This window comes from Ornithinibacillus liuyingii (assembly GCF_055550225.1).
On the sequence record NZ_JBPWOS010000004.1, the window covers coordinates 1 to 230,686 of the forward strand.

General features: G+C 36.8%; 204 protein-coding genes, 2 tRNA genes, 1 rRNA gene, 6 pseudogenes and 8 riboswitches (1 of these 221 cut by a window edge). Of the genes and pseudogenes, 150 read left to right on the plus strand and 63 right to left on the minus strand.

What is annotated here, in order from left to right; translation table 11 throughout:
- The first annotated feature begins 165 nt into the window (after positions 1-165).
- From rrf to tsaD, 8 genes are all read left to right on the plus strand, one after another.
- Positions 166-281: ribosomal RNA gene (rrf, locus tag ACSKT4_RS06175) — 5S ribosomal RNA — on the plus strand.
- 67 nt (positions 282-348) lie between these two features.
- A tRNA-Met gene (locus tag ACSKT4_RS06180) sits at positions 349-425 on the plus strand.
- Between the two features lie 61 nt (positions 426-486).
- Positions 487-563: transfer RNA gene (locus ACSKT4_RS06185), tRNA-Asp, on the plus strand.
- Positions 564-699: 136 nt separating this feature from the next.
- Positions 700-1,671, plus strand: a complete 972-nt coding sequence (thiL, locus tag ACSKT4_RS06190; protein ID WP_186869101.1) for a thiamine-phosphate kinase — start codon at positions 700-702, stop codon at positions 1,669-1,671.
- 4 nt (positions 1,672-1,675) lie between these two features.
- Positions 1,676-2,125 (plus strand): tRNA (adenosine(37)-N6)-threonylcarbamoyltransferase complex ATPase subunit type 1 TsaE, encoded by a 450-nt coding sequence (tsaE, locus tag ACSKT4_RS06195; protein ID WP_186869100.1) that lies wholly within the window; start codon positions 1,676-1,678, stop codon positions 2,123-2,125.
- Between the two features lie 35 nt (positions 2,126-2,160).
- Entirely contained in the window at positions 2,161-2,865 is a 705-nt protein-coding gene (tsaB, locus tag ACSKT4_RS06200) for a tRNA (adenosine(37)-N6)-threonylcarbamoyltransferase complex dimerization subunit type 1 TsaB (protein WP_186869099.1), read from the plus strand.
- Positions 2,858-3,307, plus strand: coding sequence for a ribosomal protein S18-alanine N-acetyltransferase (gene rimI / locus ACSKT4_RS06205; RefSeq protein ID WP_186869098.1), 450 nt, complete (start codon positions 2,858-2,860; stop codon positions 3,305-3,307). The genes tsaB and rimI overlap by 8 nt, the downstream gene beginning before the upstream one ends.
- A complete protein-coding gene (gene tsaD, locus ACSKT4_RS06210; RefSeq protein ID WP_186869097.1) occupies positions 3,304-4,311 on the plus strand; it encodes a tRNA (adenosine(37)-N6)-threonylcarbamoyltransferase complex transferase subunit TsaD in 1,008 nt (335 codons plus the stop codon). The genes rimI and tsaD overlap by 4 nt, the downstream gene beginning before the upstream one ends.
- A 289-nt stretch (positions 4,312-4,600) precedes the next feature.
- On the opposite strand, the gene ACSKT4_RS06215 is transcribed toward tsaD, so the two are convergent.
- Positions 4,601-6,520 carry an ABC-F family ATP-binding cassette domain-containing protein gene (locus tag ACSKT4_RS06215; RefSeq protein WP_186869096.1) on the minus strand — a complete coding sequence of 640 codons (1,920 nt, stop codon included), beginning with the start codon at positions 6,518-6,520 and terminating at the stop codon, positions 4,601-4,603.
- Positions 6,521-6,710: 190 nt separating this feature from the next.
- On the opposite strand from ACSKT4_RS06215, the gene ACSKT4_RS06220 reads away from it, so the two are divergent.
- Complete coding sequence (locus ACSKT4_RS06220) at positions 6,711-7,370, plus strand: redox-sensing transcriptional repressor Rex (RefSeq protein WP_222618988.1); 660 nt, start codon at positions 6,711-6,713, stop codon at positions 7,368-7,370.
- A gap of 76 nt (positions 7,371-7,446) precedes the next feature.
- Here the strand turns inward: ACSKT4_RS06220 and ACSKT4_RS06225 are convergent, their stop codons facing one another.
- Both ACSKT4_RS06225 and ACSKT4_RS06230 read right to left on the minus strand, forming a co-directional pair.
- Positions 7,447-7,626: a DUF4305 domain-containing protein gene (locus ACSKT4_RS06225; protein WP_465823028.1), complete on the minus strand. Its 180-nt coding sequence runs from the start codon at positions 7,624-7,626 to the stop codon at positions 7,447-7,449.
- Positions 7,627-7,653: 27 nt separating this feature from the next.
- Positions 7,654-8,367, minus strand: coding sequence for a lysostaphin resistance A-like protein (locus ACSKT4_RS06230; protein WP_465823029.1), 714 nt, complete (start codon positions 8,365-8,367; stop codon positions 7,654-7,656).
- Positions 8,368-8,619: 252 nt separating this feature from the next.
- On the opposite strand from ACSKT4_RS06230, the gene groES reads away from it, so the two are divergent.
- The 9 genes and pseudogenes from groES to ACSKT4_RS06275 all read left to right on the plus strand — a co-directional run bounded on the left by groES (position 8,620) and on the right by ACSKT4_RS06275 (position 17,808).
- Complete coding sequence (gene groES, locus ACSKT4_RS06235; RefSeq protein ID WP_186869093.1) at positions 8,620-8,904, plus strand: co-chaperone GroES; 285 nt, start codon at positions 8,620-8,622, stop codon at positions 8,902-8,904.
- A 47-nt stretch (positions 8,905-8,951) separates the two neighbouring features.
- Positions 8,952-10,580: a chaperonin GroEL gene (groL, locus tag ACSKT4_RS06240; RefSeq protein ID WP_186869092.1), complete on the plus strand. Its 1,629-nt coding sequence runs from the start codon at positions 8,952-8,954 to the stop codon at positions 10,578-10,580.
- Positions 10,581-10,829: 249 nt separating this feature from the next.
- Positions 10,830-11,150: pseudogene (locus ACSKT4_RS06245) on the plus strand (tyrosine-type recombinase/integrase); the annotation flags it as partial.
- A gap of 230 nt (positions 11,151-11,380) precedes the next feature.
- A complete protein-coding gene (locus tag ACSKT4_RS06250) occupies positions 11,381-11,722 on the plus strand; it encodes a hypothetical protein (RefSeq protein WP_186869091.1) in 342 nt (113 codons plus the stop codon).
- Between the two features lie 538 nt (positions 11,723-12,260).
- Positions 12,261-12,716: an SRPBCC family protein gene (locus ACSKT4_RS06255; protein WP_186869090.1), complete on the plus strand. Its 456-nt coding sequence runs from the start codon at positions 12,261-12,263 to the stop codon at positions 12,714-12,716.
- A gap of 312 nt (positions 12,717-13,028) precedes the next feature.
- Complete coding sequence (locus ACSKT4_RS06260) at positions 13,029-13,619, plus strand: YetF domain-containing protein (RefSeq protein WP_186869089.1); 591 nt, start codon at positions 13,029-13,031, stop codon at positions 13,617-13,619.
- Between the two features lie 296 nt (positions 13,620-13,915).
- Positions 13,916-14,371 (plus strand): DUF4279 domain-containing protein, encoded by a 456-nt coding sequence (locus ACSKT4_RS06265; RefSeq protein WP_186869088.1) that lies wholly within the window; start codon positions 13,916-13,918, stop codon positions 14,369-14,371.
- Positions 14,372-14,594: 223 nt separating this feature from the next.
- Positions 14,595-16,133, plus strand: coding sequence for an AbgT family transporter (locus tag ACSKT4_RS06270; RefSeq protein WP_186869087.1), 1,539 nt, complete (start codon positions 14,595-14,597; stop codon positions 16,131-16,133).
- Between the two features lie 175 nt (positions 16,134-16,308).
- A riboswitch (Lysine riboswitch) is annotated at positions 16,309-16,486 on the plus strand.
- 119 nt (positions 16,487-16,605) lie between these two features.
- Entirely contained in the window at positions 16,606-17,808 is a 1,203-nt protein-coding gene (locus tag ACSKT4_RS06275; RefSeq protein WP_186869086.1) for an aspartate kinase, read from the plus strand.
- A gap of 732 nt (positions 17,809-18,540) precedes the next feature.
- Here ACSKT4_RS06275 and ACSKT4_RS06280 read toward each other — a convergent pair.
- The gene (locus ACSKT4_RS06280) at positions 18,541-18,903 is read right to left on the minus strand and encodes a hypothetical protein (protein ID WP_186869085.1); all 363 of its coding nucleotides are present in this window, start codon (positions 18,901-18,903) and stop codon (positions 18,541-18,543) included.
- A 167-nt stretch (positions 18,904-19,070) separates the two neighbouring features.
- Here ACSKT4_RS06280 and ACSKT4_RS06285 point away from each other — a divergent pair, with 167 nt between their 5' ends.
- Entirely contained in the window at positions 19,071-19,307 is a 237-nt protein-coding gene (locus ACSKT4_RS06285; RefSeq protein ID WP_186869084.1) for a hypothetical protein, read from the plus strand.
- Between the two features lie 1,062 nt (positions 19,308-20,369).
- On the opposite strand, the gene ACSKT4_RS06290 is transcribed toward ACSKT4_RS06285, so the two are convergent.
- The 4 genes from ACSKT4_RS06290 to mgtE all read right to left on the minus strand — a co-directional run bounded on the left by ACSKT4_RS06290 (position 20,370) and on the right by mgtE (position 26,908).
- Positions 20,370-21,917, minus strand: a complete 1,548-nt coding sequence (locus tag ACSKT4_RS06290) for a BCCT family transporter (protein ID WP_186869083.1) — start codon at positions 21,915-21,917, stop codon at positions 20,370-20,372.
- A gap of 662 nt (positions 21,918-22,579) precedes the next feature.
- Positions 22,580-24,292, minus strand: a complete 1,713-nt coding sequence (locus ACSKT4_RS06295; protein WP_186869082.1) for a serine hydrolase domain-containing protein — start codon at positions 24,290-24,292, stop codon at positions 22,580-22,582.
- Positions 24,293-24,669: 377 nt separating this feature from the next.
- The gene (locus ACSKT4_RS06300; protein WP_186869081.1) at positions 24,670-25,317 is read right to left on the minus strand and encodes a DUF421 domain-containing protein; all 648 of its coding nucleotides are present in this window, start codon (positions 25,315-25,317) and stop codon (positions 24,670-24,672) included.
- 232 nt (positions 25,318-25,549) lie between these two features.
- On the minus strand, positions 25,550-26,908 hold the full coding sequence (mgtE, locus tag ACSKT4_RS06305) for a magnesium transporter (protein ID WP_186869080.1): 1,359 nt from the start codon (positions 26,906-26,908) through the stop codon (positions 25,550-25,552).
- Between the two features lie 228 nt (positions 26,909-27,136).
- A riboswitch (M-box (ykoK) riboswitch) is annotated at positions 27,137-27,303 on the minus strand.
- A gap of 304 nt (positions 27,304-27,607) precedes the next feature.
- Here mgtE and ACSKT4_RS06310 point away from each other — a divergent pair.
- A complete protein-coding gene (locus tag ACSKT4_RS06310; RefSeq protein WP_186869079.1) occupies positions 27,608-28,186 on the plus strand; it encodes a sugar O-acetyltransferase in 579 nt (192 codons plus the stop codon).
- A 113-nt stretch (positions 28,187-28,299) separates the two neighbouring features.
- Here ACSKT4_RS06310 and ACSKT4_RS06315 read toward each other — a convergent pair whose 3' ends face one another.
- Positions 28,300-28,710, minus strand: coding sequence for a MerR family transcriptional regulator (locus ACSKT4_RS06315; RefSeq protein ID WP_186869078.1), 411 nt, complete (start codon positions 28,708-28,710; stop codon positions 28,300-28,302).
- A gap of 316 nt (positions 28,711-29,026) precedes the next feature.
- Here ACSKT4_RS06315 and ACSKT4_RS06320 point away from each other — a divergent pair, with 316 nt between their 5' ends.
- The 6 genes from ACSKT4_RS06320 to ACSKT4_RS06345 all read left to right on the plus strand — a co-directional run bounded on the left by ACSKT4_RS06320 (position 29,027) and on the right by ACSKT4_RS06345 (position 36,390).
- Complete coding sequence (locus ACSKT4_RS06320) at positions 29,027-30,067, plus strand: NAD(P)-dependent alcohol dehydrogenase (protein WP_186869077.1); 1,041 nt, start codon at positions 29,027-29,029, stop codon at positions 30,065-30,067.
- 294 nt (positions 30,068-30,361) lie between these two features.
- Complete coding sequence (locus tag ACSKT4_RS06325; RefSeq protein ID WP_186869076.1) at positions 30,362-30,850, plus strand: MarR family transcriptional regulator; 489 nt, start codon at positions 30,362-30,364, stop codon at positions 30,848-30,850.
- A gap of 2 nt (positions 30,851-30,852) precedes the next feature.
- Positions 30,853-32,031, plus strand: a complete 1,179-nt coding sequence (locus ACSKT4_RS06330; protein ID WP_186869075.1) for an MFS transporter — start codon at positions 30,853-30,855, stop codon at positions 32,029-32,031.
- Between the two features lie 298 nt (positions 32,032-32,329).
- Entirely contained in the window at positions 32,330-32,983 is a 654-nt protein-coding gene (locus ACSKT4_RS06335) for a TetR/AcrR family transcriptional regulator (protein WP_465823035.1), read from the plus strand.
- A 224-nt stretch (positions 32,984-33,207) separates the two neighbouring features.
- Positions 33,208-35,562 carry an ABC transporter permease gene (locus tag ACSKT4_RS06340; protein ID WP_465823037.1) on the plus strand — a complete coding sequence of 785 codons (2,355 nt, stop codon included), beginning with the start codon at positions 33,208-33,210 and terminating at the stop codon, positions 35,560-35,562.
- A 60-nt stretch (positions 35,563-35,622) separates the two neighbouring features.
- Positions 35,623-36,390, plus strand: coding sequence for an ABC transporter ATP-binding protein (locus tag ACSKT4_RS06345; RefSeq protein WP_211742202.1), 768 nt, complete (start codon positions 35,623-35,625; stop codon positions 36,388-36,390).
- Positions 36,391-36,762: 372 nt separating this feature from the next.
- Here the strand turns inward: ACSKT4_RS06345 and ACSKT4_RS06350 are convergent, their stop codons facing one another.
- Positions 36,763-37,749 (minus strand): ketoacyl-ACP synthase III, encoded by a 987-nt coding sequence (locus ACSKT4_RS06350; protein WP_186869072.1) that lies wholly within the window; start codon positions 37,747-37,749, stop codon positions 36,763-36,765.
- 82 nt (positions 37,750-37,831) lie between these two features.
- A complete protein-coding gene (locus tag ACSKT4_RS06355; RefSeq protein ID WP_186869071.1) occupies positions 37,832-38,182 on the minus strand; it encodes a hypothetical protein in 351 nt (116 codons plus the stop codon).
- A gap of 420 nt (positions 38,183-38,602) precedes the next feature.
- Between ACSKT4_RS06355 and ACSKT4_RS06360 the strand changes: the two genes are divergently transcribed.
- From ACSKT4_RS06360 to ACSKT4_RS06375, 4 genes are read left to right on the plus strand one after another with little or no spacing between them, the layout of a single operon-like run.
- The gene (locus ACSKT4_RS06360; RefSeq protein ID WP_465823038.1) at positions 38,603-39,259 is read left to right on the plus strand and encodes a PspA/IM30 family protein; all 657 of its coding nucleotides are present in this window, start codon (positions 38,603-38,605) and stop codon (positions 39,257-39,259) included.
- 31 nt (positions 39,260-39,290) lie between these two features.
- Positions 39,291-40,319, plus strand: coding sequence for a TFIIB-type zinc ribbon-containing protein (locus ACSKT4_RS06365; RefSeq protein WP_465823039.1), 1,029 nt, complete (start codon positions 39,291-39,293; stop codon positions 40,317-40,319).
- Positions 40,316-41,095: a TPM domain-containing protein gene (locus ACSKT4_RS06370; RefSeq protein WP_186869068.1), complete on the plus strand. Its 780-nt coding sequence runs from the start codon at positions 40,316-40,318 to the stop codon at positions 41,093-41,095. Before ACSKT4_RS06365 ends, ACSKT4_RS06370 begins: the two co-directional genes overlap by 4 nt.
- 39 nt (positions 41,096-41,134) lie before the next feature.
- Positions 41,135-42,142 carry an SPFH domain-containing protein gene (locus ACSKT4_RS06375; RefSeq protein WP_186869067.1) on the plus strand — a complete coding sequence of 336 codons (1,008 nt, stop codon included), beginning with the start codon at positions 41,135-41,137 and terminating at the stop codon, positions 42,140-42,142.
- 31 nt (positions 42,143-42,173) lie between these two features.
- Here the strand turns inward: ACSKT4_RS06375 and ACSKT4_RS06380 are convergent, their stop codons facing one another.
- Positions 42,174-42,302 carry a hypothetical protein gene (locus tag ACSKT4_RS06380; protein WP_255488081.1) on the minus strand — a complete coding sequence of 43 codons (129 nt, stop codon included), beginning with the start codon at positions 42,300-42,302 and terminating at the stop codon, positions 42,174-42,176.
- 34 nt (positions 42,303-42,336) lie between these two features.
- Positions 42,337-43,671, minus strand: a complete 1,335-nt coding sequence (locus ACSKT4_RS06385; protein ID WP_186869066.1) for a nucleotide sugar dehydrogenase — start codon at positions 43,669-43,671, stop codon at positions 42,337-42,339.
- 198 nt (positions 43,672-43,869) lie between these two features.
- On the opposite strand from ACSKT4_RS06385, the gene ACSKT4_RS06390 reads away from it, so the two are divergent.
- The 5 genes from ACSKT4_RS06390 to ACSKT4_RS06410 all read left to right on the plus strand — a co-directional run bounded on the left by ACSKT4_RS06390 (position 43,870) and on the right by ACSKT4_RS06410 (position 49,755).
- Positions 43,870-44,976 (plus strand): DegT/DnrJ/EryC1/StrS family aminotransferase, encoded by a 1,107-nt coding sequence (locus tag ACSKT4_RS06390; protein ID WP_186869065.1) that lies wholly within the window; start codon positions 43,870-43,872, stop codon positions 44,974-44,976.
- The gene (locus tag ACSKT4_RS06395) at positions 44,973-46,052 is read left to right on the plus strand and encodes a Gfo/Idh/MocA family protein (protein WP_186869064.1); all 1,080 of its coding nucleotides are present in this window, start codon (positions 44,973-44,975) and stop codon (positions 46,050-46,052) included. Before ACSKT4_RS06390 ends, ACSKT4_RS06395 begins: the two co-directional genes overlap by 4 nt.
- Positions 46,042-46,737, plus strand: coding sequence for an acyltransferase (locus ACSKT4_RS06400; protein WP_186869063.1), 696 nt, complete (start codon positions 46,042-46,044; stop codon positions 46,735-46,737). The genes ACSKT4_RS06395 and ACSKT4_RS06400 overlap by 11 nt, the downstream gene beginning before the upstream one ends.
- 434 nt (positions 46,738-47,171) lie before the next feature.
- Positions 47,172-48,401, plus strand: a complete 1,230-nt coding sequence (locus ACSKT4_RS06405; RefSeq protein ID WP_465823041.1) for an NTTRR-F1 domain — start codon at positions 47,172-47,174, stop codon at positions 48,399-48,401.
- Between the two features lie 256 nt (positions 48,402-48,657).
- Positions 48,658-49,755 (plus strand): glycosyltransferase, encoded by a 1,098-nt coding sequence (locus ACSKT4_RS06410; RefSeq protein ID WP_186869062.1) that lies wholly within the window; start codon positions 48,658-48,660, stop codon positions 49,753-49,755.
- 214 nt (positions 49,756-49,969) lie between these two features.
- Here the strand turns inward: ACSKT4_RS06410 and ACSKT4_RS06415 are convergent, their stop codons facing one another.
- Positions 49,970-50,674 carry a BMQ_0737 family morphogenetic spore coat protein gene (locus ACSKT4_RS06415; RefSeq protein WP_186869061.1) on the minus strand — a complete coding sequence of 235 codons (705 nt, stop codon included), beginning with the start codon at positions 50,672-50,674 and terminating at the stop codon, positions 49,970-49,972.
- A gap of 215 nt (positions 50,675-50,889) precedes the next feature.
- Here ACSKT4_RS06415 and ACSKT4_RS06420 point away from each other — a divergent pair, with 215 nt between their 5' ends.
- Positions 50,890-52,809, plus strand: coding sequence for a hypothetical protein (locus ACSKT4_RS06420; protein ID WP_186869060.1), 1,920 nt, complete (start codon positions 50,890-50,892; stop codon positions 52,807-52,809).
- Positions 52,810-52,938: 129 nt separating this feature from the next.
- On the opposite strand, the gene ACSKT4_RS06425 is transcribed toward ACSKT4_RS06420, so the two are convergent.
- Positions 52,939-53,214, minus strand: a complete 276-nt coding sequence (locus ACSKT4_RS06425; protein WP_186869059.1) for a hypothetical protein — start codon at positions 53,212-53,214, stop codon at positions 52,939-52,941.
- Positions 53,215-53,227: 13 nt separating this feature from the next.
- Positions 53,228-53,779, minus strand: a complete 552-nt coding sequence (locus ACSKT4_RS06430) for a hypothetical protein (RefSeq protein WP_186869058.1) — start codon at positions 53,777-53,779, stop codon at positions 53,228-53,230.
- A gap of 104 nt (positions 53,780-53,883) precedes the next feature.
- On the opposite strand from ACSKT4_RS06430, the gene ACSKT4_RS06435 reads away from it, so the two are divergent.
- Complete coding sequence (locus ACSKT4_RS06435) at positions 53,884-54,306, plus strand: M67 family metallopeptidase (protein ID WP_186869057.1); 423 nt, start codon at positions 53,884-53,886, stop codon at positions 54,304-54,306.
- Between the two features lie 255 nt (positions 54,307-54,561).
- Here ACSKT4_RS06435 and ACSKT4_RS06440 read toward each other — a convergent pair whose 3' ends face one another.
- The gene (locus tag ACSKT4_RS06440) at positions 54,562-54,774 is read right to left on the minus strand and encodes a hypothetical protein (protein ID WP_186869056.1); all 213 of its coding nucleotides are present in this window, start codon (positions 54,772-54,774) and stop codon (positions 54,562-54,564) included.
- A gap of 262 nt (positions 54,775-55,036) precedes the next feature.
- Positions 55,037-56,827, minus strand: coding sequence for an ABC transporter substrate-binding protein (locus tag ACSKT4_RS06445; protein ID WP_186869055.1), 1,791 nt, complete (start codon positions 56,825-56,827; stop codon positions 55,037-55,039).
- Between the two features lie 257 nt (positions 56,828-57,084).
- On the opposite strand from ACSKT4_RS06445, the gene ACSKT4_RS06450 reads away from it, so the two are divergent.
- The 6 genes from ACSKT4_RS06450 (at position 57,085) to ACSKT4_RS06475 (ending at position 66,606) form a co-directional block, all read left to right on the plus strand.
- Positions 57,085-58,614, plus strand: coding sequence for an amidase (locus ACSKT4_RS06450; RefSeq protein WP_186869054.1), 1,530 nt, complete (start codon positions 57,085-57,087; stop codon positions 58,612-58,614).
- A 265-nt stretch (positions 58,615-58,879) separates the two neighbouring features.
- Positions 58,880-59,836 carry an AAA family ATPase gene (locus ACSKT4_RS06455; RefSeq protein ID WP_186869053.1) on the plus strand — a complete coding sequence of 319 codons (957 nt, stop codon included), beginning with the start codon at positions 58,880-58,882 and terminating at the stop codon, positions 59,834-59,836.
- Between the two features lie 3 nt (positions 59,837-59,839).
- Complete coding sequence (locus ACSKT4_RS06460; RefSeq protein WP_186869052.1) at positions 59,840-61,108, plus strand: DUF58 domain-containing protein; 1,269 nt, start codon at positions 59,840-59,842, stop codon at positions 61,106-61,108.
- Complete coding sequence (locus tag ACSKT4_RS06465) at positions 61,105-63,300, plus strand: transglutaminase-like domain-containing protein (RefSeq protein ID WP_465823044.1); 2,196 nt, start codon at positions 61,105-61,107, stop codon at positions 63,298-63,300. The genes ACSKT4_RS06460 and ACSKT4_RS06465 overlap by 4 nt, the downstream gene beginning before the upstream one ends.
- Positions 63,301-63,331: 31 nt before the next feature.
- Positions 63,332-63,433: riboswitch (purine riboswitch) on the plus strand.
- Positions 63,434-63,615: 182 nt separating this feature from the next.
- The gene (gene guaA, locus ACSKT4_RS06470) at positions 63,616-65,148 is read left to right on the plus strand and encodes a glutamine-hydrolyzing GMP synthase (RefSeq protein WP_465823045.1); all 1,533 of its coding nucleotides are present in this window, start codon (positions 63,616-63,618) and stop codon (positions 65,146-65,148) included.
- Positions 65,149-65,379: 231 nt separating this feature from the next.
- Positions 65,380-66,606: a hypothetical protein gene (locus tag ACSKT4_RS06475; protein ID WP_465823046.1), complete on the plus strand. Its 1,227-nt coding sequence runs from the start codon at positions 65,380-65,382 to the stop codon at positions 66,604-66,606.
- 803 nt (positions 66,607-67,409) lie between these two features.
- Here the strand turns inward: ACSKT4_RS06475 and ACSKT4_RS06480 are convergent.
- The 4 genes from ACSKT4_RS06480 to ACSKT4_RS06495 form a co-directional block, all read right to left on the minus strand.
- Entirely contained in the window at positions 67,410-67,841 is a 432-nt protein-coding gene (locus ACSKT4_RS06480; protein WP_465823047.1) for a hypothetical protein, read from the minus strand.
- 580 nt (positions 67,842-68,421) lie between these two features.
- The gene (locus ACSKT4_RS06485) at positions 68,422-68,712 is read right to left on the minus strand and encodes a hypothetical protein (RefSeq protein ID WP_465823048.1); all 291 of its coding nucleotides are present in this window, start codon (positions 68,710-68,712) and stop codon (positions 68,422-68,424) included.
- A gap of 245 nt (positions 68,713-68,957) precedes the next feature.
- Complete coding sequence (locus ACSKT4_RS06490) at positions 68,958-69,779, minus strand: hypothetical protein (protein ID WP_465823049.1); 822 nt, start codon at positions 69,777-69,779, stop codon at positions 68,958-68,960.
- A 67-nt stretch (positions 69,780-69,846) separates the two neighbouring features.
- Positions 69,847-70,368, minus strand: coding sequence for a GNAT family N-acetyltransferase (locus ACSKT4_RS06495; RefSeq protein WP_186869048.1), 522 nt, complete (start codon positions 70,366-70,368; stop codon positions 69,847-69,849).
- 308 nt (positions 70,369-70,676) lie between these two features.
- A riboswitch (purine riboswitch) is annotated at positions 70,677-70,777 on the plus strand.
- A gap of 139 nt (positions 70,778-70,916) precedes the next feature.
- On the opposite strand from ACSKT4_RS06495, the gene ACSKT4_RS06500 reads away from it, so the two are divergent.
- On the plus strand, positions 70,917-72,206 hold the full coding sequence (locus ACSKT4_RS06500) for an NCS2 family permease (protein ID WP_186869047.1): 1,290 nt from the start codon (positions 70,917-70,919) through the stop codon (positions 72,204-72,206).
- A gap of 107 nt (positions 72,207-72,313) precedes the next feature.
- On the opposite strand, the gene msrA is transcribed toward ACSKT4_RS06500, so the two are convergent.
- The 3 genes from msrA to ACSKT4_RS06515 form a co-directional block, all read right to left on the minus strand.
- A complete protein-coding gene (gene msrA / locus ACSKT4_RS06505; RefSeq protein ID WP_186869046.1) occupies positions 72,314-72,838 on the minus strand; it encodes a peptide-methionine (S)-S-oxide reductase MsrA in 525 nt (174 codons plus the stop codon).
- Between the two features lie 169 nt (positions 72,839-73,007).
- The gene (locus ACSKT4_RS06510; RefSeq protein WP_186869045.1) at positions 73,008-74,342 is read right to left on the minus strand and encodes an alpha/beta hydrolase; all 1,335 of its coding nucleotides are present in this window, start codon (positions 74,340-74,342) and stop codon (positions 73,008-73,010) included.
- Between the two features lie 293 nt (positions 74,343-74,635).
- Positions 74,636-75,463: a MerR family transcriptional regulator gene (locus tag ACSKT4_RS06515; protein ID WP_246521550.1), complete on the minus strand. Its 828-nt coding sequence runs from the start codon at positions 75,461-75,463 to the stop codon at positions 74,636-74,638.
- Between the two features lie 116 nt (positions 75,464-75,579).
- Between ACSKT4_RS06515 and norA the strand changes: the two genes are divergently transcribed.
- A complete protein-coding gene (gene norA / locus ACSKT4_RS06520; RefSeq protein WP_186869044.1) occupies positions 75,580-76,764 on the plus strand; it encodes a multidrug efflux MFS transporter NorA in 1,185 nt (394 codons plus the stop codon).
- 124 nt (positions 76,765-76,888) lie between these two features.
- On the opposite strand, the gene ACSKT4_RS06525 is transcribed toward norA, so the two are convergent.
- Complete coding sequence (locus ACSKT4_RS06525; protein ID WP_186869043.1) at positions 76,889-77,323, minus strand: Hsp20/alpha crystallin family protein; 435 nt, start codon at positions 77,321-77,323, stop codon at positions 76,889-76,891.
- A 101-nt stretch (positions 77,324-77,424) separates the two neighbouring features.
- Here ACSKT4_RS06525 and ACSKT4_RS06530 point away from each other — a divergent pair, with 101 nt between their 5' ends.
- Positions 77,425-78,027 (plus strand): DUF2179 domain-containing protein, encoded by a 603-nt coding sequence (locus tag ACSKT4_RS06530; RefSeq protein WP_186869042.1) that lies wholly within the window; start codon positions 77,425-77,427, stop codon positions 78,025-78,027.
- Between the two features lie 260 nt (positions 78,028-78,287).
- On the opposite strand, the gene ACSKT4_RS06535 is transcribed toward ACSKT4_RS06530, so the two are convergent.
- Positions 78,288-79,196 (minus strand): helix-turn-helix transcriptional regulator, encoded by a 909-nt coding sequence (locus ACSKT4_RS06535; RefSeq protein ID WP_186869041.1) that lies wholly within the window; start codon positions 79,194-79,196, stop codon positions 78,288-78,290.
- A gap of 77 nt (positions 79,197-79,273) precedes the next feature.
- Between ACSKT4_RS06535 and ACSKT4_RS06540 the strand changes: the two genes are divergently transcribed.
- Entirely contained in the window at positions 79,274-79,729 is a 456-nt protein-coding gene (locus ACSKT4_RS06540) for a VOC family protein (protein ID WP_186869040.1), read from the plus strand.
- An 80-nt stretch (positions 79,730-79,809) separates the two neighbouring features.
- Here ACSKT4_RS06540 and ACSKT4_RS06545 read toward each other — a convergent pair whose 3' ends face one another.
- The 4 genes from ACSKT4_RS06545 to ACSKT4_RS06560 form a co-directional block, all read right to left on the minus strand.
- Positions 79,810-80,253 (minus strand): hypothetical protein, encoded by a 444-nt coding sequence (locus tag ACSKT4_RS06545; protein ID WP_186869039.1) that lies wholly within the window; start codon positions 80,251-80,253, stop codon positions 79,810-79,812.
- Positions 80,254-80,270: 17 nt separating this feature from the next.
- A complete protein-coding gene (locus ACSKT4_RS06550) occupies positions 80,271-80,663 on the minus strand; it encodes an SMI1/KNR4 family protein (protein ID WP_465823050.1) in 393 nt (130 codons plus the stop codon).
- A 338-nt stretch (positions 80,664-81,001) separates the two neighbouring features.
- Complete coding sequence (locus ACSKT4_RS06555) at positions 81,002-82,432, minus strand: serine hydrolase domain-containing protein (RefSeq protein ID WP_186869037.1); 1,431 nt, start codon at positions 82,430-82,432, stop codon at positions 81,002-81,004.
- 39 nt (positions 82,433-82,471) lie between these two features.
- Positions 82,472-83,044, minus strand: coding sequence for a TetR/AcrR family transcriptional regulator (locus tag ACSKT4_RS06560; RefSeq protein WP_186869036.1), 573 nt, complete (start codon positions 83,042-83,044; stop codon positions 82,472-82,474).
- Positions 83,045-83,287: 243 nt separating this feature from the next.
- On the opposite strand from ACSKT4_RS06560, the gene ACSKT4_RS06565 reads away from it, so the two are divergent.
- Positions 83,288-83,761: a GNAT family N-acetyltransferase gene (locus ACSKT4_RS06565; RefSeq protein ID WP_186869035.1), complete on the plus strand. Its 474-nt coding sequence runs from the start codon at positions 83,288-83,290 to the stop codon at positions 83,759-83,761.
- Positions 83,762-83,940: 179 nt separating this feature from the next.
- Here the strand turns inward: ACSKT4_RS06565 and ACSKT4_RS06570 are convergent, their stop codons facing one another.
- The gene (locus ACSKT4_RS06570; RefSeq protein ID WP_186869034.1) at positions 83,941-85,362 is read right to left on the minus strand and encodes an aminotransferase-like domain-containing protein; all 1,422 of its coding nucleotides are present in this window, start codon (positions 85,360-85,362) and stop codon (positions 83,941-83,943) included.
- Positions 85,363-85,460: 98 nt separating this feature from the next.
- Here ACSKT4_RS06570 and ACSKT4_RS06575 point away from each other — a divergent pair, with 98 nt between their 5' ends.
- The 39 genes from ACSKT4_RS06575 to ACSKT4_RS06765 all read left to right on the plus strand — a co-directional run bounded on the left by ACSKT4_RS06575 (position 85,461) and on the right by ACSKT4_RS06765 (position 131,121).
- A complete protein-coding gene (locus tag ACSKT4_RS06575; RefSeq protein ID WP_186869033.1) occupies positions 85,461-86,063 on the plus strand; it encodes a LysE/ArgO family amino acid transporter in 603 nt (200 codons plus the stop codon).
- 721 nt (positions 86,064-86,784) lie between these two features.
- Positions 86,785-87,330, plus strand: coding sequence for a sigma-70 family RNA polymerase sigma factor (locus ACSKT4_RS06580; RefSeq protein ID WP_186869032.1), 546 nt, complete (start codon positions 86,785-86,787; stop codon positions 87,328-87,330).
- Positions 87,299-88,384, plus strand: coding sequence for a DUF4179 domain-containing protein (locus ACSKT4_RS06585; protein ID WP_186869031.1), 1,086 nt, complete (start codon positions 87,299-87,301; stop codon positions 88,382-88,384). Before ACSKT4_RS06580 ends, ACSKT4_RS06585 begins: the two co-directional genes overlap by 32 nt.
- A 364-nt stretch (positions 88,385-88,748) precedes the next feature.
- Positions 88,749-88,976, plus strand: coding sequence for a hypothetical protein (locus ACSKT4_RS06590; protein WP_186869030.1), 228 nt, complete (start codon positions 88,749-88,751; stop codon positions 88,974-88,976).
- Between the two features lie 441 nt (positions 88,977-89,417).
- Entirely contained in the window at positions 89,418-90,656 is a 1,239-nt protein-coding gene (locus ACSKT4_RS06595; RefSeq protein WP_186869029.1) for an MFS transporter, read from the plus strand.
- Positions 90,657-90,891: 235 nt separating this feature from the next.
- Positions 90,892-91,359 (plus strand): hypothetical protein, encoded by a 468-nt coding sequence (locus ACSKT4_RS06600; RefSeq protein ID WP_186869028.1) that lies wholly within the window; start codon positions 90,892-90,894, stop codon positions 91,357-91,359.
- A gap of 67 nt (positions 91,360-91,426) precedes the next feature.
- A complete protein-coding gene (locus ACSKT4_RS06605) occupies positions 91,427-91,711 on the plus strand; it encodes a hypothetical protein (protein ID WP_186869111.1) in 285 nt (94 codons plus the stop codon).
- Positions 91,712-91,770: 59 nt separating this feature from the next.
- Positions 91,771-92,160 (plus strand): disulfide bond formation protein DsbD, encoded by a 390-nt coding sequence (locus ACSKT4_RS06610; protein ID WP_186869027.1) that lies wholly within the window; start codon positions 91,771-91,773, stop codon positions 92,158-92,160.
- A 240-nt stretch (positions 92,161-92,400) separates the two neighbouring features.
- A riboswitch (purine riboswitch) is annotated at positions 92,401-92,500 on the plus strand.
- 131 nt (positions 92,501-92,631) lie between these two features.
- Positions 92,632-93,126: a 5-(carboxyamino)imidazole ribonucleotide mutase gene (gene purE / locus ACSKT4_RS06615; RefSeq protein WP_186869026.1), complete on the plus strand. Its 495-nt coding sequence runs from the start codon at positions 92,632-92,634 to the stop codon at positions 93,124-93,126.
- The gene (gene purK / locus ACSKT4_RS06620) at positions 93,110-94,231 is read left to right on the plus strand and encodes a 5-(carboxyamino)imidazole ribonucleotide synthase (RefSeq protein ID WP_465823052.1); all 1,122 of its coding nucleotides are present in this window, start codon (positions 93,110-93,112) and stop codon (positions 94,229-94,231) included. The genes purE and purK overlap by 17 nt, the downstream gene beginning before the upstream one ends.
- A complete protein-coding gene (gene purB, locus ACSKT4_RS06625; RefSeq protein WP_186869024.1) occupies positions 94,228-95,523 on the plus strand; it encodes an adenylosuccinate lyase in 1,296 nt (431 codons plus the stop codon). The genes purK and purB overlap by 4 nt, the downstream gene beginning before the upstream one ends.
- Before the next feature lie 10 nt (positions 95,524-95,533).
- The gene (purC, locus tag ACSKT4_RS06630) at positions 95,534-96,247 is read left to right on the plus strand and encodes a phosphoribosylaminoimidazolesuccinocarboxamide synthase (protein WP_186869023.1); all 714 of its coding nucleotides are present in this window, start codon (positions 95,534-95,536) and stop codon (positions 96,245-96,247) included.
- Entirely contained in the window at positions 96,244-96,495 is a 252-nt protein-coding gene (gene purS, locus ACSKT4_RS06635; RefSeq protein WP_186869022.1) for a phosphoribosylformylglycinamidine synthase subunit PurS, read from the plus strand. The genes purC and purS overlap by 4 nt, the downstream gene beginning before the upstream one ends.
- Complete coding sequence (purQ, locus tag ACSKT4_RS06640; RefSeq protein WP_186869021.1) at positions 96,492-97,178, plus strand: phosphoribosylformylglycinamidine synthase subunit PurQ; 687 nt, start codon at positions 96,492-96,494, stop codon at positions 97,176-97,178. The genes purS and purQ overlap by 4 nt, the downstream gene beginning before the upstream one ends.
- On the plus strand, positions 97,162-99,381 hold the full coding sequence (purL, locus tag ACSKT4_RS06645; protein ID WP_186869020.1) for a phosphoribosylformylglycinamidine synthase subunit PurL: 2,220 nt from the start codon (positions 97,162-97,164) through the stop codon (positions 99,379-99,381). Before purQ ends, purL begins: the two co-directional genes overlap by 17 nt.
- Positions 99,366-100,775 carry an amidophosphoribosyltransferase gene (gene purF, locus ACSKT4_RS06650; RefSeq protein WP_186869019.1) on the plus strand — a complete coding sequence of 470 codons (1,410 nt, stop codon included), beginning with the start codon at positions 99,366-99,368 and terminating at the stop codon, positions 100,773-100,775. The genes purL and purF overlap by 16 nt, the downstream gene beginning before the upstream one ends.
- Before the next feature lie 13 nt (positions 100,776-100,788).
- The gene (gene purM / locus ACSKT4_RS06655) at positions 100,789-101,811 is read left to right on the plus strand and encodes a phosphoribosylformylglycinamidine cyclo-ligase (protein ID WP_465823053.1); all 1,023 of its coding nucleotides are present in this window, start codon (positions 100,789-100,791) and stop codon (positions 101,809-101,811) included.
- Positions 101,804-102,373, plus strand: a complete 570-nt coding sequence (purN, locus tag ACSKT4_RS06660) for a phosphoribosylglycinamide formyltransferase (RefSeq protein WP_186869017.1) — start codon at positions 101,804-101,806, stop codon at positions 102,371-102,373. Before purM ends, purN begins: the two co-directional genes overlap by 8 nt.
- Positions 102,374-102,616: 243 nt before the next feature.
- Positions 102,617-104,146 (plus strand): bifunctional phosphoribosylaminoimidazolecarboxamide formyltransferase/IMP cyclohydrolase, encoded by a 1,530-nt coding sequence (purH, locus tag ACSKT4_RS06665; RefSeq protein ID WP_186869016.1) that lies wholly within the window; start codon positions 102,617-102,619, stop codon positions 104,144-104,146.
- Positions 104,147-104,161: 15 nt separating this feature from the next.
- Positions 104,162-105,421 carry a phosphoribosylamine--glycine ligase gene (purD, locus tag ACSKT4_RS06670; protein ID WP_465823055.1) on the plus strand — a complete coding sequence of 420 codons (1,260 nt, stop codon included), beginning with the start codon at positions 104,162-104,164 and terminating at the stop codon, positions 105,419-105,421.
- A 362-nt stretch (positions 105,422-105,783) separates the two neighbouring features.
- Entirely contained in the window at positions 105,784-107,517 is a 1,734-nt protein-coding gene (locus ACSKT4_RS06675; protein ID WP_465823057.1) for an adenine deaminase C-terminal domain-containing protein, read from the plus strand.
- A gap of 59 nt (positions 107,518-107,576) precedes the next feature.
- On the plus strand, positions 107,577-108,647 hold the full coding sequence (locus ACSKT4_RS06680; protein WP_465823059.1) for a DUF3048 domain-containing protein: 1,071 nt from the start codon (positions 107,577-107,579) through the stop codon (positions 108,645-108,647).
- A gap of 11 nt (positions 108,648-108,658) precedes the next feature.
- The gene (locus ACSKT4_RS06685; RefSeq protein WP_465823060.1) at positions 108,659-108,955 is read left to right on the plus strand and encodes a YerC/YecD family TrpR-related protein; all 297 of its coding nucleotides are present in this window, start codon (positions 108,659-108,661) and stop codon (positions 108,953-108,955) included.
- Between the two features lie 203 nt (positions 108,956-109,158).
- Positions 109,159-110,355 carry a class I SAM-dependent rRNA methyltransferase gene (locus ACSKT4_RS06690; RefSeq protein ID WP_465823061.1) on the plus strand — a complete coding sequence of 399 codons (1,197 nt, stop codon included), beginning with the start codon at positions 109,159-109,161 and terminating at the stop codon, positions 110,353-110,355.
- 270 nt (positions 110,356-110,625) lie between these two features.
- Positions 110,626-111,303: a heptaprenylglyceryl phosphate synthase gene (pcrB, locus tag ACSKT4_RS06695; RefSeq protein ID WP_186869110.1), complete on the plus strand. Its 678-nt coding sequence runs from the start codon at positions 110,626-110,628 to the stop codon at positions 111,301-111,303.
- Positions 111,304-111,408: 105 nt separating this feature from the next.
- The gene (gene pcrA, locus ACSKT4_RS06700; RefSeq protein WP_465823062.1) at positions 111,409-113,697 is read left to right on the plus strand and encodes a DNA helicase PcrA; all 2,289 of its coding nucleotides are present in this window, start codon (positions 111,409-111,411) and stop codon (positions 113,695-113,697) included.
- Between the two features lie 16 nt (positions 113,698-113,713).
- Positions 113,714-115,723: an NAD-dependent DNA ligase LigA gene (ligA, locus tag ACSKT4_RS06705; RefSeq protein ID WP_465823063.1), complete on the plus strand. Its 2,010-nt coding sequence runs from the start codon at positions 113,714-113,716 to the stop codon at positions 115,721-115,723.
- Positions 115,724-115,737: 14 nt separating this feature from the next.
- On the plus strand, positions 115,738-116,856 hold the full coding sequence (locus ACSKT4_RS06710; RefSeq protein ID WP_186869008.1) for a CamS family sex pheromone protein: 1,119 nt from the start codon (positions 115,738-115,740) through the stop codon (positions 116,854-116,856).
- A gap of 151 nt (positions 116,857-117,007) precedes the next feature.
- Entirely contained in the window at positions 117,008-118,555 is a 1,548-nt protein-coding gene (pruA, locus tag ACSKT4_RS06715; protein ID WP_211742146.1) for an L-glutamate gamma-semialdehyde dehydrogenase, read from the plus strand.
- Between the two features lie 293 nt (positions 118,556-118,848).
- Positions 118,849-120,117, plus strand: coding sequence for a helix-turn-helix domain-containing protein (locus ACSKT4_RS06720; RefSeq protein ID WP_186869006.1), 1,269 nt, complete (start codon positions 118,849-118,851; stop codon positions 120,115-120,117).
- A gap of 17 nt (positions 120,118-120,134) precedes the next feature.
- Complete coding sequence (locus tag ACSKT4_RS06725; protein WP_186869005.1) at positions 120,135-120,278, plus strand: hypothetical protein; 144 nt, start codon at positions 120,135-120,137, stop codon at positions 120,276-120,278.
- Between the two features lie 429 nt (positions 120,279-120,707).
- A complete protein-coding gene (gene putP / locus ACSKT4_RS06730; RefSeq protein ID WP_465823064.1) occupies positions 120,708-122,222 on the plus strand; it encodes a sodium/proline symporter PutP in 1,515 nt (504 codons plus the stop codon).
- 258 nt (positions 122,223-122,480) lie between these two features.
- Positions 122,481-122,771, plus strand: coding sequence for an Asp-tRNA(Asn)/Glu-tRNA(Gln) amidotransferase subunit GatC (gene gatC, locus ACSKT4_RS06735; protein ID WP_186869003.1), 291 nt, complete (start codon positions 122,481-122,483; stop codon positions 122,769-122,771).
- A 12-nt stretch (positions 122,772-122,783) separates the two neighbouring features.
- On the plus strand, positions 122,784-124,250 hold the full coding sequence (gene gatA / locus ACSKT4_RS06740) for an Asp-tRNA(Asn)/Glu-tRNA(Gln) amidotransferase subunit GatA (protein WP_465823065.1): 1,467 nt from the start codon (positions 122,784-122,786) through the stop codon (positions 124,248-124,250).
- Positions 124,250-125,680 (plus strand): Asp-tRNA(Asn)/Glu-tRNA(Gln) amidotransferase subunit GatB, encoded by a 1,431-nt coding sequence (gene gatB, locus ACSKT4_RS06745; protein WP_186869001.1) that lies wholly within the window; start codon positions 124,250-124,252, stop codon positions 125,678-125,680. Before gatA ends, gatB begins: the two co-directional genes overlap by 1 nt.
- A 197-nt stretch (positions 125,681-125,877) precedes the next feature.
- Positions 125,878-127,902 (plus strand): methyl-accepting chemotaxis protein, encoded by a 2,025-nt coding sequence (locus ACSKT4_RS06750; protein ID WP_186869000.1) that lies wholly within the window; start codon positions 125,878-125,880, stop codon positions 127,900-127,902.
- A gap of 243 nt (positions 127,903-128,145) precedes the next feature.
- Positions 128,146-129,060, plus strand: a complete 915-nt coding sequence (locus tag ACSKT4_RS06755) for a diacylglycerol kinase (RefSeq protein ID WP_186868999.1) — start codon at positions 128,146-128,148, stop codon at positions 129,058-129,060.
- Positions 129,061-129,138: 78 nt separating this feature from the next.
- On the plus strand, positions 129,139-130,521 hold the full coding sequence (rlmD, locus tag ACSKT4_RS06760) for a 23S rRNA (uracil(1939)-C(5))-methyltransferase RlmD (protein WP_186868998.1): 1,383 nt from the start codon (positions 129,139-129,141) through the stop codon (positions 130,519-130,521).
- A gap of 396 nt (positions 130,522-130,917) precedes the next feature.
- Entirely contained in the window at positions 130,918-131,121 is a 204-nt protein-coding gene (locus ACSKT4_RS06765; RefSeq protein WP_186868997.1) for a hypothetical protein, read from the plus strand.
- Positions 131,122-131,203: 82 nt separating this feature from the next.
- On the opposite strand, the gene ACSKT4_RS06770 is transcribed toward ACSKT4_RS06765, so the two are convergent.
- Positions 131,204-131,569 (minus strand): winged helix-turn-helix transcriptional regulator, encoded by a 366-nt coding sequence (locus tag ACSKT4_RS06770; RefSeq protein WP_186868996.1) that lies wholly within the window; start codon positions 131,567-131,569, stop codon positions 131,204-131,206.
- Positions 131,570-131,765: 196 nt separating this feature from the next.
- Here ACSKT4_RS06770 and ACSKT4_RS06775 point away from each other — a divergent pair.
- From ACSKT4_RS06775 to ACSKT4_RS06835, 13 genes and pseudogenes are all read left to right on the plus strand, one after another.
- Positions 131,766-132,783 (plus strand): annotated as a pseudogene (locus tag ACSKT4_RS06775) (zinc-binding alcohol dehydrogenase family protein).
- Between the two features lie 496 nt (positions 132,784-133,279).
- Positions 133,280-133,660 (plus strand): hypothetical protein, encoded by a 381-nt coding sequence (locus ACSKT4_RS06780; RefSeq protein WP_186868995.1) that lies wholly within the window; start codon positions 133,280-133,282, stop codon positions 133,658-133,660.
- Positions 133,661-133,736: 76 nt separating this feature from the next.
- Positions 133,737-134,351, plus strand: a complete 615-nt coding sequence (locus ACSKT4_RS06785; protein WP_465823129.1) for a G5 domain-containing protein — start codon at positions 133,737-133,739, stop codon at positions 134,349-134,351.
- Between the two features lie 535 nt (positions 134,352-134,886).
- Positions 134,887-135,303, plus strand: a complete 417-nt coding sequence (locus ACSKT4_RS06790; RefSeq protein WP_211742139.1) for a GIY-YIG nuclease family protein — start codon at positions 134,887-134,889, stop codon at positions 135,301-135,303.
- 86 nt (positions 135,304-135,389) lie between these two features.
- Complete coding sequence (locus ACSKT4_RS06795; RefSeq protein ID WP_186868994.1) at positions 135,390-135,941, plus strand: hypothetical protein; 552 nt, start codon at positions 135,390-135,392, stop codon at positions 135,939-135,941.
- A gap of 422 nt (positions 135,942-136,363) precedes the next feature.
- Positions 136,364-137,233 (plus strand): PhzF family phenazine biosynthesis protein, encoded by an 870-nt coding sequence (locus ACSKT4_RS06800; RefSeq protein WP_465823066.1) that lies wholly within the window; start codon positions 136,364-136,366, stop codon positions 137,231-137,233.
- 1 nt (position 137,234) lies between these two features.
- Positions 137,235-137,491: pseudogene (locus ACSKT4_RS06805) on the plus strand (hypothetical protein); the annotation flags it as partial.
- Positions 137,492-137,592: 101 nt separating this feature from the next.
- On the plus strand, positions 137,593-138,207 hold the full coding sequence (locus ACSKT4_RS06810) for a Type 1 glutamine amidotransferase-like domain-containing protein (RefSeq protein WP_465823067.1): 615 nt from the start codon (positions 137,593-137,595) through the stop codon (positions 138,205-138,207).
- Positions 138,208-138,377: 170 nt separating this feature from the next.
- Positions 138,378-138,851, plus strand: a complete 474-nt coding sequence (locus ACSKT4_RS06815) for a hypothetical protein (protein ID WP_465823068.1) — start codon at positions 138,378-138,380, stop codon at positions 138,849-138,851.
- Between the two features lie 317 nt (positions 138,852-139,168).
- A complete protein-coding gene (locus tag ACSKT4_RS06820) occupies positions 139,169-139,720 on the plus strand; it encodes a hypothetical protein (protein WP_465823069.1) in 552 nt (183 codons plus the stop codon).
- Positions 139,721-139,864: 144 nt separating this feature from the next.
- Entirely contained in the window at positions 139,865-140,329 is a 465-nt protein-coding gene (locus tag ACSKT4_RS06825; protein WP_465823070.1) for a GNAT family N-acetyltransferase, read from the plus strand.
- Between the two features lie 97 nt (positions 140,330-140,426).
- Positions 140,427-140,711 (plus strand): hypothetical protein, encoded by a 285-nt coding sequence (locus ACSKT4_RS06830; protein ID WP_465823072.1) that lies wholly within the window; start codon positions 140,427-140,429, stop codon positions 140,709-140,711.
- A gap of 168 nt (positions 140,712-140,879) precedes the next feature.
- A pseudogene (locus ACSKT4_RS06835) lies at positions 140,880-141,161 on the plus strand (flavodoxin family protein); the annotation flags it as partial.
- Between the two features lie 185 nt (positions 141,162-141,346).
- Here ACSKT4_RS06835 and hpaB read toward each other — a convergent pair.
- Positions 141,347-142,801 carry a 4-hydroxyphenylacetate 3-monooxygenase, oxygenase component gene (gene hpaB / locus ACSKT4_RS06840; protein ID WP_465823130.1) on the minus strand — a complete coding sequence of 485 codons (1,455 nt, stop codon included), beginning with the start codon at positions 142,799-142,801 and terminating at the stop codon, positions 141,347-141,349.
- Positions 142,802-143,081: 280 nt separating this feature from the next.
- On the opposite strand from hpaB, the gene ACSKT4_RS06845 reads away from it, so the two are divergent.
- From ACSKT4_RS06845 to ACSKT4_RS06925, 17 genes and pseudogenes are all read left to right on the plus strand, one after another.
- Positions 143,082-144,017 (plus strand): NADP-dependent oxidoreductase, encoded by a 936-nt coding sequence (locus ACSKT4_RS06845; protein WP_465823074.1) that lies wholly within the window; start codon positions 143,082-143,084, stop codon positions 144,015-144,017.
- Between the two features lie 260 nt (positions 144,018-144,277).
- Positions 144,278-144,715: a GNAT family N-acetyltransferase gene (locus tag ACSKT4_RS06850; RefSeq protein WP_465823076.1), complete on the plus strand. Its 438-nt coding sequence runs from the start codon at positions 144,278-144,280 to the stop codon at positions 144,713-144,715.
- A 292-nt stretch (positions 144,716-145,007) separates the two neighbouring features.
- The gene (locus tag ACSKT4_RS06855; protein WP_465823077.1) at positions 145,008-145,991 is read left to right on the plus strand and encodes a beta-ketoacyl-ACP synthase 3; all 984 of its coding nucleotides are present in this window, start codon (positions 145,008-145,010) and stop codon (positions 145,989-145,991) included.
- 364 nt (positions 145,992-146,355) lie between these two features.
- A riboswitch (FMN riboswitch) is annotated at positions 146,356-146,500 on the plus strand.
- 762 nt (positions 146,501-147,262) lie between these two features.
- Positions 147,263-147,913 carry a riboflavin synthase gene (gene ribE / locus ACSKT4_RS06860; protein ID WP_465823078.1) on the plus strand — a complete coding sequence of 217 codons (651 nt, stop codon included), beginning with the start codon at positions 147,263-147,265 and terminating at the stop codon, positions 147,911-147,913.
- A 387-nt stretch (positions 147,914-148,300) separates the two neighbouring features.
- Positions 148,301-148,906, plus strand: a pseudogene (ribB, locus tag ACSKT4_RS06865) (3,4-dihydroxy-2-butanone-4-phosphate synthase); the annotation flags it as partial.
- A 62-nt stretch (positions 148,907-148,968) separates the two neighbouring features.
- Positions 148,969-149,439, plus strand: coding sequence for a 6,7-dimethyl-8-ribityllumazine synthase (ribH, locus tag ACSKT4_RS06870; protein WP_186868980.1), 471 nt, complete (start codon positions 148,969-148,971; stop codon positions 149,437-149,439).
- Positions 149,440-149,637: 198 nt separating this feature from the next.
- Positions 149,638-150,504 (plus strand): cation diffusion facilitator family transporter, encoded by an 867-nt coding sequence (locus ACSKT4_RS06875; RefSeq protein ID WP_186868979.1) that lies wholly within the window; start codon positions 149,638-149,640, stop codon positions 150,502-150,504.
- Positions 150,505-150,810: 306 nt separating this feature from the next.
- Positions 150,811-151,296 carry a hypothetical protein gene (locus ACSKT4_RS06880; RefSeq protein ID WP_465823080.1) on the plus strand — a complete coding sequence of 162 codons (486 nt, stop codon included), beginning with the start codon at positions 150,811-150,813 and terminating at the stop codon, positions 151,294-151,296.
- 258 nt (positions 151,297-151,554) lie between these two features.
- Positions 151,555-153,006 carry an NADP-dependent glyceraldehyde-3-phosphate dehydrogenase gene (locus tag ACSKT4_RS06885; protein WP_186868977.1) on the plus strand — a complete coding sequence of 484 codons (1,452 nt, stop codon included), beginning with the start codon at positions 151,555-151,557 and terminating at the stop codon, positions 153,004-153,006.
- A 172-nt stretch (positions 153,007-153,178) separates the two neighbouring features.
- A complete protein-coding gene (locus ACSKT4_RS06890; protein WP_246521545.1) occupies positions 153,179-153,355 on the plus strand; it encodes a hypothetical protein in 177 nt (58 codons plus the stop codon).
- A gap of 518 nt (positions 153,356-153,873) precedes the next feature.
- Positions 153,874-155,415, plus strand: coding sequence for an NADH dehydrogenase subunit 5 (locus ACSKT4_RS06895; protein ID WP_465823081.1), 1,542 nt, complete (start codon positions 153,874-153,876; stop codon positions 155,413-155,415).
- Positions 155,415-158,042: a DUF2309 domain-containing protein gene (locus ACSKT4_RS06900; RefSeq protein WP_465823132.1), complete on the plus strand. Its 2,628-nt coding sequence runs from the start codon at positions 155,415-155,417 to the stop codon at positions 158,040-158,042. The genes ACSKT4_RS06895 and ACSKT4_RS06900 overlap by 1 nt, the downstream gene beginning before the upstream one ends.
- A gap of 194 nt (positions 158,043-158,236) precedes the next feature.
- Positions 158,237-158,605 carry a Na-translocating system protein MpsC family protein gene (locus tag ACSKT4_RS06905; protein ID WP_186868975.1) on the plus strand — a complete coding sequence of 123 codons (369 nt, stop codon included), beginning with the start codon at positions 158,237-158,239 and terminating at the stop codon, positions 158,603-158,605.
- Positions 158,606-158,971: 366 nt separating this feature from the next.
- Positions 158,972-159,484 (plus strand): GrpB family protein, encoded by a 513-nt coding sequence (locus ACSKT4_RS06910; RefSeq protein ID WP_186868974.1) that lies wholly within the window; start codon positions 158,972-158,974, stop codon positions 159,482-159,484.
- Between the two features lie 153 nt (positions 159,485-159,637).
- Positions 159,638-160,066 carry an Rrf2 family transcriptional regulator gene (locus ACSKT4_RS06915; RefSeq protein WP_186868973.1) on the plus strand — a complete coding sequence of 143 codons (429 nt, stop codon included), beginning with the start codon at positions 159,638-159,640 and terminating at the stop codon, positions 160,064-160,066.
- A 74-nt stretch (positions 160,067-160,140) separates the two neighbouring features.
- Positions 160,141-161,049, plus strand: a complete 909-nt coding sequence (locus ACSKT4_RS06920; RefSeq protein ID WP_186868972.1) for an NAD(P)/FAD-dependent oxidoreductase — start codon at positions 160,141-160,143, stop codon at positions 161,047-161,049.
- 68 nt (positions 161,050-161,117) lie between these two features.
- On the plus strand, positions 161,118-161,612 hold the full coding sequence (locus ACSKT4_RS06925; RefSeq protein WP_186868971.1) for a hypothetical protein: 495 nt from the start codon (positions 161,118-161,120) through the stop codon (positions 161,610-161,612).
- 114 nt (positions 161,613-161,726) lie between these two features.
- Here ACSKT4_RS06925 and ACSKT4_RS06930 read toward each other — a convergent pair whose 3' ends face one another.
- Entirely contained in the window at positions 161,727-162,368 is a 642-nt protein-coding gene (locus tag ACSKT4_RS06930) for a response regulator (RefSeq protein WP_186868970.1), read from the minus strand.
- Entirely contained in the window at positions 162,369-163,196 is an 828-nt protein-coding gene (locus ACSKT4_RS06935) for a sensor histidine kinase (protein ID WP_465823082.1), read from the minus strand.
- A 182-nt stretch (positions 163,197-163,378) separates the two neighbouring features.
- On the opposite strand from ACSKT4_RS06935, the gene ACSKT4_RS06940 reads away from it, so the two are divergent.
- The 5 genes from ACSKT4_RS06940 to ACSKT4_RS06960 all read left to right on the plus strand — a co-directional run bounded on the left by ACSKT4_RS06940 (position 163,379) and on the right by ACSKT4_RS06960 (position 169,554).
- Complete coding sequence (locus tag ACSKT4_RS06940; RefSeq protein ID WP_465823083.1) at positions 163,379-163,966, plus strand: copper resistance CopC family protein; 588 nt, start codon at positions 163,379-163,381, stop codon at positions 163,964-163,966.
- 81 nt (positions 163,967-164,047) lie between these two features.
- Complete coding sequence (locus ACSKT4_RS06945) at positions 164,048-165,055, plus strand: copper resistance D family protein (protein ID WP_465823084.1); 1,008 nt, start codon at positions 164,048-164,050, stop codon at positions 165,053-165,055.
- A gap of 831 nt (positions 165,056-165,886) precedes the next feature.
- Complete coding sequence (locus ACSKT4_RS06950; RefSeq protein ID WP_465823085.1) at positions 165,887-166,876, plus strand: phosphotransferase enzyme family protein; 990 nt, start codon at positions 165,887-165,889, stop codon at positions 166,874-166,876.
- 38 nt (positions 166,877-166,914) lie between these two features.
- Entirely contained in the window at positions 166,915-167,445 is a 531-nt protein-coding gene (locus tag ACSKT4_RS06955; RefSeq protein ID WP_465823086.1) for a GNAT family N-acetyltransferase, read from the plus strand.
- A gap of 660 nt (positions 167,446-168,105) precedes the next feature.
- Complete coding sequence (locus ACSKT4_RS06960) at positions 168,106-169,554, plus strand: Msr family ABC-F type ribosomal protection protein (protein ID WP_186868964.1); 1,449 nt, start codon at positions 168,106-168,108, stop codon at positions 169,552-169,554.
- A gap of 58 nt (positions 169,555-169,612) precedes the next feature.
- Here ACSKT4_RS06960 and ACSKT4_RS06965 read toward each other — a convergent pair whose 3' ends face one another.
- Complete coding sequence (locus ACSKT4_RS06965) at positions 169,613-169,861, minus strand: cation transporter (protein WP_186868963.1); 249 nt, start codon at positions 169,859-169,861, stop codon at positions 169,613-169,615.
- A gap of 105 nt (positions 169,862-169,966) precedes the next feature.
- Entirely contained in the window at positions 169,967-170,776 is an 810-nt protein-coding gene (locus ACSKT4_RS06970) for a cytochrome c oxidase assembly protein (protein WP_186868962.1), read from the minus strand.
- A 323-nt stretch (positions 170,777-171,099) separates the two neighbouring features.
- On the opposite strand from ACSKT4_RS06970, the gene ACSKT4_RS06975 reads away from it, so the two are divergent.
- Positions 171,100-171,852: a FixH family protein gene (locus ACSKT4_RS06975; RefSeq protein ID WP_255488078.1), complete on the plus strand. Its 753-nt coding sequence runs from the start codon at positions 171,100-171,102 to the stop codon at positions 171,850-171,852.
- 85 nt (positions 171,853-171,937) lie between these two features.
- Here the strand turns inward: ACSKT4_RS06975 and ACSKT4_RS06980 are convergent, their stop codons facing one another.
- Positions 171,938-173,155 carry an MFS transporter gene (locus ACSKT4_RS06980; RefSeq protein ID WP_186868960.1) on the minus strand — a complete coding sequence of 406 codons (1,218 nt, stop codon included), beginning with the start codon at positions 173,153-173,155 and terminating at the stop codon, positions 171,938-171,940.
- A gap of 128 nt (positions 173,156-173,283) precedes the next feature.
- On the opposite strand from ACSKT4_RS06980, the gene ACSKT4_RS06985 reads away from it, so the two are divergent.
- From ACSKT4_RS06985 to ACSKT4_RS07000, 4 genes are all read left to right on the plus strand, one after another.
- On the plus strand, positions 173,284-174,537 hold the full coding sequence (locus ACSKT4_RS06985) for an aminopeptidase (protein WP_186868959.1): 1,254 nt from the start codon (positions 173,284-173,286) through the stop codon (positions 174,535-174,537).
- Positions 174,509-175,396 (plus strand): phosphotransferase, encoded by an 888-nt coding sequence (locus ACSKT4_RS06990; RefSeq protein WP_186868958.1) that lies wholly within the window; start codon positions 174,509-174,511, stop codon positions 175,394-175,396. Before ACSKT4_RS06985 ends, ACSKT4_RS06990 begins: the two co-directional genes overlap by 29 nt.
- A 204-nt stretch (positions 175,397-175,600) precedes the next feature.
- Positions 175,601-177,400: a metal ABC transporter solute-binding protein, Zn/Mn family gene (locus ACSKT4_RS06995; protein ID WP_465823087.1), complete on the plus strand. Its 1,800-nt coding sequence runs from the start codon at positions 175,601-175,603 to the stop codon at positions 177,398-177,400.
- Between the two features lie 818 nt (positions 177,401-178,218).
- On the plus strand, positions 178,219-178,725 hold the full coding sequence (locus ACSKT4_RS07000; protein WP_339216932.1) for a DUF1648 domain-containing protein: 507 nt from the start codon (positions 178,219-178,221) through the stop codon (positions 178,723-178,725).
- A 38-nt stretch (positions 178,726-178,763) separates the two neighbouring features.
- Here ACSKT4_RS07000 and ACSKT4_RS07005 read toward each other — a convergent pair whose 3' ends face one another.
- From ACSKT4_RS07005 to ACSKT4_RS07015, 3 genes are read right to left on the minus strand one after another with little or no spacing between them, the layout of a single operon-like run.
- Positions 178,764-179,546, minus strand: a complete 783-nt coding sequence (locus ACSKT4_RS07005) for a hypothetical protein (protein WP_339216930.1) — start codon at positions 179,544-179,546, stop codon at positions 178,764-178,766.
- Complete coding sequence (locus ACSKT4_RS07010; RefSeq protein WP_465823089.1) at positions 179,530-180,414, minus strand: ATP-binding cassette domain-containing protein; 885 nt, start codon at positions 180,412-180,414, stop codon at positions 179,530-179,532. The genes ACSKT4_RS07005 and ACSKT4_RS07010 overlap by 17 nt, the downstream gene beginning before the upstream one ends.
- Positions 180,411-180,788: a GntR family transcriptional regulator gene (locus ACSKT4_RS07015; RefSeq protein WP_339217854.1), complete on the minus strand. Its 378-nt coding sequence runs from the start codon at positions 180,786-180,788 to the stop codon at positions 180,411-180,413. The genes ACSKT4_RS07010 and ACSKT4_RS07015 overlap by 4 nt, the downstream gene beginning before the upstream one ends.
- A 213-nt stretch (positions 180,789-181,001) precedes the next feature.
- Between ACSKT4_RS07015 and ACSKT4_RS07020 the strand changes: the two genes are divergently transcribed.
- The 7 genes and pseudogenes from ACSKT4_RS07020 to truA all read left to right on the plus strand — a co-directional run bounded on the left by ACSKT4_RS07020 (position 181,002) and on the right by truA (position 186,832).
- On the plus strand, positions 181,002-181,718 hold the full coding sequence (locus tag ACSKT4_RS07020) for an MBL fold metallo-hydrolase (RefSeq protein WP_465823090.1): 717 nt from the start codon (positions 181,002-181,004) through the stop codon (positions 181,716-181,718).
- 2 nt (positions 181,719-181,720) lie between these two features.
- On the plus strand, positions 181,721-182,284 hold the full coding sequence (locus tag ACSKT4_RS07025; protein WP_465823091.1) for a TetR/AcrR family transcriptional regulator: 564 nt from the start codon (positions 181,721-181,723) through the stop codon (positions 182,282-182,284).
- A gap of 167 nt (positions 182,285-182,451) precedes the next feature.
- Positions 182,452-183,846 (plus strand): 23S rRNA (uracil(1939)-C(5))-methyltransferase RlmD, encoded by a 1,395-nt coding sequence (rlmD, locus tag ACSKT4_RS07030; protein WP_465823093.1) that lies wholly within the window; start codon positions 182,452-182,454, stop codon positions 183,844-183,846.
- A 392-nt stretch (positions 183,847-184,238) separates the two neighbouring features.
- Positions 184,239-184,607: pseudogene (locus ACSKT4_RS07035) on the plus strand (recombinase family protein); the annotation flags it as partial.
- A 75-nt stretch (positions 184,608-184,682) separates the two neighbouring features.
- Positions 184,683-185,039 (plus strand): recombinase family protein, encoded by a 357-nt coding sequence (locus ACSKT4_RS07040; RefSeq protein WP_465823133.1) that lies wholly within the window; start codon positions 184,683-184,685, stop codon positions 185,037-185,039.
- Positions 185,040-185,068: 29 nt separating this feature from the next.
- Positions 185,069-185,719, plus strand: coding sequence for a hypothetical protein (locus ACSKT4_RS07045; protein ID WP_465823094.1), 651 nt, complete (start codon positions 185,069-185,071; stop codon positions 185,717-185,719).
- Between the two features lie 375 nt (positions 185,720-186,094).
- Positions 186,095-186,832, plus strand: a complete 738-nt coding sequence (truA, locus tag ACSKT4_RS07050; RefSeq protein WP_465823095.1) for a tRNA pseudouridine(38-40) synthase TruA — start codon at positions 186,095-186,097, stop codon at positions 186,830-186,832.
- 405 nt (positions 186,833-187,237) lie between these two features.
- Here truA and ACSKT4_RS07055 read toward each other — a convergent pair whose 3' ends face one another.
- The gene (locus ACSKT4_RS07055) at positions 187,238-188,434 is read right to left on the minus strand and encodes an MFS transporter (RefSeq protein WP_465823096.1); all 1,197 of its coding nucleotides are present in this window, start codon (positions 188,432-188,434) and stop codon (positions 187,238-187,240) included.
- Between the two features lie 63 nt (positions 188,435-188,497).
- A riboswitch (purine riboswitch) is annotated at positions 188,498-188,596 on the minus strand.
- Between the two features lie 148 nt (positions 188,597-188,744).
- Positions 188,745-190,319 (minus strand): cation:proton antiporter, encoded by a 1,575-nt coding sequence (locus tag ACSKT4_RS07060; protein WP_465823097.1) that lies wholly within the window; start codon positions 190,317-190,319, stop codon positions 188,745-188,747.
- 264 nt (positions 190,320-190,583) lie between these two features.
- On the opposite strand from ACSKT4_RS07060, the gene ACSKT4_RS07065 reads away from it, so the two are divergent.
- From ACSKT4_RS07065 to ACSKT4_RS07075, 3 genes are all read left to right on the plus strand, one after another.
- Positions 190,584-191,168: a TetR/AcrR family transcriptional regulator gene (locus tag ACSKT4_RS07065; protein ID WP_186868946.1), complete on the plus strand. Its 585-nt coding sequence runs from the start codon at positions 190,584-190,586 to the stop codon at positions 191,166-191,168.
- A 15-nt stretch (positions 191,169-191,183) separates the two neighbouring features.
- On the plus strand, positions 191,184-192,380 hold the full coding sequence (locus ACSKT4_RS07070) for an Acg family FMN-binding oxidoreductase (RefSeq protein WP_186868945.1): 1,197 nt from the start codon (positions 191,184-191,186) through the stop codon (positions 192,378-192,380).
- A gap of 69 nt (positions 192,381-192,449) precedes the next feature.
- A complete protein-coding gene (locus ACSKT4_RS07075; RefSeq protein ID WP_186868944.1) occupies positions 192,450-192,812 on the plus strand; it encodes a hypothetical protein in 363 nt (120 codons plus the stop codon).
- 84 nt (positions 192,813-192,896) lie between these two features.
- Here ACSKT4_RS07075 and ACSKT4_RS07080 read toward each other — a convergent pair whose 3' ends face one another.
- The 7 genes from ACSKT4_RS07080 to ACSKT4_RS07110 form a co-directional block, all read right to left on the minus strand.
- A complete protein-coding gene (locus ACSKT4_RS07080; protein ID WP_465823098.1) occupies positions 192,897-194,096 on the minus strand; it encodes an aminotransferase class I/II-fold pyridoxal phosphate-dependent enzyme in 1,200 nt (399 codons plus the stop codon).
- A 196-nt stretch (positions 194,097-194,292) separates the two neighbouring features.
- The gene (gene vanT / locus ACSKT4_RS07085; RefSeq protein WP_465823100.1) at positions 194,293-196,428 is read right to left on the minus strand and encodes a serine racemase VanT catalytic subunit; all 2,136 of its coding nucleotides are present in this window, start codon (positions 196,426-196,428) and stop codon (positions 194,293-194,295) included.
- A 4-nt stretch (positions 196,429-196,432) separates the two neighbouring features.
- The gene (locus ACSKT4_RS07090) at positions 196,433-197,188 is read right to left on the minus strand and encodes a M15 family metallopeptidase (protein ID WP_186868941.1); all 756 of its coding nucleotides are present in this window, start codon (positions 197,186-197,188) and stop codon (positions 196,433-196,435) included.
- Positions 197,185-198,240 carry a D-alanine--D-serine ligase VanG gene (vanG, locus tag ACSKT4_RS07095; protein WP_465823101.1) on the minus strand — a complete coding sequence of 352 codons (1,056 nt, stop codon included), beginning with the start codon at positions 198,238-198,240 and terminating at the stop codon, positions 197,185-197,187. Before vanG ends, ACSKT4_RS07090 begins: the two co-directional genes overlap by 4 nt.
- Positions 198,241-198,383: 143 nt before the next feature.
- Positions 198,384-199,481, minus strand: a complete 1,098-nt coding sequence (locus ACSKT4_RS07100; protein WP_425516493.1) for a sensor histidine kinase — start codon at positions 199,479-199,481, stop codon at positions 198,384-198,386.
- On the minus strand, positions 199,474-200,181 hold the full coding sequence (vanR, locus tag ACSKT4_RS07105; RefSeq protein ID WP_186868939.1) for a VanR-ABDEGLN family response regulator transcription factor: 708 nt from the start codon (positions 200,179-200,181) through the stop codon (positions 199,474-199,476). The genes ACSKT4_RS07100 and vanR overlap by 8 nt, the downstream gene beginning before the upstream one ends.
- A gap of 232 nt (positions 200,182-200,413) precedes the next feature.
- Positions 200,414-202,486, minus strand: a complete 2,073-nt coding sequence (locus tag ACSKT4_RS07110) for a cation:proton antiporter (protein WP_465823102.1) — start codon at positions 202,484-202,486, stop codon at positions 200,414-200,416.
- Between the two features lie 618 nt (positions 202,487-203,104).
- Here ACSKT4_RS07110 and ACSKT4_RS07115 point away from each other — a divergent pair.
- The gene (locus tag ACSKT4_RS07115; RefSeq protein WP_186868937.1) at positions 203,105-203,341 is read left to right on the plus strand and encodes a small acid-soluble spore protein Tlp; all 237 of its coding nucleotides are present in this window, start codon (positions 203,105-203,107) and stop codon (positions 203,339-203,341) included.
- A gap of 535 nt (positions 203,342-203,876) precedes the next feature.
- Here the strand turns inward: ACSKT4_RS07115 and ACSKT4_RS07120 are convergent.
- Together ACSKT4_RS07120 and ACSKT4_RS07125 are read right to left on the minus strand one after the other, a co-directional pair.
- Complete coding sequence (locus tag ACSKT4_RS07120; protein ID WP_436262595.1) at positions 203,877-204,131, minus strand: hypothetical protein; 255 nt, start codon at positions 204,129-204,131, stop codon at positions 203,877-203,879.
- A 126-nt stretch (positions 204,132-204,257) separates the two neighbouring features.
- A complete protein-coding gene (locus tag ACSKT4_RS07125) occupies positions 204,258-205,310 on the minus strand; it encodes an NAD(P)/FAD-dependent oxidoreductase (protein WP_186868936.1) in 1,053 nt (350 codons plus the stop codon).
- A 231-nt stretch (positions 205,311-205,541) separates the two neighbouring features.
- Here ACSKT4_RS07125 and ACSKT4_RS07130 point away from each other — a divergent pair, with 231 nt between their 5' ends.
- The 4 genes from ACSKT4_RS07130 to ACSKT4_RS07145 all read left to right on the plus strand — a co-directional run bounded on the left by ACSKT4_RS07130 (position 205,542) and on the right by ACSKT4_RS07145 (position 209,427).
- Positions 205,542-206,333: an ABC transporter ATP-binding protein gene (locus tag ACSKT4_RS07130; protein ID WP_186868935.1), complete on the plus strand. Its 792-nt coding sequence runs from the start codon at positions 205,542-205,544 to the stop codon at positions 206,331-206,333.
- Between the two features lie 4 nt (positions 206,334-206,337).
- Positions 206,338-207,264, plus strand: coding sequence for an iron-hydroxamate ABC transporter substrate-binding protein (locus ACSKT4_RS07135; protein WP_186868934.1), 927 nt, complete (start codon positions 206,338-206,340; stop codon positions 207,262-207,264).
- A gap of 175 nt (positions 207,265-207,439) precedes the next feature.
- Positions 207,440-208,420, plus strand: a complete 981-nt coding sequence (locus ACSKT4_RS07140) for a FecCD family ABC transporter permease (RefSeq protein ID WP_255488077.1) — start codon at positions 207,440-207,442, stop codon at positions 208,418-208,420.
- The gene (locus tag ACSKT4_RS07145; protein WP_186868932.1) at positions 208,417-209,427 is read left to right on the plus strand and encodes a FecCD family ABC transporter permease; all 1,011 of its coding nucleotides are present in this window, start codon (positions 208,417-208,419) and stop codon (positions 209,425-209,427) included. The genes ACSKT4_RS07140 and ACSKT4_RS07145 overlap by 4 nt, the downstream gene beginning before the upstream one ends.
- A 43-nt stretch (positions 209,428-209,470) precedes the next feature.
- Here ACSKT4_RS07145 and ACSKT4_RS07150 read toward each other — a convergent pair whose 3' ends face one another.
- Complete coding sequence (locus ACSKT4_RS07150; protein WP_186868931.1) at positions 209,471-209,929, minus strand: acyl-CoA thioesterase; 459 nt, start codon at positions 209,927-209,929, stop codon at positions 209,471-209,473.
- Between the two features lie 180 nt (positions 209,930-210,109).
- Positions 210,110-210,284: riboswitch (cobalamin riboswitch) on the minus strand.
- Between the two features lie 219 nt (positions 210,285-210,503).
- On the opposite strand from ACSKT4_RS07150, the gene pepV reads away from it, so the two are divergent.
- Positions 210,504-211,913: a dipeptidase PepV gene (pepV, locus tag ACSKT4_RS07155; protein ID WP_465823104.1), complete on the plus strand. Its 1,410-nt coding sequence runs from the start codon at positions 210,504-210,506 to the stop codon at positions 211,911-211,913.
- Positions 211,914-212,054: 141 nt separating this feature from the next.
- Here pepV and cysK read toward each other — a convergent pair whose 3' ends face one another.
- Positions 212,055-212,972 (minus strand): cysteine synthase A, encoded by a 918-nt coding sequence (cysK, locus tag ACSKT4_RS07160; protein WP_465823105.1) that lies wholly within the window; start codon positions 212,970-212,972, stop codon positions 212,055-212,057.
- Positions 212,973-213,178: 206 nt separating this feature from the next.
- On the opposite strand from cysK, the gene ACSKT4_RS07165 reads away from it, so the two are divergent.
- On the plus strand, positions 213,179-214,984 hold the full coding sequence (locus ACSKT4_RS07165; RefSeq protein WP_186868928.1) for a M3 family oligoendopeptidase: 1,806 nt from the start codon (positions 213,179-213,181) through the stop codon (positions 214,982-214,984).
- 98 nt (positions 214,985-215,082) lie between these two features.
- Here ACSKT4_RS07165 and ACSKT4_RS07170 read toward each other — a convergent pair whose 3' ends face one another.
- Positions 215,083-216,216 carry a zinc-dependent alcohol dehydrogenase gene (locus ACSKT4_RS07170; protein ID WP_186868927.1) on the minus strand — a complete coding sequence of 378 codons (1,134 nt, stop codon included), beginning with the start codon at positions 216,214-216,216 and terminating at the stop codon, positions 215,083-215,085.
- A 164-nt stretch (positions 216,217-216,380) separates the two neighbouring features.
- Here ACSKT4_RS07170 and ACSKT4_RS07175 point away from each other — a divergent pair, with 164 nt between their 5' ends.
- Both ACSKT4_RS07175 and ACSKT4_RS07180 read left to right on the plus strand, forming a co-directional pair.
- Positions 216,381-216,989, plus strand: coding sequence for a cadmium resistance transporter (locus ACSKT4_RS07175; RefSeq protein ID WP_186868926.1), 609 nt, complete (start codon positions 216,381-216,383; stop codon positions 216,987-216,989).
- Positions 216,990-217,081: 92 nt separating this feature from the next.
- Entirely contained in the window at positions 217,082-217,258 is a 177-nt protein-coding gene (locus ACSKT4_RS07180) for a DUF2187 family protein (protein WP_186868925.1), read from the plus strand.
- A gap of 83 nt (positions 217,259-217,341) precedes the next feature.
- On the opposite strand, the gene ACSKT4_RS07185 is transcribed toward ACSKT4_RS07180, so the two are convergent.
- Positions 217,342-217,533 carry a YbxH family protein gene (locus ACSKT4_RS07185; protein WP_465823106.1) on the minus strand — a complete coding sequence of 64 codons (192 nt, stop codon included), beginning with the start codon at positions 217,531-217,533 and terminating at the stop codon, positions 217,342-217,344.
- A 115-nt stretch (positions 217,534-217,648) separates the two neighbouring features.
- On the opposite strand from ACSKT4_RS07185, the gene ACSKT4_RS07190 reads away from it, so the two are divergent.
- Complete coding sequence (locus ACSKT4_RS07190) at positions 217,649-219,682, plus strand: catalase (protein WP_465823107.1); 2,034 nt, start codon at positions 217,649-217,651, stop codon at positions 219,680-219,682.
- Positions 219,683-219,757: 75 nt separating this feature from the next.
- Here ACSKT4_RS07190 and ACSKT4_RS07195 read toward each other — a convergent pair whose 3' ends face one another.
- Positions 219,758-220,786, minus strand: a complete 1,029-nt coding sequence (locus tag ACSKT4_RS07195) for a ketopantoate reductase family protein (protein WP_186868922.1) — start codon at positions 220,784-220,786, stop codon at positions 219,758-219,760.
- Between the two features lie 182 nt (positions 220,787-220,968).
- On the opposite strand from ACSKT4_RS07195, the gene ACSKT4_RS07200 reads away from it, so the two are divergent.
- Positions 220,969-222,450, plus strand: a complete 1,482-nt coding sequence (locus tag ACSKT4_RS07200; RefSeq protein WP_186868921.1) for a methyl-accepting chemotaxis protein — start codon at positions 220,969-220,971, stop codon at positions 222,448-222,450.
- An 88-nt stretch (positions 222,451-222,538) separates the two neighbouring features.
- Entirely contained in the window at positions 222,539-223,273 is a 735-nt protein-coding gene (locus tag ACSKT4_RS07205; RefSeq protein WP_186868920.1) for a sulfite exporter TauE/SafE family protein, read from the plus strand.
- Between the two features lie 32 nt (positions 223,274-223,305).
- Here ACSKT4_RS07205 and ACSKT4_RS07210 read toward each other — a convergent pair whose 3' ends face one another.
- The 3 genes from ACSKT4_RS07210 to pdxS all read right to left on the minus strand — a co-directional run bounded on the left by ACSKT4_RS07210 (position 223,306) and on the right by pdxS (position 226,750).
- Positions 223,306-224,907 (minus strand): amidohydrolase, encoded by a 1,602-nt coding sequence (locus tag ACSKT4_RS07210; protein WP_465823109.1) that lies wholly within the window; start codon positions 224,905-224,907, stop codon positions 223,306-223,308.
- Positions 224,908-225,231: 324 nt separating this feature from the next.
- Positions 225,232-225,828 (minus strand): pyridoxal 5'-phosphate synthase glutaminase subunit PdxT, encoded by a 597-nt coding sequence (gene pdxT / locus ACSKT4_RS07215; protein ID WP_186868918.1) that lies wholly within the window; start codon positions 225,826-225,828, stop codon positions 225,232-225,234.
- A gap of 34 nt (positions 225,829-225,862) precedes the next feature.
- Positions 225,863-226,750 carry a pyridoxal 5'-phosphate synthase lyase subunit PdxS gene (gene pdxS / locus ACSKT4_RS07220; RefSeq protein ID WP_186868917.1) on the minus strand — a complete coding sequence of 296 codons (888 nt, stop codon included), beginning with the start codon at positions 226,748-226,750 and terminating at the stop codon, positions 225,863-225,865.
- A 121-nt stretch (positions 226,751-226,871) separates the two neighbouring features.
- Between pdxS and pdxR the strand changes: the two genes are divergently transcribed.
- Positions 226,872-228,287, plus strand: coding sequence for a MocR-like pyridoxine biosynthesis transcription factor PdxR (pdxR, locus tag ACSKT4_RS07225; protein ID WP_186868916.1), 1,416 nt, complete (start codon positions 226,872-226,874; stop codon positions 228,285-228,287).
- A gap of 125 nt (positions 228,288-228,412) precedes the next feature.
- On the opposite strand, the gene ACSKT4_RS07230 is transcribed toward pdxR, so the two are convergent.
- The gene (locus ACSKT4_RS07230) at positions 228,413-230,320 is read right to left on the minus strand and encodes a vWA domain-containing protein (protein ID WP_186868915.1); all 1,908 of its coding nucleotides are present in this window, start codon (positions 230,318-230,320) and stop codon (positions 228,413-228,415) included.
- 15 nt (positions 230,321-230,335) lie between these two features.
- On the minus strand, positions 230,336-230,686 hold the 3' end of the coding sequence (locus ACSKT4_RS07235; protein WP_186868914.1) for an AAA family ATPase. 522 nt of this gene lie beyond the right edge of the window; only the last 351 of its 873 coding nucleotides appear in the window; its start codon lies off the right edge, out of view; the stop codon is at positions 230,336-230,338.

Here is a 230,686-nt window from a genome sequence, read left to right on the forward strand (position 1 = left end):
GGTGACACGTGGAGCTGACGGATACTAATAGATCGAGGACTTAACTAACTTATTTGATATCGTTTGTTTACTCTTATTTAGTTTTCAGGGTATAATTTATAAAAAAACCTTGCATTTCTTTTATGAAATGAATATAATAGAACTTGTCTTGATTTTAAGAAATTGTCTGGTGATGATGGCGAGAAGGTCACACCTGTTCCCATACCGAACACAGAAGTTAAGCTTCTCAGCGCCGATGGTAGTTGGGGCATTGCCCCTGCGAGAGTAGGACGTTGCCAGGCAAGTTTTATTATATATTTAATTGCACAAAACATAAGTGCATGATTATAATTAAATACTTTATATTACCGCGGGGTGGAGCAGTCTGGTAGCTCGTCGGGCTCATAACCCGAAGGTCGTAGGTTCAAATCCTGCCCCCGCAACCAAATTATTTCAACTATTAGCTAGTTGAAATTTTCTCATGAGAATTTATACAATTTTGAAAGTGGTCCGGTAGTTCAGTTGGTTAGAATGCCTGCCTGTCACGCAGGAGGTCGCGGGTTCGAGTCCCGTCCGGACCGCCATTTAACATAATATACATAATCACACATGATTTCTACGGAAATCATGTTTTTTTGTTTTTTTAAAGCGTGTAAAATAGTATCTATATAATCTTTTTGCTATCATGGATGTAGTGTTATAGAAAGTAGGGTGAGTGGTGTGGATGAATTCTCATTTATACAATCAATTCAGCAATCCTATTATAGACAACCAACGCTGCTTAAGGGAGTAGGAGATGATGCAGCTATTATCCGTCCAAGTGGAGACGATATAGTAATTGCGAAGGATATGTTAGTTGAACATGTTCATTTTATTAAAAGTACGATGAAGCCCTATCATATCGGTTATAAGGCACTAGCAGCTAATTTAAGTGATATTGCGGCAATGGGAGCAATACCAGCATATTATTTAGTGGCCATATCTATATCTAACGATTGGTCAAATGAAGAATTAGCAGAAATCTATAATGGTATGAAAAGTCTTGCTGATCGGTATAAGGTAGACCTAATTGGTGGTGATACTGTGTCGGGAACAGAGTTGGTAATTTCTATAACCGTTATAGGATATGCTAATAGAAATATTTCAAGACTGAGAAGTGCTGCTAAAGAAGGTGATGTAGTATTTGTTACCGGAACCTTGGGAGATTCTCAAGCAGGATTACATATATTACAGAATGCGGGAACGTATAAAGAAGAGGAATATTTTAAAAGAAGACATCAATTACCTAGTCCAAGGGTTGAGTTTTCACTAGGATTACAGCAAATAGATAGGGTAGCACTAAACGATATAAGCGATGGTATTGCAAGTGAAGCACATGAGCTTGCCGAGTCATCTAAAGTCGGTATGGTATTAATAGAGGATAAAATACCAGTTCATCCCGCATATGCGCAATTTGATTCTAATCTTCAATATAATTGGAAGTTATTTGGTGGAGAGGATTTTGAATTACTTGGTACGGTTTCCCGAAGCGATTGGGAATTAGTAAAGCAGCGTGCACAGCAACTTAGTTTACGCTTAACAGAAATTGGCTATGTAACGGATGAAAAGGACGCTGGCAAGGTGTTTTTACAGCAGGAAAATGGTAAAATAATTCAGTTAGAGAAAAAAGGATATAACCACTTAAGTAGGTGACATAATGGGTAAATATAAAGTGGAAACTAGTAATGCAGAGGAAACAATGGCATTGGCTGAGAAGTTAGTTTCCTTATTAAAGCCTGGTGATGTATTAACTCTTGAGGGAGACTTAGGAGCAGGTAAAACAACATTTACAAAAGGGATAGCCTCAGGACTAGCTATAAAAAGAACCTTAAGCAGTCCTACCTTTACGATAATTAAAGAATACGAAGGCATTATGCCTCTCTATCATATGGATGTTTATCGATTAGAAGACTCGGATGAGGATATTGGATTTGATGAGTATTTTAATGGTAATGGTATAACCGTAGTAGAATGGGCACAGTTTATTGAAGATTATCTCCCTGTCGAACGGTTAAATATAACAATAAAATATTTGGATGAGCAGTCAAGAGTCATTGAATTTGATCCAATTGGTGAGCATTTTGAACAGGTTGTTAAAGGTTTATAAGGTTAAGGATTTGGTTAGAGAAGGAGTTACGTTAGATGTATATACTGGCAATGGACACATCCAATCAAGCATTAGGTGTCGCAATCGTAAAAAATAAAGAAGTAGTTGGGGAAGTCGTGACAAATATAGCCAAAAACCATTCAGTTAGACTGATGCCAGCTATTGAACAATTAATGAAAGAAGTTAATCTGAAGCCAGAACAGCTAGATAAAATTGTCGTAGCCAAGGGACCAGGCTCCTATACTGGCGTACGAATTGGATTAACTACAGCTAAAACATTAGCCTGGTCTTTAAATATCCCGGTGGTAGGTGTGTCAAGCTTAGAGTTATTGGCTTACCGTGCAGTCTTTTCTGATGCTCTAATATGCCCGTTTTTTGATGCAAGGAGAGGTCTGGTTTATACAGGCTTGTATGAAAACAGGCAAGGAAAATTAGTACAAATAATAGAAGAACAGAATACTACTTTTGCTGATTGGTTGGACAGACTCGCAGGCTTGGATAAAAACGTTATTTTCTTAAGCCCGGATATTGAGAAGAATAGAGAAATCATAGTAGAAAAGCTGGGGAGCCAAGCAGTAATACCTGAAATGGCTTACCATATTCCCAAGCCTTCTGATTTAGTATTAGTTGCGGAGGACAAGGATATGGAAGAAACCCATGCATTAACACCAAATTATTTACGTTTAGCAGAAGCAGAAGCTAATTGGTTAGAGCAACAGAAGGATAAAGAAAATGGCTGAACTAACAATTAGAAAAATGGAATTAGCAGATATTGACCAAGTAATGCTTGTAGAGTTGGCGTCCTTTTCTTCTCCTTGGAATGAGCAGATCTTTAGGCAAGAACTAACGCAAAATCAGCATGCTTATTACTATATTATTGAGATTGATCAGAAGATAATTGGTTATGTAGGTATGTGGGTTGTATTTGATGATGTACAAATTACGAATATCGCGATACTCCCAGGGTTTAGGGGTCAGAAGCTAGGGGAAAAGCTATTTCGTTTTGCTTTACAACAAGCAATCGGTTTGGGGGCGACTAGGTTGTCTTTAGAGGTACGTGTAACGAATATTGTTGCCCAAAAGCTGTATCGAAAATTTGGACTCGTTCCTGGTGGAATTCGAAAAAACTATTATACAGACAATCAAGAGGATGCTGTAGTCATGTGGGTGAACTTAATATGAAGGATAAATATATACTTGGAATTGAAACAAGCTGTGATGAAACAGCGGTTTCCATAGTAAAGAACGGTAGAGAAGTACTATCTAATGTTGTTGCTTCGCAAATAGAAAGTCATAAGCGATTTGGAGGCGTGGTCCCAGAGATAGCCTCTAGACATCATGTAGAACAGATTACGCTAGTATTAGAGGAAGCATTTAATGAATCTGGTCTAGACTGGGATGATATTGACGCGATTGCGGTAACAGAGGGGCCAGGATTAGTTGGAGCACTTCTAATTGGTGTAAACGCAGCAAAGGCACTGGCCTTTGCGAAAGGAAAGCCGTTAGTTGGTGTTCATCATATTGCGGGACATATTTATGCTAATCGCTTAGAGGAGGAATTTCAATTTCCACTATTAGCGTTAATTGTCTCAGGAGGGCATACTGAGCTCGTTCTAATGAAAGAGCATGGCAGCTATGAAGTAATAGGCGAGACAAGGGATGACGCGGCTGGTGAGGCCTATGATAAAGTGGCTAGAATGTTAAATCTCCCCTATCCAGGAGGACCGCATATAGATCGACTCGCAGCAGAGGGTGATGCTGTTATTGATTTTCCGAGAGCATGGTTGGAGGAAGATAGTTTCGATTTTAGCTTTAGTGGGCTGAAATCAGCAGTTATTAACAAAATCCACAATGCCAAACAAAAAGGTATAACGTTCAAGCAAGAAGATATAGCAGCAAGCTTTCAGGCAAGTGTAATCGATGTATTAGCAACAAAGACGCTTAAAGCGGCAATGCAACATAATGTAAAGCAAGTAATCGTAGCAGGTGGTGTAGCTGCTAATAAAGGACTACGTGCAGAGCTTGAGGCCAAGTTTAAAGAGACCACGATTCCATTGTTAATACCACCTTTAAGGTTATGTACGGATAATGCCGCTATGATTGCAGCAGCAGGGACAATTAATTATGAACAAGGGAAGCGTTCTGGAATGGATTTAAATGCTAATCCTTCCTTACTATTACGTTAAGAAAATATCCACAGGGTTGTGGGTATTTTTTTCTTTTTCCTATTATATTGGCTTTTGTCATGTTAATAAAAAATGTGGATAACATTGAAATTCTATGTGGATAATGTGAATAAATTTGTTGATAATGGCTATATTGGGCGTTTGTAAGTGGATAACGTTGTGGATAGTAATGGTTTTCGTAATCCCCTTTGAATGAGTGGTTAAATACCAAATGAGGTAATGGAATATCTTTCAAGCTATCCGCAGTAAAGGAAAGGCAGGTTACTTAGAGCGTAACCTGCCTTCCTTATTAGCCCTGTAATAGGGTCCACTCATCCATCAAATTCTCGATTTCTTGTTTTACTTCATTGGTTTTATTGGTATATTCTAACGCCTTTTCATGGTTTTCGTACACTTCTGGTTTTGTCATTTCTTCCTCAAGAGATGCTAGCTCTTCTTCTAATCTTTCAATATCCTCTTCCAATTTAGCAATTTGTCGTTCTCTTTTTCGCTCTTCACTTTGGCGTTTTTTCTCTTCTTTAAAGCTTAATTTCTTTTCATTTGTAGCCTTAGGTTGATTTTCTTCTGCTTGTAGACGCTCTAACTCTTCTTCCTCCTGTTTTTTCTCGATATAGTAATCATAATCGCCGAGATAAACAGTAGCACCATCCCGTTGCATTTCGACCACTTTATCAGCGATCTTATTGATGAAGTAACGGTCATGGGATACAAAGACAATCGTTCCAGGAAAATCAATTAGTGCAGCTTCTAATACTTCCTTACTATCAATATCAAGATGGTTCGTCGGTTCGTCCAAAATTAATAGGTTCGCTTTTTGCATACGAAGCTTGGCAAGAGCGAGACGTGCTTTTTCTCCACCACTAAGGGATTGGACAGGCTTTAACACATCATCTCCGGAAAAGAGGAAATTGCCAAGAACCGTACGAATATCCTTTTCATTGACATGTGGATATTCATCCCATAATTCATTTAATACGGTCTTGTGTGAGCTTAAATTAGCCTGTTCTTGGTCATAGTAACCAATTTGTACATTCGTACCAAGTTGAATAGTTCCTTCACTAGGCGCTAACTTCCCTAGTATATTTTTGAGCAGGGTTGTTTTTCCGACTCCATTAGGGCCAACTAAGGCAATACTCTCACCGCGTGATACGTGAAACGTTACATCTTTAAAAATCGGGTCTCCTCCTTCATCATAGCGGAAGGAGAGATCGTTAATTTTTAAGACATCGTTCCCAGTTCGTTTCGTAATTTCAAATGTGATCGAAGCGGAAGATTCATCTCCTAAAGGTCTATCTAGTCGATCCATCTTCTCTAACTGCTTCCGTCTACTTTGTGCACGTTTAGTCGTGGATGCTCGTACTAAATTGCGTTGGATAAATTCCTCCATTTTCTTAATTTCGGTTTGCTGCTTCTCAAACTCTTTCATTTCCTGTTCAAAGTTGAGTGCCTTTTGCGTTAGAAAATCACTGTATGTTCCATGGTATCGCTTCGTGCGGTGGCGTGATATTTCATAAACCAGGCTTACGGTTTTATCAAGGAAATAACGATCATGCGAGACAATAACTACCGCACCTGGATAACTTAAAAGGTATTTCTCAAGCCAGGATAATGTATCGATATCTAGGTGGTTGGTCGGTTCGTCTAATATGAGTAAGTTTGGTTTCTTTAGTAATAGCTTCCCTAATGCAAGGCGCGTCTTCTGTCCACCACTTAACTCATTAATCGGTGTTTGGTCATCGTAATCTAGAAAGTTTAAACCAGATAGGACAGCCTTGATTTCAGATTCATAGCTGTATCCACCGTTCGTTTCAAAGTCCTGCTGCAAGCGGTCATATTCGGCCAATAATTTCTCTGCATCAGCTGGTTCTAGTTCATGTACTTGGGCCATTTTTGCTTCCATGGATCGTAGCTTCTTCTCTTGTAGAATTAAATCGGAGAAGACCTCTAACATTTCGTTCCAAATCGTGTTAGATGATTCTAGGCCGGTATGCTGTGATAAATAACCGATAGTGAGGTCCTTCGGCTTAATTAATTCACCGGTATCATAGGACATCTCACCAGCCATTATTTTAAGAAGGGTAGACTTTCCAGCACCATTCCGACCTACTATCGCTATTCTATCTTTATCTTTTATTTCTATTTTTATATTTGCTAATATTTCTTCAGCTCCAAATGATTTGGAGAGATCATTTAATTGCATAATTATCATCATGGTCACCTCTAGTAATTTAAGTGTATCCAAATATAGCCGTTCGAGCAATAATATTGTGAATATGTGAAGTTAATCACGACTTAATAGGAAAAATCTGATAAAATAGAAATTGGTACTAATTTATACATTATTATTGTTCCATTATGTTTTAAGCGAAGATTTGGATAGATGGTAAGGAGGAATCAGCTTGGATCAAAACAAAATACCACAAGCGACTGCTAAAAGACTCCCATTATATTATCGTTTTTTAAATAATTTACAAATGCAAGGAAAGACCCGTGTTTCCTCAAAGGAGCTAAGTGAGGCTGTCAAAGTGGATTCAGCTACTATTCGTAGAGATTTTTCCTATTTTGGAGCACTTGGGAAAAAGGGCTATGGGTATAATGTTGAATATTTATTAGGTTTTTTCCGGAAAACATTAGACCAGGATGAGCTTACCGAAGTAGCATTAATTGGGGTAGGTAATCTAGGTACAGCCTTTCTAAACTATAATTTCACAAAAAATAATAATACGAAAATTATGCTAGCCTTTGATGCGGACCCTGAAAAAGTGGGGAAAGAAATTGGTGGCGTTCCGATTTATCATATTGATGATATGGAAGAGAAACTAGGTAATGTAAAAGTAGCAATTCTAACCATACCGGCTCAAGAAGCTGACCGTATAACGGAACGATTAGTAGTAAAAGGTATCAAAGGTATTTTAAATTTCACACCAGCACGTATTACTGTACCGGACGATGTTCGCGTGCACCATATTGATTTAGCTATTGAATTACAGGCATTAGTGTATTTCTTAAAGCATTATCCGTTAGAGAAGATAGATAATGAGGAAGAGAATACATATTAGGAAGTTTTAACACACATCTCAGCTAATACATAAATAAGCTCCTACCAGATTGTAGGAGCTTTTACTTTCCATATAGTTATTTCTTTTTTATATTCTTTAACTTATAATGCAGTCGCATATAACGAATCCCAGCACCGAAGTCTAATGTAGCAAAAATAGCTAGCAGAATGGTCATGAAATTAAAAACCGTTTCTTCTGCAAAAGAAATTGCAACATAAATAAAAAAGACTCCCATCGTAAAGTATATTAGTGCCAAGGTCCTTGCGGTAATTCTCATAAATAATTAACCTCCGATTAGAATCATTTGGATCTGATTCCATTGCTGTTCAATCTGTTCAATTTGTTCTGGTGTAAGCGAGTATTGGTAGATGACGGAGATAGAATTTAACGTCATGTGAACAATAATCGGAACAATGATTTTTTTCGTTTTCACATACAGAAATGCAAATACAAATCCCATTGATGCGTATATTAGAATGTGCTCAGGTTCACCATGTATAATCCCGAAAATGAGTGCGGAAATTAACGCCGCAATAAAGAAATTAGTACGTTTATATAACGAAGCAAAAATAATCTTTCGGAAAATCACTTCTTCTAATATTGGTGCAATAATTGCAGGTACAATCGCGAATAATGGAACGGTCCTCGTAATCTGCATGATTGCTTGTGTATTTTCTGAACCTGTTCGGATACCAAATACGTTCATTTCTATCATGGTCGCAATACCTTGAGCGAAATAAGCCAAGAAGACTCCTAATACAGTCCATCCTATCACATCACTTGTAAACCACTTACTTCTAGTCTGGGACATCTGCATATCAGGTTTCATTAATATTAAAACAATAATTAAACCAATTGTAAAACTAAAGATGGAATAAAGGATTAGAGCTTCGAGTTGATGAGCAGGGAAAAGTCGAAGCAGTACGGGGCGAAAAATACCTCCTGAAAGTTGCATAGCTATATAAGTAAGAATGACCCACCAGTATCGTTTAGGCAATAGATTCAGCTCCTTAAAGTCTACATGTTTTATAGTATTAGCGACAAACTGATTCCTGTGTATTTTATCATATTCAAGCGATGGATAATAATAGAATCATCTCGGACAAGTTTTTTTTAAAAAAATATACAACTCTATACTTGCAAAACATAACATTTTTATTTATTATATTAATTGGAATTAGCACTCGGGTTTAGAGAGTGCTAACAAATGATTAAACTATATCAAAAAGGAATTAAGGAGGTTATCTTCATGATTAAACCACTAGGAGATCGTGTTGTTATCGAGCTTGTTGAACAAGAAGAAAAGACTGCAAGCGGTATCGTACTTCCAGACTCTGCAAAGGAAAAACCACAAGAAGGTCGCGTTGTTGCAGTAGGCACTGGTCGTGTAACTGATGGTGGAGAAAGAGTTGCACTTGAAGTTTCAGAAGGAGACCGTATCATCTTCTCTAAATTCGCTGGAACTGAAGTAAAGTACGATGGAACTGAATACTTAATTCTACGTGAAAGTGATATTTTAGCAGTAGTTAACTAATTAACATTATCGATAAATAAATGAAAATTTAAGGAGGGCATTTCAAGATGGCTAAAGAAATTAAATTTAGTGAAGACGCACGTAGCGCAATGCTTCGCGGTGTAGATACATTAGCAAATGCTGTAAAAGTAACATTAGGACCAAAAGGTCGTAACGTTGTTTTAGATAAAAAATTCGGTTCACCTTTAATTACGAATGATGGTGTTACGATCGCAAAAGAAATCGAATTAGAAGATGCATTTGAAAATATGGGTGCAAAGCTTGTTTCTGAAGTTGCTTCAAAAACAAATGATGTTGCTGGTGACGGTACTACGACTGCAACAGTTCTTGCACAAGCAATGATCCGTGAAGGTCTTAAAAACGTAACTTCCGGTGCAAACCCTGTAGGTATTCGCCGTGGTATTGAAAAAGCTGTAACAACTGCTGTTGAAGAATTACAAGCTATTTCTAAACCAATCGAAGGTAAAGAATCTATTGCACAAGTTGCTGCAATTTCTGCTGCAGATGATGAAGTAGGTCACTTAATCGCTGAAGCTATGGAACGTGTTGGTAACGATGGTGTTATCACAATTGAAGAATCAAAAGGATTCACTACGGAGCTTGAAGTAGTAGAAGGTATGCAATTTGACCGTGGATATGCTTCTCCTTACATGGTAACAGACCAAGATAAAATGGAAGCTGTTCTAGAAAATCCTTATATCCTAATTACAGATAAGAAAATCAGCAATATCCAAGAAATCTTACCAGTTCTTGAGCAAGTTGTTCAACAAGGTAAGCCACTTTTATTAATTGCTGAAGATGTTGAAGGGGAAGCTCTTGCAACATTAGTATTAAACAAACTTCGCGGTTCATTCAATGCTGTAGCTGTTAAAGCTCCAGGATTCGGTGACCGTCGTAAAGCAATGCTTGAAGATATTGCTATCTTAACTGGTGGTCAAGTGATTACAGAAGATCTTGGCTTAGAGCTTAAGAGTGCTTCTATCGAACAATTAGGTACTGCTTCTAAAGTAGTGGTAACAAAAGAACATACTACTATTGTTGAAGGTTCAGGTAACCCAGAAGCAATCTCTGCTCGTGTATCTCAAATCCGTGCACAAGCTGAGGAAACTACTTCTGAATTCGATAAAGAAAAATTACAAGAACGTCTTGCTAAATTAGCTGGCGGTGTAGCAGTAATCAAAGTTGGTGCTGCAACTGAAACAGAATTAAAAGAGCGCAAACTTCGTATCGAAGACGCACTAAACTCAACTCGTGCTGCAGTTGAAGAAGGTATCGTTTCTGGTGGTGGTACTGCACTAGTGAACGTATACAACAAAGTTGCTGGTCTAGACCTTGAAGGTGACGAAGCAACAGGTGCGAAAATCGTTCTTCGTTCACTAGAAGAACCAGTTCGTCAAATCGCTCACAATGCTGGTCTAGAAGGATCTGTAATTGTAGAACGTCTAAAAGGCGAAGAAGTTGGAATTGGTTACAACGCAGCAACTGGCGAATGGGTAAACATGTTCAACGCTGGTATCGTTGACCCAACTAAAGTTACTCGTTCTGCATTACAAAACGCAGCATCTGTAGCGGCTATGTTCCTAACTACTGAAGCAGTAGTAGCGGATATTCCTGAAGAAAACCCTGCTGGTGGCGGTGGAATGCCGGATATGGGTGGAATGGGCGGTATGATGTAAGGCCTTTTTAGCCAAACATCTGAGAAATAGTTAAAGCTATTTTTCACCCTTTCTGAGAACCATTCATGTAAATAATTTTTTCTAAAGTATAGACTACTTCCTAAAAAACAAGGAGGTAGTCTTTTTTTGTTGTTAAAGTTTGCTATTCAAGGTTTTTTGGATGACAGGAGATTTAAGAACACAACGAAGACGAACATAAGGAATTATCAGACTGGTGAGGTAATCAATTTAAAATGATCGGATCTAGACTTTGTTATTTATAATATTTCAGTATTTGGTAAAACACGAAGAAAAGAAACAATACCAATTACAGAAAAGTTATCTAAGGAATTAGCTGGATATAAGACATTCTGCTCACAATACTGGGGTGAGTTGAGTGATTATGTATTTGTAAAAAGAGATAATACACACTTAACTCAAAATGCGATAATGATTTTCCGTTACCTTCAAGATAATAAGATGAACTTTAAAGATGTTCGTGTATCAGCACATACTTTTCGTCATACATTTTGTCATAGACTTGCAATGTCGGGAATGAGTGCATTCGCAATTCAAAAGATTATATGGTAAAGGTATTAAAATTAATTAGTGTTATGTGCTTATTTTTTGCTATAGTTACTTTACAGTAATGGCGTTTTTGCTAGTGGGGTTGAGGTTAACGAAGAACAGGCTAAAGTAGTTGCTGAAAATTAACATTAACTTTTTTGAGGAGAAATGAATAACTTCACAATTCGACAACTCCTTTTAACTAATAAAACTAGAAAAAGGTGAGTGTTTTGCATCCAATTACTATTATTGAAATGATGCTTGCTACTGGAGTCTTAATGTTATTTTTAATAGTAGCACTATTATTTAAAAAGAAGAGGAAAGTATTACTTACTTTAACAGTTTATGTTCTACTAGCTGAAGTTATATTCTTTATTGCCCGCCCATTTTGGATTGATTATCAACTTACAGTGAGAAAAATAGAGTTGGAAGATTATCTGGAATCTAAATATCCGAATGAAAATTGGGAGATTTCTACAATAGATTTTAGGGAAAACAAAACGGAAAATCCCTATTACTTAAAAGTTATTTTTGAAACCGAACCTCTTTATATCTATTCATATTATGTTAACGGTAAGGGAGATGTGGAACAATAATCTATTTATACACCTAACAGTACACCCTTAGAGAATTTAGAACACTTTGAAGGAGAAATGGAAACGGATTAGAATCGGATATTCATACGGAAGTTACAGCCAACTTCATTAAAGATAAGATTTAGAGACAGGGAATATCTTACCTGCTTCTAATAATTTGTTGATTTCTACACCAATTCTACCATACCACCGGTCTCATACGTAAATGGTTATTAAATTAAGGGGTTTAGCTGCTATGGGTAGCATGATATAAACTCTCCCCTAAAGATTTTATGTAATTAAGTTGTAGTTAATAATAGTTTAATAAAGGCTTCTCATAAGTTGGGTAAATTTATGAGAAGCCTTTTTTTCTTTTGTTACTATAAGCATGTATCGTAAACTAGTGATGTTATATTTTTATTGGAATCTAAATATACAGCGGTTTATTTATCTAAGTAGCAAGAGAAACTTTTATTATAGAATTTCGGTATTCTTATCGATTAAGTGAAAGAGGATATGAACATTGCTTATAATAATTTTATTATAAAGGAGATAGCTAATGCCTATTATTAAGCATGAGCAATTTATTCTAGCATCAAGGGAAGTATGCTTTGACCTTGCAAGAAACGTAGAAATACATACTAAAACTACTTCTAAAACTAAGGAAGAAGCTGTTGGTGGGATTACTCAAGGTCTATTAAGGAAGGGCGATACTGTTACTTGGGAAGCTACCCATTTCGGTATTAGACAAAAGTTAACAGCAAAAGTAATTCATATGGAAAAGCCCACCATGTTTGTTGATGTCATGGTAAAAGGCGCTTTTAATTCTTTTACACATACTCATCGATTCGTAGAAAAGAATGGCGGGACTATAATGATAGATATCTTTGAATATAAGTCACCGTTCGGTATCGTTGGTATTATTGTAGACAAATTATTTTTGGAGAGATATATGGCAAATTTTATTAGCTCTCGTGCTAAAGAACTAAAAAGGATTGCAGAAGATGTTGAATAAAACAGACTAGGGAGTCAGATAAGGGTTACATTATATCTGAGTTTCTGAGTTGCCTAGTAAAAAGTCTGTAACTAAACCATTATAGATCAATCTATTTCTACTTCTGGAGGGTAACACAACAGTGCAACAAATTAAATCTGATTGTGTATTGCTAATAAAAGATTATGTTTTGAGTATATATTAAAGACGTGCAGTAATGGACTAAAGCCCACTTACGGAAACAGAAGGTCCAAACCCCAGTCCTTCCGTATAAAATCAAAACCTAGACAAATCATATTCTAAAGCATAAATAAAAGAAAGGATATGATTGTTGTGGATTTAAACTTAGTTTGGCAAACATTTCTTATTTTTATGGTGGGAACGATCATTTTAAGAATTGGTGGAAGAAAAACAATTTCTCAAATGACTATTCCCCAAACGGTTATGATGATTGCCATTGGTACATTGCTCATTCAACCTGTCTCTGGCCGGGGACTTTGGACTACTTTTGGGATTGCTGGGTTATTGGTGCTTTTTTTAATTCTAGCGGAATTTATCCAATTAAAATTTGACAATGCAGAAACAGCCCTATCTGGTAAAGCTGTACCTGTTATTGAAGATGGTAAGTTAATGGAGAACAATTTAAAAAAACATAGATTAACTGTTGATAAACTAGAAGAACGACTACGGAACGCAGGGATTTCTAATATTGATGATGTTCAATATGCTACGTTAGAATCTAATGGGCAATTAGGATACACTTTAAAACTGGAAAAACAGCCTGCCACAAAAGAAGATATTCAAAACCTGATTAAGTTCATTCAAAACGGACAACAAGTAGAAACCAATAATCAATCACCAGATAATATTTTCACTGAAACCTTAAATTACAAAGCTGATGATATACCTAAACATTTACAATAAGTACTTTTTTTTTCGTGACGATGCTAAGACAATAGTTACAAGACGTTATAGATTTGCAGATTGATTAACCTTCATTTGATGAGGGTTATTTTTTTGGAAAGTTTTTTCGAGTATAATAGCACTTTTTTTACCTCCTTTCCCTTATTAATAAAGAAGGAGATTTGAAAAATTTGTCGAATATAGGATAACAACGGGATGAGGCAGACCATTATAAAAGAAAAAGTTATATGATACAGGTTGGAAATTAATTAGACACGTAGTAGCGCTAAGCCTATAGAATTTTAGGGGTGGTTCATATGTTTAAAGATACATCAATTGAGATTTATTTTTCCCTTTCAGGTACAGAGCCTGAATGGGATTTTCCACTTTCAATAGTAACAGAAAGGTTAGGAATTAACCCCACGGAAACGATAAAATTAGGTGAGTGGGTAAACATAAACAATCCTAAGATAAAAAGACAACACACATTTACCGAATGGGTATACAGTACAGGTATAGTTGAAACCTACGATTTCGAAAAGTTAATGAAAGAAGTAGTTCATGTCTTTAAAGATAAAGTGGACATTATTAACGAATTAATAAGAGAATTTCAAATAGAACCTAAGTTAAAAGCAGTTGTTTATGTAGAAGAAGGGCTTTCTCCTGGATATGTCTTGGAGTTAGAAGTAATGCAATTTGCACTTAACATAGGTGCAGAAATTGAAATTGATGACTATATTTCCGGTTTTGTTGAGGATACCGACGAAGAATAATAAAAAGTAAAGTGCTCGTCTAAAAGATGAATAGATTAAGAATTGTTAATTAGTGGAAACCGTTTCATTTTAATTTGAAAAATAGGCTAGAACCTGTTATTATGTCATTTGTGCATTTATTTTATTCAATGATAAAATGTGTTCACCCTGCTTATTAATCTGAATTTTCAGAAATGAGTTTAATTTACAACAACAGAATTAGTTTTTAGGAGGACTATTTTTTATGGCGAAAAAAAGAAAGGGGCTATTTCAAAGCTCTTTAGATAGGATTGAACTAGTTGGGAATAAACTGCCCCATCCAGCAACATTGTTTGCAATTTTGGCACTTCTTGTTATTTTACTCTCGGCAGCTTTACAACCATTAAATATTAGTGTTGAACACCCTGGTGAAGAAGGAACCACGGTAGAGATCAATAATCTGCTAAGTGCAGAGGGTATTCAATATATATTCACCAATATGACAAGTAACTTTATCGGCTTTGCTCCATTGGGCGTTGTCCTACTGACGATGTTAGGAATAGGAGTGGCGGAACGTACAGGGCTCATAAGCGCACTTCTTAGAGGATTTGTATTGTCTGTACCTAATCGATTTATTACGTTAGGATTAGTCTTTGCTGGTATTATGTCTAGTGTGGCATCTGATGCAGGGTATGTTGTATTACCACCACTAGGAGCACTTATTTTTGCTGCGATTGGAAGGCATCCACTAGCTGGTCTGGCGGCAGCATTTGCTGGTGTTTCTGGAGGATTTAGTGCTAACCTATTATTATCTGGTACGGATGCGATGTTAGGGGAGCTGACGATTGCAGCAGCTGCAATAATTGACCCAGCATATGCAGAGACAATGAACATAGCAATGAACTGGTTGTTTATTTCTGTTTCGGTATTCGTATTAACATTTGTCGGTGCGTGGGTTACAGAACGAATTGTAGAACCACGACTTGGCGCCTATAAAGGTGATCAAAAAGAAGAATTGGAAGGTCTTCAAGCAATTGAGAAAAAAGGTCTAATCTGGGCTAGTATTACAGTGGTAATCGGTATCGTACTTGCGATGTTGCTTGTAGTTCCACCAAACGCACCGATGCGCGGTTTAGAGGGCGATGCAATGGAACAAATAATTCGATCGCCATTTATGAGTTCATTAGTACCAATTATTGCTATACTATTTTTTATTCCTGGTATAACATATGGAATTGTTACCAAATCCATTCGAAGCGATAAGGATGTTGCTAGCCAAATGTCAGATACCATGGCATCTATGGGAACATTTATTGTTTTGGCATTTACAGCGGGACAGTTTGTAGCATACTTTAATGAAACAAATATCGGACTAGTTATAGGTGTTTATGGTGCGGATTTTCTAGGGAGTGTTAATTTAACTGGTATTCCGTTACTTATTCTATTTATTTTGATTACCGCATTTATTAATTTGTTTATCGGAAGTGCTTCTGCAAAATGGGCGATGATGGCACCGGTCTTTGTACCAATTATGATGCAGCTTGGGTATTCACCAGAGCTAACACAAATGGCATATCGTATTGCAGACTCTTCTACGAATATCATTTCACCATTGATGACTTATTTTGCAATAATTATCGCATTTGCACAGAAATATGATAAAAAAATGGGTATTGGTACGTTAATTTCCACAATGGTTCCATATTCTATATTCTTCCTATTTAGTTGGATGATTATGCTTATTGTCTGGATGCTGTTAGGACTACCACTTGGACCAGGTGGACCATTAGAATATCATCCTTAATAATTTTAGAAAAGCATTGCTTCAGAGGAGGCAATGCTTTTCTAGTAACAAAACTCTATGGAAAAGGAAGGGATATTGAGAAATAGGCTATTATCTAAAAATAGTTTGATAAACTTTTAAGCTATTGGTTTACAATTCGGCGAAATTTTCATATACTTACAATATTAATTGAATACTAATTGGATGAGGTGCGAATGTCATCAGTAACTTACTATGTAAATCTGCAAATTGTAGTAAGCGAAAGGGGCCTTTGCCGAAATAGAGTTCTGTTTGCAGACAGGTCTCTGTTGGATTGTATATTAAGAGTATGCAGTCTGTCATTATTCTTTGAATAATGGAGTGCTTCCACTTGTACATAGGACAGATCATGAAACAAGTCGGAATACTCGGCTTGTTTTTTTGTTGGGATAATACTATGCCCAATTTCTGACCCATCTTAGAGGTAGCAGCATCCGTAGAAAGAAGGAAGATTATGAAACGAAATGTACTTAAATTTGGCGGTACGAGTGTTAGTAGTCTGGAGAAAATTAAAGGTATAGCAGGCTACTTGAAGGACCGCGTGAGACAGGGAGAACAGCTAGTAGTAGTCGTTAGTGCAATGGGGAAAACAACTGATGAACTATTGGAACAGGTGAGTACGATTACCCAATCACCTAACGAACAGGATTTGGCTGTCCTCCTAACAACCGGTGAGCAGCAGACCATCTCCTATCTATCTATTATTTTAAATGATCTAGCGGTAAAATCTAAGCCTCTTACAGGTTACCAAGCTGGTATCGAAACAGTTGGCCATCATTTAAAGAGCAAGATTTCAAAAATTAATACAAAGCTTTTTGAACAACTCTTTGAAACATATGATGTTCTTATCGTCGCTGGTTTCCAAGGATTTAATACGGACAATGAAATTACTACACTTGGCCGTGGAGGATCTGATACGACAGCTGTAGCACTTGCAGCAGCAATTCAATGCCCATGCGAAATTTATACAGATGTGGCAGGGGTCTATAGTACCGACCCGCGAATCTATCCTAATGCTAAACGGCTACAAGTAGTTTCATATGAGGAAATGATGGAGATGAGTGCGCTTGGTTCAGGTGTTCTCGTATCCCGAAGCGTAGAAATAGCAAAGAATTTCAATATTCCTATTTATTTAGGTAAAACACTATCAGATGAGAAAGGAACTTGGGTTATGTCAACGGTAGAAATGATAGAGAAAAAAGCGGTCACAGGTGTTGCGATTGATCAGGATATGATTCATGTGACATTGAACTATCCTGAAAATGATATACACCTACTTGATAGAGTATTCATCCATTTGGAGCAAGAGGAAGTTAATGTCGATATGATCTCACAGATCACGAACAATGAAGGATTACAATTATCTTTTACGATGAAGGACACGGAAGAATATCAAATCCAGAAAATCTTCTCCCATCTAAAAGAAGACTATCCTGAACTCTATTTCAAAATAGAAAACCAATTTGCTAAAGTATCCGTTATTGGTTCAGGAATGCGTGACATGACGGGGGTTGCCTCCAAAGTCTTTCGTACATTAATTGAATCCGATATTCCATTTTATCAGGTTACGACATCTGAAATCAGCATTTCTTATGTTGTAGATATCGAAAATGGGGAAAAAGCAGTACAACTCTTGTGCAAAAGCTTTGAACTATAAGTTTCTGTATACATTTAATGATTAGGGTAAGTGGTTGTGAAAACAACTGCTTACCTAAAATTTGTTGATCTAACCTTACAAATAAGCTACTTCTTAGCAGAAGCGAATATAACATTTGAACAATTGTATAATTTTTCCATTGCGGGATTATAACCTAAAATGGCTATCTCCATTAACTTAATAAAAAAACTATATGTTAAATGTTGGAGAAAAGCAGGTTGTACCTTAAATGTACAACTGAAGATAGTTACTAAAGAGGAAATTCTATACTTGTTGTTATACTTTTTTTGTCTTAGAGAATGTCTTTGAAGATTATTGTACGAAATAATTGGTGGTATGGATAATTCTAAATCATTTGTTTGATCTTTATAAAGTTAAGTTGTGAATTTGGGTGTAGTCCACTCTCAAATAAATAGGGGTTGGGAAAGTTACCAATTTTTTGACTGAAATTTGGTATATATTTTGTTGGTTTTTGTCAAAAAAACTGTTCACTTTCCCAATACAAAGTTTTAGGTCTTCCATGTTACAATGGATATAGTTGGAAATTAATAACATGACGCATAAGGCATAATATAATTTGGTCTGAATACCCTTTCTCGAAATATGATAACATATGCGAAATATTTATTAGATGGCTAACTGTCATGGATTTTAAAATCTATGATATTAATATATTATAAATTTCCTATTAACAATTTTTATAGGAGAGGAATAGGTGTTGAAAAAATTAAGTTAATAGGAGAACAAAAACAAAATAAAAAGGAGAGGGTTATATATTATGAAGAAGATTCTAAAAGTTGCCTGAGTATTAGAAAGAGGTGTATCTAGCATGTTTACTTCTTCTACTAAAGCCAGATTTGGGTCACTTCCATTTAATGTATTTTGAATCAATTCATTTGGGTTTCTCATATATTCTAAGAATAAATTTTGATCTTTTAAAGACAATTTCATAAACTCGTCTAGACTCTTTTTTGCTTGTATAACCGCTTCTTCTACACTACTCTCATCAATCCCCAGTCTTATTGCTTCTTTTTCATCATAATTTTTCAAGTATTCAATGTAGTTCTCAGGGCTTTTAAGTTGGTTTAAAGACATATCAGTTGAATCTGCAGATACTACTCCTGTAAACGTAATAAGAGCTAGACATGAAATGATTAGAAACATAAGAACATAGTGGCTCATTAACAGCATTAGGTATTAAATGGACAACTTATAAGATTGAAGGAAAATATGAATACAATAGTAAGGGAGCTACAAAAAAGTTGAGTAACAGAGCTTGGGTTTCCTGGAATGTTAATCCTACTGTAACAAACTCAAAGACAAGCGATTCAGGATTTATTAGCGGAGGACAATATTATGGGGAAGGTTCATTTAACTATAAAATTGGTGTAATAGGAACAGGGATTGGAGCAACGATTGGTACAGTAGAAATTAGAGTAAGAGGTGACAAAAGCGGAAAAAGAAGTGGAAATTTTTGGACAACGGTTGGTCCAAACTAGTTTTATGATGTATGAATTGATCTTTAGTTAGGATATCTTATGAATAAACTAAAGAACATTTTCTATAAGAAGCAGTAATGTTACTAGTGAAGGAGGAGGGCATAAAATTAATATTACCAGGAATTCCAGACATATATGCCCAAATTCTTACATGTAGTATGGTAAATCTTTTAACTATAACTGATCCATAAAAGGAAATATTACCCCCTTATAATAATATACATACTTCTTTATGTAAATTTAACAAATAATATTATAATTTCTATCATGAGGAGTGTTCTTATTGAAGAGGTTAAAGATTGTTATAATAGGTTTAATATCACTTATTATATTATTTATAATTATCGGAATAGTCGCTTTGAATAATCCAATAAATGGTTAAAACTTGGATGTTTTCAAGTTTTTTAGCCTGACCTAGTAGTATAGCAACAATATTTGTAGGACTTCTTTATAATTGTCAACGGTTAAATGTCTATTTTTGCTCATTTAATAAAATACAGATCTGGCCCCTTAATCCCCGTTCTCCCCTGACCTTTGATAGATCGGGGAGAACTCTGTATATTTTTATTTCTCTCCTTGAGCATCTTTTCCAAGTAATCTTTTATACTTAAAAATCACCTAAATATTAATACCATCGCGTGTTGCAGTACTTGGTCTAATGTCGCAGTTGCTATTTGATAATAAACTATTGGAGGGATGAATTGTAGTCGCAATAAACTATACCTATGGGCATGAAAAGAAAAAGGAAAACAAGAGGATATAATTTACACAATCTAATGATGTGTGAATATCAAGTTATAAAGAAAATCTAGCACAAAAGGTAAAAAGACAAGTATATGATGTATTAGATGATCTTTCCAATAAAAGATAATTGATGAAGAAGTAGAATTTATATACTAACCTAATTATGATAATCAGACGGTTCAAATATTTATCATGATGTACTATATTATTAAAAAAACATCCCCTAATAAACTAGGAGATGTTCTTAATTTTATTTATTAACCATGTTATTTTTCGAACATATTCGTCTATAAAGTTCTTATTTTACAACTTCTACCTTCACTTCTTTGTAGATTCAACTGAAGGTACTATATGTTGTTCTTTTGCCATCTGCTTTACAATTATTGGTGCACTCCATAGTGGTGGAAGTAGCAATATCGATACAGGTACTGCGGTTACAACGATAAAGTTTTGCAATGCTTGTATACTACCTTCCCCAATTGTGAGTAGTACGACGGATAATATACCGAATAAAACGACCCAAAAGACTCTCATCCACTTTTGTGGTTGATCTGTGCCTTGTAAGGTTACGGCTACTGTATAGGAAATGGAATCTACTGTAGTCGATACAAACACTATACTAACGATTAAGAACCCAATAGCTATCCATAATCCCATTGGTAGTTGATCCATAATTGCCATTACGGTCGCAGGCATTCCACCAGCATCTAATGGGGTTGAAATGGAACCAGGATTTTCTAGTTCATGAGATAATCCAGTTCCACCAACAACGGCAAACCAGAAATTACTAACTAATGGAGCAATAATAGCTACAGCTATAATAAGCTCTCTTATCGTACGACCACGCGATATTTTACTAATAAAAATAGCCATCATTGGTGCATAGCCTAGGAACCAGCCCCAGAAAAATACTGTCCAATAACCAAGCCAAGCTTGATCTGCACGATATAAATTCATTTCGAAAAAATGCTGTAATTGAAATGCTTCCGCACTAATAAAAGAATCGATTAAAAACATGGTTGGACCAATAATGAGAATAATTGCTGTTAATAATACAACAAATATAACATTTAAACGACTTAAGAACTGAATACCTTTGTCAACTCCACTTGCTACTGATATAGCAGCAATAAGGATTAGTGCGCCAACAACGATAATATTCGTAGCCAACGTATTTGGAATACCTAGTAAAAAGTGAAGTCCATAACCAATTTGCAGACCTAAAAATCCAATCGGACCCATGGTACCTGCAGCAACTGCAATAATGGAAACAATATCCGCAGTTGAACCAATTATACTTTTGGTAAATATTTTTTCACCGAAAATAGGGTATAAAATAGCACGTGGTTTAAGTGGATATCCTTTATGATAATGAGCATACATGAGGACAATAGTTGTTAACGTACCTAAACACGCCCAAGCTAGGAAGCCCCAGTGCACAAAGCTTTGTGATAAAGCTGGTGTGACTGCCTCTTGTGGTGTCATCCCAATATTTTCAAACAACGGTGGAGTGGTAACAAAATGATAGATTGGCTCTGATGCAGCCCAAAAAACACCACCACTAGCTAGAAGCGTACATAAAATCATAGAAATCCAACGGAAATAACCGTTCTCAGGCTTCTCCATTTTTCCTAACTTCAGATTTCCATATTTAGAAAAAGCTAATATAATACCAATTACAAAATTCCCTAGTAATAATAATTGCCAATACGCACCAAAAAAAGTTACGGACCAATTGAAGGAATCGGTTACCCAACCTTCAACCATATCGATGTCAATTAATGAAAAAATGACAAAGAGGAATAAAAATCCTCCACTTACAGCAAATGTAGTCCAGTCCGTTTTGAAATTCTTTATTGTTTTCATTCTTTTCCTCCCAGAATATATAACGAAGCGAGAACGTTATGTTAATCTTCTATTGATAATCTTTGATGTCTTGAGGAAAAGGTTACGGAACTGAAGTACCACTTGCTCTCTTTCTGAACCTACACCTATTATAGTCGTCTAAAATAATTTCACCTACCTTCATTTAAATTTAAAAACGTGATTAGCCGAATGATAAGTTTAATATTATATCGATAAAACGCCATTCAGTCAAACCACTGAACTGTTAAGAGAAGCATTTGATAGAAAAGATGGAAATGGAGTGATGAAGTGTTGGTGCAATTACTGAAGATGAAAGGGGAGTTGGAGAGATAGATTTTAAAGGAAAATTCTTTAAGGAAATTGCTTAAAAATAAGTCAAAAACAGTAGAGTCTGTTGAAGGATTTAACAATGAAGATGCTACTCGCGTGGTAGATTAAATAGGACTATAAATTGTAGGGGAGTCATTGGTATGGTATTGACCCTAAAGTTAGTTTCTAATTTAACTTTTAGGGAGTGGAATCCAGTTAGATGTCCTTGTTTCTAAGTCAACTAGTAGTCTACCCATAAGTTTACTCAAAACTTATGGGTAGTAACTTCATAAGATTAGTCTTTATAAGACAGATTATTCTACCTAGGGCAGTGTGACAAATAACATATAGCTTTAATAATTACGTTTTACCCAATCGTCACTGACCCAATCTACCGGTAGTTTCGTATGAGAAGAATCATGGAGCGTTAGGTTTGCAACATACCAACCACGTCCATGATAATACGTGTCTGTATGATAGCGGAAACGGATATGTGTAGTCTCAGCTGGAATGGTTACTTCTTTCGATATCCAGTCAATACTAGTACCTGTGAATGGTTCGATTAGCTGTACCCAATTTTCCCCATCGTATGATATTTCGACGATTCCAAAGTCTGCGTCTTGTTCTGTTCGATACCATGTATCAAATGTTAAAGTGGCATCTGTATCTAAATTTACCTCAGCGGTTAGTGTTCGATCTAAAAGGTCACCATATCCTGCAAACCATGCCCCATCTTTCTTATTAGGCATTGAGACAGGAATCGCATCAGCAACTAGCTCGGCAAATTGGCGTCTCGCTGGATTGGTTGAAACCGTATTTCGGCTCGGATGAACACGATTGGTTAGTAATATGGCGATGGTGTCGTTGTTTTGATTAATTACAATGGATGTACCAGTATATCCTGTATGTCCAAGGGAGGATGCCTCCGTTAGGCCTTCCATATACCACATCTGTGATAGCTCCCAACCAAGTCCATGATCATCACCAGGGAATTCTGGTATTTGATTTTCTACTAGTAGAGTAACCGTTTCAGGCTTTAATAATTGTGTTCCTCCATATCTACCTTCATTAAGAAACATATGTGCAAGAATGGCCAAGTCATGGGCAGTTGAAAAGACACCAGCATGGCCTGCAACACCGTCAAGTGCCCATGCTTTCTCGTCATGAACTTGTCCCCATACAATACCTCTATCTGTCCATGGCATATACTCTGTTGCGGCAATTCGGTATTTTAATGATTCAGGTGGATTATACATCGTATCGTTCATATGAAGCGGATCTGTGATGGTTTCCTTGACATAGTGATCTAATCTTTGACCAGATAAGCGCTCAATCAGTATTCCTAACGTTATCATATTTAAATCACTATACGTATATACGGTGCCAGGTTCATTTGTGAGTGGATACTGGAGTACATATTGGTGGCGATTCTCACGGGTCCCCTCTACATCATAAACAGGGGCGCTAGGTGGAAATCCGGATGTGTGGGTCATGAGTTGACGTATCGTCACATGCTGCTTTCCGTTCGTTGCGAATTCTGGAATATGTTTTGCGACAGGATCATCAAGTTGGAAAAGGCCATCTTCATACAGTTTCATTGCTGCCGTTGTTGTGAAAATCTTGCTAATCGAAGCAAGGTCAAAAATCGAGTCTTTTCTCATTAGTGTTGGATTGTCTGCCTCAGTAAATTGATCGTCTTCGTATAAATAAGCATGTCCATACGCTTCGTGCTGAACAATATGTCCACTTCGAGCGACAAAGGTAACAGCTCCAGGGAATGCTCCATTATCAATCATCGATTCCATTACGGAATCAATATTCGATAACGGCGCTTCTATCATTCCAGCGCCTCTGATAGAGCCAGGATGTAGAACTGGCGAGGATGGGACAGGATTACCCCAAGAAAATTTCGGATGTGGCTTAAGCGATGCCTTCTTAGGATGTTGTTTTTCAATCGTCGGCCCATTAAAAAAGTCGTATCCGGCTTGGGTTGTAGCGCCAGTACTAAACAACATCATGGTGACTAAGGCAATTGATAACATTATATAGACTAGTTTACGTAGCATGATTCTCCTCCTTATCATTTTTTATAATAGCAAGGTCAATGATGTAATTTGATTATAAAAAAAGAATTAGAAGGGGTATATGCAACTTAGGAATCAAAAATGGATTGAATTATTAAAATATTACGACTTATGTAGTGGGTGATTGGATAGGCTTTTTACAAAAAAGGTGCGGTTACAGTCATGAACTTTTTCGTACCGATTAAATGTTGTTATAACAAATAGTTAACAAGATTAGTGACGATACGAGAGAGATTGACGCTTATAGTAAGATCAATTGGCATTCTACCTTCCTTGAAACTGGGGATAGGTGAAGCTTTATCGTTATGTTGAGAATCTCATACTCGGTCTGGAAGTATTCTATCCATAATCACTTAAAACTAGACACGTTCATTCTGGTCTTTCTTTTGAATGTGAAATTCCTCGTTCATGTAGCTACAATAAAATATATTCTCTATTTGGTTGTAGCCCCTATTTTGTAGTTCAGTTAGTAACCATTCCTTTGTTCTTTTAAGTATTTTTAGATTGTTCTCTTGAATGATGCCATCTAAGATTAATGGTAAGGTAAAATGGCTATTTCCTCTTTTGAAGATAGATAACTTTCCAGACCTTTCTAAGACAGCATATTCTACTTCACTTATATCGGCGATTTCTGCTTGCCTTAATTGAAATAGAATATCATCTAAAGTATATTTATGCTTTCTGAGATTCTCTTCTATTAATTTGCCATTATCAATTAACATAACTGGCGTACCTTCAACTATTTTACGAAATGGTTGACTTTTTATTCCAAAGGTTTCGAGTGTTACTTGTAAGAGGATAAGTAACAAGATAGGCGATAATGCTCTAATCATCGAGATGTTAATGTCTTCAATGGATATGACTGCTAGTTCTGCAATCATGAGGGAGACAATAATGTCAAGTAAGCTTATTTCTCCTAATTCCTTTTTACCCATTAAACGAAATAATAGTAATAGTACAATAAAAACGATTAGTGTTCGTAGTAAAGTAATGACGATTTCACCCAAACCCCAAATTCCTCCTAGACCATTAAACGTATACAGTTGGTATTATTCCATGTATAGAGTAATCGATTCATAGAGATAGATGATGCTTACATGATTACTTAAGAAAAATCCGCGGGGATTACGGTGATAAGCTAATACAGTTTAACAGTAAGTTGTTAATATACATAAAAAATCCCCATATAAAAAACAGACAAGTAATTATCCGCATTTTATAAGGGGAATTTTTTGATATCTACATTAAGTGGCTTATAAAAATTGTTGCAATGCCAAAGTAAATCATTAATGACAAAATATCATTTAAGGTTGTAATTAGTGGCCCGGATGCTACAGCAGGATCAATTTTAAAATGATGGAGAATTAACGGAATGATAGTTCCTGCTAATGTTCCGATAATAAGAGTGACCACTAAAGTACTACCGACAACGAGTCCTAATATCGGACTACCTTGCCAAATATATGCAATTACGGAAATCAGAATTCCGCAAGTTACGCCGATAATAATACCTACTAATAGCTCTCTAAAAATAATCTTGGCTATTACGACTTTGTTAATATCTCGTGTAGTAAGTCCTCTAACAACTACAGCCAATGACTGTGTACCCGTATTTCCAGTCATTCCTGCGATCATTGGCATAAAGAATGCTAAAGCGACAACTTTTTCAAGTGTTTCTTCAAAAGTACTGACAATCGTTCCGGATATTAATCCAATAAACAATAGCAGAATTAGCCAAGGTAATCTCCGATAGGCTGCTACTGGAGCTTTCGTATCGAAGTCGATATCTTTACCTGAAGCTGACAATTTTTCTATGTCTTCTGTCGCTTCTTTCATTAATACATCAATCATGTCATCAACTGTAAGAATCCCAACTAACACATGGTCATGGTTCACAACAGGTACCGCTAAGAAGTCATAGCGTTGAATAATTTGAGCGGCATGCTCTTGGTCTGTATCTACTGTTACTGAGATGACGCGTTCATACATAATATTTTTAACTTGTTGATTGGGCTCAGATAAAATTAGGTCCCGATAGGAAAGAACACCAGTCAGTTTTTTCTCCTCATTGATTACGTATAAATAGTTAATGCTTTCAGCAATCTCAGCATATTCCCGTAGTTTTACCATAACATCTTTTACGGTGTAGTGTTGCGGAATCCAGACATATCGATTCGTCATTAATCTTCCTGCAGTTTCAGGAGGATAGTTCATTAAGTCTTGCACAACTTGTGATTCTTCTTTTTTCATTTTTGCCAAAAAGTTTATCTTATTCTCTGGAGAAATATCCTCGAGTAGGTTTGCTAAATCATCATTATCCATTTCATCCATGACATGTACTGCCTTTTTGGCGTCCAATTTATTTAAGAGATTCTGTTGTTGTTCTTTGTCGAGCTCCTGAAGAATGTCTGCTAATTGAGCGATGCTTAGAAACGATAAGAATCGATTTCGATGCTTATCAGGTAACATTTCGTATAAGTTGGCAATATCGTACGGATGTAATTCATCTAATAATAATTGCAATTCATTTCTCTTTGCTTCTTTCAAGTATTGAACTACTTGTGTGGTAATTTCGTTTGGTGTAGAGTTCTTTATCATTTGTTTCACCCTCTTTAATTAGGATGTTCTGTCCATTAAAAAGAAGGAGAATAGAAATTCTTCCATCAGGTGTATTAAAATGGACAAAACCCTTAAACTATTTATGAAAGACCTTCTGATGTACCTATACGACTCGGGACTACTATCCACTTTAACCACCCCCTTATAAAATAAAAAACACCTTCAAAGAATGAAGGTGTATATCAAATAAACTACAACGTAAATATAATAGGCCTCCATTCGTAGAGCTTTAGCACTGTGCGGCATAGGAAATGAATCCAGCTACATTAAAAACTACCTTATGTCGATAGTTTCTGTTGACCCATTGGCATCTTTGGATGTTTCTGGGCAGCAGCATATCTCCAGCACAGGAGCCTCACCTAACGAAGTTATTCAATTGACAATATATTATTATAGGAGGGGCATTTTGATTTGTCAATAATGTCGTTTAACTTTTTTTATAAGAATGACTTTTATTTTTTGGATTAAACTTCTTCGTGAAATGGATGGAATCGTTACCACTTTACTTCTATAAATCTAGTGCCTTAACGTGCACAAGTTGTCATTTTTAAACACTGTATTAATCATAAATTTGTAGAATGGATCAAGTAAGCAAAAAGACTATTCTCTTGAACTAGAGTTAACTGTAAGGGGTAAGATAGGGGAAGGATTATTTTCAGACCAGTAAGGAGGATTCTAATGGATATTCAGGAATTTTTAGCGCATTTAAACAGAGGAGAAGCAGTTGAAGGTGGCTCGGAAATGCATCAGGTGATGCACAAAGTCTCTCAGGAAGCATTGAGGATAACCGCTGAGCTAAACGGACAGTATCATACGAATGAAGAGATTCAGGAATTATTTTCTCAATTGATTGGTAAGCCGGTGGATCAATCATTTGCTTTGTTCCCTCCTTTTTATACAGATTGTGGGAAAAATATTACTGTTGGCAAGAATGTTTTTATCAATTCTGGTTGTCGCTTTCAGGATCAGGGTGGGATTACAATTGGTGATGGTGTTCTTATTGGGCATAATGTTGTTTTGGCAACCCTTAATCATGATGTAAATCCAAATAATCGAAAGGATATGTATCCTGCTCCAATAACTATTGGCAAGAATGTTTGGATCGGTGCTAATGCTACCGTCGTTCCCGGTGTCACCATTGGTGATGGAGCTATTATTGCAGCTGGTGCCGTTGTAACTAAGGATGTTCCTGCTAATGTTATTGTGGGAGGGGTACCTGCGAAAATGATAAAGGAAATCGAAATCAGTAAGGAATAATATGGTAGTATTCTTACCTTATTAGAAATGCTTCCTTTTATTGTTCCCTGAAGAGTAGTGAAAAATAGATCACCTGTATTCATACATAACAGGATGAATACAGGTGGCTATAATTAATGGGGAATCTCTATTTTATCCTGCTTGTGAACATCCTCAGTTCCAGCATCTAATGCAATTTTGTAATAGGAGCATTTATGCTCGATAAGTTCCATTGTTTTCTGCAGCTCTGCTATTTGTGCTTCCACACTAGCCTTTCTTTCCAGAAACATGTCGTATCTTTGTTGCAACGTGGAATCCCCGTCAGCACACCAATCAATAAAGTTTTTGATCTCTTTAATCGGCATCCCGGTTGATTTCAGGCATTCAATAACTTTTAACGCGTCAATATCCGACTCTTTAAACAATCTAGTGCCATTAGCCGTTCGTTCTACAAAAGGCATCAGTCCTTCTTTGTCATAGTAACGCAATGTATACACAGTAAGATTTAATTCTTTTGCCACTTCGCTGATTGAATATGTCTTCATAATAATTCCCCTTTTTAATTAGACTTCGAGTTAACTCTAGTATCATGTGGGGAATTTTATCACGATAATTCCTAAGAGTCAAAAACTGGGAAAATACTTCTCAATTTAATGGAGGTATCAACTAAAAATGTTGATAGACTAAGCGGAAATCCAATGAAATCTGCATCGTGATTAGGTTTTGAAAAAAGTAAAATTAGTGCTTGACCTCGAGTTAACTATAGGTTTTAATATGGGGGTTACAAGAGAATGAAAATTGTAATTTATGTCATTCTTCTAAGAATTTTCTCTTGAAACAGATACTATAGGAGGTTTTATTATGATAACTGCCAAAGCGAGAGCTATCGACGGTCCAGACAAACCATTTCGAGCGGCAGAAATTAAACGCCGGGACCTTGATTCGCATGATGTATTGATCGAGATAAAATATGCTGGCATATGCCATTCTGACATCCATACTGCACATGGTGAATGGGGGCCAGTTCACTACCCGCTCGTACCTGGACATGAGATTGCCGGAATCGTTACGTCTGTTGGACCAGAAGTTACGAAATTCAAGATCGGTGATCGTGCAGGTGTCGGTTGTATGGTGGACTCTTGTGGAGAATGTCAGAACTGTCGTAATGGAGAGGAACAGTATTGTCTAAAAGGGAAGGTTGATACGTACGCTGGTGTTGACAAATATGGGGAGCCAACTCAAGGTGGTTATTCGACTCATATTGTTGTACCGGAAGACTTTGTGCTTAAAATACCCGATAATATCGAGCTTGATGTTGCAGCACCATTACTTTGTGCAGGTATTACAACGTATTCTCCGTTAAATCATTGGGGTGCTGGCCCAGGTAAGAAAGTAGCGGTTGTAGGGATGGGCGGCCTTGGTCATATGGCTGTTCAAATTGCACATGCTATGGGGGCAGAGGTTACCGTATTGTCCCAAACATTAAACAAAAAGCAAGATGGCTTACAATTGGGTGCAAGCCATTACTATGCAACAAGTGACCCAGAGACGTTTGAGAAGCTTACTGAATCCTTTGATTTAATTATAAATACCGTAAGTGCAACGATTAACATGGATGCTTATTTAGGTTTGCTTACGCTTGATGGTACGCTAGTCAATGTCGGGGCGCCTGCTGAACCGTTATCATTAAGTGCAATGAATTTAATCGGTCGTCGACGCTCATTCGCAGGTTCCATGATTGGAGGAATACGCGAGACGCAAGAGATGTTGGACTTTTGTGCCAAACATAACATTACTCCGAGGATAGAAGTTATTTCCGCCGATCAAATTGATGAAGCTTATCAACGAGTATTAGCTTCTGATGTGAAATACCGATTCGTAATTGATATCAGTACAATGTAAGAACTAAAAATAATCTCTTCAGATCTCTTTTAGGAGAGTAATCTTATTCATCATTTTATAGCATTGAGAACGTCATAAGTCTCAATGCTTTATTTTTTACTGTTTATTAATAATCTCCCTGAATTTTACCATAAACTAGCCTCTTAACCGCTATGTTGCTTCTTGAGGAGGTGGGGGATTGAATTCGAGCTATCATCGTTTTATTGTTTAACAGAATAATTGACATTATTTTAGTTAACTGGTAAACTATATTTGTTAACTGGTTAACTAAAATGAAAAGTCAGGTGATATAGTATGAATCATTTCGATAAAAAAATGGAAACATTGAATGCTCTACAACAATTGATTAAAGAAAGAGAAGCCAGCCAAAAGAGAAGGAGTTTTAGTAGAACCGATAACGAGGATTCCATTATTCAGGATTGGACTCTCACGCAATTACATATTGCATCAGCCATTAAAGCACAAGGGTCTGCGAATAATACATCACTTTCTAAAATGTTAAATGTCTCAAAGCCGGCTATTACAAAGGCAATCAGGAAAATGTTGGAGAAGAATGTTGTGGTTGAATCAAGACAGGAAGAGAATCAAAAGGAAGTGTATTATCTCCTTACTGATTATGGGGAGCAACTTGCTAAGATTCATGAACGGTTACATGAACAAGCAAGAAATCGGTACCTAAGCCTGTTGGATAACTTTGATGAAGAAGAGTTGGAGACGATTATTACTTTCTTAAAGCTGGTTACTGACAATCTCAAACAGGATGACCTTACATTAGGTGAATAACGATGACAAGTGGTGTGACACAGAATAAATCGTTGGCATTGTATACGTTGAGTATTAGTGCATTTTTTGCCTCGTTAAGCCAGAATATCTATACACCAATCATTCCACTTATTCGGGACTCGTTTAACGTATCTGTCAGCTGGGTTAATTTTACCGTCAGTAGCTTTATATTTATTGTTGCCGTGATACAGATTCTCTTGGGAACCGTGGTTGATCAACAAGATAAAAAAAGGTTATTGCTAATCAGCCTAATCCTGATGGGAGCATCAGCTGTTATCTGTGCTTATACGAACAGCTTTACGCTGTTTATATTGTTTAGAATGGTTCAGGCTGTCGGGGCAGGGATCATCCCATTAGTAGCAATCAGTATGGTTGCACAGCTGTTTGAGGAGGAAGCGAGAGGTAATGCTATGGGGACCTATCAAATCCTCCTTACACTTGCACCGGCTGTTGCACCAGTACTCGGGGGTTTTATTGGAGAGTATTTCGATTATGAGGGAATTTTCTATATCCTATTCTTAATAGCTATTGTCCTACTTTTGCTTGTTGTATATCTTCCAAGTGAAATAGTCGAGAAATCCGTGGAAAGACAGCCCAAGGGATTCTTTCAGACATACAAGGCGGTACTTTCCCATCATGTCGGAGCATGTATGATGATAGTCAGTTTTATTGTGTTTTTTATATATTTTGCTGTTCTTGTCTATTTGCCCGTCATGCTCCAAGATTATTACCATGTATCCTTACAGGTCGTAGGCTTATTGTATTTACCGCTGTCTGTTAGCATGATATTAGGAAGTATGTTATTCAAAAGATTGCAGAAAAAAATATCCCTCCACCATTTAGTTGTCTCCATATTAATTATCATGCCATTAGAGATTATATTATTTGGCAAGTTTCATACGTATTCCCTTATGTGGTTAAGCATTATTCTATTTGGTTATGGTATCATGTTGGGGTTTTCTGCACCTCTTTTCTCGACTATTATTAGCAAGGAATACTGTGTGAACCGAGGGACTGCTTTAGGCGTATTTAACTTTGTTCGTTATGTAGGAATGGCACTTGGAGGAATGTCGTCCGCATTGTATCGTGTCATGCCTAGTTCTGTTTTGTTTATGCTTTTTGGTTCCTGTCTGTTTTTGATTTCCATAGTATCTTTTAAAGTGGTTCGCAAAGCTTTATAGACCATTGAATCGTAAAGATGACAACGAGCTGATGATGTCCAGCTCGTTGTTTTTTAGAGGCTTCCGTAATAACCGTTATAAGCCCGGCCATCTAGATGGTCGGGTTCTTCATTATCACACTGAAACATATCATCCATCAAAAAGGTCAGCTACTCAGTGACAAACTCCTTATAATTCCTTGTTCTTAATCCCATCTAGGTGTTTCAACTTTTTTGTTTCATAATTTATTGACAATTCATAATGGTATGGTATTCTATTACTGACTGACAGTCGGTCTAGTGTAATGGGAGATGTAAAAATGAGAGTTGTAAAAGAAGCAGAGAAACGTAGGAATGAAATATTAGATGCAGCGGAGGACCTTTTTAGGCGGAAAGGATTTGATGGCACCAGTACTAAAGATATTCTTGATCATGTTGGAATCGCACGAGGAACATTGTATTACCACTTTAAGTCAAAGGAGGCAATTATGGATGCACTGATTGATCGGTTTAGCGACCGTATATTAAGTGCGGAACAAGAGATTGCAGTAGATAAGCGTATCCCTATAAACGAACGAATAGTCCGTGTGGTAATGGCTCTAAACGTAAGTGGTGGTAGTGGTGAGGAGTATAAGGAGCACATACATAAGCCTCAGAACGCCTTGATGCATCAGAAAATACAGAAGGTAATTTTGAATGAAGTTCCTCCGATCCTAACAGGTATCATTCGCGAAGGCATTGAACAAGGAATGTTTAGTACACCGTTTCCCTATGAATGCATGGAAATGGTTGTGGCGTATATGAACACGGTTTTTGACGATGATATGGTTGATATGACGGACGAGGAGCGTATAACACGTATACAGGCATTTATTTTTAACTTGGAAAGATTGCTGGGTACTGAAAGCGGAAGCCTTATGTACATTATGGAGATGTTTAAAAGCGAAAACGGGGATAGCAGTTCAGGAAAGTAGAAGATTACTTTATTAAATAGAACAACATATATTACTAGTCAACCAAGAGGAATTGGTTCTAATTATTCTTCCCGGACTGGGTCTCATCGTTACAGCACTATTTACTACTAAATCAATGCGAATTCATGTACCACGGAAAGGTGAGGAGTGCAGTTTGTAGCCGGAACTATCATTTTAATAATCGGTAAATTAGGAAAAGGCTTGTGGCAGGCAGGAGGAAAATGATGTTTTCGAAAATGGTGAGGAACGATTTTCTAAGGAATAAAGTGGTAACGACGGCTGTGTTTGTATTTATTACGATGGCGGTTATTTTGGCTGCAAGTGCCATTAATAATATTGCCAATTTGATTCAGTCGATGGCAGAGCTTCAGGAACGTGCAGTACCAGCAGATATTACACAGATGCATTCTGGGGAATTTGACCAGTCTAAAATCGATCAATTTACTGAAAAACATCGTGAATATATAGCGATGCAGGAAACAATGGTTCTTCTGACCTTTGATGGTAGTCATATTCATTTCGGTGCAGATCAAACAATGGCTGGGACTGTACAGGATATTTCATTTGTTGTCCAGAATGAAAAATTTGATTTTATCTTAGATCTGAATAATGAAAAGCTAGATGTTCAAGAAGGCGAAGTCGCCGTTCCAATCTATTTCATGCAACAATACGACTTACAAATTGGCGACACGATTACTGTTAAAAATGAAAGATACGAAAAGGAGTTTGTTATCTCAGAATATGCCAGAGATTTTGAGATGAACTCATCCTTTACTTCTTCGAAACGATTTGTACTAAATCAGACAGATTATGATGAGATGCTTACCATGCAGGCCGGGGTATTAGAGTATCTTATTGAATTCAAGCTTCAGGATGGGGCAGATTCCCAAGCGGTGCAGACTGCTTATATCGAAGCTGGACTTCCAGCAAACGGGCCAACAGTTGGTGGCGCGGTTTTTCTAATATTTAATGCCCTGTCCGATGCAGCGGTGGCAATGGTTATTATCTTAATCAGTATCTTATTAATTATTATTGCTTCGCTATGTATTAGACTTTCATTCTTGGCAACATTGGATGAGGATGTAAGAGAAATCGGTGTTATGAAAGCTATCGGTATCTCCAAAAAGGATATAAAGAAGGTTTTTCTTAACAAATACAGAATCATGTCCGTCATAGCTGGTGTAATCGGCTATCTCCTTTCCTTTGTAGTAGTTAATCTATTTAACGGTAATATGAAACTTTACCTGTCATCAGATTTATCAGGGAACTTAAAATATGTATTATCGCTTGCTGCTCCTTTATTAATTTATGTAATGATCGTCATGTATTGCAAGAAAGTATTGAAGAGAATCGATAATATCTCTGCAGTGGAAGCTTTGCGATCATCTGTAATGGATTCTGGAAAGAAGCGAAAATACCGTCTTTCGCTAATGAAGAACCATTTTTTTACCACTAATATCTACATGGGAATTCGGGATGTTTGGAAACGATTTAAATTATATAGATTACTATTCTTTATTTTTATCGTATCTACATTTATGGTGATACTCCCTATTAATATTTATAACACCATGAATTCACCAGAATTCTCAACATACATGGGAATAGGAAAATCTGATATGAGAATTGATCTTAGGAAGAGTGATACAATCTCAGAAGATTTTATCAAGCTACAGGAAGAACTCCAGAATGATGCTGATATTGAAAAGTATGCAGCCCACATTACAAGTTCATACCAGGTGAAAAATACGGAGGGGTCCTGGGATTATATTAATATTGAAATCGGTGATTTCTCTGTATTCCCATTAAAATATCTAGAAGGTAGAGCACCGGAAGCGGAAGGGGAAATCGCAATTTCTTATGCTAATGCATCAGAGGACGCATTAAATAGGAAGGTAGGGGATGACCTTATAGTAAAGGCTGGTGGAAAAGAACAGACTCTGACCGTAACAGGGATTTATCAGGATATTACCAATGGTGGAAAAACCGCCAAAGCACATACTAGTCTTGGTATCAATCCAGAGGCAGTACTTTGGTATGTAGTGACTATGGATGTGGCTCCAGGAGTAGATACACAAGAGAAAATGAACTACTATCAAACTAATTATGATAATGCGCAAATAAATGATATCAAGGATTATACACAACAGACTCTAGGGAATATCATTGACCAGATGCGTACCATTGTAATAGGCGGAATTGCTATTGCGTTCATTGTTATTATCTTGATAACGGCATTATTTCTTCGAATGCTATTGTCAAAGGACATGTCTCAGATTGCTATTATGCGAAGTATCGGATTAACTTCTCAAAATATTAGACATCAGTATATGGCAGGGACACTGCTCATCCTTTTATTAGGGATTATAGTTGGCGTTCTAGCTGCCAATTATTTAGGGGAGCTTCTAGTGAGTATGGCTATGTCCTCTATGGGCGCTGCGAGAATTGAATTGGTGAATGTTGTTTGGCAGACCTGGCTACTATGTCCGTTAGCACTAATGTTAGTAGTTGGAATAACGATATATGTTTCTTGTAAAGTAACGGTACAGGATGATTTATCGGTCATTTTAAGGCGTTAGAAGCGGTAAATAACCTTTTAGTGACAGACGTGATGAATACCTGGCAAGGGAGGAATAGGGTTGAACCTAATAATAGAGGCAAGAAGCTTGAACAAGAATGTAGCATTAGGAAGTGACCGAGAATTTCCTATTTTAAAGGATATAAACTTGGCGATTGAAGAAGGCGAGTTCGTATCAGTTATGGGACCGTCCGGAAGCGGGAAATCCACACTGCTTTATAATATTAGTGGTATGGATCGTATGACATCCGGTAGTGTGACATTTAGAGGTAGTGAAATCTCCAGCTTAAAAGAAGAGGAACTGGCACAGATTCGCTTGAATCATATGGGGTTCATTTTTCAAGATATGAATCTATTAAAGAATTTATCATTGATTGATAATGTTATGTTTCCTGCCCTTGTATCTAAAAGTGCGGATAAAGATAAAGTTCATCGAAAAGCAAAGGAACTAATGAAAATGACAGGAATTGAAAAGCTAGCAGATAACGATATTACTCAAGGATCTGGTGGGCAGCTACAGCGTGTTGCTATTTGTAGAGCCTTGATCAATGAACCGGATATTATTTTTGGAGATGAACCAACCGGAGCATTGGACTCCAAAGCAACAGCAGAAATTATGTCCATCCTTACTGAAATTAATAAACAAGGAACAACGATTCTACTAGTTACCCACGATGCTAAAGTAGCAGCGAAAACGGATAGAGTGTTGTTAATGGCAGATGGAAAGCTTGTCGGAGAGAAGAAAATGAGTAAATATAATACCCAATATGACGATAGCAAGAGAAGAGAAGAAAGCATTATGCGATGGTTAATGGAAAAGGGATTCTAAATTAATGATTAAAAATAGCAGGAAAGCTATTTTATCATATAGTTTTGGATTATATTGGCCATTCAGGCGTAACTATTTTTACTATTGATTAGTAGCGACGCTAAAAAATAGAATAATTAGCACAGATGTTGCTCTGGAAATATAACTCGCTTAGCTATGGGAGAATGGTAAACCCCTTCATGAAGAAGTCTCCGTTCTCCTATTGAAGTATACGTATATTTCCAGAGCTGTGCTTGTTTGGTTTCGCATTAAGTTATGCGTTTTTCCTTGTGTTTTATAACGATCCACATACATTATCAGAGTCAACCATTCTCACTCTATGTTCTGATAATGAAAGAGAAATTAGTAAACAAGGTGATATCTAGTAATCTATTAATAACGAAATAGCATCGTAATAAATTCGTGGCCACCACCAATGGTCCAGAATAATGCTAAGTCTCCACGCTTTATCCTACCAGTTTCAATTCCTTCATGGAGGGCAATGAAGGGACTACTTGTCCCGGTATAGCCATACTCATCCCCTACATAAATGATTTTTTCCTCCGGTATATCAAAGCGCTCTTGAATTTTATCAATATTTACTTTAGCAAATTGAGATAAGCAGAACACATCTACATCTTCAATAGTGAGCTGATTTCTCTCTAAGATCGTTTCAAACATGTCATATGTATAAGGAAGAGACATCGTTCCATCAAATGGAAGCCAGCGCATAGATTCTGCTCTTTCTCCAGCTTTAATGGTTTGGGCAAGTCCCTTCTCTGGAAATAAAATATTATTTCGATTGCTAGAGTCTACTTCGAACATAGCATCTATAAAGCCTGTTTCTTCCTCGGTCTTTTCTAAGATAACTGCGCTAGCAGCATCTCCGAAGTTGGCATAAGTCATAGCATCATTTGGATCGGCCACTAAAGAAAGATAATCAGAGCCTACCACAAGGGCTGTGTGAACATGAGGGTTAGACGTCATATATCGTGAAGCCTGTTCTACTGCAATTGTCATTCCAGCACAATTGGCATTCATATCGAAAATAACCGTGCCCTTTTTTGCTTGAATGGCATGATGAAGGAACATAGCATTGGTAGGAACAGTGACTTCAGGTACTTGACTCGAAAAAACAATCATATCGATATCCTTACCCTCTAGCTCAGCCTTTTTTAACACCCGATTGGCAGCCTCAATCGCCATTGTATTCGTGTTTTCCTCTTGGTTATCTATCACATATCGCTTGTTTCTACCCATTATATGTAAGAAATTTGTTATATCTTTTCCTTGTTTTTGAAAGTGTTCAAAGTATACAGTATTGTCAACTTGTTTTTTTGCATGATAAACATCAACTGCTCTAATTCTGATATTAGTCATAATAAACCTCTCGAATAATTTAGTATATACAATGAATGGTAAAAAAGGTAGGGAATCGTAATGGTTCCTTACCTTCATTAAACTAATATTTTTGAACTACCTCGAAATTGTCTAATCCAACTTTTTTTGCCAAGCGATTTAATTGCATGGAAATGATAGCACTCTTGCTAATCCCTACTTCTACTTTTTTAAATCCAGATGATTTATACAGTTCTAAGCAGCTCTCAAGAGTTGGTATCATCTTTTGGGTTACGACATCCAAATCTCTGCAATCAAATTCTAAGACAAATTCACTTGCATTAATGGATGATACCTTCTTTTGATAATCATCAATAAATTGTTGAGCTTTTTCAGGAGAAAAGGTACCGCTTACGGTCATTTCAATCGTCTTCTTTTCTACATTAACCTTCATTGTATAAGTTCCATCAGCCATAGTGAAATTCAGCTCCTCTTTTGAAATATAGGAGTTTTGTTACATTATGCATTATTACGATGCTTTAATAAGATAATTCTTCAATCAAAACTTAAATAATGAACAACTCCCACTATATTATCGACATTTAATCGAATTTTTTAATATATAATTTAACGGTTTTATCCAATTATATTTCATTTTAGAAGCCTACAACGGGATAAATAATAGTGTACTAGTTACCCTAAATGTGAATAAGCATAGGATAATCACTAGATGAGGGATTTAAAGGTAAGAGCGTTTTGTCTTTCTGGGTAGGTTATTCCTAAGAAGGTAGCGAATGAGGAGGAAGGGACAATCATGTTTTTAGTTTCCTGAAACTTTTTACACTATCTAACCGTATTTATAGTACTATAGAAAGTAGGAGAGTGGTGAGCGGAAATGAGTACTTTCAAACGAATTCGAGCTATTTTAGCAAGCAATATAGAGGAGAAATTTAGAAAAGAAGAAGACCCGGAAGTAGAAGTAAATCGGTTTATTCGCGAAATAGAACAGGAATTAAGAGAATTAAATGTGGAAAGTGATGCAGCAATAACAGCGATGAATCGGACACGTAGACAGCTTGAGGAATGCAGGTCAGAAATGAAAAAGATGGAGCGTTATGCGATTAAATCCCTTGAAGTAGATGATGAGGATAAAGCACGTAGATTTTTAATGGAAAAAGCCAATCTGAAGGTGAAGCTACAGGATTTGGAAAAACAGTATGAACTTGCCTCACTGAAGGCTGAACAAATGAAGCTTGCCCAAGAGAAGTTAAAGTATGATGTAATGGAGCTCAAAAATAAACGGGATACTTTAGTAGGGCGACTACAAGTTGCGGAAAGTAAGAAGAAAGCAATGGAGAATGGTCCGTCTCAATCAAACGTTCGTTTAACAAAATTTGATCAGCTAGAGGAAAAAGCTAATCGGGCGTTGGCAGAAGCGGAGGCCTTAGAAGAATTACGGTATGGGGTCGATTCTGACATAGAGGCTATTTCCTCTCCATATGATGAAAGTATTGATATAGAAATGGCAGAATTAAAAGGGAAACTAAAATAGCATATATAATAATGGGATATGAGGTGATCACATGATAATTCATTATAAATGTCCTAACTGTGGCGATGATATGGCATTTGATTCAGTATCTGGTAACCTATCATGCGCAAGTTGCGGGCGGAATGACTCGATTGAGGAATTCTCGGATGACTATATTATCAATACATTTTCAGAAGATGAAGCGAAGGAATACGAATGTAATAACTGCGGTGCAGCGGTGATCACAGATGCAGATACGTCAGCTACCTCTTGTAGTTTCTGCGGTGCAGGAGTCGTACTAGCTGACCGAGTATCTGGAAGCCTTGCTCCAGACCTGGTCTTACCATTTCAAATTAGTAAGGAACAAGCAATGGATGCCTTTAAGAAATGGTGTAAAAATGGTCGCCTTACTCCGGATGGTTTTATGACGGCTGACCGCATTAAGAACATAACCGGAATGTATGTGCCTTTTTGGCTTTATGATTTACATAGTGTTGCAGAAGTACGAGCAAAGGCTACCAAAGTAAGGAGCTATACGCGAGGAGACTATGTTTATACAGAAACGAAATATTATGATGTAGAGCGAAAGATTGATTTAACCTTTCAGAAGGTTCCTGTAGACGCATCAAAGAAGATGAACGATGAATTAATGGATAAACTAGAACCTTATGATTTTGGGAAGTTAAAAGACTTTAAGACAGCTTATCTGGCAGGCTATCTAGCAGAAAAATATAATTATGACAATAAAGATCTACTGCCTAGGGTAAAGTCTAAGGTGACCAGTTACATTAATAAATACGTAAGTTCGACGATTAATGGATACTCCTCCGTTAAATACGTAGATCAAAACATTAATACTAGAGAAAGAAAAGCCTATTATGTTTTACTACCGGTTTGGATGGTGTATTACGACTTTGATAAGCAGGAGCATACATTTGCAATGAATGGTGTTACCGGAAAGGTAGTTGGAAAGCCACCCCTTAGCAAGAAGAAGATTGCTGCTTGGTGGGGGAGTATTGCTGCTATTTCATTTATTGGAATGAAAATCCTCTCCTTTGCAATTGGGGGTGAACTTTTATGAGGGATATAAAAAAGGTAATATTCCCTGGTATTCTATTTCTCCTCTTTCTATATAGTTCATCTTTCACAGTTTTCGCCGATGATTCAACACAACGAATTTATGATTATGCTAACCTATTATCGGATGAAGAAGTTGAAGTGCTAGAACGGTTAGCTGATGAACATAGTGAAAAAAGGAAGACCGATTTTATTATCGTTATTACAGAAGATACCGATGGAAAAACAGTAGAGCAGTATATGGCAGACTTTTATGATGAAATGGCTTTTGGATATGATAAGCCCCATGGAAGTACAGTCATACTGGCAATAGATAAAGATAATCGGAATTTCTATATTGCAAGCTTTGAAGGTGCACAAAAACATTTAAATAGTCAACGAGTAGATTTACTATTTAACGAACTTGTTCCTCCATTATCGGCTGATAAATATTTCGATGCATTTAAGACATTTGTGGAAACTGGGTCACGATACATGCGTTATATGCCAGGTGTTAATCCGGAAAGTATTATGTTTGATACGTGGTTTCACGTTATAATAGCGCTACTAATAGGTGGGATAATTGTTGGAACAATGGCATATAACTCTGGTGGAAAAGTAACAGTAAATGAACGAACTTATACCGGGGACTTTAAAGTTTTAAAACGTAAAGATATTTTCCTATCCAAGAATGTAACCAAACGTAAAAAACCTTCTAATAACAACCGCGGAGGAAGCGGAGGTGGCGGTGGGGTTACCCGAGGAGGGAGCTCATATACTGGTAAAGGTGGTAGCTTTTAATATTAATTAGATTATTAATGAATGAGAGGAAGTTTATAGATGGCTTTTTTTAGAAATCAATTTTCAGATGTAATCGAATGGGAAGAATTTCGAGATGATATGATATTTTGGAAATGGAATAATAAGGAGATAAAAAAGGGAAGTAGATTAATACTTCGTCCTGGTCAGGATGCTATTTTTCTATCAAATGGTAAAATAGAAGGAATCTTTAAGGAAGAGGGAGACTATAATATCGAATCAGAGATTATCCCCTTCTTATCAACTCTAAAAGGCTTCAAGTTCGGATTTAACAGTGGTCTCCGGGTCGAAGTGATTTTTGTTAATACGAAAATTTTTAATGTGAAATGGGGTACTAGAAGTGCAATTAATATCCCAGCACCCCAGTTGAACCTTCCAGGAGGTTTACCAATTAGAGCGAACGGAACTTTCGAGTTCAAAGTAAATGATTATATTACGTTAATCGATAATATAGCTGGGGTAAAAAGTCGCTATCTAGTCGATGATGTAAAAATCCGTATCACTTCTATTTTAGATCAATTGCTAATGAAGTGGATTACTCGAGAGGGTAAGGATTTATTTAACTTACAAGCTAATGGATTAGAAATATCAAGAGGTATTCGTGAAGATTTAGATATGGAAATCCATGATATGGGTATGACACTAACTGGCTTTAGCGTGAGTAGCTTTAACTATCCAAAAGAAGTGCAGGAAATGGTGAATAAGAGTGCGAAACATAGTATGGTCGGTGATGTATCAAAATACCAGCAAATCGAAGTAACGGATGCAATGTCTTCCGGGAAAATGCAAGGTTCAGGAACTGCTGGTGATATGGCTGGTATGATGATGGGTATGACAATGGCAAATGAAATGATGAAAAATATAAACCCATCCACTAATCAGGAACAGCAACAAAACCAACAGCAAGGACAGCCTGCTCAGCAATCTACTAATCAATCCTCCGGAACAGGGCCTAATTTCTGTCCTAACTGTGGGAATAAAGCAAGTGGAGCAAATTTCTGCTCGAATTGTGGGTATAAACTAGTCTAATTAGTAAGTAAAATAAATCCCCGAAGGTCGGTTAAGATGTCTTTGGGGATTTATTATTTATTACCGTTTTTTTCTTTCCACAGCCACAACCACCAGCAACTCGTTTTGCAACTAGTTTTTTTCGATCCGTATTTACTTTAACTAATGGTTTTGCTTTCAAGATGAACAGCTCCTTTTGGTAGGAATTTTACAATCTACAGACTAATAATCTCAATGCTTTCTCCAAACACCCTATTGGTACATAATCCCTTCACATCAACAATCAATCCCGTATTATCTTTAAATAAATTATAAAAATCATCGTCATGCATCTCGCGAAATTGTTTGTGAGAAACTGCTAGAATTATAATATCAAAGTTAATCAGATCTTCCTTTTCTACTATTGGCAAATTGAAATCCTCTGGCAGATCCTGTTGATTAATAATAGGATCATAGGCTACAACATGTAACCCATCGTTCTGTAATTTATGACCTATTTCGATAGATTTCGAGTTCCGTAAATCTGGAACATCCTCTTTAAAGGTAAGCCCTAATAATCCCACCTTCAGCCCGTTGTGATTATACCCCTTCTCCTCAATATATCGATTAACAATGGAGACTACTTCAGTAGACATTCGATCATTTACTGACCTTGCTATTGTCATTAGTTCAGGTGTATACCCTTCTTGCTTTGCTTTATAGATGAAATAATATGGGTCCACTCCAATACAATGCCCCCCAACTAAACCGGGATTAAAGGGAATGAAGTTCCATTTAGTCCTTGCTGCTTCTAGTACTTCATGTGTTTGTAAACCTAGGTGCCTAAAAATAATAGATAGTTCATTCATAAAAGCAATGTTAATATCCCGTTGGGTGTTTTCAACTAGTTTAGCTGCCTCTGCTACTGGTATAGAGCTAGCTTTAAATACCTTAGCATCTATGACACTTTGGTAAAGAGCATATATTTTATCTAGTGTTTGTTTGTCCTGTGCAGCAACAATTTTTTCTGTGGTTGAAAAGGTATGAGATGTATCACCAGGGTTTATCCGTTCTGGCGAATAGCCAACAAAGAAATCTTGACCACAGTGAAGAGTTGAGCATTTCTCTAGTAATGGAATACAAACTTCTTCTGTTGCACCAGGGAAAACGGTTGATTCATAAATAATGACAGTATTCCTTCGCATATTTTCCCCTACTGTTTTCGAGGCATTAATAAGATGTGATAAGTCAGGTTCTTGCTTTTCATTTAGAGGCGTAGGAACACAGATAATGATGACATCACATACATGTAGACGGGTAGCATCTAGTGTGAACTCTATAGAAGCGTCTTTTAAGGATTGGCTTGTCACTTGATTAGTAGTGTCCACATGCTGTTTCAAGGAATGTATCCTTTCCGGTTTTACATCGTATCCAATTACCTGGTATTTCTTTGAAAATCCAAGTGTAACAGGAAGCCCAACATACCCTAAACCTACAACGGCTATGGTTGGATTATAATTATAAGTTGCCCTTATATCTCTAGTCTTTGATACTAAATTTTTTGGTTTCATAGTGTAACGATCCTCTCTAATATAGAGCTAATACTTTATATGAAATCATTTCAGAGACTGTTCCAAGATATAAGATAAAAAGGCTTAAATACTAGGGCACTAGTTGAATTGTTATATTCCCTCTAATACGCCGTTCCCCAAAACCCTTCGCTTCAATACAAATATAAACATATAAATCTAGTAATAAGGAGTGAAGAGATGATCCCACTAATTGATTTAAAAAAACAATTCGCCTCGATTCATCAGGAAATGAAGGATGCGATTATTCAAGTTTTGGAAAGTGGCAATTATATATTAGGACCAAAGGTTAGTGAATTGGAAAAAGAAATTGCCAAACGATTAGGGGTAAAGCATGCTATAGCAGTAGGAAATGGTACTGATGCATTAGTTCTAACTTTAGAGGCTTTTGGTATCGGGCAAGGTGATGAGGTAATTACAACCCCGTTTACTTTTTTTGCAACATCTGAGGCAATTACTCGAGTTGGCGCAACTCCGGTATTTGTTGATATAGATCCAAAAACTTTTCTTTTAGATGCTAATAAACTACAAGAGAAAATAACTTCCAAAACAAAGGCCATCATCCCGGTCCATTTATTTGGGTTACCAGCTGATATGGATGAGATACAGTCTATCGCAAATAAACACAATTTAGTAGTGATTGAAGATGCAGCACAAGCCTTTGGAGCAGTATATAAGGAGAAAGCTGTCGGGAGTATTGGAGATGCTGGGTGTTTTTCATTCTTTCCTACAAAGAATTTAGGAACAGTAGGGGATGGTGGCATGATTACGACATCTAATGATACTGTGGCGCAAACGATTAGGAGATTACGAGTCCATGGCAGTAAAAAAAAGTACTATCATACAGAACCAGGTTATAATAGTAGGCTTGATGAAATACATGCTGCTATATTATTAGTTTGCTTAAGGGAGATTGATCACTGGAACGAGCGGCGAAATGCAATTGCTGATTACTACTCCTTAAGGTTGAAAGAAACAAATGGAATAGAATTACCAATGCGCATGTCGGACCGATCCCATGTCTATCACTTGTATTGTATAAAATCATCCAATAGAGAGGAATTCATTACATTGCTCAAGAATGCCTCAATCCAGACAGGAATATATTATCCTTTATGTTTACACCTACAAGATGCAAATAAAACCTTAGGTTACAGACATGGGGATTTCCCAATAGCAGAGAGTGTGTCGAAGGAAGTATTTGCTATACCAATGCATCCATTTCTTTCAAAGGAAGATCAAAATAAGATAATTAAAATAATTAAACGAGCAAGTGATCAACTATGAAATATACTGTGGGACTTATAGGCTGTGGGTATATTGCTAATCGGCATATTGATACTATTAGCAAGATAAAAGCGCTGGATTTAGTGGCAGTCAGTGATATTGATGAAAGTAAAATGGATAGCATAATGCAAGAATACAGACAGTTAACAGAGCAAAGGAAAGAGATTTTAGCATATAAGAAATATGAAGATTTACTAGAAGATGAGCGGATTGACATAGTAATTATTGCGACAGTATCTAGTTTGCATGCAGATATGGCGATTCAGGCACTGTTGCATCATAAGCATGTGGTCTTAGAGAAACCATTAGCGCTTTCCATTGACGATGCAAATACTATAGCAGAAGTATCGTCGATAGTAGGTAAGCGTGTCTTAGTTTGTCATCAATTACGCTATCGCCCAGTAATGAGTAGGATAAAGGAATTAATTGAGCAAGGTGCGTTAGGCGAACTGTACTTTGGCGTTGCATCCATGCGTATTAATCGTTCTAGCCAGTATTATAATTCTGCCTGGAAAGGTACTTGGGAAAAAGATGGTGGAATGTTATTAAATCAAGGAGTTCACTTAATTGATTTATTGATTTGGTTCATGGGAGATGTACAAATGGTTACAGGGGAAATTGACCGTAAACTCGATGTGAAAAGCACAGAAGATATTGCACTAGGTATTCTTACGTTTGAAAATGGGGCTAAGGGTATAATAGAGGCTAATACCATCACGCTACCCAACAATCTTGGTTACTACTTAACCGTATTTGGAGAAAAAGGAACCATTTCAATTGGTGGTCCTTCTTTTAATATATTGGAGCGATGTTATCTCCCCAACCCATTTGATACGGAAGAACTCAAAACGTTATTAAAGGATAATAATGAACATGTGTATATGTATCAACATTTTATTGACGCATTAGAGAAGGAAGACGAGGTTTTACTAGGAAATGAAAAAGAAGCTATGCGTTCACTTATGACGATATTTGCGTTATATGAATCTGCAAGAGAAGATAAAAAAGTATCCCTTCCTATTAGATCTTTTGCTACGAAAGAAATGAATGTAAGGAGAGAGGTAAATGATCCATAATAAGGCCGTTATAGGAGGAAATGTTAAGCTGGGGGAACATGTCATAATCGAGGAAAATGTAAGAATTGGAGATAATGTGGTTATTGGGAATCATGTTGTTATTAAAAGTGGAACTAGAATTGGAGATAACGTTACTGTAGAGGATCTATCTGTTCTAGGAAAATTACCTGCCTCGAATAACAAAATGGCGAGGAAACCGAACCTATCAGCTCCTTTATTGGAAATACATGACCAAGTTACAATTGGTTGTAATACAGTCCTATATAGTGGATCAGTAATCTGCCAAGGTGTATTTATTGGTGATTTAGCAAGTATACGAGAAAACGTTAAAATAGGAGAAGAAAGTATTGTTGGTAGAAATGTTATGGTGGAGACGAATACGGAGATTGGTAAACGAGTTACGGTACAAACTGGGACATATATTACTGCAGATATGGTAATTGAAGATGAAGTATTTATTGGCCCGTGTTGTAGCACGTCAAATGATAAATATATGGGTAGACGAAATTATCCACATAAAGGACCAATTATAAAAAAGGGAGCTAGAATTGGTAATAATGCTACACTTCTCCCTGGAATAGTAATTGGCATAGGGGGAGTTGTTGGAGCGGGAGCTGTAGTAACTAAAGATGTATTGGACTATAAAGTGGTTGTGGGTAATCCGGCCAGAGCATTAGATGAGTAAAACAATAATAGAAAAGAACCTCCATTCTATGGGAATTAGAATAGAGGTTCTCTTTTAATACTAAAAATTAGCTATTGATCAACCCTATATAGCTAATTTTTTTAATTTAAATCCTCTCTATCCAATATTAGAGAATCCCTTACTTATTATTTTCCATAAATTATAGAGTTTAATATAGCAATGTAGAATTCCATATCCTTTCAATTTACTAGATTATGGAAATTATGATATGTATTGTCCATTTAGTAGATAGAGCGAAATAAGGTTAATTGTTGCAGACTAATTGTTCTGCCCCTGTAAGAAAGCACATTTCATATTGGAATAGGTTAACCGCCTGAACAAGCATATCGATATTACATACTATAATTTTGAAGTTTCAATACTATAAAAATTAGTAATGGAACTTAAATTAAATAGTAAAGGAGGAAGTTAGGTTGGCAATAAATAACTTAATAGTCAATGGCAGCTTTGAAACTGGTGATCTTTCCAGTTGGGAGTCACTAAATGTTAATGTTACAAATGAACATGCTCACGTAGGAGTATATTCTGCTAGATTCGCTGGTGGTTCTGCAAATGCTTTCTTATCACAAGTAGTACCGGCTGAAGCTGGTGGAAGTTATGAACTTCTAGTTTCATTAGCTAAAGACAATGAACAACCAAGTCCTATTATCAACTTAGAGGTTGCATTTTTGGATAGCTCTAATAATGTTCTCGGCATTGGATTAGAAACTATTATTGGATATGATAATATTCCACTTGTTATAAATAATACTTGGTTAGGAGCATACCAGACGACAAGTGTTGCACCAGCTGGTACTACTCAAGCCAGGGTAACTATTTCAAAGCCTATTAGTGCACTACGAGCCCCTGCTATCTATGTTGATGATGTTGCACTCTTAGAGGCTGATGGTTCAAACGGATTACCAGGTCCAACAGGCCCAACCGGCCCAACGGGAGCAACCGGGGCAACGGGAGCAACCGGCCCAGCCGGAGCAACGGGAGCAACCGGGGCAACGGGAGCAACAGGAGCAACCGGGGCAACGGGAGCAACAGGTCCAGCCGGAGCAACAGGAGCAACCGGGGCAACGGGAGCAACCGGGGCAACGGGAGCAACAGGTCCAGCCGGAGCAACGGGAGCAACAGGTCCAGCCGGAGCAACGGGAGCAACGGGAGCAACAGGAGCAACCGGGGCAACGGGAGCAACAGGTCCAGCCGGAGCAACCGGGGCAACGGGAGCAACAGGTCCAGCCGGAGCAACGGGAGCAACAGGAGCAACCGGGGCAACGGGAGCAGCCGGGGCAACGGGAGCAACAGGAGCAACCGGGGCAACAGGTCCAGCCGGAGCAACAGGTCCAGCCGGAGCAACAGGAGCAACCGGGGCAACGGGAGCAACAGGTCCAGCCGGAGCAACCGGGGCAACAGGTCCAGCCGGAGCAACCGGGGCAACGGGAGCAACAGGAGCAACCGGGGCAACGGGAGCAGCCGGGGCAACGGGAGCAACCGGTCCAGCCGGAGCAACAGGTCCAGCCGGAGCAACCGGGGCAACGGGAGCAACCGGTCCAGCCGGAGCAACAGGAGCAACAGGAGCAACGGGAGCAACCGGCCCAACCGGCCCAACAGGTCCAACGGGTCCAACCGGAGCAACCGGTCCGGCAGGAGCTTAAATATCTAAAATAATATAAAAACTTACCAACCAAGACATTTTAAGAAATAGTTAAAGACCTAAACTTTATTAGTTTAGGTCTTTTTTATATGAAAAAACTAGCTGTTCATGAATTAGTTACTTGTATCTAATGTCTTACTAATGATATACAAATACCCTTTTTTTAGGGAGTAGGTCTTGATACAATCTATTTTCATTTTTTTAAATACATTACTAATAGGAATAAAAACCTTTTAGTAGGAGGAGAGCTTTTTAAAATGATTACGATAAGTTTATGTATGATTGTTAAAAATGAAGAAGAAGTACTGGCAAGGTGCCTTGATACAGTAAAGGATATTGTTGATGAGATTAATATTGTGGATACTGGGTCTTCTGATAAGACGGTCGAAATAGCTAAAAAATATACAGATAGAGTCTTTTATTTTGAATGGATAGATGATTTCGCTGCTGCACGAAATGAATCGTTTAAATATGCAACAAAGGATTACATCCTGTATTTGGATGCAGATGATGTGTTACTTGAAGAGGATCAAGAAAAGTTGAAAAATCTTAAGAAGACTCTTGATCCATCGGTTGATTCAGTGTCAATGTATTACAATGCGGGTATGGATAGCTATGGTAACGTAACATTAACGTATCGAAGAAATAGATTAGTCAAAAGAAGCAGAAATTTTCAATGGAAAGGCGATTGCCATCAATATCTTGAAGTATACGGAAAAGTCATCAACTCAGATGTAGCCGTGACCCATAAAAAGATTAGTCATTCCGTAGGGAGAAACTTATCCATTTATGAAAAGAAATTAGAAAGAGGAGATACCTTTACGCCAAGAGACTATTTTTATTATGGAAATGAACTTCGAGAAAATGGATATTATGAAAAAGCAATTGAAAACTATAACCATAATATTGAGATGAAAGAAGGCTGGATAGAAGATAAAGTATATGCATGTATCAATAAAGCAGACTGTTACCGTTTTTTGGGAAAGTTAGACGAGGAGATCGCTTCTCTGTATGAATCTTTTCGGTTTTCTAAAACACCTCGACCTGAATCATGTAGTCGAATAGGCTATTATTATCAACGAAACAAGGAGTATCAGTCAGCTATCTATTGGTATACTTTAGCTACAGAGCTTGAAGATGACTTTAATAAGTGGAGTTTTACTTATCCAGCATATTCAACATGGTATCCTCACCTACAAATGTGTGTGTGCTATTATAATCTTCAGGATTTTAAGCGATCTTACTATCATAATGAGAAGGCAAGGGAATATAGGCCAGATGATGAGCGAATTCTCTTTAATAAGGAATTACTTGAATCGAAGGTGAGCAGGGAAGTTCTAGAGAAGGAAGGATAGTTATCTTTGATAAGTAGAGGATATAGAATGAATCTCTAATTCCTATAAAAAAGCTACTAACCATCAAGGGCCAGTAGCTTTATTTTTATAAGCGATACGTTTAATAAATATTTATTCGTTTAAGCTTTTAAATAAAAAGTAATCGTTAATATTTGTTGTAAAAAAAAGACGTTATAGATTCAAATCTCATGGAATCTATAACGCTAAATAAAAATTACTCGCTTTGGTTCGTGGTGTTTTTATTTTTAGCCGTTGCCATAATTCCTGGGAAAACAACTGGACATTGAGGAGGAATTGATGGAGTTGGGCATTGCTCCGTTAGAATATCCCTAGGCTGACAGAAGTCTGCCACAAGTTCTATTGTAACATCTGCAACTGATTGAACACTTTGACAAACATTTAAGAATAAATCAACACTTTCTAAAGCTCCAGCAACACAGTTTACATTGACACTACAATCAATATCAGATACTCGAACGACAAGTCGAGTTCCTTCTGGTGCGCAAAGGAATACGGATTCTGGAATGTCTATTTCAATTTCATCTGAAATAAAGACAAATGGCGTAGTACCATTAATACCGGTAAATTCAATGACTACATTAAGTGTTTTTACAAATGATACACGTTGTAATGTAACTAATGCACCATCTATAACAAATTCGCGATTTTCTCGCTCACCTGTTTCGGTAACTGGTATTATAGCGTTTGGTGGAAGTGGATTACCTGTAAGCGGGTCAACAAGATAGCAAGTTGCTGTTAAATTGCTAACTGCTGGACCACATGGATCAAAAGGTAATGCACCTATAGCTGCTGGTAAGATAGATTGATTTAAGTCTTCTTGTAAAACGACCCAATCATAGACTTTTTCTGTGTTTATGCAAAGAAGCTCTTGAGCTCCTTGTAATGGTAGTTCCTGCATCAGTATATCTCTCCTTTTCAATAATTTATTATCAGTAACAAATTATGTGTTTACACTATATTTGGAACTGTACAAAAGACTATTTTCTAGGATTAATATCTAAAATGTATCTTTACCTAATTTACTCACATAGGTTAATGAGACTGGAAATCTGTCACACTGAAGGTTAGGATCTCATAAGATATCTTAAATTATTGTGCTATGAGGTGGATAGAATGTCTAAATCCTATACAAGGGAGGATGTTCAAAGCTTACTTAATCAGCTCAAGAAATATCGAAAAGTAATACGAGAATATCAGGAAAATGATCTAGAATATTGTCAAATAAAGTCCGAAATGAAGAAGGTAAAGAGTAGATTAGCAGAAACGAGAAAAAGACTGATACACATGGAGGGAAAATACAAAGACTGTCTATTCGATTATTATAAAATCAAGGAAGATAAGGAATCATTATTACAAGACCTAAATAAGTTGAAGAAGGAATTAAACCCTACGAAGATGATTGAGAAAACAGAGAAAAACAATCCAATTGCAGAATCTTTACCAGATAAGAAAGAACAGAAAAGGGAGAAAGCCCCTCTACATGCTAACGAAATTTCTACAGATAATAAAAAATCAACGGCGTCAGTTCGAAAATATTCCCCAATCATGAAGGATTTGGATAAAAAAGAACACCAAAAAGAGATGATGCAATTCAACATATCAATACTAAATAGACTGTTTATAGAAAGAGAGGAGTTTAAGGATATAATGTCTATTTACAAGGACAACAATATGGACGAAGGAACTAGTAAAAGTGATAGAGAATCGATTGAAAAGCAGAATGTTGAAAGTACGGTTATTAAAGGTGCCGAGCCAGCTAATGATAATGAGCAAGGTTCGGATCTATGGGCAAAAGGAACCGAGAAAGAGACAGTGGATGTTAGCCATGTAAATACAACGCTTACTAATCTACAAAGTCAAATAATGGAGATTAAAAAAATCCTTGAAGAAAGGAAACCACCTAAAGAGACTAGACCATTTCCATCTACTACTTCACCCACTCCCACACCCATAAGCAATCCACCTAAAAAAGAGATTACCTTTAGGGATTTGAGAGGATTAACCAATATTGAATCAATACCTGGAAAAATACCTGAGAATAAAACTAGCCTCCATAAAAATAGTTCCACAAATTTTAATCAACACACACCATCTAGTAAACAAAAGGCAAAGCCAGTATATGTAAGAAATATCGAAATAAAGGAAAATAAGAAATTGAAAAATAACGACAACAAAGAAGAAGGGCAAGTTGAAAAAGAGAATCCAGTGGTTCAAGTAGAGAAACTACCAGAGCAACAAGAAAAACCAGTGGAAAATGTGGTGGAAATAACATCAACTGCTCCGTCAGAACGAGTGAATGAAGAGGAATATGTACAGCATTCCAAAATAGGGAAAATGACAGAACAACCAAGACAGGAAGAAACAGAATCACAGGATAGAGAACAATTAAATCAAATTGGCAATAAGAAATTATCTACTCCTCAAGTAGACGAGGAAAGTCCGGTATTAGGTAAACCTGATACAGTAATGGAGGAGAGTGAAAAGGAAGAAACAGAATCGAAGAATGGAGACCATTTTGATCAAATTGCCAATCAGGACTTATCTATTCCTCAAGCGGACGAGGAGAGTCCAATATTAGGTAAACCTGATACAGTAATGGAGGAGAATGAGAAGGAAGAAACAGGATCAAAGAATGGAGAACAATTAAATCAAGTTGCCAATCAGGACTTATCTATTCCTCAAGCAGACGAGGAGAGTCCAGTATTAGGTACACCTGATACAGTAATGGAGGAGAGTGAAAAGGAAGAAACAGAATCAAAGAATGGAGAACAATTAAATCAAGCTGCGAATCAGAATTTATCTACTCCTCAAGTAGACGAAGGAAGTCCAGTATTAGGTACACCTGATACAGTAATGGAGGAGAATGAAAAGGAAGAAATAGTGGACGTTGAGCCGGATTATGTTAACCCCAACGAAAAAACAGAGTTAGTACAAAAGGAAGCTGTTGTGGAAAACACACAAGAAGAACCATTACGGGAGGATAAATTTACTCTAAAGTCATTTTGGAAGAAGCTAAAGAAATTCTATGGGTAAGCTATATAACCACATATTAGTTTTTCAAAATGAGATGTTTCCAATTAAGTTTGTTTTGCCCCAGAGTGGCTAGACCGAGTACGTAAAGGCTTATCTAGCCACGGGCATTGTTTATAGGTAATTCTCTCATTATTTCTTCAGTAGTAGTAGTAAATTATCAAACTCTTTACGATTAACTTCAATAGCATTATCTAATTCGTGAATGATAGCACTGAGATCAGCATCGTTTGCATTATTTGTAGGGGGGATCTGATTGGTTATGTTTCCTTTTACTTTGTAATCTACCAGCATCGTAAGTATGATATGGTCTAATTGTTCTTGAATGCTACTCTCGGTGCCGATTTGCTGAAGTTGGTTATGTAGTAGGTTTTGTAAGAGTATCCATAACTCATTATGGTGAGTCAATTCCTTACCTCCTTTAGCCTGTCGTATTAACACTAATGGAATTAAGAGAATTAATTCCTTCTTTTTCGGACTCTGTATAAAGGAATGCTTGAATAGAGCAAACATTAGACCGTGTATTTTTCCAACTAACCTGAAAGTCTGAGAACGCTATTTTCTCAAGTGGCTTTACTTCCTTATTCGGAGTCAACTGAAACCAATACTCATGTTCTTCATTCCGTTCTGGCAGTTGCTGCCAATAACTAAAAGGTTCTGAACTATCTGCTTGTGCTGATTTAGTAAGATACTTACCAGTAAACTTGTAGGTGCTTGTTGTATTGACTTTTAAACATAAATATAATGCAGCGAGTGTATTACCTGTTAGATTGTGAATATGGAAATCACCTAATATAATATTTTCTTCTTTCGGATCACTTGTCATATTGACAGAATACGTAAAAAATCCAAGTATTGAATTAATATTCGGCTTGCTTTTATAATCCTTAACTAGTTCATATAGTTCGGTAGTGAACGCTTGCGTTTGGTTATTTAATTGAGCTATTTTATTTCGTAATGTATCAAAACTCAACATTACCACCTCCATAACATGTAACGTTACTATACATATGCAAAACACTAATAAAATATTAAACAGCAATCAAGGAAATCAAAAAACATGTAAGGGTGTTATGAATGGAGAGTAATGAGTCGGTTATTATAATTCCGAAAGAGGTATTAAAATTAATTATTCAGAATTGCTATCAAGCATTACCATATGAATGTTGTGGTTTTTTAAGTGGCCGTCAAGATAATGAAGTTATTTCAAATTGGAATTTGAAAAATGAGGCAAAACTAAAGAAGCAATTTAAAGTAAGTAGTCATACAGTTGGAGAGGTACTTAGAAGGATCAGTGCTAAGGGGGAGAAAGTAATCATTTTATATCATTCGCATCCGACAGCACCCCCTATCCCATCAAAGGAAGATCTACAATACCATCCAGATGAAGATATTAAAATGCTAATTATTTCGCTTATGAATAAAGAGATTCAATATAAATGCTATCAAGTCTCAGGGATGGAATATAAAGAGGTACCGGTCCAAATTATGGAATCGTAACTCCTAAATTATACTAAAAGTGTTCTACGACTAATATTCTGACAGTAAACGATACCTCTGAATTAAAATTAACAGTTGCAATAATCTGCTCCGGAAATACTTGTGTTTCCACTATTCATAACATCTGTTTATTTTTGGTGGTTTGCATATCACTCATATTGTATGTCTTCCATAGGAACTACGTATGATGTGAGAGCAAATATTAATTTACCTAATTCGCTAAACCATATAGTTTTGCTTTAGCTATATGAGAAATCAGTCATCACCAGGGTTAGAATCATCGATTGAAGCCGTTGCTCCAGATTCTTCATTATTATTTTTGAATCCTTTATTAATTTGACCGGCGTTCTCTATATCACCGGTAGCCTTATATCCGGCAACTTCCATATTGCTTGTTGTACCATATAAGCCCATTCCACCGAGTTCAACTTTTAACTTTTCTGGTGTATGGTCTTGTTTTTCACTCATCGTAACACCTCCTGGTATTATTGTGACCACGAGACTGATGTTTATTCTGGAAAAATAAGTGAATAATGCAGGCTAGCAGGATTAGCTAACATCATTTGTTCCAAAAGAGAAAATAAAGAAGAGGATGAGACAATAGGGGCTCAACCTTGTCCTTTCCTCCCGCAGGAATCTACGCAAATTTCCAGAGCTAGTATCGTGTATCATTCGGTTTTACATTTAATTCTTTTGTTATGTCCCATCCACTTCTAGTTCTACACCAATGTTACTTTTTCTCGACAACCCACCATTGATGTGTATTGTTATATAGCGTATAAGGTAATGGTTCAATACCCTTTAATCGATTGTTATATGCCCATACATTATTTGGTGTATAAAGAATAAGCGCAGGCAGCTCTTCGGAATAGAGCTTTTGCCAATCACGGTATACATCTGAACGGTAGTCTTGCTCAAAGGCTTCTGGTGTTTTTATAGCTTTGTTTAATAAATCGTCAGAATCTGGATTATTCCAACGTGAAAAATTATATGCAGCAGTCGATAACCATAGATTAGCTGGATCTGGCTCGGTACTGGATAGATTCCAACCTAATAAGTATAAATCCCAATCATTGTTATCATTGGTTAAATCCTGGATGAAGGTAAACATTTCCTTTGGCTCTCGAAGTTCAATTTTAATTCCAATCTCCTCAAGCATTTGTGCAATTAATGGGCCCGTTTCTTCCCGAATTGCATTGCCTGTAGGATAATCGAAATGTAATACCCACTCATTTCCGTCCGGATCTTCACGAAATCCATCCTCATTTTTATCCACATAACCTAGTTCATCTAACAATGCTTTTGCCTTTTCTGGGTCGAAGCTATAATGTTCTGTTGCGCTTTCATCATATGCCCAAAATGATTGGGCGATAGGAGAGTGAAGTAATTGTCCACGTCCGTTTAATAATTCCATAATTAATTGTTCTCGATTTATAGCATAAGCGATTGCTTGTCGAACTTGTGGTTCGGAAAGCTTTGGATTAGGTTTCCAGTTAGTTGGGTTAATGATGCCGTTCTCGACATCCTCTTTTGTCTGGTGATGCAGTTTGAAACCGAGTATTTGATAGCTAAAATCAGGCTGCTCCACTAAGGTGATATTTTCCAAGTCACGTACTGTTTCGTAATCATTTGCAGAGATTACATCTGGATTTGCTATTATATCCACTTCACCTCTTTCCAGCAGTCCTGCGATAACTGATTTTGCTACTACTCGCCAAATGATTTCGTCAAGATATGGTGTGCCTTGCCAGTATGCATCATGGCGTTCGAGAATGTATTCCTCTCCTTCAACTGCTTTAGCAAATTTAAACGGTCCTGTACCGATTACTTTTTCTGGATTTATGGATGCCTCTGCACTAGGCATATCGGCTATTGGAATTTCTTTAAATATATGCTCTGGAATGACTGGAAAGCTTGCAATATAAAGTGGATTTATCATTGGTTCCTTAAACTTAAAGGTGACCGTATACGTATCATCTGCGATAAGGCCTTGGAATTGATCGGTGTCTCCGTTAACATATTCGGAATATCCCAGTAGTGGCTCTACAAATGCAGTGTGAACCCCACCAGCTTCTGTATAATCAGGGTCTGCAATGGACTGATAAGTAAATACAACATCATCTGCAGTAAATTCCTCTCCATCATGCCATTTGACCTCTTCTTCTAGGTAAAGGGTTAATTCAGTTTGATCTTCATTAGTCTCCCAGCTTTTTGCTAACTTAGGAATGAATTCTAGTTGTTCATTTTGACCTACTAAACTCTCATGTGTAAAGGAGAGAATGTTCGCTTCGTAAGGATCCTCATAAAATATGGGATTAAACATTCCCGCTGGTGGTTCATACATAGCACCAACAATAGATCCACCAGGTGTTGGCTCGCTAGCTTCTTTCATTATATCTTCTTTTTCTGGGGCGGAATTCTCTTCCAAAGGATTATCTGTTTTATCATCACATGCTACTAATAGAATACTAACGAAAATTCCTATGATAAAGATTCGTATACTGAGTTTTTGTGAGAACAAGGTACTTCCTCCTCTATTCTTGCTGTTTATAGTGGGGCAAGACGCTAATAACCAATGAACGACAACAGTTTATTTATAAAGCATGTAAACATGGCGTGATTGGATATGATTTTCGTAACATCTTATGAAAGGTTGTTTTATATTATTACTTTTCAAGGATAAAGAAATGAGATCGACCCTAGTTGAAACAAGGTAATGTTCTATTTCATTTTTTGGTGATAAACTAGAAGAAATAGAATAAACTCGAGGTGTAGAAAATGGATTTACATACGTACGTTACATTAGATGCAACAGATTTGGCAGAGTTAGTTCGAAAAAAAGAGGTAACCCCTACAGAGCTTGTACAGTTAAGCTTGGAGCAATTAGAAAAAGTTAATCCGGATATTAACGCAGTCGTTCATGATAGAAAGGAAAAGGTTTTACAAGAAGCTGAGAAACTAGGCATTGGTGAAGCTACTTTTTCTGGTGTGCCCTTTTTATTAAAGAACATTTCCCAACGATTAAAGGGAGAGCCAATCACTTCAGGTTCACGGCTTTTGCGTTCGAATTTTGCTAAGGATAATTCTAATCTAGTGGACAAGCTACAGCAGTCAGGATTTTTATTCTTGGGGCATACGAATACGCCAGAATTTGGATTAAAGAATATTTCAGAGCCTGTATTATATGGTCCATCAAGAAACCCTTGGAATACAGAATATTCTCCAGGAGGATCTAGTGGTGGCACAGCAGCTGCAATTGCGGCCGGGGTAGTACCAATGGCCGGGGCTAGTGATGGGGGAGGATCTATTCGTATACCAGCGTCCTTTTCGGGATTAGTCGGATTAAAACCAACAAGGGGACGTACACCTGTAGGTCCAGGTAATGGACGTCAGTGGCAAGGGGCATCGATTGATTTTGCTTTATCTAGAACGGTTCGGGATAGTGCAGCATTATTAGATATCTTACAGGTTGTTCAACCCGAAGCTGCTTTTCAAACGCCGCTTTTCCCTGGTAGCTTCCAAGAAGAAATGAAAAAACCTTTTGATAAACCGTTACGCATTGCTTTCTCGACGAAGTCTCCTGTAGGCACACCGGTGTCTGAGGATGCCAAGAATGCAGTTAGGAACATAGTAACTTGGCTGGAAGGTGAGGGCCATTATGTGGAAGAAAGAGATAATGGTGTAGATGGTATCCAGCTAATGCGTAATTATTACCTGATGAATAGCGGGGAGATGGCTTCTCTAGTTCAAGAACTGGAAGAGGCATTCGGTAGAGAAATGACAGCAGATGATATGGAGATCGAATCCTGGCTATTAAGTGTTGCTGGTAAGTCCGTAACAGCAGCTGAGTTTTCTGCGAGCCTTGCAGCTTGGGATATTGCGGCAGCGCAAATGGCCGAGTTCCATCAGGAATATGATTTCTTTATAACACCTGCAACCGCCTATACAGCACCAAAGGTAGGGGAACTTACCCACTCTGATGCTAAGCAAATGGAATTAAGAGAGCGAATTGAAAAACTGGATAAAAGTGGGCAACAGGAGCTAATTTATGAAATGTTCCTACCGAGCTTAACCTATACACCATTCACGCAGCTTGCAAATTTAACTGGACAACCAGCTATTTCATTACCTGTCTATTTATCTGAGCAAGGCTTACCCTTAGGTGTACAAGTAATGGCAACTAAGGGAGAAGAACACCGTCTTTTACAATTGGCCTATCAGCTTGAGCAAACATCACTTTGGATAGATATGCTGCAAAATCCGTTTTTAAAGGAAATGGGTAACAAAGGCCACGTACCTCGTTTATAGAAGAAAGAGACAAACCTTATTATTGGTTTTTCTTAAGGTTTGTCTCTTTTATATTCCAACTTATTTTCACTATTTAGGTTTGGTACAAGTTCAAAGGGGTGTATAGGGTAAAGAATAATAGAAATAAACATAGCAATTTATATAAATTAAAACGTTTATACACCTCTTTTTTTGAAAATAATGTATTTTAAGTATCCTTTTACTAAGTACTTGATTTTTAGTATAGTTAAAAGGAAAAGTAATTTATGCAGAGGGGCGTTAGTGGATGCAGGAGACGATTGTGTATAACGAAAAAGTAGGAAAAGTCATCGAGAATATTAATAAAGTAATGATTGGAAAAGAAGACGTAGCTGTTTTAAGTTTGGTAGCTTTACTTGCTGAGGGCCATGTTCTACTTGAAGATGTGCCTGGTGTTGGAAAAACAATGTTAGTTCGTACATTAGCTAAATCACTAGATTGTGATTTTAAAAGAATACAATTTACCCCAGATTTATTACCTTCTGATGTAACCGGTGTTTCAATCTATAATCCAAAAGAAATGGAATTTGAGTTTCGTGGTGGACCTATTTTAGGCAATATTGTATTAGCGGATGAAATCAATCGTACATCACCGAAGACACAGTCTGCACTTTTAGAAGGCATGGAAGAAAAAAGCGTTACGGTTGATGGAAAAACAATTCCGCTGCAAAAGCCTTTTTTCGTAATGGCAACACAGAACCCGATAGAATATGAAGGAACATATCCACTACCAGAAGCTCAATTAGATCGTTTTATTTTGAAACTAACGATGGGATATCCATCTTTAGAGAACGAATTGGAAATGCTAGAAAGAATATCCAAAGAGCACCCCATTGAAACAATTTCACCTGTCATGTCAAAAGAAGAATTAGTTTTAATCCAAGAAGAAGTTCGCCAGGTTTATATAGAGAAAAATGTTCAACAATATATTGTTAATCTTGTCCGTGAGACGAGAAACCATGAGGATATTTTTCTAGGAGTTAGTCCACGTGGGTCAATTGCCTTGATGAGGGCAGCGAAAGCTTACGCATATATCAATGGCAGGGATTTTGTTCTTCCTGATGATGTGAAGTATTTGGCTCCATATGTACTAACACACCGGATTATCTTAACTTCTGAAGCGAAATATGACGGGAAAACAGCAAGACAAATAGTGGAGCAGGTAGTCAAACAAACATTTGTACCAATTCGAAAGGAATTTTAGGTAATGAAACCAGCTTTTCGTTTAGTACGTAATGGTCTATTTATCTTATTCCTATTTGTCATACTTTTTGCTTATGCGATGTTTCAAGGGGGTTTTACGAGCTGGTTCCTATTTTATAGCTTTCTACCAATCTTCCTCTATTTAGTGGGTTTACTGTTTTATCCGATTTCCCGTTGGAATGTGGAGAGGAATATGTTTAAGCATGTCGTTGCCACAGGGGATCGTATTACGGCTTCTATCCAAATAAAACGTAAAATCCCCTTTCCCATTTATTATGTCATCGTTGAGGAAGTGTTTCCTGAGTCGTTAAATCGAATTGATATTCGGCATGCTAAATACCAATATATGGACCAACCGAATAAATTGTATCAAAACCGTCAAATGAAAAAGATTATCTTCCCTTGGTTTAAGCGAGAATTTATTATTACCTATGATCTCGATCAGCTACCTAGAGGGGTTCACGTTCTTCCTGCTGTTCGTGTTAAGACAGGTGACATATTTGGATTAATTAAAAAGGAGTATGTTTATCCTGTAACGAATGAGTTAATCGTATATCCCGTTACAAGGAATATTCATTTAGTTGAAAAGATAAACAGCTATGAGCAAGGCTCGATTTCATCCTTTTCCTTAAATCTAAAAAATACAAACGTTGCAACTGGCGTTCGTGAATATACGCCAGGTGATAAATTTTCCTGGATCGATTGGAAACAAACAGCTAGGAAAAATGATGTCATGACCAAGGAATTTGAACAGGAAAAAAGTACAGATACGCTAATAATTTTAGATAATTGCTATTATCATGGCATGAATTTACTTGCTTATGAAGCCACTATTGAGGCGAGTATGTCTTTAATGGAAACGATAAGAAGACAAGCCTCTCAAGTTGGGTTTCTATCGATTGGGGAGGATACGGTATTTTTCCCTGTTAAAAATGACCCTGCGAAAATGGAAGGAATCAGAAAGCATTTAACCCAAGTACAGCCACGTTTGAACTATCCATTTGCTAGGAAGCTAAAAGAAGAAATGCAAAAAATAACGAATAGCTACTTTGTCATATTAGTTACAACGCATCTGGATCACATGGTAAGAGATACCCTTCAACATATGGGGCTAAGAGAGAAGAAGCTTATGATTCTATATATCCAGACTGAGGGCCGTATTTCCATGGAGGAACATCGTGTTATCCAAGAGCTTCGTAATGAAGGGGTTGGCATTAGTCTGTTAACCGAGAAAGATTTGGTTATGGATCCAATCGAGGTGAATGCATTATGAGGAAACTAAATAGAACGAATATACCTTTTGTTTACACCTCTATTCTTTATCTGGCTGGTTTATTGTTATTTCTAGAGTGGCTTTATCCAGTAGATCAAGTAACGGATACGACGTTTATCGGCATCTTTATTATCTATACGTTCTTTTGTTTCTTTATCAGCCTAATTCAAATTAAATGGTGGCTATCCTTTATTTTAAAAGGATTTGGGATTGTTTTTATTTTGAATGGATTGTATTCTGCCAATAATTTTTGGAGTATGAGCTGGTTCAAGGAATTCTATGCAGAAATTGCCTATAATATCCAAGTTCTACTATCGCGACAATGGTTTGATTTGTCTAATATGTTCCGTACCTTATTATTTTTACTCATCATATGGTTAATGAGCTATCTGATTTTTTATTGGTTTGTTCAGGTAAAGCGGGTTATGGTATTCAGTGTTCTAACGTTTGTTTATATCACACTGTTAGATACGTTTACTGTATATAACGCAGATTGGGCAATTTTACGCACATTCATTATTGCATTTTTAGCTTTAGGATTAGCGAATGTTCTAAAGGAAATCCAAAAAGAGAATATACAAAGCTATCGATTAGGTACGAGACCACTTTGGATTCTACCATTAATAGTCATTGTATTATTATCTTCCGTAGTTGGTTATGCAGCGCCAAAGCTTGACCCACAATGGGCTGATCCAGTTCCGTTTATAGAAGGTGTTGTAAATGGAAATGGAATTGGTGGGGTTGGAGTAATTCAGAAGGTTGGTTATGGTGAAAATGATGATAGTCTTGGCGGATCCTTTGTCCAAGATTATACACCAGTCTTTCAAGCTTACATGAAGGAGGACAATTATTTCCGTGTAGAATCCAAGGATCTTTATACGGGGAAGGGTTGGCTTAATTCGAAGCGGAAGGAATTTGAGGAACAAGAGGATGGAATGATTAGCTTTGAAACCTTCACTTCAGACGTCGTGACAGAAGAAAGACAGTTGAGGCTAGATTTTGATGAACGAGCGTATATTTCGAAACTACTTTATCCGTATGGAATTAATCAAGTAACAACTTCTGATGAAAATGTGTCCTTGAAACTAAATGATGCTACAGGTGAAATTAGAACAGAAATAAATGATAGTACTGTAGTTCTGTCTGATTATAAGATTACGTATGACAAGCCATCATACCCTATCGATCAGATGAGGGAGAGTGGTACACCGGCAGATGAAGATTTACTAGAGAAATACACACGTCTACCATCCACCTTGCCAAATAGGGTCCAAGTATTAGCAGAAGAAATTACAGCTAATCATGATAATCAGTATGACAAAGTCCGTGCAATTGAACGATATTTTGGTGCTAATGGATTTGTTTACCAAATTAGTGATGTTGCTGTTCCAGAGGAAGATCAAGATTATGTGGATCAATTTTTGTTTGAAACAAAGGTAGGGTATTGTGATAATTTCTCTACTTCCATGGTTGTCATGCTTCGTACACTAGACATTCCGGCTAGGTGGGTAAAAGGATTTACTAGTGGTGAAAAAGTAGGTGACAATGTTGACGAGGAAGGTAATAATCTATATCAAGTAACCAATGCTAATGCCCATTCGTGGGTAGAAGTATATTTTGAAGGAATTGGATGGGTACCATTTGAGCCAACACAGGGCTTCAATGCACCAAATAGTTATGCTGTTGATACATCCACACAAGATGATGTACTAGAAGCACCTGAAGCAGAACCACAAACACCAGAACAAGAGTTAGAAGTGCCAGAACAAGAGGCTGATGAGGCATTTAGCCCAGCTGCTAAAGCAGATGATCAAAAGATTGAATTTACAATAGTTCATGGGATTATTCTAGCAGTGATTCTCCTTATTGGAATCGGATTAGTATACTGGAAGAGAAATCAAATAAGAACCTATTTATTAGAGCGAAAAATGACCAAACGAAAGGATGAAGCGACATATCAAGAAGCCTTCCATTTCGTATTGAAATTATTGAGTAAGAAAGGGTTCCAGAAAGAACCAGATCAAACACTGAGAGAATTTGCTGTCCGAATAGATAATTGGTATGGTACAAATGAAATGGCTAAGCTAACAGCAAACTATGAGAAGCTAATCTATCAAAATAGTACCAATCACAATGTAGAAGATGAAATGTCGGATTTATGGAAAAATTTAATTAAACGTATATTGGGTTGACTAGAGTTTCCTATCACTAGTAAAATAAGTTTAACTTATAAACACATGCTTTCATATATCCTCGATAATATGGTTCGAAAGTTTCTACCGGGGTACCGATAATACCCTGACTATGAAGGCGGAATTCTAGATATTACCCAAGTCTGGATTTCTGCCTTTTTCTATATTTATGTACTTCCTATGCTAGGAGTATGATATAGAAAGGCGGAAATCCAGACTTTTTTTATTATCTTTAGCAGTAAGGATATAGTGAAGTCTATATTACATGCTGCATTTGGATTGCGGTCAACATATTACAATATAAGGAGAATAACAATGGATAACGAAATGATTCTAGTTTTAGACTTTGGTAGCCAGTACAATCAATTAATTACACGAAGAATCCGTGAATTTGGTGTCTATAGTGAACTACATTCACACAAAATATCAATAGAAGAAATTAAAAAGATAAACCCAAAAGGCATCATCCTTTCTGGTGGACCACATAGTGTGTATGACGAGAATAGCTTTCGACCAGACGAAAGAATATTTGAGCTAGACATACCGGTACTTGGAATATGCTATGGTATGCAGCTAATGGCATTACACTATGGTGGAAAAGTAGATAAATCCAAAAATCGTGAATATGGAAAAGCAACCATTTCCTTGCAAAATAATCCAGTATTATTTAGTGAAAGACCAGAAGCACAAACAGTCTGGATGAGCCACGGAGACAAAGTTGTTGAAGCACCGTCAACTTTCACAGTAGATGCAACAAATCCGTCCACTCCAATTGCCGCATTCAGCATGAAAGAGAAGAAGATGTACGGTGTTCAATTCCACCCGGAAGTACGCCACTCTGAGTATGGAAATCAATTATTACGTAATTTCGTATTCGATGTTTGCGGAGCAAGTGGTGACTGGACAATTGAGAACTTTATTGAACAAGAAGTAAAGGCAATTAGAGAAAAAGTTGGTAACCGAAATGTCCTTTGTGCCCTAAGTGGTGGTGTCGACTCTTCTGTAGTAGCAGCTTTAATTCATAAAGCAATTGGTGATCAATTAACGTGTATTTTTGTAGACCATGGTTTGTTACGTAAGAATGAAGCAGATGACGTGATGAAGGTTTTCGCTGATGATTTTGATATGAATGTGATCAAAGTGGATGCTTCAGAGCGTTTCCTATCTAAGCTAAAGGGTGTCGATGATCCAGAGAAAAAACGTAAAATTATTGGGAACGAATTTATTTATGTTTTCGATGATGAAGCGGCGAAGCTAAAGGATATGGATTTCCTAGCACAAGGAACACTTTATACCGATATTATTGAAAGTGGAACAGAAACAGCACAAACTATTAAGTCCCATCATAATGTAGGTGGACTTCCTGAAGATATGCAATTTGAATTAATTGAGCCCTTAAACACATTATTTAAAGACGAAGTTCGTGAATTAGGTTCACAATTAGGCTTACCAGATCGAATCGTATGGCGTCAACCATTCCCAGGACCAGGACTTGCTATTCGTGTACTTGGTGAAGTGACCGATGAGAAACTAGAAATTGTTCGCGAATCTGATGCTATTTTAAGAGAAGAAATTGCTAATGCAGGCTTAGAACGCGATATCTGGCAGTATTTCACGGTATTACCTAATATTCGCAGTGTTGGTGTAATGGGAGATGCTCGTACGTATGATTACACGATCGGTATTCGTGCAGTAACTTCTATTGATGGAATGACCTCTGACTGGGCTAGAATTCCATTTGATGTATTGGAAAAAGTCTCTACTCGAATTGTGAATGAAGTAGCACATATTAATAGAGTGGTGTATGACATTACGAGTAAGCCACCTGCTACTATTGAGTGGGAGTAAAAGAGGCACTTCGTTAAACATACTAAGATTAATAGTGTAATACCACAACGGTGGTGTTACACTATTATTTTTGCATAAGTGACTTTCTCTGCTGACCAAATTTTCACATTTATCACTTCCTTTTTTTAAATATAAAAAGTGCAATCGATTAGGTTAGTTATTACTCTTTAACTATTGATTATTAACTTTTTCCTTTTTTTTTCGATAATATCTTTAGTAGGAGGGATTCTTGTGGATAGAAAAGATGGAGCTGAAAATAGATATTCATTATTAAATATAGTTATTCTATTAATTTTAATCTGTATACCAGCATTTCTATTATTAAAAAAAGTATACTTGCTAGTTAGCATCTATGTTGTATTAATTAGTTTATGGCTAGTATGGGTAAATAGGAATACTATAACTAGAAATGTCAATGTTTTTTTGGTTGAACGGAATAAGCTAAAGAAATTAAAGTACTATCACATTACAGATGATAACAAAGATATAGATTTAGAAAAAAGACTAAATACCTTTAGTTTATTTCGTGATACGGCGCTGGGAACAGTATTTATTTCAATAGTTAACTTGATGGCAATACACCGTCTCATTCAGCATTTTTTAGGTGAATCTGCAATTTTGAATTTATTAACCACGATCATTATCAGTTTTGTAGTTCTCATTGGATATGGGGGGATAATAGCATTTATAGTTTATAAATATACAACAACTATTTATGTTACAATACCAATAATTAGTGGATTCATCTACTTTCTCTTTCTAGACCCCATAATTAATTCCCTACCTGATTTTGCCAAGTTTGGAGTCTATTTATTTACAACAGTAATGCTGTATTTTGCGTTAACGTATGCTCTTCCAGTTCATGTTTTGAGAAAGCTAAATGGCAAGACAGTCCTAATTAGTTCAATTACAACAATATTAGCTGCGTTTTTAATTCGAATATTGTCATTCTATTTTCCAAGTTATATCCAAAGTGAAAATTATCTATTAACCATTGAAACTCTAAAAAATGCGACTGATATCTCAGATACATTAAAAAAAATCATATTAGATAATCCTCAGTTAGTAGATGTTATTAATCTTTTTTTAGTAAAAGAAGCATCGAACCTATTGATCTCAATGACAAGTTTAGTAATAACCGCTTTTACAATATCTTACATTTTAGGTGGCCTAATAATTAATAGAAAGATAAGGAAAAATAGGCTGGAAGCAAAAAAAATCTATAGAAGGCTTATTAAAGAAGAATATCCAATAAACTATCAAATTTTAATTGAATGCTCCTTTTACGGTGGAGAAGATTATGAGAATCTCTTATTAAATAATGACTTAACCTCAAAAATAATCATGGATAACGAGACTAATCTCAATATTCCGGATACATCAATAAAAAAACGGATTGTAGCTTGGTGGAAAAAATCAATTGTATACTCTATTTTCTCAGATAAAAAAAGACTTTAGTAAAATAATTAACTAATAGATATACTCAAATACACAATGTGAAGTCACTAGATAGTTGCACTCAATTTCACTGACTAACTCACACAGTTTTTTGATTTCCCTAATAGTATATTCATCAACTCCAAAGTTAGATCATTATCATGAATGGCATATTCTTCATATTCACAATCTAATCCAATTCGTTCTTCATTTCTTCCATATCAATGTGAGAAGGGAACTATTTACTGCGTATTGCAGATGTATTGAGCTATCGATTGAGGAAAATAGAGCCACTAGTAGTACAATCGCTCTTTAAGGTATAGAAACAGAACAATAGCGGATCTGCTTGCCATTGACTGTTATGCCCGGTTTTTTGCATTCACTGGCGGGCCCGCCAGTGAATGCTTAGAATAGAAGTGTTCGTGTATCATACTTGTGCAGGTGTGCCTATTTGGCATTATTTATGACAGACTTGTCATTATTCCTCAACACTTGCAAAAGTGAAGTCCAAAATTGTGGCGGACAATAGCATTTGAGCTAGTAATAGTGGAAAGTTGCCGGTGGATCACCTTTCCGCAGGTACTGGCTCAATCTTCCTCATACAGTGGCTCAAAACTACGCGATGCTGGCTCAAACTGTCCGCAATACTCACGTACTAACCAATTCACCCTCGTTGTATTTACCTTGTTGATAATATAGACATTCATTTCAATTTTAAGTATCACCTCGTTTCTAGAAATTGGGTAGAAAAAACAGTAAACTCATATGAATTTACTGCTCGAATATTGTATTGAACTTAATCGGAAAATAGAATTTCTCTATTTTCATATAGGGAAGTATACTTGGGACATGATTCTTATTGTTGGATCCTCTGGGTTCTCTACTTGTATATCTAGTATCTCCCTCATTAATGCCATACAAAATTTTGTTCCTACTTCTTCAGTAATTATATCTTTTAAATAAATATTATTATCATCATATTTTTCGGGAAAGTTCACATCAAAATAGGTCATTTTTTGTTTTTTTTCTTCCCATATCCTATATTTCACTATACCTTTGCCGTCAATTTTTAGTTTAGTACACTTAATTAAGAATTTATCTATTTGTCCTACTTTACTCCATGTAGCTAAGTTTTTAGTTATATACACTTCATCCCAAGTATCAAAAATAGGAAAGTGCAATAATAAATTCCTTATAAAACTAAATAAATCATCTGCAATAATTCCTTCAAAATGTGGTCTTCCACCTTTTTTCATCCATTCAAGATAAGTTTTTATTGGCTCATAACTTAATAGTTCTTTATATATTGAGAAAGCTTCCCTTAATTTAAAAAATCTTACACTAGCTTCTTTATTGAGAAAATCATCATTAACAATTTCTTCAAATAAATCATAGAATCTGTTGTAAAATAGCGATAATACTTCTTTTTCTTGTTCATTAGGTTTTATTGACTCTATATAGCTTCCCTCCTTGCAGGTTTTAACTTAGCTTTATTTCCTAATACATACTAGCTAATGTTCAATATTTCAATAAATATAATGGAATGATACTTTTTAGTGTATATTTTCAATTAAGAGAAGTACCTATTAAAGACTTTTTAGCAAGTAGCAATATCTCTGATATTGTTTTTCCAACAAATTGTTGTACATCCATTATTGAAGTTTGAGAGAATGAAATCTCAAAAAGACACATTCTTGTATCAAGTTCCACATTTTAGAGGGGATTCCAATGATTACATTGATTTCTCAAAAATTGAACACTTATTAGATTAAAACTTTTAGAAGTTTAAAAGACGTGCAAATAAGATGGTCTCATCTATAAAAATATTTTCATTTATTAACCTGGTGAACTATATAGCAAAGAGCTAATTAGTTGCTCTTCTGTTCGGAGCTTTTCTAAATCTTCATAATATCTATCTTTAGTAATATTCATACATGCAATTCTGTTATAAAAGGTCCTTGTAGATAAACCATGATCATTATAGAACATAGTGAATTCATGAATTGTTCCGGCAAGTCCTGAACTAGCTAAGCACCAATTTTTTAGTTCTTTGGGAGGAAGATCAAGTTCTGATTCTGCAGAGTACCATTTATTAATAAATGGTATTAGTTTATTCAACTCTTGCACAAACTCTTCCTCCGTTTTTGTTTCATTTAGAAACTCGTTATAAATTCCAATAACTTTTTCTGCTAAAGAGATTAAATTGCTAATTATTACTTTTGTTTGAGATATGAGAGAGTTCTCCTCTCCAGTATTTTCTTGTTGAAATATTTTTAGAGTGTTGTAGTAAGTATGGAATTTAAAATGTATTTCATTTATAATTTCGCAGTTTCCAGATAATTTATTCCACCAATTTTTGTCTTGAGTTTCGTCTACCCAAGTTGTATGGCAAATATATTATCATTGATTATATCAAATTCATCTCTACCAAAGTAGGAGAAGATAATATTTGCTTTTTTATTTTTCCATTTATTTTCTTCACGTTCGCCTTTGTATATTTCTAACCCTTTTACTTTTTTAACTATTTCATGATTCATATTAGAAATTTCCTCAAATGACAAAGGGCTTTTTAGAATAACTTTAACTGAATAACTTTTTGCTATAGGACTATGTGATGGTTCGACATCACATATAATATAATCCTCAGATTCATAATAGTAAGTTTCTGATTGATGAGGGGTGTATGCTTCGACAGGGAATAGAATCGTTCCGCCTATATTTGCTCTGAAAATAGGTTTCTGCATTTTATCCCAAATATCCAAGTATAGAAAAAGTAACTTCTGAATATCATACAAAGATTTGTTTCCCTTTTTGATTAATAATCTATCTACGAGAGCTTCACATAAAAAACTTGTAAATAAGCTAAGTGGTTTAGTTGGGTGTCCCCAAGAATACTGAGTAGCATTGCTTGAGGAAATGACTGCATATCCTTTTCCGAAGAAATCAATTATGTTTTCGTTTAAATCAAACGAAGAAGTTTCTTCAACCCTAAAATTTCCAGACATGCAGCTATCTAAAATTATTAACTTATTTTTAGAAGATATAGAGTCTAAGAAATTAATAATTTCTCGTGTACCAATTGCTTTGTCACTAAAAGATATAAAGAAGTTAATTAAAGGGACACCGGTATCATGGTAGGATTCTAAAGTCTTGATCTTGTATCTAGATGGAGGAATGGAATATATAGGATCCATTGATTAATTAATAAGAAATAGCAAATAGCCCATACCAATCAGGCTTGGGCTATTTATATTCTACCTATCAATCAAGTAAAAGCTGATATGCTTTACGCTCACCGTGTTCAACAGGAAAATAAATCATGCCACTATAATGAAATCCTGCATTTACAATCACTTTTTGCATAATTTCATTTTTTGGATATGTGTCAATACGTACATCTTTATATTCCATGTGACGAGAGAGTACAATTAAATCATGTAATAAGATTTTGGATAACCCTTTGCCACGGACATGTAAATCTACCGCTATTCTATGGATAACGATGTAAGAATCCTCTTGTCCTTTCCATGATCCTCCCGTCATATTTTCGTAAGGCGCTTCTGGACCTGGAACTAATGCGCCATATCCTGCTATCTTGTTATCGGAGATTAAGACATGTGCATATCCTTTTTCGATATCTTGCTTAATTAATTCAGGTGTCGGACCATCCCCATTTTGCCATTGTGGTAATCCTTGCTCCTTTAGATAGGCAATTCCATCATTTAGAATTGACATAATTGCTTCTAAGTCATGTATTGTTGCTTTTCGTGTATAGACTGGCATTGTTTAATCCTCCGATATTTTTAAAATGTGTTTTCTTATTATTACTGAGGTAATGCCGTTTAAACAAGTAAAATGCACTTCTAAAAGAGGATAGTTACTTATAATTGTTGAAAATGATGTTGCTATTATTTGAGGTGATAGTAAATCATTGATGGGTGAATTTAGATGTGAGGGGAGAGGGATTTCTTCCTTAAGTCTCGAAAACCTTTTGGGACGTGGGTGAAAAGGCGAACATTATTTTTTTTATTTTTAAAAACGTTCGGGAATGGTTGACATTTAACTAGTAAAATAGTAACATATTATCTGAAACAAGGTAAAAGAATACTTTGCGTATAATTTAGGGGATATGGCCCAAAGTTTCTACCAGACCACCGTAAATGGTCTGACTACGCAGATTAGTAATATTTAGATGATAGTTTATTATTTACTAGAATCCAATTACTTTTCTCACGTAGTTTTTTGGTAGCAAGCTTAAGTCCCCAATTGGTGGATTTAAGCTTGCTTTTTTTTATTTGCATTCATTTTTAGTTATTTTAGGAGGAAAAGTAATGAAGAAGTTTTTTCAATTTGAACAATTAGGAACTAATCTCCGCACCGAATTTACTGCCGGATTAACAACGTTCTTAGCAATGGCATATATATTATTTGTTAACCCAGATATTTTAAAGGAAACAGGTATGGATCAAGGGGCGGTATTTACAGCAACAGCAATCGCTGCAGCAGTAGGTACGTTATTAATGGGTCTTATTGCGAAGTATCCTATCGCCCTAGCACCGGGAATGGGATTAAATGCATTCTTTGCATTTTCGGTTGTTATTGGAATGGGTATTCCTTGGGAAACAGCATTAGCTGGGGTATTAGCTTCTGGACTTATTTTTATTGTGCTAACATTAACTGGTCTTCGTGAAAAAGTAATTAACGCTATCCCTGCTGAATTGAAGAAAGCAGTAGGAGCAGGTATTGGATTATTTATTGCATTTGTTGGTCTTCAAAATGCTGAAATTATTGTAGGTGATCCAGATACGTTATTAGGCCTAGGGGATTTTACCAATCCGATGGTATTACTTGCTATATTTGGATTAGTAGTAACTGTAATTCTATTAGCGCTTAAATTAAAAGCAGGTATTTTTTATGGTATGATCATTACTACTATTGTTGGATTGATTTTCGGTTTGTCTGAGTTCAATGGTATTGTTGGAAGTGTACCAAGTCTTGAACCTACGTTCGGGCAAGCATTTGCACACTTTGGTGACATTTTCACTATCCAAATGCTAGTTGTCATTCTTACTTTCTTATTTGTCGATTTCTTTGATACGGCAGGAACTTTAGTTGCGGTATCAACACAAGCAGGATTAATGAAGGATAATAAATTACCGCGTGCTGGTAAGGCGTTGTTTGCTGACTCAGCAGCGACAGTTGTTGGTGCAGCAGTAGGTACGTCAACTACTACTTCCTTCGTCGAATCTTCTTCAGGTGTTGGAGTTGGTGGACGTTCTGGATTTACTTCGGTCGTGACGGCAGGATTTTTCCTATTAGCGTTATTCTTCTCGCCACTATTAAGTATTGTGACATCAGCAGTTACAGCACCAGCATTGATTATTGTTGGGGTATTGATGGCAACAGCGTTAAAGGATATCGATTGGAATAACTTCGCAATCGCTGTTCCAGCCTTCTTAACCGTTATTATGATGCCATTAACATACAGTATTGCTACTGGTATTGCAATTGGATTTATTTTCTATCCAATCACAATGCTTGTTTCTGGAAAGGCGAAACAAATCCATCCAGTTATGTATGTACTGTTTGTCATCTTTGTTGCATACTTTATTTTCTTGTAGGAGTTAACTTAAACCAATTATAAATTACTGGTCGTCGATTAATGGGCGGCCAGTTTTTTATCTATTAAAATAGAAAAAGCACCCGTCATGACGGATGCTAATTAATCTTACTTCCAATTCTCTTCGATAAACTCATCACGGCCTGATTTGGCCCGATCTTCTTTATATTCTTTTTCGCTTTTTTTATAGAAATCTTGATGATAATCTTCCGCTGGATAGAATGTAACAGCTGGTAGAATCTCTGTTACAATTGGCTTTTGGAATCGGCCACTTTCCGCTAATGCTTGTTTAGAAGCTTCTGCTTGTGCTTTCTGCTCTTCATCATGATAGAAGATAGCAGTGCGATATTGTTCTCCACGATCTTGGAACTGACCACCGGCATCGGTTGGATCAATTTGGCGCCAGTAAACCTCTAATATTTCATTATAGGAAATAATACTTGGATCAAACGTAATTTCAACCGCTTCGTAATGACCAGTAGTACCCGTCTTTACTTCCTCATACGTTGGGTTTTCTACATGGCCACCAGTATAACCAGAAACAACAGCATGCACTCCGTCCCACTGATCGAAAGGTTTTACCATACACCAGAAGCAGCCGCCAGCAAATGTTGCTTTCTTTAATGTTGTCATATTATATATCCCCCACATTGTGCTATAGACGATGTAGACAGGCTACATCAGATTGAACTAAGAATAAGATTATATAAAACTATATCATATTTAGGAAAACTATCCTAAAGAAAAATTCCAGAAATTAATATGGCAATAAAATATTAGAGGTATTATGGAGATACCCATCTTAATTAGAAACATTAAGATGGGTATTAAAGAATTCTAAAGTAATATTATTTATTGTGTTGTGTAGTTCTTTGGTAGATAGGTTTCCTGTCATACCTATCCATTTTGTAACTGGTGAAAGTAGAGGGAAATCACTAAAGTCTAGATGAAGCGCATCTTTAAATGGAATTACGTTGTCAGAGCCGCTAATTGACTCTATTCTTCGATAAAATTCAGCTAAATAGTCCTCATCATCGATGTAATCTGCAGTTAGGGAATCGTCACCTATTAGTGTTAGAAATGGTTGTTTAACCCCTAACTCATGTGCGTCTCCGTAGGGAAACCCATCCATATTTATTCCTGCATGGAATCGGTTATCCACTGCTAAAGTATGACTAGCAGTAGCTCCGCCAAATGAATGGCCCAAGTATCCAACTTTACTTAAATCGATTTGCCCTTTGGCTTGTTCTAACCAGACTTCATCATGAATTTCTCCATCATTAACATTTTCCACCCAGTTGAGAACACTTTGCGCATCTTTACTCCATTCATATAAATAATCATTTAAAAGGTCATCATCACCAGTAAATTCAATATCAGCTAATCCAGGTCGGTCTCCATTGGAGAAAACAGTTCCTGGAGAAAAATAAGTATGGTCTATTCCTACAACTATGTATCCTTGACTGGCAAGCTCTAACACTTGGAAATGGTTCTGGCTTCGGTTACTACCAAATCCGTGAGAGAAAAAGATAATGGGATATGGATTTTCTTGATTTAAAAGAGTGGCATGATTATAAGCTGGAACCTTTTGTTTGACGAAAGATTGTAAGAGAAAACCTGGTATTCCATTTAATTCGGCGAATTCTTCCATGAATAGGGAAGGGTGTTCATGGTACTTTGCTTTAGGTGAATGTTTAACATCTTCTGTCGGATACCATAATTGGACCATAATTCTTCTCGGTTCGTCTCCTTCTGCCCATTGGTCAACACGGCTATTATCCACAACCTCAAACGTCTTTGTTCCCACCTGATATGGTCCGGTTGGTTCTTTTACCGTGAACCAAGGAAATAAATATCCGGGCAGAGCAAGGGCGAATAGAAGGAAGGCGGTAATTAAAGTTCTTTTGGCTACCGTTTGTTTCTTTGTTTTTGAAACGTTGAATGTTAATCGGAATGTAAGAAAAAGTGTTATTAAATACAGTAGTACCATTGGCAGGCGCCATCCGTTTACCCAAACTTGTGTTAATAGGAGTATCCATTGTGCCATAACTAGCAGCAATAAAAGGTTTTTTTTCTTGCCCCAGAGAATAACAGTAAGTACAACGGAAATGGAATACAATATTTCTAATACATTCACCGATACCACTTTCCTTCCTTAAGCTTCATTAATTTAAACAGACTACATCAGTTAGGGTTAGATAACCTTCAATAATATAATATCATAAGATTTTGACTTATTTGGAATTATTTAAGTGTAATGTTTATTTATTACAATTCACTCTATTCAAAAGCACCAGGCATTATGCTATTTGGAGAGGTGCTTTTAAAATCAAAGTGAATTCCTAACTATTCAATTAAGATTTAAATCGGTTTTGGATTAAATATGAAAAGGTTAGAAGGAATTCTATGTAACTATAGTTATAGTGGAAATCAATCCTTCTTATAAACATGTAGCATAATTTTAGTGACGTATTCTTCCTCGTTATTTTTTACAATGGAATCATATACGAATTCTTCAAAAACATATTCTCCCAAGACTAGATTTAATCTGTCCATTTCTTTAAAGAATCGTTTATAGGTTTGGTTAACAGTTGCGACTCCCCCGATATGATAGCCACTTAAGAAATATCCCTTAACTGCTTGAAAGTACGGATAACCTTGCTTTGGTGTGGGTTGCTCCATATACAAATAACTATAATTTGTATATTCCCCTTTTAAAATATGCTCTCTTTTCGTAATAACCCCAATTGGATATCCTGAATCTAGTTTGGATATGTATAACTCGTCAATAAAATCGGAAACGACCTTAACAAATTCATCATTTGAGATGTTTTCAATATTTCTACTTAAATAAAGTGTCGCTTCTGGCAATTGTGTTAACGTGATTTGATCAAAATCGGTCTGGGCGGCATCTTCCATTAATTCTATTTTTGCATCGATTAGCTTCTCCTTCATTTCTATTTCTTGGCGTTTGATGACGATTTCTTCTTTCTTTTGATGCATTAATTCTAAAAATCTCTCTGGAGATTTATTATTCATGTAGTGTTGAATGTCTTTCAAGGACATATCTAGATCCTTTAACAAATCAATCACATTAAAGAGCTCTATTTGATGAATAGAATAAAAACGATATCCTTTTTCGTTTTTAATAATGGGTGATAGCAGGCCAATTTGATCGTAGTAAAACAGGGTTTGCTTGTTTACTTTACAAAGCTGGGCAAACTCACCGGAAGTTAAATATTTCTCTTTTTTGCTCAATTTGATCATCTCCATCTTGACTATATAGTTACTATATACATTAGGATAATAAGTTGTAAATAGAAAATTATCTATATGTTTATGAATATAAAGTAAAGGTTAGGGAGAATGAGAATATGCGTACAAATAAAGTCACCTTATGGTTATTACTACTGAACTTATTTATTGCCTTTTTAGGAATTGGTTTGGTTATTCCGGTATTACCGACATTAATGAATGAACTAGGTATTACGGGAAAGACAGTAGGCTATTTAACTGCAGCATTTGCGATTGCCCAATTAATCGCTTCACCATTAGCAGGTAAGGCTGTCGATAAGTTTGGCAGAAAGATAATGATTGTTATTGGGTTATTTATTTTTGGTTTTTCGGAATTTTTATTTGGTATTGGGAAAGAAATCGAAACCTTATTCATATCGCGTATTCTAGGTGGTATTAGTGCGGCGTTTATTATGCCAGCTGTTACAGCCTTTATCGTTGATATCACGACGAAGGAAACTCGTCCTAAAGCGCTGGGATATATGTCTGCTGCAATTAGTACTGGATTTATTATTGGTCCTGGGATCGGTGGTTTCCTTGCAGACTTCGGAACTCGAGTACCGTTTTTCTTTGCTGGTGGGCTAGGTAGCTTTGCAGCTATTCTATCGATTATCTTATTAACTGAGCCTGAACGTGCAGCAGAACATGAGGATGAGGAACAGGATGCGCAACAAAAAGTTGGCTTCAAGCGATTGTTTGTGCCAATGTATTTGATTTCGTTTGTACTAATTTTTATTACCTCGTTCGGACTTGCAGCTTTCGAGTCATTTTTTAGCTTATTTGTCGATCATAAGTTTCAATTCACGCCAACAGATATTGCGATTGTCATCACCGGTGGAGCAATATTTGGTGCTATCTCCCAAGTCTTATTATTTGATAGGCTTACCAAGTTATTAGGGGAAATTAGGTTAATTCAATATAGTTTATTATTATCAGCAGTGCTCGTTTATATGATGACGGTTGTCCAATCATATCTATCTATATTACTCGTAACCTTTATTGTGTTTGTAGGGTTTGATTTATTCCGTCCAGCGATAACTTCCTACCTTTCTAATATAGCTGGTAGGGAGCAGGGATTTGTTGGGGGAATGAACTCCATGTTTACGAGCTTAGGAAACATTTTTGGTCCAATAGTGGGCGGCGTATTATTTGATATAGATATTAATTATCCATACTTCTTTGCTACTGCGATTATAGCGATTGGAATCGTATTATCGTTGTTTTGGAAACAACCTGCTAAGAAGATAGTTACGGAAGCTGGTTAATTAAACAGTAATCTATACCTAAGTAACTGAAATATGTATTTGGCTATATAAAAGCTCCGGAATATTGCCGGAGCTTTTATTGTGTAGATTAGAATACCGCTTAGGTGATTTTCTGTTATTATCATTAGTTTTCCTCCAATAATTCAACCTTAACGCGATTCTTCTTACTAGAATCAGAAATTAACCGATGTAATTGGATATATAGTAATCCATTATGATAGGTTGCTTTGATTTTATCCGAGCGAACTGGAAATGGTAAGGGAAGCTTTCGGTCAAACACACCTTGTAGTATCTCTTCCTTCACTATGGTACCGGCACTAAAACCGATATCTATCGTTCCACGTAAATCTAACGTTGTATGGTCTACATAAATATCTACTTTATCCAAATCCGTTAATCCTGGTATGCTTGCAATACATAATATTTCATTGTCCGTTTGGTAAATATTGATTTGGGGAATGGTTGGTTTAAGGATCCCTTCAAACTGATTCCAAAATTGCTCGCCAAAGAAGTGATCTAAATTCCGTTTCCAATCAGACATTTGCTGAAATGGATCCATGACAACACCTCATTTTTTGCAGTATGATAGTTATACTATATGCAAAGTCTAAAAAATGGGTGTATGCCCTTAGGAGTATAAGAAAATAGGAGGTTATGTTATTGCTGGAAAATGCTCTAATCATGGTTGCTATCATTCTGATTATTAATATCGTGTATGTTTCCATGTTTACCATTCGTATGATTTTAACATTAAAAGGACGCCGCTATGTGGCAGGCTTTGTTAGTATGTTTGAAATTGTTGTCTACATATTTGGGCTAGGTCTTGTATTAGATAATTTGAACGAGATACAAAACGTACTAGCTTATGCTCTTGGTTATGGAATCGGGGTAGTTGTTGGTTCCATTATTGAAGAAAAGCTTGCACTTGGATATATTACTGTAAATGTTATCTCTGGTAATCCTGATTTAAACTTTACCCGTAGATTAAGGGAAAAGGGGTATGGTGTAACCAGTTGGTCTGCTTATGGAATGGATGGAGACCGGCTATCTATGCAAATATTAACACCAAGAAAATACGAACTACGATTATATGAAGAAATTAAAACCATAGATCCGAAAGCCTTTATCATTTCCTATGAACCGAAGCAAATTCATGGCGGATTCTGGGTAAAACAAGTTCGAAAAGGACGTTTACTCAATCCGAAGAAAAAAACGAATCCTGAAATTGAGAATACAACAAAAAGTTTTGATGAGATGTCTTAAGGAACTAATGGGAAGAATATTGTTAACATGGTGATAAGGCATAGCGAAGGTGGGAAAGGAATGGATTACTTATTATTTCGTGATCGAGTTTTTCAATTCAGATCCTTGTTTTAGTAAAGATATAGTGTCCAGTAACATGATAGTTGATAAATCTCAATTTGAAAGATAAATAATACTTTTCACCCTCTGTTCTAAAATGGGAACAGAGGTTTTTTTATGATATCCATCGTATACTAAATCAAAGCTAAACACTGAAAATTCTATTTGTAGAGCTTCACTGCTTGCTCCAGAAAGAATAAATATTTTGTGATAAAATTTTTTGGCTTTAAAATTTTAACTTTATTACCGAAGCCAGCTAAAAATTGGTAGGAAAATTGATTCTCTGGCAATTCAATTGTCACATGGTAGGTTCTTGGAGTCACTTTTGTAACGGAATTTTTTCCGTATCTCTCAATAAATTGATCTCTTACAGCAACATCTATCGATAGTTGTACAGTAACCAAACTTTGTTGTTCATTATGTTGTTTTTTTTCTTCAGATATCTTATCGGATCTTGGGGTAAAAAAGCCGTCTTTTTGGATATTTGTTATCCTCGTCAGTTTAAACGTTCGATAGTCCTTCCGTTCTAAACTATAACCAAAAAGATACCAATGCATCTCTCTCAAATGTACCTTATAGGGTTCTACGAATCTGTACGTTTTGTTTCCTACTTGATCCACATATTCAAATTTTAATAACCAATTGTTCTCAATTGCTTGCCTAATAAATAAAACTTCTTCGTTGATTTGGCTTCTTCCCGGCCAATCATAGAAAGTTAAATCAAGTGGTGGAGAAATATCTGCGCTGGTCATTCCTCTGATTTTTTGAATAGTCGTATGAATCTCTTGATTGGTAATCAGTCCCTCTAAGCCGCCTAAAGCTATAAGTATATTTTCAATATCCATGTGATTTAGTAATCGCTTATCGAATTTATACTCTTCCATTAGCGCATATCCCCCTTCAGGACCATATTCCGCATAAATGGGGATGTTTGCATAACTTAATGCTTCCATATCACGTTGAATCGTTCGTCTAGTTACATTAAAAAGTCGACTGAATTCAGATGCCGAAACAACTTCTTTTTGTAACAAGATCATCACTATCGAGATAAGTCGCTCAATTTTTTTCATATTGTCCTCCCATATACGACATACAGTTGTCGCCTATGGCCTATTATACTACAAATATGAAAAGGAGGAATTAAGTTATGAAAGCAATATCTTATCTACAATTTGATGGAAGAGCAGAAGAAGCGTTAGCCTTTTATGAAAACGCATTACAAGCTGCAAATGTAAAAATGGTGAGATTTGGTGCTTTTGGTCAAGATCCAAATGCCCCATTAACAGAAGAAGAACAAAACATGATTATGGAATCTCGAATTGAGTTTTCAGGGAATATTATGATGATTTCTGATGTTCCGCCTTTTATGCAAGCTGGGATAGGCGAAATCACAAAAGGGAATACCGTCTTAATCAGTATTATTGATGGTGATCCAGAAATGAATAAACGATTTTTTGAAGGGCTTTCAGAAGGTGGTACTGTGATCATGCCGATATCTTCTACGCCATGGTCAGCAAGTTTTGGAATGCTAGTTGATAAGTTTGGGGTAATGTGGAAATTTAATGGTGAGGCGAGTAAATTTCTAGATAGTTTCGTAAGTTAAATTTGTATTATAAAAGTTGTGGTTCAACTGCTCTGCTACGGTGGATTGAATATCTACCGTAGCACGATACAGGGAAATGCCTACCCTTTATTCTCTTTACCATCAACTAATTTTTGTAGCTTTTTAGCATACCTTGGAATTACTGGATCAGAGTGTTTTACTAATTGCTCAATTACACGCCTTACTAAATTCTTGTTTTCAGAACTCTCCGTGTCGTATTTTGACTCAATAAACTTATACAAGACTTCCGCAACAACATGAGGTGCAAAATCTGCCTTCTTCGAATGAACTAACTGCTCCATATTCGTAAGTAACCAGGTTGAATCATCATCATGACGGAAAAAATATTCCAATGCTTCTTGTATTATCCCTACTTTGTCCGTTTTGAAGAATTTTTCTGCTTCCTCATAAGTATAGCTGTCGTAGAATTTATCAAGCTCTGTTAAGTCATTTGATCCATCATCTTCATATAACTTGTTTAGAAGTTCGTCAAAGTTGGCGGCGATGACATCCTCGAATTCCATCTCCGCATCAATTAAGATTATAGGAGGGCTCGTTTTGGTTTGACGATAATCAAATGCAATAATATTTCTCCACCATTGTTACTTAGAATAACAATATCTTTTGGAAGCTCCCACTCTTTGATGAGATAAATTGATTCTAAAACACCTTCACTTTTCCTAGTACTGATACCATGCAGGAAATCAATGGTTAAGTCAGCATTTTCCTCTGGGTTCTCTTCATCAATATCTTGTTCGTAGACATACGGATAGCGATTACATTTCAACTCTCCTCCATTCTTCTCTCTAAGTAGATTTATATAAGAAACCGGGAATGTGACTCCCAACTTTCTTTCTACTTTATCTATGGTTTTGTCATCAAGTGGATCCAACTCATAATCATCAAGAACGTGGTTTGCCCAAATGTCAGCCATGGATTATACACCTCTCACTCCAATTTTTATAGAATATCATAGAATCTGGAAATTTTATTAATATTTTACTCTTTTACCATACCACCATTTAATTAAAGAGGTATAGGTCTTTTAAGTTATTTCATCGACAAGAATCGACTAACTATGTATCTAATAAATACAACGTACTAAAGTAGTCCTTAATTCAGTTATGATTCCTTCCGTTCATTAGAATATAGAAGGGATCATTTTATTAGGGAGTGGATTTACAGGAAATATAACACAAAAAATTAGCTGGTTTAAATCAGGTGCAATACCGAACTTGAACCAGCCAAGCACTTTAGAGTGCACCAACGTGATTAAGTCTCTTTTCTATTCTTGAAGTTCTTTCGTTTAGCGAAAATAATGAAGAAAATGAAAATCCCGTAAGCTCCCAATACTCCTGTCAGGCAGCTTGTAAGAAACTGGAGGTCTGGAGCAAATAGTCCAAAAGTCCGCCAGGATATTCCCATACTGAAAGAGATAATTGGAATGAGAGCAACAGCGAGTAAAATGGAAAGAATACCAGAAAATATCCAAACTTTTTTATTTATGACTTTTCTACGATTTAAGCGAATTAAACTTATAGAAATAAAAACAATTAAAAGTAATACGATACCGAGCAGAATCCATTGGGTGCTGACACTTAATTGAGTTAACTCTGGGTTTTCCCCATTGATAATGGATCGGATTCCCTCCATCATACTTAAATAAGCGACCGCTTCTAGTTCATGGTACTTATTGGTTAAAAGAACAGCACCTAGCTCCTCTTCAGGAATTAAGAATATCTCGGATCTATAATCTGTTGTTGCCCCAGTATGATAAGGATATTTATTCCCGCTTCTAGGAAAATGCCAGCCTAAACCATATCGTTGGCCACTTTCTGGTGGTGATTGTAATTCGGCTAAACTTCTTTCATTTAATAATTCACCACCCTGTAACATGAATTCAATAAACTTAATAAGGTCACTTGAAGTTGACGTCATATAGCCGTATGGTGCTCCCGAATGATCATACAACCCATCCCCTTTAATTGGTTGACCAAACCATGATTGGTAGCCCGGTACTAAACCTTTGTCTATCGCACTTTCATAGTCTGCAGTTGTGTTTTCCATATCCAGTGGTGCAAAAATATTGTCATTAATATAGGTAGAGAATGCTTGATTAGAAACCGCTTCAATAATAGCCCCTAATAGTAGATAATTGGCTGAGTTATATTCATATACCTTTCCGGGACTTTGACGTAATTCTACGCCACTTAGTTCTTCAACGGCTTGTATGATGCCAGAATTTTCATCACGATTCTCTTGATCTGTTACTTTCAGCCCCTCATAGGTACTTATCCCACTGGTTTGTTCCAATAAATGACGTACCCTTATTGATTTATTACTATCGGTTTTATAGGTAAACCACGGGATGTACGTGTCGATTGGTTCATCTAGTATAATTTCCCCTTCTTCTACTAACTCCATTATTGCAAGTGATGTTAAAGGCTTACTTATTGAACCTATTAGAAAAGTTGTGTCTTCGCTAACTGGGGAACCGTCACTCATTGTCCCCCAGCTATCTTGAAAAATGATATTCCCTTTATGTACGACTGCCAGTGTGGCGCCAGGTATATTATATTCCTCCAGCGCTTTTTCCATAAAAGATTGGATTTGGTTAGTGGTAGTGATCTTTTTATCTGCAAATGAATGGAACGGGGTGATAATAATCATTAAAGTAAATAACATCCCAACTATTTTTCTCATTTGGTTTCTCCCTTGTACCCTTAATATGTATTAAACACTTTAGTCAGAATTCGAATTGTTTATATAAATCTCTACTAATTCGGTTAAAAGTTTATATGAATGATCTATATCAAATTTATCATTCACTATTTTTTGTAATGCCAGGCCATCAAAACAAGCCAATAATATACTTGCAAGTGCCGTGGCATCACGGGAACTTTTCACCATCTGTTGCAAAGGATTAGAAAGACTCTCTCTTCCATTGTCGAGTATAGACTCCACTTGCTTTTCGAGATCACCGCCTTTGTCCTTTATCCCTAAAGAATATATTTCATATCTCCAACGGTACCAATCTGGATCCTTTTCCACCCTTGTTTTTATTTCATGTAGAACCTCTAGCGGGCTAATTGATTCTCCTGTATGTCCGTCGTATAGCTTTTGGTACTGGGTTTGTACTTCCTCTTGTACAGAATGTAATAGCTCCTCTTTATTCTTAAAATAATAATGAACTAGTCCAGGTGTTATACTTGCTTCATTTGCAATATCTTTTATCGAAGCGTTGAGATATCCTTTTTCAACAAATACATTGTAGGCAGCATCAATTAATTGCTTTCTTTTATCCTGTTTACTCATTTCGATACCCCCTAATTTAGTTGGTTGACCAACCAAATTATATGAAACATATTTCACTGTGTCAACTAGCGTAGGGTATATTAATAACTCATGAATTTTCTAAATATCGAAGATTGTTGTAGAGTTGAAGAAGATCGGGGGGAAAGTGAGCTATATGGAGTATAAAATTAGATTAGCGAATGAAAACGACTTATCGGGCTTATGTCAAATTAGAAATATACACAATAAGAAAGGATGTCAGTAATGGAAATACGCAATGTGAAAAGTTCTGATTATTACATTATCTCACCTTTGATTAATGAATGGTGGGATGGTAGGAAAATGTCCGATATGTTGCCAAAATTGTTCTTTGACCATTTTAATAATACAAGTTTTATTGCTGAAAAAGATGGTCAAATTATTGGCTTTTTAATTGGTTTTTTATCTCAATCTAATACAGATGTTGCATACATACATTTTGTTGGTGTTAATCCTTATTACCGTAAAAATTATATTGGAAAGCAACTTTATAATGAATTTTTCAATGCGGTAAAAAAGAATAATCGAAATGTTGTTCGTGCTGTAACTTCACCAGTAAATAAGGTTTCAATCACTTATCACACCAAGATGGGATTTGATATTGAAAATGGTGATAAAGAAGTGGAAGGAGTACCTGTATTTTCTGATTATGATGGATCAAATCAAGATAGGGTGTTGTTTGTTAAGAGGGTAGATTAAAACCCGATTCTTGTTTTACTAATGGGTGCATTACTTTAAGAAGGAAAGATCCACCCGTTATTCAACTATTGGGGCGGGATTGTTGAAGTTATAAGATAGACCAATGACTCAATTATAATAATGAGGAATTGGTCTATTATATGAATTTCTTAACGTGTCAATATTTATTTTCCTACTGGTTATTGCTGGATTAGTTCTAATAAAATATTTAATCCCTCATTTAATTCTTCAAAAGACGCATAGGCATAGGAAAGACGAATATGATGTAAATCTCTCGTTTCATAGATATAACCTGGGTTGATTAAAACATTTTTCTTAATTAATTTTAAAAATAACGCCTTATTTACAACAGGTTTATGAAATCTGAGCCATATATAGAAACCGCCCTCAGACTTTTTCCAAGTTGCAATTTTTTTGAATCGCTGTTCCAATATTTCTTCTACAAAACTTGCCCTAGTTTTCAATTGTTTACGGAGTTTAATTAAGTGCTTTTCATATAGACCAGATGATATCCCGTGTGCAACAATTTCTTGAGAAAAGGCACTTGAGCCGTAATCCGTCTGCATTTTGATATCAGCTAATCTCCTGATTACAGGTGTAGGTGCAACAACCCAACCAATTCGCAATCCAGGACTTAGCGTTTTGGATACACTTCCAATATAAAGAACTTGCCCCGATATATCAAACGACTTTATAGCAGGCGGGGGAGATTCAAATAACAGTTCGTGATACACATCATCTTCAATAATTGGAATATTTAGCTCTTTACACACATTGTAAAAGTATTTTCTTTCCTCTATGGACCAATTATACCCTGTTGGATTGTGTAATGTAGGTACACAGTAAAATAAAGATTGTCTGTTTCTTTTAAGTGTCCTTAAGGTATCTGCTAAATGTTTATCCCGTGAAATTGAAATCATTTGCATTCCAGAAGATTGAAAAGGGTGGACAGAATTTAAGTACGAAGGTAGTTCTTGAAAGACAATGGAACCTTCTTCTAATAATCCAACTGCAATTAATTGAAGTGCTTGCAATGCACCAGAAACAATTAAAATATTTTCTGGATTAGTTTGAATACCTCGCTTTTTTAAATAATTGCATAAAATTCTCCGGAGTTTTCCACTTCCTTGTGGCGATGAGTAGCCAATTTCCTTTGAATCAAGGGATATTTTTTTTAATGACTGTTCAATTTGCTTCGTTGGTAGTAATTCCGGTGATAATTCTCCTGTTCCAAGACGGATGATTTGGTCCATTTGCTCATATTCGTTGATGAGTTGAATCGTATGATAGTTTGGTTTATGGATACTTGATTCAATGTGTTGCTGCCAATTCGGTTGAGAACGGTTCAAAAGAGCATTCCATGAATTATTAGCTACATATACCCCTGAACCCATTTTTGATTCAAGAAAACCATCTGCTTTTAATTCATCAATCGCAAGTTGCACAGTACTTCGATTCACATTAAATTCCATTGCTAGTTGACGCTGTGTTGGAATCTTTGTACCAACACTCCAATCACCTTGTTCAATACGAGATTTAATCCAATCAACAATTTGCTCTTGAATAGTCAAATGAGAATGACGATTTGGTTTCCAATCCATCTAATCCCCCCAAAATTGGATGGATATAAAAACATCCAATTGGTTGTTTTCTTTTAGTTGTATCATAGTACGATAGTAATTAAAAGGGAGTTGATTAAATGGAAGCCATTCTTCATGGAATAATCTTAGCATTCGGTCTTATTTTACCTTTAGGAGTACAGAATGTATTTGTATTTTCACAAGGTGCCACACAGCCAAAACTACTTCGAGCACTTCCAGCTACCATTACAGCTGCACTTTGCGATACATTTTTAATCCTCTTAGCTATCTTTGGGCTATCCGTAATCGTCTTACAATTTGAATGGCTACGCATTAGCCTAATGATTACCGGAATTTTATTTTTACTTTATATGGGATATGTAATTTGGCGTTCGGAACCAAGTACAACTAATATGAATAAAGCATTACCAATCCGTCAACAAATCATTTTCGCTTTATCTGTTTCTTTATTAAACCCCCATGCCATTTTAGATATAGTCGGTGTTATTGGGACAAGTGCATTAAAATATCTAGGAATGGAACAGGTTTTATTTACAATTGCTTGTATTACAGTATCTTGGATTTGGTTCTTTGGCTTAATGCTGGTGGGAGCAGTCATGAAAAAGTTAGATGGTACAGGAGGTTTAATGAATATTTTTAACAAATGTTCCGCTCTATTTATCTGGGGAACTGCCATATATCTTTTTATTGGACTAATCTAACGTAGCCTAATAGTAGTTTTTTGCGGTGGGAGTGATACTTAAAAAAGATAAAAAATAGGGTAATAATCGTTTGATGTTTGTGAAAGATTGTACTTAAACTAACGGGTGCGTTAATGAAATAAGAGATCATCTTTTTGATGGTCTTTATTTTTGGAGGGAATACTCTGAATATAATGTTATTAACTGATTATAAGATATTATGCTAATGGGGCTGTAGAGTTGAAAAAACATTCAATATTATACATAGAAAAAGAGTGTTAGAAGGATAAAACATTAAGGAATCTCAATGAAGAAAAACAAATTACTAATAAGTGCGGGTTTTATATTAGCTATTTTTGGAGCTTTTGGCTTTATGGTTTTAAGAATCTCATGAATGGATACAGAAGAGAATACCTTATGTGACACAATATTATTGTAGGACTTTTTATTCAGCTATAGGGTGCAATAGCTGAAGATGAGATCGAACGGCAGACATTGTACTAATAGGGCAGTATTGTTTAATAAGAAATTTTAAACAATGTCAGCATCTTGCAGACGGATTCTGATTTGACACCAGCTGAATATACCCTGCTCTTTAGACTATAGATAAGTAAAATAACTATTTACAAGAGCTAGAACGTATTAAACTAAAAGGAGTTTAATACGTTTTTTATGATTAATGATATTTTTGAAACTTTTAATAACAGAAGTCTATCTAATTGTTAGAGAAGGGAGGAAGAAAATGAATCATATAAAACTTATAGTAAAAGCAAAATCTGGTGATGTGGAAGCATTTGAAGAACTATTGAAATTGTTCAGTGACCAATTATATCGAACAGCATTTTTATATACAGGTAATCGAGAAGATGCTTTAGACATTGTGCAAGAAACGAGTTATAAGGCATTTGTAGCAATTAAGACATTAAAAAAGAATAAATATTTTTCTACTTGGTTAACCAGGATACTTATCAATTCTGCAAATGAGTTCTTAAAAAAGAAAAAAGGGAATATCCCACTGGAATACGTAGAGGAATTTATCTCGCATCAAGAAGGAATTAACATAGAACAAATTGATGTAGTAAAGGCAATTAATAACTTGAAAAGGAAATACCGTGAAGTGATCATTCTATTCTACTTTCATGATCTTCCAATAAAAGAAATATCAAATGTAATGGGCATCCCTGAAAACACGGTAAAAACTTATCTACATAGAGGAAAAGATCAATTAAAAATAAACTTAAAAGGAGCGGGGTACGTTGAAGGAAAAATACTTTCAGGAAATATATGAACAGATTGATGTTCCAAAAGAGGATGTCCAGAATTCTATTCGTAATGGAATTAAAAGGGCTGAGTTTAGTAGTAAGAAGAAAAAACGTTCATTAAGAGGTATAGCTGTTGCAGCTATTCTACTTGTTACTACCATTACTATGTTGAGTTTTTCTTTTCCTTCATTTGCAGAGAAACTACCGATTATCGGAACCATTTTTGAGCTGTTCCAGGATGACGAGAAAAGATATATTTTTGATGAATATGAAAGCCACTCCACTTATTTAAATATGACAAAAGAAAGTAATGGTGTCAGCATTACCTTTACGGAAGCAGTCTATGATGGAGAAAATATTACTATAGCTTTTAAAATGGAAAGTGAGCATGATTTAGGAGAGGAACCATTTATTGAATGGGATACTCCCCAAGCAATAATTACTGCCATGTTTAGTGGAAGTCAGCTAATAAAAAAAATAGATGAAAATGAGTATGCTGGCATATTAATATTCAATTTTGAAAAAGGACATCACCCTGATACGTTTGATTTTACATGGAAAGCATCTAAAATCGGTACATTTGATAAGGAAATTGATCAAACTCAATTAATAAATACAATCGAAGGCAACTGGTTATTTGAATTAACTCTAGATAATATCGGAAGTCAAACACAGGAGTTTGATAATCTGTTATCTAAAGGGGAAGGCATGGAATTAGAATTAAAAAGTATAACTAGAACACCAATTTCTACAAGTTTTTACACCAAAGAAAAGGTTAGCAAAAACTTAAAAGAGTGGGAAGAGGAAAATTGGTCAGCTGTCATTTTTGATTATGAGTTGAAGGATAATTTAGGAAATGAATACACCGTTGTAACAAATGGTTCTTATGGAAATCATCAGTACGTAATGAATGGAAGGTTTATGACGACAAATATCGCTGAGGAAGCAAAATCCATCATCATTACACCGATTGCAACTCCCTGGAAACAAGTAGATGAACCAGGCCGAAAATATGGTACTGGCATAGCACCAGCAAGGGAGTCATTCAAACTTGATCCAATTGAGGTTCAATTGGATTAGAATGAGACTCAAATTCTGAAAGAAATGAAGGATAAAGGAGGTGAGAAGCATCTCTTTTATCCTTCTCTTTATTTTACATCATAAATAAAGACATAAGTCGGCATCTTTTAGGTTACTTATAAAAAGATATGAAAGAGAATTGCAAAATTAAGGCTAGATTGTGAAAAGAAAAACTTAAATTAACGAGTGATATAGTGAAACAAGATGATCTATGAAGGTCGCCTTTTTCTTATGGTAAAATTCCAATAATATATTTGGAATATTATGTTAGTATTGATTTGTAGAGTTATTGAAGTAACGGGGCAGGAAAATTGAATAAAGAAGATTGAAAGGAAAGTAATTCACAAAATGGGAAATGTAAAAGGTGGACTTATTACTCTGGATAACTATTGGTTTCATAATAATCGGATTTGTTGTTCTCATTTCTATGAAAAAAGGTATGGAAAGTAAGGTCGTTTTTATAAAAGCAAATATGGAAGACAAGGAAAATTCAACAAAAGCTAAATCCGTAATTTGGTGGATAGTGAGTGTCACAGCTTGGGGATTAGTGAGTATGCTTCTTGCTGATTCGTGGTTTAATCACTTTGGATAACTGATGGTTTCAAATGTATTTAAACAAGTGTTAGAAGGATATAAAACATTAAGAAATCTTAATGAAGAAGACGAATTGCTAATAAGTGCGGGTTTTATATTAACTATTTTTTGGGCAGAGTAAATTCTTGTTCGACTAAAGGGTAGCTTTTTTTAAAAAGGAGAAGAGCCCTTTTTTGTTGAAGTTATTGAACTATGGAAGCAGAATAGTTATGCGAAATGTTTCTACTTTAAATGGAGATTGGTCACAATACTCAGGTAAAGGATAGACAGTTCCTATCAGAACTGAAGGATGATACTGAAGAAACAAATGACGGGGTAACGCCCTAAAGGGTTCTCTTTTATAAAACTACATTTTCTTACATCATGAGAAACAACATTCCAAACCGAACTTTTGAATACAACGACTTTAACTACTAATAGCAAAAGAGGTGAACCCCCGGTGAAAGTAAGAGATCATAAAAGTTTTGTTCGTTTTTGGACTGCATCCACAACTTCAAACTTTGGTACATATATTACGACTATTGCTCTGCAAGTATTGGTAGTGGTAAATATGGGAGGTAGTGCTGTTGATGTTGGCTGGGTTTCAGCATCTAGATGGCTTCCATATGTACTGTTGGGATTAATAGCGGGGGTTTTGGTTGATCGTTTTCACCTAAAGACTGTACTGGTAGTAACAGATATGGGGCGTGGGATTATATTTGCTTTTATTTGCTTATTTGCTGTCACAGGAGTACTGAGTATTGGTTGGCTAATGATTCTGTTGTTGCTCTTTGGTGCCATGTCTCTTTTTAATGATGCTGCCCATCAATCCTTTGTGCCACAATTAGTCCCTCGCCCTTTATTAACACGTGCATATGCACGGCTAGAGCAAAGTGCAGCTGTTGCGGAAACAAGTGGTCCCGCCATTGGAGGGGGGCTTGTCTCATGGATCGGAGCCCCTTTTGCCCTTCTTATAGATGCCGTATCATATCTGTTTTCAGGTGTTTTAATAGCCACAGTTAAACACCAACCCTCAGATAAAGTGAAGGCTGGTCCACTTGGTCAGCAAATCAAGGAAGGTTTGCAATGGGTCTACCAACACCAATACCTTCGTACACTTGCATTAAACACGCACGCCTGGTTTTTCTTCCATAGCATGACGATGACGGTCCTAGTATCCTTTTTTTTGATTGAGCTTGGCTTCGATGCTTCGCTCCTTGGGTTTGCCCTCGCTGCTGCAGGTGTCGGTGCGGTCGCCGGAACCTCTCTATCTTCTCGAGTAGGTGAGCGCTTTGGTATAGGGCGTGCAATGGCTTTTTCTCGAATTCTCTATGCTCCAGCAGTAGTCCTGATTACTCTAGCTCCAGCAGCCATCAACTCTGACCCACAGAACATAGCTATCATTTTTGCGGTAGTAGGGCAGCTCCTGTACGGCTTCTCAATGGGAATCGAGGGTCCTCTCGAAATGGGTTATCGGCAGTTTGTCACGCCATCTCATCTGCAAGGTCGTATGAATGCGACGCTACGTTCCATCAATCGTAGTGCGGTTGTTATCGGTGCCCCACTAGGAGGTGCCATAGCCGACGGACTAGGGTTCCTAACGGCTTTATCGATTTCGATAGCTGGTCTAGGTTTATGCGGACTATGGTTCAGTCTTTCAACGATGAGAAAAGCTCAAATAAAAGAAGACGAAATCTAAAATGCATTAAATAAATTAGACACTGACTGACTATCTAATAACATTATAAATTAAAATGTAGAATCCAGCATAGGAACATATTTTGTGAAATAATCGTACTTAAGCTAAAGGGTGCGTTAGTTCAATTAGGGATCATCAAATTGAGGGTCTTTATATATTTTGAATTATGCTAATATCAAGGTATAAAGGTGTTGTGATAACTAGTTAAACAAGGTTCAAATGTATAGAAGGGAAGATGAAAGTGATACTTTTAAATGGAGTAAGTGGATTTAATGGACCTGATCCAGTAACCGATGGAGAATACTTCAAAAAAGTATGTTACTCGTTAATCCATAGACTAAATGGGAATGTGTTATCTTTTAGCGAACCAGAAGCTGCTCGTCATTATTATGAAGTGAAAGTAAATGTTCTTGAGGAGAATATGTCTATCCTACTCAATAATGTATATCCATTTATCGCTTTTGCTTCATCAGTTGACCATGGCTATATTAAATTTATTGATAATGAGCCGTTGTTAAATGGATTTAGCCCGTACTATCGAGTTCTACGTTCGAATGAGTTAAATGAACCGCTAGTGATAAAGGAAAATAAGGGAAGAATCATTGTGGGAAACAAGAATGAACTTAATGAGGCTGAGTTAAATAACATTAAATATTGGAAATCTAAAACAGTTGGAGATATTGTCTTCAACTATTGGGATTGACTACAAAATAAAGAAAAGAAATTCAACTAAGGGTGCAAGGTTTAACAAGAAAAAGGCGGTGAAAATAATGAGGGAGATTGTGAAAGAGTTTTTTTCACCAAGTAAAATTTATAAGGTTGAAATTATTAAAAGAAACGATGGACTATATACAACGGAGGTCTCAAGGTGGTTTAGGTGGGATGATGAGTATACATATGAGTATTGGAGTCCGATTAAAAAAGGTTTATCGCTAATAGATACAGAGGAAAATGCATTAAAAATTGGAATTGAACAATTAAAAGAACTCTCGGGTGAAAAATTTACTTATAGCTATTTCAATTTTACTAACGAGAGCAATTCCGAAATAGAATGAGCATCAATCAGGACAATATAGCAAATTAACAATATATCATTTTTTTAAGGAGTGGTTAGGTGAATAGAAAAACCTTTAACATAATTGGTTGGATTCTGCTTTTGGGAATGGGTGCTTCGTGGATAGGGTTTGGCTATTCAAATTGGTACTTATTATTAACTCCAATGGCGTACTTATCTTTTTCAATTAACGATGGCAGTATAAAAAAATTAGGGAAAATAAAACAGATATCCTTACTGCAAGTAATTCTAATATTGGTTGCTTTTATTGTGTCGGTGAGTATTGTATTTGGTCTTATCCAATTAGCTAATTACATGATAAACGATATGTTTCATTTAACTGGAGGGATAAAGACACTCTGCGTGATTATTGCTGTGGTATTTTCATTATACCCTGTTAAGTTTACGTTTGGCAGTGTTGTTTATAAAGTAATGAACGCTACAAGATAAATGAATTGCGAGTATTGAAAGGTCGGATGTAATTCCGCAATCGAACACTTTCGTGAAAAAGTCATAAATACTAGTAACGTACTAGCTAAACAGGAAAAACAGTAGTAAAAGATGCAATAAATGTAACAGTATATCTATATTTATAATAAACACTGTATAAAACCGAACAATTGTTGAATTTAAGTAGAAATTGTTCGATTTTTTAATTGACCATTAATGGTATCTTTGTTATGCTAAAGGCATCAAAAGAATACAGATCCTCATATATTTCTTGGAATATGGCCTTGAAGTCTCTACCTGGCACCGTAAATGCTGGACTATGAGGGAAGATGCGTCATTGGTACAACAATGGTTATTTGTCGACCTTATTTTTGGTCTATTCGTCTTCTCTCATCCAATGAGAGAGGTGAATAGACCTTTTTCATGGTATAGGATAGGGAATCTTTTCTACCAAAGGAAGGAGAAATCGAAATGGCTTTAGTTGGTGTAATCATGGGTAGTATATCGGATTGGGATACGATGAAGCATACATGTACCCTATTAGAAGAACTAAATATTCGTTACGAAAAAGATGTCATCTCTGCACATCGAACTCCAGACGAAATGTTTACATATGCGAAAACAGCACGTGAACGAGGATTAAACGTAATCATTGCGGGGGCTGGGGGTGCAGCCCATTTACCAGGTATGGTAGCTTCACAAACAACATTACCAGTTATCGGTGTTCCAGTTCAAAGTAAAGCATTGAATGGACTTGACTCCCTATTATCTATTGTGCAAATGCCAGGTGGGGTTCCGACTGCTACGGTTGCAATTGGAAAAGCAGGTGCTATAAATGCAGGGTTACTGGCGGCTCAAATTCTAGGAACTTTTGATGAGGATATCGCAAATAAATTAGAAAACTATCGTACCAACTTGAAAGCAAAAGTGGATGAAATGAGGGAAGACCTTGCAAAGCAATACTAGTATTCTACCACCACAAACAATCGGTATCATTGGCGGCGGGCAGCTTGGTCGAATGATGGCGATAGCAGCGAAGAATATGGGCTATCGGGTTATCGTGTTAGACCCAACACCGAACTGTCCCACTTCACAAGTCTCGGATGGCCAAATCGTTGCAGCTTATGATGATATGAATGCAATTAAAGAATTAACCGACAAAAGTGATGTTGTGACGTATGAGTTTGAAAATGTCGATTTGGAAGCTGCAACCTTTATTAAGGAGCAGGGAAAACTTCCACAAGGCGCCTATGCATTAGAAATAACGCAAAATCGCGAAAAAGAGAAGACAGTCATGAAGGCATTACAATTACCAGTCCCTGACTTTTTTATTATCCATAATGGCAAAGCGTGTCAGGAGGCATTGAAAGAAGTATCCTTTCCGGTTGTGATGAAAACCTGTCGAGGTGGATACGATGGAAAGGGACAGTTAAAACTAGAATCAGAAGCGGATATTCCAAATGCGATTCAGTTTGCAGAACAAAATGAGCATTGTATCATCGAAACATGGCTTTCGTTTGATAAAGAGATTTCGGTCGTGTTTACTCGAGATGCAAAGGGTGCAATCGAATTTTTCCCTATTGCAGAAAATGTACATAAGGATCATATTCTGTTTCAAACAACAGCACCTGCAAAGATATCGACAGAAGTGCAGAGAAAGGCATATGAAGCAGCAACATTACTGGCAAATAAGATAGAGGTTGTAGGGACATTTGCAATTGAATTGTTTGTATCAGGAAATAACATTTACTTAAATGAAATGGCACCACGTCCGCATAATTCGGGACATTACACCATTGAGGCGTGTAATATTTCACAGTTTGCTCAGCATATACGAGCAATCTGTGGTTTACCATTAATACCAGTGAAGCTTCTTGAACCTTCTGCGATGATTAATATTTTAGGGGAAGATGTAGAACCAACCTTAAAAGCAATGGTTAACGTAAATCAAGGATTTATTCACTTGTATGGAAAGGCTGAAGCGAAAGCAAAGCGGAAAATGGGGCATATTACATTTATTGGAGAAGACAGCATAGAGCAGGTTAAACAGTTTGAGGAGGCAAAACAATGATTGAACGTTATACAAGAGAAGAAATGGGATCTATTTGGACGGAAGAAAATAAATTTAAGGCATGGTTAGAGGTTGAAGTTTTAGCATGTGAAGCATGGAGTGAGCTTGGGATTATTCCAAAAGAAGATGTTGTGAAGCTCCGTGAGAATGCTTCGTTTGATATTAATCGTATATATGAAATTGAACAGGAGACAAGGCATGATGTAGTTGCATTCACTCGTGCTGTATCCGAAACGTTAGGGGAAGAACGCAAATGGGTTCACTATGGTTTGACTTCCACAGATGTAGTGGATACGGCCCTTTCTTACCTATTAAAACAAGCGAATGACATTATTCGAAAGGATTTACATAACTTCATCGAAATTTTAAAAAACAAAGCAATCGAGAACAAGCATACGGTCATGATGGGGAGAACGCATGGTGTACATGCAGAACCGACAACCTTTGGATTGAAGCTTGCCCTTTGGTATGAGGAAATGAAACGTAATTTAGAGCGTTTTGAACTAGCGGCAAAAAATATTGAATTTGGAAAGCTATCTGGTGCGGTTGGAACATATGCAAATATCGATCCCTTTGTTGAACAGTATGTGTGTGAAAAGTTAGGGCTATCACCGGCACCGGTATCGACACAAACCTTACAACGTGATCGTCATGCAGCATATATGTCGACCCTCGCTCTGATTGCGACTTCTATCGAAAAGTTTGCGACAGAAATTCGTGGATTACAGAAAACCGAAACTCGTGAAGTGGAAGAGTTCTTTGCAAAAGGTCAAAAAGGATCCTCTGCTATGCCACATAAGCGAAATCCAATCGGTTCAGAAAATATGACAGGTATGGCCAGAGTCATTCGCGGTTATATGGTAACAGCTTATGAAAATGTTTCCCTTTGGCATGAGCGTGACATTTCCCATTCCTCGGCGGAGCGCGTTATTTTACCAGATGCAACGATAGCACTTAACTATATGTTAAATCGTTTTAGCAATATCGTGAAAAACTTAACGGTCTTCCCAGAAAACATGAAGCGAAATATTGATAAGACACATGGGGTTATCTTCTCACAACGAGTGCTTCTCGCTCTAATCGAAAAGGGAATGAGTCGCGAAGAAGCTTATGACATCGTACAGCCAAAAGCTATGGAGGCTTGGGAGACAGAAGTACATTTCCGAGAATTAGTTAAAAAGGAAGACCGCATTACGACATTATTAACAGAAGAAGAAATTGAGGATTGCTTTGATTATACGTACCATTTAAAAAATGTTGATGTGATCTTTGAGCGCATCGGCTTAAACTGAGGTGAACGTCATGAAGGCAGAGCTATTGTATGAGGGGAAGGCGAAAAAGGTTTACCGCTCTTCCACAGATTCAGAGAAGCTTGTTTTATCCTATAAAAATGATGCAACAGCTTTTAACGGAAAGAAGAAGGAAAGTTTTCCAGGAAAAGGGAGATTAAATAATCTTATTTCCTCCTTAATCTTCCCTTACTTACATGAACGCGGTATCAAGAGTCATTTCATGAAGCGGTTGAATGAGACAGAACAACTCGTGATGGAAACAACCATTATTCCAATGGAAGTAGTTGTTCGTAATCTGGCAACGGGGAGTATCACAAAGCGTCTGGGACTTAGAGAGAAGACTCCTTTCTCTCCTCCGCTTGTCGAACTGTTTTATAAAAATGATGATTTAGATGATCCGTTAATTAATGATGACCATGCTCTGCTTTTAACAGACGTAATCCATAAAGAATTACGGGAAATAAAAGCGCAAGCACTAGAAATTAATACCGTTTTAACAGAATTCTTCCAATCTATTAATCTAAAACTAGTAGATTTTAAGCTAGAATTTGGTCGTCTTCCAAATGGCGATATTGTGTTGTCGGATGAGATTTCACCAGATACTTGTAGACTCTGGGATTTAAAGACCAATGAGAAAATGGATAAAGATGTTTTTCGTCAAGGTACAGGTGATTTAATCACCGTTTATGAACAAATATTACAGCGACTGGAGCGAAGAGTATGAGAAAAGTAACGGTTTATATCACATTAAAGCAAGGTGTACTAGATCCACAAGGAAAAGCGATTCAGGAATCATTAAACTCACTGGGTTATAAAGAGGTTGAGGAAGCACGCGTAGGAAAGTACATTGAGATGACAATAGAAGATGGTCCTAAACTAGAGGACCGGGTAAAAGAAATGTGTGATAAACTCTTAGCCAATCCAGTAATCGAGGATTACCAATTTGAAATTGGGGAGGCTGCACACTCGTGAAATTTGCTGTAATTGTTTTCCCAGGTTCCAATTGTGACCGAGACATGTATCATGCGGTAAAAGAAGTACTTGGTGCAGAAGCAGATCTAGTTTGGTACCAAACTAGTGATTTGCAGGATTATGATGGTATTTTACTTCCGGGAGGATTTTCTTACGGTGATTATCTTCGTTCAGGTGCTGTTGCAGCAACATCGGATGTCATGAACCAAGTAAGGGAGCATGCCGCGAAGGGAAAGCCAGTACTAGGTGTTTGTAATGGATTTCAAATTTTAACAGAATCTGGCCTACTTCCAGGGGCTTTAATGCGAAATAAACGACTATCCTTTATGTGCCACCAGGAAGAACTAATCGTTGAAAATAACGAAACCATCTTTACTAGTGGCTATGAGAAAGGCGAGGTAGTCCGCTTCCCGATTGCTCATGGTGAGGGGAACTATTTCTGTGATGATGAAACACTTACAGAGCTAAAAGCGAATAATCAAATCGTATTCACCTATAAACAGAATCCCAACGGCTCTGTAGAAGATATTGCAGGCATTGTGAACAAAGAAGGAAATGTATTAGGCATGATGCCACACCCAGAGCGTGCAGTGGAAGCACTTCTAGGTAGTGATGATGGGTTAAAGTTATTCCAATCAATGGTGAAAAAATGGAGGGAGTCCTATTATGTTACAAACGCATGAGATCAGCCCAGAGCAAATTGAACGAGATAAGCTTTATGAGGAAATGGGACTCAGCAGTTCAGAATTTGAAATGGTCAAAAAAATCTTAGGTCGTCTACCGAACTTTACGGAAACGGGGATTTTCTCGGTCATGTGGTCAGAGCATTGTAGCTATAAGACGTCTAAACCTCTATTAAAGAAGTTTCCGACAAAAGCGCCACATGTGTTACAAGGCCCAGGTGAAGGGGCTGGAATAATCGATATTGGCGACAATCAAGCCGTTGTATTCAAGATTGAAAGCCATAATCATCCGTCTGCCGTAGAACCATATCAAGGGGCAGCTACTGGAGTTGGTGGAATTATCCGTGATGTATTTTCCATGGGTGCTCGTCCAATTGCATTGATGAACTCGCTCCGATTTGGAAATTTAAAAACGGATCGAGTGAAATACTTATTCTCAGAGGTTGTTAACGGGATTGCTGGTTACGGGAATTGTGTTGGTATACCAACAGTTGGGGGAGAAGTACAGTTTGATGATTCCTATGAAGATAATCCATTAGTCAATGCGATGTGTATTGGCCTAATTAATCATGATGATATTCAAAAGGGGATTGCTGCTGGTATTGGTAATACGGTTCTGTATGCTGGTGCTCCTACCGGGCGTGATGGTATTCATGGGGCAACATTTGCTTCGGATGATTTAGCAGAAGACGCAGCGAAAGATCGTCCAGCCGTCCAAGTTGGTGACCCATTTATGGAAAAACTATTAATAGAAGCTTGCTTAGAGGTGATCCATTCCGATGCGCTTGTTGGTATGCAGGATATGGGGGCAGCTGGTTTAACCTCTTCAGCAAGTGAGATGGCAAGTAAAGCTGGTACTGGAATGGAAATGGATTTAGATTTAGTTCCACAACGTGAGCAAAACATGACTGCTTATGAATTAATGCTTTCGGAATCCCAAGAGCGTATGTTATTGGTTGTCAAAAAAGGTAGAGAGCAAGAAATCATTGATGTGTTTACACGATATGGTCTGAAAGCAGTAGCGGTAGGGCAAGTTATCGAGGAAAAGGTATTTCGAATTAAACAGCATGGTGAAGTACAAGCAGAAATCCCTGTTGATGCATTAGCAGAGGAAGCACCTGTTTATCATTTACCTGCTCAGGAGGCTCGTTATTACCAAGAGTTTCAGAAGATTGGCAATCATGTACCTATCATTGATGACCATGGGGCGGTATTGAAGCAATTATTACAGCAACCAACCATTGCAAGTAAAGAATGGGTTTATGATCAATATGATTCGATGGTACAAACAAATACTGTGACAGGACCAGGATCCGATGCTGCCGTTGTGCGAATTAAAGGTACGAATAAATCATTAGCGATTACAACAGATTGTAATTCTCGTTATATCTATTTAGATCCAGAAATTGGTGGAAAGATTGCTGTAGCTGAAGCGGCACGTAATATTATTTGTTCTGGAGCTAGACCACTCGGCTTAACAGACGGATTAAACTATGGTAACCCAACAAATCCAGAAGTATTTTGGCAAATGGAAAAAAGCGTAGAAGGTATGAGTGATGCTTGTGAAAAATTAGGTACACCAGTAATTAGTGGGAATGTTTCTTTATATAACCAGTCTAAAGGGAAAGCGATTTTCCCAACACCAATTGTAGGAATGGTCGGCTTACATGAGTCACTAGAACATATTACACCAAGCTTTTTCCAACAATCCGGTGATGCCATTTATGTCATTGGGGAAAGTAAGCCGGAATTTGGTGGTAGTGAATTGCAAAACCTTCTAAACGGGGCATATGAAGGGAAAGCACCAGAAATCAATTTAGATATCGAAGCTAAACGTCAAGCCCAGTTACTCGAAGCAATCCAAAGCGGCTTAGTTGTTTCAGCACATGATCTTGCTGAAGGTGGACTTGGTGTTGCACTTAGTGAGTGTTTATTCTATGACACGTTGTTAGGTGCTGATATCCAAGTGAGTGGTGATGTGACAGTAGAACTATTTAGTGAGACACAATCTCGTTTTATCGTAAGTGTGAGACCTGAGCAACAGGAAGTGTTTGAACAAGTAGTGGAGGATGCAGTACAAATAGGTCTCGTCACATCAGATGGTCAATTAACAGTTCGGAGCAAAGATGGTGACGTATTATCCGAAAGTGTTCATGAGTTATACCGTCTTTGGAAAGGAGCAATTCCATGCTTGCTGAAATAAGAGGCTTAAATGAAGAGTGTGGTGTCTTTGGCATTTGGGGTCATGATAAGGCGGCGGAATTAACATATTATGGACTTCATGCTTTACAACATCGTGGCCAGGAAGGTGCAGGTGTCGTCACAACAAATGGGTTAGAATTAAAGCTTCACAAAGAGCAGGGACTAGTCAATGATGTATTCAAGCGAGTTGATTTCTCCAAGCTTAGTGGCCATGCTGCAATCGGGCATGTCCGTTACGCAACACAAGGGGAAAGATCAATTGATAATGTCCAACCATTGCTTTTTCGTTCGCAGACGGGAAGTATGGCGCTTGCTCATAATGGAAATATCATGAACGCTTATGAGCTCCGTGGTGAATTAGAGTCTGCAGGAAGTATTTTACAAACCTCTTCTGATACAGAAGTACTTGCTCACTTATTGAAGCGAAATGGCAATATGGATACCGTTTCCGGATTAAAGGATGCTCTTGGTCAATTAGTTGGCGCCTATGCTTTTATCATTCTCTCGGAAACTCGCATGCATGTAGCGTTAGATCCAAAAGGGTTACGTCCATTATCGATTGGTAGATTAGGAGATGCATATGTCGTAGCATCTGAGACTTCCGCGTTTGATATTATTGGTGCGGCCTACGAACGTGACGTTTTACCAGGTGAGTTAATTACGATTTCCGATGATGGATTAGAGTCTACACGCTTTGCTCTACCACAAAAGCGGGCATTATGTGCGATGGAGTATGTTTATTTTTCCCGCCCAGATAGTAATTTAAATGAGGTCAACGTCCATGCATCACGTAAGCGTATGGGGATTGAATTAGCTAAGGAAGCTCCTGTTGAAGCAGATGTGGTAACAGGTGTACCGGATTCTAGTATTTCTGCGGCGATTGGCTATGCAGAACAAACTGGTATTCCATACGAAATAGGCTTAATTAAAAATCGATATACTGGAAGAACGTTCATCCAGCCTTCCCAAGAACTTCGCGAGCAAGGGGTTAAAATGAAGCTTTCTCCTGTACGTGCAATTGTGGAAGGTAAGCGTGTCATTATGATTGATGATTCTATCGTTCGAGGTACAACATGCAAACGAATCGTTCGCATGTTGAAGGAAGCTGGTGCGAAAGAGGTTCATGTGAGGATTGCATCTCCTTCTATTACAAACCCTTGCTATTACGGAATTGACATGTCTACGAAAGAGGAACTAATTGCAGCAAATTATTCGATTGATAAAATTTGCGAAATCATTGGTGCAGATAGTTTAGCTTATCTTTCTAGTGATGGTTTAGAACGGGCAATCGTTTCAGATGATTCTATAGATCAAGGTGTCTGTATGGCATGTATGACAGGACAGTACCCAGTAACGAAGAATGGTCAATTAGAAATTTCCTATACGAAATGTTAAGGAGCGTGACAACGTGTCGAATGTATATAAGGCAGCAGGTGTCGATGTAGAAGCGGGCTATGAAGCGGTTGAACGAATGAAAAAGCATATCGCTAAAACAACAAGACCAGAAGTACTTGGCGGAATAGGTGCTTTTGCCGGATTATTTGAACTAACATCTTTTCCGTATAAAGAGCCTGTATTAGTCTCTGGAACAGATGGAGTTGGAACTAAGTTAAAATTAGCCATTGAATTGGATAAACACGATACAGTTGGCGTCGATTTAGTTGCTATGTGTGTCAATGATATCGTTGCTCAAGGTGCAACCCCCTTGTTCTTCCTTGATTATATAGCATGTGGAAAAAACGATCCTGCACGAATAGAACAAATTGTTGCGGGAATCGCAGAAGGCTGTGCTAATGCGGAAGCGGCATTAATAGGTGGGGAAACAGCGGAAATGCCAGGAATGTACGGGGAAAATGAATATGACTTAGCTGGATTTGTTGTTGGAATTGCTGAAAAGTCAGCACTAGTTACCGGAGAACAAATTCAAGCAGGTGACATCATTATCGGTCTACCCTCCAGTGGGATACATTCGAATGGTTATTCCTTAGTCCGGAAAATAGTTAATGACTTAGACTTAACGGAGACTCCCGCTGGATTATCCAAGCCACTAGGTGAGTGGCTAATGGAACCAACTAAGATCTATGCAAAGCAGATTAACAGTGTCATGAAGGAAGTTTCTATAAAAGGCATTTCACATATAACTGGTGGTGGATTTTATGAAAACATCCCAAGAATGCTACCGGCAGGACTAGGTGTAGATTTAGTTTATGGAAATTGGGAGATACCAGAAATATTTCCATTCCTACAAGAAAGAGGTAACATAACGCTTGATGATATGTTTAGCGTATTCAACATGGGAATTGGCATGGCAATCGTAGTCGCCAAACAAGACGCAGAGCAAGCCCTACATACCCTAGCGAAGGCAGGCGAACATGCTACAATAATTGGTCAAGTAGGGACAAACGAAGGAGTACACTTCCGTTATGAGTAAAATTAAAGCAGCCGTATTTGCTTCTGGTACAGGTAGTAATTTTGAAGCCATCATGAAAGCGGAGAATGTAGCTTGTGAAATTGCCTTGCTAGTTTGTGACAAACCAGGAGCCAAAGTCATTGAAAAAGCGGAGCGGTTAGGTGTACAAACGTTTGTTTTAAATCCTAAAAACTACCCGTCTAAAGCAGAATATGAGTCGGAAGTGCTGCGCGCTGTACGTAAGCATGAAGTGGAATGGATATTTCTTGCAGGCTATATGCGATTAATTGGCCCGACACTACTAGAAGCATACGAAGGGAAAATATTAAATATCCATCCATCCCTTTTACCGGCTTTTCCCGGTAAAGATGCCATAGGTCAGGCTTTTCAAGCTGGCGTCAAAGTTACAGGTGTTACCGTCCACTTCGTTGATGAAGGAATGGATACAGGCCCAGTTATCGCACAAGAACAAGTCCCTATTTTACCAGAGGATACAGAAGAAACATTAAAGAACCGGATACAGCAGGTCGAGCATGTGTTATACCCAAGGGTGATTAATCAAGTGGTAGCAGATAGCCGTTAATGTAGGTGGGATGTGGTGCGGTAGATGGGCTTGGAATGGGTGGAGCTGCGCCTGAGTGGGAACGGGATGCGCCCGAAATTGGGATACATGTGACCGAGCGGGAGTAAGATGAGCCCGAGCGAGAAAGAGACGCCCCCACCCCCATAAGCAAATGCGCCCGATCCGGTAAAAGATACACCAAAAACGATAGTACAGGTTACCTAATAGAAGAAAGTACACACGATAGAAGCAAGGAGTGTAACTATGAAAAAGCGTGCATTAATCAGTGTTTCAGATAAACAGAAGATTGTAGAGTTTGCTCAAGGGTTAGTTGAACTGGACTATGAGATTGTCTCGACTGGTGGTACATTAAAGGCATTGCAAAATGCTAGTGTGCCTGCGATCTCTATTGATCAGGTTACTGGTTTTCCAGAAATTATGGATGGTCGTCTGAAGACGCTTCATCCAAAGGTTCATGGTGGATTATTAGGTAGGCGCTCGAATCCAGATCATTTGCAACAAATGGAAGCGAATGAGATAGAGCCAATAGATGTTGTGGTGGTTAATCTGTATCCTTTCAAACAAACGCTTGTTTCAGAAGGCGTTACAAAGGAAGAAATTATAGAGAATATCGATATTGGTGGGCCAACTATGTTACGTTCTGCTGCGAAGAATTTTGATGACGTCTTAGTTGTGGTAGATCCGGAAGATTATACCCCAGTTTTAGAAGGAATTAAGGATGCTTCTATTAGTCTGGAATTCCGTCAAAAGCTTGCGGCTAAAGTATTCCGCCACACGGCAAACTATGATGCAATCATTGCTAATTACTTTTTAACACAAACTGGCGAGAAATTCCCAGAGACCTACACTGTTACATATGAAAAAGTTCAATCCTTACGATATGGGGAAAATCCACATCAAGTTGCTGCATTTTATAAAAATCCAATTCAAAACGGAATGAGTTTGGCCACAGCTAAGCAATTACATGGTAAGGAGCTTTCCTATAACAATATCCAAGATGCAAATGCTGCTGTGGAAATATTGACAGAATATGATTTACCAGCAGCAGTTGCTGTAAAACATATGAATCCTTGTGGAATTGGGATGGCTGAATCAATTGCAGAAGCGTTCCAACTGGCATTTGATGCTGACCCAATCTCAATTTTTGGTGGAATTGTTGCATTGAATAGAGAAGTAGACGCTCAAACTGCTGAGAAATTAAGTGAGATTTTTCTTGAAATCGTCATTGCTCCGAGCTTCTCGGAAAAAGCGCTAGAAATCTTGACGCAAAAGAAAAATATTCGTCTATTAACAATGGAAATGGCCCAAAAGGATGAGAGCTTTAAGCTAACAACAGTTGATGGCGGTGTCCTAATTCAAAATAAAGATATTGGTAGTGTAGACGTAGGAAGCGTTGAGGTTGTAACCGATAGAGCGCCAACTGAGGAAGAACTACAAAATCTCCTTTTTGCTTGGAAAGCAGTTAAACACGTGAAATCAAACGCAATTGTTTTAGCAAAAGATAATCAAACAATTGGTGTTGGGGCAGGACAAATGAACCGGGTTGGGGCTGCACGTATTGCGATCGAGCAAGCTGGAGATAAGGCGCTTGGATCAGTGTTAGCATCGGATGCTTTTTTTCCAATGCCTGATACTGTAGAAGAAGCAATCAAGGTAGGAGTAACCGCCATTATCCAACCAGGTGGTTCTAAACGCGATCAAGATTCCATCGATGTATGTAACGAACATGGTATTGCAATGGTATACACAGGTATGCGTCATTTCAAACATTAATGAGGGGGCCGGGTGATGAACGTTCTTGTAATAGGTCGTGGTGGTCGTGAGCATAGTATCGTAATGAAGCTTTCAGAAAGTAAATTAATAGATAAGCTATTTGTTGCACCTGGTAATGCAGGGATGGAAAATGTGGCAACCTGTGTTCCAATAGAAGAAACCGAGACTATGAAACTGATTCATTTTGCAAAAGAGCATAGTATTGAGCTTACGATAGTAGGTCCGGAAAATCCGTTATTAGATGGAATCGCTAATGAATTTCTAGCGGAAGGCTTAAGCGTCTTTGCCCCTACGAAAGAGGCTGCATTAATTGAAGGAAGTAAAAGCTTTGCAAAGGAAATCATGAAGAAATATCAGATTCCAACGGCAAGCTATGAAACATTTACGGATGCAGAAAAAGCAAAAGCATATGTAATTGAAAAGGGTGCGCCAATTGTAATTAAGGCAGACGGATTAGCAGCTGGAAAAGGTGTAGTCGTCGCTGAAACTACGAAGCATGCCATTCAAGCAATTGATGATATGCTAGTGTCGAAGGCGTTCTCTGAAGCGGGGGCTAAGGTTGTAGTGGAAGAATTTTTGATGGGAAATGAATTTTCTCTAATGGCATTTGTCCATGGAGAAAAAGTATGTCCGATGATTCCAGCTAGAGATCATAAGCGTGCATTCGACCATGATGAAGGTCCGAATACTGGTGGGATGGGCGCATATGCCCCAGTTCCGGACATAACGGAGGAAGCAATCAACTATGCTACAAAAGAGATTCTCCAAAAGGCTGCATGTGGGTTAGTTGCAGAAGGCCGTTCTTTCACTGGAATATTATATGCTGGTCTTATTATGACAGCTGAAGGTCCAAAGGTTATTGAATTTAATGCTAGATTCGGTGACCCAGAAACACAAGTAGTGTTACCATTATTGAAAAATGATTTGATACAGGTATTAGTAGATGTTTTAAATGATGAAACCCCACAGCTAGAATGGGAAGAACAGTCCTGTTTAGGGGTAGTCCTAGCATCTGATGGCTATCCAGGTTCCTATCAAAAAGGCGTATTACTACCTAATTTATATGGGGAGTCTTTTATTGTCTATGCTGGTGTCGATAAAACGGATAACGGCTTTGTCTCAAATGGAGGCAGAGTACTGTTAGTTGGCACTAAAAGTACTACTATAGAGAACGCGGGAAAATTAGTATATGAAAGCTTACCGGCAAATAAAGATTTAGAAGGATTTTTCTATCGTACAGATATAGGGAAAATGAAAAAAGACGCTCTTTCGTAGAGTGTCTTTTTTACCTTCCGCTAAAATATGGATTGAAAGAACATGAATGGGCTAGCTTGGATTTAAGTTTAATTGAAAGATAGAAAGGTTCAATTGATAACTCTTAATTAAAACTATAGTTTAATTGAACAATAGAACGACTTAATTGATAAACTAGTCCGCTAATCCCTCCCAAATAAACAATAGAACAATCCCAATAAACCCCCAAAAGTCCAAGGCCCCCTCTAATCAATCAATAAACCAATCCACCTCCCCCATTTCCAATTTGTCACAAAATTTTCACTGTAATTCACAAGAACTTTACAGTAATAAAGCGTGAATTGTGATACAATTGGAAAAAGAATAAATTTGGAGAGTTGCCTATGTTAGAGAATGGACATTGGAGAAATTTTGAACTTCGTAAGCATGTGAAAGTAGTAGAAGGTAAGATAGCACCAACACTAGTACTAAAGAATGCTACTTATTTAAATATGTTCTTAAATCAATGGTTAACAGCGAACATTTGGATCTATAATGAACGGATTATTTATGTCGGGGATAAGCTTCCTGAACAGACAACAGAAGTTGTGGACTGTAAGGGGAAGTATGTAGTGCCTGGTTATATGGAACCACATGCTCATCCGTTTCAATTATATAATCCTGAAGTATTAGCGAAACATGCTGCAAAATTTGGAACGACTACATTAGTTAATGATAATTTATCATGGCTTTTTTTGTTAGAAAAAAAGAAAGCGTTTTCTATCCTGCGCGAGTTTGATAAGCTACCAGTTTCTATGTATTGGTGGAGTAGATTTGATCCCCAAACAGCTATGTTAGAAGAAGACCAACTATTCAATACTGAAGATATGCTAGATTGGTTGAATCACCCATCGGTCCTACAGGGCGGGGAACTGACTGGGTGGCCAAGTCTGTTAAATGGTGATGATCGATTATTATATTGGATTCAAGAAATGAAGCGCAAAGGAAAGCGTGTGGAGGGACATCTTCCAGGCGCGTCCGAGAACACGTTAACTAAGATGAAGCTTCTTGGCATTTCGGCAGATCATGAATCTATTTCTGGTGAGGATGTAATAAACCGCCTTAAGCTTGGCTATCAGGTGGGTTTACGTTATTCTTCAATTCGACCAGATCTTCCGCAACTTTTAGAGGAAATAATCGGTGCGGGATTAACGAGCTTCGAACAGTTAACGATGACAACAGATGGGGCAACGCCAGGCTTCTATGAGAATGGATTAATGAATGTTTGTATTGAAATTGCCATCCAACAGGGGGTGCCTATTGAAGATGCTTATCGAATGGCATCCTTCAATGTGGCGAAGCACTTCCATTTGGAAGAGCAGTTAGGATGTATAGCGCCGGGGCGAATTGCTAATATTAATATATTACAAGCAAAGGATATTCCACACCCAGAGAGTGTATTAGCGAAGGGGAAATGGATTGTTAGGGAAAATGTAGAGCAAGAATTACCTTCCTATATTAATTGGGAGAAATATAAAATAAAACCACTTCAGTTTGAGTGGGATATGGACTTACGGGACTTACAGTTTTCGATACCAATCGGACTAGATATGATTAATGATGTTATCATCAAACCATACCCTATTCAAACTGATATTACGGTAAATGAATTACCAGAATATCGTGATGATGCTTTCTTATTGTTACTGGATAAGAAAGGACAGTGGCGAGTCAATACTACGATACGGGGTTTTACGAAGAGCCTAGGAGGATTGGTTAGTTCATTTTCTCAAACAGGAGATTTAATTTTTATTGGAAAAAATAAACAGGATATGTTACTTGCATGGAAACGGCTAAAGGAATTAGGTGGCGGGATTGTTCTTGTGCAAGAAGGCGAAGTAGTAGCAGAGCTTCCTTTATTGTTAGGAGGGAGGATGTTTGCTGGTAGCATGGATGATTTAATCGAAAAGGAGAAGGAGTTAAAAGCTAAACTTCTTGAATTCGGATATCAATTTCATGATCCGATATACAGTATTCTATTTTTATCCTCTACTCATTTGCCATACATTCGTATTACCCAAGAAGGGATTATGGATATTAAGAAACGTGAAGTACTCTTCCCAGCGACCATGCGATAGCATATAATGGTACTAAGTACTATTATAGGTAGAACAGACTATATAAAGGTGTTGGGAATATGAGGAAGATATTTTTACTAGTACTTTTTAGTATTAGTATTCTATTAGTGGCATGTAATGATGATTCAGATAAACCTCAGACAGAAGAACAGCCAGAGGAGAATACAGAAGTGTCTGTAACCGAACCAGGAGAACCCGAGGGACATTATGCCAATAAGTATCCATTAACAGGGATTGCGACTAATGACAGTGTGGATCATCGTATAGTGGGTATTATGGTGAATAATCATACGAAGGCCCGTCCGCAATCAGGGCTTTCACAGGCGGATATTGTCTTTGAGATTCTTGCTGAGGGCATGATTACACGATTTCTAGCGCTATTCCATAGTGAACAGCCAGAAGTGGTTGGTCCCGTACGAAGTGCACGTGAATATTATTTCGACCTTGCAAATCGGTATGGTGCATTATATATTTATCATGGTGCGGCAGAATTTGTAAATGATATGCTAGATAATCGTGGTATCGATCATCTTGATGGAGCAAATTATGATAATGATGGTAAATTATTTAAGAGGGAATCATTCCGTGAAGCACCACATAATTCATATTTGTTATTTGATAATGTGTATCAAGTAGCAGCTGATAATGGTTTTGCGGTAACTGCCGAGAACGAATCCTTGCCATTTTTAACCGAAGAAGAGGTAGATTTAATACATGGAGAAGCTGCTCATGAGGTAGAAATCGTCTACTCTAATAATCCGATGGAAATCGTGGAGTACAAATACGATGCTACGACCGAGAAATACACTCGCTTTAATGATAGAGAGATGACAGTAGAGTTAAACACGAATGAGCCAATACAAGTGGATAATGTATTTATTGTGGAAACGCATCATGAAATAATAGATGATGCAGGACGCAGGGATATTAATTTCTATTCAGGTGGAGATGCTTATCTCATTCAAAAAGGAAAAGTCCAACAGCTTAAATGGGAAAATCGAAATGGAAAGATAGTGCCAGTTAAAGATGGCGAAGTGGTGGGCTTTGTACCAGGTAAAACATGGATTAATGTAGTTCCTACTAGCCCAGGTATGGAGAGTTCCGTTACGATACTTTCGAGTAGGGAATAGGGGGTAACAATATGCAAATTGATAAATTACGTGGGGAAGCTCTCGATAATTTATTTGACGCAATTTTATCATTGAAGAATCGAGAAGAATGTTATCAATTCTTTGATGATATTGCAACGATGGGAGAGATTCAATCCCTAGCTCAACGACTCCAGGTTGCCAAAATGCTTTCCGAGGGTTATACGTACAAAGCGATTGAAAAAGAAACAAAAGCATCAACAGCCACCATCTCAAGAGTAAGACGATGTATTGATTATGGTAGTGATGGCTATAAGCTGGTGCTAGAACGGACGATGGAAAAAGAATAAGCAGAAAGAATGTACTAGTCTGTATTCTAAAAACGAATGCAGACTTTTTCACTTTTGTTAGGATAACCTTGCTAATAATATGGTTGAATAGGAAAATACTAAAGCAAAAGCGTGTTTCCTATTAGATTTAGCGAGATCATACGTGAGGTATGATACAATCATTAAATCTAAAGAAAAAATACATACAGATTGGATTGGAATAAATGGCAGATACGGTTCATTTAAAGATAAAGCCTAAATTCATAAAGAAGTATCGGAGCGGATTTCCGCTTATAGTATCAGAAGCAATTAGCAATCTAAAGGATTTAAAAGAGGAAGGCACCATCGTCAAATTGGTCGACGATAACAATCGATTTATTGCTAAAGGCTATTATGGAAAACAGAACAAAGGATATGGCTGGATTCTAAGTAAACAAGAGCATGAGAAATTTGATATGCATTTCTTTAAAAACAAAATAACCTCAGCAATTTATAAAAGAAAAAACCTATTTTCCGATGAAGATACTACGGCTTTTCGAGTTTTTAATGGAGAAGGCGATGGTGTAGGTGGAATTACGATTGATTATTTTAACGGGTACTATTTAATTAATTGGTATAGCAAAGGTATCTACCAATTCCGGAATGCTATTATCGAAGCATTAAAAGACGCTGTTGACTATACGGGAATTTATCAGAAAAAACGGTTCGATGCTAAAGGGCAATACATGGAAGATGATGATTTTGTTACTGGTGAGCGTGGAGAGTTCCCGATCATCGTAAAAGAAAACGGTGTTAACTTTGCAGTTTATCTCAATGAAGGTGCAATGGTAGGTGTATTTTTAGATCAACGTGAGGTAAGGAAAACAATCCGCGATAAATATGCCAATGGAACGAATATGTTAAATACATTCTCTTATACAGGGGCATTTTCTGTGTTTGCCGCATTAGGAGGAGCTACTAAAACGACGAGTGTTGACTTAGCCAACCGTAGTAAGCCAAAAACGATAGAGCAATTCAGCTTAAATGGAATTGATTATGAAGCGCAGGATATTATCGTCGAGGATGTATTTCAGTATTTTAAATATGCTGGTAGGAAGCAATTATTGTTTGATTTAGTAGTTTTAGACCCACCAAGCTTTGCTAGGTCTAAAAAGAATGTGTTTAGTGCAGATAAGCATTATAAAGACTTACTGAAAGAAGCAATCGCGATAACAGAAGATAATGGGGTCATCGTTGCCTCTACGAATAGTAGTGCATTTGGTATGAATAAGTTCAAAGGGTTTATCCAAAAAGCCTTTCAAGAAACTGGTTTTCGCTATAAAATAGTGGAGGAATTTTCACTACCAGAAGATTTCCGTACTATAAAAGAATATCCAGAAGGTAATTATTTGAAGGTAGTGTTTGTGAAGAAGATCAAGTAGGAAAAACCTTCTAAGTTAGCGTCATGTTAAACTTAGAGGGTTTTTCTTTTGCGGAGATGGGATTGTACATCATCTGAAACGCTACATCTTTGTCCATTTATTACACCAAAAAAACTTATCAAATCATTCAGGTGATAGTCTTTTTTTTGCTATAATAAACTAATGGAAAGATAGGGATAAACGATATGATTATTATCTTATGATTAAGCTGCTACAAGGCGTGATAGATAAAGTTTTTAATAATGGAGGATTAGACCTTTGTATACCAATATGAAAGAATGGAAGCATGTATTTAAGCTAGACCCTGCGAAGGAAATTGATGATGAGGATTTAGAGCTCATTTGCGAATCTGGTACAGACGCAATTATTGTAGGAGGAACAGATAATGTAACCCTTGATGGGGTGTTGGATTTATTATCCAGTATACGCCGGTACACGGTTCCTGTTATCTTAGAAATCTCGACGATGGAGGCTATTACTCCAGGATTTGATTATTACTATATTCCAATGGTTATGAATAGTACCGAGAAAAAATGGATGATGGATATTCAGCACGAAGCCATTAAAGAATATAAAGATATCATGAATTGGAATGAGATCTTTGTAGAAGGATACTGCATCTTAAATGAAGAGGCAAAAGCTTTCCAACATGCAAGCTGTAAGTTACCGAGTGATGAAGATGTGGTAGCGTACGCATATATGGCGGAGAATGTGTTTCATCTTCCAATATTCTATATAGAATATAGTGGAAAATACGGAAATCCAGAATTATTGCAGAAGGTACGTGGAGAGTTAACGAATACACTACTTTTCTATGGAGGCGGAATAGAAAAGCCAGAACAAGCAAGAGAAATGAAGAATCATGCAGATGTAATTGTTGTTGGCAATAGCATCTACACAAATTTGAAGGAAGCTTTAAAAACAGTTCATGCAGTAAAAAGTAACTAATTAGGACTATCTATTGAATTTTTGGAAGTATACTAGCCATGGTGGTTAGAAGGAAAAGGGATAGGACGTTAATTTGCCAAAGATTTTGAAGGAAGGTGTTTTAACATGAGTCGTGCAATCGATGACTTAATCAAAGGTTTAAACAAACAGCAACAAGAAGCTGTAAGACATACAGAAGGACCATTATTAATTATGGCCGGTGCTGGTAGTGGAAAGACTCGTGTGCTAACACACCGAATAGCATATTTAATGGAAGAAAAAGGTGTTTCACCACGTAACATTTTGGCCATTACATTCACGAATAAGGCTGCCCGTGAAATGAAAGACCGTGTTAGTAAACTAGTAGGACCAGAGGCAATCGATATGTGGGTGTCGACTTTCCACTCGATGTGTGTACGAATTTTACGACGAGATATTGATCGGATTGGCTTTAATCGTAATTTTACAATATTAGATAGTAGTGACCAGTTATCTGTCATCAAACAAGTATTAAAAGAATTGAACATAGATGCGAAGCAGTTTGAACCACGTGCTATGCAAGGACAAATTAGTAGTGCGAAGAATGAACTGATTACGGCAGAAGAGTTCTCGAATAAAGCAAGTAATTTCTATGATAGACAGGTTGCTCGAGTATATGAAGGTTATGAGAAAGTACTACGTAAAAACCAGTCACTAGATTTTGATGATTTAATTATGCAGACGATTCATTTGTTCAAGCGTGTACCAGAAGTATTGGAATATTATCAGCGGAGATTTCAATACATTCACGTGGATGAGTACCAAGATACGAACCATGCGCAATATACACTTGTCAAACAACTAGCCAATCGATTCCAAAATATATGTGTGGTTGGGGATTCTGATCAGTCTATATATCGTTGGCGTGGTGCGGATATTTCGAATATCCTTTCCTTTGAAAAGGACTACCCACTAGCAAAAACTGTATTCCTCGAGCAAAATTATCGTTCTACAAAATCAATTCTAGAAGCAGCAAATAAAGTCATAGCAAACAATCCAGGACGTAAGCCTAAAAATCTTTGGACAGAAAATCCTGATGGTCAGAAAATCAATTATTATCAAGGTGCCACTGAACAGGATGAAGCTTTATTTGTTACAGACAAAATACGTGAGTTAGTTCGTGAAGAGGGCTACTCACCAAATGATATTGCGATTCTTTACCGTACCAATGCGCAATCTCGTGCGGTTGAGGATACCTTAATGAAGTCTGGCGTATCGTACCAGATGGTTGGTGGCATGCGATTCTATGACCGTAAAGAGATTAAAGATATGATCGCTTATCTAAGGTTAATTACTAACCCAGATGATGATCTCAGTTTTGAACGTGTCGTAAATGAGCCGAAGCGTGGAATTGGGAAAACATCTATCGACCGGTTACGAGCATATGCTGCAGAAAATGGCATGTCCTTCTATCAAGCGGTGGAAGTGGTTGATTTTACCGGTGTGACCAAAAAGGCTGCACAGGCACTAGCAGAGTTCGGAACTCTTATTAAAAACTTAAATCAACAACAAGAATTCTTAACAGCAACCGATATGGTACAGCAAGTGTTAGAACGATCTGGTTATGAAGAAATGCTGAAAAATGAACGTTCCATTGAATCCCAGAGCCGACTGGAGAACTTAGAGGAATTTATGACGGTTACAAAGGACTTTGAGGAGGCAAGTGAGGATAAGACATTAATAGCCTTCTTAACCGATTTAGCGTTAATTGCTGATATTGACCGGGTGGATGAGGAAGACCCTGATAACGAGGAAAAAGTAACCTTAATGACGCTTCATGCTGCTAAAGGACTAGAGTTTCCAGTAGTATTCTTAATCGGGATGGAAGAGAATGTGTTTCCACATAGTCGTGCGATGTTCGACAATGAAGAAATGGAAGAAGAGCGCAGGCTTGCCTATGTAGGAATTACACGAGCAGAGAAGCAATTGTTCTTAACCAATGCTAAAATGCGTACACTTTATGGCCGTACGAATATGAACCCGGTAAGCCGATTTATCAATGAAATTCCAGAAGAGCTAATTGACGGATTAGAGCAGATGAAGCAATCTATGTTTGGTTCTAGCTCATTTGGGAATGATTTTAATAAGCAGGAAAGATCGCCATTTGGTAATCCGTCTAGAACGAGACCGACACCTGGCCAGCCGTTAGGACAAGCGCAACCGAAGCGTAAGGCAGAACGGATTCAATCCACCACCGGTGCTGAATCGGAAACTTGGAAGCCCGGGGATAAGGCATCACATAAGAAGTGGGGCGTTGGTACCGTTGTAAAGGTTCAAGGTGAAGGGGATAAGATGGAACTGGATGTTGCCTTCCCAGCACCGACAGGTATTAAACGATTACTAGCTAAATTTGCACCAATTACGAAAGAACAATAGGGAGGTGCTTGTGGAAATGGATAAGGCCACGGCACAGGAAAAAATAGAGTCCTTAAAAAATTTATTAAATCAATATGCACATGAATATTATGTGTTAGATAATCCCTCTATTTCGGATTCAGAATATGACAAAATGTTAACTGAACTTCAAACGCTAGAAGCGGAATTTCCGGAATTCATAACAAGTGACTCTCCTACCCAACGAGTTGGAGGAGAACCATTAGAAGGATTTCAAAAGGTACAGCATACTATACCTATGCTTAGTCTTGGTAATGCATTTAACGAGCAAGATCTTCGTGATTTTGCTCGTCGTGCAAGCCAAGGAACCGATAAACCAATTTCCTTTGTTTGTGAGCTTAAAATAGATGGACTTGCTATTTCACTTACATATGAAGATGGTAAGTTTGTCCGAGGAGCAACCCGAGGAGATGGGACAACAGGGGAGGAAATTACAACGAATCTCCGAACAATCAAAAGTATTCCACTTTCAATAAAGGAAAAACAAAAAATTGAAGTTCGCGGAGAGGCATATATGCCACACAAATCGTTTCTAGCTCTCAATAAACAACGGGAGGAAGATGGATTAGAATTATTTGCTAATCCGAGAAATGCAGCTGCAGGTTCGTTAAGACAACTAGACCCGAAAATTGCTGCATCCCGTAATTTAGATGTGTTTTTATATGGGATTGGCGAGTGGGAAGCAGACCAGGTCTCCTCTCACAGTGAACGTCTAAAGCAGCTAAAAGAGCTTGGATTCCGAACCAATCCGGAATGGAAGAAATGCGACACGATCGAAGAAGTGTTAGCCTATGTAGAGTATTGGACAGCAGAACGCCCTAATCTACCATATGAAATTGATGGGATAGTTATCAAGGTGGATGATTTACAAATCCAGGAAGAGCTTGGTTTTACAGTCAAAAGTCCACGTTGGGCTATCGCTTATAAATTTCCAGCAGAAGAGGTTGTCACTCGACTAAAAGATATTGAATTAAGTGTAGGTCGTACTGGTGTGGTAACACCGACAGCGATATTAGACCCAGTAAGAGTGGCAGGTACAACGGTTCAACGTGCCTCCTTACATAATGAGGACTTAATTCGAGCTAAAGATATCCGAATCGGTGACACAGTAGTAATCAAGAAGGCAGGGGACATTATTCCTGAAGTTGTTCGTGTTCTACCTGAACAACGTACTGGAAGTGAACAACCATTTTATATGCCAGAGAAATGTCCTGCATGTGGTAGTGAATTAGTACGACTAGAAGAAGAGGTTGCCTTACGCTGTATCAACCCTAATTGCCCTGCACAGCTTCAAGAAGGTCTGATTCATTTCGTATCAAGAAATGCCATGAACATTGATGGTCTAGGTGAAAAAGTCATTAATCAATTATTCCGTGAAGGATTAATTCATACAATTGCTGACCTTTATCGTCTAGAGCGGGAAGAATTGCTTAAGCTTGAACGGATGGGTGAAAAATCTGTTGATAATCTATTGAGCGCTATTGAAGCCTCCAAAGCCAATTCCCTAGAGCGGTTACTATTTGGACTAGGAATTCGCTTTATCGGAGCTAAGGCAGCGAAAACGTTAGCAACAGAATTTGAAACGATGGATAAATTACAGCAAGCGACATATGAGGAATTAATCGCTGTAGATGAAATTGGCGATAAGATGGCTGACTCCATAGTGCAATACTTTGCTGAAGAAAAAGTAACTGCTTTAATTAATGAATTAAAAGAGCTTCAAATAAATATGGAATATAAAGGGCCGAAGCGAGTTGAAGTAAGTCTCGATTCAAATCCATTTGCTGGTAAAACGTTTGTATTAACTGGAAAAATGGAGCAAATGTCACGGCCAGAAGCGAAAGAGCGTATTGAAGCCTTGGGTGGTAAGGTGACTGGAAGTGTTAGTAAAAAAACAGATGTCGTAGTCGCTGGAGAAGACGCTGGTTCGAAGTATGATAAAGCAGTTGAACTTGAGATTACGATTTGGAATGAGGAAGAATTTATTGATAGGCTAGAAGGCGAATAAGGAGGGATGGCACCTTGAAAAAAATAAGTATATTCCTATTAAGCATACTTGTTCTACTAACAAGTTGTGTACCAGGGTTAAATAATAAGGACGATGAATTGTTACAAACGGAAGAACAACCAACGGGACAGCCTTCTATTGTACCAACCTATAAGCTTTCGGATGAAGAGTACAGCGTAGTTTTACCGTACAGAACGAGTAAAGCGAGAGGGGTTACTACACACCAAATGGCGGATAACCGTCTTGATATCGATGAATTGGAACAAGGGCTAATGAGGCATTCGAAGGAATATTTTGATCCGAGTCAATATTATTTTGAAGAAGGTCAATATTTGGATAGTACAACCGTATATGAGTGGATTGATGAATTGAATCCAAAAGTTAAAACGAATGCAGAAGTGGACGATTATCGAGAAAACCCGAGATATTTGACGCATATCCTAGAGCAAAACTTTTTAAAGAGAAATGAAGATAAAACAGTGGAATTGGTAGGGATGTCGATTGGTTTAGCGATGAAATCCCAGTACCGCTTTCAAACGGAAATAGGCGGACCATATTATTATGAACCGATTACAGAGAAAGAAATGCTCGCAGAGGGTGAAAAGTTCGCTCAAACAATTTTAGAACGGATTAGAGAGATTGACGGCCTACAAAATGTACCAATTATGTTTGCCATCTATAGGGAAGAGAAACAGGGTTCAGCAGTACCAGGGAACTTTGTTGCGAAAACGTATGTTAAAGAAGGCGATAGGAAGATTAATGATTGGGGAATGATTGATGAAGAATATATTTTATTCCCATCAAGTGAAGCAGAAGAAAAGTATTTTGATGATGCCCAAATTGTGAATTCATTTGGTAAAGATATAGCAGACTTTTTCCCGAATTATGTTGGATACATCGGTGAAGGATTTTATGTCAATGGACAATTGCAGAAGTTAACTATTGAAGTGCCAATTGAATTCAATGGGAAGGCAGAGATAGTTGGATTTGCGCAATATACGTATGGATTGGTTAAGGATGAGTTTCCAAATAACTATGATATCGAAATTAAAATAACCTCAAGTGATCGGTTAGAGGGCTATATTTATCGTGAAGCTGGAGAACAAAATCCAATTGTTCATATGTTCAATTAGTAAGATGTTTGAAGCAAAGCTGATATTACGTTAGAATAAGGGGTGGATATATTCCACTCCGTTTTCTGCGATATATTGTATATTAGACTCCTAAGATAGATTAATAAAACGGTAGGAATAAATTGGATTACAATATGGGAGGTTTTAATTTATGGTAGTACCTTACAAGCATGAGCCATTTTTGGACTTTACAGTTGAAGAGAATAAGCAACAAATGCTAGATGCAATCGCAAAGGTTGAAGCTGACCTAGGGAAAGAATATCCACTCATTATTGGTGGAGAGCGCATCTTTACAGAAGATAAGATTGTGTCCGTGAATCCGTCTAATAAAGAGGAAGTAATCGGGTATGTATCAAAAGCTAATAAAGAACTAGCAGAAAAAGCAATGAAAGTTGCTGATGAAAGATTCCAAAATTACTGGAGAATTTCTGATCCTAAGTTCCGTGCAGATATCTTGTTCCGTGCAGCTGCCATTGTACGTCGTCGCAAGCATGAATTCAATGCGCATCTTGTAAAAGAAGCTGGTAAGCCTTGGAAGGAAGCAGATGGTGAAACTGCAGAAGCCATCGACTTTTTAGAGTTTTATGGTCGTCAAATGCTTAAACTAAAAGATGGTATGCCAGTAAATAGCCGTCCTATCGAGCATAACCGTTTTGATTACATTCCATTGGGAGTAGGATTAGTTATTTCTCCTTGGAATTTCTCATTTGCAATTATGGCAGGAACTGCAGTTGCTGCAATGGTAACTGGTAATACAGTTTTATTAAAGCCAGCAAGTGTAACACCAGTTGTTGCTTATAAATTTATGGAAGTACTTGAAGAAGCTGGTATGCCAGCAGGTATTATTAACTACATTCCTGGTCCTGGTAGTGAAGTTGGGGATTACTTAGTTAATCACCCACGTACACGCTTTATTAGTTTCACAGGTTCACGTGAAGTTGGACTAAATATTTTTGAAAACGCAGCGAAAATTCAACCAGGTCAAATTTGGTTAAAACGTACTATCCTAGAAATGGGTGGTAAAGATACGATTGTGGTAGATAAAGAAGCTGATCTTGAACTAGCAGCTCAATCTATTGTACAATCTGCATTCGGCTTCTCAGGACAAAAATGTTCTGCATGCTCTCGTGCAGTCATTCATGAGGATGTATATGATCAAGTCAAAGATCGTATTGTTGAATTAACGAAAGAATTAACTGTTGGTGATCCAACTGAAAATCTATACATGGGACCAGTTATTGACCAAGGTTCTTACGATAAGATTATGAAATACATTGAAATCGGTAAGGAAGAAGGTAACTTACTAGTTGGTGGTACTGGTGATGATTCTAAAGGCTGGTTTATTAACCCAACTGTAATTGCTGATCTTGATCCAAAAGCTCGTATCATGCAAGAAGAAATCTTTGGACCAGTTGTTGGTCTAACAAAAGCAAAAGATTTCACAGAAGCAATCGAGATTGCTAATAATACAGAATTTGGACTAACGGGTGCCGTAATCACGAATAATCGTGAGCATCTAGAACAAGCACGCAGAGACTTCCATGTTGGAAACTTATACTTCAACCGTGGATGTACTGCTGCAATCGTTGGTTACCAACCATTCGGTGGATTTAATATGTCAGGTACAGATTCAAAAGCAGGTGGACCTGACTATCTAATCCAACATATGCAAGGTAAAACAACTTCTGAAATGTTATAATCATGAAGCCTCTTTCCATTAGTCGAAAGAGGCTTTTTTTACAGACCTATGAAAATTAGGAAAAAACTATACATGCAAAGATAACTTTATGACAAGAAACGACAAAATTCATCAAAACGAATTGGATTTTTTCATCATAACTTTCCTACTTTCCTCATTTTAGGAAAGTAGGAAAGTTTTTTGGGCTTTATTAGTACTTTTTACCCCCAACTTTCCCAATATGAAAATTCAAAAAATATGCTATTATATAATTAACAAATAGAAATAGAGGCAAATGGTAGGAGGAAATTAACGTGGAAATCGGCTCCTTTATCAAATTACAGCGTGTCAAAAAAGGAATGACACAGGAAGAACTAGCAGAGGGAATTGTTTCTATGAGCTATTTGTCTAAGATAGAAAATCTTCGAGCTGAAGCAAGTCCTGAAGTAGTTAGTATGCTATGTACCCGCCTTGGTATTGAGTTGGACGGGGGACACAGTAATACTATCAAGGAAAAATGTGAGCAATGGTTTAATATGCTATATGAAGTAAACGACAAAGAGGAAATAGTAGAAAGATTTAATGAACTTTGTGAGTTGTTAGCAGTAGTTCGATCTGATAGTGTAATGCTATTTGAAATACATAAAATAAGATATTATCTCATCATGGGAGAAGTAGAAAATGCACTAGAACAAATAAATAGCTTAAACGAAGTATCTAGTAACTTTGATAGTTTACAACAATATTACTGGTTTAAGTTTAGAGGTAATTATAGTTCAACCAATGGCGAATATAATCAGGCAATGAGGATGTATAAACTTGCAGAAGAAAAAATTAATCATCTACACCTAGCTGAGGAAGAAGTTGCTGATTTGAATTATATCATAGCTATAACGCATAGCAAGCTATTGAATATCTTAGAAGCTATTGAATACTCTAATAGAGCAATCGACATCTTTCAAAAAGCATATAACTTTATGCGATGCGCACAATGCCATATTGTTCTGGGGATTTCTTATAGAAGAATTAAAATGTATGAAAAAGCTATAAAGCATTATAATTTGGCAAGGCATCTTGGAGAATTAAACAAGAATATTCAAGTTATCCAATTAACGAATCAAAATTTGGGTTACCTGTATGCAACAATTGGTGATTCAAAGGAAGCAATAAAATGTTTTACTGAGGTCGTTCACAATGAAGAAATTCAAATAAATGAAAGATTAATTGGTATTACCAATTTAATCAAAGAGTATTATAAAATTCAAAGTTTCGAACAAGCAAAATTAGCAATAGAAAAAGCAAGGACCTTATTAAAGGAACTTCCAAAAAATAACATTAATTATAAGTTATATGACTATCTTATACACACTTATTTATATGCTATAGATGGTCATGATGAACAATTTGTATGGATAGTAACAGAGGAATTTATACCTTATCTACAAAAGAGAAAAGATTATCTAAACCTAATCTTATTTGCTAACATGCTAGCTAAACACTTTGAAAGTGTAGGAAGGTATAAAGACTCTGTAAAATACTATAAACTTGCAAACCTCACTTATGAGGGAGTAGTAAATCTATAAGGGAGGAGGGTTAATTAATGAAAAAACTAATTGCTTCACTAGCGTTAGGTACTCTGTTAATGGGAGGATTTTTCTTTATGCAAGATCAACAAACAGATTTAGCACATGGCGAGTCTGAACCAAGTATTTTTAAAATGTCTAGTTTTGAAGTAAACTTCTAATCTAAAAGTCAATTTACTTAAGCTTGTCAGTAATCTATGTTTTTTACCCTATTACTATATGATAGATTTGCCTGAAGTGGTGAAAGCTACCTCAGGTCTTTTTTTGTGTTTACAAACTTTTTTCGCAGAAAACCGACAATTTTCTTATTGTAACATTATTTGGAATATTATACAAAAATTTTGATTCATTAATGGAATGTAAACATTTTATGTTATTATAAATGAAAGAGTTGAACCTATATTGGGATATAGAGATAGATATTAAATGATATATTACATATGTATTCCAATAAACTAGCATCCAAAAAGAAAGGGGTTACAAAAATGGAGATTGATGGATTAACTTGGTTCTGGTTGTTTGTACCTATGCCTTTACTTATTATATTTTCAACTATTTCACTCATTACGAACAAAAGGAGGAATTAATTGATGAATACAACAGTCTTATTGACGTTTATTTTTTATTTAATTGGGATGCTTGCTATCGGTATTGTCATGTACCGTAGAACAAATAATTTATCGGACTATGTGTTAGGTGGTCGTAAACTAGGACCTGCAGTTGCTGCCCTTAGTGCTGGAGCATCAGATATGAGTGGTTGGCTATTACTAGGACTACCAGGTGCAATTTATTTATATGGTTTAGGGGAAGCGTGGATTGCTGTCGGACTTGCAACTGGTGCTTACTTAAACTGGCAATTTGTTGCAAAACGTTTACGTGTATATACAGAGGTTTCCGAAAACTCTATTACGCTACCAGACTTCTTGGAACACCGTTTTAAAGATAATTCTCACCTCTTACGTGTTATCTCTGCGCTAGTTATCTTGCTATTCTTTACCTTTTATACATCATCTGGTATGGTTGCGGGTGCAACATTATTTGAAGCCTCATTTGGATTAGACTATCAAGCAGCATTATGGATCGGAGCTCTTGTAGTGGTTTCCTATACTTTCTTAGGCGGATTTTTGGCTGTTGCTTGGACAGACTTTTTCCAAGGAGCACTTATGTTAGTAGCAATTATTGCCGTACCAATAGTAGCAATTAATAATATTGGTGGCTGGGATAAAGCGGTCGAAGCAGTAGGTGCAATAGATCCTGGACATTTAAGCATGATTACTGGTGTCGGAACCATGGCGATTATTTCCTCACTTGCTTGGGGATTAGGTTATTTTGGACAACCACATATTTTGGTTCGCTTCATGGCCCTTCGTTCTCCAAAGGATGCACCTAAAGCTAGATTTATCGGTACTACTTGGATGATTCTAGGTCTTTATGGTGCGATTTTCACAGGTTTTGTAGGATTAGCATTTATTAGTACACAAGACCCTGCATATTTAGGTGACTATGGGATTAAGGTTATTTCAGAGAATGGCGTTCAAATGCTAGACAATCATGAGGTAATCTTTATTGCCTTCTCTCAATTATTATTTAATCCAGTTATTTCTGGTATTCTATTAGCAGCAATCTTATCAGCTATTATGAGTACGATTGACTCGCAATTACTAGTTTCTTCTTCAGCTGTGGCAGAGGATTTCTATAAAGCAATTCTTCGCAAGAAAGCTTCAGAAAAAGAACTTGTATGGGTAGGAAGAATCGCAACCGTAGTAATTGCCTTGGTAGCAACCATTATCGCTATTAACCCAGAGGCGTCAGTGCTTGATTTAGTTGGGTATGCATGGGCTGGCTTTGGTGCAGCATTTGGACCAACTATTATACTAGCATTGTTCTGGAAAGGAATTACTCGTTGGGGGGCATTAGTTGGGATTGTATTAGGTGCTGCTACGGTAGTAATATGGGGCAATATGAAAGGTGGAATTTTTGACCTATATGAAATCGTACCTGGTTTCGTTCTTAATTTATTGGCTGCTGTGATTATTAGTTTACTTAGCAAGCCAAGTCCTGAAATGGAAAAAGAATTTGATGAAGTACAAGCACAATTAAAGTAAAATAGAGTATATTCTAAAGCCACTCCTGTTATTTTGGGGAGTGGCTTCTCTAATATATCCCTGATATTTGCCTATACCTAATAAATTCTGCTATTATCAATAGTATTGTAGAAGTTTTTTTAGATATAAGGAAAAGTAAAGTGCGCCTGCTCCTGTGACGGTATAGATGCAGAAATCTGCTAGTCTTGGTGACCGAACTACAACATCCTGGATTAGATTATCTTTACTTTTAAAAAAATATATATGGAGGTGCGGAAAATGGCAGAAATCAATAAAGAGCAAGTAAAGCACGTAGCAAATTTAGCACGTCTTGAAATTTCAGAGCAAGAGGCAGAAATGTTTACGGAACAATTAAGTTCTATTATAAAGTTTGCTGAACAATTAAATGAAATAGATACAGATGGAATTGAGCCGACCACACACGTACTGGACTTGAAAAACGTGATGCGTAAGGACGAGCCTAGACAGTGGATTACAAGAGAAGATGCATTGAAGAATGCACCAGATCAACAGGATGGGCAGTTCCGTGTACCATCAATTTTAGAATAAGGAGGGAAAAACATGTCACTATTTGACCATAGTATTAAAGAAATCGAGGCAAAATTACATAATAAAGAAATAACAGTTAGTGACCTTGTTGATACTTCTTATAAACGTATTCATGAAGTAGAAGATAAGGTTCATGCTTTTCTAACGTTAGATGAAGAAAATGCCAGAGCAAAAGCGAAAGAATTAGATTCTAAAACGGATGCTACTGCTAAATTATTCGGTATTCCAGCAGGTATTAAGGATAATATCGTTACAAAGGGACTACGCACGACTTGTGCAAGTCAGTTTTTACGTAATTTTGAGGATCCGCTATATGATGCAACGGTAGTAGAAAAATTGAATCAAGAGAAATCTGTAACGATTGGTAAGCTGAATATGGACGAATTTGCAATGGGTTCATCCAATGAAAACTCAGGCTTTACCCCTACCCGTAATCCATGGAATACAGATTATGTACCTGGTGGATCAAGTGGTGGATCTGCAGCGGCAGTAGCAGCAGGAGAGGTTCTATTCTCCTTAGGTTCGGATACTGGTGGCTCGATTCGTCAGCCGGCAGCGTTCTGTGGAGTAGTTGGATTAAAGCCTACATATGGACTAGTATCTCGTTTTGGACTAGTGGCATTTGCATCTTCCCTAGACCAAATTGGCCCACTAACTCGAACAGTAGAAGATAATGCACGTGTATTAGAAGTTATCGCAGGTCATGACCCTATGGATTCTACTAGTGCAAATGTAGAAGTTCCATCTTATACAGAAGCATTAACTGGTGATGTAAAAGGCTTAAAGATTGCTGTTCCAAAAGAATATTTAGCTGAAGGGGTAAACCCAGAAGTAAAAGAAGCAGTCTTAGCTGCATTAAAGGTGTATGAATCATTAGGTGCAACATGGGATGAGGTTTCATTACCACATTCTAAGTATGCAGTAGCAACGTATTATTTATTATCTTCATCTGAGGCATCTGCTAACCTTTCCCGCTTTGACGGAGTTCGTTATGGCGTTCGTTCTGAAAACGCAGAAAACATGATTGATATGTTTAAGAAGTCTCGTAGTGAAGGATTTGGTGAAGAGGTTAAACGTCGTATCATGTTAGGTACCTTTGCACTAAGCTCAGGTTACTATGATGCATATTATAAAAAAGCACAAAAGGTTCGTACATTAATTAAAAATGACTTTGAGAAAATTTTCGAAGAATATGATGTTGTAATTGGACCTACAACGCCAACACCAGCATTTAAGGTGGGCGAGAAAATTAATGATCCATTAACGATGTATGCGAATGATATTTTAACGATTCCAGTAAATTTAGCTGGCGTACCAGGAATTTCAATCCCATGTGGCTTATCTCCTGAAGGTCTTCCGATTGGGTTGCAAATTATCGGTAAGCATTTTGACGAACGTACTGTATTCCGCGCTGCGCATGCATTTGAACAAGCAACAGATCATCATACAAAACGACCTCAAATAGGAGGTGCAAACTAATGAATTTTGAAACGATTATTGGTCTAGAAGTACACGTAGAGCTTAAAACAAAATCAAAAATCTTTAGTCCTAGCCCAAACGCATTTGGAGCAGAACCGAATACTAATGTGAACCCAATTGACCTTGGCTATCCGGGTGTTCTTCCAGTGTTAAATGAAGAAGCGGTAAACTTTGCCATGAAGGCTGCAATGGCGCTTAATTGTGAAATTGCAACACATACAAAATTTGACCGTAAAAACTACTTCTATCCAGATAACCCAAAGGCATATCAAATTTCTCAATTTGATCAACCGATTGGTGAGCATGGTTGGATAGAAATCGAAGTAGGCGGCAAGAAAAAGAAAATTGGGATTACACGTGTCCACTTAGAAGAGGATGCTGGTAAGCTAACCCATGGTGAAGATGGTTATTCCTATGTTGACTTTAACCGACAAGGTACGCCACTGATTGAGATTGTATCAGAGCCAGATATGCGCACACCAGAAGAAGCATATGCTTATCTAGAAAAGCTTAAAACAATCATTCAGTACACCGGAGTTTCCGATGTGAAGATGCAAGAAGGCTCCCTTCGTTGTGATGCGAACATTTCTCTTCGACCATATGGTCAAGATAAGTTCGGAACGAAAACAGAATTAAAAAACTTGAACTCTTTTGCTTTCGTACAAAAGGGATTGGAGTTTGAAGAAAAACGACAAGAAAAAGTATTATTATCTGGTGGAGAAATCCTTCAAGAAACACGTCGATTTGATGAGAAAACGAAAGAAACCATTTTAATGCGTGTAAAGGAAGGTTCCGATGATTATCGTTACTTCCCAGAACCAGACCTAGTACCGCTTTATATTGATGAGGCATGGAAGGAACGTATCAAGAATGAAATTCCTGAGCTCCCTGATGCGCGTAAACAACGCTACATCACAGACCTAGGATTACCAGAATATGATGCAGCAGTATTAACAGGATCAAAAGAAATGGCAGATTTCTTTGAAGAAACGATTCAAAATGGTGCCGATATCAAGCAAGCATCTAACTGGTTAATGGGTGAAGTTTCTGGATACATGAACAAGCACTATAAAGAGTTACACGATTTAGCTTTAACCCCAGAATCTCTAGGGAAAATGATTAATTTAATTGAAAACGGCACGATTTCCTCTAAGATTGCGAAGAAAGTCTTTGCTGAACTAGTAGAAAAGGGTGGAGATCCAGAGGAAATTGTTAAAGCGAAAGGTCTTGTTCAAATTTCAGATGAAGGCCAATTACGTGAAGTAATAACAGGTATTTTAAATGAAAACGAACAATCCATTATTGATTACAAAAATGGTAAAGACCGTGCACTTGGATTCCTAGTAGGACAGGTAATGAAAGCGACCAAAGGACAAGCAAATCCACCAATGGTTAATAAGATTTTAATTGAAGAAATGAATAAACGATAAATTTGGTAATATATTCCTAAGTCTGTAGAATGCATATTCTGCAGGCTTTTTTGCTGTGAAGACGACTATTTAAGTAAACTAATGTAATTATTCCACTTTTCGCATTAGTTTTACTATCGCAAAAAGGATTAATAAATGGTTCTATAGTCCGATATAGTCACTATGAAAACATATACATCATTATAGGAGGGTACACATTGAAAGGGAAAAAGCAAAACAAGGCAAAAGTGGTTAAAAGCGGCCGTTCATTAAGTTTACGAAATAGGCTTATTATTTCATTCTTAGTCATCCTATTAATTCCAAGTATAGCTATAGGAGCGATTTCTTTTCAAAGCTCAAGTGGTAGTGTAGAAAAAAATATGATTGAATCTGCACAAAAAAATGTTAGTATCATGAAGCAAACAGTCGATCGATTTGTTCAAGATCAGATGGATGTGGTGAATTATTTAGCTAATACCATCATCACGACAGATATCAAAAATGATCATGATGAAAGAACTAGGGACATATTAGACGAAATACAGAATTCTAAGAGTGCTGTATACGAACAAATTTATGTTGGGACACAAACAGGGGAATTTATGAATTCGCCTTCATCGTTTCAAAATCCCCCAGATTATGATCCGAGAAAACGTCCATGGTACGAGCAGGCTATTGCTGATAGAGGAAATGTTGTTGTAACAGACCCATATGTATCATCATCCTCTGGTGAGATTGTTGTGACAATTGCCAAAGTGACAGCGGATAATAATGGAGTAGTTGGGGTAAATCTAGAGCTAGGAGCTCTAACTGATATTATTAACTCGGTTACCATTGGTGAGGAAGGGTATATGTTCCTATTAGACGGAACGAAAAAATATATTACACACCCTAGCAATGAAGCTGGATCAGAAGCAACTGAACCACTATTCGATCGATTATTTGAAGCTAACAACGGGCAGTTCAGCTATGATCTAGATGGAGATGAAAAACAATTAGCCTTTGATACTAGTGAACTAACTGGTTGGAAAATTGTGGGGACAATGTTTAATAGTGAAATCGTACAAGGAGCAAAACCAATCTTAAATACGACCTTGATTGTCATTGGGGTATCGTTATTATTAGGTGCGATTATCATCGTCTTCATTATTCGTTCTATTTCTAAACCAATCACGCAATTGGTCGATGCAAGTAATACAATGAGTCAGGGCGACTTAAGTGTAACAATTGATTTAAAACGTAACGACGAATTAGGAACATTGGCGCAAGCGTTTAATAAGATGCGTGAAAACTTAAATGAAGTTATTCTGCAAGTAAGAGATAAATCGATTAGCTTAGCTGCTGCTGCAGAACAACTAAATGCAAGCACTGAACAAAACACATCAGCCACAGAGCAAATCTCCACATCGGTTCAAGAGGTTGCTCAAGGTATGGAAAATCAAAATAGTAGTATTTCACAAAGCTCTAAACTAGCAAATGAAATGGCTGAGTCTATTTATCAGATCGCATCAAGCTCTAATGATGTTTCTAACACAGCTACAGATGCTATGTCTGCGGTAACAGAAGGAAATAATGCATTAGGTACAACTATTACACAGATGGAGTTCATTAAGCAAAATACGCATGAGCTTTCTAGTAATATTGAAGGCCTTGGAAAACTATCTGAACAAATTAGTAATATTGTTGACGTTATTACCGATATCTCTGAACAAACGAATTTACTAGCATTAAATGCGGCAATAGAGGCAGCTAGAGCGGGAGAGCATGGTAAAGGTTTCGCTGTTGTAGCAGATGAGGTTCGTAAGCTGGCAGAACAATCTTCTAACTCAGCTGACCAAATTAAAGATGTAATCGTAACAATCCAAACAGAAACGATTAATACAGTTAAATCTATGGAAACAGCAACAACAGAAGTAGATAAAGGAATCGATATTGCCAATAATGCTGGAGCATCATTTAAGAATATTACTGGTTATGTAGATACTATCACCAATCAAATTATGCGTGTTAGCTCAGAAATTCAGGAAATATCTTCAGCTACAGAGCATTTTAACAATACATTCCAAGAAGTTGCATCAATTGGGGACGCGATTTCCGATGAAGCACAAAATGTTTCTGCAGCGACCCAACAGCAATTAGCATCCATGGAAGAAATCGCAGGCTCTGCAGCTTCGTTAACAAATGTCGCAGAGGAGCTTCAACAAGTAGTAGAAAACTTTAAACTAGCAAATAAAGAAAATTAAGAGGTTTGTTAGACATATAACTATCTATAATGATAGGCTGTCGGGTATTTTCGGCAGTCTATTTTTCTATTTAAAAAGCAAGAATTTAACTATTTGTAAGACTAATTTTTACGTAAAGCTTTTCAAAACTATAAATTATGGCTATGATAGTAATGCATGTAAAATTATCCAAATACGAAAAGAGATACTAATATAGATATTTAATGCATAATGTAAAGTAGCATTGGAGAGGGGACATGTATGATGAAGAGGGCCCGTATAATCTATAATCCAACTTCTGGAAGAGAGGCTTTTAAGAAAGAATTGCCTGCCGTTCTAGAAAAATTGGAATTAGCGGGGTATGAAGCATCAGCACATGCTACAACCGGTGAAGGTGATGCAACAAATGCAGCTAGACTAGCGGTTGAGCGAAAGTATGATATTGTCATAGCTGCTGGTGGAGACGGTACAATAAATGAGGTTATAAATGGACTAGCTGAGCAGGAATATCGACCAAAATTGGGCGTTATCCCGGTAGGTACGACGAATGATTTTGCCAGAGCGTTAACCATTCCTCGTGATAGTATTCAAAAGGCAGTGGATGTGATTATCGAGGATAAAACAATGCTTCTAGATATTGGAAAAGTAAATAGTCAATACTTTATAAATATAGCTGGTGGCGGAAAACTGACAGAACTAACTTATGATGTACCAAGTAAACTAAAAACAATGTTAGGTCAACTAGCCTATTATGTAAAAGGAATTGAGATGCTTCCGTTTTTAAAGCCTGCTCCTGTTAAGATAGAGTATGATGGAAATAAGATTGAAGAGGATATTATGCTATTCTTAATTTCGAATACAAACTCGGTAGGTGGATTTGAAAAACTGGCACCGGACGCTTGTCTAAATGATGGCTATTTTGACTTGTTAATTTTGCGGAAGACTAATCTTGCAGAATTTGTACGGATCGCTAGTTTAGCACTAAGGGGAGCCCATTTAGAGGATAGTCACGTGATTTATACGAAGGCTAAGCATATAAAGGTTGTTCCGGAGGATAAAATGCAGCTCAATATTGATGGGGAATATGGTGGCTTACTGCCAGGTGAATTCTACAATCTCCAGCAACATATTGAGTTCTTTGTACCAGAATCCTATTTAAATAGGGAGACTACTGAATAATAGGTAGTCTCCTTTGTTTATTCCGTGTCAAGCTGATAAGATAGAATTCAACAATAGAACGTAAAGGAAGATACATATATGGCAAAACAAGCTCCTGTAAAAAAGAATGAAACGGTAACGATTCGTTTTGAGGATTTAACCCATGAAGGAAATGGCGTTGGAAAAATCGAAGGGTATCCATTATTTGTACCTTATGGCTTGCCTGGAGAAGAGGCAATTGTAAAAGTAGTAAAGGTTAATAAGAACTTTGGTTTTGGTAAGCTTTTAGAAGTGAAGAATCCAAGCCCTGAGCGTGTAGAGCCACCATGTGATGTGTTTTATAAATGTGGTGGATGTCAAATTCAACACATGAGTTATAACCTTCAGCTATCGATGAAACAACAACAAGTTAAAAACGTGATGCGTAAAATAGCCCATCTCGAACATGTACCTGTTCATCCAACCATTGGAATGGAAGATCCTTGGCGCTATCGAAATAAAGTAGCAATTCCAGTTGGGGAAAAAGACGGCGAATTAATAACAGGATTCTATCAGATGCGCAGCCACCAGATTATTGAAGATATGGATACCTGTATTGTACAAGAGGACTTGAATGATCGAATGGTTGAAGCAGTCAGAAGGATTGCAGGCAGAGTCGGTATTGAGGCATATGATGAAAAAAGTCATACAGGTGTACTAAGACATATTATGGTTCGAACTGGTCAAGAAACAAAGGAAACGATGGTTGTTATCATTACGCGAACGAAGGAGCTTCCTCATGCAAAGGAATTCATTCGTGAACTAACAGAAACATATCCTAATGTTAAGTCGATCATTCATAATATTAATCCAGCACGTACCAATGTGATTCTTGGCGAGAAAACGAAGGTTCTTTGGGGACAAGAGTATATTTACGATTCTATCGGTTCGATTCGCTTTGCTATTTCGGCTAAGTCGTTTTATCAGGTCAACCCTACTCAGACGAAAAGACTTTATGAAAAGGCGTTAGAATACGCTGCAATAGGTGAAGAAGATACTGTAATTGATGCCTATTGTGGTATTGGAACAATTTCTCTATTCTTAGCGCAAAAAGCAAAGAAAGTATATGGGGTAGAAGTTGTACCAGAAGCGATAGAAGACGCACGAGTGAATGCGAAATTAAATGGCATGACCAATACCGAATTTGAAGTTGGTACTGCCGAAGAAGTGATGCCAAGATGGAAGGAAGAAGGATTAAAACCAGATGTAATTGTTGTCGACCCACCTCGCAAAGGCTGTGATGAAGGATTGTTAAATGCCATGATTGAAATGGGACCGAAGCGGATTGTTTATGTGTCCTGTAATCCTTCGACCTTAGCACGGGATTTACGTGTTTTGGAAGATGGTGGTTACGAAACAAAGGAAGTTCAGCCTGTAGATATGTTTCCTCAGAGTATGCATATTGAGAGTGTGGTTTGGTTGGAGAAGAGGTTGTCTAATTAAAATAAACATCTCTCAGTTAAAATAAATATTTCCGATTCAGATCCGGTTTTTGTGAAAATAGACATTTCCGAATTCCGGGTCTTTTTATACCAAAACCCTTGTAAATTCCCCTCGAACCTGCATTTCACCGTTGCCGTTTTAAATAAAGTAATGCTTAGAAAATCCCATTTTCTCATTTTTTTGCATAAAAAATTCACGTTTTTGGGTCACTTTATTAAATAAGCTGAACAAGGTAAAAAGCTATAATAATGAGCATTAGATTTGTTCTATTAATATAACTTTTTTATACCAACATTTATAATTCATGTATACTAAATAGTAGGAAGTTAATTGCATATAGTACTTTTCACCAAATTAACATATACAATTTTATATTAATTAGGAGTTGAAAAACGTATGGTAGAGATATCAAATTTTCACGTTACAAATATAATTATTAGTGTGCTGGCTCTGCTTTTAATAGTGTTTCTAATTTATATTTTAATATATAAATTAGTAAAAAGGTTAGTAAATGTAGGATTAGACTCTAATAAAAAAATTAAGGAATTAGAGAACAGGATTCGTCAATTAGAAGAAAAAGATAATATAACTCCTGAATAATGGCTACGTATTTTATTACCAATACTAGAAATCGGATTGAATAGCAACTTTATCTCCTTTTTATCTTTTCTTTAATCTTAATTTAGTTCGCTTTTGTTTTTCGTTTGCTTTCTTGTAAGAATTCTTTGTAATTTTCTCCCCATTCATTCATTAGAGAAATAATGGGTTCTAGCGTTCTTCCAAACTCAGTTAATGAGTATTCAACTTTAGGAGGCATTTCAGGATAAACTTCTCGATGAACAATTCCATCATCCTCAAGTTCTCTTAATTGGAGAGATAACATTCGTTTTGTAATACCAGGCATTAATCTACTGAACTCATTAAATCTCTTCTCTCCATCCAATAAGTAAAACAAAATGACTCCTTTCCATTTACCTCCAATCACATCAAGAGTTCCTTCAACCGGGCATCCTTCAGGGCATCCATAACCTTTCTTTCGGTTTCTCATCTGTACTCATACCTTTCCCATTTCTATTTCTTCATTAGTAACATAATTGATATCAGATTACAAGAATGCCAGTATATACTCCTTTCATTTTTCCTTAGTAGTAACATAGTTGATACCAGATTACAAGAATGTGCGTACTTACTATATTAATTCTAATTTCTTATAATAAACATGAATAAAATAGGAGGGCTTTTAAATGAAGGCAGTTGGATTATATAAATATTTACCTATTGAAAAGGAGGAAAGTTTGATAGATGTCCAAGTAGAAAAGCCGACACCAACAAAAAGAGATATACTTGTTAAAATTAAAGCTATTTCGATTAATCCGGTAGATGTAAAGGTTCGTGCTTCAAAAAATAAGGAAGAAAAAGAACCGAGGATTCTAGGTTGGGATGCAAGCGGAGTGGTAGAAGAAATTGGATCAGATTGTACAATATTTAAACCTGGAGATGAAGTCTATTATTCTGGTGACCTAACACGGCCAGGGACATATAGTGAATATCATTTAGTTGATGAAAGAATTGTTGGATTAAAACCAAAGTCATTAAATTTTGCTCAATCAGCTGCTTTACCATTGACATCTATAACTGCATGGGAAAGTTTATTTGACCGATTAATGATTGATATAAATAGCCACCAGGAAAATCAATCTAAGCGTGTTCTAATTGTCGGTGGAGCTGGGGGAGTTGGATCAATAGCTATTCAATTAGCTAAATTGGCAGGTTTACAGGTTATTGCCACAGCATCCAGAGAGGAGAGTAAGCAATGGGTGAATAAATTAGGTGCAGATTATACCATTAATCATCACGAAAACTTTCGAACTCAACTAGAAGAATACAATATAAAGGGTGTTGAGTACATTTTATGTTTAAATGAAACAGAACAGCATTGGCAAAACATGGCTGATATTATTTTACCTCAGGGAAGAATTTGTTCTATTGTAGAAATGGATAATCCTATCGACCTTACAGCTTAAAAAAAATAAAAGTGTAACGTTTGCTTGGGAATTTATGTTTACAAGATCCATGTATAAAACAACAGATATGATAAAACAACATGAACTATTATCAAAACTTAGTAAACTAATAGATGAAGGGAAAGTACAAACAACCCTAACAGAATTACTTAGACCAATTAATGCTGAAACGATACGAAAAGCACATAAAATAGTGGAAACCGGAAGTATGATTGGTAAAGTAGTAGTCGAGGATTAAGATGCCTCAGTGCACAACTTACCTATTCCCTAAAATGAAAATTTGGTATTCAGAGCGGGAAGGTAGTGAGAAGCAAATAGAATAGGTAAACTAATTTACTCATTCGGATTTCTAAATTCTAAAACAATACATTTCGGGCTGGGTCCTATATCGGGTCCAGTTTTTTCTTTGTCTAATTCCCCAATTCCTTACACAATAAGGGTTCAGTGGGATAGACCCAGTTTCTGAATCGCCCTCTAGTAGAGAGTTGTGAGAATGGAATAAAGAACTAACAAGAGAATTAAGTCGGATGCGGAACCGTCCCTTTAGTATATATAAGTTATTTCACTGATGTAAATAGGAGTTTTACAAATAGACTTTATGAGTAACTTTGGAGAGGTAATTTCTCAACAGCATCATGATTTTAAAGGGATATAACCTCCATTAATCCTACTAAAATAAACAGGTAAAATGACCGATATAATAGTTAACATATACAGAAAGAAGTTGTGACATCATGAATAGGAAAAAATGGTTTATAGGAATTATTTCATCCATTAGTGTTATTTTGTTAATAGGTTTACTTACATGGAGCAGCTTAGGAGAGAATGATACCAATACAGCTTCTAAGACTGCTAATAAAACAGTAACTAAAGAAACATCAAAAAATGAAGATAGTGAGAAAGAAAAGTTAGATGGAAAGGATAAAGATGTAGAAAACACTAAAGAAGAGGAAGAATCCAAGACAGAAGAGTCTAGCTCTAGGACTGATAAAAAAGAGGAAGAAACAAAGAAAACTGTAACGGAAATAGAAGATGGCACGAAAACAACCGCTACGAAATCTACAGGTAATAATCCAAAAGGTATAGTTAAAGTAGAAAAAAATACAAAAAACTGAAATTAAACAGGAGACGAAAACGGGAAGCAACACTTCTTCTAACAGTGGCTCAAACAACAACAGTACTAAGGATAGCATAACAACGAAAACAACAACTACGACCGAATCGATTGCTTTTAAAACCATAAGACAAAACGATAGCTCACTTGAAAAGAGAAAAGAAGTTGTTGCACAAAACGGTCAAGACGGAGTCAGAACTATCACATATAAAGAAACATACACGAACGGAAAGTTGACTTCCAAAGAACAAGTTTCTTCTAAAGTAACCAAAAATCCAGTTGATAAAATTATCAAAGTAGGAACAAAAGAGCCTCAACCAACGAAACTATCTGTATCTGAAGCTCATAGTATTTTAGGTGGAAGCGGTATGACAAAAAGCGGAGACACTTATACTTTGAGGCTAAGTGATGTGACAGATGTGATGGTGAAAGTAGGTAGTAATGGTGTAAGTAGTATTACTTTTAATGGAGCATCTTATATTCCGTGGAAAGGTATATCTAAAGAAGAAATGATTGAGATTTTTGGAAAGGAAGAAGGAACTAAAGAGTATGAATGGATGAAAGGACAAGCCGCTAAAATAGAGAAGGCTGTTCGGGCTGCCGCAAATGCTGTTTATAGTAGTGGAACATCACAAGCCAACAGCCTGTATAATCAAATTATCAACAGTAATTCGTATAGTAAATCTTTTTAAGTTAAAGAGAACTCAAAATAAGAGTTCTCTTTTTTGCAATTAAACCATTATCGAACATGAATATTTTCTAGAAAAAAGCAGGTGTCACGTTCACTTCACTAATAAGAAGTGAAATGGTAGAGACTTTCAAAAATAGTCTATGAAAAGATAAATTAGTGATATAATATTCAAAAAACTTGTCAAAATGCACTAAAAAGGTAGTTGCTTCATGAGTTAATTCATCAAATTATAACAGATGAGAATCGTAAATTTGAAAGTGTTCAAATTAGTTAAATAATGAAGTGTTTGATGAACAAAAATTAGGAATAGGAGATTTATCTATGGATGAATCTCTTGCTCCTTTTCTGTTTAGTAGCTATTTACAGGGTTATAAATGGAATAGTTAGTATTTATAAAAAAAGATATAATTGAAGTAAAATAGTTCTTTTTTTGGGGTGGTTGTGCTTAAGTAAGAGTTGTTCACGGTATGAAATCAAAAGTATTTTTATATACTTCGTTACATTACAAAAAATCGGTGTTAAATAGGGGGATACAATTGAAAGAAACAAATATGAATATTACCATTGAATTTTTTCAAAGAGATTTAATTCCAGCAATCGGTGCAGGTATTTATGAAATTAGTGTATGTAAAAATGATAAATCTAAGATTCTTTATATAGGTGAATCAGTTTTTGTTTTAGTACGATGTGCATCTCATTTATATGAATTAAATAAGGATCCGAAATATTTTGGATTTAACGAAGATACAATCAGAGACTCAAGTGTAAAATTAAGATTTAGATTACTTGAAAAGGTTAATGAAAGAGATTTAAGAAAGAAAAGAGAAAAGGAATTAATCAAAGAGAAAGCACCTTTGACTCAAAGTGGAATTAGTGATTATCAAAAAAGTGTAGAAGATAAAGTTTCAGCACTCACAAAATTCTTGAATTCAAGTTGTTTTACTAATCTATAAATTATAATGGATACGATGTAGTCTAGAACTAGATAAGAAAATGATACTGTAAGTGGTATTTCCTTTAGCACTAGGGAGGTAAGAATATGTTAAAAAATACTAATACATCATCTGAGAGAATAGTTTATAAAAGGGCAGTAGAGTGGTTAATAAGAAACTACAGTGCAATAAAATTAATGGATCCAGAATCTAGACATACCTTTCATAATAGTACGAATTTTATTCAAGGCTTCGTGTATAGATGCTTAAGGTCCTCAGCAAGAGAAACTTTAGATATAAATTATGATTGGAATAGTATAGGAGTGCATAAATACATTACCCCCATATCGTTAGAAATGTACGAAAGTAATAAGAAAACTTCATACATAAAGGAACACGTAGTATGCAAAAACATATATTTCAAAGATATAATCAAAGAATTAAAAAAAGAGTCCCCGGATGAAGATGCCATCGGTAATATCCTATTAAAGTATTACTTTACAGCTCTTATAACCAAAGAAGAGGATAATAAATTAGATGAAAAAGGGTTAAGAAGGGTAATGTGTGTAAATGGAGAATGGGATTATGAAAGTGTGTTTATTAGGTATGAAACAGCAGGGATCGAATTAGTGGAAAATCCATACTATGTTTTAAAGTAGAGAAACAAAATTAGGTTAAAGAAAGAAGAGCTATTCTTGTTGAGTCATACGGATAGTGAATTTAGGAGTTTATCATATGATATAAGCGAGTCTTATAAAAAGGAATCCTTTTTTAAAAGGGAGAACAGAAATTTTATATAGTATCATCAAAGATTATCATCAAATAGTAAGTCAGCCTGATAATGATATCCATTCAGTTTTTATTGCAGAAGAAATGATGAGTGGGTAGAGAAAGCATGGTCAAATATAAAGGTTAATTTATGTGCGTTTGCTTTAGGCTTGGTTCAGATAAACAAATAACTTGGCGTTACAAAGAGTGTGGGCATATTTTGGAAATCTCCATAAAAACTGCTAAAGTTGAAAAAAGTAAAGTCATAGAATAATGTGCATAGTTGATAAAATCTGCTTAGGAGAATAAAAAAATGAAGTTAAAAGTATATACAGTAAATTCATTTGCTAAAACAATAGAAGGGGGTAATCCAGCCGGAGTTGTGCTTGATGCGGATTCTTTATCAGATGAAAATATGAAAAAGATTGCAGGTGCAATTGAGTTTAGTGAGACTGCCTTTGTCATGAAGTCAGAATCAGCACATTTTAAAGTAAGATTTTTTACCCCTGAAGAGGAGGTAGAACTTTGTGGACATGCTACCATCGCAACATTTTATGTACTCTTAAGTAAGGGTTTAATCAAGCCTGGAGTATTTCTTCAAGAAACGAAGGCGGGAATTTTAAGTGTGGAGGTAAAGGAAGATTCATCTATTATGATGGAACAAAACGCTCCAGGTTTTTATGAGATTGTAAATAAAAAGGAAATAGCTGATTCCTTGAACATTACTGAAAATGAAATGATAGATATACTTCCGGTGCAAGTCGTTTCAACTGGCCTCAGGGATATACTTATTCCTGTAAAAAGTATCGACATATTAAATTCAATTAAACCAAATTTTGAAGAAGTATCCCAAATTAGCAGTAAATATAATGCTATAGGATATCATGTTTTTACACTTGAATCGCTATTTGGCTCCCATGCTTATTGCAGCAATTTTGCTCCATTATATGGTATACGTGAGGAGGCAGCTACTGGTACGTCCAATGGAGCTCTTGCATGTTATCTATACAAGTACGGAAACACCAAAACGAAATGTGATCACCAATTTGTAATGGAACAGGGTTATTCAATGAAAAAGCCTTCAGAGATAATAGTGGAATTAATAGTTGAGGGACTAGAAGTAATTGGAGTCAAAGTTGATGGAAAGGTATTGAATTTATCGGAAATTGAAGTGGAAATATGAACCCATTACAGATGATACTATAGGGTATACAACATTCTTCCTTTTCCAAATTAAGTGCAAGAAGACCAATGATTATACAGCGTATTTTAGAGATAGGCATTCACATTTATCAATGTTGAAGACTGAACAAGCTAAGGTGCTGGGGGTGTGTCATCAATGTCTGTAAATAGAGATTGGAAAGGTATATCGGAGAAGTTAATGAAGCTAGCCGATTTAGAGGAGAATTTTAGATTGGAGCTGTTAAAAGGCGGCTACTAATTATAGTGATTTTTATTTAACAAACGAGTGCGATTTAAAGCTTCTTATGCTAAAGGAACAGAAGAGTCGAAGAAGAATTTGTAAATTAAAGGAGAAGCAAAATGGCTAAAATCTTTTTAACTTCAAATGGCTTTTTTACAGACACGATTAAAAATGAATTCCTAACAATAATAAAAGAACAATTACTTAATCCTAATGCTGTCATCATAACTACGGCCTCACCACATAAAGAAACTAACAAATATGCGATTAAAGCAAAGAATGATTTCATCAAAATGGGGATTAAACAAGTAGAATTTCTTGATATCGAATTTGATGAACCAAATAAACTTAAACAGTATAACATTATTTATATTAACGGTGGAAACCCATTTAAATTGCTTTATCATATGAAAAAAAGTGGAGCTGACTCCATATTAAAAGAATTGGTGAAGCAGCCTACTATATTTGTTGGAGTAAGTGCTGGGGCAGTTATATTAGGGCCAAATATTGAAGTGGTTAATTATTTTACACCAGAGATGAATGTGGTTGAACTACATGATTTAACAGCACTAGCAATAACGAAAAAGGCTATTTTCCCCCATTATGATAGGGAAGATATTTTTGCAGATTCCTCTGGGAAGTCCATTGAAGAAAGGTTAACAGAATTTGAAAGAAAAAAGAATATGTCCGTTACAAGATTACGGGATGATCAATTTCTATTGATAGATGTATAAGGTGCTTTTTTCGCTAAAGAAGTATAGTCACTGAAATGTAACACCTCAGACATAGTTTTTACCATTGGATAACACGAAATGTACCAGTAAATGACAAGTGATTGCCACCTCATAGTTTAAAAGATTAAGAGTAAAAAAACATAACTATAGTAGCTAAGGAGGGGGATATTATGAATTTGTTACTGTTCATAATTTTATTAAATATTATTGGTCCCATCTTTGTATTACTTCATGAGGTAGGTCATGGAATAGGGGCTGTCTCTACCTCAAAATCTGATGTACATATCTATTTAGGAATAGTAGATGAGGATAATAAAGAAAACTTCAGGCTAGGGAGACTTCATTTTCATATTCAATGGGGCTATGAAGGGTACACTTATTGGGGAGAGGATTTAAATAAATGGAAAAAAGTAGTTGCACTTGCTAGTGGGCCCATGATGTCATTATTACTGGTACTTTTATTTGAACTACTAGCATCGTTAATTAAACAAAATGTACTAAGTCAATTGTTTGTATTCTCCAAGGTAATATGTTTTATTCAATTTATAATAACAACAATCCCAGTAACTTATCCTCGTTGGATGGGAGGATTAGGTGGTTATACGTCTGATGGTTTGCAAATATTGCGAGTATTAAGGAGTTAAAATTATAATCATTCAGTTTTAAGCAACCGAGTGAGATTGTTAAACATAAAAAGCCTAATTCCTCGCCCGAAACAGGCAGGAATTAGGCTTTTTATCCACGATATGATAAATCTCTCAATTGGTAAATACGTTGCGACGTTGTAAGTTCTATGGCAATCACAGGTGAAATTAAATTATAAAAATTTTGAATACATGGAAAATAGAGTGAGGTTAAATGGCTTGTGTAGAAAAATAACTTACACATACGGGCTATTTTAAAGGAAGATAGTGTGCTGATTACGTTATAGATAGCCAATGATAAAGGAGGTAAGTTATTAATGATAAATATTTTTGTAGGATTAATCTTTGTCTTCTTTAAAACAAATTTAAGTTTTTGGGATATCGGGGTGACTTACTACATAACTAACATCATTGGATATGTCTCGATATTTTTTGGGATAATTGAATTGGGGAGAACGAAGCAAACAATTTTAAAGGTCAAACCCTATGTCATTATTATGATTGCTCACAGTATTTTCTTTTTCTTGTTGAATTTAACAGGTAATTCGCCTTTATCGATAGCTATGTCAACTACTTCAGGGGTAATTGTAGCTGTAGTTGGAGTTGTGTTTATTATTGCAGGTATGTTGATGGTATTTATTATTATTTTCCAACTACTGGACAGTTTAGCGACAAAAAGAAATAAAAAGCCGTTATTCAACTTAGTAAACGTTATGTCGTTCTTATTAATCTTGGCTGGTATAAGTGCTATCTTTAATTTTGTTCCGATGATAGCAACTACTATAATGGGTGCTTTATTATTACTGGAAGTATTATTTTTAATTATTTATTTTTACATTTTCTTAACCAAAAATGAAAAATACGCATAAAAGTTCAAGAAAAGGTTGTCAAAGAAGATCACCTTTTTCTTTTGGTTAAATACCTGGTATTATTATCTGAAAATTATGTTAATATTTAACTAGAAGTTAATAAGCTATTGAGGTAGGAAAGTGGCACAATAAAGGAGAATAAAAATGGCTTATAAATTTAGTGTTTTGACACAAGAACAAGCTGAAGATATCGCGTTTAACTGGCATTATGATGGGGAGTATTCTTTTTATGATATGGAAGCTGATGAAGAAGATTTAGAACAATTTTTAAATCCAGAAGAACGAGGAAACGCAACGTTTGCTGTAATAGAAGGAGATGAACTGGTTGCTTTCCTTAGTATTAGTAAAGTTACTGATAGAATATTTGATATTGGTTTAGGAATGAGACCAGATTTAACTGGAAAAGGGAATGGGACAAGATTTTTAAGGGCGGGTATTAATTTTATCCAATCAGAATTCACACCTGAAAAAATCACATTATCAGTGGCAACTTTTAATCAAAGAGCGATAAATTTTTACAGAAAAGTTGGTTTTAAAGATGTTGAGACTTTTATGCAAAATACAAATGGTAGCACATTTGAGTTTTTAAAAATGGAATATAAGTGTTAATGACTCTTATCGGGTAAAGGGTGCTTTTGTATAACAAGGGCAACGAATTGCTGAGTCAAAGGAAAGGATAGTTGTGAAGCGAAGGAAGGGGAAAATCATGAGTGAACGAAAGATAATAGCACTGGTTAACCTTTTAATAAGTGGTTTTATTGCTCTCATGATATCTATGTTTTTTGCTAGTGGAACCATTGCTGAAAATTATACAGACGAAACATATGTTGCACCAGAGTTTTTCATAATTCTTGTTATCTGGGGGATTGGGGCGATATTCGTTCTAATTCAGTTTTATAAGGATTTAATACCCTATTTTATTATTTCACTTATAATTACTTGGATTTCCATTCCTATAGGGATAAAAATAGGATTTTCTATGACTACGTAATTAAATTTTCACTAGCGGCTGTGTTAATCATATCAGGGTTTCGTGAAAATAGGCTTCTCCGAACTTAATGAGGCAAACGTCAAAAATTATTTTTATAACCATATCTTTCTTCTAATGGATTCTTGTTTGATTTCAATATAAAAAAATGGTATAATTTTCTTAATATTATTGAAACGCTGGTCACAGACGTTAAAAGATGCAAACTATCCTGATTTTAAAGATGTTATGTCTTCCAAGAAAGCCTATGTAATTGCGGTTGGAGGAGATAGCCCATTATTAAAAGGACTACCCTTGATTGAGCAATTTCAATACATTTTTGATTTTATAGGTATTTCTTTTGAGGGATATGTACTTGGCCAAGGGAATAAACCGAATGCCATTCTTCAGGATGAGCAAGCATTGGTAATTGCAGAACAGATTCATCGCTCCTTAAAACAACAGGTAAATTAATGACCATTCGAAAACAGCACTCTTAAAATATTATCTTGAAATTAAGAAAGGTGTTAATGAGATAAAGCCTTAAGAAAACCAAATGGGCCTGCTTTATAGTAAAGCTTTCATTCTAACACGAGCAGGCCTAATGATAATAGCACTTTAAAAGCAGTTTAGAACCTATTATTTTTATTTCGATTTTTTTATACTTCAGTTTCCAAATCTAAGAAATTACTAACCTTTTCCACATAATCAGTAATTGGATAGGCTTTGTATAGACGGCTTGATAATCGGATGGGATCTCCAAAGAAGTACCTTTCATATTGAGTTTGTCTCGTTCCAAATGAACTCATTGTCAGGTCCCAGGCTAACCTAAATATTTTCACTCGATCCTCTGCGTTTTTCGTTGCTGCTTGAAGGTACTGATTGAGATCGTCTCGGATGGGAGAATTAAATGCATTTTCCGTAGGCAAACCAACCAGTCCGCTAGCGCCAATTAATTGAATGATTTCGGTGAAGCGGGGATAAATTTTAGGGAAGATGTTATTGGCAACCTGAAGTGGAACGATATTCGGTCGCATTGTTCCCCATTGGTCCAATGCTGCATCATTTTCCGATTTCTCCAACAGTGCCTTTATTGTTTCAAGACCAATAATGATTTCTGACAGCTTTTCTTGTATATGTTGGTACTCGCTCACGTTAATGGTTTGTACTAAAAGCTCAGCAAGACCTAAAATGAATTCGGTTTTGACAATTTGTCTGGTCACTGCTTGGTGGGCCGTAAAAACGTGAAAAGAGCTTTGAAATAAGAAGTCTGTCGCTGCCATAGCATTGTCATAATAGAATACTCGATTCCACGGAACTAGAACATTGTCAAAAACAAGAATGGTATCCATTTCCTCAAATCGAGAGCTTAAGGGATGATTAAAAAGTGAATCTCCACCAATAAACGACTCTCTGCAAATAAATTTTAAACCGATAGTATCTGATGGAATGGAAAAAGCAAAAGCTTCCTCCTCATCTAACAAGAAAGCTGGATTACTGAAAACTAATACCTCGTCGGTTAATCCGCCTTGAGTAGCTAGGAGACGTGCTCCTTTAATAACTATTCCTTCTTTATTCCGGTCAATCACCCGGGCGACAATCGGTTCTTCTTCAGAGGATTCTAAATATGCCTCGGAACGATTTACTTGGGGTGAGACAAAGGTATGGGTGAATGAAAGGTCTTTTGTCATCGCTAATTTATATAAAGATTGAATATTTTCCGGAAAACAATTTACACGTCCACGCAATACTGGAGAAGAGGAGGCAAAACTCATCACAGCGGTATTGAGGTAATCGGGACTCCTTCCCATAAAACCACCAGTTTGTCTAGCCCAATGCTCAGCTGCCTTTCGCCTATTTAATAAGTCATCCTTCGTTTTGGGTTGTAAGAAGGAAAGGCCGACAGAATCCCCTGTTTCTGGCGAAAGAAAAGTCATCTCATCTTTATATTTAGGATGATGCTGCATATCATATAAGGAAGCCTTAGTCTGAAGAACTCCTTTAAATACTGGGTGCTCAGAGATTTTCCCCTCAACTTTTTTCCCATCTAGCCAAATTTCAGTATCTAGCTGATTTAAGCGATTAATAAATTCCGTCCCATTAATAGCTCCCATAATAACACTCCTATATCCATTTGCTGTTAAATGCAGATTCATCTCCACTGTACTATTTTATTAGTCTGTTCCCTCGTCAGTTCCACTATTATCATTGGAAAAGCACTATAAGCTCATTGTGTTTGTTCATCTGATTTTAGCTAATTCCCAATAGCAGAAACCAAACTAAGAAGCTCAAGTAGTACTTCATAAGAGCAAAAAAGTAGTTAATACTATAAATATGTTGTTAAATTTTATACGTAATGGTTTTAAATAAAAATATAAGAGGGAGTTTATATAAATGAAAGCAATCATTATTAATAATTATGGCTCTATTAATGAATTAAAGGAGCAAGAGATACCAACACCCGAAATCGAGAATAATCAAGTTCTAGTCGAATTATATGCGACATCGATAAATCCAATAGACTGGAAGATGCGTTACGGATATTTGAAAGAGATGCTTCCATTTTCTTTCCCAATCATTTTAGGTTGGGATGCAGCTGGGATTGTAAAAGAAGTAGGAAAAGATGTGACAAGATTTAAGGTAGGGGACCGTGTCTTTGCTCGACCAGCAACAACTAACAAAGGAACATATGCTGAATATACAGCAGTAGATGAGGATTTACTGGCTCTAATTCCCGATAACATAACATTTGAAGAGGCTGCAGCAGTTCCACTTGCAGGTGAGACCGCATGGCAATGTCTGGTTGATTTTTCAAATATAAAAGCAGGAGATAAAGTTTTAATACATGCAGGTGCTGGTGGTGTTGGCAGTTATGCAATTCAGTTTGCTAAGCATGTTGGTGCGTATGTGGCTTCTACTGCCAGTGAAAAAAACAAAGAATTGTTAAATGAATTAGGTGTTGACCAATTTATTAATTATAAAGAACAAGACTTTTCGGACGTCTTATCCGATTACGATATCGTGCTGGATACAATGGGTGGAGAAATAATGAATAAGAGCTTCGATGTGTTAAAGGAAGGTGGAAAGCTCGTATCAATTGCAGGCACGCCAAGCGAGGAAAGGGCAAAGGAGAAAGGGATAAAAGCTGGTTCCTACTGGCTTGATCCCAGTGGAAAACAGCTTGCTGAAATTGCAGATCTAATGGAACGCGGTATTGTTAAATCAATCATCGGACACGTTATGCCATTTACAGAAGCTGGCTTGAAGGAAGCCCATCAATTAAGTGAGACACATCATGCAAAAGGAAAGATCGTTATTAAGATAAAATAATTAAGGATACATGTTCCGTCTATAAAATGCTTTTTATACAATGACAATGGATTTACCCTTTCAAACACGTATAAAAAAAGCTAATGTCACTATTGTTGCTGACATTAGCTTTTTTCGTTGTCACTGAAAATTTGATTATTAGATAAAATTTTATACAAAATTTAGAAACCTATGATACACTCTTTGAAAAAGGAACCTCATATTTACATAAAAGTATATGGAATATAGGTGTAATATTTTTAGAATGGGTGAGTTGAAAAGTGAACATAAGAAAACCAAATGAGGTAGAAATTGAAAAGATATTAGCACTTTCTCCACAAGCGATATTTGAGGGAACTTTAGGTGAAACAGAACCAACGATGGAAAGAGCAAAACAACTGGTAGAACCTCTTCTAAAGAAGGGGTGTTATTATTTAATATCCACGGAAAACAATGTAATGACGGGGTGGATTCTTATAGGAGGAAGCAAAGACAATTTTTCTGGTAAGGCTTTCGGATTTATTTATGAATTATTTGTATTAGAGGAATATAGAGGTAAAGGTATTTCCAAACAATTGATTAGAGCAGGTATTGAACAATTGAAACAAGAAGGATACTTCGAAATTCGTTTAAGCGTATTTGATGGAAATCCAGCAATGAAAATATATGAAAGCTTGGGCTTTGAAAACAGGACAATTACTATGAGTATTTCCTTATAAAATAAGGTTTTTTCATCAAAGATACTAAAATAGCAGGATGGTTGTATAATCTAGTTAAACTACAGATAATAAGAGGAGCTTTATAAAAAAGTGGATGGGGTAAATACCCGTCCACTTTTTAAATTTGTATTCTTTTCTTCAGTGACACCACTAATGTTTAGATGTGGAAATATATGGAGATAGATTGGATGTAGATACGTTATATTCAAAATGTTACATTGACAGATTATCAAATAAATATGTTATAATTAGTACCAGGTATTAATATTAGATACTAAAATGAGGTGAAGACATGATTGGGGCAAGAATAACGGCTATTGGAACATATGTGCCAGAAAAACGACTAACTAATTTTGAATTGGAGCAAATGGTCGAAACGAATAATGAATGGATTGTTCAAAGGACAGGAATTCACGAGCGTAGAATATCACGTTCTGATGAATTCACGAGTGATTTATGTGTATCTGCCATAAAAGATTTAATGCAAAGGTATGATAAAAAAGTCGATGATGTAGATATGATTATCGTTGCAACAAGTACACCAGACTTTCCATTTCCATCTGTCTCAAGCATCATACAAGACCGATTAAATATCTCGCAAACAGGTGCTTTAGATTTGAGTGCCGCTTGTGCTGGATTTGTTTACGGATTACATACAGCACATACCTATATAGCGTCTGGTCTGCACAAAAAGGTTCTTGTCGTAGGAGCGGAAACGTTATCGAAAATCACCGATTATACCGATAGAAGCACATGTGTATTATTTGGTGATGGTGCTGGAGCGGTATTGATTGAAAGCGATGAGAAACAAAACAGTTTCCTGGGGTTCCGTTTAGGAAGTGATGGAAGTGGAGCTCAACATGTATATCGTACTGGGCTTTCAAACAAGGTTAATGGGATTGAGTTAATCGATACGCAATACCTTGTGCAAAATGGTAGAGAAGTTTTTCGCTGGGTTACAAGAAATGTTCCAGAAAATATTAGACAGTTGTTAGAGAAGGCACAGATGAGTTTGGATGAGGTAGATTGGTTAATTCCCCATAGTGCTAACTTACGGTTGATAGAACCAATTTGTGAAAAATTAGATTTTCCATTGGAAAAAGCGCTTTACAGCTTAGTCAAGTTTGGAAATACATCAGCAGCAACCATACCTTTAGCGCTTGATCTTGGCCTAAGGGAAGGAAAGGTCAAAAATGGACATCGCGTTTTGATGTATGGTTTTGGAGCGGGTTTAGTTCATGCAGGTCAACTTTTAGAAGTAAATTTTGACGAGTAGGTTAATACCCCTTTAGCATTGTGAGGACTTTTACTTACCAAAAAAGTGAGTACTTGTGATTATTAAAAGGTTGGGATTGAGAGTGGAAAATAGAGCAGTGGGAACAATGGTACTCAATCCTGATTATCTTGGATTCAATACAAATTGGGACCGAATACGATTGGAATCCAATCCCTTTCCTTGCAAATACAGTAGAACGATTATAGTATATAAATTGGGTAGAGATTATGTTTGAAATGATTGGTTGATGCTACGAAATGAACCATCATGGCAATCTTGGTTAGGATTAGGATAGGAACCCCTTTAACGACAAGGTTTTGAGGGGACTATTGGTAACCAACAATTTTACCCTTTAATTGAATAGGATTTTCTTCGGGGTCGGGTGCAATTCCCAACCGGCGGTGATGAGGGCAACCTCTTAGTCCGTGACCCGTGTTTAATTAGTGAACACGGTGGATTTGGTGAAATTCCAAAGCCGACAGTAAAAGTCTGGATGGGAGAAGAAAAGCGGAAATTGTTCAAAAAACTATTGGACTTTAGTTTTGTTGTGCACTGTTCTCCCCTGCCTAGATAAGCAGGGGATTTTTTTACAATGGAGAACGATAACTGAAGGGAGGAATAGTGTTCTACTAACATTATATGTGTATCTCTCTAGCATAAAAAACAACTCGGTAGAGCAGTAAAGAGACCAAATACTATAAGCATAGAGTTTTGGTGATATAGATATCATTTACGCAAACTCCATTTGTAAAGTTGAACTAGGCATATCATTAGTTAGAAATATCGCAGTAAACATTACGGAAAGAAAATGGATATTCTGGCAGAATTCACTATTAGTTTTTCTAACATATGTTTGAAGGACGCTGAATTGCTAGGAAAGACTCATTTTATTTCTTCAAAATAAAAACCTCTTCAATCACCAGAAGACCCCACGGTGAAAATCCCATTTACGTTATCTTTTTACGATTTAATTTTGGATTGTAATTTATGAATTTCTCCTTTTAGAGCAGCATAATGATGCTTCTTTGGTATGGAGTTAAATCGAAATTGTGTTTCTCTTATCCTTTCATTCTTAGGATTTTAATAATCCACCTCGCATTAAATGGAAGTTCGTTCGAGTAATGGGCTACCTAGAATTAAAAAGGGGAATACGGGACCTCTGTATAGGTAGAACATATCACGTTTCTAGAGGATGTTTTTTTAGGCGCGAGTTCATGAGTAGTCCAGAGTGCCGGCATAACGGCAGTGTAATTTAAAGAGGAGGAATAACGTTGTTCACTGGAATCATTGAGGAATTGGGAAGCATCGATGAAGTGAAAAAGCAGGGAGAAACGATTTCCCTTTCTATTAAAGCAAATAAAATAATGGAGGATATAAAACTGGGTGATAGTATTGCAATCAATGGTGTTTGTTTAACCGTAACGGATATTCATAATAATCGTTTCTTTGCTGATGTTATGCCTGAAACCTTCCATACAACCACATTAGCTAATCTGCAAAAAGGAACTTCAGTCAACCTTGAGAGAGCAATGCGTGCAGATAGCCGATTTGGGGGACATATTGTAACCGGGCATGTCGATACTATTGGGAAAATAACGAAAAGAGAGCGAAGACAGAACGCAATCTATATTGATATTTCGCTACTGCCTAACCTCAAGCATGTTGTCTTGTTAAAAGGATCGATAGCAATTGACGGTATTTCTCTAACTGTTTTTAATAAAGCAGATACTAGTGTAACAGTTTCCATTATACCGCATACAGCGAATGAAACGGTACTCGGTAAAAAAAGAGTAGGAGAGAACGTAAATATAGAATTTGATGTTATTGGCAAATACATCTACTCGATTGTTGGGACTAAGGAATCCGTCCTTCCACCCAATACTATTTCAAATGAGTTTCTGAAAGAGCATGGATTTAGCTGATCGGAAAGCCGCCAGTCCCTTATGGGGAATGGGAGTAGGTGAGGATAACGGATTAATGTGATCAGTGCCCTTTTGCAGGAATAGAAGCAGGAAAAGGTAACAGAGAAGTGATATCAGTGCCCTTTGACAGGAAAGGAAGCAGGAAAAGGTAACAGAGCAGGCTGATCAGTGCCCTTTTGCAGGAACGGAAACAGGAAAAGGTGACAGAGGAGTGATATCAGTGCCCTTTTACCGGAATGAAAGCAAGAAAAGGTAACAGAAAAGGGTGATCACCCTTTACTGGAAAAGAAACAGAATCATAATCACAGCCTTTTATAGGAAGTTGAAGCAGAAAAAGGTAACAGAAAAACATAATCAGCTCGGATGGATGAAGAGAGGAGAAGGAAAATGTTTCACAAAGTCGAAGAAGCATTGGAAGATTTAAGGGCAGGAAAAGTCATCATAGTATGTGATGATGAAAATAGAGAGAACGAAGGCGATTTTATAGGATTAGCGGAGTTTGTATCTCCAGAGATGATAAATTTTATGGCAAAAGAGGGAAGAGGGCTCATTTGTGCTCCTGTTGCGGGAGCGTTGGCTCAGAAATTGGCGTTGAAGCCAATGGTAGATAAGAATACGGATCATTATGAAACAGCTTTTACCGTTAGTATTGACCATGTTCAGACAACAACTGGAATAAGTGCTGAGGAAAGGGCGTTAACTATAAAAAAATTGCTACAAGAGGATTCGTGTCCTGCTGATTTCAAAAGACCTGGGCATGTTTTTCCTTTAATTGCAAAAGCAGGTGGAGTATTAGAACGTGCGGGGCATACAGAGGCGGCGATTGATTTAGCGAGATTAGCGGGGGCAGAACCAGCAGGTGTAATTTGCGAAATTATGAATGATGATGGAACAATGGCTCGTGTTCCAGATTTGGAAAGAATCGCTGCGAAATTCGCTATTAAATTAATCACAATTGAAGCTCTCATTCAATATCGGTTAAAAATCGATACAGATAGTAAGCGAGTAGAATTTTAATAGACCAATTAAACTAACTTAATGGAGGAAATGGACAAATGAAACAAGTTGTTGAAGGTAATTTAGTCGGGAAAGATATAAAAGTTGGTATTATCATTGCTAGGTTTAATGAATTTATCACTAGCAGATTGCTTAGTGGGGCGGAAGATGCGTTAAGAAGACATGGAGTAAACGAAGCTGATATAACTCAAGTCTGGGTTCCAGGTGCATTCGAAATATCGATTGCTTCTAAAAAGCTAGCGGAAAAAGGGGAATATGATGCAATCATTACATTAGGAGCCGTAATCCGGGGAGCTACACCTCACTTTGAATATGTAAGTAATGAAACAGCAAAAGGCATTGCTAGTATAAGTTTGCAAACAGGAGTCCCTATCATATTTGGGATATTAACGACGGATACGATCGAACAAGCAATTGAGCGTGCAGGAACAAAAGCGGGGAACAAAGGATATGAAGCGGCGGTTAATGCGATTGAAATGGCCAATTTGTTTAAAGCTATGGAACAGTAGTAATTTTGAGGGCAGCGATATGCTGCCCTCTTCTACGTTTACAATTCTTCATTCTTCACCTACCTATATTATTTTCACCTCAGGAAACTCTTTTAGAAGGTTGTTACAATGCTTCTACTAGTCTATTTCATTGCTATAGACCCACTCGAATTTATTTGATATATTAATAATCCATTAATGAAAGGAAGGGTCATTGTAATGTTGAGAACACCTCGTATTGCCTTTTTATCGGTTATCAGCAACAGCTTTGTCGTGCTGTTAAAATTAATAGTTGGCGTAATCACAGGTTCTGTAGCCGTCATATCGGAAGCAATCCATTCTTCTTTAGATCTATTAGCATCGTTAATAGCATTTATATCGGTTAGAATATCTGGAAAACCAGCTGATAAGGAGCATCCCTTTGGGCACGGAAAAGTAGAAAACATCTCAGGAACGATTGAGACGCTTCTAATTTTTGTTGCCGGAATCTGGATAATTTACGAATGTATTCATAAACTTATATATCCTGAAGCTATAAAATTTCCTTTCCTTGCAGTAGCGGTAATGCTAGTTGGAGCGATTGTCAATTTCATTGTTTCTAGAATAGTAAAGAAAGAGGCTGATAGAGTTAATTCTATTGCGATGAAATCAAATGCTTTCCATCTTCTTACAGACGTTTATACATCATTAGGTGTGGCAGCGGGACTATTTTTGGTTTACTTAACAGATTGGCATATTCTTGATCCGATAATAGGCATTGCGTTAGCACTTTATATCATGTTTGAAGCAGTAAAATTAATGAAAGAGGCGTTTCCACCGCTGCTTGATGCTAAACTGAATCAAATAGAAGAAGAAAAGATTTTAGACATCATTCATAAATATCAAGATCAATTTCTTGAAATACATGATTTTAAAACTAGAAGATCAGGTCCAAATGAATATATTGAATTTCACATGGTAGTTCTTTCCCATAAAACGGTCGAAACCATACATGAATTGTGCGATAAAATAGAACATGATATTCAAACGGAATTTGAAAATTCACATGTTCTTATTCATGTTGAGCCTGAAACAGAATTACAATAAAAAATAGTAAGGAAGTTATAAGCTTTAAAAGGAAGCTATAGATTATGAAATGCTAGCTGAATATAGTCAAAGTTAAAAACTGCAATAAGAAAGCAAGGTGATCATGGATGGTCACCTTTTTCTTTTGGCAATATTATTTAAATTAGTATCTGTTAAAAAGGTCATCTACAAACAGTGGAGAGAGCTAAAGAAGGAACATTTGTTAAAATGATTTCGTCATATAACTACGAAATCGTTGATGAAGGCAATAGGACTATTTTTAATCCATAATAGCTCACAGCTACTATGTAAAAGGAGGGATACGGTATGAAAAAATTTTTATTTTTAATCGTAACGTTACTACTAGTTGTTAGCGGGTGTACGGAAAAAGAAATAAAATTAACTGAGAATGCTAACATTGCCAAAAGCTATTTAGAACAGAGCGGTTATCAAGTTATTTCCTTTGAGGGGGAGAGTAGTCAGGAATTTAAAAGAAAGGATCTATTTACTTCCCCTAACCTAGAATTTTGGTCTGTTCAATATATGGAACCTGATGAATATTTTGATAAGGAGATAAATACTGTGGCATTTATCGTAGAAAACCATCCATTAGATAACATCTTTGAAATGGGGAAAACTAAAGTAACGGTTTGGATAGTTGATAATGAAGTAATTGGCGGTTGGTCCTCCCCAATTTCAAAGAATCATGATGAAGTAGGTTCCCCCTATGCTTTGGATGGTAAGACCGTGGAAGAAGTAAAAGGAGATCATTCAGATTGGTTAGAGGAATGGAAAAACAAATACAAAGATTAAATAAGGTGCGATGATCAGACAAGGTGCTTAAGATTAAATCGCCTTTTTCTTTGTTTCATAAGCTTATTTTTCTTATGTGATTATCTTAAATAACTATAAGGGTAAGTAATTTTTGCCTAGCTTTGCTCATTAATATGTTTGAAAGTGAGCATATTATTTAGTATAAATACGTTTCTCTATATATAATAGTAAACATTCCTTTTAAACTGTCTTACCCGAAATACACAAACTAGATACTAAATAAGATAGGAGATTATTATGACATCAAAGACAAAACTACCAACGTATAAGATTTATATAAATGGTGAATGGAGAGAAAGTAGTTCCGGACAGACTATCGATATACAGTCCCCGTATCTTCCAGAAACATTAGGTAAAGTTCAATCGATAACACAAGATGAAGTCGATGAAATAATAAGTTTCGCTCAAGCAGCTCAAAAAGATTGGGCAGAGGTCTCACTTCAGGATCGTGCGAAATACTTATATAGATGGGCTGATGAATTAGTCAATATGCAAGATGAACTTGCAGAAATTATTATGAAAGAAGTTGGGAAAGGCGCTAATGATGCTAAGAAAGAGGTAGTACGTACAGCTGACTTTATCCGCTATACAGTTGAAGAAGCGCTTCATATGCATGGAGAAAGTATGTTGGGAGACAGTTTTCCAGGAGGATCTAAGTCGAAGATTGCAATTATAAACCGTGTTCCACGTGGTGTTGTTCTTGCAATTTCTCCGTTTAATTATCCTGTAAATCTATCAGCTGCTAAAATTGCACCAGCATTAATGGCTGGAAATGCAGTTGTCTTTAAACCAGCTACACAGGGAGCTCTAAGTGGTACTAAGATGATTGAAGCCCTAGATAAAGCTGGATTGCCTAAAGGTTTATTAGGATTAGTAACTGGCCGTGGATCCGTAATTGGTGATTATTTAGTGGAGCATAAAGGGATAAACATGATTTCCTTTACTGGTGGAACAAACACTGGTGTACAGCTTGCCAAAAAAGCAACTATGGTTCCATTAGTACTTGAACTAGGTGGAAAAGACCCTGGAATTGTTCGGGAAGATGCCGATTTACAGGAAGCTGCAAAGCATATTATTAGTGGAGCTTTTTCTTACTCAGGACAACGTTGTACAGCAATCAAACGTGTATTAGTTCATGATAGTGTAGCGGATGAGCTTGTTGCCTTGTTAAAAGAGCAAGTTGAAAAGCTATCAGTAGGATCTCCGGAAGAAAATAATGTAATTGTTCCATTAATCAATGATAAATCTGCAGATTTCGTTCAGCATTTAGTAGATGATGCTGTAGAAAAGGGAGCAACAGTAGTAGCGGGGAATAAAAGAGAGGGTAATTTAATTTATCCAACCCTACTAGATCAAGTGACAGAAGAAATGGAGGTTGCTTGGGAAGAGCCATTCGGCCCAATTCTTCCAATTATACGCGTTTCTTCTGATGAAGAAGCTATCCGTATTGCAAATGAATCCGAATTTGGTTTACAGGCAAGTGTCTTTACGAAGGATATTAATCGAGCATTTGCTATTGCTAACCGAATTGAAGCAGGCTCTGTTCAAATCAATGGTCGTACTGAACGCGGCCCAGACCACTTCCCATTCATTGGTGTTAAAGGATCTGGTATGGGAGCACAAGGTATTCGTAAGAGCTTAGAATCAATGACACAGGAAAAAGTTACTGTATTAAATATAGTAGAATAATTCTAAGGTGAACCAAGACCAGGGAAAATACCCTGGTCTTTAAACTAATTTAAACTACTAAATAGCATTAAAGGAAAATAGTTCAGGTAGTTATTGACTAGTTGAAGACGGGAATATGGTAAAATAAAGCTGGTAACAAAAATCTAAGTTATAAGACTGTTTACAACCAGTCGTGATAAAATTGATTATTGAAATCAAAGGTTATGGTATTCAAGTTTTACTTACCGGGAAAAAGTGTTCCATACAACAATTGAAACATAACTATTTTCTAGCAAAAGAATTATGTTATGAGATTATGGACCTTCCTAATGTGTTTTGTAGGCTTCATGGTTTTGAACAAATTCCATGACAATTAAATGACAGTTGATTTTGTAATTGATATCGATACGAAAAGAATTTATTCCCCATCTTATTAAGCTAGTTGATCGAGTAGTGATTAATCTGAAAGGTGCTGGGACTAAACGATCAATGAAATAGTAAATGGATATCCTTGTTGACAAATTTTCCAATTCGATATACGCTAATATATATTGTAAAAGCATAATTCTAACTTAATTAGGGCTTTAGCATTTTATTAATGTTGATTAATATTGATTAGATGAAAAAGCTTCCTAAGTATAAGAATAAGAAAAATAATTTAAATCGGTATAATTTGATTTAGACTGATTTTTATTTTGAACATAACTTAATCCACCTTAAAAGGTTGCTCTTCAAAAAACTTTATTGAAGTTAGTTGAAGTGAAACCGACAATTATCAAAACTCAATGATAGTAAACCATCATTGAGGTTTTGAAGTTGTCGGTTTTTTTTATTGTAATAATAAGATTACTCATATGAACTAATTTTTAAATACTGGGAGAATTTTTTATGATAGTTTCACTAAATTCGTTATCATCGTTATCCATATTTCTCATTTTGCTTACTTTCTCTGGGGTTAGTGCACTATTGTTATTACATCCACGAGTACCATTACGTTTTGTTCGCATTCATATAGGTGTTGTTGCTTTACCGCCATTGTTCTCGCTATTGACTCTTTTAAACACTACTAATCCCAATTTGAATGGTATAGTGGGGCTTTGGTCATTGGACTCCTTAGCTTGGCTAATGGCTTTCTTTGTTCTTTCCATTGGTTTAATCATTCAGCGTTTTTCTGAACGCTACTTAATGGGAGATCGCCATTATCGTAAGTATTTCACGCTTTTTACATTCACTACAAGTGCTGCCGCTATTACATGGCTAAGTGGGGATCTCCGCTTAATGGTTATTTCTTGGGGAGTAACGCTCATCGGTTTAACCTTACTGATAAGGCTAAACAGTAGCTGGAAAGTAGCTAGATCAGCAGCAAGGGTTTCTGCTCGTATATTTACGTTAAGCTGGTTCGCCCTGTTATTCGCAGTGATTTGGCTATTTTATACCACAGGTCAATGGCAGTTATCGGTCGTTCTAACGAATGACAATTTAGCTCTACTTGGTGCATGGGAGAAAACTGGGATTAACTTATTGATTGTATTAGCAGTGATAATTCCTGCAGCTCAGTGGCCTTTCCAAAGATGGTTAGTCGAGTCAGTTGTCGCACCAACTCCTGTTTCTGCAATCATGCATGCAGGTTTAGTAAATGCAGGTGGAATTATCTTAACTCGATTTTCGCCTCTTTTTAACGGTGATGTCGCTTCGATAGTGTTACTCATTTTCGCAAGTATTTCTGTATTGATTGGATCAGGAATCAGTTTAGTGCAAGTTGACTATAAACGTCAGTTAGTAGGTTCCACAATTGGACAGATGGGTTTTATGCTTATTCAATGTGCATTAGGAGCGTATATAGCCGCTATTATTCATCTTGTTTTGCATGGGTTGTTCAAAGCTACCCTGTTTTTACAGAGTGGTTCAGTAGTACGTCGTTCCGAGGATTCTCCTCTCATTAATGAAAGGTCCTCCAAATTATGGATCGTAGCTGGTTGGATCTTAGGTTTACTTGTAGCAGTAGCTTTTTGGCTAGTAGCTCCTGGAGATGGGTATCAATTGATTAGTGCGCTAATCTTAGGCTGGTCATTGTCTATTTCCTGGAAACAGCTTGTTGCTTATGGGAAGGGAAGAATGGGTAGAATTGCTGGCTTCTTCCTATTAGGAGGCGCGGCCTTCGTTTATTTTATCATGCATGACCTTTTCTATGAGCTGTTGTATACAACCGTTTTTCATAGTGCTCAACCTCCAATGTTGGTTGTCATCATCGTCATATGTCTCTTACTATTTGGGAGTGTTATAGGTACGCGGATTGCTCGTAATCCTTCTTCTGCTTCCTTCGCAGTACTTTATTTTTGGTTAATTCGATTAGGTGAAGCAAAACCTAAATCAGTAGAAAGTCATCCAAGCTACCTGAAGCTATTTTTATCTGAAGGAGGTAACAAGTGATGGATGCAACATCCGTTTTAACAAAAGAAGTGGAAAATAATAAAGATTTAAATAATGATCGTAACGAACGTGATATGAATGATATGGTTGAATCAGCTAGTCGAGTAATTGCGCCCCTATGGCCTATTTCTAAGTTCGCAGCACGTAATCCTTGGATGGGACTTGAAAATCAACCTTTTCAACAAGTTGCGGACTGGTTAAAAGCTACCCGTGATGTTGATATATACCCTAGTGCTAATTTGATTCTTGTGGCAAAGAATAAGGGTGAGATTGATGAAGCCTTTGTGAAAGAGGGGTTAAAGCGTTGGCTTGATTCCAATTCCTTTAATATCCCACAGGATGTGAAAGAAGAGTTTTGTCATGCAGCATTAAAATTAGACACATTACCTTCAGAACTTTTGACCTCACAAAAGTTGGAGAAATTGGCGAAGAACTTTAACGGACGGAATACAGGTAGTGCCGAAAATGCTCCTGTGCAACCAATAAGTTCACAACTAGAGAATCAAGATGGTGAGAGGTTAGAAACGATTCTTGACCATCATGTCATCAAGTGGTGTAAATTATTTCTTGATGTCTCTCAGGCAGGGTGGACAATGCCACATCGAGAGAAAGGGTTCTATGGTGCATGGCGGCAACTCATTCAATATGACCCGGGACTTAGTAAGAACCAGCGTAAAAGCTTGAAGAATTGGCCGCAAGAAGCATCTATGGCGTTACAGCATGTAGTATCCTTATTAGAAATTCCGGAAGAGAAAATCCAATCCTATTTGGAAGGTCATTTGCTATCATTACCGGGATGGGCGGGAATGATGCTTTGGCGCTCCCGCCAATCGAACGATGAACAGACACTATTAACAGAATATCTAGCAGTTCGTATTTCCATGGAGTACGCCCTTTTAAAGCCTTATTTACCTTTGTCCATACAACAATTTGAGAAAAAAGCTTCCATTACTACCCTGATAGCATCTTGGATTCATTGGGGCGATCTTACCATTGAAGAATGGTCAACGATGTCAGCTGCTGAGCAAGCCGAATATTTATCGTTTGCTTACGAATTTGATGATAATGTTCGCAGAAAGATATGGTTAGAAGCTTGGGAACAAACATATACAGATCGATTAAGTCAGATGATTAGTTCGACACAACGTAAGATCAACGATAGAAAAAGTACCTTAGCTCAATTAGCATTTTGTATTGATGTGCGTTCAGAGCCTTTTCGTCGCCATCTTGAAAAAGAGGGTCCGTTTGAAACGATTGGAGTTGCCGGTTTTTTTAACTTACCAATTGCTACGAGTGAGCTTGGAAGCAATCATAGTCATCCTTCTTTGCCGATTATACTGGAGCCTGAGCACCGAATAACAGAGTCTGCAGAAGCGAATGAACTTGAAACGTATCAACAACGTAAACAAACAATTAATTCCGTAAGCTATACCTTCAAAGAGATGAAACAGAATGTGTTTTCAAGCTTACTTTTACCTGAGCTAAGTGGGCCATGGCTTAGTCTGCAAACAGTAGCACGTAGTTTTGTGCCAAAAAGTGCAGAGCGTTTCCTTCGTAACCTACGTAAGACTTGGTTACGGAAACCGAATACGGGGCTTTCGATTAACCATGTTTGTCAAATGGAAACAGAGCTGCCTATTGGTTTCTCAGAAGAAGAAAAGGTAATATATGCGCGCAGGGCTCTACAAATGATGGGGCTAACAGAGAATTTTGCTCCATTAGTTGTCATATGTGGTCATGTTAGTCAAAGTATTAATAATCCTTATGCTGCTGCTCTTGACTGTGGCGCCTGTGGGGGTGCTTCAGGCGGATTCAATGCGAGGGTATTAGCTACTTTATGCAACCTTCCAGAAGTAAGAAAGCAGCTATCTTCCTCTGGAATTGAAATCCCTGAGGACACGGTGTTCGTAGCTGCTGAGCACAACACAACAGTGGATAAATTACAATGGATTTATGTTCCTGAACTTTCCGAAGCTGCACAAGAGGCATTTAATCGTATCGAAGCAGTTATGCCGAAGGTGAGCTATCATGTCAATGCAGAACGTCTAGCACAATTACCTCATCACCAATCTAAGCTTAAAAATCTCCAGGCAGAGGCAGAGCGGCTTGCGGAAGATTGGAGTGAGATCCGTCCAGAATGGGGATTAGCTCGAAATGCTTCCTTTATCATAGGTCAACGTGAACTAACACAGGAATGTGACCTAGAAGGTAGGGCCTTTCTTCATAATTATGATTGGCAGCAGGATGAAAGTGGTGAGGTCTTAGCTAATATCATTGCAGGACCTGGAACGGTGGCGCAATGGATTAATTTACAATACTACGCTTCAACCGTAGCACCTCATTATTATGGTAGTGGAAATAAAACGACTCAAACCGTTACTGCAGGTCTAGGTGTTATGCAGGGAAATGCAAGTGACTTGTTATCTGGCCTACCTTGGCAATCGGTGATGCAATCAGATTCTGAGGCTTATCATGCTCCACTGCGTTTGCTAATTGTCATTCAAGCACCTAGTGAATATGTAGAGCGATTAATAAATAATGATCCAGCATTCCGAGATAAAATCCAAAATGGATGGGTGAGACTTTCTAGTATTAGCCCAGATGGACATTGGAAAAACTGGTACTAAACGCTCACATTGAGCAATTTTCTAAGCTTTTTATTCTATAAGGAATTCGGATGGGTTAGGAGATTTTGCTGAACTTATTTTAGGGTTAATTAATTTACGACGGAACGAATAATCTTGTAAGATAGATAGCATAACATGAATGTTAAAAATTGTATGGAATAGGACAGTTTTTATTCGATAGGAGTTGTATAGGTATGAAACTATCGAAAGGTTCTTATGAATCTGAGATAAGTAAAGCAATCACACATTGGGAAAAGGACTTTCTAGGCCGCGGATCTGTTTCCGTGAAGACAGATATCGTACGTGATATGATTATTGTAAATCTACAAGGTATTCTAACACCAGCTGAATATGCTGTTTGTGAAACAAAAGATGGCATGCTAACTATAAAGAACACGCGATCAGTACTAGTTGAATCAGGCATTGAAGAGCTTAAGGGAATCGTATTAACTATAACCGGAGAAAAAGTTAAAAGTTTCCATACGGATATCAGTACCCGTACAGGTGAGCGTGTGATGGTATTTAAATTATTTAATGACCTTGAAAAAAATATTACAAAGTAATGATAGTAAATTTATATTTTAATTATTTTATTCAAGAGGAAAAAAGGTCATGTATGTTTAGCAAGGAAAGGTTGCTTGAAAGATGAGATACTTTCATTCATGAATTGAATAATTAAGGTAACGTGTGCAGAGACAAACAAGGCGATCATATAATTGGTCGTCTTTTTTTGTTTACTAATATCGGTAATATTTTTTGAATTTTGTGTTATTATGGAGAAAATATGTATGAACTTAGTTTAGAGAGAAGATTTTCAAAGTATCATAAAAGATTATAAAGTTTTGTCTAGTGGACAATTTTATCCCCGGCCACAGTAGCTGTCATCAGCTGGAGAAGCTATAGATGAGACTTAAAGGAGGGTCAGTACTATGAAGGTTCGGCTTACAGACTATAGTGAGGATTGGACTCGAATGTTTAAGGCTGAAGCAGAATATCTTAAAAAAATATTTGGCGATTTAATAATCCGATGTGAGCATTTTGGGAGTACCTCAGTTAAGGGGATGAAGGCAAAGCCTGTAATCGACATGATGTGTATCGTAAAAAACATCGAGAAGGTTGATTTATTTCATAATCAAATGAAGTCTCTTGGATATGATGTTACTGGAGAATGGGGTATTGCAGGTAGAAGGTTATTTCGAAAGGGGGGAGAAAATAGAACCCACCATATTCATTTCTATCAATGGGATAACCCTGAGATTGAGCGACATTTAATTTTTCGAGACTACTTAAGAGCTCATCCTGAAGAGGTAGATAAATATAGTTACTTCAAGGAAAAGTTAGCGCAGCGTTACAATACGACGAATGAATACAGTCCAGCAAAAAAGCAATTTGTACGTGAGATGGAGCAAAGCGCACTCCGTTGGTTTTCTGAGAAAAAGTAGTCTATCTACTCATGTTCTTTATGTTTTACATTCTGGTATAAGAAGAAATGATCATGGAAAAGGTTCAATTACTTGCTATATCATAATTAAGTAGATTATAATTAATTGTAGACAGAAAGAGTCTATAATTAAGACCGCGTTAGGAGTAAGTGTATGAAGTATTCTAAAGCAACGAATTATGCGTTACATACAATGGTATATTTAATGCTAGCAGATAAAGGAGAAGCAGTCGGAGTAGAACAATTGGCTAAAATTCAAAAGCTGTCTCCTACATATCTCTCTAAAATATTAACAAAACTCGTTAAGGCTGGACTAATTGAATCAAGTCCTGGTGCAAAAGGGGGTTATCGTATTGTAAAACATTCTCGAGATATTTCATTCCTAAATGTTATTCATGCAATTGAGGGGAAGACCACATTATTTAGTTGTTCACAAGAACATAATGACATTAGTAATGAAAATTGTTTAATTGAAAAGGTAATGATTGAAGCGGAAGAAAAGATGGCTAAAGAATTAGATCAAAAATACATTGTTGATATAGCCAGACAAATAGAAGCTAGTCATCTAATTATGGAGGAATAATAGTATTTTTTTTGATTTTATTATAGATATTAAGAGTCTTTAATATATGGAATGATGAATAGGAGGAAAATCATATGTTATTAGATTGTGCGATTATAGGTGGAGGGCCAGCTGGTCTTAATGCAGCCCTAGTACTTGCTAGAGCAAAAATGAAGATCAGGTTGTTTGATGAAAATCAACCTAGAAATGCTGTGACACATGAGTCTCATGGTTTTATAACAAGAGACGGGATTAAACCAGCTGAGTTTAAACGAATTGCAAAAGAGGAGTTATTACAATATCCCGATATTACGATCGGTAACCAAAGAGTTACTGCTGTAATAAAAGATCATGATTCATTTATTATTCATACAAGCGATCAACAATCTTATCGTTCTAAAAAGGTTATACTGGCTACAGGATTAAAGGATGTACTGCCAGAAATCGAGGGAATATATGACTTCTATGGGAAGAGTTTATTTATTTGTCCATTCTGTGATGGCTGGGAATTAAGGGATCGTAAATTAATACTGATAACAGAAAATGAGCATGCATTGCATGGGGTAAAATTGATTTATAATTGGAGTAAGGATCTTGTTGTATGTACAAATGGAAAGGATATCTTTACGAAGGAGCAAAAAGAATTACTAAGCAGGAAGAATGTCATCCTTCTGGAAGATGAAATAATTGGTTTACACGGTGAGGATGGCTATTTACAGAAGGTATTGTTACGTAATGGAAAAGAGATTGAGCGAGAAGGTGGCTTTATTGGTAGCGAGTTAAAACAAGCATCTACCTTAGCAGAGATATTAGGATGTCGCATAAATGAAAGGGGCGGAATAGAAATAGACGCTTTAGGGCGTACGAATATAAAAGGGGTATATGCTTGTGGAGATATCACATTGGGCCCTTCTCAATTAATTCATGCCGCAAGTGAGGGGAGCAAAGCTGCTAGTGGAGTAGTTATGGACCTAGCAAATGAATCGTTCTTAGATGAACAATGAGAATCCTCGCTCTAATCCTAAGTCGTTAGTACTTCTCTATATGCATAGAACAGTAAGGAGGAAAAACAGTGTATTCCTGGAGAGTTACGAAATATAATCCATTATTTAGAAACAGAGATGGAAGTTATCAAAATGACGAAGAATGGACCTGTTTCTCAGAGGTTGGATTAAAGGTAAGTATGGAAGAGTATGTACGAACCGAGCAATTATACATCAATGCCATCTCTTCCTTTATGGAGGATATCGGGTTAGATCATGCCTACTTGCTTGCTTTAGAGCAATGGTCTGATGAAGTTAACAAGCAAAATGCGAAAGAATTTTTATCCAAGATTTGGGTTGGAAAAACAATTAGCGTTCAAGAAATCCAAGCGTTAGCTGGGTTGACATTACGGAACGCTATATGGTGCAAAATTGGCAATAAGAAGGACTTTTATGTTCATTTTGGTAATGATTACTACATGTACATAGGGGCAAGGAAGGCCTGTGAAAAAGCGATAGATGAAGTGACACATTCTGGGTTATACGTAGAAAGGTGGGAATCTCCTTACCAGTCTACTAGCTGAGTGGTTGTGTAGCGGTTTATTCTAACCTTCTGTAACATAACCCTGAAATCCTATATCTGGATTCAGGGTTATGTTTGTTTTTTAGAAGTGGAAGTTTAAGAAATCTTATTCTCCCTAATCCATTAATCCTTTTTGAAATGCATAACTGGTAAGCTGAACGCGATTATCTAAATGAAGTTTGCTTAATATATTTTTTAGATGACTTTTAACCGTATGTTCAGAAATAAATAATGTATTTGAAATCTCTTTATTGGATAAGCCTTTGGCGACTAACTGTAGTACCTCTAATTCCCGGTTGGATAAAGGGATATTCTCTTCCTCTATTGCTTTCTTCTGAGGGAATTCCTTTAGGATTTGTAATGCTATTTCTTTGGACATCGGGACTTCATCTAGAGCAAAGGCTCTTAAATGCTCTATCCATGTGTCGGACTGAATGTTTTTTAACAGATATCCTTGTGCTCCTTTTTTTAATGCATCAAATAAATCCGTAATATCATCGGATACCGTTATCATAACGATTTTTACAAATGGGAATTTGCTTTTGATTATCTTCGTAGCTTCAAGGCCGTTCATCATGGGCATTTTGATATCCATTAAAATAATATCTGGGATTAGTTCTTCGGTCAGCTGGATCGCTTCTTTTCCATTTTTCGCTTCTCCTATAATAAGAAAGTCGTCAAACTCCTCTAAAATTTCCCTAATGCCTTCTCTTGCATGTGCATGATCATCGACAATAAGTATTCGAAAAGGTTGCATCTACATCTGCTCCTTGTTTATTGTAATAATCGTTTCATTTTCAATTCGATTTATTGAAAAATCCCATCCCATATCGGAGGCTCTATTATTAATGATCTGTAATCCATAGCCTCCATTAGATAGAAGTGTTTCATTGGTGAATCCAATTCCTTGATCTTTAATTTGACAAATCCAACCGTTATCGGTTTCCCTTGCATGAATCCATAATTGATTTGTTTTCGCATGCTTGATGACATTCATAACAGCCTCTTTAATACAGGCGAATAACTCAACCTTTTCTTTAGGAGATAATGTACTCTCATGTATGGACCATTGTAGGTGAACATCTATCATATGATGATTCTTAATTTCTGTAACAAATTGATTAATGGTTTCCGTCCAACTAAATGGTTCTTGATTGGGCGAATATCGTAAATTGGTAATAGCCTGGCGGGTATCCTCATGAATATGCTGCAATGTTTGTTTAATTTTTTGAAAATCTACATCATGTTCAAGTTGGTTCTTTTTACCGAATTTATTCGTTTTTACCGACAAGAGAAATAGCGATTGAGCAATTCCATCATGAAGCTCTCGAGCCAATTTTTCTCTTTCAATCAGTGCTGCTTTTTTTGCCTTTTCAACTTTTAGCTCTTCCTGCATTCTTTCTAATATCGTGAATAAATGACGGGAAAATATCAATGTTACAATAAAGACTAAAATGGGAGATAGATAATTTCCCATCTCCATGGATATATAGGGGAGAAGAAAATCATGTCTTATATATTCCCATAAGGCAATCGTCACAGTTGGAATTATTAGAATGAGCCATTTAATTTGTTTATACTTCATACGTTTCACCTTTTTATAAGAAAATGTGTCTATATTTTATCATCTACAAGCGTTATGGTATGATAAATCACTCTTTGGAGGTATTATGTTATTCGTGCTATTGTATATATAATATTTTCGAGTACAGGTTATTAATAAACTGTATTATAACGTATAGTAACACAACTTAAGGAGGAATTATTTTGAAACGTATATTTTTTACCGTAATAGTGTTCTTTTTAGTCATGTCTGTATCGAATAGTGTGTTTGCACATTCACACTTAGAAAGTTCTAATCCAGCTGATGGAGAGGTTGTAACAGAGGCCTTGGATAACATTGTACTCGATTTTGATGGTGGAGTTGAACAAGGTAGTATTATCGAATTATCGTCGATAGAGGGGCAAGCTATTGATATAGAAGAGATTACGATAGAGGATAACTCATTAACAGCTACGATAGCTAATCCATTACCTAATGGCGAATATCAAGTGAATTGGAGTATTGTTAGTGCAGATGGCCATCCGGTAGAAGGGGAGTTTACTTTTTCGGTAAATGCGCCAGAAACGGAGGAAAGTGAAGATCTAGCGGAAGAACCGTCCGAATCAACAGAAGCAAATGAGGATGATGAGATAGCAGATTCATCTGAACAATCAACTGACAATCAAGAATCTGTGGCTTCAGACAATGAGGAGAATCAAGGATTATCTTCTACTACTATTGTCATCATTATTCTACTAATTGCAATAGTGGCAGGCGGTTTAGTCGTCCTTACAAGAAGAAAGAGAGATTAGATGGAAGTAGTAGTTATAATTAGTAAGGTACTCTTATATCTGTGCTTTTCCGTTTTGGTAGGGAGTTTTATTCTTTTATTAGTGCCTAACAAATACCGTCCAGATATAAAAATACAAAAGAGATTACAGGTAAGTGCCATTTCACTACCTGTAATCTCTTTTATTCCAGTACTTGATGTCATATTATATATAGCTCCACGTATAGGCTTAGTAGAGGCATTCAAAATCGTTTTAACGACATATACAGTTGGAACTGCTTGGGTTTTTACTTTTCTTGGATCTATGTTATTAATTCTGTTAATTGCGATGGCTAAACCAACTGAGAAAAGTACATTTGCATATTTGGGTTTAGCCATAACATCTGGTGTGATTGTTACCATTGCATGGTCTAGCCATGCTGGTGCTGTAGATCCCATCATAGGTATTATTAGTGACTTTATTCATTTAATGGCGGTTAGTGTTTGGGTAGGAATTGTATTAGTGGTTGGTTGGTGTTCACTTAACTATAAGCGCTGGCTACCATTTTTAAGCTGGTTTTCAGTCGTTGCTATCGGCTGTTTAGTTGCGACAGCACTTAGTGGTTTGTTTTTAATGGATATCATGGTAAGTAAGTACACTGACTCATGGATGGTACCGTACGGGCAGGGATTATTAATTAAACACTTATTCCTAATACCACTTATTTTTTATGCGTTGGGAAATGGAATCATCGTAAAATATGCCATAACAAAGAATTCTAATTTCAATCCTATCCCATGGGTACGTTTAGAAGGGTTTATATTACTCATTATTTTTACCATTACATCTATCTACTCACAACAATCACCACCACATGGGAACTATTTATCAGATGAAGGAGTGTCACCATTATTTCGACTATTTCATCCTGGTGTCATCGATGCTAGCAGCACAGTTGGTTTTGCTGGTAGTATAAATACAGTCTATTTCTTATTCCTATCCGTATTCTTATTGGGATTAATGCTATGGACGTTCTACAAGAGAGCATCGATCATTATCTCTCTGCTATTTAGTGGCTTATTTGTGACGAGTCTATATTTCATGTTAATGCTAACGGTTGTGGTTCGCTAAGCCTAGTAAACGAAATAAGACAGTGAAAAATGAACTTTTTCTCCAAAAAAGATCTCGATTTCGAGGTCTTTTTTTAGTTGGAATGTGATTTTTTATTAAATGAAATTGGTGGAGGGTGTCTGTTACTGAAATGGAGAAGGAGAGCGCCTCTGTGATCCAAATGAAGAGGGAAAGCGAAAAGAGGGAACAGAGAGAGCGCTTATGTGACCCAAATGAGGGGGAAAAGCGAAAAAAGGGAACAGAGAGAGCGTCTCTGTGACCCAAATGAAGAGGGAAAGCGGAAAAAGAGAACAGAGAGAACATCTCTGTGCCCCAAATGAGGAGGAAAAGCAAACAAAGGGAATAGAGAGAGCATCTCTGTGACCCAAATGAAGAGGGAAAGCAGAAAAAGGCGATAGAGAGAGCTTCTCTGTGACGTAAATAAGTAGGAAAAGCGAAAAAAGGGAATAGAGAGAGGGTCTCTGTGCCCTAAATGAAGAGGAAAAGCGAAAAAAGGGAATAGAGAGAGCGCCTCTGTGCCCCAAATGAAGAGGGAAAGCGAAAAAAGGGAATAGAGAGAGGGTCTCTGTGCCCTAAATGAAGAGGAAAAGCGAAAAAAGGGAATAGAGAGAGCATCTCTGTGCCCCAAATGAAGAGGGAAAGCGAAAAAAGGGAATAGAGGTAGCATCTCTGTGACCTTCATGAGAAAGGAAAGGCAAAAAAGGAAACAGATATCCGTTTCCTTTAATAGAGTGGAATGTTTATGGTAGTTATTCTAATATAACATAATATTATCTAAATAATTTGAAACTTTATTTGGTAAAAATCGTAAGTAATCATGAGGTGGTGATAATGATAGATGAAAAGCTCTTATCCCTTGGCGCTAGTCGGTATGGTATGCAGAAGTCTAATTTAAAATTGGTCGGGGGATTTTCAGACAATGTGTTTGAATGTGATAACGGTAGAGATAGCTTTATTTTAAAGTTCTATTTAAGCTCGACATATGAAAAAAGTGCGATTGAGTTAGAATTAGATTGGATTTTATATTTACACCAATCTGGAATGAAGGTAACTGCTCCTATAGCTTCTTCTCATGGAAACCTATTAGAGGTGGTTGAGATGAGTAATAAAGAACAATGCTGGATAATTGCATTTGAGAAAGCTAAGGGGAAGTTTGTAAACGTATCTGACAAAAGGGACTGGAATACCAACACATTCTATCTTTGGGGTAAAACATTGGGAAAAATACATTCCTTATCTAAACAGTTTGAGCCTAAGACGTACAAAAGGAGTTGGAATAGCGAATCACTTTTTCTAGAAGAAAATGATGTAAGTGAAGAGATAAAATGTAAATGGAATAAGTATATTAATGAGCTTGAAAAACTACCAAAAGATGAAAATTCTTACGGAATGATCCATCATGACTTACACCATAAAAACTTCTATTTGTACGAACAAGATATCATCTTATTCGACTTTGGTGATTGTGTTTATCATTGGTTTGTCTATGATATAGCTATTGTTTTGTATCATGCCTTACAGACGATTAGTGATGATAATGTAAGAGAAAGAGAGGATTTTGCGATAGTATTTCTCCGTTCTTTCTTGAACGGATATACTAGGGAAAATCGACTGGATCCTCAATGGCTATTAAAAATCCCATTCCTTTTAACGTTTAGACAAATATACTCTTATATGTACTTTTCGAAATACCTAAGTGAAGAGCAAAGAAATAATGGTAAAACAAGGGAAATCCTGAATAATATGAAGGCAAAAATTGAAAGTGATATTTCTTTCATAGATTTACAAATCGATAGAATCGTTGAAGATTATTCATGTTGACTAATCTCATCTCATCTTTACTAAGGGGGAAATCAAATTTGTTTGTATCGCGAAGAGTAAAACTGAGGAAAATGGAAGTAGAGGATATAGAACTGTATCATACTTGGCGAAATGATATGGAGGTCATGATCTCAACAAATCCAGCATTAGATGTATACTCGTTACAAGAAACAAAGGAATTTGTTGAAGGAAATATAGTAATGCCCCATTCTTCTAAAAGCTACATAATCGAGGACAGAGAGAGTACGAAGGCAATTGGAATAACATCGTTAATTAATATCGATTTGAAGAATAGAAATGCAGAATGTATTATCGATATTGGTGAAAAGGATTACTGGGGTAAGGGATATGGTAAAGAAGCATTAACGTTACTACTTGATTACGCTTTTTTAGAGATGAATTTACATCGCGTATCATTAAAAGTATTTTCATTTAATGAAAGAGCAATTCATCTCTACCGTAATATAGGTTTTAAAAAAGAAGGGGTTAGTAGACAATCTATATATCGTAAGGGTAGTTGGCATGATACGATTCACATGGGAATACTCCAACAAGAATATAGGTTATGAGTAATTAGGTCATAACATTTTCCTGCAATGAAAGGACATGTATTTTTCTTACTATGAGTAACGTGATGATGATTATTATGTATACAGGGATTTGACTTTCCTGCCATAACTAACTATAATACTAACTGTAAAATCGAACGTTAAGGAGGATTATAAAAAAGTGTATTCAGTGAGACTACGTTTCCCAACTTTGAACCAGTAATTTAATACGGTCAAAGACTCTGTTTTGTGAAACAGAGTAAATTGGGAGTAGTCTGTCCTTTTTTATAATCTTCATCATATAGTTGTACGAAATGAGGGAAGGCGGATTTTTCTGCCTTTCTTTTTTGTTGTCCCTTTGCATAGTTTAGGGATCAGTTAGGTATGGTTTTAAGAAAAAATGAAATAGAGGCTAGCTATTCCCTTTTACTCTAAAATCACAGGCAGATGTCTGTGATTTTTTTCATTGGCAGATAGGCATTTAGAGTCATCAGTAAAAGAAAAATTAACACATTGCTAAAAATGAGTTAATGCGAGTTTTTCTAATAAAGAAATCATAGGAGGAAGAAGCCATGCAATTACTGCTATTCTTTTAATATACGAGCTTTGTAGTTAATAAAGCTCGTATCGATTCAGGCTATCGATACGAAATAATTATAAAAAATTTCGGGAGGTAGCAATATGGAGCAAATTTGTTTTGAATTAGAAAATGTAGAAGTGAGTTATTTAGATAAGGAGATTTTGAAGATTGAGCGACTAGCAGTCCATCAATTTGATCGCATTGGCATAGTCGGAGAAAATGGTGTAGGAAAAAGCACCTTATTAAAGCTATTAGCTGGCGAATTTCAACCGACAATGGGAAAAGCGAAGCGGTATGTAGAGTCTGGTTATTTTGAACAATTAGAAGCACCTAAAAATGTTGAAGCAGATCCTAAGTTACTTAGTCAATTACTCATTCCTAAACAAGAGGATCGATTAAGTGGTGGGGAACAGACAAGATTAAAATTGGCTCAACTTTTTACTCATTATTATGAAGCTTTACTAATGGATGAGCCGACAACCCATTTAGACAAGGAAGGGATTGCCTATTTACTCGGGGAATTACGTTATTATTACGGAGCCTTAGTACTCATTAGTCATGATCGTGCCTTACTAGATGAACTAGTAACGACTATTTGGGAGATTCGGGATGGAGTGGTAACGGTATATTCTGGTAATTATACAGACTATGCTGCGCAAAAACAGCTTGAACGGGAACAGCAAAACCAAGCTCATGAACAGTTCTTGAAGGAAAGGGCCCGATTAGAAAAGGCTGCTAAGGAAAAAATGAAAAAGGCGAGTAAAGTTGCTCAGCCAGGTAAAATGACAAAAAGGGAAGCAAATGCAAAGCCTAACAAGACATTTATGACCAAGTCAAAAGGAACCAGTCAGAAAGCTATTGCACGTGCTGCAAAGGCAATAGAACAGCGAATGGAGAAGCTAGAGGAAGTAGACGCTGTTCAAGTGGTGAAATCCATAGTCTTTCATTCATCCAAAGCATTGGAGTTGCATAATAAGTTTCCGATAATGGCGGACCAGCTAACAATTTCTGCGGGTGGAAAGAAGCTATTAGAAGAAGTTAGCTTTCAACTTCCACTAGGAAAGAAGATTGCTATCACAGGACCAAACGGAAGTGGAAAAAGTACGTTATTACAACATATAAGGAATTGTGGAGAAGGTTTAACTATTTCACCTAAAGTAAAGTTTGGTTATTTCGATCAAATGAGCTACCAATTTTCATCGGATGAAACTGTACTGCAGTATTTGAAAAATCGTTCGGATTATGAGGAAGGGTTTTTAAGAAGTGTACTACATTCCATGCGATTTGTAGGAAATGATATCCAGAAAAAAGTGAATATACTAAGTGGTGGGGAAGCCATTCGACTACAGCTTTGTCATTTATTCCTTGGAAGGTATAACGTTCTATTGCTAGATGAGCCAACTAATTTTTTAGATATTCGTGCGATTGAGGCATTGGAGCGGTTTGTTGGTTCCTATGATGGAACAATTATTTTCGTATCCCATGATAGGCAATTTATTCAGAACGTAGCCGACTTACAATTTGAGATTGTTGATAAAAAGCTTATATAAAAATTAAAGAAGGAAGTCCTTGTAGAGGGCTTCCTTCTTTATAGTTACTTGCTCACAGTTAATTGCTTTGGATCGTTGCCTCCGATTCACTTCGAATAAATTTAGCTTCAAAACCCATTTTTTTAATTCGATTGATGATTTCAGAGATATTTGTTACCTGGTTATGGAACGTGACATTGCCGCTTTCAGTCTGATAGTTAACGTTTACTTCGGTTACACCATTTAATTTCGTGAGCGATCTTTCTACTTTTTTAGGACAATCAGGGCAATGCATTCCTGTTATGGTTATGTAAACTGTTTCCTGCATGTTGTAATTCACCACCTTTATTATCATGTAGAATTTCTCACTAACTACCTATATTAAATACTACTGTCCGGAAACGAACTTTATGAAATGTAATTTTAATGAAAGTCATTTCTTTACTAGTCGAGTAGAAAGCATGATACCGGATTTATGTATACCTATCATTAGAGTGCCTGCTACTAATGGATCATACTTTGAGTGAAAAGGGGACGCCAGTAAATCTAGGGAATTGGAATTGGTTGGTAAGCATAGCAATACTGCTAGCTGATTCAGGTAAGGATTTTGGACACCATCAATAAAGGCACTCAATATAAATAGTGAACAAGCGGGCATAAGCATTAACATGGTAAGGAGAATGAAGTTTTTCTTTTGTTTCTTGTATAGTCTCTGCCTATGATCAGGTGAAACAATCGGCCACCACAAACTAAAGGAAAGGATAAACAGGATACATAAATATATGCTTTGAATCAAAGGAGCCTGAGAAAGATACTCCAAAAGAAAAGGTAAATGATATAGTAAAAATAAAGCGGAAAATAACATGAGGGCTAGTTTTGGTGTGAGAAATAGTTTTCCTATTTTTTGTAACAGGGAAGTTCGGATAGCTCGTGCAAATAACTGTGGGGGAATTCCTACCAATAGTAATGGAGGAATAATAAAATATAATATACTCATTTGAATCATATGCAGACTAAGGGAAAGATGGCTGAAAGCGGATAGAGGGCTACCTAGTATGAGACAGATTAGACATAAGGATAAGAAAAAGAAAATAGGCTGTTTGTTAAATAGTCTCAAATCTGTATATCGTTTTATTAGATAAGAATACAAGAAAGAGATACCGATAAGAAGTACGAGTAATGGAAGATTCCATACCAAATGCCCCAATAGTAAAAAATCATAATACATGAAATCACCCTTCATGTTGTAGTGTATCAGCTACTTATCCCTACAATATATGTTGGAAATTGCTCATTATATTCATCCATTCAGTCTCATCATGAAGATATAATGAAGAAGGTTTCATGCTTAGACAATAGATTCACACTTTATTCACAACAATAGGTTGAATATTAGCTGTAGTACTGTTACATTTCTGTTAGAGGTAATTAATTGTCAATCAGAATAACAGGTGGGAAAGAAGATAAAATGTTTCGTGTTTAAAAAGGATAGCTAGTAATTTAAATGATACTAAATAAGTGAGAGAATGACCCTGTCTAATTTGCAGGGTGATGGAGGAAATGAAGATGAAAAAATACATAGGCTTACTCATGATATTACTTGTAGGTGCTTTAGCTGCATGCGGCAATAATGGGGAGAAGACTGACGCTGATGAGGAAGTTAAAGCACTTAACGTTGATTTTCAGCTACCTGAGCATGCGGATGTAGGGGAAGTAGTAGAATTAAAGGCAATCGTTACATATGGTGATGAATTAGTGAAAGATGCAGATAAAGTGGAATTTGAGTATTGGGTACAAGGAAATGAGAAAGAGACGACAACGGTTGAAGGTAAAAACAATGACGATGGTACATATACGGCAGATGTAACCTTTGAAGCGGATGGGGTTTATGAAATATATGCTCATACCACAGCTAGAATGGTGCATATAATGCCTAAAAAATCGATTACAATTGGCGAAGGGAATGCTACAGCTCATGAGGAGCATGGGGAAGGACATGATAATCATGATCATTCCAGTCATGTAGAAGGGTTTACGATGCATTTTATGAAGCCTGAAGATGTGCAAGTTAATAAAGAGATTGATCTGACTTTACATTTGGTGATGAATGATGAACCTCTTGAAGGTGCAACAGTTCGTTATCAAATTAACAGAGACGGTACGGAAGAGTATGCGTGGGTTGACGCAAACGAACCCGCTTCAGGGGAGTATAAGGGTTCGCACTCTTTTGATAAGGAAGGAACATACACGATTGTAGTTCATGTTGAGAATGATGAAGGTCTACATGAGCATGAGGAATACACGGTGGAAGTAAAATAATAGAATGATGAAAGAAAAACACGTGAAAGCATCAAGCGAAACTAAGAGACTTTCACGTGTCTTTATCATTTACAAGTTATTCGCTTTACGACTCTTTAAAATGCAGCTTCTTCGCTGGTAAAAATATACTAACAATAACCAAGCAAGCGATTATCAGCATACCGACCGCTAAAGTAATAATAGTTATTCTTAACGGTATAATATCAGCTATTGCTCCAACCATTAACACAAAAACAATCTGAAGTAGGCTTAAGAATAACTGGAACATACTAGTCACTCTTCCCATCATTTCTGTCGGAACATTGTTTTGGTAAAAGGTGGTGATACCGGCATTTAGAAATGCATTGAAGAATCCGAGGATCATAAACCCAACGGTAATAGAAAGGAATGACCAAGAAAAGGCGTAAAGCAGGTAGCCAACTGTCTCCATCATCATTCCAATTGCTATTAAGTATCGGATAGATAAATTTTTAGAGAATAGAGTAACAATGAAAGCACCGACAATTGCTCCAATCCCCGTAATACTGATGAGTAAGCTATATTCCATTTCGGACAAGCCTACCACCATTTGTGTAAAAACGACCTCTTGCGCATCCATAGCAAAAGAGAAAATGGTCGTTGCAAGAAAGAAAGAATAGATAAAGGCAATATACTTGTTTTCCTTGATAAATTGAATGACAATAATCCAGTCAGATTTTATTTGCGCGAAGGATAAAGTTGGCGTGTTTCCTTTCTCATGTGTCTCCTTATCAGGTAATCTACTCAATAATATTGCAGCCATGATAAAGGCTAAAGAGTTAATAAGAAGGGTATAGTCTACACCCAAAAGTAAAATCAAAGCCCCTCCGATTGCTGGCCCAATAATAAATGCACCAGAGGTAGTCAATGATTGTATAGAGTTATAACGCTTGCGAATGGTTTTCGGTACTAATTGCGCTATGTACGTCATGGATGAAGGAGTAAAGAAAGATTTCGCTATGCTTAAGAAAACTAAGAACAAAAAGACTAACCATATGCTTGGTAAAAAGGGAATACAAAAAATAGAAATGGCTCTTGCTATGTAAGTAACAATCATAATTTTACGTTTGCTTCTAAAATCAATGAAGCTACCGGTCCAAAATTTAGTCAATACATTTACAACTGGACCGATAACCCATAAACCTGCCACAGCAGCTGCTGATCCAGTCATTTGATAGACCAAAATATTAATTGCTACTAAATAGATAAAGTCCCCAATTCCTGCTATCCCAACTGAGGATAATAGAATAACAGGATGCTTCCAAACTGCCAGATTGAATTTCACTGTCTAACTCCCCGCTTTCTCTATCTAAATTGATTATAATTTTTATTCATAAAGTTCTCATTGCTTTTTATTGAATTTATTGAAATAATTGTTAATTGTGAACAAAGTGTGAAGGAAGGTGGTTGGTAATGGATTCTCGGCTATTAGATTCTTATGCAACGGTCATATTGGAATTTGGATTGAAAATTAATATGGGGGAAAAAGTACTCATTCTTTTTGATGAAAATGGTATTGAACTAGCTAGAAGAATTAGCTCCAAAGCGTATCAGTTAGGTGCTAGTGATGTTCGAACGATTTATAGAGATTCAGAAATCGAAATATCACGGTATCAATATGGGACTAATCAAGCATTAATAAGTTTCCCTAAATTTGAAGCAGATTATCAATTAGAGAGTATGCGGAATGGATATCATTCAATTAATCTACTGTCGTTTAATGGTGTTGATAACAATATTGATGCTAATAAAATTGCAGCATATCAAACAATCCGTTCTAAAATGATGGCGGAAACACAGAAAATCGGTATGAGTAATTACGTGAAATGGGTGATTGTCCCAGTTGCATCTTATAGGTGGGCAAAGGCTATTCATCCCCAATTAGCACCAGATATCGCATATGAATTGTTGTGGGAAGAGCTTTTTAAGGTCTGTAGAGTCAATGAAGAAAATCCACTATTGAGTTGGAAGATACATAATCAGTCTCTTAAGTTTCATACGGATTGGTTGAACCGCATAGCGATACAAAGTTTACACTTTATGGACGAAAATACAGATCTTACAGTTGGCCTGGTGGATAATCATATTTGGTGTGGGGGAGAGAATGTAACAAAGGATGGAAAGGTGTTTCTTAGCAATATCCCTACAGAAGAAGTCTACACTATGCCGAATAAGTATGAGGTGGATGGGCATGTGAAAATAACTCGTCCTTTTATGCTATATGGCAAGTTAATTAATGAGCTGACATTATATTTTAAAGAAGGCAAGGTAATTGATTTTAATACTTCCGGGGCAACAGAATTAATTTCCAAATTCATTCATACAGATAGTGGTTCTAATCGATTAGGAGAGATTGCACTAGTAGATAAATTCTCTCCAATTAATCAAATCAATCACCCATTTTACCAGCTATTAATTGATGAAAATGCTTGTTCCCATTTAGCGTTAGGAAATGCTTATGAAGAGAATATTACCAACTCATATTCCTCAAAAGAAAGTGTCGGATTTAATCAGTCAAGTGTCCATCTAGACCTAATGATTGGTAGTAATGATATGACAGTCACTGGGAAATTAAAGAATGGACAGAAGATGCTGATTATGAAGGAAGGAACATGGGTTAGCTTCAAGGAGGAAAGCTATGAATCTAAAGGAAATAGTACGAAATGAATATGGAATCTCTTCAATAGAGGAAATAAACAAGATAGAAAGTGGCATAAGCTCAAATGCAAAACGAATTGTTACAGCTGATGGAAACTATATTCTTAGAAAAGTTAAGAGTGTAGAACAAGCTATTACAGAATATAAAATCTCGCAGGAATTACGTCATGATAATCTTTCATCCATCATAATTTTGAATCAGGATAATGCTCCCTATATCAAGCTTAATAATGAGGTTTATAACCTTCAGACAGAAATACCTAATCTACTGGAAAAAGACAACATTAACTTCTTTGAATTAGGGAAAACAATAGCTATATTTCATTCTAGAGTACAGAAAATAGAGGGATTATTTTCACAGGAGGATCGCTTTCCATTAGAGCGTATGTGGGACCAAGTAAAATTAAATCCTAATTTTGACGCAACAGAATATAGCGGAAAGCTAACCAAATTAGTAGAGCAATGTTTAAGGTATAATCATAAGGACAATTGCTATATCCATGGTGATTTAGGTAAATGGAATTTGCTATTTGATAAGTCGAATATCTATATAATTGATTTTGGAGAAGTAAGAAGAGGAAATAACCATTTTGATATTAGCGCTGTTCTTTCCTCCACGATAAATTGGAGCTTAGGGGATGAACAACTATTCCTTCAGGTGCGCCAATTTAAGAAAGGGTATGTATCGAACTTTCAACAGTGGAACAATGCCAATCTTAGGGAAAGCTTTCATTTATGGTTTACAAGAGGAATGGTTGCTTTATTAGCTCAACAAGGAATAAATGAACGAACGAATCATGCGATACATTTCATGATGAAAAAATGCACCAGAATAGAAACAGTATTCAAGCACTTATCTGCTAATTAGTTAGGCGGAAAGTGCTTTTTTATTTGATAGGCTGTTTCTTACGGGAGTAAAAAATATAAAAAGAATACAGGATTAAGGAATCGATTACCCCAATGTTAAGTATGTTTATAAAATAAAAAATAAATCGTAATCGTTACTATTTACAAAACGTAATCATTACGATATAGTATTATTGTTCAAATCATTAAAAAGGGAGATTGAGAAATGAAGTATGTAAAATCAATACTCATGCTATTATTTATTACTCTATTTATTGTAGGGTGTTCATCAGCGGATGATAATAATAGTAAACAAGATTCTGATGGCAAGAAAGATTCAGAGCTTACCATATACACATCTGTTTATCCGTTTAAATATGTAGTGGAAGAAATTGCAGGTGATACTGCTACTGTAAAAACCGTTTATCCCCCTGGAGCAGATGCTCATACATATGAGCCTACATCAAAAGATATTATCGATATAGCAGACAGTGATGCATTCATATATCTAGGATCTAGAATGGAAAGCTTCTCCGATTCAATTGCTGAAGCTTTGGAAAATCAACCTGTAAAATTAATAGAGATGGGTAGTTATCATGAACTATTCCATAGCGGTCATGACCACGACCACGATCACGATCACGGACATCATGATCACGGTGATGAGCCTATTGAGATTACTGGGCTATCAGACCATTATCATACCGATGATTCTATTACTCTAACAGCAGTCGTTAATATGGATACAGACGAAAATCATTTTCATTGGTTTGCATTAAATCCTGGTGAAAAAGATTGGGAGATTGTTGATGGTCAGACATCTGATCATTTTGAAGGGAAAGCTGAGGTAGATGGTCAACAGATCAAGGTTGTACTATATGGTGACGATCATGAGGTTGTTGCAGAGTCAGAACCTGTAACGATAGCAATAGATGACCATGGTCACGACCATGATCACGGAGACAACGAGCACGGCCATGATCATGACCATGATGGAGACGACGAACATGGCCACAGCCATAACCATGACCATGATGGAGACGACGAACATGGCCACAACCATGACCATGATGGAGACGACGAGCATGGCCACAGCCATAACCATGACCATGATGGAGATGACGAACATGGTCACAACCATGACCATGATGGAGATGATGATCATGGCCATAATCATGACCATGATGGAGACCATGAGCATGGAGACTCAAGTAATGCAACAGGAAATGTTGAAATAGATGGCCTATTAGGGCATTATCATACTGGTGACGCTATTAAACTAACAGCTATCCTTGCAGACGGAGTAGATTATGACCATACACATTGGTTTGTTCTAAATCCAGGTGAAGAAGATTGGGTAGAAGTAGAAGGGCAAACTTCTGAGAATTATGAAAGTGAAGCTGAAGTAAAAGATCAGCAAATCAAGGTTGTATTTTACGGTGACGATCATGAGGTTGTTGCAGAATCAGAACCTGTTGTGATAGAAATTGATGACCATGAAGGAGATCACAACCCTCATATATGGACTGATCCACAACGTATGATAAAAATTGCAGAAATTATTAAAGATCAGTTAGTGGAAATGAATCCAGATGCAGAAGAGATGTACAATGAGAATCTTGAGGCATTAAAAGAAAAACTAACAGATTTAGATAATAATTTCATTGACCTTCTATCTAAGAAGGAAAACAAAGCGATTATCGTATCCCATGCTGCCTTTGGTTACTGGGAAGAGCGATATGGAATTGAACAAATTGCTATTCATGGACTGTCTACAGCTGAGGAGCCTTCTCAAAAGCAATTGACAGAAATTATTAATCAATCCAAAGAGCATAATTTAGATTACGTTCTATTTGAACAAAACAGCTCGAATAAATTATCAGAAGTTGTTCAAAAAGAGATTGGCGCAACTCCGATAACTATTCATAATCTTGAGGTTCTAACACAAGAAGATATTGATAATGGAGAAGACTATATCTCATTAATGGAACGTAATTTGGAAGTATTAGATCAAGTTACTAAATAATAAGTAAAAATAAGCAAGATGAATTATCTCTTCCCTGATTTCCTTTAAGAATCAGGGAAGTTTTTTTATTGCTAGAAGAAATTATGCTAGTGTATTTGAGAAGGTTAAGAATATCTATTGGGAAAGCAACGGAGCCAAAATTTCACCACTCGCATTATGTTAGAATAATAGTAATAATCGGTAGCAGGAGGGGGATACATGGTTAATTACAAGGTGATTTGTTTGGATAACCTTATTGTATTAGGATTAATTCTGTTCATGCTAGGTGTTGCATTAACAACGAATGTGTCGGTGCCCTTTTTGAGGGAATGAAGGAGAAAAAAGTAACAGAGAGAGTGTGTCAGTAACCTTTTTGAGGGAATGAAGTGGAAAAAGGTAACAGAGAGAGTGTATCTGTAACCTTTTTGAGAAAAAGAAGCAGAAAAAGGAAACAGAGAGAGTGTGTCATTAACCTTTTTGAAAGAATGAAGCAGAAAAAGGAAACAGAGAGAGTGTGTCATTAACCTTTTTGAGAGAATGAAGCAGAAAAAGGAAACAGAGAGAGTGTGTCAGTAACCTTTTTGAAAGAATGAAGCAGAAAAAGGAAACAGAGAGAGTGTGTCAGTAACCTTTTTGAGAGAATGAAGGAGAAAAAGGAAACAGAGAGAGTGCGTCAGTAACCTTTTTGAGAGAATGAAGCGGAAAAAGGAAACAGAGAGAGCATCGGTGCCCTTTTTGAGAGAAAGAAGAAGTCAGGGAACCCAAAAATTTTCTGAAACTTCCTGTGAACTGTTACGTATGTAAAGGTAGAATCCATAAATTGTATAGGGGTGGATGGAATGGCTGATTCCGGAAAACGTCCGAAAATAAAAATAGCAAAAACAAAATCGGAATGGATTTTTGATGTTATTGGATATTCTGCGTATATTGGGTCTATTATCTTATTAATAACGATTTGGTCCTCCCTGCCAGACGAGGTTCCGGCTCATTATAATGCATTAGGTGAGGTAAATCGTTGGGGTAATAAGTATGAATTATTAATTTTACCGATTGTTGGTGGATTTTTACTTTTGATGATGCAGTTGCTTGAGAAGTTTCCGGAGGCACACAATTATCCAAGTAGATTTAACGAATCCAATGCTGCGCAATTTTACCTTGTAAGTAGACAACTGCTGAACCAGCTTAAGAATAGTTGTTTACTATTATTTGGATTACTATTATTCGAATCCATATCGATTGCATTAAACTGGACGAAAGGTATGGGGGGATTGTTTTTACCACTATTAATTGTAATGACTGTAACTCCAATTGTAATGGCTATTCTGAGACAGAGAAAGATTAAATAAGATCCCTTCTTTAAGAGTAGAGAAGGGATCTTATCAGGTTAAATTTTGATAGGAGCATTTTTACTGAAATAACGGATTAGTATAATCAAGACCAATCCTAAGACAATCAGAACAATTTCTGACATGCTAGCGGGAATAAAATCTGTAGTAATTATCCGGTCAGGAATTGGTAGTTCCAGTGAAGTGCGCAATAGGGAGTCTTTAACAATCATGATAACAAACCCGATTAAAACAGTACCTAAGCCGATAATCGTATTGAATCGGTAAAAGCCCATACCGATGAGCCAGCCTATTAAATAGTAAAAAAAGATATTAATTGCATAAACTAGAATGGATAGGAACCAGTTACTCGATGGTTCTACATAAGGAGATAAAATAAATGTCAGTACAATATCACTAACGATATGAGCCTCAACATCTAAAGCAGACGTATTAAATTCAGCTGCTTTAAATGTGAATATATCCATCCTCGTTAATAGGAACTGAAGGAATGATGAAATAACTAATGTAATAATTGGGATCATAAAGGATAAACCAATTGAAGAGAGTAAGGCACCTTTATAGTAATCCTTTCTCGTCACACCATTTTCCACATAATAGGCTAAAAAGAATGTAGTCAATATTCCAATGACAAACATATAAATACCAGCAGCTACAAATACAGCATTATAATACGTATCTAATTCGTTTCCGTTCATATATAGAGATATTCCTTTAATAATCTGGACAATAAGCATTACTCCTAAAAGTGCAATTGTCCAAGAGGACAGAGCCATAAACATATCAGAAGCAACTTTAGGATAATTAGCTTTTTGTTTCATATACATCATCCTCCTTTGTTAAATGCACAAATAACTCATGAAGTGTTACAGGTGCAATGTCTATCCCTTTGTCTGACGCAATTCTTCGTTCATCTCCCGAAAGTTCTCCCAAGATAGTAACCGCTTTGGTTGCTCCTAAGCGCTCTTCATGAATCGATTGTTTCGATTGAACAAAGTCATCCACAACATCCGCATTACCAGTGATTTTTGCCCCTTTTGAAATAAGCGCATCATAATTCTCCTGAAGCATGATTTTTCCTCCATGCAATAGCAGTACTTCATCAAATAAATAATCCATTTCTGAAACAAGATGGGTAGAAAGGATAATGGTTCTTGGATGCCTTTCTTGGTCTTCCAGCAATTCTTTATAAAAGATATCCCGAGAAGGTGCGTCCATTCCTAAATACACCTCATCAAAAATGGTTAGTGGTGCTCTACTTGCGAGTCCGATGGTCACATTTACAGCGGATTGCATTCCTTTAGAGAGCTTTTTAATAGCCTTCTTCTGGTCGAGTTTAAATCGTTTCACTAGGTATTCGGCATATTCACGATCAAAGTTAGGACGAAATCGTTCAACACCTTCTAATAGTTTTTTGACACTATCTGTTTCATCCTTATAGTCCTTGTTGTAAAGAAAGGCAACCTGTTGCATAATAGAGGCATTTTCAAATGGTGCCTCACCATTAATGGTAACGGAGCCAGCGGATTGTTCACGAAATGAGGCGAGGATAGATAGTAGAGAAGTTTTTCCAGCTCCATTTCGTCCTAAAAGTCCATAGATTTTCTTATCTGTTAACTCGAATGACACATCCTGTAAGGCAGCATAATTCCCATACTCTAAACTAAGCTTATCAACTTTTACATTCATTCTTTATCACGACCTTTTACCTTTTTAATAAAACCGATGATCTCACTTTCTGTAATTTCAAGTTTATCTGCTTCTTGTACGAGCTTGATAATGTAGTCTTCGATAAAAGATTCTTTTCTTTTTTGGAGAAGTTTTTCTCTTGCTCCTTCTGCAACAAACATTCCAATCCCTCTCTTTTTATAGAGAATTCCTTCATCAACTAGCTGACTTATACCTTTGGCTACGGTGACGTGATTAATTTTATAGAAGTTAACTAGCTGATTGGTCGAAGGAGCCTGTTCTCCTTCTTTAAGCTGTTTATTAATGATTTGATCTTCAATTTTTTCCCGAATCTGGATATAGATCGGTTTATCTTGATCAAAAGCCTTGCTCATTTTATCGCCCACTATCTTCATTTGGTTATATCCTAATACGGTTATATAGTCATGTATATAACTATAATAGTGAGATTGGAATCTGTCAATAGTGATTAAGCGAAATTTACAAAAAATAGGCTTGCAAAAGGTGCGGCGATGAACTACATTAAAACTAATGGTATTAGTTTTTGCGGTTTGGTATGAATTTAAAGGTATGAGGAGGAAGAATGGATGAGAGTTGTACGTTATCAGAATTTGTATCAATTGACGGTTTTACCGAGGGTTTTTCCAGTTAATTGTTATATTTATGAGGAAGAAAACGAGCTTACGTTAATTGATGCTGGTATCCCAGGTAGTTATAAAGGGATCGTTAAAATGGTTAAAGAACTGAATAAGCCATTAACCAATATTATATTAACTCATGCACATGGGGATCATGTTGGGGCTTTGGATAAATTGAAGCAGACATTTCCTAATATAATCGTATCCATATCAGAAAGGGATAGTAGATTACTAAGGGGAGATGTTTCATTGGATCGAGATGAACCACAAATGCCAATTAAAGGTGGAGTTCCAAAAGGTTTAACGACGAAAGCTGACCACCTGTTAAAGGAATGTGATCGAGTAGGATCGCTCGAAGTTCTTGCTACTCCTGGACATACACCGGGATCCGTCTCATTACTCGATTCAAAACATGGGATAATGATAGCAGGAGATGCTTTACAAACTCGTGGAAGGATGGCGGTTGGAGGACAATTAGTGTGGAGCTTTCCTTTCCCTGCTTTTGGCACATGGAACAAAGAAATTGCTCTTGAAAGTGCAAGGAAGATTATGTCAAAAGAGCCTATATTATTAGCTGTTGGACATGGAGACATGATTGAAAATCCAGGTCCGGATTTGGAAAAGGCGATTAATGAGGCAGAGAGTCAAATAGAGAAAGGAGCCTAATAATGCCAAGAGTAGGACTTAACCTAGAGCAGATAGTTCAGACTGCTGCTGAAATAGCAGATAATCAAGGAACAGAAGCAGTGACATTAGCGGGTATAGCAAGAGAACTATCTGTTCGCCCACCATCACTATTTAACCATGTAAAAGGGCTACCCCAGATTAAAAGGGAGCTATCCCTTCTCGGAGTGAAAAAACTTTTTCAAAGAATGAACGATGCGACAAGAGAAAAATCGGGGGATGAGGCTATATTTGCTATAGCTAATGCCTATCTTCAGTTTACAAGAGAGCACCCTGGATTGTACGAATACACGATTGCGTTACCAAAGCCTAAGGATGAAGAAATAGAAAGAGAAAGTAATAAAATACTTACGCTCATTCTTACACTATTTCAATCCTATCCATTATCAGAGGAAAATGCCATCCATGCGGTGAGGGGATTTAGAAGTATTTTGCACGGCTTTTCCTCACTAGAACAAAAGGGTGGATTTGGCATGCCTATTGAACGAAATGATAGTTTACATTATATGATTAGGGTATTTTTAGCTGGTCTTAATAAAACAGACTGATACCGAATATGCCTGCTATTTTTTTCTAGCAGGCTTTTAAAATAAATATAGGAATTCCCAATTAAGTTCTCATCCGCTATAATAGGAAAGTATGTAAAGAAATAGAACTGTTAAGATTGATACTATAGTGTTTATATAGATAATGACTGTGAGAGGAGGAAACAATCTTGACGACAGTAAATAGTGAAACATATATTGCAGAAATAAATGATTTAGATAAAAAAGGTTCGGGTCGAGCGGTTGTTTGGCGTGATATTGGCGAGGTTAATCCTAGAAAGCTAAAGCTTACGATTCCGCAAACATTACCGGGTGAAAAGGTACGTGTTACAGTGGGGCAGCCAGACCGAAGAAGAACTAGAGTTATGCCGGAAGAAATTGTAGAGGCACATCCAGAACGAGTAGCGCCTCCATGCCCGCATTTTGAACGATGTGGTGGTTGTGTATGGCAGCACTGGACCTATACAGGGCAATTAAATGAAAAAACAAATCATGTAAAGAAAGTCTTGGAACAGCAAGGATTTGATTCTAGTCTTGTTCATGACACCATTGGCATGGACAATCCGTGGCATTACCGGAACAAGATGGAGTTTACGTTTTCTAAGGAAGGCGATTTAGGGCTTCACGAATTAGGCAATTGGAGAAAGATTATTTCTTTAGAAACATGCCTAATTGCTGGTAAGGATATGGTAGAAGCTACAATGGAGGTTGCCAACTGGGCTAAAGCTCATGAATTATCAGGCTATGATAAGGATACCCATGAAGGCTTACTACGCCACCTGATGGTTCGTCAGTCATTTGCAACTGGTGAAATTATGTTAGGTCTATTTGCTACGGAGGGTCCTACTGGGGAACTAGAAGTGGCAGCGAAAGATTTAGAAGACAGAATTACTACCAAATTCCCTAAAGTAAAGAGTCTAATGTGGTTTAAAAATACCGACTGGGGTGACCGTACTCAAGCAGAAGAATCCCATATTCTAGCAGGACGCGACTTCATTTATGATGAGATGCTAGATTATCGCTTCCGTATTTGGTTTGATACGTTCTTCCAAACAAATCCAACACAGGCGCAAAAGCTAGTCGAATTGGCACTAGAAATGGGGAAACCAAAAGAAACAGAAAAAATGATTGATCTATTCTGTGGTGTCGGTACATTCTCGCTTCCATTTGCCAGCCGAGTTGGGAAGCTAGCGGGAATAGAAATCGTCGAAACTTCTATTGAATCTGCTAAACGTAATGCGAAGGATAATGGAATCTCGAACACATACTTCCTAGCAAAAGATGCTAGACGTGGAATTGATGAAGTGCTAGAGAGCTTTGGTATCCCTGAGCTTCTATTATTAGACCCACCTCGTTCTGGTGCTGGTGGAAAAGTAATGCGCAGAATCGGTCGTGCTCAACCGGAACGTATTGTCTATGTATCTTGTAATCCAGATACATTTGCAATTGATATTAAGGAACTAGAGCCGTTTGGTTATGAATTAGTAGAGGTTCAACCGGTTGATTTATTTCCTCATACGACGCATGTGGAGTGTGTAGCGTTGATGTCAAGGGTGGATGAGTAAGGGTTGTTGAAGTGTTGATAGAATAAGGTTTGTAGGGTTTCGCCTATGTTTATTTTAAATGAATAAACGGGCGGAACCTTTTCTGTTGTTGGGGTTAAAATGACTGAAATTTGGGGTTGAGTTGACAGAATAGATTTTGGGTAGGGGAGTTGACAGGATAGATAAATGGAGAAAACCGTGTTATATTTAGGCTAATTAATATTGCTAAAAGTGCGTTATATCTAAGTAGTCTAAATGTAATATAGTCAATATGATTTCTGGAGGATTAGAAAATGTCTGAGAATCGTAGCGTCCATTTCATTCCACTAAGGCCTGTACAACGTGAAAAACGAGTAGGAATATATTGCCGAATCAGTTCAAATAGCATGGAATAGTTAAATAGTCTAACAAATCAAGTATCTGTGCTTACTCAATTAATAGCATCTACCCCGAAGTGGTTACTTGTTGATACATTTATAGATATTGCTTCAGGTAAAACAGGATCGAAACGCAATGATTTTAAACGTATGTTGGAAGACTGCCAGGCAAATAACTTGGAAATTGTTATAACTAAAAAAAATAGTCGATTTGGTCGTGATACGGTTGAAGTGCTAGAGTCACTTAATAAGTTGAATGAACATGGGGTTCGAGTAATCTTTGAACAAGAGGGACTCGATACAGCGGATACGGATAGTGAACTGATGATTTCAATTATCGAATCGATTACACAAGCAGAAAACGAATCTCGTAGTGAAAATATTAAATGGGGCTATAGACGTCATGCTGCACAAGGCACATCAAAGTTATATAACCGAAAATGTTATGGTTATGAAAATGACGAAGATGGAGAGCTAATCATCAAGAAAAATGAAGCAAAAAATGTTCGATTGATTTTTGAACTGTATTTACAAGATCGAAGCATTATTGGTATAAAAAGAGAACTAGAAAAACGTAAAATTAAAACACCAACTGGAAAAGAAAAATGGAGTAAAAGAACAATTGATGTCATGCTGAGTAATGAAAAATATATCGGCGTTGTAAGATTACTGAACTCAAGTGAATATGATGACCATTACGTTTCAGAAGATAATCATCCCGCAATAATTTCCAAGGAACAATTTGAAGCGGTGCAAAAGGCAAAAAGGAATAGAAGTAATGTTGTGAAAACTGAAGATGGAGTAAAAAGAAAGAGTAGGAAGTATAGTTCGAAATAGAAAGAAAAGTAAAGAAAGGTGGGATAGCCATGTCAGAGCCGATGGGAATAGCCCTGATTAGTGCAGGTGCAACTTTAATAGTCACTGTAGTAACATCGATTATAAACGTACGTACAGAAGTGTTTAGAAATAAATTTAACACACATCAAAAAAGACTAGAAACTAAGAAGGAAAACTTAAATAATGTATATAGACAGTTAATCTATATAATTAATCTTTATCCAAGTTTATCACCAAACGATATTTTGAAACATATCAAGTATGCACCTAGTTATTCAATGGAATATTATGATGCAGTTTTAAGAAGTCTTGATCATCAAATTGACAACTTTAAAAAACAGTTAAATACTAATAATATAGATTATGAACAACGATCTGACTTTGAAATTGAAATATCAAATCGTGAATATGCTAAAAACAAAATATTGGAAAATAAAAGAAGATATAATATCGCTAAAGAAGAGTATGAGAAATTTTGTAAAGGTGATAAGGTAGTATTTGACCTTTATGCAGGACAGGAAGTACGAAATTCTCTTGTCGCATTTAGAGTAGTTATTCATAACGTATTTATTTCAGGTAAAAATGCAGGTGAAGAGGGCGATCCGATAAATAATTTAATCCATACATCTCGTAGAAATTTAATAAATTGTATGCGGAGTGATCTTGGAATAACTGATTAAATTTTACCTTGAATAGCCTAATTAAAACTGGTATGTTAACTTGACAGGAATGATGACAAATCGTGTAGATACAAGCAATACCTTTACTATAAGGCAACATATGAAATAGCCTAAGTACATCATGTGGAGTGTGTAGCACTACTTACAAGAAAATAATTAAGTAAGAGAAGAACCATGTCTAATTTAAACCTTCCTTTTGGGAGGTTTTTTATTATTTCATATATCTATTATGCAGCGAATGAACAATAGATTATCGAATATCACATTTTTAGTTTTAATTACACCTAGTTAACGTTTCGTGCAGACGAATTTTTTATTGTGGGATTCTTATGTCATAATAGAAGATATCACAAGATAATAAGGAGAAAGCATGCAATGAACAATTATAAATTAACGATTCAGTATGATGGTGGCCGTTACAAGGGTTGGCAACGACTTGGTAATAGCGACAATACGATTCAAGGGAAAATAGAAAATGTGTTAACAGAGTTGGCCGGAGAGAAGATTGAAATCATTGGATCTGGAAGAACGGATGCAGGTGTACATGCTCTTGCGCAAATCGCTAATTTTAAAATGCACAAAAATGCAACCGAAGAAGAAGTAATGGATTATTTAAATAGATATCTACCTCATGATATTAGCGTGGTGGATGTAACGTTAGTTCATGATCGTTTTCATGCACGCTATAATGCCAAAGATAAAACCTATTTGTATAAAATTTGGAACATGCCCTATACACATCCTTTTATGCGAAAGTACAGTATGCATGTGCCGGAAAAGCTTGATATCGAAAAAATGAGAAAAGCATCTGAATACTTTCTAGGTAAGCATGACTTTACTTCCTATTCCAATGCAAAGTCGAAGAAAAAGTCCATGGTCCGTGAAATTTACTCACTTGAGATAATGGATAACGAGGGCTTTATCGAAATCGAAATACGAGGCAATGGCTTCCTTTACAATATGGTGAGAAAAATGGTCGGAACCTTAATTGAAGTTGGATTAGGACAAAAAGATGCTTCTACCATACCAACTATTCTCGAATCAAAAGAAAGAATCCAAACAGGTCGTATGGCAGATGCCGAGGGATTGTATTTGATGAAGGTTGGTTTTTAAGGACTTACCTTATATTAACTATTCTTTTACAGCAGAGAAATTCTTGGATGCAGTGAAGAGTGCAAGATGTATTTGATAAATAATCTGGAAAGACAAGGTTCTTCAGAAAATAATGCTTCGTAGTCTGTAGTTTTTATTTGTCATTTAATTATTGTAGAACAACAATTGTAAAGCCTTATATCAGACATGATATGTCATATTATCTTATAAGGTCACTCTGAGAATGTAGTAGTTATTTTGCTTAAATATATAGGAACATTTTTGTTCAAATTGTACTAGTTCTTATTTGATGTTCGCTGAACCATATCATAAATAAGACTTATGCTATAAATAGCACCAACTCCATACTAGTTAGGAGTGGTGCTATTTTTGATTTACCATATAAACACAAAAAAGCATCTATAACTATTCATGTAATTCCTTCGGCGCATATACAGACAAATTCGCATTATCTCTAACTACTGTTTTTCTTGTTAAGGAAAAGACCGCACATCCTAAAGCGATGATAATAAGGATGCCACCAAACCAGGATGTATGAGAAACAGTTTCAGTTTGACTTAATACGATACCACCAAATGCTGAGCCAAGAGAAATACCTACTTGTAGTGCTGAGTTATTAAAGCTTTGTTGAATATCAGATGTAGCAGGGTCTGTTTGAATCAAATAACTTTGTTGTGGTGGAGCTAGACTCCAGCTTAATGCCGCCCAAATCATCATAGTCGGTATGAATACAATAAGTGAAAACGTAGTGAATGGTAATAGGAATAACACTACAGCAAATGCAATGATTACTACCAGGATGCTTTTTGGTGCTCCGATCGAGTCTGACAGTGTCCCTCCGAATGCACCGCCACTTACCGCTGCAATTCCAAATAGTAGATAACAGATGCTGATCCAACTGGAATTCAGCTGAAGTTCTGTTTCTAAAAAAGGAGTGAAGTAAGCATAAAGTGTGTAATGTCCTGCTAACATAAACATCGTTGCAAGATGTGCACTACCTATTTTTAAGCTACTAACTGCCTTTAATTGCTGTGAAAGTGGAACCGTGTTTTCCCCGGATAAGCGCTCCAAAAAGATGGAAATAAGGACAAAGGAACCGATAGATAAAATAGCAATCCCAAGAAAAATAATGCGCCACCCAAATTTGTCGGAAATCAGAATTCCTAGTGGTACTCCCATGACAAGCGACGAACTAATTCCCATATAAATGAGACCAAGAGCCTTTGCTCGGTGTTCTGGTGAAACAACTTTTGCAGCTATGGTTAAGGACAGTACCACAATAAGTGCTGTACTCATAGCGGTTAAAACTCTTGCAATCATGATAAAGGTAAAATTCGGACTGAAATATGTCATGATATTACCAAGGAAGAAAATCGATAAGGATATAAGATATAACTTTTTTCGCTCCATTTTGCTAGTGATGACTAGTAACACCGGACCGGATATAGCATAAATAAGTGCAAAAACCGTGATTAGTTGTCCAGCAGAGCTTAATGAGATGTTTAAATCGTTTGCGATCGTCGGAAGTATTCCGCCAATGATTAATTCAACTAGTCCAACTGCTACAGTGGATAATGCTAGTATAAAAACTTTTAAATTCATATTCTGCTTTACGTCCTTTCTGATGAAAAATACTTTTAGGTAATAAAAAAACTGATTACAAAAAATGAATGATTCATTTTCTGTAATCAGGATTTTAAGGTTCCTGGTAGAGACCCTCATGCCATATTCTGAGGTTATACAGGTAATATTTATTTATAAGTGAGCACTTTGAACAGTTTACTAGCTATTGTCTAATTTTTCAAGTAGTAAATTTTTGGGTGTAATATACTATTGGATGAACTAGTTAGAGAGCCCTGTTATGAACAAAGTGTTTTCGATACTGTGTATTTCCGATGAATTACGCATTCATTTAGCCCTTATCCTCCAACCCCACAATCCTATTCATGATCAATCCCTGTTCCCGTTCCGCCACTTCATCAGAGATAATTTCTTTCCTTAACAAATTATTAATCGCTTCATACTGCGCGTATAGCGAATGTTTCAGCAAGGCTATTTTCTGTTTTTCCTTCAGATCAGGATAGTTACGGAACAGTTCTTCTATATCATGGTGTAATGCCACACGTTGCTGTTCGTATTCATTGACCAGTTCTTTGGCTAGGAAATCCGATAAAAATAGATTCTTTTTCACTTTTGTAATTTCCTGAATGCCTGTCTCCAATTGTTGGGATCTAGCAATTAGTGTTTCATATTCTTCATAGCGTTTTTCTTTTTTGTTTACGCCTAATCGTGAAATAAGTGGCTTGATGGAAAGTCCTTGGACTACAAGGGAAAACAATACTACACTAAAAGCCATTAACAATATTTCTTCACGACCATCAAAATCCTTCGGAAGACTAAGTACAAGTGCGATTGATAATGATCCCTTGAGACCACCCCAGTTCATAATATGCTTCCACGATACGGGAATGTTTCTAATAAAAAGAAGGCTACTATATACTGCAATACTTCTAGCGATTAGCACAATGAGAATAGCAAACAAAATAAATATCCAGTTCTCTGCAACGTTAATTCTCGTTATTTCTAACCCTACCATTAAGAAGACAAGAGAATTCGCAAGTAGAGCGGCAACATCCCAAAAGTTATTGATGTTTAATTTAGTAGTAGGACTCATACCAATTTTTGAACCATAGTTACCAAATATAAGGGCAGCAACAACGACTGCAATAACTCCTGATGCTTGAATGCTTTCAGCTACTAAAAAGGCGCTGTAAAACAGAATAATACTAAAGATAATCTCTAATGGATAATCATCAAAGTATTTGGTCAAACGAGAGAACATGTAGCCTAGTAAAGCACCAGTTATCAATCCTAATGATATAACTTTTACAAACTCCCATAACCCATAACTAGCACCTATTAACCCTAGGTCTAGATAATAAATTAAAGAGAATGCCGATATGTTAAACAACACGACAGCCAGTCCATCATTAAACAAGCTTTCTCCTTCAATCACGGTAGCAAGCCTTTTCTTCACGCCTACGCTTTTAAATATGGACAAAACACTCACAGGGTCGGTTGCGCTCATTAATGCTGCAAATACAAATGCAGCAGGGATGGGAAATTGTAACCAAATTGAAGCAAAGCCGATAATAACAAAAGATAAAAGGGTTCCGCCAAATGCTAGAGCCAGAATTGGTTTCTTATTATCATTTAGTTGCGAAGAAGGCATCTTTAATGCAGCTTCACCTAATAAAGCAGGGAGAAACAGTGTAATAATGACAAAGTTAAACACTTCTCCTTCGGTAATAAATCTTATTAATGGTTGCAATACAGGGACATTGCTTAATCCAATAATCGCGCCGACAATGACTAGCGCAATCGGATAGGGTTGTTTAAATTTCTTTGCGATGGCTGTAATGCCAGCTGCAATCATTACTAAAAAAAGTCCTAGTTGAAAGATGTGATGTAAATCTAGGTCATGCACGCATAGTTCCTCCTCTGTTGCGTGAGTGATTATGGTATAGCTTTCCCCATCTATAGTTTCCTATTTCGTTCATATAAAAGTTTTAGTATCTCTAAATATGATTAATAAATTACAAACATTTTTAAAAATATTGAGTATGCGGTCGAAGCATCAAGATGATACCCATTTAATTGGTCGTTTTCTTTTTCATTTGACAAAATAGAGTAAATACTCTAATCTGTTAATTAGAGTATTTAATCTATTTCTGATGTGGAGGGAATATTGTTGAATAAGACGAAAGAAAAGGTTATAGAGACAGCTATTAGTATGTTCAATGAGGAGGGAACTAGTTCTGTCTCAACCAATCATATTGCTAAAGAACTCGGAATTAGTACAGGAAACTTATACTATCATTTCAAGAACAAAGAGGAAATTATTCGAGCGATTTTAGACAGAATGATTCAAGAATGGGACATGGTTTGGCAGGTTCCAAGTCCTGATTGGCAGCCTACCCTGGAAGACTTAAAGTCAATAATTAGACTTACCTTTCAATTACAGTGGAAATACCGTTTCTTCTATCGAGAGCTTATTGTATTGATGAAGATTGATCCGCTATTAAAAGACAGACATCAACGCATGCAAGAACAACGTATGTCGGAACAAAGGAATTTTTTCCAGTATTTTTTAGCATCTGGTGTCTTGAATTTACAGCAGGATCAATCGCAAATGGACTCCCTATTAAAAGTTAGCTGGATGATTAGTAACTATTGGCTTGCTTTTCTGGAAACAAATGATGAGGAAGTTTCAGAAGAGAAGGTAGAAGAAGGCATTCAACTAATTATGATGGTTATTCAGCCGTACATAAAATGAGAAGGAGCAAAGTAGATGAATATACAGGAGAACAAAGAGTTTGAAAGGCTATCGAGGAGAGTTTTTCTAAAGAGATTAGGGGGTGCTGTTCTTGTCATTTCCGTTGCAGGATTAGCATGGAGAATGATAGATCAAGGGGTATTTAGTACGGGGAAGGGACCTGCTTATGAAGCTTGGAATAGTAGTAAGGATAATCTAGAATCTGGTCCACTTGCCTTAGTAAACGATGCAATCCTAGCTTCTAATCCACATAACACACAACCATGGCTATTTAAAGTAACAGATTCGTTTATAGAAATATATGCAGATGAGAGCAGAAATCTTGGAGCATTTGATCCAATGAGAAGAGAAATGTTTATCGGTCTCGGTTGTGCCATTGAGAATATGATGTTATCTGCAAATGCACATGGTTATAATCCTAAATTAATCTATAAGCCTAGTATTACTGAACCAGACTGTATTGCTCGTATAGACCTTACACCGGGTGCAAAAAAAGATTCTCCATTATACCAAGAAATTCCACATCGACATACACATAGAGGGAAATATGATACGGACCGACAGATTTCGAAATCAATCCTTGCAGATATAAAGAATCTAATTGCAGATGAGAAAAAAGTAAAAATTTCCTGGATTACATCAACTGAGGAAAAGAAAAAAGTAGGAGATTCAATAGTAGAAGCAACAGAAGCCATCATAGCTGATGAGGAAATGAGTGCAGAGACTAATAAATGGTTTAAAGAAAATTGGAAAGATATTCAAGAACAACGAGATGGGATTACCTTGGATGCACAGGGGAGTTCCTTTCTGATACGGATGCTTGGTAAAATATTACCCCCTATGTCACATGAACGGAATGATCAATTTTGGCTATCCTCAACAGAGAGCGTTCATACGGCTACTGCTGCAACCTATGGAATCGTTTCAATACGAGATTCTAGTGACAAAGAACAACTTGCAAGAGCGGGTAGAGCATGGCAAAGAATTCACCTATATGGAACAAAGCTTGGGCTCGGGATGCAACCTCTAAATCAAGTACACGAGATGGCTGATCGTGAGCTAGTACTTGGTACATCGGAACATTTCGGAACAGAGTTAAAGAATATCGTAGGAGATGCATCTTGGAAAGGGATATTTACATTTCGATGTGGTTACCCATTAAAGGAAACACATCCAAGTCCGAGGAGAGCAATACGTGATGTCATCTTATAATCGGATTTATCGTAATGGTTTTCAATTAATCTAGTAAAGGGGTTGCTAGACTTGAGTACTTCTAAATTCATGCGTAAGGTGACGAGTTATCTAGGCAAGGCATTTTTATACTTTGGTATTATAGTGTTCGTGTTACTTCTTGGAGGCTTCATCTCAGATCTACGTAATTTTGATCGTACAAAAGGGGGATATGAAGCCCCATATGAAGATTATACAGGTGAACCAATAAATTTTGATGAACTAGACCAATCCAATGAAGGTATGATTGGGAGGGGCTATGTCATGAACATCGGCTTGAATTGTACAACAGGAATGATTTCTTTTGAGATATTTAAACAAAAAGTAGACTATCGGGTAGTTTCTGAGCGGGCAATAAAAGTCCACCAACCCCGTGAAGCTTGTATTAAGAGAGGATTTGAACCAGAATTCTAACTAGATGATAAATGGGAGTAATCAATATTCATGCTAGATTACTCCCATTTGATTATAGTGCTTCCGAACGTGAATCGAGTAAATCTAATAGACTAAAACTTGATTCTTTATGTTGGAGAAAGCGTTTAGAATTTGGACGATGTGTTCTTCTTCATGGGTAGACATCAATCTAATTCGAATCATTTGCTGTCCTTCAGGAACGGCTGGGCTTACTGCGACGTTGGTATATACCCCGTGCTCCATCAGTTCTCCCCATGTTTTAAATACTTGCATGTCATCGCCTAATATTATTGGGATAATCGGCACTACTCCGTCTGGCACATTATATCCAAGTGAGCGCAATCCGTCTCGAAGCGTTTGCGTTAGCGCTTGTATTTTATCGATACGTTCTGGCTCTTCAAGTAATATATCAAGCGCTGTCATAGCCGCCGCAACATTTGCAGAAGGTAAGCTGGCTGAGAAAATATAGGCAGAACTTGTATACGTTAAATAATGTATAAGCTCTTTACTTCCAGCAATAAATCCTCCAAAGGAACCAAATCCTTTTGAAAGTGTACCAACAATAATATCTACTTCATTATCTAAACCATAATAACTAGCCGTTCCAGCTCCGTTATTTCCGATAACACCAATTCCATGTGCATCATCAAGCATTATTTTTGCATTTGTTTTTCTAGCGGATTCCACCATATTTGGAAGATCAACTACCGTACCTGACATGGAAAATACGCCATCTGAAACGATTAGTTTTCCGTGATCATCGGGTGCTTTTTTTAGGCATTGATCTAGGTGATTCATATCATTATGTCTATAACGAATAATCTGGTCTTTATTCAGAAATGTCCCACGTGAAATTAATGCTGCCTGTACTATACTGTTATGGTTGTCTCGATCACTAAAAATGACATCATTTTTTCCTATTAAAGGAACAATAGCGCCTTGGTTAGTTTGATAACCGGTGTTAAAGGTGATGACAGCTTCTTTGCCAAGGAACTTCGCCAATTTTTCCTCAAGCTCTAGATGTAAATCCAATGTTCCATTATGTAACCGGCTGCCATTATTACCTATGCCATATTTACTTAGAGCTTGAATTGCTGCTTCTTTTACTCTATTATTTTGCGAAAAACCATGATAGTCACTAGAGCCTGCCATTACGACAGTTTTACCATCCATTTTCACAAGCGGTCCATTGTTCTCTTCAATTGTTGGATGGAAGGGAAATACGGAATTACGTAAAATATCTTTGGCCCTCGAATACGTCTTCACTTTATCGAATAGATCCAAGAAAATCCCTCCAAACTAATTTTTTTAATCTACGATTAAAGTATACCGCAAAAAATGTTGGATTTTAAATAAAATTTTGAATAAAAGGCAAATAATGTTGATAATTTGCTTTATTTGGAAAAAATTTGGACCTTTTTGTCCTTTCGTATAGGATAAGAAGAAAAGAATCGCTATGAAACGATTCTTTTCTTCCTGGTTATAATTTATCTTTATATTGATATTCTAGCCGTTCTCCTAATCTACTTAGTATTTCATTCGTAATCGTACCGCACTTATCAGCTATTTCTTCACAACGAATTTGTTTATCTCCATCCGTACCGATAATCGTAACAATATCATTCTGTTTGACTTCATTTATATGGGAAACGTCAATGATTAATTGGTCCATACATATTCTCCCGATGATCGGTGCCTTTTTCGAATGGAGTAATACGTATGCATCATTTTCAGATAGGTGTCTTGGGATTCCGTCTGCATAGCCTATGGTGACAGTGGCGATCGTCATTTTCGACTTTGTTTGATATTGTCTTCCATAACCAATCGCCTCCCCTGAATCTATTTCTCTAATAACTGCTATTCGGGCCATTAAGGATAATACCGGTTTTAAATGAATTGGAGTACCGGTTCTGCCTGGGGTGCTTAATACCCCGTATAAGGCGATTCCAGCACGTGCATAGTCACAAGTTAAATCGGGGTAATTTAATATTCCATAACTTGATTGGATATGTAGTTTTCCAGGCTGATATCCGTTCTCCTTTAGGGAGTCAATTAACTGGTAGAATTGCTGAATCTGCTGTTTGCTATACTGAATGTCTTCGTCTAGTAAACGATCAGAAGTAGATAAATGGGTAAAAACTCCTGCCACTTTTATATTGGCACAATGGAATATTTTTTCGATTTCGATACGGTTTTCGCCGGGAATACCAAGCCTGTGCATACCTGTATCAATTTTTATATGAACAGTAATCATTTTCGGATAGTCATTTAACAGTTTTGCATAGGCGTAATCTACTACGGTTTGTATTAGCTTGTATTTTACTAAATACGAGAAATCTTTAGGATTGGTATATCCAAGAATTAGAATGTCTCCTTTTATCCCATTCTGTCGTAGTCGTATCCCCTCTGATATAGTAGCAACTGCAAACGCCTTTATTCCAGTCCTCATTAATTCACGTGCAATGATGACGTCCCCATGTCCATACGCATTTGCTTTAACCACAGCCATTAAATCACATTGGCTTGGAAGGGTCTGGTTAAGCTCCTTCACATTGTGTCTAAGTGCTCCAAGGTCAATTTCAATCCATGCTCTACTGTCGGGGGATACATGATTCTCTTTTTTGGTATTTGAAAATAACAGAACTAGAATTATCGATACTAAAAGTGAGACCCCGCAAACTACCAAATAATGAATAAGACTGTGGTAGATTAATAGTTGTTCCTGATTCATAACTTTAGCAAATCCACGTACTAGAATAATAATCCAAGGGTGAATCAGGTAGAGGAAGAGCGATAAGTTACGTAGTGTTTTACTACTTTTTCCTGGTAGCTTTCTCAATAAAAGAAATAAATAATACATGCAAGGTACGAGTAAGATGTACATACTATCATGCCTTTGCCAGGAATGACTATGTAGTAAAAGTCCCTCCATAATAAATAAACTACCCGATGAAAATAGTCCGATCAGGATATGCTTCATGGAATAACTTAGATTAGTTTTTGCGATTGTTATTCCTAATATAAGAAAGATAGGAGCGAAAAATAGTCCATTTCTCGTGTAATCAACTATAGTAAAAATGGACTCATAGAATGTAGCTAGGGAATTGGTGGTTTGAACAAGGCCATAATAGCTGTCACCAAGTAGTCCAATTCCATATAATACAATTGCCCCAACCCAAGAAGCTCTAAGTCCAAATCGTTGTATACCAAACGTTACAATTAGAATGCCGACAATCATGGCAGGTAAGTACCATAGGTGATAAAACGTGCCATCAAATAAAATATCTTTAACAAGCTTATTCCAGGAGAACGTATCCTGAAAATAGCCAGAATAGTAATTCACAGGTAAGAAAAGCAGGATTGAAAGCCCATAGATAGTACTTATCTTAATGACAGAGCTTCTAATATAGGAACGGTCTTTATTCTGGATTGCTTGGTATAGAAAATAACCCGTTACCATCATAAAAAATGGAACTGCTACACGGCCCACAATACGAGTGAGAATGAAATCAGCCGTTTCATTTATGCTATACAATGGGGAGGTGTGAATAGCAATTACTAGAAATGCTGCGATGACACGGAACATGTCTAGGGATCCTGTTTTATTGAATTGCATAAAGTCACCCCCAGGTCGTTATGATAAAGCCATCTACATTATTTCCTGATACTTGATAAAAGCAGTTGTCTGGTATGTCAATTGTTATTGGATGTGACTCTGCCTTAAGAAAGCTAATTTCTATTTTTTGATTACCTTTAAGATAATGATAGTGTTTCACTCCAAAGGTAAAATCTTTGATAAATGCGATATATTCTTCTAAACAAAGCTGTTGTTCCTGCATGATTTGTGCATGCGGGTATCCAACATAACGAAAATGCCATGGCTCATGAGAGATTCCAGTAACCGCTTCTTTATCCAACCCATATCGTTCAATAAAACCAAATTTTGCTGCTTCTCTACGGAACTTCCCAGCAATTCCAGAATAGGAGAAGTGGGGTCTGATGAAATCAATATTCTCAGCACGTTCGCCCAAATCAATAGCTAATCCTGTTTGGTGCTCACTGCAATTTGGTAAGGCTACATATTTTTCCGTAAATCGTTTACCGTTTTCTAATAAAGAAGATTGATAGATTTCCTCTTGTTCTTTTTGATTTCGATAGCCACTAACTAAGACGATTTTCTCTTTGGCAGAAATGGAATTGAGTAACTGGTTTAGTAGATTTGCAGTGTTCTTCTCTAACTGGATTCGACTAGACTCTATTCCAATAGGTAGTAATTTCCTAGTAAAATATGCATTATTTTGGATTGGATGTTCTCTGTTAACTAGTATTTGATAGCCTTTATGGATGTCTGCTTGTTGTAATGTAAGTACAGTCATTTTTCTAAACCTACTTGAATGAGCTTGTCTAGAAGATCGGCAAACTCTAATCCAATTCCTTTCATCATGTTCGGGTATCTACTATGTGTCGTAAAGCCAGGAAACGTATTAACTTCATTGAAGACAATCTCATTATCTGGCGTTAGGAACATATCTACCCGTGCTAGTCCGCTACAGCCCAAAGTGCGGTAAATAGTGACTGCTGCTTCTTTTACTTTTTTCTCAAGCTCTTGATCAATGCGAGCCGGGACATAAATCTGGGATAGCTCAAGGGAGTATTTTTCCTTATAGTCAAAAAATCCCCCCGGCACTTCTACTTCATCTACTAGGCCAATGGTTAAGTCTCGATTACCTAAAATAGCACAGCCAACTTCAAAGCCTTCAATATTTTCTTCAATGATTACTTCTTCATCATATAGAAAGGCTTCTTTTATAGCGTTTGATAGCTCCTTTTTCTGATAAACCTTTGTAATGCCATGTGAAGAACCTGCCTTGACCGGTTTTACATATAAAGGATAGCTTAATTGATTTGTTCCCTCGAAGATTTCCGTTTGTGAACAGTTCCTTGTAAATACAACAGATGAAGGTGCTTTAATTCCAGTCATGGCAACTAATTGATGGGCTTTGTCCTTGTCCATACATAATGCAGAAGATAAGGTATTACATCCAACAATCGGGATGCCAGATAGTTCTGCCATTCCCTGAAGTGTTCCATCCTCGCCATATCTCCCATGAAGAATAGGAAAGATTACATCGATTACGGTTATTTGAACGGTTCCATCCTTTTTGAATTCAATTAATTTATTCTCGTATCTGTCGGGGGAAATCACTACCGAATAACAATTTGAATCGTCTTCATACCAAGTATTGTTGCGAATGTGGTCAACATCTCCTTGATAACGTAGCCATTTTCCAGTCTTCGTAATCCCGATTAATATCGGTTCATATTTTTCCGTATCTAGATTAGTAATAATGGCGTGGGCGGATTGTAGTGAAACCTCATATTCACTGGAATATCCACCAAATATAATAGCAACATTTATTTTTCCCATTTGATATGCTCCTTTTCTATGTTTTCGTTACAAAAAAACACTTTCTAACTTGATAGGTATATCGTACCAAGCTAAAAAGTGTTATTCTTTCGTATTTCATCAAGAAAAACTACTAAATTTCTCTTTAATTTCTTACAAAATTCCTACGAGAGGTTTGGAATATAGATGTTGAATTCAATTCTTTCATTGGAACTTGAAACAGATATAGTTCCTTGGTGTAATTCAACAATTTCTTTTGCAATGGCTAAACCTAAACCAGCTCCCCCTGTATTAGTACGTCTAGAAGAATCTAAACGATAAAATTGTTCAAATATGCGATTTAATTTTTCTTCGGGAATAGTATTTCCTTGATTCTCAAAACGAATTTGGACGCCTTGTTTTAGTTCCTTTACTTCTATCGTAATCGTGCTATTAGGGAAACTATAGCTAACAGCATTACGAATGATGTTATCAAATACCCGCTCCATTTTTTGAACATCACATGTTAGTTGAAAACTAGTAGGAGAAATGAGCTTAAATTCGAGGTTTTTTTCAACCATTAATGGTTGGAACTCAAATGTTATTTGCTCTAGCATTCGAGTGACATTAATTTGACTAGTTTCAAGGGTCAGTTGGCTTAAATTAAAACGAGTAATCTCGAAAAACTCATTGATTAAATCCTCTAAACGTATTGCTTTATCTAATGAAATAGAGGTGTATTTATGTACAAGTTCTTCCGAAATGTTCTTTTCATCTCGAAGTAAGGTTAAGTAGCCAATCACAGATGTAAGTGGGGTCTTGAGATCATGAGCTAGATAGACAATTAAATCATTTTTTCTTTGCTCCGCTTCCCTTGCTAACCGGTCATTTCGTATCGCCTCTTGCTTTATTTGATTCATTTGGACTTCCACTTGCTGAAGTTCTCTTGGTAATTGGATGAGGTCTTCATTGTTAGAAGCTAATTCATTACTAGCCTTTACGATGCTATTAAAATAAAATAGAATTCTTTTCCAATTAATAAAAAGAATGACGATAAATCCTATAATCCAGCAAGCCGATAGGAATAAGATTGGATTATTATTAATTGGACTAAGTATTAATTCATATATGTATTCACCAGGATACCAGATGAATCTTGAAAATAAGAATCCCGCTATGAAATATGTAAATATTAGCAGTGCTGTAAAAATAACGACCATATATACGAATCTAAGAAATATAGCTCTTGTCAAGTCTTTTGCTAAATAATCTCGCTTATTCAATCGTATAGCCAACTCCCCAAACGGTTTTAACAAACTTAGGATTTCTAGCCTTTTCATTCATCTTTTCCCGTAGACGACCAATATGGGCCATTACGGTGTTATTGTTATCGATGTATTTTTCTCCCCAAACCGCTTCGAATAGCTCTTCAGAGGAAACCACTTTACCCTTATTTTCACAAAGGTACCATAAGATGGAGAACTCTAAAGGGGTGAGGGCTAGTTGTTTTCCATAGAGGAAACATTTATGCTTGTCTTTGTTAATGTACAATCCAGCAAAATCATATACCTTTTCACTAGAAACTGTCATGTTTTCAGTTGATTCGGTATGATTATATCGTTTGTATCTTCTTAATTGTGCTTTAACTCGTGCTACCATTTCAAGTGGATTAAATGGTTTCGTTATATAATCATCTGCACCGAGTGTAAGTCCAGTGATTTTATCGATATCCTCTATTTTAGCGGTTAGCATAATAATCGGATAATGATAATGGTCTCTAATCCGCTGGCATAGCGTGAAACCGTCTACTTCAGGTAACATAATATCTAATAGTGCTAAATCAAAAGTAGTGGATTCAATACTTGCTAATGCATCTTTCCCATTAGCATATTTATGAACGTTAAAACCTTCATTCGTAAGATAGACTTCGATTAAATTTGCAATTTCGTATTCATCCTCTACAACAAGTACTTCTGCTGTCATGTTCTCACCTTCATTGTTAATGGATTAGACTGTAACTCAATTGGATTATATCATAATTTGATTGGAAAGAACTGTTAATCCCTGCTTTGTTCAGATTAGGGAAGATTAGTATGAAAATAAAAATATAGACCATTGGAGCTCCAATGGTCTATTAGCTTGTTGTAAAAGGATTACTAATTATCGATAAGCTGCCTGCTTTAAAGGTGTACAATTTATTAGCATAATCTTTTAATCAGTTATACTCCTCATAGTCTTTTTTCCTTAGCACTTCTTTTGGTACTTCAATACCTTTTGAGCCTCTAATATCCACTACCTCTTCTTCTCGTGGATAATAAATGATGAAGCTTTCTGGTTTGACAATTGCTAATTTCTTGGGTAATTCTTCAAGCTCTGGATGCCAAGCAACTGTGCCTCTTCTTGCACTTAAAATAACAATAATATCGTCCTCTACTAACCTTGTTTCCAAACCTTCCTGCAACGCTTTCCAGCTATCTATTGTTCGTATCTCGGTAGGAGGCTCTGGTTTAATTTGCTTCAGATATTCTTCATATGTGTCAGTTGAATCGTTTATTACTAAAACTAATAAGGAAGCACTTAGGCTCGCGGTTAATCGTTTAATTCGTTCCAATGCATCCATAAATCCTGGTTTATGATCTGCCCCATACGGAATAATTAAAATAATTCGTCTCGTTGTTTGTAATGGGTGGCCTAACTTGGTAACTAATACCGTTTGTGTTGTTTGGTCAACAAAGCGATCAATAACACTTCCAAATAATTTATTTGAGTTTCTCTCGGCATCCCATCCAATTACAACCGTATTAATTCTTTCTTCTGCTATGGCTCTAATGATGCCGTTTGACACGTTTTGATCTACCCTAGTTATCGGTCGAACTGGTATCTCGGCACCAGCAGCATACATAACGGCGTGACCTAACATTTTTTCAGCTTGAGCGACCTCATCATGTGCCGTAGTAATATCCTTTTGAACGACAGTAAGAGGATACAAAGGCTGTTCATCTGTATGCGAATGCTTAATCATATTCGCAAGGTCAAGTAACGATTCCATTGTTTGTGGATTGGCCAAAGGGATAAGAACACGTTCAGGACTTTGCTTTCTTTCACTCGGCTTTTGTTCTTCTTTTAATGCTAACTTTCTACCGTATTTTTCCACGAAATATGGTCCTACAATACAAGTTATTAATATCATGATAATAACAGCATTAACCGTTGCCTGGTCAAGCAGGCCAACTTCAAAACCAACTAATGTGGAAGCAAGTGTCGCTGCCGCCTGTGGAACAGTTAACCCAATCATGACATTACGTTCTTTCTTAGAGTAGTTATAAATCTTGCTAATAAGGATTGGTGCTAGTGCTTTTCCTATAATGACAGAAAGTACAATTGCTCCTGTAATAATCCATGCTCTTGGGTTGTTAAATAATACACTTAAATCCATCAACATCCCAACAGATAATAAGAAGAATGGGATAAATAGTGCATTACCTAAAAAGCGTATTCGATTCATTAATGTTCCATGTTCAAGTACAAAACGATTTAATGCTAAACCTGCTAAGAATGCCCCAATGATTGGTTGCATGCCAGCAATAACCGCTAAAAATCCGGAAACAAAGAGAATAACCATGACATATGTAAAATTCATTACACCTTCGTTTTCAGAGTTTCGGAAAAACCATCTAGATAATATTGGAGTTCCCCAAAGAATAATGAGTACAAAAACGATTAATGAGATTGTCATTTTCACCCAAAAATGAAGTGATAATTGGCCGGCTGCAGCACCGGTAACTACTGCTAATATTAATAAGGCGAAGGTATCCGTTAGAAGTGTACCTCCAACAGCAGTGGTCACTGCCTTGTTTTTCGCAATTCCAAGTCTACTGGCAATAGGATAAGCAAGAAGTGTGTGTGAGCCAAGAATGGAACCAAGAAGGATAGAAGCTGTTAAGCTATAATCAAATATAAGACCAACACAAGTTCCTAAGACAAGTGGAATAGTAAAGGAGATGGATCCAAATAAAATACTTCGACTCCGATACTTTTTAAAGCCATCAATATCTAGCTCTAAACCTGCAATAAAAATGATAAATAACAATCCGATTGTACCTAATAATACAATGGTCTGATCTCGTTCAAGAAGATGAAAACCATGCGGGCCAATAATGACTCCGGCAAGAATTGGGCCAATAATGCCAGGGATTCTCAGTTTTTTCATCAATATTGGAGTAATTAAAAAGATAACCATTGCGATAGCAAATATAATAACCGGTTCATCAATTGGAAGCTTTATCAAAAAATCTCCCTCCCTAATAAATTTTTATAGTAGCCCCTTTAAAGTATCAATTTAAAATTCTACTATATAATATTTTAAACGAAATTATTCATTAAATGTCTTTTAATATTGGGTATAAAATTCCTCCTAATTTATTATTTAAATCTAACATAACAGTGTAAGCGTTTTTACTGCTAGCGATAAATAAGGTGAACCATAAGTAGCGTAAGATTAGGAGGGAAGAGGATAGTAACGTTGTTTACTTACCGGTGCAGCAACTGACTTGTAGTGCTATAGCATTAAAGTTAGCTACTAAAGGTTATCGTTTAAGCTTGCTAGATTATAACGAGAAGGATGGAAAGGAAACGGCAGAAAGTGTAAAAAGCTAGGAGCTGAAGTGATTTTGTAAAAGCCAATGTGTCGAAAGAATAGTATGTGCAATATTATGTAGCTCAACCAGTGGAGGCTTTTGGGAGAATAGATTACTTACATACGCTCTTAAGTCTTGATAAGGCTAGCTATCGGGATACGTTAGATTATGAAAAAGTGATTTAGGGAAGAAGGAAGCTTCTTTTTTCGTATATAAAAAAGAAGCAGAACCAAACTACCATTAAAAGCAGTTAAATATGGAGGTCCGTAATGAGTGATCAAAAAACCCCTAAACCTGATAATCGAAAGAATAATGTGGAAAGATTACACGACATGATGGAAAGAACAGAAGCAAAATTGCACGAGGCAGAAATGAGTATGGAGCATGTAAGCTCAGAAGAACAAGAACGCATCAATCAGAAAAATGAACATAGAAAACAATCTATTAAAGCGATGAAGGAAGAGATGTTAGACGAGATGAATGACCGAATGAAAGGTGATATTTAAGTGAGTTTTCGGATATATATAGGCTCCCCATTTTGGTGAAAATTCTGTTTTGCCTATAGGGGGGCTTTTTTGACAGATGAGGAAGTAAAGCCTTTATAATGGGACACGGTGAAAAAGATAAGAGAAAGTGCTTTTCGATAACCAAAATGAGTAGGAATGAGTGGTAAAGGAAACAGAGGGAGTGTCTCAGTTACGAAAATGAGGAAGGAGAGCTGAAAAGGGAAACAGAAGGAGCGTCTCAGTTACCAAAATGAGGAAGGAGAGCCGAAAAAGGAAACAGAAGGAGCGTCTCAGTTACGAAAATGAGGAAGGATAGCCGAAAAAGGAAACAGAGAGCGCCCCCCAGTTACCGAAATGAGGAAGGAAAGCCAAAAAAGGTAACCGAGAAGCCGGATGCCCGATTTATTATTTAACCGTGCAGAAGAAAACTACCACATTTGCATAAAGACAAGCGAATGTGGTAGTTTTCAAACCGAATCGATCACACTGGTGAGTTGCTGTTTTACTAAGTGATTGCTATTAATCTTTTTAACTGTTAATAGTAAGGATAATATGGTGCCCCATATCCATAAAACGGATAACCATATCCATACGGCGGGACTAGAGCGCTTCCTAAGAGCCCACCTAATACGCCTCCAATAAATGGTGCTCCAAACCCATATCCATATCCATACCCAAATGGTCGACCAAAACCGAACGGTCTACCGAATCCGAATGGCCTTCCGAAAGGCCGAGGTCTAAATACTCTTTCGTCGTTTTGTGCTTGCATTGAATATAATCCTTCATACATCTATATGTTCCTCCTTAAAAAGATTTTTTTAGTGATTAATTGGCCCATATGGTAATGTATGTAAGGGAATGGAGATTGCTTGGGTATCAACCTAGAAATAGTTACAAATTTTAGTGAGCATAGCAGTTATTTGACTAACTTCTTTATTAAATCTTTATTTCTTTCTTCAAAAACCTCATTATGTGAGGAGACCATAGCCATTTCATTAGCTTTAGGTTCAATAAATAGCTTTGCCCTGTTAACTGCGTTGGCAGCATCTTGAAATGCACCAGCAATTAAATGTAATTTACCATCGTGCTTTAAAATATCCCCAGCCGCAAAAAGGCCAGGGATCGATGTTTCGCTCATCGAAGTACCCTCGATATAAAAGTCATCAATTAAATTAATTTCCAGTGGACTATTTTTTATAAGGGATATATCTTGATCAAATCCATGGTTGATCAAGACATGATCTACCTCCAGTTGAATAGCTTCACTCGTTTTATCGTTATATAGTTCTACATATTCAATTTTATCCTGGTTCTTGTTTGCTAAGAAATTTGTTATCGATGTATGGAAAAAACATTTTGCTGAACTGTTTAATAATTGTATTATTTGTGCTTCATGTCCCTTTAAATGCTCTTCATCTTTTCGGTAGGTAAGATATACTTTTCTGGCGATTGGCTCTAATTCATTTGCCCAATCAATAGCTGTATTACCACCGCCTGATATGAGAACCGTTTTGTCCTTAAACTTCCTTAACGATTTTATCGTATAGTGAAGGTTTGAAATTTCAAAGCGCTCGGCACCTTTTATATTTATCTTTTGTGGGCGTAAAATACCACTTCCAGTTGCAATGATAACGGTTTGAGACAAATGCTCTCTCCCAGATGACTCCGTTAATAGGAACTGTCCGTCGTCAAGTTTTTGAATAGATTCTACTTTCGCATTTAATACGACTGTTGGATTGAAGGTTAGACCCTGCTCCACGATTTGATCTATTAATTTCGTACCTGTAACAGGTGTTAGCCCCCCGACATCCCATATCATTTTTTCTGGATAAATATGTACTTTTCCACCTAATTGTGGTTGGAAATCAATAATCTTTGTTTTCATATTTCGTAATCCACTATAAAATGCGGCAAAGAGTCCTGCAGGGCCCCCGCCAACTATTGTTACATCAAATATGTCATTAGACATGGTCTACCGCTCCTCGATTATCATGATTGGTTTATCACCATAACAAACTTTTTAAATCTTCAATTGACAATGAGAATCATTTTCATTATATTATTGATTGTAAACGAAAATGAGAATCATTATCAACACTTTTTTCGATTTTTCTGCAGAAGGAATACAATAATCTTTCCAGCCTGCAAAGAAAAGCTACTATTTGTTAAAGTGGGAGTTTTTCTATTATGGGAGGTAATTATGCATAGATTACATACAGACCGTGTTCGTTTAGGGTATGGGGAACGAATCATTATAGATGACCTATCACTTGAGATTCCCGATAAGAAAATAACAACTATTATCGGATCAAATGGTTGTGGGAAGTCGACATTATTAAAAGCGCTAACACGTATCATTTCTCATCAATCCGGAGCAATTATGTTAGATGGCAAAAGCATTTTAAAAGAGAATACGAGATTACTAGCAAGAAAAATGGCCATTCTTCCACAAACTAATGAAATTCCGGTAGGTTTAACGGTTGGAGAGCTAGTATCCTATGGACGGTTTCCTTATCAAAAGGGATTTGGGAGATTAAATCAGTCAGATCTGGATGCTATTGATCGGGCCTTGGAGAAAACAGGGACAGCTGAATTTAAGTATGAATCCGTGGATTCGTTATCAGGAGGACAACGGCAACGGGTTTGGATTGCTATGGCGCTCGCGCAGGAAACAGAAATTATCTTCTTAGACGAACCGACTACATATCTAGACATGGCACATCAATTAGAGGTGTTGGAACTTTTACAACAATTGAATAAGGAGGAGGGAAGGACAATTGTAATGGTGCTGCATGATTTAAATCAAGCTGCACGATTTGCTGATTATATTATTGCGTTAAAAAACGGCAAAATTGTTCGTTCGGGTTCTAGTGAAGAAGTAATTAGTCATGAAGTACTGAAGGAAGTATTTCAGATAGATGCGGTGGTTGAAAAAGACCCGAGAACCAATAAACCGATATGTATTACCTATAATTTAATTAAGGGAGAGTAATGTTATGAAAAAGATAATCCTATTAGTTGTTCTTATAGTACTACTAGTTCTTAGTGCATGTGGGAAGGAAACGTCTAATGAAAGTGAGCAGTCAGATAAGGTCGACTCGAAGCGGGAGGAGACAATCATCTATGAATCTGAAAATGGCCCGATTGAGGTGCCTAAAGACCCACAGCGTGTCATTGTTCTTTCGTCCTTTGCAGGAAATGTGATGGCTTTGGATGTTAATTTAGTAGGTGTCGATGCTTGGAGTAAGCTAAATCCTCGTTTTGAAGAGGGGTTAAAGGATGTAGAACAAGTATCAGATGAAGATTTAGAAAAAATAATTGAATTAGAGCCGGACTTAATTATTGGTCTTTCCAATACGAAAAATATGGATAAATTAAGTGAGATAGCCCCTACTGTACTCTTCACTTATGGCAAGGTAGATTATCTTACACAGCATATTGAAATTGGTAAATTATTAAACAAGGAAAAAGAAGCGACAGAATGGGTTCAAGACTTCCAAAACCGTGCGGTAGCAGCTGGAGAGGATATACGTTCTCGTTTGGGTGAGGAATTAACCGTTTCGGTAATTGAAGGCTATGATAAGCAAATATATGTATACGGCGATAATTGGGGACGTGGAACTGAAATTCTTTATCAAGAGATGAAGTTGAAAATGCCAGATAAGGTAAGAGAAACTGCATTAGAAGCGGGTTACCATGCAATTTCTCCAGAAGTGCTACCAGAGTTTATCGGTGACTATGTGGTAGTTAGTAGTTTCTCTGACCAAGAGAATGCTTATTTAGAGACGGAAACCTATCAATCTATTCCAGCAGTGAAAAATGGAAATGTAATTGAAGTAAATGCGAACGAATTTTACTTTAATGATCCACTTACATTAGAGCTTCAATTAGAAACATTTATCAAGGCATTTCAGGAAAATTAAACAAAGATAGAGAAGGGATTCGCTATTGGAGTCTCTTTTTCGGAAATCGGAAAGTATAAACATTATTCCCGTCAGCATAAGAAAAACGAACATATTCGTTAAAGGACGAGCACATGCGCGTTTTTCTAATAAGTCTTAAGGAAGAAAGTTCGGGGTTAAGATGAGTAAACAATTCATGATATATAAATTTTTGATCACAATCACTATAGCTGTCATTGGGTTTGCGGCATCTTTATTATTTGGTGCCGCAGACATTGATTTTCAAAGTGTGTGGCTAGCCTTAACTTCAAGTAATCAAACAGATGAGATAACCATTATTCGAGAGCTTAGAATTCCAAGGGTAGTAGCTGCGATGTTTGTTGGGGCTTCTTTATCAGTGGCTGGTGCGATTATGCAAGGATTAACAAGGAATCCTTTAGCAGATCCTGGATTGCTGGGACTAACAGCTGGAGCGAATTTGGCATTAGCCATCACCATAGCGTCTATTCCTTCTGCTAATTATTTCTCGATTATGCTTGCTTGTTTCCTAGGAGCTGCTATTGGTGCTTTACTCGTCTTTGGCATTGGACTCATGAAAAAAGGTGGATTCTCACCGTTTCGAATTGTACTAGCAGGTGCTGCGGTGACAGCGTTATTAACTGCGATCTCGGATGCTATTGGTATTTATTTTAAAATAGCTAAAGATGTATCGATGTGGACTTCTGGTGGGTTGATAGGGACAACTTGGAAGCAACTAATGGTTATTATACCTGTTATTATGATAGGAATTATTGTTGCTATCCTATTCTCACGGCAGCTGACTATCCTAAGTTTACATGAAAATGTTGCGGTAGGGTTGGGCCAGAAAACGAGGCAAATTAAGGCTGTCTTATTCGTTGTAATCATCCTCTTAACAGGTGCAGCGGTAGCACTTGTTGGTAATATGGTCTTTATTGGATTAATGATTCCCCATATGGTGCGTGCAATGGTAGGGACGGATTATCGTGTTATTATTCCTTTTTCTGCTATAGTAGGTGCTACTTTTATGATGCTAGCTGATTTAGCTGGGAGAACGATAAATGCCCCTTATGAAACACCGGTTGCTGCGATTGTCGCTATATTGGGGTTACCATTTTTCCTAATCGTGATACATAGAGGGGGCAAGGTATTCTCATGATCCGTCCAGAACTAGTAGTAAAACAGCGAATCATATTCTTCTCATTGCTTGTTCTGATTGTCATTACTGCGATAATATCCATGGGAATAGGTTATTCCTCCGTCTCCTTTGATAGAATTCTTCCAACATTATTTGGTGAAGGAAGTTTTAAGGAACACTTTGTTTTATTCGAGGTGCGATTGCCAAGGATTTTAATTACCATTCTTGCAGGTGCAGCATTAGCGGTGTCAGGCTCTATTTTACAAGGGATTACTAGAAATGACCTAGCAGACCCGGGCATAATTGGAATAAATGCGGGAGCAGGTGTAGTAATTGCTATTTTCTTTTTATATTTTCCAATAGATACAGGTAACTTTGTATATCTATTACCAGTTCTTGCTTTTATTGGTGCATTTGTTACAGCGGTAATTATTTACCTTTTATCTTATAAGAGAAATAGTGGATTCCATCCAATCCGATTAGTATTAGTTGGGGTTGGATTCGCGATGGCACTTTCTGGTGTTATGATTGTTGTCATTTCTTCCGCAGAACGGGAAAAGGTAGATTTTATTTCAAAGTGGATTGCAGGTAATATATGGGGGACAGATTGGCCTTTTATTATAGCATTACTTCCTTGGTTAATCCTACTTATACCTTACGCCATCTATAAGGCAAATCGGTTAAACATTCTTTCCATGGATATGCCTGTTGCCACAGGGCTTGGCATATCGATTGAGAAAGAACGATTTTCCTTATTGATAACAGCAACAGCTTTGGCTGCAGCAGCAGTAGCAGTAGCGGGAGGAATTGCTTTCATCGGGCTGATGGCCCCACATATGGCTAAAGCACTAGTAGGACCAAGAAATCAATTGTTCATCCCAATTGCAACACTTTTAGGTGGATTTCTATTATTGCTGGCAGATGTGATTGGACAAAATTTGTTACCAGATGAAGCGATCCCAGCTGGGGTCATGACAGCTATAATCGGCGCACCCTATTTTATTTATTTGTTAATGAAACGAATCTAGTAATGGGGCTTCATTTTAGCTTAGGGGGAGAATATATCTCCCCTTATTGTTTGGCTAATTTTGCCCTTTTCTTCTGTGCTTCTTGAAACAACTCTAGCTCATGCTCTGTTTCTGGAATCACCCCTGGAACAGGTACTGGCTTACCATGTTCATCAATCGCTACCATCGTAATAAAGGAGGTAGTGGTTAGACTTTTTTCCCTTGTTTTAAACCGTTCACATTCAACCTTCACATAAACCTCCATGGAAGTTCTCCCAGTGGAAATAACAAACCCCTCTAAAGTTAAAATATCGCCAACTCTTGCTGATGATAGAAAATTCACTGTATCAATAGATGCTGTAACGACTACCTTACCACTGTGTTTCATTGCAGCAATCGCAGCAATTTCATCAATATAAGATAAAACCTTTCCGCCAAAAATGGTACCTAAGTGATTAGTGTCAGGTGGTAACACCAATTTGGTTAGAATAGTACGTGAAACATTCGTAGATAGCTTTTCCATTACACTCCCTCTTTCTTCTTTTTTTGTACTATAGGTCTCTTCAAAAAGTGATGGAAATAAAAAAATCCATCCTTCTTAAAGAAGATGGATTTTTATTCAGGTGTAAAGGATAGACCACACGACTGGTCTATAGCTGTTTATTATACCCTCATATCCAACCTTCTCAATTCCCGAAGAAGATCATACATCATAGAACTGGCAGGTCTCCTGACTTATGCTTCACCCTACTTTAAGCCTTCCCGTCTTAGACAGTGGTATTCTCATTTCGTCAGCATTTACAGTTGCGGGGACAGTTCTGGATTTTCACCAGATTCCCTATTAAGTCTATTAAGACACCAATTCTACTGGTATACCTATATGTAGTTGTATGGCAACAGACCATATTATAAATTTAATATAGTTTGCTGATTATGCCAATTGTTTTAACGAATGTTTGTACATGGGAATGGAATGCTAATGATAAGTAATGTTAACTATTATGCTAAATCATGGTTAAGGAGTAAAATAAAGATGTTGTTAGAATGATGAGTGAATCAAACGTTTGTTTGAAATAAGTGGAAGGAGTGAAATACATATGGCTACCATCAATTGGATGGAGGAAGTTTTAAAGAGAAAAGACGAATTTATTAAGGATCTACAAGGACTACTTCAAATTAAAAGTGTCCTAGATGAAGAAAATGCTTCTGAGGATGCTCCATTGGGACAAGGCATTAAAGATGCCCTACAATATGTGTTAGATTTAGGTGAGAAAAACGGATTCTCGAGTAAAAATGTGGATAACCTTGCAGGTCATATTGAAATAGGGCAAGGGAAAGAATTAATTGGGGTATTAGGGCATGTAGATGTTGTTCCAGAAGGGGATGGCTGGAGTGTCGATCCCTATAGTGGCATTGTTAAGGATGGTAAAATCTATGCTCGTGGATCTAGTGATGATAAGGGTCCGACTATGGCAGCATATTATGGAATGAAAATAATAAAAGAACTAGGGCTACCTTTAAGTAAGCGAGTTCGCCTAATTATCGGGACAGATGAGGAAAGTAACTGGCGTTGTGTCGATCATTATTTTACACAAGAAGAAATGCCTACAACAGGATTTGTGCCAGATGCGGATTTCCCTATTATTTTTGCTGAAAAAGGAATCGCGTATTATGATATTGTCCAACCCATTCATAAGCAAGATGCATCTGCAAGCTATCAACTAGTATCCTTCCAATCAGGTCGCAGGTACAATATGGTGCCAGATATTGCGAAAGCAACGATTAAAGTACAAGAGGCACCTACTAAACTAATAGAAGATTATCTTGGCTATCTGAAAGAGGTAAAGCTCGAAGGAGAAGCTAATATCGAAGATGGTGAGTTGTTCTTTAGTTTAATTGGAAAAAGTGCACATGGTGCTGAACCAAGTCATGGCAAAAATGCCGGAATATTATTAGCACAATACTTACAAAAGCTTGAGTTAGATGAAGAGGGACAAAAGTACATGTTAACTGTATCAGCGTTCCATAATAAATCACGTGGAGAAGTTTTCGGAATTGAGTATGAAGACGAAGACTCTGGTGAGTTAACAATTAATGTAGGTGTGATGAGCTATAGTAGGGAAGCAGGGGGCCGCATTGGGTTAAATATGCGTTATCCTGTCACATTTGATATCGAAGAAGGAAGAAAGAAAATTGAAGAAACCTTACATTCAAAAGGCTTACAATTAGAAAACTTCTCTGATTCGAAGCCAACGTATGTGAAAAAGGATGACCCTTTAATTAAAACATTGCAAAAGGTGTATGAAGAACAGACAGGTGAGAAGGCCGACTTATTAGCAATTGGCGGAGGAACCTATGCGCGCACATTAGACCATGGGGTTGCTTTTGGAGCCTTATTCCCTGGACGAGAAGATGTCATGCATCAAAAAGATGAATATGCTATTGTCGATGATTTATTACTAGCAACGGCGATTTATGCCCAAGCAATTTATGAATTAGCAAAGTAATATAATAGAGGAAGCATCAAGAGTAAAAGGCAAAACAAAAGGAAGGTAGTTTTAAACCGAATGATTACACAATTCCAGAGAGGAATTAGTATGATCATTCGGTTATCTTTTTATGCAAATCCTTTTGTCCCCATCCCTGAATTATTCAAACAATCCCATGCTTAAATAACGTTCACCTGTATCTGGTGCTATGCACACCACACGTTTTCCTTTTCCTAACTTTTTCCCAACTTGAATTGCCGCGTAAACAGCTGCAGCTCCTGAAGGGCCGATAAAGATTCCTTCTAATCGAGCTAATTGACGAAGCATACGAATTGCTTCGTCATCCTCAATTTGAATAATTTCATCATAGATGGCTGTATTCAATATAGTTGGAATAAATCCAGGACTTGTTCCAACAAGCTTATGCTTTCCAGGCAGACCACCGGATAGCACAGGGGATCCTTTTGGCTCTACTACAGCAATATGTATGTGGGGAAGGTTCTCTTTTAACACTTCACCAGTTCCGGTTACCGTTCCACCCGTACCAGCAGTACACACAAATCCATCTAAGCTATGATCCATTTGCTCTAATATTTCTAATGCAGTAGTGGTTCGATGAATACTAGGGTTTGCCTCGTTTTCAAATTGTTGTGGTATGAAGCTACCAGGAATTTCTTTTTGTAATGCCAATGCTTTACGAATACAGCCTGGCATTTTTTCTTCACTTGGTGTTAATACAATTTCTGCACCATATGCTTGTAGGATTCTTCTTCTTTCTAATGTGCTATTATCGGGCATAACTAAGATGGCTTTATACCCTCTTGCAGCTGCATTCATGGCTAATCCGATTCCCGTGTTACCACTTGTAGGCTCAATAATAGTTCCACCTGGTTTTAGTAGACCTTTTTCTTCGGCAACGCGAATCATATTAAATGCCGCACGATCTTTAACGCTTTTACTAGGATTGAACATTTCTAGTTTGACATAAATATCCGCGGAATCTTCAGGAACGACTTTAATTAATTTAACAATGGGGGTCTCCCCAATAAGCTGAGAGATGTTTTGTACGACTTTCATTATATACCGACTTTCTTTATGTGAATTTTAATGTTTCCGTCATTTTACTACTGAAATAAGCTAAAAAGCAAACAGTAGAACGATGGTACATTAGACCATAATTTATACCCAATCACTAGTGGGAAGTGTTTCTATTATTAAAAGTTATTATAGTTTTCAAATATTACGAGAAGGTTTACAATGATAAAAAGGGAGCGTGAAAATAAATGAAATATATAGATACTTGGGATTTAGAAACAATTTTCCCTGGAGGTACGAAATCCGAGGAATTACAGGCTAAATTAACGGATGTCCAAAATCAAATTACAGAGTATCAAGCGTTACTGAATGATTGGGATTATTCGTCTCAGTCAGTTGACACGTTTAAAACTATTCTTAACAAGCAAGAAGCAATTGGAAAAGGGTTAGGTCAATCTGGAACATTCGTAAACATGTGGCATGATGCATATATGAATGATGAGCATGCCAATGTAGTAAAGGGTCAGATTATGGAGCTTTATAGTGAAGTTCAAAAGTTATCCAATACATTTACTAAAAAGCTAGTTGAAATACCAAATACTGATTGGACTACTATGCTAGAAGATAGTGATTTAAAAGAGCTTTCTTTTGCATTAAATGAGATTCGTTCAGAGGGTAAGCGCTTATTATCAGAAGAGGAAGAAAAGCTAATTGCTGAGCTTAACAAGGATGGTCTTGCTGCATGGAGTAACCTTTACGATACAGTAGTATCCATTATAACTATTCCATTTACGGATAAAGAGGGCAATACTACCGAATTATCGGTTGGTCAAGCAATGAATAGAATGTACGCAGATCCAGATCCTGAAGTAAGAAGTCAACTGTTTGAAAACTGGGAAGCGGCATGGACAAAGTACGGTCCAATCTTTGCAGATACGTTAAATCACTTAGATGGATACCGTATTACGTTACAAAAGAAACATCAGTATAAAGATCATTTAGAAGAACCATTAGAGTATAACCGAATGACAGAGGACACACTAAATGCAATGTGGTCAGCTGTTTCCAATAATAAGAAACCGTTCCTAGATTTTCTTGACCAAAAAGCAAAATTATTAGGTATGGAAAAACTAGGCTGGCAGGATGTTGATGCTCCTGTAGCATTAGGCGAAGTCAAACCTACTCAGTTTACCTATGATGAAGCATGTGATTTTGTTATTGAAAACTTCTCATCTTTCGGGCCTAAATTAGCTGACTTTGCGAAGCATGCGCTAGAAAATCGTTGGGTAGAAGCAGAAGACAGACCAAATAAACGACCAGGTGGCTATTGCACCTCACTTCCAGAGTTTGGGGAATCCCGTATTTTCATGACATTTACTGGTTCATCATCCGATACAAGTACACTAGCTCATGAACTAGGACATGCTTTCCATAGTCATGTGATGAAGGATCTTCCGACGTTAAATCGTCGTTACGCTATGAACGTGGCAGAAACAGCTAGTACGTTTGCCGAAACTATTATCGGAAATGCAACCGTAGCAAATGCAAAAACGAAAGAAGAAAAAGCTAGTCTTTTAAATGCAAAATTAGAAAATGCTACAGCGATGTTTATGAACATCCATGCTCGTTTCCTATTTGAAGATGCATTCTATAAAGAACGTGCTAAAGGGATAGTGTCAGAAAAGAGATTAAATGAACTTATGGTTGAAGCACAAAAAGAAGCCTATGGGGATAGCTTAGCTAGCTACCATCCACACTTCTGGTGTAGTAAGCTTCACTTCTTTATTGATGGAATACCATTTTATAACTTCCCATACACATTTGGATTCCTATTCAGCTTAGGTATCTATGCTGAATACTTGAAGGATAAAGATGGTTTTGAGGATAAGTATATTGCGTTACTTCGTGATACAGGTTCTATGAAAGTAGAGGATCTTGCACAGAAGCATCTTGGTGTCGATATTACGAAGGAAGATTTCTGGACTGCTGGCATTCAATTAATGGCAAAAGATGCAGCTGAATTTATTGAATTGACAAATGAAATTGTAAAATAGGGTTATCAAAAGTGATTGGAACATAAGAAAGAGCCGGACAATTTACGCATTCATTGTTCGGCTCTTTGGATAATCACATTTAAACTCACGCTTTACTTTTATGGTTTTAAAACTACTTTAACACAGTTATCCTCTTTATTATTGAAGATCGTATAAGCATGTGGAGCATCCTCTAATCCTAATTTGTGGGTAATAATTTTCGTAGGATCTATCTCCTCATTGATGATCATGTTGTATAGATGTGGCATGAAATGACGCGCAGGTGCTTGTCCCATTTTAATTGTTATATTGCGGGTAAAGAAGGGACCTAATGGAAACATATTATAAAGTCCACCGTATACGCCAGTAATTTGTAATGTTCCGCCTTTACGAACAGCTTTAGTAGCAATTTGAATTGGTCCTAATGTCCCACCTTGTAGCTTTAATTTTTGTTCTACCCATTCAAGTGGAGACTTTTTCCCATCCATTCCAACACAATCGATAACAACATCGGCGCCACCTTTGGTGATTTCCTTTAAGGTTTCCCCCATATCTTCATCTTTCGTAAAATCAAATACTTCTGTTTTATTTATTGTTCTAGAGAGTTCTAGTCTGTTCTGGATGTAATCCACTGCAATGACACGTTCTGCCCCTTGTTTCCATGCAAATTGTTGTGTCATTAATCCGATTGGACCAGATCCTAATACAATTACCGTGTCTCCTTCTTTAACCCCGCTATTTACAACACTCCAGTAAGAAGTTGGTAATACATCCGATAAGAACAGTAAAGATTCGTCTTCTAATTCACAATCCTGTGGTATGATAAAAGGAGTGTAGTTACCAAATGGTACTCGCAAATACTCCGCTTGACCACCAGGGTAATTACCAAACTTCTCCGAGTACCCAAGGTACCCACCAGAATCATAATGTGGGTTGGCGTTATCACATTGGCTCTCTAATTCATGATTGCAATAATGACATTTTCCACAAGCTACTGTAAACGGTATAACGACACGATCACCCTTTTTTACTTTGGTGACATCCGATCCCACTTCTTCTACAATTCCCATAGGTTCGTGCCCAATGACATACCCAATTGGAAGAGGAAAATTCCCCTGATAAAGATGTAGGTCAGAACCACAAATCGCTGTAGAAGTAACTTTAATAATCACATCTTCTTTGTCTTGAATAGTTGGCGCTTTAACATCTTTTACCGCAACTTGATATTTACCTTGATACGTAACAGCCTTCATAATACCTCCTGGAATTAACGTGATCTATACAGCTATTTTGTGTTCAATTGGTGAAAGTATGTATTCTTCATGAACCTAGCGATAGAAAGTTGTTATGATCTTGGTCTATTCCAAAATTCCCAAGCTTATAATAGTATTAAGCTCGTCTTATAGGGGGAATTTTCTTGGCTACAATTCTAACAATGGCTATCATGTTTATTGCTGCAGGTATCGATGAGATGATCGTACTCATTTTTTTATTTGCTCATGCTAAAAGTAAGAGACAGGAAAGGCAAATATATATTGGACAGCAATTAGGAATGACTGGAATCTTAATTATCTCCTTAATAGCTCTATATGGAATATCTTTTATTACTGGAAAATGGACAGGCTTATTTGGTTTACTTCCAATAGCCATAGGAATAATGGCTTTATTTGAAGGGGATGATGAAGAGGAAGAGCGCGAGAGAATTATTCATAAAACCTCGATATTCAGTAATCTTACGCTTAGAGTCTTTGTTATTGCATTAGCTGGCGGTGCAGAGGAAGTTGCGATTATGGTGCCATATTTTACTACATTGACTTCTTATCAAATTATTCTTGCTTCTATAACGTTCTTTGTTATGGTAGTGATATGGAGTGGATTATGTCATCTATTAGCTTCTAGTTCAAAAATTTATACGTTTGTAAATAAATACGAAAGAATCATTATTCCTCTAGTATTTATCGGGATTGGTCTTCATATCCTATTGGAAAATGACACGATTGAAACTATTTTGGATTTATTTTTGTAAGGCGTTTTACTTATTTATTTATAGTGAATCTGTTATCATGCCATGTGGAATACTATTTATATGTAAAGTAGAAATAGAAGGAGTTTTAAATAATGGCAAAAGCAAATGAAGGCGATACAATTGAGATTTTAACAGGAGATTATAAAGGGAAAAAAGGAACTGTTCTTATCGTACGAGAAAACTCCGTCATTGTGGAAATCGGGCATAACAAGGTACGCGATGAACCAATCAAGACCGTAATTAACCACAAGAATTATGCATTAGTTTGATGAATGGAAGTCCACCAGAGTTGGTGGACTTTTTAAATTTGACCATTTATGGTCTAACATGACATTGACTGGTTAAACCACCGTTACAATCCTCTTTCCTCACAATAAGCGTCCACTAATTCTTCTATCATGTCCACTTCAGGATAGTTACCGGAAAAACGAAATGTAATTTCTTCGATAAACTGCCCATCTTGGTATACGTGGATTGCCCCGTTTTGCTCAATAACACTAAACTCAGGCTCGAAACGATAACCGCTGCGTTCAATCGCACCCATTTAGTCCACCCCTCAAAATCAAATTTTGTATTAGTAATTTGCTAACTTGTCCTATTCAATTCATATGGATAAATGAACTAATCACAGCATATCCATTAATGGGGAGGTATGCTGAATGGCGGATAAGCGACATGAGAACGAAAAGGATGCGCAACTGGAGTCTTTTCGTGTAGATGACAAAGGGAAGTATATGACTACTAACCAAGGACTTAGAGTGTCAGAGGATGAACTCTCCTTAACAGCTGGAGTACGGGGGCCAACCCTAATGGAAGATTTTCATTTTAGGGAGAAGATGACCCACTTTGATCATGAAAGGATTCCAGAAAGGGTTGTTCATGCTCGAGGATTTGCTGCTCATGGTGAATTTCAGCTTTATGAAAGCATGGAACAGTATACGAAAGCGAAAATCTTTACCGATACTTCAAATAAAGTACCAGTATTTGTCCGGTTTTCCACAGTAAACGGTTCAAAAGGATCCGGTGATACGGCAAGGGATGCTCGTGGGTTTGCTACGAAATTTTATACAGAAGAAGGAAACTATGACCTCGTAGCGAATAATATCCCAGTCTTCTTTATACAAGATGGAATTAAATTCCCAGATGTCGTGCACTCATTCAAGCCTGAGCCTCATAACGATATTCCACAAGCATCGACTGCACATGATAACTTTTGGGACTTTGTAGCTAATAATCCTGAAAATGCACACATGGTCATGTGGATCATGTCAGACCGAGCTATACCGAGAAGCTTTCGAATGATGGAAGGGTTTGGGGTTAACACGTTTCGATTTGTTAATGCAGCTGGTGAGGCTTTTTTTATTAAGTTCCACTGGAAGCCAAAGCTCGGGGTACATTCACTAGTTTGGGATGAAGCGCAAAAGCTGATGGGAATTGATCCTGATTTTCACAGAAACGACTTATGGGATGCCATTGAAAGAGGAGATTATCCAGAATATGAGCTTGGAGTACAAATCGTACCGCAGGAAGATGAGTTTAAATTTGATTTTGATTTATTAGACGCAACCAAGCTAATTCCAGAGGAAGAAGTACCTGTTAAAATCATTGGGAAAATGACATTAACAAATAATGTCGATAACTTCTTTGCGGAGACAGAGCAAGTAGCATTTCATCCAGGGAATGTTGTACCTGGCATTGACTTTACTAATGACCCGTTATTACAAGCGCGACTATTTTCATACATCGATACCCAATTGATTCGGCTCGGTGGTCCTAACTTTCATGAGCTTCCCATTAATAGACCCATCTGTCCATTCCATAATAATCAACGAGATGGATTCCATAGGCAGGCTATCAATGTTGCCAGAGTAAATTACCACCGTAATTCCCTTCAAGGAAATACTCCAGCTCCTGCGTCACCTGAGCAAGGTGGATATAAGCATTATGAGGAGAAGGTAGACGGTAAGAAAATTCGCGGGAGGAGTAAAAGCTTTATAGATTTCTTTTCTCAAGCAAAGCTGTTCTGGAATAGTATGAGTGAACCGGAGAAAAAGCATATTATCGATGCGTTTAGCTTTGAGTTAGGAAAGGTAAAGAGCAAGTCGGTTCGCCGGCAAAATGTTGATTTATTGGCTAATGTTGATCTACAGTTAGCACAAAAAATTGCTAGAAATATTGGGGTCAAACCTCCAACACAGGGAGGATCTCCTGTTACAAAAACATCCCCAGCGCTAAGTCAATTAAATACTACGATGACTGCTAAGACACGTAAAGTTGCTGTCATTATTTCAAATGGCTTTCACGGTAATGTAATAAAATCAATACTCGATTATTGGAAGAAAGAAGGACTCGTAGTAGAGTTTATCAGTGAAGATTTAGGACCAGTAAAAGGAACTAATGGTGTTGTATTAGAGGCTGTGCAAAATGTCTATACTGCTCAATCCGTATTATATGATGCTGTTTTCATGGTACGCGGGAGTAGCACGGATAAAATGTTTAATGAAAAAGCAGCTTATTTCATTGATGAAGCATATCGTCATAAAAAAACGATTGGTGCAATAGGCGAAGGGAAGAAATGGTTAGAGGCTAACCAGATGGTAAATAAACCTGGAGTAGTAACGGATGAAAATGTGACGGAGTTTGCAAGACACTTTGTTCAAGCAGTTGCACATCATCGACATTGGAATCGATAAATAATAGGGAACTAGATGCCTTGAGAATGGCATTTAGTTCCCTTTAAAAGATTTAGAACGTATAAGTAAAAATAATTACTTCTTAAGCGCTTTAAAATAACCAATGTTTCCTTCGAAGGTAGGTACCGATTTTTCTTCTTCTGCCTTTTTAACTAGTTGTACAACAAGATCGTTATATGGTGTTGCAATACCTAGTTCTTTTCCTTTTGCAGCTACGAATCCATTAATATAGTCAATTTCAGTTTTTCTTTGTTTTTCTAGATCTTGGAGCATACTTGCTCTTAGTAAGGCTTGGGGTTCGAAAGCTTTTCGAGCAAATCCTATAGCAGTTGGTAAATTACTTTCATCTTCTGCTAGTTTAAAGACACCTAAATTAAATCCAGCAAGTGGAGCAAACGTTACACCAGCTGCTTCTCCAACACGAATCGTTTCGTCAGCTAATGATACAGCACTATAAACACTCGCATCGTCTTTAATAACCTCACCAAAGTTACAGCCAAGTGCAGCTGACATACCACTTAAAGCAACATTAACTAGTAACTTAGACCATTTCGTGCCAACTAAATTATCCGTAACATGAGTGCCACCAACAAGATCTAATATCTCTTTTATTTTTTTCACTCTATCTGTAATAGATCCATCTAATTCTCCTATTTGGAAAGCATTGCTCTGGAAAGCTTCTGTTGCGGTAGTTAATTCTGAAACACCAGGTTCCTTAAAAGTAGCACCAAACTCAACAGAACCTCCAATAACACGTTTTTCTCCTAAAATAGAGACAAGGCTTTCTTCTGGTACACCATTTTGTAGTGATAAAATAACACTGTCATGATGTAAATAGTTTTTCAAATTTGATACAACATCATGATTAAATACTTGCTTAGTAAGTAATAAAATTAAATCATAGTTTCCAGACATTTCAGCTGGTGTAATAGCTTTAACTGGAATTGTTTCATTCATCGTACCAGTAATTGTTGCACCGCGTTCATTTAATGCCTTTACATGCTCTTCGTAAACATCGATTAATTCTACCTCGTCATTCCCTTTAGAGATAAGTGCACCAATAATGGTCCCTAAAGAACCTGCCCCCATAATTCCAATTCTCAAGTTAAACAACCTCCTAAGTCCATAATACATTCTCTAGTAAACCTATTACATTTAGCTTATAGGAACAAGTAGAACTCTGGCAAACAAAACGACATATATCTAAAAAAATAAATAAACTTCACAATAAAGAATTAGATGACGATATAGTAGTATGAGTAAGTTTGTAAAAAAGGGGGAACAGCATGAATCATCTAGATACATATAATACAAAAAGGGTTCATAAAGTAAATTTTATATTATTATTTGCCATTACCTTTCTGTTAGTAATACCAATCGTACTGGCTAGAGGTTTGGGAGATAGTATTGGCATTATTATAGCTGGTTTAGTCGTAATTATCATCTCTACTGGTAACTATTTCTTGCCAATACCAGCCTATGTGAAAGGGTTTATTTTTGCACTAATACCAAACCTAGTTGTGATGCTGCTATTCGTTATAGATGGATTTGCATTAAATAAGCACTACCTTATATTTTTAACAATAGCTATGATTGCGTTGTATTTTAAAAAAGAATTAATATTAATATTCGGTATCGTATTAAACATACTTTTATTTGCCTTGTACTTCCTAGAGCCTACAAATCTGCTTTCGATTGATGATAATTTAAAGGGATTTATTACGGTAATCGCTTTGATAGATGGAATCTTAATTGCGCTATACCTATTAACGAAATGGGGAAGGGATTTAGTAGAAGAATCATCGAAAAAGGAATTAGAAGCGAAGGAATTACTCGATAAACTGCAGGATACTTTCCATACAATTGAAGATGGCGCGAATAAATTAGATTCAACAATAGGGCAATTTAATAAGGATATTTCAACAATAGTTGAATCCAGTGAGCTAGTATTAGATTCGGTTCAACAAATGGCTACTGCTATTCAAGATGAAGCAGAAAGTGTTAGTACGGTTAATGAATCGATGGGCTCATCATTAGAGAAAACAAATCAAACAATAACCATTTCGCAAAATATCGTAGAAAAATCAGAGCATATGAATGGGGAAGTACAGGTAGGTTGGGAAAAAGTTCAACAGGCAACCAACCATATCCGTACGGTAAATGATGCAATTGGCACAACTACGTTAACAGTAACAGATTTACAGGACAGCTTAGGTAGGGTAAATTCATTGCTTCAAGGTATCAGGGATATAGCAGAACAAACTAACCTACTAGCCTTAAATGCTGCTATTGAATCCGCACGTGCAGGAGAGTATGGAAAAGGCTTTGCCGTTGTAGCAGATGAAGTTCGTAAACTAGCAGAACAAAGTGCTAGTATTACGGTTGATATTACGGAGGTAACGGATAACCTGTTCCAAAAATCAGAGAATGCTAAAGAAAAATCTACTGAAGGAGAGCTTGCAGCTCGTGAAGGGATGAAATTATTGAATGAGGTTTCTTCCTTCTTCGATGAGCTGAAGAAATCCTTTAAAGATACGAGCACTAGTCTATCTATAGGCATGAAAGAGATTCAATCCGTAACAGGTGATTTTAAAGCTATCCAAGAGCAGCTGGAAAACGTAGCAAATATTTCCGAGGAAAATGCTTCATCCACACAAGAAATTGTTTCTACATTGGAAAGTGAGCATGATCTAATTACATCGATTAATACAGCAGTAGTTGAAATAAGTGAATTAAGTAAGGAATTAAAGCAATTAATTAACAAGTGATATAACAAAAAGTTATCAATGAAGATAGAAATATAGTATTTTTTCAAATTAACAATAAGATCTATACTGAATACAGGGGGGATTCAGAATGGATCTTATTTTTATCTTTTTGACAGGAATCATTGCTACAACTCTAGGGACAGTAGCGGGTGGGGGAGGATTGATTAGTCTTCCGATGATGTTGTTATTAGGAATGCCAATCCATTCCGCAATTGGCGCAAATAAAGTATCTAATACCGTTAGCTCTTTTTCGAGTTTTTTTCATTTGCTCAAGCATAAGAAGATTTCATTGAAAGAATGCTACTGGATTGTTCCGATTAGTATTACAGGCGGACTGAGTGGAGGATTAATTGCAACGTTACTCCATCCTGAACATCTTTATATCATTGCAATTATCCTATTATTATTAGCACTTATAACTTCTATGATTGGAAAGCGAAATTTTCAAGGTGGTAATGTTCTAAAACCAACTAAAATAAGTATTCCTGGCTTGTATGGTATCGGGATTTATGACGGTTTATTCGGCCCTGGTCAAGGGACATTAATGCTTTACCTCTTTGCCTACTTAAAGATTGATTATATTAAGGCTGTAGGCTATGTGCGTTTTGCGACGTTCTCAAGCTGTATTGGTGCAGCTGCGATGTATATTGCATCAGGGAAGATTATGTGGGGTTTAACACTTGCACTGCTTTGTGGCTCATTCATCGGAGCGCAAATTGGCGTTCGAGTAGCTGAAAAAATTAAACCAGCATATATGAAGCCGATTTTACGTATCGTGACTCTAGCTCTAATCGTTCAAGTGTTTGTGGAGAATATGATGTAAAGAAAAAGGCCAGCTCATTTTGAACTGGCTTTTTACATACCTTCGAATACAATCTTCCCATCCACCATAGTAAATATGACATTGGCGGTCTTTATTTCTTCAGGAGTTACAGCAAATAAATCTTTATCCAAAACAATTAAATCAGCTAATTTTCCAGCTTCTAATGTACCGAGTTCTTTTTCCCGAAATGAGCCATAGGCAGGTGCATAGGTATATGCCTTTAGTGCTTCAGCAAGCGTAATTTTCTCGTCTTCACTCCAAACTACTTTCTCATCATCTAGTCGTGTTACAGCGCGATAAATAGCGGTTAAAGGGTTTAAGCCTACAACAGGATAATCACTTCCGTAAACTAATGTAGCCCCATGATCCATCAGTGTTTTTTGTAGCATATAACGTTGCATACGTTCCTTCCCAATCAATTCTTCAAATACATCATATGAAGAACCATTGATATGTTCTGGTTGAATGGAAGCAAGCACACCTAATTCATGGAAACGTGATATATCCTCTTCTCTAATCATTTCTATATGCTCTATGGCGTGCCGTGAATCTCTATTTCCATTTTGTTTCTGTGCCTCTTCGAACGTATCTAATGCAAACTTTACAGCCTTATCACCAATACAGTGGAAGCGGACACGGAAGTTTTCCTTATCAGCAGCTATCGTCCATTCCTTAATGCTTTCTTCAGGATAAACGGTACTACCTATTGAATCTGGCTTGTTTGTATAGGGATCTTGTAAATAGGCAGTATAGCTAGTAATAACCCCATCTATAAATTGTTTAAATCCAGTAAACTGTACCATATTAGAATGATACGTATTACGAAGTCGTTTTGCTTCTTCTAAATCGCCATTTAACGGTGCTACAAAGTGTAAGCGAGTTGTCAGTTTGCCCTTTTGTTCAAAATCTGCATAAATAGCTGCTTCTTCTGTACTCATCTCTGGTAGTCTCAACAAGTCATGTACCGAAGTAATACCATATCGGGATGCTTCACGTAAGAATTTCTCAAGGAGCTGCTCTTTATCTTTTAGTTTCATTGGCATTGCTTTTGTAACGAGCCCAACGGCATGTTCTAGCAATAATCCAGTTGGATATCCGTTTTCATCTTTTACGACTTCACCAAAGTCTGGATTCATTGTATCCTTTGTTATACCAGCAAGCTCTAACATAGCACTATTAACCCAAGCACTATGAAACTCTGCTTGATATAGTATTACAGGTCTATCTGGAACAGCCACATCTAAGTATTTTTTATCGACTTGCTCCGCTGTATTCCAAGTATTATCATCCCAGCCGCTACCAATAATAAGTGGTGTATCTGGATGCTTATCTGCATATTCTTTTACTAGAGCTGCAACAGCTGTTGCAGAACGAGCTTCAGATAACGACACACTATCTTCTAACATGCTGCCTAACAACAGATGGATATGAAAATCATGGAAGCCAGGAATAATCAGTTTATCATCAAAATCGATAACCTTAGTTTGATTCGAAACATATTCCTCTATATGCTGTTGATCAATGACATCCACAATCCTATTATTGGAAATGAGAACAGCAGCCTGTATAGGGGATGATGTAGTGCCTGTAAAAACGGCATTACTAGAAATAATATAATCAATCGTATGCGACATAAGGTTCTCCTTTTTGAGTGTAAATTTATTTTCATATAGATGTAATCATATAGTATAGTTAGAAAAAATACTAGCCGTTTTCCTACCTAGGGGTTAAGCATTTAGGTAACGTGATTCTGTATCTCTTTATTTCTATCAGACCGAATAAATCGTGTTCCTTTAAATGTTAGAATACCGAGGTCGTCTACCCCTGAATGAAAATCCGATTCGAATGGTACCATAGTAATTTCCCCTTTATATTAATACAGCATAAACGATAAGAAGTTTCCAAACGAATCATAACACAAAAAAGACTAGTCCAAATACTTAGACTAGTCTTTTTTGCTATAATGCGACAGTATTTTTCGATTTTTTTACCATATCAATAAAGATTTCAATCATGCGTGTATCGTTCGTCAGCTCTGGATGAAACGCAGTAACTAGAATGTGATCTTGTTTAGCTGCAACAATATGGTTTTCATAGGTTGAGATAATTTCAACATGCTGAGCTGCTTTCTCAATGTATGGAGCTCGAATGAATACAGCTGAAAAAGGTAAGTCAAGCCCTTTTATCGGTAGTACTGCTTCAAAGCTTTCCTTTTGCCTACCAAAAGCATTTCGTTTTACACGCACATCCATTAGCTGTAAGTGAGCTTCAGAGGATGCTGAAAGCTCTTTTGCGACAAGGACCATGCCTGCACAAGTACCGAACAGGGGCTTACGCTGTTTACTAAATTGTTTTAATGGCTCAAAAAAACCGTATCGTTCAATTAGTTTACGCATTGTAGTACTTTCTCCTCCTGGGAGAATTAAGCCATCAATCTCTTTAAGTTGTTCAGGCTTTTTTACGATAACCCCATTACAACCTGAAGTTTCAACTTGGTTAATATGCTCGGTTACAGCCCCCTGCAAGCCAAGTACACCAATTACAAGCCTACTCATTATGACACATCCTTCCTAGCAAACATTAGTCTTTTTACCAGCCACGCTCTTGCATACGTTCTTCTTGGCTAAGTGTTGAAATATCAATTCCTTTCATCGCAGTACCAAGTTCTGTTGATAATCGACCGATTAGGTCATAATCTTTATAATAGGTAGTAGCTTGGACGATTGCACTGGCGAATTTTTGTGGATTCTCTGATTTAAAGATACCAGAACCAACGAAGACACCATCTGCGCCTAATTCCATCATAAGAGCAGCATCGGCAGGTGTTGCAACACCACCTGCAGCAAAATTAACGACAGGTAGTTTCCCAGCTTCCTTAATTTCATTTAATATGTCATAAGGTGCTCCTAGATTTTTCGCTTCTGTCATCAATTCGTCATCGCTCATATGAGTCACTTTACGAACTTGCGCTTGAACTTTACGCATATGACGGACAGCTTCTACAATATTCCCTGTCCCGGGCTCCCCCTTTGTACGAAGCATTGAGGCTCCTTCTGCAATTCTTCTTGCAGCCTCACCAAGATCACGACATCCACATACAAATGGAACAGTAAAATCACGCTTTAGTAGGTGAAACTCCTCATCAGCAGGTGTAAGTACTTCACTTTCATCAATATAATCCACACCCATAGCCTCAAGCACTCTAGCTTCAACAATATGTCCAATACGGGCTTTTGCCATTACTGGTATACTTACAGCACTCATTACTTCCTCAACGATACGAGGGTCTGCCATTCTAGCTACACCACCAGCTGCACGAATATCAGACGGTACACGCTCTAATGCCATGACTGCAACTGCGCCAGATGCCTCTGCAATCCTAGCCTGCTCTGCATTAACAACGTCCATAATAACGCCGCCCTTTTGCATTTGTGCCATTCCACGTTTTACTGTTTCTGTGCCTAGTAATTTTTCCAATCGTAACACTCCCTGTTTAATGAGTTGATTTATTTGAATTTTAATTTATTATAAAAATTAGTTGGCATTGTTGAAAGTGTCAGTTTTATATAATTTGATGATGCCAGTATGGAGGGATAGGATGAAGATGTTATCATGTGAAATGAACCGAGATAGTGTAGTTCCATTGTACGAACAGCTATATACCTATATCAAAACCGAAATAATGAATGGTCAAATTCCACATAATACAAAATTACCATCCAAACGAAAGCTGTCCGAATTTCTAAAGGTTAGTCAAAATACAGTCGAAACTGCATATGAACAATTAGTTGCAGAGGGCTATGTCGAAGGGGTCCCTCGGAAAGGATATTTTGTTTTAGCCTCGGAGGACTTAGAATATGTACAAGAGATCAATCCCATGCTTCACCAATCCGCCGAAAGCAAAGAGCAAATTCGTTATGATTTTCATCCGAGCTGGATTGATACAGAACATTTTCCATATGCCAAGTGGAGAAAGCATGCCAAAAATAGTATTGATATAGCAAATCAATCTTTATTATTAATGGGAGATAGGCAAGGGGAGTATATCCTACGAGAAGAAATTGTTCATTATCTCTATCAGGCAAGGGGTGTTCACTGTTCTCCAGAACAGATTATTCTTGGAGCGGGCATTGAGACACTACTGCAGCAGCTGATTTTATTAATGGGGCAATCCGTTGTGTACGGTGTAGAAGACCCAGGCTACCATGTCATTTCTCGTATTCTGAAAAACTATCCTAATGAAGTCATACCATTAGAAGTTGATGATCAAGGAGTAATAGTAGACTCCTTAGAAGCTTCCCCAATCAATATTATGTATGTAACACCGTCTCATCATTTCCCATATGGATCTGTTCTATCGGCAAACAGAAGGATAAAATTATTAAATTGGGCCATGGGGGGGGATGACCGTTATATCATTGAAGATGATTATGATAGTGAATTTCGTTACAGTGGAAAATCTATTCCATCCTTACAAAGCATGGATAAGAGAGAGAAGGTTATTTATTTAGGTACATTTTCCAAGTCATTAATACCATCTATACGAATTAGTTACATGGTATTACCGAAGCCGCTCTTAAGTCGATATCAGAAGGAATTGTCCTTTTTTCAATGTACCGTATCAAGAATTGATCAACATATCCTCGCTCATTTTATGAAAGAAGGGGATTTTGAAAGACATCTGAATCGCATGCGTAAGGTCTACCGGAGAAAGATGGAAAAAACATTGCACCTGTTAAGGCCATATTCTGATGTGGTCGAGATAATTAGTGATTTATCTGGCTTTCATGTTGTATTAGAGGTAAGGAATGGCTGGAAGGAGGATAAACTATTCCAGCGTGCAAAAGACGCGCATCTTAAGATATATCCGTTATCAAACTATACCATCGAAAAGCAATCCAGCTCATTTCCGAGAATTATTTTAGGTTTCGCTGGGATACCTGAATCAGAGCTAGAAACAGCTATTACAAGTTTACTAACCTGCTGGGGCAGGGAGCTAGAATCGTCTTCTTAATAGCATCATCAGTCAGGGTAAGATTTATATTTTTCAGCTACTTCTGGTCTAGGTCTACCATAGTGCCAGTGGGCTGTGAGACTCCTCAAGAAGGGGTCTCACTTAGCCTACAGGAACTTATCAGCTTAAATGGTCTTAAGTAGTAATTTTTTTAATAGCGGTGCAAAATGTTCAGGTAGATCCGCTACACTAGGAATCATCACTCGTTCTCTTCCATAAATATTTTGCAGAGTATGGTCTTCGCGTTCTTCAATTTCACCATTCGCTAAAAACATACCAATTATTTCAATCCCTTTTTTACGAGCTTCTGAAACAGCTAGATTCGTGTCCACTATCCCGTTCTGGTCATAGTTGGCAGCAGCAGGTTCCCCATCAGAAAAAACGAGTAAGAATTTATTCTTTTCTCTTCTAGCCTCAAGCTCTTTTGAAATTACTCGTATACTAAATCCGTCACGATTGTCTTCTTCAGGTTCTAACTGCATGATTTTCGGCCCGTTCTGTTCATAAAAAGAATCAGTAAAGGTATGAATACGGTGAAAATAATTAGGTTGATAGCCTTCTTTAACTTCATTTGCATCTTCCCAAAACCCGATGATAGAATGAGGAATCTTCAAATGCTTTAATACCTCATGGAAGAGGACTATTCCGCGCTTTGTTTCTTCCATTTTATTATGCATGGATGCTGAACAATCAACGAGAAGGGTGAATACAGCATCAAACTCATTCGTATCTTCATTCTTCTTATAAAAGACTCTTGGATTATCATCCGTAATAATTGGTAAAAGCTTCTTCGATAATCTACCGAAAACGAGATCACGTCGTGGTTCATTCTTTTTATGCTCAATCGTTTTCTCAATTGTTTTGGCTAATTTGCGTTTGTATGGTTCAATATCCTTTACAAATTGTTGATAGTCTTCTATTTCTTCTTGTGTTGGGGTACTAGCTTCTTTATCTATTTTTATAGCATCCTTGTTTTCCTCACCAAACTCATCCGTCTTTCCGCTTTGCTTAGAAGATTCATCCTTTTCCAGTGCTTCCATTTCGGAGTAATCGTTCTCTTTGCTTTGGCTAGATGCCCCCTGAATAGATGCTATCGCCTGGTCTCCCTCTTCTGTTTCTCGAGCTCCACCGCCTAGAATACTTGTATTTGTCCCTTGTTCTAACTCGAACTGTAAGAAATTTTGCTTACGGTTTTCATTTTTATTTTCCCGATGCCAGGTGGAAAACTCCTGGTCAAAGTATTCACTTTCCTCTTGATCCAACTCTTCAAAATCATCGTTATTTAATGAATCTGTTCTTGTCAGTTCGTCAAATAGAGTATTTTTCTCATACCGTTCCACATGACTAACTGGAAAAACAAAGTATTCATTCAGTGTGTCTTTATAATCAGTTAAACGATATACAATTTGTTCAGTTATTCTCGTCGTATCAGCTGTACTTCTAGCTTCAAATAATTGGAATAGGTATGGTTTTAATTCTTCCAACTTCTGCAACTGTCCAGCTGTTGCTTTAGGGAAGGAAGGATTTGGACGGTCTGATACAAGTTGCAAATAGATTAAACAAAAAAGCTCATCCAAGGGAAAGCTTCTCGTCGCATTCACAATTAACTGACTAGAAAAGTAGTGCTGATATGCATCTCTACGAATGGCAAAGGCTTTTGTTGTTCCAGGTCGATCATGTTTAATAATCTCCTCCAGTCGTAAGTCCTCTAGTAAAGCAAACAATTGATAGGAGAATTTAGGTAAGGGTGAATCCGTTATATGATCGAGAAAGGCATTCATTTCAGGAATGGTCGAGTGTCTTAATGTTCCTATAGCCCGTAAATAGACATCCGTTTTTAAGCCAGCTTCTTTGATTTCATAACTAGTATTATCCCAAAAGCGACTTGCAGTGAGCTTAAAATCGATAAGATCTACAATAGAACCGAAGTTGTATTCGAACTTAATCGTAGCATCACCTGATAAGACGTTAGCAAGATCTTGAAGCTGTAAGAATAGAGTGGTATCGACTCTTGCATCATTAAAGACATGCATCTTGCATTCTCCTATCTAAAAATAAGTTTCTGCTAAATTCTTCACAAACTCTTTTTCTCTTTCCTCATCTAACTTATCCACGATGGAGCGGAGGACGGCTCTTTTTGGTGGAATCAAGACACTTAAATCACACGCGTCTAATAATGCGCGAATGGATGCGGCATCCTCAGACAGCTTTCCTTGCACAACTGCTTGAATTAAATCGGAGGACAATTTAACAAAGCGTTCAATCAGTTTTTCATCGGTTAACTGAGTATTTGTCTTAATTAGTTGCTCTAATTGCTCCCCTTCAATATATGGAATTTCTAACACAATAAAGCGATTTTTTAATGCTTCATTTAGGGGGACAGTACCAATGTACCCTTC

Coding starts and splice junctions, on each gene's coding strand:
- tsaE (WP_186869100.1), top strand. CDS start 1,676: ATGGGTAAATATAAAGTGGAAACTAGTAATGCAGAGGAAACAATGGCA.
- tsaB (WP_186869099.1), top strand. CDS start 2,161: ATGTATATACTGGCAATGGACACATCCAATCAAGCATTAGGTGTCGCA.
- rimI (WP_186869098.1), top strand. CDS start 2,858: ATGGCTGAACTAACAATTAGAAAAATGGAATTAGCAGATATTGACCAA.
- tsaD (WP_186869097.1), top strand. CDS start 3,304: ATGAAGGATAAATATATACTTGGAATTGAAACAAGCTGTGATGAAACA.
- ACSKT4_RS06215 (WP_186869096.1), bottom strand. CDS start 6,520: ATGATAATTATGCAATTAAATGATCTCTCCAAATCATTTGGAGCTGAA.
- groES (WP_186869093.1), top strand. CDS start 8,620: ATGATTAAACCACTAGGAGATCGTGTTGTTATCGAGCTTGTTGAACAA.
- groL (WP_186869092.1), top strand. CDS start 8,952: ATGGCTAAAGAAATTAAATTTAGTGAAGACGCACGTAGCGCAATGCTT.
- ACSKT4_RS06250 (WP_186869091.1), top strand. CDS start 11,381: ATGATGCTTGCTACTGGAGTCTTAATGTTATTTTTAATAGTAGCACTA.
- ACSKT4_RS06255 (WP_186869090.1), top strand. CDS start 12,261: ATGCCTATTATTAAGCATGAGCAATTTATTCTAGCATCAAGGGAAGTA.
- ACSKT4_RS06265 (WP_186869088.1), top strand. CDS start 13,916: ATGTTTAAAGATACATCAATTGAGATTTATTTTTCCCTTTCAGGTACA.
- ACSKT4_RS06270 (WP_186869087.1), top strand. CDS start 14,595: ATGGCGAAAAAAAGAAAGGGGCTATTTCAAAGCTCTTTAGATAGGATT.
- ACSKT4_RS06275 (WP_186869086.1), top strand. CDS start 16,606: ATGAAACGAAATGTACTTAAATTTGGCGGTACGAGTGTTAGTAGTCTG.
- ACSKT4_RS06280 (WP_186869085.1), bottom strand. CDS start 18,903: ATGTCTTTAAACCAACTTAAAAGCCCTGAGAACTACATTGAATACTTG.
- ACSKT4_RS06290 (WP_186869083.1), bottom strand. CDS start 21,917: ATGAAAACAATAAAGAATTTCAAAACGGACTGGACTACATTTGCTGTA.
- ACSKT4_RS06295 (WP_186869082.1), bottom strand. CDS start 24,292: ATGCTACGTAAACTAGTCTATATAATGTTATCAATTGCCTTAGTCACC.
- mgtE (WP_186869080.1), bottom strand. CDS start 26,908: ATGATAAAGAACTCTACACCAAACGAAATTACCACACAAGTAGTTCAA.
- ACSKT4_RS06310 (WP_186869079.1), top strand. CDS start 27,608: ATGGATATTCAGGAATTTTTAGCGCATTTAAACAGAGGAGAAGCAGTT.
- ACSKT4_RS06315 (WP_186869078.1), bottom strand. CDS start 28,710: ATGAAGACATATTCAATCAGCGAAGTGGCAAAAGAATTAAATCTTACT.
- ACSKT4_RS06320 (WP_186869077.1), top strand. CDS start 29,027: ATGATAACTGCCAAAGCGAGAGCTATCGACGGTCCAGACAAACCATTT.
- ACSKT4_RS06325 (WP_186869076.1), top strand. CDS start 30,362: ATGAATCATTTCGATAAAAAAATGGAAACATTGAATGCTCTACAACAA.
- ACSKT4_RS06330 (WP_186869075.1), top strand. CDS start 30,853: ATGACAAGTGGTGTGACACAGAATAAATCGTTGGCATTGTATACGTTG.
- ACSKT4_RS06335 (WP_465823035.1), top strand. CDS start 32,330: ATGAGAGTTGTAAAAGAAGCAGAGAAACGTAGGAATGAAATATTAGAT.
- ACSKT4_RS06340 (WP_465823037.1), top strand. CDS start 33,208: ATGTTTTCGAAAATGGTGAGGAACGATTTTCTAAGGAATAAAGTGGTA.
- ACSKT4_RS06350 (WP_186869072.1), bottom strand. CDS start 37,749: ATGACTAATATCAGAATTAGAGCAGTTGATGTTTATCATGCAAAAAAA.
- ACSKT4_RS06355 (WP_186869071.1), bottom strand. CDS start 38,182: ATGGCTGATGGAACTTATACAATGAAGGTTAATGTAGAAAAGAAGACG.
- ACSKT4_RS06360 (WP_465823038.1), top strand. CDS start 38,603: ATGAGTACTTTCAAACGAATTCGAGCTATTTTAGCAAGCAATATAGAG.
- ACSKT4_RS06365 (WP_465823039.1), top strand. CDS start 39,291: ATGATAATTCATTATAAATGTCCTAACTGTGGCGATGATATGGCATTT.
- ACSKT4_RS06370 (WP_186869068.1), top strand. CDS start 40,316: ATGAGGGATATAAAAAAGGTAATATTCCCTGGTATTCTATTTCTCCTC.
- ACSKT4_RS06375 (WP_186869067.1), top strand. CDS start 41,135: ATGGCTTTTTTTAGAAATCAATTTTCAGATGTAATCGAATGGGAAGAA.
- ACSKT4_RS06385 (WP_186869066.1), bottom strand. CDS start 43,671: ATGAAACCAAAAAATTTAGTATCAAAGACTAGAGATATAAGGGCAACT.
- ACSKT4_RS06390 (WP_186869065.1), top strand. CDS start 43,870: ATGATCCCACTAATTGATTTAAAAAAACAATTCGCCTCGATTCATCAG.
- ACSKT4_RS06395 (WP_186869064.1), top strand. CDS start 44,973: ATGAAATATACTGTGGGACTTATAGGCTGTGGGTATATTGCTAATCGG.
- ACSKT4_RS06400 (WP_186869063.1), top strand. CDS start 46,042: ATGATCCATAATAAGGCCGTTATAGGAGGAAATGTTAAGCTGGGGGAA.
- ACSKT4_RS06410 (WP_186869062.1), top strand. CDS start 48,658: ATGATTACGATAAGTTTATGTATGATTGTTAAAAATGAAGAAGAAGTA.
- ACSKT4_RS06415 (WP_186869061.1), bottom strand. CDS start 50,674: ATGCAGGAACTACCATTACAAGGAGCTCAAGAGCTTCTTTGCATAAAC.
- ACSKT4_RS06420 (WP_186869060.1), top strand. CDS start 50,890: ATGTCTAAATCCTATACAAGGGAGGATGTTCAAAGCTTACTTAATCAG.
- ACSKT4_RS06435 (WP_186869057.1), top strand. CDS start 53,884: ATGGAGAGTAATGAGTCGGTTATTATAATTCCGAAAGAGGTATTAAAA.
- ACSKT4_RS06440 (WP_186869056.1), bottom strand. CDS start 54,774: ATGAGTGAAAAACAAGACCATACACCAGAAAAGTTAAAAGTTGAACTC.
- ACSKT4_RS06450 (WP_186869054.1), top strand. CDS start 57,085: ATGGATTTACATACGTACGTTACATTAGATGCAACAGATTTGGCAGAG.
- ACSKT4_RS06455 (WP_186869053.1), top strand. CDS start 58,880: ATGCAGGAGACGATTGTGTATAACGAAAAAGTAGGAAAAGTCATCGAG.
- ACSKT4_RS06460 (WP_186869052.1), top strand. CDS start 59,840: ATGAAACCAGCTTTTCGTTTAGTACGTAATGGTCTATTTATCTTATTC.
- ACSKT4_RS06465 (WP_465823044.1), top strand. CDS start 61,105: ATGAGGAAACTAAATAGAACGAATATACCTTTTGTTTACACCTCTATT.
- guaA (WP_465823045.1), top strand. CDS start 63,616: ATGGATAACGAAATGATTCTAGTTTTAGACTTTGGTAGCCAGTACAAT.
- ACSKT4_RS06480 (WP_465823047.1), bottom strand. CDS start 67,841: ATGAAAAAAGGTGGAAGACCACATTTTGAAGGAATTATTGCAGATGAT.
- ACSKT4_RS06490 (WP_465823049.1), bottom strand. CDS start 69,779: ATGGATCCTATATATTCCATTCCTCCATCTAGATACAAGATCAAGACT.
- ACSKT4_RS06495 (WP_186869048.1), bottom strand. CDS start 70,368: ATGCCAGTCTATACACGAAAAGCAACAATACATGACTTAGAAGCAATT.
- ACSKT4_RS06500 (WP_186869047.1), top strand. CDS start 70,917: ATGAAGAAGTTTTTTCAATTTGAACAATTAGGAACTAATCTCCGCACC.
- msrA (WP_186869046.1), bottom strand. CDS start 72,838: ATGACAACATTAAAGAAAGCAACATTTGCTGGCGGCTGCTTCTGGTGT.
- norA (WP_186869044.1), top strand. CDS start 75,580: ATGCGTACAAATAAAGTCACCTTATGGTTATTACTACTGAACTTATTT.
- ACSKT4_RS06525 (WP_186869043.1), bottom strand. CDS start 77,323: ATGGATCCATTTCAGCAAATGTCTGATTGGAAACGGAATTTAGATCAC.
- ACSKT4_RS06535 (WP_186869041.1), bottom strand. CDS start 79,196: ATGAAAAAAATTGAGCGACTTATCTCGATAGTGATGATCTTGTTACAA.
- ACSKT4_RS06540 (WP_186869040.1), top strand. CDS start 79,274: ATGAAAGCAATATCTTATCTACAATTTGATGGAAGAGCAGAAGAAGCG.
- ACSKT4_RS06545 (WP_186869039.1), bottom strand. CDS start 80,253: ATGGAATTCGAGGATGTCATCGCCGCCAACTTTGACGAACTTCTAAAC.
- ACSKT4_RS06550 (WP_465823050.1), bottom strand. CDS start 80,663: ATGGCTGACATTTGGGCAAACCACGTTCTTGATGATTATGAGTTGGAT.
- ACSKT4_RS06555 (WP_186869037.1), bottom strand. CDS start 82,432: ATGAGAAAAATAGTTGGGATGTTATTTACTTTAATGATTATTATCACC.
- ACSKT4_RS06560 (WP_186869036.1), bottom strand. CDS start 83,044: ATGAGTAAACAGGATAAAAGAAAGCAATTAATTGATGCTGCCTACAAT.
- ACSKT4_RS06565 (WP_186869035.1), top strand. CDS start 83,288: ATGGAAATACGCAATGTGAAAAGTTCTGATTATTACATTATCTCACCT.
- ACSKT4_RS06570 (WP_186869034.1), bottom strand. CDS start 85,362: ATGGATTGGAAACCAAATCGTCATTCTCATTTGACTATTCAAGAGCAA.
- ACSKT4_RS06575 (WP_186869033.1), top strand. CDS start 85,461: ATGGAAGCCATTCTTCATGGAATAATCTTAGCATTCGGTCTTATTTTA.
- ACSKT4_RS06580 (WP_186869032.1), top strand. CDS start 86,785: ATGAATCATATAAAACTTATAGTAAAAGCAAAATCTGGTGATGTGGAA.
- ACSKT4_RS06600 (WP_186869028.1), top strand. CDS start 90,892: ATGAAAGTGATACTTTTAAATGGAGTAAGTGGATTTAATGGACCTGAT.
- ACSKT4_RS06605 (WP_186869111.1), top strand. CDS start 91,427: ATGAGGGAGATTGTGAAAGAGTTTTTTTCACCAAGTAAAATTTATAAG.
- purE (WP_186869026.1), top strand. CDS start 92,632: ATGGCTTTAGTTGGTGTAATCATGGGTAGTATATCGGATTGGGATACG.
- purB (WP_186869024.1), top strand. CDS start 94,228: ATGATTGAACGTTATACAAGAGAAGAAATGGGATCTATTTGGACGGAA.
- purC (WP_186869023.1), top strand. CDS start 95,534: ATGAAGGCAGAGCTATTGTATGAGGGGAAGGCGAAAAAGGTTTACCGC.
- purS (WP_186869022.1), top strand. CDS start 96,244: ATGAGAAAAGTAACGGTTTATATCACATTAAAGCAAGGTGTACTAGAT.
- purL (WP_186869020.1), top strand. CDS start 97,162: ATGTTACAAACGCATGAGATCAGCCCAGAGCAAATTGAACGAGATAAG.
- purF (WP_186869019.1), top strand. CDS start 99,366: ATGCTTGCTGAAATAAGAGGCTTAAATGAAGAGTGTGGTGTCTTTGGC.
- purN (WP_186869017.1), top strand. CDS start 101,804: ATGAGTAAAATTAAAGCAGCCGTATTTGCTTCTGGTACAGGTAGTAAT.
- purH (WP_186869016.1), top strand. CDS start 102,617: ATGAAAAAGCGTGCATTAATCAGTGTTTCAGATAAACAGAAGATTGTA.
- purD (WP_465823055.1), top strand. CDS start 104,162: ATGAACGTTCTTGTAATAGGTCGTGGTGGTCGTGAGCATAGTATCGTA.
- ACSKT4_RS06675 (WP_465823057.1), top strand. CDS start 105,784: ATGTTAGAGAATGGACATTGGAGAAATTTTGAACTTCGTAAGCATGTG.
- ACSKT4_RS06680 (WP_465823059.1), top strand. CDS start 107,577: ATGAGGAAGATATTTTTACTAGTACTTTTTAGTATTAGTATTCTATTA.
- ACSKT4_RS06685 (WP_465823060.1), top strand. CDS start 108,659: ATGCAAATTGATAAATTACGTGGGGAAGCTCTCGATAATTTATTTGAC.
- ACSKT4_RS06690 (WP_465823061.1), top strand. CDS start 109,159: ATGGCAGATACGGTTCATTTAAAGATAAAGCCTAAATTCATAAAGAAG.
- pcrB (WP_186869110.1), top strand. CDS start 110,626: ATGAAAGAATGGAAGCATGTATTTAAGCTAGACCCTGCGAAGGAAATT.
- pcrA (WP_465823062.1), top strand. CDS start 111,409: ATGAGTCGTGCAATCGATGACTTAATCAAAGGTTTAAACAAACAGCAA.
- ligA (WP_465823063.1), top strand. CDS start 113,714: ATGGATAAGGCCACGGCACAGGAAAAAATAGAGTCCTTAAAAAATTTA.
- pruA (WP_211742146.1), top strand. CDS start 117,008: ATGGTAGTACCTTACAAGCATGAGCCATTTTTGGACTTTACAGTTGAA.
- ACSKT4_RS06725 (WP_186869005.1), top strand. CDS start 120,135: ATGAAAAAACTAATTGCTTCACTAGCGTTAGGTACTCTGTTAATGGGA.
- putP (WP_465823064.1), top strand. CDS start 120,708: ATGAATACAACAGTCTTATTGACGTTTATTTTTTATTTAATTGGGATG.
- gatC (WP_186869003.1), top strand. CDS start 122,481: ATGGCAGAAATCAATAAAGAGCAAGTAAAGCACGTAGCAAATTTAGCA.
- gatA (WP_465823065.1), top strand. CDS start 122,784: ATGTCACTATTTGACCATAGTATTAAAGAAATCGAGGCAAAATTACAT.
- gatB (WP_186869001.1), top strand. CDS start 124,250: ATGAATTTTGAAACGATTATTGGTCTAGAAGTACACGTAGAGCTTAAA.
- ACSKT4_RS06755 (WP_186868999.1), top strand. CDS start 128,146: ATGAAGAGGGCCCGTATAATCTATAATCCAACTTCTGGAAGAGAGGCT.
- rlmD (WP_186868998.1), top strand. CDS start 129,139: ATGGCAAAACAAGCTCCTGTAAAAAAGAATGAAACGGTAACGATTCGT.
- ACSKT4_RS06765 (WP_186868997.1), top strand. CDS start 130,918: ATGGTAGAGATATCAAATTTTCACGTTACAAATATAATTATTAGTGTG.
- ACSKT4_RS06770 (WP_186868996.1), bottom strand. CDS start 131,569: ATGAGAAACCGAAAGAAAGGTTATGGATGCCCTGAAGGATGCCCGGTT.
- ACSKT4_RS06780 (WP_186868995.1), top strand. CDS start 133,280: ATGAATAGGAAAAAATGGTTTATAGGAATTATTTCATCCATTAGTGTT.
- ACSKT4_RS06795 (WP_186868994.1), top strand. CDS start 135,390: ATGTTAAAAAATACTAATACATCATCTGAGAGAATAGTTTATAAAAGG.
- ACSKT4_RS06800 (WP_465823066.1), top strand. CDS start 136,364: ATGAAGTTAAAAGTATATACAGTAAATTCATTTGCTAAAACAATAGAA.
- ACSKT4_RS06810 (WP_465823067.1), top strand. CDS start 137,593: ATGGCTAAAATCTTTTTAACTTCAAATGGCTTTTTTACAGACACGATT.
- ACSKT4_RS06815 (WP_465823068.1), top strand. CDS start 138,378: ATGAATTTGTTACTGTTCATAATTTTATTAAATATTATTGGTCCCATC.
- ACSKT4_RS06820 (WP_465823069.1), top strand. CDS start 139,169: ATGATAAATATTTTTGTAGGATTAATCTTTGTCTTCTTTAAAACAAAT.
- ACSKT4_RS06825 (WP_465823070.1), top strand. CDS start 139,865: ATGGCTTATAAATTTAGTGTTTTGACACAAGAACAAGCTGAAGATATC.
- ACSKT4_RS06830 (WP_465823072.1), top strand. CDS start 140,427: ATGAGTGAACGAAAGATAATAGCACTGGTTAACCTTTTAATAAGTGGT.
- hpaB (WP_465823130.1), bottom strand. CDS start 142,801: ATGGGAGCTATTAATGGGACGGAATTTATTAATCGCTTAAATCAGCTA.
- ACSKT4_RS06845 (WP_465823074.1), top strand. CDS start 143,082: ATGAAAGCAATCATTATTAATAATTATGGCTCTATTAATGAATTAAAG.
- ACSKT4_RS06855 (WP_465823077.1), top strand. CDS start 145,008: ATGATTGGGGCAAGAATAACGGCTATTGGAACATATGTGCCAGAAAAA.
- ribH (WP_186868980.1), top strand. CDS start 148,969: ATGAAACAAGTTGTTGAAGGTAATTTAGTCGGGAAAGATATAAAAGTT.
- ACSKT4_RS06875 (WP_186868979.1), top strand. CDS start 149,638: ATGTTGAGAACACCTCGTATTGCCTTTTTATCGGTTATCAGCAACAGC.
- ACSKT4_RS06880 (WP_465823080.1), top strand. CDS start 150,811: ATGAAAAAATTTTTATTTTTAATCGTAACGTTACTACTAGTTGTTAGC.
- ACSKT4_RS06885 (WP_186868977.1), top strand. CDS start 151,555: ATGACATCAAAGACAAAACTACCAACGTATAAGATTTATATAAATGGT.
- ACSKT4_RS06895 (WP_465823081.1), top strand. CDS start 153,874: ATGATAGTTTCACTAAATTCGTTATCATCGTTATCCATATTTCTCATT.
- ACSKT4_RS06900 (WP_465823132.1), top strand. CDS start 155,415: ATGGATGCAACATCCGTTTTAACAAAAGAAGTGGAAAATAATAAAGAT.
- ACSKT4_RS06905 (WP_186868975.1), top strand. CDS start 158,237: ATGAAACTATCGAAAGGTTCTTATGAATCTGAGATAAGTAAAGCAATC.
- ACSKT4_RS06910 (WP_186868974.1), top strand. CDS start 158,972: ATGAAGGTTCGGCTTACAGACTATAGTGAGGATTGGACTCGAATGTTT.
- ACSKT4_RS06915 (WP_186868973.1), top strand. CDS start 159,638: ATGAAGTATTCTAAAGCAACGAATTATGCGTTACATACAATGGTATAT.
- ACSKT4_RS06920 (WP_186868972.1), top strand. CDS start 160,141: ATGTTATTAGATTGTGCGATTATAGGTGGAGGGCCAGCTGGTCTTAAT.
- ACSKT4_RS06930 (WP_186868970.1), bottom strand. CDS start 162,368: ATGCAACCTTTTCGAATACTTATTGTCGATGATCATGCACATGCAAGA.
- ACSKT4_RS06935 (WP_465823082.1), bottom strand. CDS start 163,196: ATGAAGTATAAACAAATTAAATGGCTCATTCTAATAATTCCAACTGTG.
- ACSKT4_RS06950 (WP_465823085.1), top strand. CDS start 165,887: ATGATAGATGAAAAGCTCTTATCCCTTGGCGCTAGTCGGTATGGTATG.
- ACSKT4_RS06960 (WP_186868964.1), top strand. CDS start 168,106: ATGGAGCAAATTTGTTTTGAATTAGAAAATGTAGAAGTGAGTTATTTA.
- ACSKT4_RS06965 (WP_186868963.1), bottom strand. CDS start 169,861: ATGCAGGAAACAGTTTACATAACCATAACAGGAATGCATTGCCCTGAT.
- ACSKT4_RS06970 (WP_186868962.1), bottom strand. CDS start 170,776: ATGAAGGGTGATTTCATGTATTATGATTTTTTACTATTGGGGCATTTG.
- ACSKT4_RS06975 (WP_255488078.1), top strand. CDS start 171,100: ATGAAAAAATACATAGGCTTACTCATGATATTACTTGTAGGTGCTTTA.
- ACSKT4_RS06985 (WP_186868959.1), top strand. CDS start 173,284: ATGGATTCTCGGCTATTAGATTCTTATGCAACGGTCATATTGGAATTT.
- ACSKT4_RS06990 (WP_186868958.1), top strand. CDS start 174,509: ATGAATCTAAAGGAAATAGTACGAAATGAATATGGAATCTCTTCAATA.
- ACSKT4_RS06995 (WP_465823087.1), top strand. CDS start 175,601: ATGAAGTATGTAAAATCAATACTCATGCTATTATTTATTACTCTATTT.
- ACSKT4_RS07000 (WP_339216932.1), top strand. CDS start 178,219: ATGGCTGATTCCGGAAAACGTCCGAAAATAAAAATAGCAAAAACAAAA.
- ACSKT4_RS07005 (WP_339216930.1), bottom strand. CDS start 179,546: ATGAAACAAAAAGCTAATTATCCTAAAGTTGCTTCTGATATGTTTATG.
- ACSKT4_RS07010 (WP_465823089.1), bottom strand. CDS start 180,414: ATGAATGTAAAAGTTGATAAGCTTAGTTTAGAGTATGGGAATTATGCT.
- ACSKT4_RS07015 (WP_339217854.1), bottom strand. CDS start 180,788: ATGAGCAAGGCTTTTGATCAAGATAAACCGATCTATATCCAGATTCGG.
- ACSKT4_RS07020 (WP_465823090.1), top strand. CDS start 181,002: ATGAGAGTTGTACGTTATCAGAATTTGTATCAATTGACGGTTTTACCG.
- ACSKT4_RS07025 (WP_465823091.1), top strand. CDS start 181,721: ATGCCAAGAGTAGGACTTAACCTAGAGCAGATAGTTCAGACTGCTGCT.
- ACSKT4_RS07045 (WP_465823094.1), top strand. CDS start 185,069: ATGTCAGAGCCGATGGGAATAGCCCTGATTAGTGCAGGTGCAACTTTA.
- truA (WP_465823095.1), top strand. CDS start 186,095: ATGAACAATTATAAATTAACGATTCAGTATGATGGTGGCCGTTACAAG.
- ACSKT4_RS07055 (WP_465823096.1), bottom strand. CDS start 188,434: ATGAATTTAAAAGTTTTTATACTAGCATTATCCACTGTAGCAGTTGGA.
- ACSKT4_RS07070 (WP_186868945.1), top strand. CDS start 191,184: ATGAATATACAGGAGAACAAAGAGTTTGAAAGGCTATCGAGGAGAGTT.
- ACSKT4_RS07075 (WP_186868944.1), top strand. CDS start 192,450: ATGCGTAAGGTGACGAGTTATCTAGGCAAGGCATTTTTATACTTTGGT.
- vanT (WP_465823100.1), bottom strand. CDS start 196,428: ATGCAATTCAATAAAACAGGATCCCTAGACATGTTCCGTGTCATCGCA.
- ACSKT4_RS07090 (WP_186868941.1), bottom strand. CDS start 197,188: ATGACTGTACTTACATTACAACAAGCAGACATCCATAAAGGCTATCAA.
- vanG (WP_465823101.1), bottom strand. CDS start 198,240: ATGGGAAAAATAAATGTTGCTATTATATTTGGTGGATATTCCAGTGAA.
- vanR (WP_186868939.1), bottom strand. CDS start 200,181: ATGACAGCAGAAGTACTTGTTGTAGAGGATGAATACGAAATTGCAAAT.
- ACSKT4_RS07115 (WP_186868937.1), top strand. CDS start 203,105: ATGAGTGATCAAAAAACCCCTAAACCTGATAATCGAAAGAATAATGTG.
- ACSKT4_RS07120 (WP_436262595.1), bottom strand. CDS start 204,131: ATGTATGAAGGATTATATTCAATGCAAGCACAAAACGACGAAAGAGTA.
- ACSKT4_RS07125 (WP_186868936.1), bottom strand. CDS start 205,310: ATGTCTAATGACATATTTGATGTAACAATAGTTGGCGGGGGCCCTGCA.
- ACSKT4_RS07130 (WP_186868935.1), top strand. CDS start 205,542: ATGCATAGATTACATACAGACCGTGTTCGTTTAGGGTATGGGGAACGA.
- ACSKT4_RS07135 (WP_186868934.1), top strand. CDS start 206,338: ATGAAAAAGATAATCCTATTAGTTGTTCTTATAGTACTACTAGTTCTT.
- ACSKT4_RS07140 (WP_255488077.1), top strand. CDS start 207,440: ATGATATATAAATTTTTGATCACAATCACTATAGCTGTCATTGGGTTT.
- ACSKT4_RS07145 (WP_186868932.1), top strand. CDS start 208,417: ATGATCCGTCCAGAACTAGTAGTAAAACAGCGAATCATATTCTTCTCA.
- ACSKT4_RS07150 (WP_186868931.1), bottom strand. CDS start 209,929: ATGGAAAAGCTATCTACGAATGTTTCACGTACTATTCTAACCAAATTG.
- pepV (WP_465823104.1), top strand. CDS start 210,504: ATGGCTACCATCAATTGGATGGAGGAAGTTTTAAAGAGAAAAGACGAA.
- cysK (WP_465823105.1), bottom strand. CDS start 212,972: ATGAAAGTCGTACAAAACATCTCTCAGCTTATTGGGGAGACCCCCATT.
- ACSKT4_RS07165 (WP_186868928.1), top strand. CDS start 213,179: ATGAAATATATAGATACTTGGGATTTAGAAACAATTTTCCCTGGAGGT.
- ACSKT4_RS07170 (WP_186868927.1), bottom strand. CDS start 216,216: ATGAAGGCTGTTACGTATCAAGGTAAATATCAAGTTGCGGTAAAAGAT.
- ACSKT4_RS07180 (WP_186868925.1), top strand. CDS start 217,082: ATGGCAAAAGCAAATGAAGGCGATACAATTGAGATTTTAACAGGAGAT.
- ACSKT4_RS07185 (WP_465823106.1), bottom strand. CDS start 217,533: ATGGGTGCGATTGAACGCAGCGGTTATCGTTTCGAGCCTGAGTTTAGT.
- ACSKT4_RS07190 (WP_465823107.1), top strand. CDS start 217,649: ATGGCGGATAAGCGACATGAGAACGAAAAGGATGCGCAACTGGAGTCT.
- ACSKT4_RS07200 (WP_186868921.1), top strand. CDS start 220,969: ATGAATCATCTAGATACATATAATACAAAAAGGGTTCATAAAGTAAAT.
- ACSKT4_RS07205 (WP_186868920.1), top strand. CDS start 222,539: ATGGATCTTATTTTTATCTTTTTGACAGGAATCATTGCTACAACTCTA.
- ACSKT4_RS07210 (WP_465823109.1), bottom strand. CDS start 224,907: ATGTCGCATACGATTGATTATATTATTTCTAGTAATGCCGTTTTTACA.
- pdxT (WP_186868918.1), bottom strand. CDS start 225,828: ATGAGTAGGCTTGTAATTGGTGTACTTGGCTTGCAGGGGGCTGTAACC.
- pdxR (WP_186868916.1), top strand. CDS start 226,872: ATGAAGATGTTATCATGTGAAATGAACCGAGATAGTGTAGTTCCATTG.
- ACSKT4_RS07230 (WP_186868915.1), bottom strand. CDS start 230,320: ATGCATGTCTTTAATGATGCAAGAGTCGATACCACTCTATTCTTACAG.